Genomic DNA, 206,211 nt, shown 5'->3' on the forward strand with positions numbered 1-206,211 from the left:
TGCTAAGGCCGATAGGCACACCGAAGATTCAAGTGGTGCTGGCTATCAGCGCCGCTGGGCTCATGATAGGTGCGTACATGATTCCGTTGTCGGCATTTTCGGCACCCGTTGTATTCAGCATGCTCATCGCGTCTCTGATTACGGATTCCGGACCGCTCGCTTCTTTGCTGCAAACGCGCCCGTTGCAATATCTCGGCAGGATTTCGTACGCCATGTACCTCAGTCACGCCGTATTTGCCTTGCCGCTCGTGGCGTGGCTTCTGCATGGGAATTATGTATTCGCCTATCAGCTTACCGGCGCCGCGGCGTTCCTGCTCGCATCCTTTGCGCTCACTCACTTTATGCATGAATACGTGGAAATCCCTTGCCGGGAAAGGATCTATGCATGGGCAGACTCGCTCACTCGCGACGAGGCGCTGCCGCTTTTGCGTGATTGCCCCGACGACCGTGGCCGTCAAGTAGAAAAACTGACCGGATCATACGTGGTCGATCCATGATCTGGCCGCGGCTCACCGACGCCATGTTGGCGTCTGCATATGAAACGTTTTGATGGTCAGTAGGGTTCGCCGTTAAAGGGGGCTCTCGCGATCGCTCCGCATCTGGGAAAGATCACCTGATCCTGATTGCCGACATTCGATATAAATGCGTACGCGCCTGGAAAGGTATGGCGGCCCGGCGGCACGCGGGCGGCAAACCTATAGGTGGCCTATATAGCCGCCGTGTGTGGGCGCGAAGGCGCGAACGATTTCACACGGGTTGCCGCTGCCGCGGGTCTCGCCATTCCTTCGTACGCGTCGCAACACGCTATCGCAGGGCAAGAGCGGCACGAGGTGCGCGACCCCACGAAAGGAAGGTGCACCCGACTTCCTGGATCGAGCCTTGTGCGGACGGCTTCGGCCTGGCGCGTTCGTCGAACACCACGCCAGTCGTCGTGATGCGCTTCGAGGCCGATAACGATGCGGCGCTCGCACGCATCCAGGCCGACTTCAAGCGCGTAATTCTCGCAGAGAAGCCGGATGCGAAGCTGCCGTTCTGAGGCTTTTGTGTCCCCGTGATCCTGTCTTGAAGCGGACTTTGGAGTAGAGGCAAACGCGGCGTCGAGCGGTCCCACCGCCCGGCGCCGCACCGTTTTTTGCACCCCGAAGTCGGCTCCAGCGTCAAATGCCGGAAACATGTTCGCTGTCACACGCTGTGTTTGACGCCGTTACTTCAAAATGCGTTGCCTGGAGGGTTTCCACTCAAAATAAGAACGATAGGAGGGCGTTTTGCGAACTGCAACCACGAATTGTCTAAGCACGACGCTGCTGACGAGGAATCGGGTCGCTCAATATTGCGCCGCGCTTTTAATCTACCAGATGGTAGCCATGGGACTCTGGGCCGCCGGTTGCTGGGTCTATCGCGTCCATGACGTGCCACCTCTCGGTGTTGATTTTCGTGTCTTCTGGAGCACATCATTCCTGTCGCTGCACAATGGAGCAGACGCCGCGTTTAACCAGTCACTTCTGGATACTGTCGAACGATCAATAGCGCCGCCTAACTTCGGGCCCTGGATATATCCGCCGACGTTCCAGATGGTGATTTACCCCGTTGCTTTACTGCCTTTCCCTGTTTCCTACGCGGTCTTTGCGTGCATAAGCGTTATTGCCGGCGTCCTCACCTGTAAGCTCGCATTGAAGGCCGACTCAGTGCCGTGGCTTTCCGTCGCCGCGTTTCCTGGTGTGTGGATCTGTCTTGTGTACGGCCAAAATTCATTGATCACGCTTGCACTCGCTGCCGGTGCACTGGGTTTGCTCGACAGGCGCCCGGCACTGGCAGGAGTATGTGCTGGCATGCTGGTAATAAAACCGCAGCTTGCAGTTGTGTTTCCGTTACTCTTCCTTTGCGGTCGCCACTATCGAGCGTTCGGCGCCGCCGCGATTACGGCGGTGCTGTTTTGCGTCGCTGGCACAACTGCCTTCGGATTGCAACAATGGCTGAGGTTTGCTGAGGCCGCCTCGTGGTTCCAATCGCAGGTGTTCACGAGCAATGTTGGAAATCTCTGGAATGCCATGCCGACCGTACTAGCGATTAGCCTCCGCTATGGATTCGACTTGAGACTTGCATACGCTATGCATTCGGCCGTTGCCTTGTGTGCATTAATCGTCACGATAAGAATTTGGCTCAGGGAACCAATCTCTCAACTCGGAAACGCCTCGGCAGTCGTTACTGCCATACTGATCCAGCCTTACCTCGTTTACTACGATCTTGCATGGCTATTGATACCGATAATTTGCTTGTGCAACGACTTTAGGAGACGCGGGGGCGGTGCGCTTTGGCAGTATGCGCTTATCGCATTGGCGTGGGCGATCTTATTGCCGTCGTTCCTGAAAATCCTCTATTTCCCCAACCTTCCATGCGGTGCATTTCTCCTTCCGATTCTGTTCGGCCTGTTGGTGCTCATCGCATTACGGGCGCGTGTGAAGCCCAACAACGTAGTCTCCTATCCTGGGCATACCATGAGGGGTGTGACTTGAGCGGATTGCGGAAATGGACCCCGACAGAAGCGGGCCCCTCGGCGCCCACCACGGCAGTGTGGGTTCGCGAACGATTTCACACCGGTTGCGGCTGCCACGGCTCTCGCGATTGCTTCATACTCGTAGCTACACGCTAACGCGAGGCACGAGCGTCACGAGGTGCGCCGCCCTACGAAAGGAAGGGGCGCCCCGACCTCCTGCCTCGAGCCTCGTACATTTCCGGGAGCGACGCAGTATGCCGCGCATCGTCAGATTTGGTATCGCTGGGCTCATCGCGACCGGCGTTCATGTTCTGATCGCCTGGTCGGTGTTCAGCTGGCTGGTTCGCGACTCCACAGTCGCTAACGTTGCGGCGTTCCTCATTGCCAATATCGTCTCCTATCTGCTGCAGACGCTGTGGAGCTTCTCCTCCCGTCCGACCGTGGCGCGCTTCCTGCGCTTTGCCACGGTCTCGATCGCGGGTTTTCTGGCCGCGACGCTGATTCCCTTGCTCTGCGGGCGGCAGACGATCTGGCTACCTACCTTTGCCGTCGTCATTTGCATTCCTGCACTGTCCTATTTTCTCCATGCCCGATGGACCTATCAGGCAGCCTGACCATGCACGACGACATTGTTCAGTCCCACATCCAGCCGCCGGGTAGAGCGCCTGTCTGGCTCGACGCCCAACGTATCCGCGCCTACGCGGCTTTCGTGCTGTTGGTGAACATCGGATACCTTTCTCTGCGAATATGGTTCGGATCAATCGACCCGATGCCCAACGTCAGTCCACCAGGCTGGGATTTCGCCGTTTTCTGGAGCGCTTCCTGGCTCGCGTTGCACGGGCCGGCAGTCAATGCGTTCGACACCGCCCTTCTCGAGCCGATTGCTTTGCCGCTTCAGAATATGCTGCCGTCCGCATTCGTGACCCCGTGGACCTATCCGCCTACGTTCCTCCTGGTCATGCTTCCGGCTGCGTTGTTGCCGTTTACGGTCTCGTATCTGGCGTATGGACTGGCCGGAATCGCCTTCGCGTTCAAGGCATGCAGATCCATCCTGCCGCCGGTAAGAGACTGGTCATGGTGGCTGCCGGTCGCCGCTTTTCCCGCCATCTGGGTCGCGGCCGCCTCCGGGCAGAACTCATTTCTGACCTTTGGACTCCTGGGTCTCGGCCTCGCTTGTCTCGAGAGGCGGCCGTGGATCGCTGGAATGCTCTTCGGCTTGCTTGCCATCAAGCCGCAACTGGGGCTCATGATCCCTGTCGCGCTGCTGTTTGGCAGGCACTGGCGCGCGTTCGCTTCGGCGGCGCTGACCGTCGGCGTTTTTTGTGCGCTCGCGGCGCTGGTGCTCGGATTTGCGACGTTCGCACGATTCGCCGAGGCGTTGCCTGCTTTTAACCACTTCGTCATTGAGTATTCGGACCGCTGGCCGCGTGGGATTGCGACGGCGTTCGGCGCCGCACGTCATTTCGGCGCGGCTGTGCCGACAGCGTATCTACTCCATGCGGTCGTGGCGGTACCCGCTGTGAGTGCCGTTGCCTGGCTTTGGTCCGTGCGCGCGTCGTTCGAATTGCGGGCGTCGGCGCTTGTGCTGGCGACATTGCTGGTGCCGACCTATCTGATGCCCTACGACCTGCTCCTGTTGGGCTTGCCGATCCTGTGGCTCGTGCGGGACGGTGGCCGCAATGGGTGGATTCGGGGCGACGGCGTTGTGCTGGTGAGCGCGTGGATCTCGCCGATTGTCACTTATTCGCCGGGAGAGTGGGCGGCGAGCATCTACGTGCCGCTCATCGTCATGGCGCTGCTGCTGGTCGTCGTGAGGCGCTATATGGCCCTGCGGGCGGTGCCCGCAAACGCGTGGGCCGGTATGGTTGCGGTCCCCGGGCACGGCGGCTCGCGCTGAATCGATCAGTCAAGTCCGCGCCGCTTTCTGCGTGTGTATCCAATACCCGGTGTGCCCCTGCGTAAGTTTGCAGTGCCTCGCGTGGTAGCGAGAAGCATGCGCCAAAACCGGAACACCAATGCGGCTGCGATGACCCGTTCGCCGTGTATTCGGCGCTTCCTGGTCGTAGCTCCCGGCTAGCCTCGCAGCACGTGGCGACTGCGAGGCGCACCGCTTCCCCAGGCCGCGCCCGCGCGTGCCGTATATGAACGGCGAAGCCGCGGGCGAAGATGGCAGCGAGGAGCACTTCATCCGACAGTGGATATCTGCCATGCGCCCAGTGCGTTGATCAGTGCCGCTCTTCCATTGGCTGGCGTGGCGGCTTCCAGCGGCCTACGCCGTCGCAGGCTACGACGCGTTATCGATCTGGAAAACACCTGCCAATCCCAGCCGATCTCATTTGCCGTCTCAGCTCACGCGCGCCCGCCACTGATATCGGAGGGGCAGCAAAACGATGGCATGCCCATTAGACCGGCGAAAAACCATCCTCGCTTCCGCGCGGATTTGCACAGTCACTAACGGGCATTCGCTCATTGCTACGGTGCGCCTTCTGCACAGGAGTAAGCGCCAGGATCAAGGCGACAATCCAGCCGAGCACCGACCATCCGAACAGCACGTTAAGCCGCTTGATGGCACCACGCTTATGGTGCACACGCCGGAAAGCGATGATCGACGGAACGAAATATAGCAACACCAGCATGACAAGAAGTCCGCCGGCATCGCTGAGTGCGTGCGCGGGCCCGGTGCTCGATTCATAATCAGACATGTTGCCCCCCCGTAAGTTAGCGCAACCGTGAGATCACGCGCCGCGCCGCATGGTGCCTATTGGCTGTACATCAGTCTGTAAGCAATCCGATTTCGAGGCCAACCGGCTAACTGAATTTATATTCGCCAGCCCCGGCTTGATCAATGCGTTGCCAGACAAAGTGAGACACGCGACTCGCCTAATGCCGGTCGTCCCCAACGACGAGGGACGAAGAAAAACTCCAGTCCAGATCATTCGATTCACTGCGTGCCTCGTCGCTGGCAATCGCCACGACACGCATCGCGAAATGCAGCACATTGAACGCGGACCTTGAACGTCTCGTTGTCATCGGCCGGCGGCTCGTACCTGCGACGCACCACGCCATTGCACCAGATCCAGTTGCGCGCTATTGGTATGGGCACGGGCATCTGCACGCTCCACCGGCAGCACGCTGACCTTGGCACTCGAGCCGTAGCGTCGGCGCACGAGGTAGACGGGCCGCTCCTTTGATTCGTCGTAAATGCGCCCGATGTATTCGCCGATGACACCGATGCCGGCCAACTGAATTCCACTCATGAACAACACGAGGGAAACCAGGGAAGCATAGCCGGGGACTGGGTTGCCAAACAGCAATGTGCGCCCGACCATGAACGTACCGTAGCCGAATGCGAGGGCAGCTATCGCGCAACCAATATACGTCCAGATTCTCAACGGTACAGTGCTGAAGCTCGTAATACCTTCCAGTGCGAAATTCCACAGGCGCCATCCCGAGAACTTCGTTTTGCCCGCACTGCGCGGCGTGCGTTCATAGTCGATCGTCACCGTGTTGAATCCGACCCATGCGAACAAGCCCTTCATGAACCGGTGCCGTTCGGGAAGACTGCACAGCGCATCGACCACCTGGCGATCCATGAGTCTGAAGTCGCCGACGTTCTCAGGGATTTTCAATTCCGACAGTGCGTTGTGAACGCGGTAGAACAGCGCCGCGGTCGTACGCTTTAAAAAGGAATCGCAGGCGCGGTCGGCACGCCGGGCGAGCACGACTTCAGCGCCGCGCTGCCATCGCGCGATCATCTCCGGGATCAACGAGGGCGGATCCTGCAGGTCTGCGTCGATCACGACGACAGCGTCTCCGCACGCTTCATGCAGGCCCGAAGTGAGTGCCGCCTCCTTGCCGAAATTGCGCGTCAGGTCGACGACCTTGATGCGTCTGTCGCTCTGGCTTGCGAGGACCAGCTTTTCGAGCGTGGCGTCGCGGCTGCCGTCGTTGACGCAGACGATCTCAAAGCGCACCGAGGCGATCGACTCCATCGTCGCGACGATCTGCTCGAAAAACATTCCCACGCCGTCCTCCTCATTGTAAAACGGAGCGACGATCGAGATGAGGGGTGACTCAAGCGCGAATCCCACGCGGCGTGCGTCCCGGCCGATAGGCGTGTCCATGATGTCTTCTCCCTTTTACGACAAGGCTGCAATGGTGGGAACTGCCTGCGCGCGTCGCTCGCGCGCGATCTGCGCGATCAGCATCCAGAGCGTGGCAATCGAGATGAGCGGGGTAAACGGAACATGCGAATGGGAAACGAGCGTGAGCCCGGCTATGGGGGCGAGCCAGAGTACGGCCAGCCATTCGCGCTGTCCGCGTTGAAAACCGTGCTCTCTGGCGTGATAAACCACCCATGCGATCAGGATTCCATACCATGTGAGATCGTAGTCGTAGAGGTATGGGCTCACGAGCATGCTTGCGCACACGAGCACCGCGGCGCGCAGCCCGAAGGCGCTGGGTCGTCCCCACGCGTAGCAGACCGCGGCGACGGCGCACAGCGCGGATATGGCCTGTGCACCGCCGGCGAGCGCGGTGGGAGCATGGAGCAGTTTGAGCGCTCCGAACAGCGTGGGCACGCGAAACAGATGCGCCCGACCCGTTTCGACGAAGCTGTTTGCGACACCCATGTTATGAACGAAGGCGACTAGCGTTTCGCTGCCGAAAGCCAGCACCGAGATCGCCAGCCAGATCAGCGAGCCCGCGATCATCGCACCCAGCGCGCGCCATGATCGCGAAGCGAGCAGCGCGAGCGGAATGAGCACGCACAGTTGTGGCTTCATGGCGACGAGAGCAAAGCACAGGCCGGCGAGTATCGGGCGATTGCGCAGCAGGACCAGTCCGAGCCCGACCAGTGATGCCGTGAGCAACCCGTTCTGGCCGGCGGTCAGCACGAGCGCGGATCCCGGGAAGGCGATTGCGATCAGGGCCGTGCCTGGGTACGGGGCGATCGTCTTGACCACTTTGACGAAGAGAGCGAGCGTGCCGAAGAGGAAGATTGGTGCGGAGAGGGTGAACGGCAGCAGTGCGAGCGGATAGACGAACAGCAGGAACGTCGGCGGGTAAAGCCACGGAAGCACGCCGACGGGGCGGCCGGCGGCATATTCCTCGACGGGCTTCAGGATGGCGAAATTATATGCATCCACCGCATGTCCCTGCAGTGCGAGGTGCGAGGCGCTCCAGAACGGCAGGCAGTCCACCGCCAGTACGCTGAGCTGGGGATCCCTCAGCCACACCAGGTGATAGACATAGGCCACCGCGACGCAAAGATAGTAAGCAAGCGCGGCCAGCGGGTAGACCCACAGGCGTTGGCCGCCCAACCAGTGCGAGTGGGTCTGTGTGTCGCCGCGAGGCTGAGCAAGTGCAGCCCTGAGCGTGCTCGTGGACTCACGAAAAATCGTCTGATTCATGATGGGTCGCTCGCCTGGAGGAGTGGGTCGATGCGTGCGCGGCGGAGCACCGCGAGCAGCATGAGAAGCAGGATCACGGGTCCGATTTGCGGCAGCCTGAGAATCTGGTTGATGAATTCGAACACCGGCAGGAGCCAGACGAGGAGCAGCACTGGCTGCTCGCCGCGTAGCCACCCGCGCCGCAGTCCGGTCGCGAGCAACCCTGCGCATGACAAACCGAGCCACGTCAGTTCGTAATGCCAAACATAGGGTGTGACAATCAGGGTCGCGGTGCCGAGCGCGGCAGCCCGTAGGGCAGTGTCGCGCGTCGAGCGCCAAATGGTCCATGCGCCGCAAGCAGCGATGAGCGCAACCGCTCCATGCGTCAATTCCGCCGCGGCTAGCGACGCGCCAATGAGTCGCAGCGACGCGAAAACAGATGGAGAGGCGAGCCAGAAGCGGACATCGTGTTCGAGAATGAGCTCACGTGCCATCCCGATGTTCCCGGCAAACTGCCCAAGCGAAGGCGACCCGAAGAGCACCACGCTTGCGATCAAAAAAAGTGCGGCCGTCAGAGCGGCATATCCAAACACTTTCCATTCACGTGCTGCAATCAGAACGAGTGGGAAGAGGATGCCGAGTTGCGGCTTGATCACGAGCATTCCGATGCAAATCCCCGCGACCGCGGGACGCCGGTCTATCGACGCGATCGCAAATGCGGCGAGCGCGGCAGTAATCAGGGCGTTTTGCCCGAAGATGGCACACACCATCGCGCATGGCATGGCGAGCACGACGTAGCGAGCCGCCGCACTGCCAAGCGGTCCCTGTGCGAGCCCGGACACGCGAACGGTTGCACAGACGAACGCGCAAGCGCTCGCGCTGAGGAAAACGAAATAAGCGAGCGGAAGCGGCAACAGCGCGAGTGGCGTGACGAACAACAGAAACGTGGGGGGGTAAAGCCAAGGGATAAACGCACTTCTCGGCAAGCCACCTGTCACTTCGGCCACGGTCCGGGAGAACGCCGAGTAGTCGAAAACGGTGGAAGCCTGACCTTGCAGGACTGCGTGGCTGGCCGACCAGAACACAAGCAGGTCGGAGCCCGGTCGCCAGCCCCCTGAGGTGGAAAAGCCATGCGTCACCCATGCCCAGAGCGCCACGAAGCCAATGCCGATCACGAGCATGGTGCTGCTGTAAGCAATGAGTCTCCCGCGCGAAAGCCAGGAGCACGCAGTCGGCTGCACGCGCGTGCCATCCCGCTCAAGTGGTCCCATCTTTGTAGTCCCCGTTGAATCTTTTCAGTTGGCAGCATTGCCGCCTATTTCTTTGCCCCCGTCCACGCAGGAAGTCCGGTCCAGGGGACTGCCTGCGTGTTGCCCCAATTATTGAGAGATGGCGGCATCGGGAGCAATGCCGACTGCATTGCCAGCGTTCGCGAGCCAACACTTTCGTGTGACAACATTATTAATTAAGAAATTGCAGAAAAAAGATGCGAGCCGTAGCGCACCGAAAACGTGCGCCTCATCGGACAGATAGTGTTTTCTCGGCAAGCAGTCCTTGAGCGGTAAAGCGCCCGCTTGGCGTACGTAGAACTTGGCTAGAAACGGGTTGATTTATCAATCAATCACGAATTGCACCTCTACCCACTGACGAACGATCGTTTAGAACGAAGGTTGTATCTATGCCGCAAAAGATGGGGTTCAGAAGTAGGGAAGCGATTTGGACAGGAAAGACCGTCGTGGTGAGCGGAGACTTAAGTAGTGGATCAAGCACGCTTACTGGCGAGCATGGCCCGGCGTTTTAAGCGAGCTAGACCACATGCAGCGTGTCAATTTTCCCGATTTGGTGTGTTGTGACACATGAAATCGTTGCGCGTGTGGCAAAGCGCACAAAGTCATCGATTTGACACGCGTAGAACTGCGCCTGTGACTGCAGCACTGAACCGGTGACGTAGTCCACGCACCCTCAAAACCACATGGAACGGGGGTTAACCATGTACTTATCCATTTGGAGATCAAAAAATGCAAAAGATCATCGCTCAGGCAAAGACCTTCGCGCGTGACGAAAACGGCATCACGGCTCTCGAGTACGGGATGCTCGCAGGCCTGATCACAGTGCTGATCATTGCAAGCATCGCATCGATCGGCTCGACGCTGAAGAATGTCTTTTCCGACGTTGCTACCGCGATCTGACTGCTGCGCGCGCGAGTGGGTGTGAATGCGCAAGCCACACACCGCGCTGCGCGGCCGAAGTCACTTCGTGGAGTTTTCGGATGTCGTTCAACCAGTCCTCAATGCCACACGGACCGGGACTGACCAGATTCACATTACTGGAGATCAAAAATGCAAAAGATCATCGCTCAGGTAAAGACCTTCGCTCGTGACGAAAACGGTATTACGGCTCTTGAGTACGGGATGCTCGCAGGGCTGATCACGGTGCTGATCATCGCGAGCATCGCATCGATTGGGTCCACGCTAAAGAACGTCTTCTCCGATGTTGCTACGGCGATCTAACTGCTGGAGGGGCGAGTGAGCACGTAACCCAGTTGCCACTCGCCCAATGCAGCCAAAAGCCGGAACGTTCGAGGACAGCAATGGAGTGTGCTCCGTCCTCTAGTACTAGTACCAGCCGGACCAGGAGCAACCCCACTCATCTAACCGGAGTTCAAAAAAATGCAAAAGATCATCGCTTACGCAAAGACCTTCGCTCGTGATGAAGAAGGCATCACGGCGCTCGAGTACGGGATGCTCGCGGCGCTCATCACGGTGCTGATCATGGCAAGCATCGCATCAATCGGTACGACGCTCCAAAGCGTCTTCTCCGACATTATCACTGCGCTCTGATCGTGCGCTGACTAGCGTGTCATAACACGGCGGGTATCGCCCGGGGGGGACAAATGGATTTCACAATACTTTCTGTTGACTTGCCGCCGCAACCGGTTCCGCTGTGCGTGATCGTGCTGGCAATCCTCGCGGCCAGCACGGACATCGTCAGCCGCCGGATTCCGAACCGGCTGATCGCGCTCGGGCTCGTCTCCGCGCTGTTGGTCCAGATGGCACTGCGTGGCGTTCTTCCGGGCTGCGCGACGTGGCTCGGCGGCGCAGTCACCGGGTTCGCCCTTTTGCTGCCGTTCTATCTTCTGCGCGGCATGGCGGCCGGTGACGTCAAGTTGCTGATGATGCTGGGCGCCTGGCTTGGAGCGGCGGTGACGGTCGACATCGCAGTGAACACCTTCATCATCGGCGGAGTGTGGTCATTAGGGGTTGCACTGATGCGTGGGAAGTTGGGCCGCCTTATGGGCAACGTCGCAGCGTTGCTGGCGGGAGCGGGACGCGCCGCGCGAATGGCAGGCGTCACGCCAGGCGAGGCGAGGGAATCGGTGGGATCGATTCCGTATGGTGTCGCGATCGCGGCGGGAACCGTTGCAGTGCTGTTCACGGCGGTGGGCTAAAGGCGCTGAGCGCAACGCAGTGGGATCAGGAGCGTGCCCCGAGGTGACCTAAGGGGTGCGCGAGAAGAAGGCAGTACTGGGGATTGAGGGTTGCCGGCGCGACTTTGCCTGGCCGGTGCCCGCGGAACAAGGTTCACGTATTCGTTCCGTCGATCATATGTTTTCTCGAAAGGATACGGGGGATGTCATGAAAAACAGCCGCGCGTTCGTCATGCTCGCGATTGCTCTGCTGGCCGGGCTGGCCGCAGTGGTGTTCGCTTCCAAATGGTTGATCCAGACGTCGTCGGGCGCCACGGTACCAGTTGCCGTCGCATCGGACGATATCAACCTCGGTCAGCCGATCAATGAGGCAATGATCCGAACGGTCAGCTGGCCAAAGGATAGCCTCCCTCCTGGAACGTTCGCTGTACCAAAGGATCTGGACGGAAGAGTGGTCCGCGCAAGCCTCACGCGTGGCGAGCCGGTGCTCGAGTCGAAGCTCGCCCCCGTGGGCACGAAAGGGGGGCTCTCCGCCGTGATCGGCGAGGGACATCGGGCAATCACGGTCCGGGTGAACGACGTGGTGGGCGTCGCGGGCTTCGCGTTGCCGGGCAACTACGTGGACGTGATCGTCAACACGCAGGAGCCCGAGAAGAAGGCCGATACCCAGCAGCAGAGCATCTCGAAGATCGTGCTCGAAAAGATTCTGGTGCTGGCGGTAGCGCAGCAGGTCAATCGCGACGATACGGCGCCCAAGGTGGTGAACGCGGTGACCCTGGAAGTCACGCCCGAGCAGGCGGAGAAACTCGATCTCGCGCGCAGCGTGGGCACGCTCTCACTCGTACTGCGCAACCAGGTGGATGACAACAAGCTGCTAACCGAGGGCGTCACAAAAGAAACCCTGCTGGGCAGGCAAGTGCCGCCCCCCGTGCCGCTGCCGGAACCGGCGCACCCGGTGCGAGTGAAGTATGCCGAGCGTGCAGTGAAGCGCAACTGCATCGGCGTGCTTTCGGGCGTGACCGGCAGTCAGGAATGTTTCTGAAAAAAGCAGAACGGTAGCCTGAGCCCGGCGACGACCATCTGGGCAGAGGGCGAGTGAGCGGCGTAGCCGCCATTAAAACGCAGGTAAGCACGGGGTATAACGATATGGATACCAAAGTAAACGTGGGGTCCACGGGGGCCTGCAACGGCGTTCGTCCGTGGCGTGTCGCAACGCTTGCCTGGGTGTGCGCCGGGCTGATGACTTCGACACCGGGCTGGGCACAGCAGTCAAACGGGAATGCAGCGCAGGACAAGGCAGCCGCAAGCGCTTCGGTTCCAATGGGCAAGGGCCCCGTGCAGATGACGATCAGCATGGGGCCGGCGCAAGGCAGCGGCGCGCCGCCCAAAGCCGTGGCGGGACCGCTGCGCGGACCGAACTGCGTGGGGCCCGTTCGCAACGAGAGCAACGTGGTCGTGCCACTTGGCAAGTCGACGCTCGTGCCGATCGACGAACCCGTGCGCAACCGCACGCTCGGCAATCCGGAGGTCGCCCAGGCAACGATGGTATCGCCGCAAACACTCTACGTCGTCGGCCAGGCGGTAGGGACCACCAACATGATCATCCAGGGCAAGAGCGGCGCATGTCAGTTGATCGATGTGATCGTCAGCGCCGACGCTGGCGGCCTCCAGGCCGCGCTTACGCAACTCATGCCGCAAGAGCGCGACATCCACGTTTCGACCGCAGCCGACAACATCGTGCTCGCGGGCCATGTGTCGAGTGCGCAGGCAGCCCAGCAGGTCGTGGAAATTGCCAAGGTGTTCGGCGTGAGCGGCGCTCAGGGCAATAACGGCGCGCACACGGGCGGCGTGATCAACATGCTCAGCGTCGACTCGCCGCAGCAGGTCATGCTCGAAGTGAAGGTCGCCGAAGTCAGCAAGACGCTGATCGATCAACTCGGCTCGGCCGTCAATATCCAGGGCGGCTTCGGGTCCTGGACGGGCGCACTCGTGAGCAACCTGCTTGCCGGCGTCTCGAGCGCATTCGGTTTCTCGAAGGCGAACAACCTCCCGCTCAAGTTCGCCATCGACGCGCAGAAGACCGACAACCTCGTGAAGATCCTGGCGGAGCCCAACCTCGTCACCATCAGCGGTCAGGAAGCCACCTTCCTCGCCGGCGGGAAGATCTACATTCCGGTGCCGCAAAGCGGCGGCGGCAATACCGCCACCGCGATCACGCTGCAGGAGGAGGAATTCGGCGTGGGGCTCAAGTTCACGCCTACGGTGCTCAACGGCGGGCGCATCAACCTCAAGGTCGCGCCGGAAGTCTCGGAGCTCTCGCCCACGGGCGTCACGTTGAGCGCGTCGAACACGAGCGGCGTGAGCATCCTGCCGCTCATCACGACGCGGCGTGCTTCCACCACGGTACAGATGCACGATGGCGAGTCGTTCGCGATCGGCGGGCTCATCAGCAACAACATTACTGGCTCGCTCAAGGCGGTGCCAGGCCTCGGTGAAATCCCGGTGCTAGGCGCGCTGCTCAGGAGCACCTCGTTCCAGCAGGACCGCTCGGAGCTCATCTTCATCATCACGCCGCACCTCGTGAAGCCGGTGGCGGACATCGCGCAACTGCAGATGCCCACGGACAGCTTCTCGCGAGCCAACGAGGCCGACGTGTACGCAACGGGCAACATGGAAGGCCGCGCCAATCGCAACCAGGGACGATTTGCGCCCACCGCGCCGGCGCCTGCCGGTACGGAGGCCGTGCCGGCCGCTCCCGCCTCGATGCCCGTTGCGCCGGGCGCACCCGCCACGCCGGCTGCGCAGCCCGCGCCGCAGGTCTCTTCCAGGCGCGAGCCGACGGCTCCGACTGGGCCGGCAACGACAGGGCCGGTGCCCGCAGAAGCGCTCGCGCAGCCCGTACCCGCGCCGCAGGTGAGCGCGCAGGCCCTCGTGCCTTCGCTTGGCGAGGACAGTGAGGCGCGCGCGCTGCGAATCGAGCGCGAGGCCGCACGGATCGCGTCGAACGAAACCCCCGCTCATTGAAGGCGATCAGGAGGCCAAAATGAAACTCGAAAACTTTGCATTCGTTCGCCGGTTCCTGTTGATCGCGCCGCTTACGGCCGCGCTCGGTGGCTGCATGACCAGCACGCCGATCTGGGACGCGCACTTCGGGCAAGCCGTGCGCTATTCGACACAGGCGCAAATCATCGACCCGGAAGCAGGCAGGCACGGCACTTTGCAGCCGGGCGTGGACGGCAAGTCGGCGGCATCGGCGATGGATCTCTATGACAAGTCCTTCCAGCAGCCGCGGGTGTCGTCGAACCCCTACACGATAGGCGTGAGTGGCGGTGGTGGCGGTGGCCAGTGAGCGGTGTGACGAGCGACTGGCCGGAGAAGGGAACAACAGCGGGGACATACGATCATGATCGACATACTCATTACCTCGACGGACTCAGAGCGGCTTGCGCAGATCATGCGCACGATCGCGGGATGCGGCCCCTACCGCACGACGCGTAGCGTAGGCACGCCGTTCGATCTCGTCGAGCGCGGCGACACGCTCGACGCCTTCGACGTCCTGATCGTCGACGCGCGAGGTTTGCAGGAGGCCCAGTTGCCTTCCGTGAGCGAGCTGTCCCGCCGGTGTGAGCGACTCATGTGCGTCCTGCTGATTCCCGAGGCGTCGCCCGACGAGCTCATTGCGGCAATGCGCGCGGGCTTTCGCGACGTGGTCACGGGGCCGCTGGACGGCCGCACGATAGGAGAGGCGTTGCAGCGCGCGATCGGCCAGCGCGCGCAAGGCAGCGCGCGTGCGTCGCGCATCGTCTCGTTCATGTCGTGCAAGGGCGGCGTGGGCACGAGTTTCATCGCGGCGAACGTGGCGCATATCGTCTCGCAGACGCAGAACTGTCGCGTGCTGCTGATCGACCTGAACCAGCTCTATGCGGACGCGGCGTTCCTCGTGACAGCGGAGACGCCGCCCTCGACGCTTCCGCAGCTGTGTGCCGAAGTTGACCGCATGGACGTGGCGCTGTTCGAAGCGAGTGTGATGCACGCTGCCGCGAACTTCGACATCCTCGCTGGCGCGGGCGACCCGATCAAGGCGAGCGAGATGCGCCAGGACCGGCTCGAATGGGTGCTCGGCGTCGCCGCACCGCGCTACGACTGCGTGATCCTCGATCTCGGCCAGACGATCAACCCGCTTTCCATGGTGGCGCTCGATCGCAGTGACGAGATCCACATCGTCTTGCAGGCGAGCATGCCGCATCTCCAGGCGGGACGCCGCCTGCAGGAAATATTGCAGTCGCTCGGCTACGGGCCCGAGCGACTGCGCCTCATTCTCAACCGGCAGACGCGTCACGGCGAGCGCGTGCGCGAGGCCGCCGGTACCGTGCTCGGCATGAAGCCGTTCCTCGTCATTCCCGACGACGCACGGACCGTCGCCGAAGCCGTCAATCAGGGTGTGCCGATTGCCACGGCGGCGCCCAGCGGCGCAGTGACGCGCAGCTTGCGCACGCTGGCGTCGAGCGTTGCGCCCCGGAACACGGCTGACGCGAACGCGCGGGGCAAGGGCGAATCGCTGTTCGCGCGAATGCTCGGTCGCCAGGCGCCCGCCAAACTCGGTTTGATGTAAAGGAGAAGAATCATGTCGCTTCGCGAGCAGATCTTTGCACAGCGCCTCGAGCCGACGATCGTCGAGCGCACCGATGCGGGCAGTGCCGCTGCGGTGGCCGCGGCGCCGCCGTCCCGGGTGAAGACTGAGGCGTACCAGAAGCTGAAGTACGACACCCATCATGCCGTGCTCGAACGGGTGGAGCTCGAGCGTCTTTCACGCATGCCCCAGGAGCAGATCCGCAGCGAGATCAACGCGCTCGTGGGCCGCATCCTCGAGGAGCAGAAGGCCCTTGCGAACGACGTCGAACGCAAGCAGCTGGCCATCGACGTCTACGACGAGATGTTCGGCTTTGGTCCGCTCGAGCCGTTGCTGCGCGACCCCACGGTCTCCGACATTCTCGTGAACACGTGGTGCCAGACTTACGTGGAGCGCCGCGGCAAGCTGGAACTCACCGATGTCAACTTCTACGACGACGCCCATCTCATGAAGGTGATCGAGAAGATCGTCTCGCGAGTGGGTCGGCGCATCGATGAATCGAGCCCGATGGTGGACGCGCGCCTGCCCGATGGCTCGCGGGTGAACGCCATCATTCCGCCTTCGGCGGTGGACGGGCCGCTCGTGTCGATCCGGCGGTTTTCGGTCAAGCCGCTGGAGGTAGCGGATCTGATCGAGTTGCGAACGCTCACGCCGCCCATGGCCCAGGTGCTCGAGGGCCTCGCACGCGCCAAGGTCAACATTCTCGTCTCGGGCGGTACGGGCAGCGGCAAAACGACCATGCTCAACGTGCTCTCCGGCTTCATTCCGAACGACGAGCGCATCGTGACGATCGAGGACGCAGCCGAACTTCAGCTGCGCCAGGACCACGTGCTGCGGCTCGAGACGCGACCGCCGAATATCGAAGGCAAGGGAGAGATCACCCAGCGCGCGCTCGTGAAAAACGCGCTGCGGATGCGGCCAGACCGCATCATCCTTGGCGAAGTGCGCGGCGCGGAAGCGCTCGACATGCTCAACGCGATGAACACCGGCCACGAAGGCTCGCTTGCGACGATCCACGCCAACACACCGCGCGATGCGCTCACACGGCTCGAGAACATGATCAGCCTGGGCGGCCTTGCCTTGCCGCCGCGCACGATGCGCCACCAGATCTCGTCCGCGATCTCGGTGGTCGTGCAGGCCGCGCGCCTCACCGACGGCCGCCGCAAGATCGTCAGCATTTCGGAGATCACCGGCATGGAAGGCGACATCATCAACATGCAGGAGATCTTTACGTTCAAGCGCACCGGCATGGATTCGAATGGCAACGTGCGTGGCCACTTTTGTGCGACGGGCGTGCGGCCGCAATTCTGCGAGCGGTTCGCGGCGTTCGGCGTGAACGTACCGGAGCAGGTTTTCGATCCGGGCCGGCGTTACGACACGGTCTGACATTTAGAACGTCCATCCGGGGGAGCGTGGCATGAGTACAACCTTCATTCTGGCAATCCTGCTGCTCTTCGTGGCGGTGGTGCTGGCGAGCCAGGGCGCGTGGGAATGGTGGAACAGCCGGCACGGCGCTGTCGCGCGCCGCCTCGAATCGCGAATCGAAACCGTGGCGACGGGTGGGGCGGGGCGCAAGGAGGCGATGTCCATCCTCAAGTCCCGCAAGCTCGACGGGTCGACGCTTGGCCAGCGCGCGCTGCTGCTCGTGCCGGGCATCCGCTCTTTCGAGGACTGGGTGCAGCAGTCGGGCATCAGCTGGACGGCAGGACGCCTCCTCGCGATGTGCGCGCTCATGCCGGTCCTCGTGCTCGTAGTGGGGATGTTCATCCGCGTGCCGCTCGCCATGCTGGCGTCCGCCGCGGTGGCGTCCACGCTGCTGCCGCTGACGTATGTGCGTAGTCGGCGCGCGAGCCGGATGCGGCGCTTCCAGAAACAGTTGCCCGATGCGTGCGACATGCTTGCGCGCGCGCTGCGCTCCGGCCACGCATTCACTGGGGCGATCGACCTGGTCGGCACCGAGTTCGCGGACCCGATGGGTGCAGAGTTTCGTACCACGTTCGACGAGATCAACTATGGCGTGTCGCTCAACGATGCGTTGACGGGGCTCGCGCAGCGCATGCCCGTGGGGGATCTGCGTTATCTGGTCATTGCCGTGCTGATCCAGCGCGAGACCGGCGGCAACCTGGCCGAGTTGCTGGACGGCATTGCGAGCCTCGTGCGCGAGCGCTTCAAACTGTTCGACAAGGTGCGCGTGCTTGCCGCCGAGGGGGTCCTCTCGGCGCGGGTGCTCGCGCTGCTGCCGGTGGTCACGGGTGCGGCCATCTTCTTCGTGAATCCGGGCTTTCTCGAAGTGCTATGGAATGACCCGGCAGGCGTGATGATGCTCGAGGCTGGCGCTGTGCTGCTGGGGGCCGGCATGCTCTGGGGGCGGCGCATCGTGCGGATTCGCGTCTGAAGCTGCGATGTCTCGCGCCATCAGAAAAATTGGAAAGGGGGAGCCATGTTAGCGCTCGATTCGACGCGGTTACTGTTGCTGATCTGTCTGTTTGCCTGTGTATTCGGCCTGTCGCTGGCTGGCATGTACGTCCTTGCACCGAAGACGATGCGCCGGCGCATCGAACAAGTGGGCGGCGCTCGCGTCATGCCCGGCGCCGTTGCGCAGCCAGGCGAGGCCAACGAGGCCTGGTACGAGAAGCTCGTGCAGATTTCCGAGCCGCTTTCCCGGCTCTCGACGCCGAAGGAGGGGTGGGAGGTTTCGGCGCTGCGCGTTCGGCTGATGAATGCGGGCTGGCGCTCGCCGGGCGCCGTGGCGATCTTCTTCGGTACTCGCACGGTGCTGGCACTGTTGCTGCCCACGCTTGCGTCCATGTGGCTGATCAGCGGCGGGGCGGCAACCTCGGTCACGCGCTTCGCCGTGATTCTCGTGTCGCTCGTCGTCTTCGGCTACTACCTGCCCGGCCTGGTGCTCGCGCGCTTCGTCGCACGCCGCAAGCGCGCGATCTTCGAAGAATTCCCTGATGCAATCGATCTGCTGACTGTCTGCGTCGAGGCGGGCCTTGGTCTCGATGCCGCGTTGATGCGCGTAGCGGAGGAGATCAGATTGCGCAGCACGGTCGTAGCCGACGAACTGGAGCTCACGCTTCTGGAAATGCGCTCCGGTTACGCAAAGGAAAAGGCGTTGCGCAATCTTGCCATGCGCACGGGTGTTGAAGACGTCGACTCCTTCAGCACGATGCTCATTCAGGCAGAGCGATTCGGGACGAGCATCGGCGATTCGCTGCGCGTGCTATCGGACACGCTGCGCACGCGCCGGCGCATGCTGGCAGAGGAAAAGGCCGCGAAAATCGCGCTCAAGCTGCTGTTCCCGCTGATGTTCTGCATTTTTCCGGCACTGATGGTCGTGCTGATGGGGCCTGCGATGATCCATATCTACCGGACGATGCTGCCGACCATGAACGGCGGCTAGCGGGCGGCGGGAGCGGGTGAGAAGAAGAAGGCAAGCCCTCTTTGGGCGATTCGATTGGGGGTGCTAAATGGAAACTGCAAAGACCGGCGCGCTGTCACTTTCGTCAGGCGCGGGGCGGAAAAAAGCGGGGGCGGCGAGCCCGCGGCGTGGGCGCGGGCGGCGTCTCCAGCGCGGCGTGGCCGCGGTGGAGTTTGCCCTCGTGCTTCCCGTGCTGCTGCTTCTGCTGTTCGGCATCATCGAAATGGGCCTGTTCCTGTACGACAAGGCCGTGATTACCAATGCCAGCCGCGAAGGTGCCCGCGCCGGGGTCGTGCTGAAGAGCCCGAAACCCACGACAAGCGACATCCAGACGGTCGTGACGAACTACACGTCGAGCTATCTGCTGACATTTGGCACCCAAAATACGCCAGCGGTGGTGACGACTGGCGCCGGCGGCAATTTCGGTCAACCGCTTTCGGTGACGGTCTCCTGGCAGTACAACGGACTGGCTCTTGGGCGCATGGTGGCGCCGATCACGGGCGCCATAACGATGTCCGCTACAACCGTCATGAACAACGAATGAAGGGAGCCATCATGCGCACGGGGAGCCGAAGGAAACAGAAAGGGGCAGTGGCCGTCACTGTCGCGGTATTCATTGTCTTTCTGCTGGGAACCGCGGCGTTGGCCATCGACATCGGCAATCTGATGGTCGCCCGAAACGAACTTCAAAACGCGGCCGACGCAGCCGCGCTGGCGGGGGCCGGCTGTCTGAAACCGCGCACCGAGTGCAGCAACGCCACCGCTACCCAGCCCGATTTCACGACGGCGTCAGCGACAGCTTCATCGTTCTCGACGTCGAACACCACCAACCGGGTCCAGGGGGCTTATGTCCAGACGAGCACGGTTGCGACCGGATACTGGAACGCTACGGGAACGCCGTACGGCCTCGAGCCTCTTCCGTTCACACCGGGCGCAAACGACCTCGCTGCCGTGCAGGTGACCATCCGCAAAGACGGCTCAAACGCGAACGGATCGATAGGGGGCTTTCTGAGCGGCGTGTTCGGCGTCAATGTCCTCAAGGCCAGTGCGGTGGCGACGGCCGTGCTGTCTTCGCCTGGCAATGTGGGGCCGGGGGGGTTGTTTCCAATGGCGATGTCACAGTGCCTGTACAACAATTACTGGAATTCGTCGACCAATTCGCCAAAGCTCTCGCCGACCAGTGGCACTGTGTCTGGCTTCTCAACGCCGCAGATTGCTGGTCAGCCATATATATTCCAGATCGGATCCAGCTATCAATATGGGACCTGCCAATCCGGTCAGTGGACGACTTTTAATGTGAATGACAACAGCGCCAGCTATGCCAGTAGTCTGCTGACAAGTGGCAACAGCACCACGTTTTCCGTTGGCGCTTCGCCGGGAACGTGGATCCAGACGGGCGAGAAAAACTCGATCTTCAACGATACCGCCGCGTGTAGCGCTGCGGGCAACGGGAAATGCGCGTGGGCGACGGTGGTCGTGGTGAACGATCCGACGACGAGCGGGTTTCAGCCGGTTCAGGCGTTTGCCTGCCTGCACATTCTCGATGCGAATAACGGCTCTCAGCCCTATGTGCTCGTGCAGATGTCCAACGACATGAGCCACTGCGAGACTCCCAATTCGGGAGGCGTGGGACCGAGTTACGGCGCGTACACACCGCCGAGGCTGGTCCAATAACAAGCTTTTTGCCGCAGCACAGGCGACGGCGCGTTCAATTTCACCGTTCTCGGGCGTGTGCGGCAATTCGCCCTGGATGCGCTGCCGCTCGCTTGCGATCGGCGCTTGTGCGTGGCCGGTGCTGGAGGTCGTTGCCCTTTTCGATGTCTTTGGGGCGCCGCTTCCCAACCCATGTCTGGCACTCTTTTCCATCCTTTTCGCTCGACTTCGTGCGGCGCGCTAAAATTGCGGACCTTTTTAATCCGTCCGCACCAAGAGCCTTGAGCGTGCAAAAGATCCTCATCGTGCGCGTATCGTCGCTTGGCGACGTCGTCCATAACATGCCAGCCATCGCCGACATCCGGCGACGCTACCCCGACGCGCAGATCGACTGGCTCGTCGAAGAGAGCTTTCAGTCGCTCGTCGAGCTCGTGCACGGCGTGCGCCGGGCCATTCCGTTTTCGCTACGCCGCTGGCGCAAGGGCCTTTTATCGAGTGCCAACTGGCGCGAGATCGGCGCGTTCCGGCGCGCGCTCGCGGCCGAAAAGTACGACCTCGTGATCGACTGCCAGGGGCTCATCAAGACGGCCTGGGTCGGGAGTTGGGCGCGCGGGCCGCTCGTGGGCCTCGGCAACCGCACCGATGGTGCGGGCTACGAGTGGCCGGTGCGCTTCTTCTACGATCGTTCCATCCGCATCGAGCCGCGCACGCACGTGGTCGAACGCACGCGCAAGCTGGTTGCGGGCGCGCTCGATCTCGCGCCGCCGTCGCCCACCGACGAGATCGACTTCGGCCTCGACACCTACCGCGCCGCGCAGGCGCTCGCGGGCGTCGGGCTGAACCTGCCGGTGCCTTATGTCGTGTTCGTGCATGCCACCTCGCGCGCGGATAAAGAGTGGCCCGCGCAGCACTGGATCGAGCTGGGCCAGGCGCTCGTGCGGCGCGGCGCGTCGCTCGTGCTGCCATGGGGCAGCGAGGCCGAGCGCGCGACGAGCGAGCGACTCGCGCGCGAGTTCGGCGAAGCGGCGATCGTGCCGCCCAGGCTCTCGCTGCCTGCCGTGGTCGGCCTGATCGACGGCGCGGCGGCCACGGTGGGCGTGGATACGGGTCTCGTGCATATCGCGGCGGCGCTCAAGCGCCCGACCGTCGAGTTGTACAATTTCGCGACCGCCTGGCGCACGGGCGGCTACTGGTCGCCGAACGTCTTCAATCTCGGTACCGCGGGCCAGCCGCCGACGCTCGCGCAGGTCAAAGGCGCGCTGGCGGGCTTCGGATTGCTGTAGCGGCGCGCTTGCGCAAGACGCGTGCGCGGGCTGCGGTCCGTCAAGGCGGATCATGGGGGTAGCGGGTATAAGAGTCGGCGCGCGCGAACGCGCGCCAGCGCCTGCCCGGCATGCGCCGCGTGGCCGCCGCAGTGGCGTGTCATGACGCCAACACACCGCAACGCACGAAACGCGCACGGTACAAGTCGGGCAGGCAATCAGATCCATCGCGTCCAGGGGCGACAATGAACGAATCCCAGATCATCGAAATCACTTCCGCCAACTGGCAAGGCCAGCAACTCTCGCAGCCGCGCGAGACGTTGCTCGATGCCGTCGAGCAGGGCAAGGTGCTGTACTTTCCGCACCTTGCCTTTGCGATCGAAGGCGGCGAGCGCGCGCTGCTCGACCCCGCGATCGCCGACCCCAAGCGCAAGAACATCAGCCTCGACCCGAACGGCGGCGCGCTGCACGGCGTGCTCGGCGACGCGGTCACGCAGTCGGCCGTGCGCGCATTGATCGCGCGTTATCAGGCGTGCGCGCGCACGCTGGTGGACGGCCTCTTTCCCGAGTACACCGGCAAGCTGCGCGTGGCGCCCACGAGCCTGCGCCTGCATCAGGTGGAAACGCGCCAGACCTCGTGGCGCAAGGACGATTCGCGTCTGCACGTCGATGCGTTTCCGTCGCGCCCGAACTACGGCGAGCGCATCCTGCGCGTGTTCACCAACGTCAACCCCAACGGCGTGCCGCGCGTGTGGCGCGTGGGCGAGCCGTTCGAGGATATGGCGAGGCGCTTCCTGCCCAACATCAAGCCGCAGCTTCCGGGCTCGGCCTGGCTGCAGAACCTGCTGCACATCACGAAGTCGCCGCGCAGCGAGTATGACCATCTGATGCTCAATCTTCACGACAGCATGAAGGCCGATCTGGACTATCAGAAAACCTGCCCGCAGGAGAACATCGGCTTTCCGCCGGGCAGCGTGTGGGTGTGCTTCTCCGATCACACGTCGCACGCCGTGATGTCCGGCCAGTACATGATGGAGCAGACCTTCTTCCTGCCGGTGAAGGACATGGTGCATCCGCAATGGGCGCCGCTGGGCATTCTCGAGCGCCTCAAGGGCAAGGAACTGGTTTGAGCCCCCAACAGAGCCCGCAACAGAGCGTGAGCCCGCCCATGGGCGTCGTTTCCTGCCGCACGGCCGCGGCGTTTGTCATCACCCCGGCCGCCGCGGAGGCCCGATGCTGAGAGCGATCTATCGCGCGGCCTGGTGGCTCATCGCACCGCTTGCGGTGCTGCGGCTTTTCATCCGCTCGAGCCGCGAGCGTGGCTATCGCGAACATATCGGCGAGCGTTTCGGCTATTCGGCAGGGCGCCTGCCCGAAGACGACGCCCCGCTCGTCTGGGTCCATGCCGTCTCGGTGGGCGAAACGCGTGCGGCGCAGCCGCTTGTCGACGCGCTGCTGGCCGCGCGCCCGGACGCGCGCATCCTGCTCACGCACATGACGCCGGGCGGCCGCGCCGCCGGCGTGCAGCTCTTCGGCGAGCGTGTGCTGCGCTGTTATCTGCCGTATGACATGCCGCACGCGGTGCGGCGTTTCCTGCACGCATGGCGCCCGTCACTGGGCCTCGTCATGGAGACCGAAGTGTGGCCAACGCTCATCGACGAATGCAAGCGTGCCGATGTGCCGCTCGTGCTCACGAACGCGCGCATGTCGGCGCGCTCGTTCAAGCGTGCAGCGAAGTTCGGCGCCGGCACGCGCGAAGTGTTCGGCGGCTTCACGCGCGTGCTCGCGCAAAGTCCTTCGGATGCGGAACGCCTGAGCGCGCTCGGCGCGCGCAATGTCGTCGTGCTCGGCAACGTCAAGTTCGACATGGCGAGCCCGCCTGCGGTGATCGCGCGCGGCCGCGACTGGCGCCGTGCGATCGGCGAGCGGCCGGTGTGGGTCGCGGCGAGCACGCGCGAAGGGGAAGAGGAGCTCGTGTTGCAGGCCTTCGCGGCACTCGATGTACCGGACGCGCTTCTGATCCTGGTCCCGCGCCACCCGCAGCGCTTCGACGAAGTGGCCGCGCTCGTGGAGCGCAAGACACTCAAGCTCGAACGGCGTTCGCGCTGGGCGCCGGCTGCTGCTGCGGCGGCCTCCGAACATGAGGGCGTGCGGCCGCTGCCCCGGGACGTGAGCGTCCTGCTCGGCGACTCGATGGGAGAGATGGGCGCTTACTACGCCGCCGCCGATCTCGCGTTCATCGGCGGCAGCCTGTTGCCGCTCGGCGGCCAGAATCTCATCGAAGCGTGCGCCGTGGGCGTGCCGGTATTGATCGGGCCGCACGTGTTCAACTTCACGCAGGCAACCGCCGACGCCACGGCCGCAGGCGCGGCCCTGCAGGTGCAGGATCCCGCGGATCTCGCGCGCGCCTTGCGCGAACTCTTCAACGACAAGCCCCGCCGGGTCGCCATGGGCGCGGCGGCCGCAGCGTTTGCCTCGCGCCACCGCGGCGCGACGGCGCGCACGGTGGACGTGCTCACCACGCTCATCTAGTCCGCGCCCGGTCGCATCAACTCGTGAGAAGTCCCTTCTTTTCAATGAACGCGATCACCTCGCCGAGCCCCTCGAGCGCCTTCAGGTTGCACATCACGAAGGGCCGCTCGCCGCGCATCTTTTTCGCATCGGACGCCATCACGTCGAGGTTGGCGCCCACGAGCGGCGCGAGGTCGGTTTTGTTGATGACGAGCAGGTCCGACTTCGTGATGCCGGGGCCGCCCTTGCGCGGAATCTTTTCGCCGCCCGCCACGTCGATCACGTAGATCGTGAGGTCCGAAAGCTCGGGGCTGAAGGTGGCCGCGAGATTGTCGCCGCCCGACTCGATGAAGACGATATCGGCATCGGGAAAGCGCGCGAGCATCTGGTCGACGGCTTCGAGGTTGATCGAGGCGTCCTCGCGAATCGCCGTGTGCGGGCAGCCGCCCGTCTCCACGCCCATGATGCGTTCGGCGGGGAGCGCGCCCGCGACGGTCAAGAGGCGCTGGTCTTCCTTCGTGTAGATGTCGTTGGTGATGGCGACGAGGTCGTAGCGCTCGCGCATGGCCTTGCAGAGCATTTCGAGCAGCGTGGTCTTGCCGGAGCCGACCGGGCCGCCCACGCCGACGCGCAGCGGCGGCAGTTTCTTCGTTCGTTTGCTGGGTGCGTGCGAATTCATGTTCGTGTGTGACGTGCGAAATGAGGTGCGAAATGAGGTGCGATTTCAGGAGCGGAAGAGCCGCGAATACTGCGATTCGTGGCGCGCGCAGAGGACGCCGAGCTGCGGTGCGAACGTATTGAGCGCCTCGGGGGGCGTGTCGAGCGCGCGCGCCACGGCTTTTTCGATTTGCGGGCGCAGCGCGACGATGATGCGCTGGCCCGCGAGCTGGCCGAGCGGCACCGCCTTTAGCGCGGCGGCCGTCTGGTTTTCGATCCAGCTGAACGCGTAAGCAGCGAGCGCGGCGTCAGGCGCGGCCTCGTGGGCCCAGGCGGCGAACGCGAAGGCCGAGGGCTGCGCGACGGGCGTCATGCGTTCCAGGGTGGCACGCCGTGGCGCGTCGCCCCATTCGAGCTGGGCGCAGAGCTGGCGCAGCGACCAGCCCATTTGCGACGTCTCGCGCCGCAGCTCCGCCGATTCGCGGCTCGCGACGAATTCCTCGTTCGCCTCGATCAGCGCTCCGGCGTCATGGCTGCGCCAGCGTTCGATCTGATGAGCGACGAAGGGCAGCTCGCCGCTGGCGAGCACGCTCGCGAGACCGCCTGCGATCCAGCGCGTGGCCTCCTCGGCGTTGGTGACGAGCTTTGCCTCGATCGCCGCTTCGAGCCCTTGCGAGTAGCTGAACGCGCCGATGGGCAGGGCCGGCGACGCAAGATGCAGCAGCGCGGTAAGTTCAGCGATGTTCATGGCTGCGGTCGTGCGCGTGGCCGTCGCAATGACCGTGGTCGTGTCCGCAATCCAGGTCGTGCGCGTGATCTTCGCCATGGGCGTGATCGTGCGCATGTGCGTGACCGTGATGCTCGTCGTACACGCGTTGCGCGAGCGCGTAGTCGTCGGCGAAGGTTTCGTCGTGGCCGTGGCGGTGACCGCCTCCGTATGCGCCCGATTCCGGCTGGAAAGGCAACTGCACGCGCTCGACCTGGGCACCCAGGCGCTTGAGCATGTCTTCGAGCACGGGGTCCGCTTCGAGCTTGAGTTCGTCCGCGCCTACTTCCACCGGCGTATGGCGGTTGCCGAGGTGATACGCCGCGCGCGTGAGCGTGAGGCGATCGCTCGCGCGTACGCGCAGCACGCTCTCGGCCGCCGCGATCACGCGCACGAGGCCGCCATCGTCGGCCACGAGGATGTCGCCGTCGCGCAGCACTGTGCCGCGCGGCAGGACCACGCCCACTTCCTCGCCCGTATCGAGCGTGGCCGCGAAGCGGCTCTTGCAGCGCGCGTCGTACGGGAGCGTGAGCGTGGGCGCGCGATTGACCAGCACCGGTGCGAGTTTCGCGTTGAGCCGTTTGTCGATTGTGCGCATGCCAAAACCTTAGAACAGGAAGTAACGCTGCGCCATCGGCAGCACCGTCGCCGGCTCGCAAGTGAGCAACTGGCCGTCGGCGAGCACCTGATACGTTTCAGGATCGACGCTGATCGACGGCTGCCACGCGTTATGAATCATGTCGGCCTTCGTCACGCTGCGGCAGTTGCGCACCGCCACCACGCGCTTTTGCAGGCCATAGCGCTCGGTAATGCCCTTGTCGAGCGAAAGCTGCGAGACGAAGGTGAGCGACGTTTGTGCGAGCGCCCGGCCGCGCGTGGCGAACATCTCCCGATAGTGCACGGGCTGCGGCGTGGGAATCGAGGCGTTCGGGTCGCCCATCTGCGCGAGCGCGATCATGCCGCCCTTGAGGATGAGCGATGGCTTGATGCCGAAGAACGCCGGCTCCCAGAACACGAGATCGGCCCACTTGCCCGGCTCGATCGAACCCACTTCGTGCGCGATGCCGTGCGTGAGCGCGGGATTGATCGTGTACTTCGCAATGTAGCGCTTCACGCGGAAGTTGTCGTTGCGCGTGCTGTTTGCACCCCCGTTTGCGCCCCCGTCCTCGGGCAGCGCGCCGCGCTGCACCTTCATCTTGTGCGCGGTCTGCCACGTGCGGATGATGACTTCGCCCACCCGGCCCATCGCCTGGGAATCCGAAGAGAGCATCGACAGCGCGCCGAGATCGTGGAGGATGTCCTCGGCCGCGATGGTCTCGCGGCGAATGCGCGACTCGGCGAACGCGATGTCTTCGGCAATCGACGGGTCGAGGTGATGGCACACCATCAGCATGTCGAGGTGCTCGTCGAGCGTGTTGATCGTGTATGGGCGCGTGGGGTTCGTCGAGGAGGGCAGCACGTTCGCCTCGCCGCACACCTTGATGATGTCGGGGGCGTGGCCGCCGCCCGCGCCTTCCGTGTGGTACGTGTGGATCGTGCGGCCCTTGAACGCGGCCACGGTCGCTTCCACGAAGCCCGATTCGTTGAGCGTGTCGGTGTGAATGGCGACCTGGGTGTCCGTTGCGTCCGCAACGCTGAGGCAGTTGTCGATGGCCGCCGGCGTCGAGCCCCAGTCCTCGTGGAGCTTCAGGCCGATCGCGCCCGCCGCGATCTGCTCTTCGGCCGGTGCGGGCAAGCTCACGTTGCCCTTGCCGAGAAAGCCGAGGTTGATCGGCCAGCCGTCGGCGGCCTGCAGCATGCGCTCCATGTGCCACGGGCCCGGCGTGCAGGTCGTGGCGTTGGTGCCCGTGGCGGGGCCGGTGCCGCCGCCCAGCATGGTCGTCACGCCCGAGGCGAGCGCCTCGTCGATCTGCTGCGGGCTGATGAAGTGGATGTGTGTGTCGATGCCGCCGGCCGTCACGATCTGGCCTTCGCCCGCGATCACTTCCGTCGAGGCGCCAATGGGAATCGTCACGCCCGGCTGCACGTCGGGGTTGCCGGCCTTGCCGATCTTCCAGACGCGGCCGTCCTTGATGCCGATATCGGCCTTCACGATGCCCCAATGGTCGACGATCACGGCGTTCGTGACCACGGTGTCGGCCACTTCGGCGTGCAGGCGCTGCGACTGGCCCATGCCGTCGCGTATCACCTTGCCGCCGCCAAATTTGACCTCGTCGCCGTAGACCGTGTAGTCGCGCTCGATCTCGATGATGAGTTCGGTGTCGGCGAGGCGCACGCGGTCGCCGGTCGTGGGGCCGAACATCTCCGCATAGGCGCGGCGGCCGATCTTCAATGTCATGTCCGATTCCTGATGAATTCGCTTGAATGCGCTTGAATGCGATCGCCGCGCTCAGAGCGGGCCCATCACCTTGCCGTTGAAGCCGTAGACGGCGCGCTCCCCCGCAAGCGCGACGAGCTCGACCGTGCGCTCTTGCCCTGGCTCGAAGCGCACCGCCGTGCCCGCCGCAATGTTCAGGCGAAAGCCGCGTGCGGCTTCGCGATCGAACGACAGCGCCGCGTTGACCTCGTAGAAGTGGAAGTGCGAGCCGATCTGCACGGGGCGGTCTCCCGTGTTCGCGACCGTCACGGTGACGGTTTCGCGGCCCGCGTTGAGTTCGATTTCGCCGTCGTCGATCAGCATTTCGCCGGGGATCATGGTTGGCTCCTGTCGACTCAAGGGATCGGGTGGTGGACGGTGACGAGCTTGGTGCCGTCGGGGAAGGTCGCTTCGACCTGAATGTCGGGGATCATCTCGGGCACGCCTTCCATCACGTCCTCGCGCGTGAGCAGCGTGGTGCCGTAATGCATGACCTCGGCGACGGTCTGGCCGTCGCGGGCCGCCTCCATCAGCGCGGCGCTGATGAAGGCGACCGCTTCGGGGTAGTTGAGCTTGAGGCCGCGTGCGCGGCGCCTTTCGGCGAGCAGCGCGGCGGTGAAGATCAGGAGCTTGTCTTTCTCGCGTGGCGTGAGCTTCATCGTTCTCGGTCGAGGTTGGGCATGCGCGATGCGCGCCGATCCAGCTTACGGGAGCGAGGTTACGCGGAGCTTGCTATTTCGCACGCGGCGCGCGCATCGATGCAAGCTCTTAGCAAGGTATGTGCCAATGAAGGGGGCCAGCATGGATGCACCATTTCCGGCGCGCTTTCGCACCATGCCGGCGTTGCTGCGTTGCGAAATGGTGCGGCGATGCGCGCATGCGCACGGGCCTGGTGCGTGTGATGGTCGTTCAGGTCGTCCACAAACGCAGCGGTGCTGCCTTCACGCCATGCACGAACGGGCGCAGCGCCGTCCAGCATTGGGCGAGCGTGTGCTGCAGCGGCTCCATCGAACGTGCGATCACCCGCACGAGCAGCACGCCGGGCGCGATGCAGCTCGCGCCCGAGCGCAGCGTGTCGTCGAACGGCAGGATGACCGCGAGATCTTGTGCGAGCGCTTCGTTGCATGCAGGGCCGATGGCCCACAGCACGCCGAAGGCGGGGTAGCCCGCGAGCCCTTGCGGCGCGTCGCGCAACGGGTCGGCGGCGTCGATGAGCGCGCGTTCGAGCCAGAGCAACGCGTTGTCGTCTTGCGCTTCGGATGCGGTGCGCGTCACGCGCGTGAGCGCGCGCACCATGCCCGCGGACCAGCGCTCGCCCGCGGCCTGGCGGCCCAGTTGCGTCGCGTCCCAGCCGATGGCCGTCGCGCCCGCGCCGAGCGCGAGCGCGAATTCGAGTTCGGCGTGCGCGTGGTCGAACACGAGGTTGTTCTGTGGCAGCCAGTCGAGCTTCGCGCCCGCGCCCACGCGCACGTTGATGCGCTGGCGCGCCACGCGGCCGTTGGACTTGTACCACTTGGTCGCGCCCGGCGTGGTGAGCACCGCGTGGGCGCCGTCGCCCACGTTCACGTCGATATCGAGCCGGTCGCCCCCCGCGATGCCCGCGGGCGGATGCACGATCACCGCGTGGCAGATCGCGTCGCCTTCGGGGTAGAGCGGTCGTTGCACGCGCAACGGCCCCACGTGCAGGCGATGCGCAAGCGTCGTGCGCTCACCGTTGCGCTCGAAACCCAGTTCGAGTTTCGCCGCCCATTCCTGATGCGCGGTGCTGCGAAACGTGGTGTTGGCGAGTGCGGTGTGATCGGCGTGAAGCGACATGCTTGGGCGGTGGGGAAGAAGGCGTGGAATGGCGTGGAGGATAGCACGCACGCCGACACGTGCGCCTGACTGGATCGGAGCGGGCGGCACGGGCCGCCATACTCCGGCGGGTGAGTTTGGCAGTGGGAATGGAATGGCGACCGGTGATGCGGTCAATGGCCAATCACAGGGGAAACGCAAATGAAGCAGCCCCGTTTCATGTGGCGCACCGGCGTGCTGATGATCGCTATTTTCTTCGCCAGTTGCAGCGGCGGCGGTGGCGGCTCGGATTCCGGTTCGAGCATGCCGCCCAGTAGTACGCCTGGCAGTCCGCCCAGCAGTCCGCCCAGCAGTCCCCCCAGCGCGCCGTCCGGGATGTCCGCGAGTGTGGTGACCTACCACAACGACATCGCTCGTACTGGCCAGCAGCTCGCCGAGACGACACTCTCGCCCGCCAACGTGAACGCAGCGAAGTTCGGCAAGATCGGGTTTTACACCGTCGACGGCAAGGTCGACGCGCAGCCGCTCTATCTGTCACAGGTCTCGATTGCGGGCGGTACCCACAATGTGCTGTATGTCGCGACCGAAAATGCAAGCCTCTACGCGTTCGACGCGGACACGGGCGCCGTGCTCTGGGCCGTCTCGACGCTCGGCAAGAACGAGACGCCCAGCGATGACCGTGGCTGCAGCCAGATTTCACCGCAAATCGGCATTACGTCGACGCCGGTCATCGATCGCACGCGCGGGGCGATCTATGTCGTCAGTATGTCGAAGGATGCGACGAGTGGCTATCACCAGCGCATCCATGCGCTTAACATTACGACGGGTGCCGAGTTGTTCGGCGGCCCCACTGAAATCACCGCCTCGTATCCCGGGAACGGACCGAACAGTTCGGGCGGGCTGGTCGCGTTCGATCCGAAACAGTACGCGGAGCGTCAATCGCTGCTCGAGCTAAACGGCACGATCTATACGGCCTGGACTTCGCACTGTGACATCGCGCCCTATAACGGCTGGGTGATCGCCTACAGCGCGGACACGCTCATGCGGACAAGCGTGCTGAGCCTAACGCCGAACGGCGTGGAAGGCTCGATCTGGATGAGCGGCGCGGGCATGGCATCGGACGGCCAGTCGATCTATCTTCTCGATGCGAACGGCACCTTCGACACGACGCTCACCGCAAACGGGTTTCCGTCACTTGGCGACTACGGCAATGCATTCCTGAAGCTTGGCGCGACCAATGGGCTGACGGTCTCGGACTACTTCAGCGTGTCGAACACGGTCGCCGAATCGGACGCGGACGAGGATCTTGGCTCGGGCGGCGCGCTCGTGCTGCCGGATTTGACCGATTCAAATGGCGTCGTCCATCACCTCGCGTTAGGCGCGGGGAAGGACACAAACATCTACGTCGTCAACCGGGACTCGATGGGCAAGTTCAGCGCAAGCACGAACAACGTCTACCAGCAGATCAACGGGCAACTCACGGGGGCTGTGTTCGGCATGCCTGCGTACTTCAACAACACGGTCTATTTCGGCGCGGTTGGCGACAGCATCAAGGCGTTCAGCGTGAGCGGCGCGAAGTTGTCGAACGCGCCGACGAGCCAGTCGCCGGAGACTTTCGACTATCCGGGTGCCACACCGAGCGTCTCGGCAAACGGCACGGTGAACGGGATCGTGTGGGTGGCGCAAAACGGCAATACTGCCGGGCTGTACGCATATGATGCGACGAACCTCGCGCATGAACTGTATAACAGCAACCAGGCGCCCAACGCGCGCGATCAGTTCGGCGCGGGCAACAAGTTCATCACGCCGATGATTGCGAACGGCAAGGTCTACGTCGGAACGCAAAACGGCGTCGCGGTGTTCGGGCTGCTCGGCAGCCAATAGGGCGCCGCACAGCCCATAAGGCTGCCCTCTCGGACAGCCCGAAACCTGGGAGCACCATTCAGTGAAGTTTGTCGGCCAGAACCGGCGCCGGCGCCGTCAAGCCGAAGCAGCAAGCCAACTGCGCGGTTCTGTGAGAGCAGATGCGCATTGCAGAACGTCCTTGTGAAAGCAGAGTCCGCGAGGCCATATGGCAGACGGTGCGCTTGCGCGACTGCATCTTCGGGATGGGCCGAAGTCGCAGCCATGAGGCCGCACCGTTGGTGACGGTCTCTTATCAGCCGGGAAAGGGCACGTCGTAGGCGTCGCCTGAACGGCTCAAAGGGGCATTGGGGGCTGCAGCTGTACGACATCGTAAGCCAGCAGGTGTGCGTGCTCTTTGCGAATCCCTTTTGTGACCTGCTGTCAATGCCCACAGGAAAGCGATAACCCACCCGAGCACGGACCATCCGAGCAGCACATTAAGTCCCTTGATCGCGACGCGATTGGGGTGCTGACGGTGGAAGGCGATGATCGCCGGCATGAAATACAGCACCGTCAGCACCACCAGAATCGCGCCTGGATAACTGACAGCGGGCGTGTCCAGGGCCCCGTTGCTCACATGATGGTCAGACATCTCGTACCCCCGAAAGTGTGTGGATCCGCGAAATCACGCGACGCGTCTCATTGCGCCTCTTGATCTATGCACCAGCCCCTTAATAAAAATCTGGTATTGAGGCTGCTCGGTAGCTGTATTTGTAGGCGCCAGCAGCCGTTACCTGTATGCGTTGCCAAACAAAACGAGACATGCAGTTTGCCGCCAGCCGCCGTCTTCTAGATTCAGTGCCCGGCCAAACCACCTGGATCAACGCAGCCGGTCGGCGGCTGAGCGAACGTCCAAAGGAGACTCCGGACTTTGAGAAACTCAACGGAGCTCGAGCGCCCCGGCTATGACGCACTGACAGGCGAGGGCGCTGGCCCGTTCGAGCCTGTACTTAGGGAGTGACTAGGACCTAGGGGGCTCGCCGGCCACGGCACGGTTTAACGCTCGTTCGGGCGCCTTGCACGAGTTCTCGGCTGTAGCGCCGGGTTTTGCCGTTAGCAACGTCCGCCTCGCGCAGTTGAAGCGTTGCCAGCAGTTCCGAGCGTCGCTCCGTCCGTCGCCATCGTCTTCGCCGCTTCCTGAGAAGACCGGTTGCCCGGCTTTGTTCGGGGCGGTCATTGGGTGGCGCACGCGTCGATGCCAGTGCGCCGCAGGATTGAGGCCAGCCGGTCGCCGCCACTGCGCACCGGTGCCCGCGAGGTCGCACCTATCAAGAAGGCGTCCAGCGACGATTTTTCGACTATTCGTCGTTAGAAATGGCTGTTTGCGATAATATTTCGAGACTTCTGAACGTTTTTCGAGTCGCATGGCCGAACTGGAACCCCTTGGCTACCAGCACCTCATCGAGCACCTGAACCTTGAACCACGGGTTCGGGCGCTTGAGGCGCCCGCTTATCTCAACGGTTCCGTGAACCAGAAAGTGCGCGGCCACAATGGATTCTGGTATCCGCGCAAGACCGCGGTGGAACAAACAATTATCGGGCACGTCGAATTCGCGCTTCGCAATGAGGGGGTGAATCTTGAGGTGCTTGAGGCGGTGTTCGAACACCTGTCCGAGGCGGAACTTCTACGCCGGTGGTCCGAGTCGCCGAACAGTGCGTTCGTACGAAGGGCATGCTTTTTCTGGGAGTGGCTAACCGGCGGCAACCTGGTCGTCGACAAGAGCCCTTCGGGCGCCTACGTCGATGCACTGCCAGAGGCTGATTACTTCACGGCGGATTCCGCGCACGCAATCCGGCACCCGAAGTTCCGGGTGCGGGATAACCTGCCAGGCACGCGTGACTTCTGCCCGCTCGTGCGGCGCGTTGCGCTCGCAGATGGGCCCTCTCTGGACGATTTGCTGGATGAGGCGAGTCTGACGCTGGAGCAGGTCACCGACGCAGCATTCTACGAACGCGCGGTGCGCTACCTGTTCCTTTCCGAGACGCGCAGCAGCTACAGCATCGAACGCGAAACGCCCAGCGGCAACAAGGGTGAGCGCTTTGTCCAGCTTCTTGCCCGGGCCGGCGAGGAAGAGCGCATTACCGAGGATTGGCTCGTCGATTTGCAGAACGTCATCGTCAGGGACACCTACGCTCAGGAGGCATCGTACCGGGCGAAACAGAACTGGCTCGAGGACGGAACGGGGCGTGTCACGTTTTTCCCGCCCCCGCCCGAAGACCTTCCACGCGCGATGCGAGGCTGGGAGGCGTTCATCAACGAGCAATCCGGTGATGGCGGATATCGGTGTTCCAACGTGCTCGTGCGGTCCGCTTGTGCGGCCTTTGGCTTTGTCTACCTGCATCCCTTTCTCGATGGGAATGGGCGTATCCACCGCTTCCTGATCCACCACGTGATAAACGGTGCCCGGCGATTGAAGGGCGGCGCCATCGTGCCGGTTTCGGCGGTCTTCAAGCGCCACGATGATTTATACCTTGACGTGCTCAATGGCTTTTCCCGCCCAACGACGCGACTGTGGCGATACGTGCCCGGCGAGAACGCGCCGCACGTGGTTGCGTCACCGGGTGGGCGGCCCTACCGGTTCTTTGACGCAACACGGGAGGTTCGCTTCCTGCACCGCATGTTGATCGAGGCCGTGAGGAACGAGTTGCCACGCGAATTGCACTGGCTAAGCGGATTCGACGCAGCGTTTGAGCAGCTGAACGGCGAACTCAATGTTCCCCGGCCAGACCTGTCGGCGCTCATCCGCATGGTGCAAACGAACAACGGAAAGCTGTCGTCGAACAAACGCAAAACGTACGCGCATCTGCCCGACGAGGTCATTGCCCGTATCGAAGAGGTGGTGCGCGAGGCTTTCAAGCTGCCATCGGCACACACCAGCAGTGAGGGCGAATCTTCGCAGCCCTGAGCGCCGACTGAGCGCCGGGGCACCGCGGCGCGACAGTTTTTCGAGGAGGGAGCGCCAATGGCAAGGCTGACTGAAGAAATTTCGAGCAATACGACAGTTTTTCGTATGACAACCGTGATGTCGACCTGAGCGGGGGGCGTCACCGTTCTACCACCTCGCATACTTTGTGGCGCGGCTTACCGGGCTGCCCATTCCATGGCGTGGCCCGACACGCGGCCTTTGCCGGGAGGCGGGCAGCACGAACGCGCGGCCCGCCAACCCGCGCTCACCGCTTGACGTGCTTATCGTCCGAATTCCGAAGCTCACCTGCAAGGTGCGGGCAAAGCCGGCGAGGGCGGTTAAGCGTGGACCGGCGCACGGGCGCGCGGCCCGACCGGCCTGCCGCAGCGCATGCAAAGCCTGGGGGAGGTGGAACGTGGTGCGCGCCGGTGGTGTGCCGCTTAGGGCTTGAAGCGCGTGCGCGCGGTGGGGCCCGACGGTGGGCAGGCGTCGGCCACCACCTTTTCGTCGCGGTCGATCGCCGACAGGATCAGTGTCTTGCGCTCGTCCCCGACGGGCAGCAGATCCACGCGCTTCCTGAGCCTGGCGAGATCCACCATGCCGTGGCGGATCAGCTCCTGGTTGAACATGCGGTCCTTGGGCCGGTCCCCCACGTATTTGGACAGCGCGAGATCGTGCACGTCGATGCAGTAGCCGACGCCTCCCCCCGTGGCCGGTGTCGCCACCTCTGTGAGACGACCTTCCCACCCCACCGGAAGTACCGCTGTGCGGGGATCGACGCCCTGCGCGTAGTAGCCGTAGGTCTCGTTGAAGGGCGACCCCTCTCCGATCGAGCCGTCGATCAGGTCCGACAGCTTTTCCCAGTTCACGCGCGGGTAGATGTGGAGTTCATTGGACTGCAGCAGTGACTTCGGCGCGTCGGGAAATGCGCCGAGAATCGACTGGCTGCCAACGATCACGAATTCGGTTTCCTGCGTGATGGCCGACGCGACGCGGATCACATGTTCGAGTTGGTCGCGTTCCATTGCCTGAGAAAACTCCAGCGTTCCTGTGGAGAGAGTACGCCTGCGAAGGGGCTGGATTGCCGCAGCTCCCTGGCACGCTCGCTGTCCTCGGTCGCCACGGCCAGGGCGGCCGGCATGCCCTGTTCCAGCAGCCTCGACCAGGCCGCGAGCAGCGCGGCGTTGCGTCCGGGCGTGCGCGACCAACGCTCAATGTTTTGAGACGCGATGGCGAACAGCTTAGGCTCGGCGCGGATCTTGTCGGCGATCAGGCGATGCATCGCCAGACTGCGCCGGTCAAGCCGTTCATGCGAGCTTGACACGACTTCCATCTGGAATCTCCCGGATTGCACGGTCCTTATGCCGATCGTAAGGCAGCTTGCTGGCCCTGTCACGACCGGGGGCTCCCGCTCGCGGGCATCCGCTGCGCGAGCGCGCGACGTCCGGAGCGCACGTCATCGCATCGGGCGGCGTGTTCGATGCGTCACTGATGCCACCACGACGCGGCAACGACGCGGCCGTGACGCGTGCGGGGATTCTGCCGACCTGGCCGCGTGGCGTGTTGGGCAATATCTGAACCGGATACTAACTCGCAGCCAGACTGTCGTCCGGGCGCCCTGCTGGTCGTACTGGTCTGTGAGCCGACCCGGATGCGCCCTTAAAACTTAAACCGCGATCATCTCCCGCACACCATCCGCATCCATGCTCGCGCCCGCGCCGCCCGCCACGATTTCGCCGCGGCTCATCACCCAGTACCGGTCGGCAATGGCCTTGGCGAAGTCGTAATACTGCTCGACGAGCAGCACCGTCAACTGCATGTCTTCGACCAACCGCCGCAGCGTGTGCCCGATGTCCTGGATGATCGAAGGCTGAATGCCTTCGGTGGGTTCATCGAGAATCAGCAGCGAAGGATCGCTCATCAGCGCGCGGCCGATGGCGAGTTGCTGCTGCTGGCCGCCCGACAGGTCGCCGCCGCGGCGCGCCTTCATTTCCCTGAGCACGGGAAAGAGTTCGTAGATATGCGCGGGCACGCCGGAGGGCATGCGCTTCTTGCTTGCCGCGCCTACCAGCAGATTCTCCTCGACGGTGAGGCGTGGAAAAATATCGCGCCCTTGCGGCACGTAAGCGAGACCGTGGGCCACGCGCGCATAGGTGGGCAGTTTCGCGAGCGCATCGCCGCGCCACGCGATCGAGCCGCTCTTCGTCGGCGCGACGCCCATGAGGCAGCGCAGCAGCGTCGTCTTGCCCACGCCGTTGCGGCCCAGCAGCACGGTGAGTTCGCCCTCGGGCACCGTCATCGAGACGTTGCGCAGGATGTGGCTGCCGCCGTAGTACTGGTTCAGCGATTCAATGGTTAGCATGGCTGATAATATGGCGAGGCGGACCTAGCGGCCCAGATACGATTCGATCACCGCTTCGTCGCGCTTCACGTCTTCGAGCGTGCCGTGCGCGAGCACGTGGCCTTCGGCCATCACCGTCACGCGGCCGGTTTCGCCGGCGAGCGCCGCGACGAATTCCATGTCGTGCTCGACCACCATCATCGAGCAACTGCCGCGCAGGCGGTTGAGCAGGGTGGCGAGTGCCATGGTTTCTTCGTCGGTCATGCCGGCGGCGGGCTCGTCGAGCAGCAGCAGTTGCGGCTTCTGCATGAGCAGCATGCCGATTTCGAGCCGCTGCTTCTGGCCGTGCGAAAGCTCGCCCGCAAGACGGCGCGCGTCGCTCTCCAGACGGATCACCTCGAGCGTTTCCTCGATCTTCGCCTGCGCCTCGCGGCCCAGGCGCGCGCGCAGCGTCGCGAACCATCCTTTGTCGGCCTTCATCGCAAGCTCGAGGTTCTCCCACACGGGGTGCTGCTCGAACACCGTGGGCTTCTGGAACTTGCGGCCAATGCCCGCGCGCGCGATTGTCGGCTCGTTCATACGCGTGAGATCGAGCGTCTGGCCGAGGAACACCTTGCCCGAGTCGGGCGCGGTCTTGCCGGTGATGACGTCCATCATCGTGGTCTTGCCCGCGCCGTTCGGGCCGATCACGCAGCGCAGCTCGCCCGCGTCGATGGTGAGGGAGAGCTGGTTGAGCGCGCGAAAGCCGTCGAAGCTCACGCTCACGTCTTCCAGATAGAGGATCGTGCCGTGCGAGGTGTCGATCACGCCGGGCTCGACCACGTGGCCCAGGTCGGCTACGCCGGAGAGCGCGAGTTCGTCGTGCTGGAGGGCGTCGTCGAAGGGATTGTGGTTGAGCGGGTCGTTGAGCACATAGTGTCCGTTCATGGGCGTTCGCTCCGCGCGATGATCCGGTTCCGGACGAGTTCGATGAGGCCCATGATGCCGTTGGGGAGAAGGAGCGGCACGAGCACGAACATGAGGCCGAGGAAGAACAGCCAGTACTCGGCGAAATACGCGGTGAAAAAGCTCTTCGCCCCGTTCACCGCGAACGCGCCGATGATCGGCCCAATGAGCGTGCCGCGTCCGCCGACGGCCACCCAGATCGCCATTTCGATCGAGTTGCCCGGCGACATCTCGCTCGGGTTGATGATGCCGACCTGCGGCACGTAGAGCGCGCCCGCAATGCCGCACAGGACGGCCGAGACGGTCCACACGAAGAGTTTGTAGCCAAGCGGGCTGTAGCCGAGGAACATCAGGCGCGTTTCGCCGTCGCGCACGGCGGTCACCACGCGCCCGAGCTTCGAGGTCACGATGGCGCGCGCGGCGAGGAATGCGAGCACGAGCGTGGCGAACGTGAGCAGGAACAGCACGGTGCGCGTGCCCGGATGCGTGATCGGCATGCCCGCGATGCGCTTGAAGTCGGTGAAACCGTTGTTGCCGCCGAAGCCGGTTTCATTGCGATAGAAGAGCAGCATCGCCGCGAACGTCATGGCCTGCGTGATGATCGACAGGTACACGCCCTTCACGCGCGAGCGGAACGTGAAGAAGCCGAATACCCACGCGACCACGGCGGGCGCGAGCACGACGAGCAGGAGTGCGTACCAGAGTTGCTCCGTGCCTTGCCAGTACCAGGGCAGCGCATGCCAGTCGAGAAACACCATGAAGTCGGGCAGGTCGCTGCCGTACTTGCCGTCGTGGCCGATCTCGCGCATGAGGTACATGCCGATGGCGTAGCCGCCCAGCGCGAAGAAGAGGCCGTGGCCGAGGCTCAGGATGCCGCAGTAGCCCCACACGAGATCGAGCGCGAGCGCGGCGATGGCGTAGCACATGAGCTTGCCGGCGAGCGTCAGCGCGTAGGCGGAGAGGTGCAGTGCGCTCGATTGCGGCAGCACCAGCGCGCAAAGCGGCACGCCTGCGCCGATCAGGACGATCAGCGCGATGAGCGCGAGCCACGCGCGCGGCGAGAGCAGCGCCGGGCGCGCGGGCAAGCCGAGTGCGAACGTCTCGGCGCGGTCGATAGGGGGGGCGCCTGGCGTGCGGTGCGGCGAAGTGGAAGTGGCGCTGGTCATGTCATGCCTCCGCGCTGCGGCCCTTGAGGGCGAACAGGCCCTGCGGACGCTTCTGGATGAAGAGCACGATCAGCACGAGCACGGCGATTTTCGCGAGCACGGCACCCCAGAACGGCTCGATGGCCTTGGAGACGAGCCCGAGCCCGAAGCCGCCGACCACGGTGCCCGCGATCTGCCCGACCCCGCCCAGCACCACGGCCATGAACGAATCGATGATGTAGCTCTGGCCGAGGTCGGGCCCGACGTTGCCGATCTGCGAAAGCGCGCAGCCGCCCAGTCCCGCCACGCCGGCGCCGAACGCGAAGGCCCACGCATCGACGCGCGCGGTGCGCACGCCCACGCACGCGGCCATGCGGCGGTTCTGCGTGACGGCGCGCACGAACAGGCCAAGGCGCGTTTTCGCGAGCACGGTCCACGCAATGCCCACGACGATCAGCGAGAACGCGAGGATCGCAAGGCGGTTGTACGGCAGGATGAGGCTGGGCATGACAGTCACGCCGCCGCTCATCCACGAGGGATTTTCGACCTGCACGTTTTGCGCGCCGAAGATCATGCGCGTGGCCTGAATGAGGATGAGGCTGATGCCGAACGTGGTGAGGAGCGTTTCGAGCGGGCGACCGTACAGATGGCGGATCACGAGCCGCTCGATGACCGCGCCCACGAGCGCGGCGGCGATGAACGAAGCGGGGATCGCGAAGAGCGGATACCAGTCGAAGGCGCCTGGCGCGTAGCGCTGCACGAGCGTTTGCACGACATACGTTGCGTACGCACCGATCATGAGGAACTCGCCGTGCGCCATGTTGATGACGCCGATGAGGCCATAGGTGATGGCGAGGCCGAGCGCCGCGAGCAGCAGTACGCTGCCGAGCGAGATGCCCGCGAACAGCGTGCCGGCGATTTCGCTGCGCCGCTGGATGGCGTCGAGCGCGTCGATGCCTTGCTGTGCTGCCGCGCGAACCTCCGCATCGGGTTCGTTGTACGCGCCGCTCGCGCTCTTCGCGACGAGCGGCCGCAGCAGTTCGTACATGTCGAGATCGTGGCGCGCGGCGACGAGCTTCGCGGCTTCGAGGCGCGTCGCCGCATTGGGGTCGTGCAGCGCGGTCATGGCCCAGAGCGTGTCGAGCCGCCGTTTGAGCGCAGGGTCGGTTTCCTTCGCGCGCGCGGCGTCGATCATCGGCTTCATGGCCGGGTCGGGATTCTTGAGGAGCGCGGCGATGGCGTCGCGCCGCGTGGCGACATTGGGCGAGTCGAGCTGCAGGCCCGATACGGCGCCCGCCACCTTCGAGCGCAGCAGGTTATTCAGCGTGATGGGCTGCGCGCTCGAAGCGACGCCGGCGGCGACGCCCTGGCCCGTCACGGCGTCGTGTGCGCTTTGTCCATCCGCGCCCTCCAGCACGAGCACTTCGCCGGAGTCGGTCGCGCTCACGTTGTCTTGGGCGAGCGCCTTGAGCAGCGCGAGCGAGGCGGCGTCGTGCGTGGCGATGAGCTTGTCGATGGCGGCGGATTTCGCATCGAAGTCGTCGCCGCCGAGCGGCGCGACATCGGCGGCATCGAGCGCGTGCGCGCAGGTGCTGAGCGCTGCGAAGAGCGCCGCCGCGGCGAGTGCGTGGTGCAAGCCCGCGCGCGCGTACCTCGGAAGAGAGAGAGCCATGATGGGTTCTTTTCGATGCGGCTTGCAGCGCAGCGTTACCGCTGCGCTGCAAGCCGTTGGCAGATCGCGCAGGCACGCGCGTCCGGTCCGGCGCGCGTGGCGTATCAGCTCACCAGCGCCTCAGCGCGTCAAAAGCTCGTCACGAGCAAGTCACAGGCACGTCAGGCCACGCGCGAGCGGCGCAGGAAAGCGGGCAGCGGGTTCGACGTGACCACATCCGGCTTGCCTTCGTTGCCGGCGATGAACGGGCTCCACGGTTGCGCGCGGATCGCCGTCCTGGTCTTCCACACCACGTTGAACTGGCCGTCGCCGCGAATCTCGCCGATCATCACCGGCTTGTGCAGATGATGGTTGCCGTCCATCGTGAGCGTGAACCCCGAGGGCGCCGCGACCGCCTGGCCGATCATCGCCACGCGCACCTTGTCGACGTCGGTGCTCTTCGCCTTTTCGACGGCCTGCTTCCACATGTGGATGCCGACGAAGGTCGCTTCCATCGGGTCGTTGGTCACGCGTTTGCTGCCGCCGGGCAGGTTGTTCGCCTTCACCCACGCCTCGAACTGGTCCTTGAACTTCGTGTTCTGCGCCCCCTTCACCGACATGAAGTAATTCCACGCCGCGAGGTGGCCCACGAGCGGCTTGGTGTCGATGCCGCGCAGCTCTTCCTCGCCCACGGAAAATGCCACGACGGGCACCTCGGTGGCCTTGATGCCCTGATTGCCCAGCTCCTTGTAGAACGGCACGTTCGAGTCGCCGTTGATGGTCGAAATGACGGTGGTCTTGCCGCCCTGCGAGAAGGTCTTGATGTTCGCGACGATGGTCTGATAGTCGCTATGGCCGAACGGCGTGTAGACCTCCTGAATATCGCTGTCCTTCACGCCCTTGGAGTGCAGGAACGCACGCAGGATCTTGTTGGTCGTGCGCGGATACACATAGTCGGTGCCGAGCAGGAAGAAGCGTTTCGCGCCGCCGCCTTCGGCGCTCATCAGGTATTCCACGGCGGGAATAGCCTGCTGGTTGGGCGCGGCGCCCGTGTAGAAAACGTTGCGCGACATCTCTTCCCCTTCGTATTGCACGGGGTAGTAGAGCAGACCATTGAGCTCCTCGAAAACCGGCAGCACCGATTTGCGCGACACCGAAGTCCAGCAGCCGAACACGCACGCGACCTTGTCCTGGGTGAGGAGCTGACGCGCCTTCTCGGCGAAGAGCGGCCAGTTCGACGCCGGATCGACCACCACGGGCTGGATCTGACGCCCCATTACGCCGCCGTTCTTGTTGATGTCGGCAATCGTCATCAAGGCGGTGTCTTTCAGTGAGGTCTCCGAAATGGCCATCGTGCCCGAGAGCGAGTGCAGGATGCCCACCTTGATCGGGCCGCTGCCGGCGTCCGCGTGCGCGAACGGCACGCGAGCGGCAACCGCGAGTGCGCCCGACATCGTCCCGAGTTTCAACAGACTGCGACGTTTCATTTATTTGCCCCTTGTCGGTGAAAGAGTCATGGGCCGTGGCGCGTGGTTGTTTCTTGTCTTGCGCGCCGCCCGATTTGTGTGGCCAGTCTTGCGAGGAGGCTTCTGCAAGCGTTGTGCCAGGGCGAAGATCGGGCGCGAGGCTTGCCCCACAAGGGAGGCGGTCATGCGGCGCGCATCGGGGGCAACGTCGCAGGCGGGCGATCGTGGTGCAGCGGGATGCATGTTCGGGCGCGCTGCATCGTCTCAGTGCGGGCATGCATGCAGTGAAACGACCGTGCGGCCGGGCACGCTGCAACGTTGTGCATGGCGTGCGCGTACTTTAAAGAACGGTTTTCTGGCGTGGACTGAAGCGAACGGCCCAGAAATGACAAAGGGCGCGGCTCCCGGCCACGCCCCTTTTTAGCTGATGCACTGGCGGTTCATGCCGCCGTGGTGTGAGGTGCTCAGTACGTCGGCACCTTCGGATCGACCTGGCGCGACCACGCGTCGATGCCGCCTTGCAGGTTGAACACCTTGGTGTGGCCGCGCGACTCGAGGAACATCGCGACCTGGGCGCTGCGCGCGCCGTGGTGGCAAATGCAGACGATCGGCGCTTCGTCGTCCAGCTCCTCGCTACGCGCGGGAATGTCGCGCATGGGGATCGACGTGCTGCCCGCGATCTTCGCGGTTTCGATTTCCCAAGGCTCGCGCACGTCGAGCAGGACGGGGGTCTCGCGCGAGGTGTCGGCGAGCCATTCGGCGAGGGCGGGGGCGGTCAGATTCTGCATGGAACACTCGATCGGGTAAAAGGCCGGGCAGCCCGGAAAATCCTCAAAAGCACGCCCGGCGATACGACAGGTTGGCGGCGCGTCAGAACTTGAAGCGCGGCGGATGCACGGCGTTCTGCAGCGGTTCGACGTAGGTCTCGAATACGCCGGCAATGCGGTACTGCTTTTCGTCGATGCGCGTGATGATCTGTGCTTCCATGACCGGCGCGCCGCCCACGAAAGCGGCCAGGCGCCCGCCCACCTTGAGCTGCTCGAGCAGTTCCTGCGGCACGACCGGCAGGCCGCCCGAGACGCAGATCACGTCGTAGGGCGCATTCGCGGCCCAGCCGCGCGCGCCGTCGCCGAGCGCGACTTCGGCGTTGAGCACGCCGTTCTTCACGAAGTTCGCGCGCGCGAACTCGGCGAGTTCCGGGTCGATCTCCACGGTCAGCACCTTCTGGGCCCGGTGTGCGAGCAACGCCGCCATGTAGCCGGAGCCCGCGCCGATTTCGAGCACGCTTTCGTGCTTCTTCACCGCGAGTTCCTGCAGCACGCGCGCTTCGACGCGCGGCGCCAGCATGTGCTGGCCGTTCGGCAGCGGCACTTCGAGGTCGGCGAACGCGAGGGCGGTATAGGCCTCGGGGACGAAATGCTCACGCTTGACGATCGCAAGCAGGTTCAGCACGTCCTGGTCCAGCACTTCCCAGGGGCGAATCTGCTGTTCGATCATGTTGAAACGCGCTTGTTCGATGTTCATGGTGACTCGGCGTTGTGGTCGGGTTCGGTTCGTGTCGAGCCCGGCAAAAAGGGCGCCGGGCAACCGCAGAATTGTAGCAAACCGGCTTCTGGCCTGGCCGCGCCGCCGGCAGCAGGCGGCTGTAACGGGACATTGACGGATCGGTGTTTGTCCTGGCCTCGTGCGCCTTGCGGTTTTGTGGTTCTCGTACCAAAAATGTAATCGATTACATCGGGGGGCGGCCGAACGGCTCGCCTCGCGGCCGGCGCACCGGTGTTCATCGACCAGGATTGCCTTCGTTCATGTCCGCACGCTCGCCTCGATCGCCGCAGCCCCAGCCCGAAGCCGCCGGTCCCGCCGCACGCGCCGAGGCCGCACGCGCTGAAGCCGCGCGCGGCGGCTCGATCGCGGCGGTTGCCGAGCGCGCGGGTGTTTCGGTCGCGACGGTCTCGCGCGTGCTCAACGGGCATACGAACGTGCGCGCGGCGACCCGCGAGCGCGTGCTCGCCGAGATCGAATCGAGCGGCTATCGGGTAAACGAACTCGCGCGCAACCTGCGCACCGCCGAAAGCCGCCTGCTGCTGACGATGGTGCCGGACTTCGGCAACCCGTTCTATGCCGAGATCGTGCGCGGCATCGACAGCGTCGCGCGTCAGCACGGGTTCTTCCTGCTGCTGTGCGACACGGGCGCCGACGCGGGGCGCGAGCGCAGCTACTTCGACCTGCTGCGCCGCCATCGTGCGGACGGCGCGATCTGCCTCGACCCGGCCACGGTGCAGCACGCGCTCGCGGCCGAAGCGACGGCGCTGCCGTGGGTGGCGTGCTGCGAGTTCGACCCGGACGTCGGCGTGCCCTACGTCGGGATCGACAACTACCGGGCCGCGCACGACGCGGTGCGGCATCTGATCGCGCGGGGGCGGCGACGCGTCGCGCTCATCAACTCCGACGAGCACTACCTCTACGCGCAGCAGCGCCGCGACGGCTGGCGTGGCGCGCTTGCCGAGGCGGGCATCGTGGCGCGCGACGCCTGGCGCGTGAACGTGAACTGCCTCGACTACGACGCCGGCGCGCGGGCCGCCGCCGCGCTCATGCAGCTGCCGGCGGGCGAGGCGCCCGATGCGATCTTCGCGGTGTCGGACACGCTCGCGGTGGGCGTGGTCAACGGCTTGCGCGGCGTGGGACGGCGCGTGCCGCACGACGTCGCCGTGGTGGGCTTCGACGACATCGCGCTCGCCGCGCAGATCGACCCGCCGCTCACGACCATCGCGCAGCCCATGCGGGAGCTGGGCGAGACGGCCGCGCGCCTGTTGCTGCGGCGCTTCGCCGATCCGCGCGCGTGCGTGCCAGGCGTGCTGTTGCCGCATCGGCTGGTGGTGCGCGAGAGCGCCTGAACCCGTTGCAGTTGCGTTGCATGGCCCCGTTGCCAGCGCCTGGCGGCAACTTCGGCCAACACATCAGGAGGAGCGCACGCTCATGAGCGTCGCCGTGAAGTTCAACGACATCCGCAAGGACTTCGGTCCCGTGCGCGTGCTGCACGGCGTGAGCTTCGAGCTCGCGCCGGGGCGCATTCACGGGCTCCTGGGCGAGAACGGCGCGGGCAAGTCCACGCTCGTGAAGATTCTCGCGGGCTACGAGCACGCGAGCGCCGGCGAGCTCGTGGTGGATGGCGTGCCGCGCCGCTTCGAAGGCTCGCGCGAGGCCGAGGCGGCGGGCATCGTGCTGATCCACCAGGAATTCAACCTCGCCGAGCATCTCACGATCGCGCAGAACATCTTCCTTGGCCACGAGAAGCGCAAAGGCTGGCTCGTCGACGATGCCGCCATGCGCCGCGAAGCGCTCGAACTGCTGGCCCAGGTGGGCCTCGCGCGCGACCCGGACACGAAGGTGCGCGACCTGATCGTCGCGGAAAAACAGCTCGTCGAAATCGCCAAGGCGCTCTCGCGGCACGCGCGCCTGCTCATCATGGACGAGCCCACGGCCACGCTCACGCCCGCGGAAACGGCGCGCCTCTTCGCATTGATGACGAAGCTGCGCGCGGGCGGCACGACGCTCGTCTACATCTCGCACAAGCTCGACGAGGTCGAGAAAATCACCGACGACGTGGTCGTGATGCGCGACGGCCGCTTCGTCGCCGCGAGCGCGACGGCAGGGCTCGCGCGCCAGCAGATGGCAAACCTGATGGTGGGCCGCGATGTTTCGGACATGTTCCCGGAGAAAGGCGGGGTGCCCGACGATGCGCCCGTGGCGCTGCGCGTGAAGAACCTCATCGTGCCGGGCTGGGTCGACGGTTTGAGCTTCGAGGTCCGCGCGGGCGAGATTCTCGGCTTCGCGGGGCTCGTGGGCGCGGGGCGCAGCGAGGCGTTCGAGGCCATCATGGGCCTGCGCGAGAAGCAGGCGGGCGAGATCGAGATCGACGGGCGCCCGGTCACGCTGCACCACCCTCGTGACGCGATGCGCCATGGCCTCACCTATCTGAGCGAAGACAGAAAAGGACGCGGCCTGCACATGAACCTCACGCTGCAGGACAACCTCACGCTCATGACGCTCGAGCGTTACGGGCACCCGCTGCTCGACCTCAAGGCGGGCCGCCGCGCGCTCGAAAAGGCGGTGCGCGATTTCGGCATCCGCACGGGCGACCTCGATAGCCGCGCGCGCATGCTCTCGGGCGGCAACCAGCAAAAGCTCGCGCTCGCCAAGTTCCTGCAGCCCGACCCGCGCGTGATCGTGCTCGACGAGCCCACGCGCGGCGTCGACGTGGGCGCGAAGCGCGAAATCTATTTCCTGATCCAGCGGCTCGCGGCCTCGGGGCGCGCGGTCGTCGTGATCTCGTCGGAGCTCATCGAGCTGATCGGGCTCGCGCATCGCGTAGCGGTGATGCGCGCGGGCCGGCTCGTCGCCACGCTCGGGCGCGAACATCTGAACGAAGAGGAGCTGATCGCCCATGCAACCGGCACCCACTGACGCCGCCTCCGAAGGCCGCCGCGCACGCGCGGCCGCGGCTCGCCTCGTGCACCGGCTGGCGGGCGTCGGGCCGCTCATCGGCCTGATCGCGCTGTGCGTGCTCGGCACGCTGCTCAACCGCGACTTCGCGACCGCCGGCAACCTGCTCAACGTGCTCACGCGCACGTCGTTCATCGGCATCATTTCCGTGGGCATGACGTTCGTGATCATCTCGGGTGGCATCGATCTTTCGGTTGGATCCATGGCCGCGCTGATCGCGGGCGTGATGATCTGGACCATGAACACGCTTGCCGATGCCCATACGCTGGCGCCGCTCGCCATCGTGGCGCTCGGCATGGCGATCGCGCTCGTGCTGGGCGCGGCGTTCGGGCTCGCGCATGGCCTGCTCATCACGCGCGGGCGCATCGAGCCTTTCATCGTGACGCTCGGCACGCTCGGCATCTTCCGCTCGGTGCTCACCTGGCTCGCAGATGGCGGCGCGCTCACGCTGCAGAACCCGCTCGTCGATCTCTACGGCCCCGTGTATTACGCGAGTCTGTTCGGCATTCCCGTGCCCGTCTGGGTGTTCGCGTTCACGGCGGCGGGCGGCGCGCTGATTCTCAACCGCACGGCGTTCGGGCGCCACGTGCAGGCGATCGGCTCGAACGAGCAGGTCGCGCGCTATGCGGCGATACGCGTCGATCGCGTGAAGTGTGCGACGTATGTGCTGCTGGGCGTGTGCGTGGGCGTGGCGACCGTGCTCTATGTCCCGCGCCTCGGTTCGGCCACGCCGACCACGGGCCTGCTGTGGGAGCTGGAGGCGATCGCCGCCGTGGTGGTCGGCGGCACCGCGCTCAAGGGCGGGGAAGGGCGCGTGGCGGGCACCGTGGTCGGCGCGGTGCTGCTCTCGGTGATCGCCAATATCCTCAATCTCACGAGCATCATCAGTGTGTATCTGAACGCGGCCGTGCAGGGCGTGGCGATCATCGCGGTGGCCTTCCTGCAGCGTGGCAGACGATAAGGATGTCGAAGCGGTTCTGGCAAGGCAGTCGGGCGGTCGGAGGAGGCAGCCAACACTCAATGCAACACAACGCAAACGGGCGCGTGCCCGCATAGGAGACAGCATCATGAAGAAGATGATTCGAACGATGTGTGCGGGTGCGCTGGCGCTCGGCGTGGCGGCGACGTTCGGTGCGGGCGCCGCGCGCGCCGACGACAAGGTGACGCTGGGCGTCGCCATTCCGACTGCCGACCACGGCTTCACGGGCGGCATCGTCTGGTGGGCGAACGAGGCGAAAAAGGAACTCGAAAAGGCGCATCCCGATCTGAAGGTCATCGTCAAGACGGCGGCGAATGCGCCCGATCAGGCGAACCAGTTGCAGGACCTCGTGACCGTCAACAAGATCAACGCGCTCGTGATCTTTCCGTATGAATCGGCCTCGCTCACGCAGCCAGTCGCGCAGGTGAAGAAGCAGGGCGTGTACGTGACGGTGGTCGACCGCGGTCTCACGGACACGAGTGCGCAGAACGCTTACGTGGCGGGCGACAACACGGCGTTCGGCAAGATTCCCGCCGAATACCTCGCGAAGCAGCTCGACGGCAAGGGCGACATCGTCGCGCTGCGCGGCATTCCCACCACGCTCGACAACGAGCGCTGGAGCGCCTTCACGTCGGTGCTCAAGAACTACCCGAACATCAAGATCCTCGACGCCAAGTACGCGAACTGGAACCGCGACGACGCCTTCCGCACGATGCAGGACTTTCTCACGCGCTTCAAGCACATCGACGCCGTGTGGGCCGCCGACGACGACATGGCCGTGGGCGTGCTCAAGGCGATCGACCAGGCGAAACGCAACGACATCAAGATCGTGTTCGGCGGCGCGGGATCGAAGGAGATGGTCAAGCGCGTGATGGATGGCGATGCGCTCATCAAGGCCGATGTCTCCTATTCGCCGAAGTTCATCTACGACGCGATCAAGCTCACGGCCGATGCGCGTTTGCAGGGCAAGACGCTGCCGCCCACGACGATCATCCCTTCGGTGCTGATCACCAAAGAGAACGCGAAGCAGTTCTACTTCCCCGATTCGCCGTTCTGAGCGGGCTTGCCGTCAATGATCGCCGCCGCGCGCGTTCGCCCCGAAGGCGCGCGGCGTCCTTAACCAGAGGGAGAGAGCCGATGAAGACGATCAAGGGCCCTGCGATATTCCTCGCGCAGTTTCTCGGCGACGACGCGCCGTTCGACAGCTTTGGGAGCATGGCCGGCTGGGCTGCCCAGCTCGGCTACAAGGGCATGCAGGTGCCCACCGATGCGCGCCTCGTCGATCTCGCGCAGGCCGCGTCGAGCGTGGCGTACTGCGACGACCTGCGCCAGCAGGCCGACGACGCGGGCGTGGCGATCACCGAGCTTTCCACGCATCTGCAAGGGCAGCTCGTCGCCGTGCATCCCGCCTACGACACGCTGTTCGACGGCTTCGCGCCGCCGCAGGTGCGGGGCAATCGCGAGGCGCGCACGGCATGGGCGATCGACCAGTTGATGCTGGCCGCGCGCGCCTCGAAGAACCTGGGGCTAAGCGCGCACGTGACGTTTTCGGGCGCGCTCGCGTGGCCGTATTTGTATCCGTGGCCGCAGCGGCCGGCGGGTCTCGTCGAAGCCGCCTTCGACGAGCTCGCGTGCCGCTGGCGGCCCATCCTCGACGCATTCGATGCGGCGGGCGTCGATGTCTGCTACGAGCTGCATCCGGGCGAGGATCTTCACGACGGCGTGACGTTCGAACGTTTTCTCGCGGCCGTAGGCGACCATCCGCGCGCGAACCTCCTCTACGATCCGAGCCACTTCGTGCTTCAGCAGCTCGACTACCTCGCATTCATCGACATCTATCACGCGCGCATCAAGGCCTTCCACGTGAAGGACGCCGAATTTCGCCCCACCGGAAAGCAGGGCGTGTACGGCGGCTACAGCGGCTGGGTCGAGCGCGCCGGGCGCTTTCGCTCGCTCGGCGACGGGCAGATCGACTTCGGCGCGATCTTCTCGAAGCTCACCCAGTACGACTATCCGGGCTGGGCGGTGCTCGAATGGGAGTGCGCGCTCAAGCATCCGCACGACGGCGCCCGCGAAGGCGCGGAGTTCATCAAGCGGCACATCATCCGCGTGGCGGAGCGCGCGTTCGACGACTTTGCGGGCAGCGGTGTCGATGCGGCGCAGCTGCGGGGTGTGCTCGGGCTTTGATCGGCATTCCTGAAGGAGTGGTGCAATGACGCGAAGACTCAGACTCGGCATGGTCGGCGGCGGCGAGGGGGCGTTCATCGGCGCCGTGCATCGCATCGCGGCGCGGATCGACGATGCGTTCGAACTCGTGGCCGGCGCGCTCTCGTCCGATGCGACGCGCGCGCAATCGAGCGCCGAGGCGCTCGGCCTTGCCCGCAGCTATGCGGACTGGCGCGAGATGGCGAGCGTGGAAGGCGCGCGCGAAGACGGCATCGAGGTCGTGGCGATCGTCACGCCCAACCATCTGCATGCGCCGGTCGCGCACGCGTTCATGGATGCGGGCATTCACGTGATCTGCGACAAGCCGCTCGCGGTGTCGCTCGCCGAAGGCGAGGCGCTCGCCCAGCACGCGCGCGACGCGAATCTCGTGTTCGCGCTCACGCATACGTATTCGGGCTACCCGCTCGTGCGGCACGCGCGCGAGCTGGTCGAGGCGGGCGAGATCGGCGACGTGCGCATCGTACAGGTCGAGTACGCGCAGGACTGGCTCGCCAATCCTGTCGAGCGCGCGGTCGGGGGCAGCGGCGCAAATCGCCAGGCCGTCTGGCGCACCGATCCGGCGCTCGCCGGGCCAGCGGGGTGCCTGGGCGACATCGGCACGCATGCTTATCAGCTGGCGGCGTTCGTGAGCGGGCTCGTGCCCGACTCGCTGGCGGCGGAAGTCCACACCTTCGTGCCGGGCCGTCGCGTGGACGATCACGTGCAGGCCATGCTGCGCTACGCCAACGGCGCGCGCGGCATGCTATGGGCGAGCCAGGTGGCGAGCGGCGCGGAAAACGCGCTACGGCTGCGGGTGTATGGCACGAAGGCCGGGCTTGCGTTCGATCAGGAGGAGCCGAATCTGCTGTGGTTCACGCCGCAGGGCGGCGCGGCGCAGCGGCTCACGCGAGGCCGCGTGACAGGGGCCGCCGCGCGGCACGCCACGCGCGTGCCGCCGGGGCATCCGGAGGGGTATCTGGAGGCGTTCGCGCAGCTTTATCGCGACGCCGCCGCGCAGATTCGCGCGCGCGAGGCCGGCGAGCCGGCGCCGCCCGAGAGCCGGCTCCTCACGACGGTGGACGACGGCGTGGAGGGATTGCGCTTCATCGAGGCGGTGCTGGCGAGCAGCAAGGCGGGCGGCGAGTGGCGCAGCATCGCGCGGTCGTGAATGCGTTGCAAGGGAAGCGCCGCGATGCGCTTGGAGCACCCCGCAGCCTCGAAGAGCGCGCGACCTTGAGCGCCCTCCGATCACCGCTGCGGTTAGCTGCGGTTAGCCGCCGTTCGCCGTGATTGGCTTCATGCGCGCGGGGCGCTTGCGCTCATTGCCCGAGATACACGAACTTGCCCCCGCGTACCGTGCCCATCACGCTCGCGCGCTGGTCGAGGCCCACGTGGTCGGTCGGGCTCGTGGTCACCATGCCGTTGGGCACGACCACTTCATGCGCGTGTTCGAGTTCGCTGCGCAACGCCACGCGGAACGCCTCCGTGCCCGGCTGCGCGGTCTTCAGCGCGCGCGTCACGGCATCTTGCAGGCGCGGGTACACGCCAGCGGCGTCGCCAGCGAACTGCGTGACCGTGCCGGGGCCGTACTTGGCCTCGTAGGCGTCGACGAAGGCGAGCGCCGCCTTTTGCGCCGGCTGGTCGGCGGGCAGCGTGCGCGCGACCACCACGGGCTGGGTCGGGAACAGGGTGCCATCCACGTCCTTGCCGCCCAGCTTGATGAACTCGGGCGTGGCGATGCCGTGCGTCTGATAAATCGGCCCCTTGTAGCCGCGCTCGATCAGCGTGCGCTGCGGCAGCACGGTCGGGGTGCCCGCGCCCGCAATCAGCATGGCATCGGGCTTCGCCGCGATGAGCTTGAGAACCTGGCCCGTCACGCTGGCGTCGGTGCGGTTGTAGCGCTCGGTCGCCACGATCTCGATGTTGCGTTCCTTCGCGTACTTCGTGAACTCGTTGAGCCAGCTGTCGCCGTAGCTGTCGGCAAAGCCGATGAAGCCGACGGTTTTCACGCCGTGCGCGGCCATGTAGCGCGTCATGACGTCGGCCATCGCGGCGTCGGTCTGTGCCATCTTGAACGCCCACACGCGCGCGCCCTGCTGCGGCTCGACCACGGAGCCCGAGCCGACCAGCGTGATCATCGGCGTCCTGCTCTGCGCCACCGGGTCGAGCGCCGCGAGCGCGGCCGGCGTGATGTTCGGCCCGACGATCACGTCCACGTGATCTTCGTTGATGAGCTTGTGGATGTTGCGCACGGCGGCGCCCGGGTCCGAGCCGTCGTCCAGCACGATGTATTCGGCCTTCTGGCCCGCGATCGTGTCGGGCCACATCAGCATGGCGTTCTTGCTCGTGATGCCGATGGCGGCCGCGGGCCCCGTGCTCGACAGGTCGACGCCCACCTTGATGTCGGCGTGCGCGGCCGGCGCGAACATGGCGGCTGCGAGCGCGGCCGCCGTGGCGAGCGGGCGCAAGTACGTGTACGGCTTCATCCGTTGGATCTCCTGTCGATCAGAGTTGGCGCTTCGGCGCCGTACTCTGATCCCATGCAGAGCGGGCGAAAAGCGACGTTGTTGTGATGCTGATTTTGTCTGATTTTTCTGCCGGCGCGGCGCCGCCGCATCCCGCTACAGCTCGTAAGTCTCGTGCTCGCCCTTGAGCGCCTGCTCGATGAGCTTGCGGTTCAGGCTCGGCGAGAGCAGCTCGACGAGCGTATACACATAGCTGCGCAGGTAGGCCCCCTGCTTGAGCGCCACGCGCGTGACGTTGCTGCCGAACAGGTGGCCCACGGGCACGGCGCGCAGATGCCGGTCGCGCTCGGCGTTGAACGCGATGTCGGCCATGATGCCCACGCCCAGTCCCAGTTCGACGTAGGTCTTGATCACGTCCGCGTCGATGGCTTCCAGCACGATGTCGGGCGAGAGGGCGCGCAGGCGGAACGCGTCGTTGATCTTCGTGCGCCCGGCGAAGGCGTTGTCGTAGGTGATCAGCGGATATTGGGCCAGATCGTCGAGCGAGAGCGGCTTGCGCTCCAGCAGCGGGTGGTCGGGCAGCATCACCGCCACGTGGTGCCAGGTGAAGCAGGGCAGCGACACCAGTTCCTTGTAGCCGGAGATGGCCTCCGTCGCGATGCAGAGATCGGCCTGGTCGTGGAGCACCATCTCCGCGACCTGGGTGGGGCTGCCTTGCAGGATCGACAGGTGCACCTTCGGGAAGCGCCGCTTGAACTCGGCGATGGCCGCTGGCAGCGAGTAGCGCGCCTGGGTGTGCGTGGCCGCGATCGTCAGGTTGCCCTGATCCTGCGCCGCGTAGTCCTTGCCCACGCGCTTCAGGCTCTCCACCTCCTGCAGAATGCGCTCCACCGAGGCGAGGATGATCCGGCCCGGCTCCGTCAGCGAGCGAACGCGCTTGCCGTGGCGCGTGAAGATTTCGACCCCAAGCTCGTCCTCCAGCTCGATGATCGCCTTGGAGACGCCCGGTTGGCTCGTATACAGCGCCTTGGCCGCTTCGGTCAGGTTGAAGTTCTGACGCACGGCCTCCCGGACGAAGCGGAACTGGTGAAGGTTCATACCAAACCCTTATAACCTGTTTGCATATCGACCTGATTTTTGAGTCGTTTGAAATATAAGGCGAGTTTATTACCATTCCTCCAACTTTTCCAATATGGATATCTGTTTTGGTCATTAGCAAATGACCGGCGCGGCTGGACGGCGCGGGTCTTCGAGACAGACCGGACAGAGGCGGAAAGAGCGAAGTCAAAGAAGTCGGAGCGCGGCGTAACCGGAACGCCGCGATTGAACCAACCCCTGGGGTCCCCGAATGTACCAATACGATCAGTACGACCAGACCATCGTCGACGAACGCGTCGCGCAATACAGCGACCAGGTTCGCCGCCGCCTGTCGGGCGAATTGAGCGAAGAGGAATTTCGTCCGCTGCGCCTGCAGAACGGCCTGTACTACCAGCGCCACGCCTACATGCACCGCATCGCGATTCCGTACGGCAACTTGCGCAGCGACCAGTTGCGCATGCTCGGACGCATCGCGCGCGAGCACGATCGCGGCTACGGCCATTTCTCGACGCGCTCGAACATCCAGTTCAACTGGATCAAGCTCGAAGAAACGCCGGAGATCCTGCGCAAGCTCGCTTCGGTGCAAATGCACGGCATCCAGACCTCGGGCAATTGCATCCGCAACATCACCGCCGACCAGTTCGCGGGCGTCGCGCCCGACGAAGTCGTCGATCCGCGCCCGTGGTCCGAGATCCTGCGCCAGTGGTCGACGTTCCACCCCGAGTTCGCATGGCTGCCGCGCAAGTTCAAGATCGCCGTGTCGGGCTCGAAGGAGGACCGCGCCGCCGTGCAGATCCACGACCTGGGCGTCTACCTCGAGCGCAACGAGCAGGGTGAAGTCGTCGCGAGCATCCTCGCGGGCGGGGGCCTCGGCCGCACGCCGATCGTCGGCGCCATCATCAAGCGCGACCTGCCGTGGCAGCACCTGTTGACCTACTGCGAAGCCGTGCTGCGCGTGTACAACCGCTACGGCCGCCGCGACAACATGTACAAGGCGCGCATCAAGATTCTCGTGAAGGCGCTCTCGCCGGCGAAGTTCGCCGACCAGGTGGAAGAAGAGTGGCTGCACCTGAAGGACGGACCCTCGACGCTCACGCAGGAAGAAGTCGACCGCGTCTCGCAGTACTTCGCGCCGCCGGTCTATGAAAAGATCGCCGACACGGACACCTCGTACGAGAAACATCTGCTGGAGGACCGCGCGTTCGCGCGCTGGGTCGAGCGCAACGTGCGTCCGCACCGCGTGCCGGGCTACGCGTCGGTCACGCTTTCGCTCAAGCCGCGCAACATCGCGCCGGGCGACGCCACCGATGCGCAAATGGAAGCCGTGGCCGATTGGGCCGACGAATACTCGTTCGGCCAGATCCGCGTCTCGCACGAGCAGAACCTGATCCTCGCCGACGTCAAGAAGCGCGATCTCTTCGCGCTGTGGGAAAAGGCGAAAGCGCAAGGTTTCGCGACCGCCAACATCGGCCTTCTGACCGACATCATCGCGTGCCCGGGCGGCGACTTCTGCTCGCTCGCCAACGCCAAGTCGATCCCCATCGCGCTCGCAATCCAGGAGCGCTTCGATAACCTCGATTTCGTCCACGACCTGGGCGACCTGTCGCTCAACATCTCGGGTTGCATGAACTCGTGCGGTCACCACCACGTCGGCAACATCGGCATTCTGGGCGTGGACAAGGACGGCGCGGAGTGGTACCAGGTGTCGCTCGGCGGCGAGCAGGGCAACGGCGCCAACGGCGCGCGCCTTGGCCGCGTGATCGGCCCGTCGTTCTCGGCCGAGGAAATGCCCGACGTGATCCAGAAGGTGATCGACACGTTCGTCGAACTGCGCATCGACGGCGAGCGTTTCATCGACACCTATGACCGCATCGGCATCGCGCCCTTCAAGGAGCGCGTGTACGCTTCGCGCCAGCCGGCCCACGCCTGAAGCATGCAAGAGAGCATGCAACAGGGCACGCAACGAGATACGAGATTCGAGCAATGGCATTGATCATCAAAAAACGCGAGATCGTCGAAGACAACTGGCAAGTCGTGCGTGCGGCCGAAGACGGCGCGCTGCCCGAGGTTGCCGCGCTGCCGGCCGGCAAGGTGCTGGTCCCGCTGGCGCTGTGGCAGGCCGGACGCGACGCGCTCGTCGCCTCGCGCGGCAAGGACGAGCTCGGCGTGTGGCTCGCGCCGGACAGCGAACCGGCCGATATCGCCGGCGACTTCGACAAGCTCGCGCTGATCGGCGTGGACTTCCCGGTGTTCCGCGATGGCCGGGGCTTTTCGATCGCCCGTCTGCTGCGCGAGCGCTATGGTTACAAGGGCGAGCTGCGCGCAATCGGCGACGTACTGCGCGACCAGCTGCGCTTTCACGAGCGCTGCGGCTTCGATTCGTTCGCCGTGCGCGCCGACAAGGACATCCACGACGCGCTCAAGGCGTTCACGGAATTCACGGTGCAGTACCAGGGCGCGTTCGACGAGCCGTCGCCGCTGTTCCGCCGCCGCCTCGCTCAACAAGGCGCGGAAGCATGAGCACGGCCGCCAGCGAAATCACGGCTGACCTGCAGGCGAAGATCGAGCGCCTCGACGCACTGCTCGATTCCATCGCCGCACGTCATGCCAGCGTCAAGCTAGCCAGCAGCCTCGCCGCCGAGGACATGCTGCTCACCCATGCGATCCTCTCGCGCGGCGTGAAAGTCGGCATCTTCTCGCTGAACACGGGCCGCCTGCATGCGGAAACGCTCGGCATGATCGATGCGGTGCGCGAGCGCTACGGCTACGAGATCGAGCAGTTCCATCCGCTGCAGGACGCCGTGGACGAATACGTGAGCCAGCACGGCCTGAACGCTTTTTACGAGAGCGTGGACCTGCGCAAGCGCTGCTGCGAAATCCGCAAGGTCGAGCCGCTGAACCGCGCGCTCGCGGGCGTTTCGGCCTGGGTCACGGGCCAGCGTCGCGAGCAGTCGGTCACGCGTGCGGAACTGCACGAGGAAGAACGCGACGAAGCACGCAGCATCGACAAGTTCAATCCGCTCGCGGACTGGACCGAAGCCGATGTCTGGGCTTACCTGCGCGCCTACGAGGTGCCGGTGAACCCGCTGCATGCGCGCGGCTATCCGAGCATCGGCTGCGAGCCCTGCACGCGCGCGATCCGTCCCGGCGAGGACAGCCGCGCGGGCCGCTGGTGGTGGGAATCGCGCGACACGAAGGAGTGTGGCCTGCATATCACGTCTGTCTCGGCCATTCCCGTAGTCGAAGCGACTTCGATCACCCAGCCGAACTAAGATTCAGTTTGCCGCGCCGTTCGTGTAGACCGGCGCGCTACCGAACACCGAGTACTGCGTGCCCCGTCAAAAGGGTGCGAATCAACGAAGGATCCGAACATGAGCACCACGCTCGACTCAGCAGTGAACGCACCGCTCCAGGTCACGGCGAACCGCATGGACCATCTCGACTGGCTCGAAGCCGAGTCGATCCATATCCTGCGCGAACTCGTCGCCGAATGCAGCAAGCCCGCGCTGCTGTTTTCGGGCGGCAAGGACTCGGTCGTCGTGCTGGCGCTCGCGCTGAAGGCGTTCGGCCTCGGCGCGAACCGCAAGACCGCGCTGCCGTTCCCGCTCGTGCACATCGACACGGGTCACAACTACGAGGAAGTGATCGACTTTCGCGATCGCCGCGCGGCCGAGATCGGTGCGGAACTCGTGGTCGGCCACGTGGAAGATTCGATCAAGCGCGGCACCGTGCGCCTGCGCCGCGAAACCGATTCGCGCAACGCCGCGCAAGCGGTCACGCTGCTCGAAACCATCGAGCAATACGGCTACACGGCGATGATCGGCGGGGCGCGCCGCGACGAAGAGAAGGCCCGCGCGAAGGAGCGCATCTTCTCGTTCCGCGACGAATTCGGCCAGTGGGATCCGAAGGCGCAGCGCCCGGAACTCTGGAGCCTCTATAACGCGCGCCTGCACAACGGCGAGCACCTGCGCGTGTTCCCGATCTCGAACTGGACGGAACTCGATGTGTGGCAATACATCGAGCGCGAGAAGCTCGAACTGCCGTCGATCTACTATGCGCACCAGCGCGAGATCGTGCGCCGCAACGGCCTGCTCGTGCCGGTCACGCCGCTCACGCCGATGAAGGAAGGCGAAGTCAGCGAGATGGCGCAGGTGCGTTTTCGCACCGTGGGCGACATCAGCTGCACCTGCCCCGTGGCGAGCGATGCCGACACCGTCGAGAAGATCATCGCCGAAACGGCCGTGACCGAAATCACGGAACGCGGCGCGACGCGCATGGACGACCAGGCGTCGGAAGCGGCGATGGAACAGCGCAAGAAGCAAGGTTATTTCTAAAGAGCACGCAGAGGAAAAACTAGACATGGTTACGACACACCAACCTGAAGACCTCGGCGTGCTGCGCTTCATCACGGCAGGCAGCGTGGACGACGGCAAGAGCACGCTGATCGGCCGCCTGCTGTACGACAGCAAGGCTGTCCTGAGCGATCAGCTTTCGGCGCTCTCGCGCGCGAAGAACAAGCGCACCGTCGGCGACGAAATCGACCTGTCGCTGCTCACCGACGGCCTCGAAGCCGAGCGCGAGCAAGGCATCACGATCGACGTGGCGTACCGCTACTTCGCCACGGCCAAGCGCAAGTTCATCATCGCCGACACCCCGGGCCACGAGCAGTACACGCGCAACATGGTGACGGGTGCGTCGACCGCGCACGCCGCGATCATCCTGATCGACCCCACGCGCGTGACGGTCGAGAACGGCGTCACGCAACTGCTGCCGCAAACCAAGCGCCACAGCGCCATCGTCAAGCTGCTCGGCCTGCAACACGTGATCGTCGCGATCAACAAGATGGATCTGGTCGACTACAGCGAGGCGACGTTCAATCTGATCCGCGAGGCGTATGTCGCGCTCGCGCGCCAGCTCGGCCTTGCCGACGTGCGCTTCGTGCCGGTCTCGGCGCTCAAGGGCGACAACATCGTGGCCGCGAGCGAGCGCATGCCGTGGTACGCGGGCGAGCCGCTGCTCGACGTGCTCGAGCAACTGCCGGTCGCGCAGGCGACGGGTGAAGCGCTGCGCTTTCCGGTGCAGTGGGTCGCGCGCCAGGACGGCTCCAGCGCCGACGACTTCCGCGGCTACATGGGCCGTGTGGAATCAGGCGAAGTGAAAGTGGGCGACGCCATCACGGTGCAGCCAGCCGGCCGCCAGGCGACGGTCGCCGAGATCATCGCGCCGGTGCCGGGCGGCACGGCGCAGGTCGACCGCGCGTTCGCGGGGCAGACCGTCACGATCCGTCTCGCCGAAGACGTGGACGTCTCGCGCGGCGACACGTTCGTGCCCGTTTCGGAGAGCGCCCAGCCGGCGAAGAAGCTCGAGGCGGACCTCTGCTGGTTCGACGACGAGCCGCTCGCGCCGCAACGCAAGTACCTGCTCAAGCAGACCACGAGCACGGTGTTCGCGAAGATCGGCGCGCTCAAGCAGGTGCTCGATGTGCACACGCTCTCGCACGCCACCGACCGCCACGAACTTGCGATGAACGATATCGGCCGCGTGACGCTCTCGCTGCAAAAGCCGATCGTCGCCGACCTGTATGATGCGAATCCTGGCACGGGCGCGTTCGTGCTGATCGACGAAGCGACGCATCACACGGTGGCTGCGGGCATGATCCGCGCGTTTTCGGCCTGAGGCTTCGGGTCGGGCGCGGGATGACGGCGTGCGCCCGGTAGCAACAGGAGATTCACAAGCAAATGGGCAAGGTATATCTGATCGGCGCGGGACCGGGCGCAGCGGACCTCATCACGGTTCGCGGCGCGCGGCTGCTCGCGAGCGCCGACGTCGTGCTGCACGACGCGCTCGTCGAGCCCGCCATGCTCGACTACGCGCCGCAAACCGCGAAGTTCATCGCGGTCGGCAAGCGTTGCGGGCAACGGTCCACGGCGCAGCACTTCATCAACAAGCAACTCGTCGATGCGGCGCGCGAGCACGCCGTGGTCGTGCGCCTGAAGGGCGGCGACCCGATGCTGTTCGGCCGCGCCGACGAGGAAATGCGCGCGCTGGAAGCGGCCGGCATCGAGTTCGAAGTGGTGCCGGGCATTACGGCGGCGCTCGCTGGCGCGGCGACGCTCCAGCGCTCGCTCACGCTGCGCGGCGTGGCGCGCAGCGTGGCGCTCGCCACGTATTCGCGCGCGGCGGGCAGCGAGGAGATTCGCGAGCACGTTAGCGCCGATTCGCTCGTCTTCTACATGGGCCGCGACAGCGCGCCCGAGATCGCGCGCCAGCTCATCGAGGCGGGCCGCGCGGGCACGACGCCCGTGGCGATCGTCGAAGCTTGCAGCACGACGCGTGAGCGCATGCTCACGCTCACGCTGGCGGGACTTGCCGCGGGCGAGGCGCAGGACTGGCTCGACCCGGCACAGCCGAGCCTGCTCATGATCGGCGATGCGTTCGCCGAGCGGGCAGGGCAGGCGCTGCTGGAAGATGACGCGCAGGATGATCGTCAACGTCGCCGGGCGGCGGCGTAAGTCGCCATCGAGGAGCCAAATGCAAAACGGGCTCGCAGCAACAGCGAGCCCGTTTTTTTATGCGTGAGCGTGGCGGGTTCGGCTAGTCGCCCACGTTTTCGAGGCAATACCGCACGACCGCATCGAGTACCGCATCGTCTTCGCCGACGGCCCCTGCACAGCGCAGGCGAACATTGGGGTGCCGGGCCTGACATTGCGCGATCAGCGCGGGCAGATCGCGGCGCACATGGCCGCCCTGGCCGAAGAACACGGGCACGACCGTGATCGTGTCGCAGCCCGCCGCGGCCTGTCCGTCAATGGCGTCGGGCAGGCTCGGCGTCATGAGTTCGAGAAAAGCGAGGCCGACCGGACCCGCATCGCCGCGTGCGGCGGCGAGCTTCGCGGCGAGCCGCTGAAACGGCTCTTGCCAGCGCGCATCACGCGCGCCGTGGCCGAAGAGGATCATGCCGTGGTTGCCCATGCGTGCAGGCTCCCGCAATTCAGTTGGTCAATGAGCGGGCGAGGGCGCCCGCCGTCAATGCCGTTCGACCCATTTGAGCCCGATCAGACCGACCGCGAGATAGATCAGCCCCGGTGTCGCCGCCGTAAGCGGCGCGGGCCAGGTGTTCAGCGTCCCGACGTGCGAGAACAGGGTGTTGACGAGCTGGAAGCTCATGCCGAGCATGATCCCGCCGAACACCTTCATGCCCACCACGCCGGAGCGTGTATGCAGGTATGCGAACGGCAGCGAGAGCACCAGCATCACGAACACGGCGAACGGGTAAAGCAGCTTGCGCCAGAACGCGATCTGGTAGCGTTGGGCGTCCTGGTGGTTTTCGGTTAGATGCTGGATGTAGCGGAACAGGTTGAACATCGACATCCGGTCAGGCGAGACGAGCAGCACCGAAAGGATGTTCGGCGTGAGTTCCGAGCGCAGCAAGTATTCGGGGGCCGACGTCTGCGTCGCGCGATAGACCGGATCGAGCGCATCGGCCGGCTGGTTCTGCGGCGGCGTCACGCTGAGCAGTTGGGTATCGGTCACGTCCTTGAGCAGCCAGTGGCCCGGCGGCTGGAAGGTGCCGCTTTTCGCGAGCCGCACATTGGAAAGCCGGAACTTCGAATCGAATTCGTAGATGCGCACGTTCGAGATGGTCGCGTTGGGCTGCAATTCGCCGACGTTCACGAAACGCGTGACCTGCTCGCCGTCGGCGCGCGCGGTGAGCGTGTCCTTGACCCACACGCCCGACTGGAAGTCGCTCGACACCGCCGAGCCGAGCGCCTCCAGGCGCACGCGTTCGGAGAGCTGGTCGGTGTAGGGGCCGACCACTTCGCCGATCAAATAGGTGAGCAGCACGAGCGGAATGCCGATCTTGAGCAGCGAGCGCAGCGCCTGGTTCGTGGCGAGGCCCGACACGCGAAAAATCGTGTACTCCGAATTGGCGGCCATTTGCGCGAACACGTAGATTGCCGCGATGAGCGCCGCGACCGGAATGATCTCGTAAAGCCGCGAGGGCGCCTGGAGCGCCACGCGCAGCACCGCGTACTGGAACTTGTAGTTGCCGTGGCCGACCGAGTTCAGCTCGTTGATGAGGTCGAAGAAGAAGAACAGGCCCGAGAAGGCGAACAGGATGAAGATGAACGTCAGGTAAACCTGGCGAGCGAAGTATTTCTCGTAGATGCGCATCGGTCAGTTTCCCTCTCAGTTTCCAGGAGAGGCGCGGCGGAACATCGCACGTGTGAAGAGCGGCCGGTTGCGCACGCGTATCCAGAAGATGAACACGACCAGCGCGAGCACCACGACGTGCAGCGAGACGAGACCGACGCCGAACGCCATCTTGCCTTGCTCGATCTGCGATTGCACGACGTTGAGCAGGTTCGAATAGGTGAGGTAGATGAGCACCGCCATCACGAGATTGATCGTGCGGCTGCGGCGCGGGTTCTGGTACGCAAGCGGAATGCCGAGCAGCATCAGGTTGATCGCGATGAGCGGCAGGCCGGCGCGCCACGCGAGCTCGCCCAGGTTGTCGTTGGTGGGATTGCGCAGGAGGCCCGGCGTGGACGTGGTGCTCGCCGACGGCGTGTTCACCACGGGCTGACTCGTGATCTTCACGCCGTAGCGCTGGAACTCGCTGATGCGGAAATCGGGGTGGCCCGGCTCGCCGTCGTAACGCCGGCCGTTTTCGAGCACGACGAAGCGGTCGCCGCCCTTCATGGTTTCGGTGTGGCCTGTCTTCGAGACGATCACGCTGACCTTGCCGTTTTCCGTACTCGTGACGAACACGTTCTCCACGCGGCCCTGGTCGGGGCTCATGCTTTCGATGAAGAACACGCGGTGCGTGGTGGGCGACTCGCGGAACTGCCCGGGCGCGAGCAGCGATACTTCATCGCGCTGCTGGAAGCGCGCGCGAATGAGCTTGCTTTGCGCGTTCGACCACGGCCAGCCGACGAACGCGAAGAACACGATGAGCAGGATGATCGGCGTGGCAAACGTGGCGACCGGCTTGATGAGGCGCGTGAGGCTCACCCCGGAGGAGAGCCACACGACCATTTCGGAATCCTTGTACCAGCGCGTGAGCACGAACAGGATCGACACGAAGAGCGTGACGATCAGCATCACGGCCATGTAGCCGATCACGGTCAGTCCGATGAGCACCAGCACGTCGCGCGGGTCGATCTGACCCGACGCGGCGAAGCCGACGATGCGGATCATCATCGTCGTCAGCATGATCGTGAGCAGAACCATGAACACGGCGCCGGCCGTGTACGCGAGTTCGCGCTGCAGGGAACGTTCGAAGATCATTCTTGAAGGGCAGGGCGGGCGGCCCGTGCCGGGAGGCGCGCAGCTCGCGCAACCGCCCAGGAGCCGCCGCGGGAAAAATAGCGGATAATTGCGGCTTTCATCCTAAGCCCAGATTTTATCCGAGGACAAGCGCGATGGACTTTAGCATAAAAGCCTGTGACTGGAGCAAAGGCGGGGAAGGCCCCTTCCTGACCGGCAAGTCGGATTGCGTCGTGGTCGGCGTGTTCGAGGCGCAAACGCTCTCGGGCCCGGCGTTCGCGATCGACAGCGCAATTGGCGGCGCAATCGCGCGCGTCGTCAAGGCCGGCGACATCGACGGCAAGGCCGGCTCCACGCTGCTCCTGCCCGAAGTGAGCGGTATCGGCGCCTCGCGCGTGCTGCTCGTCGGTCTCGGCAAGCAGGACACGTTCGGCCAGAAGGCTTACGGCGACGCCGTCAAGGCCGCCTGGCGCGCGATCCTCGGCACCAAAATCGCACAGGCCACGTTCACGCTCGCGCAACTGCCGGTGAAGGAGCGCACGGGCGACTGGTGCGTGCGCGCCGCCATTCTCGCGTTGCGCAACGAAACGTACCGCTTCACGCAGATGAAGAGCAAGCCCGACGTCGCGCAGCGCGCGTTCAAGCGTGTGATCTTCAGCATCGACGCCGCCGAGGAAAAGGCAGCGAAGCTCGCGGCGAAGCAGGCCACCGCGCTCGCAAACGGCATGGACCTCACGCGCGACCTCGGCAATCTGCCGGGCAACGTCTGCACGCCCACGTATCTCGCGGCCACGGCCAAGAAGCTCGCGCGCGACTGGAAGCTCAAGGTCGAGGTGCTCGGCCAGCGTCAGATCGAAGCGCTCAAGATGGGCTCGTTTCTTTCGGTGACGAAGGGTTCGGTCGAGCCGCCGCAGTTCATCGTGCTGCACTATGAGGGAGCGAGCGCCAAGGCCGCGCCCGTCGTGCTGGTCGGCAAGGGCATCACGTTCGACACGGGCGGCATCTCGCTCAAGCCCGGCGAGGGCATGGACGAGATGAAATACGACATGTGCGGCGCCGGCTCGGTGCTCGGCACGATCCGCGCGGTCGCCGAAATGGGGCTCAAGCTCAATGTGATCGGCATCATCCCGACCTGCGAGAACATGCCCGCGGGCAACGCCACGAAGCCGGGCGACATCGTCACGACGATGGCGGGCCTGACCGTGGAGGTGCTCAACACCGACGCCGAAGGCCGCCTGATCCTGTGCGACGCGCTCACCTACGCCGAGCGCTTCAAGCCGGCCGCGGTGGTCGACATCGCCACGCTCACGGGCGCGTGCATCATCGCGCTCGGCCATCACAACAGCGGCCTCTTCTCGAAGGACGACGCGCTCGCGGGCGAACTGCTCGACGCATCGCGCGAGGCCAACGACCCCGCCTGGCGCCTGCCGCTCGACGACGAGTACCAGGAGCAGCTCAAGTCGAACTTCGCCGACCTCGCCAACATCGGCGGGCGCCCGGCGGGCAGCGTGACGGCGGCGTGCTTCCTTTCGCGCTTCGCCGAGAAATACCCCTGGGCGCACCTGGACATCGCGGGCACCGCATGGAAGAGCGGCGCGGCGAAGGGCGCAACGGGCCGCCCCGTGCCGCTGCTCGCCCAGTTCCTGATCGATCGGGCCGCGCAATGACGTCAGGCATGGCGATTGCGGCGCGCGTGACGGTGTGTAAAGTGGTGCTGGCATGACGCGCATCGATTTCCACACGAACGTCGGCGACTCGCTGCTGTACGCGTGCCGGCTCGCGCGCAAGGCGTATCTCGCGGGCGAGCAGGCGGTCGTGCTGGCCGAGCCCGGCCGCCTGCGCGCGTTCGACGAGATGTTGTGGACCTTTTCGCCGCTCGACTTCGTGCCGCATTGCATGGCCGACAGCCCGCATGCGGGCGCATCGCCCATCGTGCTGGCGACGGATCTGGAGCGTGCCCCGCATCATCGCGTGCTGCTCAATCTGGGTGGGGAGGTGCCGCCGCAATTCGCGCGCTTCGAGCGCCTGCTCGAAGTGATTGGCGATACGCCCGACGAACTCGCGTCGGGCCGCGAGCGCTATCGCTTCTACCGCGACCGCGGTTACGCGCTCAACAACTACAAGCAGGGCGGCTGAGGCCGGACGCGAGCAGCGTACCGGCGCCCGGCCGACTGCTCCGATCGATGGAGGTACTCATGTCCGGCAAGCACGATACGGAAGATGCGGCGATTCCGCTCCTGAACGAGGTGATGGTGGCCGGCAATCCGTTGCGCGCGCATAACGTCGAAGAGGCGAAGGGCGCGACGGCGGCCGCCGTGAAGGCTGTCGTGGCCGAGCGCGAGGGCCTGTTCGCGCATGACGCCGACGCCTTGGTCGAGCGCCTGCGTGGCCGCTGCCTCGCGTGGCTCACGGGCGAGGGCCGCGCCGTGATCGAGGCGCGCTGCAGCGCCGCGATGCAGGAACATACGAACTGGCTCGTGGGACAGGTGTCGCGCGAGATCGGTCTCGCGCTCGAAACGGAACTCAAGAACTGGGTGAAGGCCGCCGTGCGCGAAGAACTGGCGGCGCGCTCGGGGCAACCGCCGTCGGCCTGATTCCCGGCGCCGCCTGGCCTCGCCCGGTTGGGCTTGTGGCAACGCGACGCCGCCAACCGTCCTCGCCTCACTTGAGCGTGAGGATCCAGTTCGCAAGCGTGGCCGCCTGGCCGGGGTTCAACTGCGTGTTGGCCGGCATCGGCACCGTGCCCCACACGCCGGTGCTTCCCTCAAGAATCTTGTGCGCGAGATAGGTCTGCGCGTCGGGCTTGCCCGCGTATTTCGCGGCAATGTCGTGCAGGGCGGGGCCCATGAAATTGCGGTTCACCGAATGGCAACTCATGCAGTTCTGCTGCTGGGCGAGCGCGAGGCCGGTCGGGCCATGCTGCGCGCAGGCCGGGGCCGTCCCGAGCGCGCCGGCCATGCCGAACGCGAGCGCGGCCGCGAGCGTCGCTGTCTTGTTCTTTGCTTGCGACTTCCGTTTCATACAGGCCTCCGCCAGCGTATGCGCCGGCTGTGTCGTCGCATTATAAAAGCAAAGGGCGCACGTTCCGGGCGCGCGCCCTTTCGTCTTTGGCATCGCAGCGGGCGTCCGGCGTTGCGCCGAGTCCCGCCTTATCCTATCCGGTTACCGCGCCCTGGTTGGCCGGGCGCGCGAGCGCCGCGTACTTTGCCAGCACGCCACGCGTGCAGCGCGGCGCCGGCTGCTTCCATGCCGCGCGGCGGCGCGCAAGCTCGACATCGTCGACGTTCAGCTGCAGCAGGAGCTGGTGCGCGTCGATGGTGATCGAATCGCCCTCCTGCACGAGCGCGATCGTGCCGCCTTCGAACGCCTCGGGCGCCACGTGGCCGACCACCATGCCCCAGGTGCCGCCCGAGAAGCGGCCATCGGTGATGAGACCCACCGACTCGCCGAGCCCCTTGCCGATGAGCGCCGAAGTCGGCGCCAGCATCTCCGGCATGCCGGGGCCGCCCTTCGGGCCGAGGTAGCGCAGCACGACGACGTCCCCGGCCTTGATCCGGTCCGCGAGGATCGCTTCCATGGCGCTCTGCTCGTCGTCGAATACGCGCGCGGGCCCGGTGATGACCGGGTTCTTCAGGCCCGTGATCTTGGCGACGGCGCCCTCTACCGCGAGGTTGCCCTTGAGGATGGCGAGGTGGCCTTCCTTGTACAACGCCTCGCTGATGGGGAAGATCACCTTCTGGTCGGCGCGCGGCGTGGACGGCACGTCCTTCAGTTCCTCTCCGATGCTCTTGCCCGTGATGGTGATGCAGTCGCCGTGCAGCAGGCCCGCGTCGAGCAGCAGCTTGAGCACCTGGGGAATGCCGCCCGCCTGATGCAGATCGGTCGCGACATACTGGCCCGAGGGCTTCAGGTCGCAGATCACCGGCACCTTCTTGCGCATGCGCTCGAAGTCGTCGATGGTCCATTCGACTTCCGCAGCATGCGCGATGGCGAGGTAGTGCAGCACGGCATTGGTCGAGCCGCCCGTCGCCATGATGAGCGCCACGGCGTTCTCGATCGACTTTTTCGTGATGATGTCGCGCGGCTTGAGGTCCTGCTTCACGGCTTCGACGAGCACGCGCGCCGATTCCGCGGCCGAGTCGACTTTTTCCTCGTCGGGGTTGGCCATCGTCGACGAGTACATGAGCGACATGCCGAGCGCCTCGAACGACGAGCTCATCGTATTCGCCGTGTACATGCCGCCGCACGAGCCCGTGGAGGGGCACGCGTGCTTCTCGATGCCCTCGAAATCCTCTTCGGTCATGCGCCCGGCCGTGAATTCGCCGACGGCCTCGAACGCCGACACGATGGTCAGCGCACGGCCCTTCCAGTTGCCGGGCCGGATCGTGCCGCCATACACGTAGATGCCGGGCACGTTCATGCGCGCGAGCGCGATCATGCCGCCGGGCATGTTCTTGTCGCAGCCGCCGATCACGACCACGCCGTCCATCCATTGGCCCTGCACGCAGGTCTCGATGCAGTCCGCGATGACCTCGCGCGAGACGAGCGAATACTTCATGCCCTCGGTGCCCATCGACATGCCGTCCGAGATGGTGGGCGTGCCGAAGGTCTGGGGGTTCGCGTCGGCGTTCATGATGGCGGCGACGGCGGCGTCGGCCAGCCGCTGCAGGCCCGCGTTGCAGGGCGTGATCGTCGAGTGGCCGTTGGCGATGCCGATCATCGGCTTGTCGAAGTCGCCTTTCTCGTAGCCGAGCGCGTAATACATCGAACGATTGGGCGAGCGGGCGACGCCTTGCGTGATGTGCTTCGAACGACGGTTATAGGGCATGGGGAACTCCGGTGGACGTTGTCTCGCAGGCCGGCCGTTGTTCTTGTGCGGGCGGTTTTTCGTAGCCGCGTCGTACCTGCATGCCGGCATGTGATGGCAAGCATGCGGTTTCGCGAGAACGCTGTCCAATATATTATTCGTGGCTCATCGAGTCCTGCTCGCCGCTCGCGATGGTCATCCGTCACCGTTATATTCGCCGTGCGTGCCAACTGTGCATTCTGCTTCCCGCTCCCGCGCCTCGGCGATAATGTCACGCCGTGACGCGCCGGCGGCGAACCCCGGCGCTTTGCAAACGTCCAACCAGTCTGGCCCGCTTTGAGGCACCGCGGCGCTGCCGCTTACAACCCGATTTCAACCGATATCGCCGAGAAGACTTCATCCCACGATGCTCATCCACCCGAACTTCGACCCCGTCGCCATTCATCTGGGGCCGCTCGCCGTGCGCTGGTACGGCCTCATGTACCTCGTCGGCTTCATACTCGCGATCGTGATCGGGCGCCTGCGCCTGCGTCTGCCGTTCGTGGCCGCGCAAGGCTGGAACGTGAAAGACATCGACGACATGCTGTTCTACGGCGTGCTCGGCACGATCCTGGGCGGGCGCCTCGGCTATGTGCTGTTCTACAAGGCGAGCTGGTATTTCGCGCACCCGCTCGACATCTTCAAGGTGTGGGAAGGCGGCATGTCGTTTCACGGCGGCTTCCTCGGCGTCACCTTCGCGATGATCCTGTTCGCGTGGCAGCGCGGCCGCACGTGGCTGCAGGTGACGGACTTCGTCGCGCCGATGGTGCCCACGGGCCTGGCCGCCGGACGTCTCGGCAACTTCATCAACGGCGAGCTGTGGGGCCGCGTGACCTCGCCCGACTCGCCGTGGGCCATGCTGTTCCCGGGCGCCGCGAACGACGATGCGGCATGGCTCGCCGCGCATCCGCAACTGGCTGCGCAGTGGCATCTGAGCGAGGTGTTCGCGCAATACCATCTGCTGCCGCGCCATCCTTCGCAGCTCTATGAGATTGCGCTGGAAGGCATCGCGCTCTTCGTCGTGCTGATCCTTTTCTCGCGCAAGCCGCGCCCCGTCGGCGCGATTTCGGCGATGTTCCTGATTGGCTATGGTCTAGCGCGTTTCACGGTCGAGTTCGCGCGCGAACCCGACGACTTCCTCGGCCTGCTCGCGCTCGGCCTTTCGATGGGCCAATGGCTTTCGCTGCCGATGATCATCGTGGGCATTGGCTTGATGGCGTGGGCGTATCGCCGCGCCAATCGCGGCAAGGACGACAGCAAGAATGGCAACGACGGCGCGCGGGTGGCGGGCGCGAAGAGCTGACGCTCGCACACGCACGAAGCGCATTGAGCCCATGAAAAAGGCCACGGTTTTAAACAAACCGTGGCCTTTTTGTTGCGTGCTGCCCAAGTGTGCGCCTTACTTCATTTGCACCGATCCGGAGACATTGACCGTCACCGTTGAGGTGCCGCCTTCGACCGGCACGGGCGACGACATCTTCGCATCCGCCGACATGGCGCGCGCGCTCATCATCATCACGGGGCGCGGCATCACGCCCGAATGCCCCACGTTCACGTCGCGGATCGAGTAGCCGCTATAGCCGAACGCGCGCGTGGCCGACAAGGCTTGATCGCGGAACGAGGCGATGGCCTGGCCCGAGAGCTTCTGCTCGGCGGCGCGCTGCGCCTCGGGGGACAGCGAGAACTGCACGTTGCCCACTTGCATGACGGAGCCGAGATCGCCGGCGAGCTTCGACGCCGCCGCGAAATCATGCGATTCGAGCACGACTTCCGTGCGGCCGCGCCAGGCGGAGATGCGTCCGTCGCGATCGGTGGAGGGGAAGATCGAGAACTGGCCCGATCGGGCGGTCACGCCCGCGACACCCCTGGCGCGTTGCAGGGCGGCGTCGGCGCGCTGGTTGAGCGTCGCCGTGAGCGAAGCGGGATCGTTCGCTTCCTGCTCGTAAAACAGCGTGATGGTGACGACGTCTTGAGGCACTTCGGCGCTCGCCTGGGCGGAAAGCGACAGCACGCCCGAGGGCTGGAAACGCGCGTCGCTCTGGGCAAGCGCTGCGCCCGGTGCGAAAGTGATGGCGAGGGGGAGGGCGGCGGCGAATGCGGCGGCGAGCGTTACGGCGGTTTTTCGGTTCATTGAGGCTCCTTGCAGAACTGGCGTCGCGAGCGTGGTGTGATCGAACATTCAGGCAACGATGCGCGACTGTGCGCGATTGTGCTTGAAGTCGCGCAGCGATGTCGCTTCCGTGCCTCGGCCGCTTGGGCTCGTGCCGCTGCCATGCCGCTTCAACACATGGTGAACGACGTGCCGCATCACATCAGATGTTTCGTGATGAAGTTCCACTCGGCCGCGGTGACCGGGGTGATCGAAAGGCGATTGCCTTTTGCGAGCACGCGCATGTCCGCGAGTTCGTCGTGTTCACGCAAGGCGGCCAGAGGAATCAGCGGACACTTCTTCTTGAACACGACATCGACGAGCATCCAGCGCGGATTCTCGCGCGTCGATTTCGCGTCGTAGTAAGGGCTCTTCGGATCGAACTGCGTGGGGTCGGGGTAGGCCGTGGACGACACCTCGGCGATGCCCGCGATACCGGGCTCGGGGCAGCTCGAGTGATAGAACAGCACGCCGTCGCCTTGCTGCATGGTGTCGCGCATGAAGTTGCGCGCCTGATAATTGCGCACGCCGGTCCATGGCAGCGTGCGCTGCGGCGCGCGTGCGAGGTCGTCGATGCTTGCTTCGTCGGGTTCGGACTTCATCAGCCAGTAGCGCATGAGTCGAAGGTCACGTCGATAGGGAGAGGGGCAGGCATGCGCGCAAGGCCATGCGCGAAGCGGCGCACACAAGCAAGCGCGAAATCGGCCACACAACGGAAAACGGCCGCACAACGGAAAACGGCATCGGACGCTGGTCCGATGCCGTTTGAATAGGTCCCCGCCATAGCCGCTAGGCCGGCATCCTGAACCGAGGGTTCAGAATTGGTCGCAGTTAGCAGCACTTCGGGTACATCAGACTGTGTGACGCGCACGCCCGTGCTACAAATTTCCGCAACCGTGCACATGGCATTGGTTCAAGGAATATATGACCTTGGCGAACCAGGCAGGGAAGCTGACTAAACTGTTTAGTAACGTGCTCGACGTTACGATGAAGGAACCGCTTTACCGCGCTTATTGCACCCCATACTGCTGGATGACCGCGCCGAGCTGTTCATTCATTTGGCGCATTGTACGACGGATTTCTTCGGCTGGGAATGCTTCCCCATGACGCACGCTCGTTTGCAGGCGCAGCAGTTCCGACGCAAGCGAAAGCGCCGCCATGACCGCAATGCGATCGGTGCCGCGCACATTGCTGTGATTGCGGATTTTCGACATTTCGGCGTCGACGCGCGCCACCGCTTCGAGCAGGGCCTGTTCCGTTTCCGGCGAACAGACGAGGCGATAGCTTTGCCCGAGTATCGTCGCTTCGATCTGCTTGGTGGTCATGCATTTTCTCCGTGGCGCGCCGCGTTGCTTTCGTCATCGCTGCCTCGCGACGGTTCGAGCAGGTCGAGCTGGTTGTCGCGCTCGTTGCCCGCACGTGCGCGCGGCAGCTTTTCGAGGATCGCGTTCAGACGCACCTGCGCATCGTCGATCTTGGCCGAGAGCGTGTCGCGCTCTGCTTGCAGCGCGTTGCGTTCCTCGCGGATCTGTTCGAGCTCGGCGCGCGTGGTGTCGCATTGCGCACGCAGCTGTGCGAGTTGCTCTTCGAGTGCGAGGCGTGTTTCATGTTGGCGCTGATTAATCTCGATCAGCCGCCCGATGTTTTGTGAGAGTGTTTCGAGTTCGTTGAGCATGTGCTGCGTCCTCTAAAGACAGGCATTCTAGCGCGGATCAACGCGTGTTTTGGCAATTGTGTCGTTTCCAGACGTAACAACCCGGCTTCTTACCGGAACCGGGCCCGAATCCCGCGTTACGTGTGCCGCATGCGCCAGCCGGGAACGCAATTTGCCAAGGCGCGCGCGAAGCGCGTTGGCTCGATTGTGGTCTGCGCGTTATAACATCACGGATTCGTGGCTTTTTGCTAGTGGTTTTGTCGGCTGTTCTCTTTTTTGCCGATCGTTTTTTCAGCTGCGTCGGCAGAATCGCTTCGAACAAAAACACTGCGCGCTGCCCATGTTGCGATATCGCTGCCGTTAATCCGTGTGATCTTTTTGAAACCCGCCGCCGAGTTACCCGATGCGTTCCATGAGCCGCGATGAATCCCACGCCGCGTCCGAGTTGCATGCGCTGCCGCGCCGCTCGATGACCGTGCGCCGCGCCTGCACGATCTGGGCGGGCCTCGCACTAGCGGCGCTCGTGGTCTTCGCGGCATCGCTCGCGACAGGCAGCGTGAGCGTGACGCCTGCGCAGGCGCTCGCGGCGCTCACGCCGGCGCACGGCGCGCCGGACATGGCGACGGAAATCGTGCGCACACTGCGCCTGCCGCGCGCGTTGGCCGGCTTCGCGTGCGGCGCCTTGCTCGCGCTGGGCGGGGCGCTCTTGCAGGTGCTGTTGCGCAATCCGCTGGCGGAGCCCTATGTGCTGGGCGTTTCCGGCGGCGCCGCGGCGTTCGCGCTCGTTGCGATGATCGCGGGCGTGGCGTGGTGGGGTGTGCAGGCGAGTGCGTGCGCGGGCGCGCTTCTTTCGATCCTGCTCGTGCTCGGCCTCGCGCGCCGCGAACTATGGCGCGGCGAACCGCAGGACAGTTCGCCGCGGCTCTTGTTGACGGGCGCCGTGACGGCGGCGGGGTGGGGCGCATTGATCACGCTGCTGCTCACCCTCGCGCCCGACACGCGCTTGCGCGGCATGCTGTTCTGGCTCACGGGCGACCTCAACGGCGCGAGCGCGCCATGGCCCGCGCTCGTGACGCTCGGCGTACTGCTTGCATGCATCGTGCCCGCTGCGCCCATGCTCAACGTACTGCTGCGCGGTGATGCCGCCGCACAGGCGCTCGGCGTACCGGTGCTGCGTTTGCGCGTGGGCATTTATCTCGCCGCGTCGCTCGCAGCCGCGGCCGCGGTGACGACGGGCGGCACCATTGGCTTCGTCGGGCTCGTCGTGCCCCACATGCTGCGCCTCGCGTTGGGCAACGATCAGCGCATGCTCGTACCCGCGGCCGCGATCGCGGGCGGCGTGGCCGTGATGGGCGCGGACCTCGTGGCGCGCACGGTGGCGGCCCCCGCGCAGTTGCCGGTGGGCGTCGTGACCGCGCTGGCGGGCGTCCCGGTTTTTCTCTGGATGCTGCTCGCGAGGCGCCCGCGATGAGCGACACCCGGGCACCGCTTCTTGCTGCGCATGCGCTCACATTGCGCGCGGGCGCGCGTACGCTCGTCGAATCGCTCACGCAAAGGTTTGCCGCTGGTGAGATCTGGTGCGTGGCCGGTGCGAACGGCGCGGGCAAGACCACACTGATCGGTGCGCTCGCGGGCCTGCGCGAACCCTCGGCGGGGCGCGTGGAAGTGGAGGGCATCGCGCTCGCACACTGGCCGCCGGTTCGTCTCGCGAGGCGCCGCGCGCTGATGCCCCAGGACCAGCGCGACGCATTCGGCGCGAGTGTGCTCGACACCGTGCTGCTCAATCGCTATCCGCATCTTTCGGGCTGGGGCTGGGAAGGCGACGTCGATCGCGCCGCCGCGCACGCTGCGCTCGCGATGCTCGGCCTCGAAGCATTCGCCACCCGCGATGTGCTGTCGCTCTCCGGCGGTGAGCGACAGCGCGTTGCGCTCGCGGCGGCGCTGTGCCAGGGTGCACCGCTCCTGCTGCTGGACGAGCCACTCGCGCATCTGGATCTGCATCATCAGATTGCGTGCCTCGAAACGCTTTCGCGCTGGGTGCGCGGCGAAGACCGCGCGGTGCTGTTTTCCTGCCACGATCTCAATCTCGCGCGGCGATTCGCAACGCACGCGCTCCTGCTCGACGGCCGCGGCGGCTTTCACGCGGGCCCCGTGCGCGAAGTGCTCACACCCGAGCGCGCGAGCACTGCATTCGGCCATCCGCTCGTGCTGATCCGCGAGGGCGCGCACGAGGCGCTCGTGCCTGCGCTCGGCCCGACTTCCTCATTACTGCATTCGCCGGTAGCGAACGGCGGCCGCTAGTGCGCCGTTCGCTCACGCATCATCACTTCGAAACGAAACTCACCATGACGTCATCGCTTACCGAACTGCTCGCCGTCGAACCGCTCGACCTCTCGTTGCGCGACGAACTCCAACGCCTCATCGACATGAAAACGAAACCGCCTGGCAGTCTCGGCCGCCTCGAAGCGCTGGCGCGCCAGCTCGGCATGATCCAGGGCACCACGCGCCCGGGCGTCGAGCGGCCCGTGATGATCGTGTTCGCCGGCGACCACGGCATCGCGGCCGAAGGTGTGAGCCCGTATCCGCAGGCCGTGACCGCGCAGATGGTCGCGAATTTCGTGGCGGGCGGCGCGGCCATCAACGCGTTCAGCGGCGTGGCAGGCCTCACGCTCGAAGTCGTCAATGCGGGCGTGGCAACGCCGCTGCCGCCGTCACCCGCGCTCGTCGACGTGCCGATTGCGCGCGGCACCCGCAACTTCGCGCGCGAGCGCGCCATGACGCGCGACGAGGCCGTTGCCGCGCTCGCCGCGGGCGCCGAGCGCGTGCGCCATCACGCGTCGCTCGGGACCAACGTGATCGGCTTCGGCGAAATGGGCATTGCGAACACATCGTCGGCCGCTTGCCTGATGAGCCGGTTGTGCGGCGTGCCGATCGACGAATGCGTCGGACGCGGCACGGGCCTCGACAACGCGGGCCTCGCGAAGAAACGCAACGTGCTCGCGGCGGCGCTCGCGCATCATGCCGACGCACGCGAGCCGCTCGACGTGCTCGCCGCGTTCGGCGGCTTCGAGATCGCGATGATGGCGGGCGCGTTCCTCGAAGCGGCGCGCTCGCGCATGACGATCCTCGTGGACGGTTTCATCGCGACCTCGGCGCTGCTCGTGGCCGATTCGCTCGCGCCGAACGTACGCGATTACTGCGTGTTTGCGCACGCATCGAACGAGGCGGGGCACCGGCGTATGCTCGACCATTTCGGCGCGCGCGAGCTGCTTGCGCTCGACCTGCGTCTGGGCGAGGGCACGGGCGCCGCGCTCGCGGTGCCGTTGCTGCGCGCGGCCGTGGCGTTCCTCAACGAGATGGCGAGCTTCGAGTCGGCCGGCGTCGACGACCGCAGCGATCGCCACGCATGAGCGCCGTGCGATGAATCCGCTCGCGGAGCTGCGCTACTTCTTCACGGCGCTCGGCTATTTCACGCGTGTGCCGGTGCCGCGCTGGGTGGGCTTCGAGCCCGCGTGGCTCAATGCGGCGGCGCGTTACTTTCCGCTCGTCGGCGCGTTGGTCGGGGCGCTCGCGGCACTCGTCTATCTCGCGGCGCTGCGACTCTTTCCGGCGAGCGTCGCGGTGCTGCTTTCGATGGCCGGTACGCTCCTCGCGACGGGTGCCTTCCACGAAGACGGGCTCGCCGACTGCCTCGACGCATTCGGCGGCGCATACACGCGCGAGGACGTGCTGCGCATCATGCACGACTCGCGCATCGGCGCGTTCGGTGCAATCGGTCTCGTGGTGGCGCTCGCGCTCAAGTGGCAGACGCTCGCCGCGCTGCCGCCCGCGCGCGCCGCGATGCTGATGATCGCGGGCCATGCCGCGAGCCGCGCCTGCGCGATCAGCTATCTCGTCTCGCTCGACTACGTGCGCCCCGAAGGCAAGGCCAGGCCCGTGGCGCAGCGTATGAGCGTGGCCGCGTGGATGGGTGCGTGCGTGTTTGGTCTGCCGTGGCTCTTCTGGCCCGTGTGGTCCGCCGGACCCGACTGGCGTGCCGGTGTGGCGACGCTCGCCGTGCTGGCGGTGTTGCGCTTCGTGCTGGCGCGTTATTTCGTGCGCCGCGTCGGCGGCTATACGGGCGATTGTCTTGGCTTCGCGCAGCAGGTGTTCGAAATCGCCATCTATCTCGTGGGGCTCGCGTGGATCTCGTTCTGATCCGGCATCCGGCCGTCGCGGTGGAGGCGGGCGTGTGCTACGGCGCGAGCGACGTGCCGCTCGAGGGCGACGCGACGCAGCAGGCCGGTTTGCTCGCCGAGCGGCTCGCGGCGCTCGGCGTTTGCAGGCCGCAACGCGTCGCGACGAGTCCGCTCACGCGTTGCGCGGGCGTCGCGGCGGCGCTTGCCGCTGCCGAGGGACACGTGGCGCAGGAGGACGCGCGTCTGGCGGAGATGGATTTCGGCGCGTGGGAAATGCAGCGCTGGGACGCGATCGAGCGTGCGCAGATCGACGCCTGGGCCGCCGATTTCGAGCACGCCCGCGAGCACGGCGGCGAGAGCGTCGCGCAGTTCGATGCACGCGTGAGCGGGTGGGTCGACACGCTCGATGCGCGCGAGAATGCGACTGTCTGGGCCATCACGCATGCGGGCGTCATTCGTACCGTCACGGCGCGCGCGCTCGGCATGCCGCTTGCGCGCTGCGTGCGCTGGCCGCTCGAAATGGGCGCGATCGTATGGCTGCGTTATGACGCGTTTAGCGCGCAATGGTTGCTCTCGCGCTGGAACGCGTAGCCGGTCGCTTAGGATCTCCAATCAATGCGAGGCAGCATCGCGCGAGCGGGTGTGTTCGAGATCCCCGCAAAGCTGCGCCGCACCCTGGGCGATGCGCGGTGTGGGGCGGGTGAGCAGATCGCCGTCGATGGCGAAGAGATTGCCGTGCGCGACTGCGGCAAGCGCGGGCCACGCGCGCCAGCGCTCGAGGCTCGGCAGCGGACGATCCGGCGAAGTCGCGCCTTGCGAGGCCGTGACGATCGCATCGGGATTGGCGGCCAGCACCGCTTCGGTCGAAACGGTCGGCACGAGCGGCTTGAGCGCCGCGAAGATGTTGCGGCCACCACATAGCGCGATCACGTCGCTGATCATGTGCGAGCCGTTGATGGTCATCAGCGGCTGATCCCAGACTTCATAGAAGACGCTTACGGGCGCGCGCCGCGCATAGCGCGCGCGTAGCTGCGCGATGTCACGGCGGTAGGCGGCGGCCGCGGCCTGCGCCGTGGCGTCGGTGCCGAGCAGTGCGCCGAGGCGCGTGAGCGAGGTCGCGACGTCGTCGAGTTCGTGCGGCTCGCTGAAAAAGAGCGGAATGTGCAGCGCGCGCAGGCGGTCGAGCTGTTGCTGCGCGTTGCCGTGACGCCAGACCACGATCAGGTCGGGCTTGAGCGTGGCGATGCGTTCGAGGTCGAGCGCGCGGTTGTCGCCCACGCGCGGCACATGCTGCGCTTCGGGTGGGTAATCGCTGTAGGCCACGGCGCCGACCAGCTTCGCGCCGCCGCCGGCAGCGTAGAGCAGCTCGGTCACGTGGGGCGCCAGGCTCACCACGCGCTGCGCGGGCGCGGGGAGCGTGACGGTGTTGCCCGCATCGTCGATGGCGGTGACGGTGGCACGAGCGGCGCACGGGCCGAGGGCCACGGCAGCGAACGCAAGCTGGGCGACAAACCTGGCGATGGACCTGGCGACAAGCGCAAAGGCGGCCGCGCGCATCAGCCGATCGCCCGCATGGCTTGCGCGAGCGCGTCTTCCAGGCGGCGCCATTCGTCGTCGTTCGCGGGCAGCCCGAAACGCAAGCTGGCCGGTGCGTCGAAGCGGCGTGTCCATACCGCGTGCCGCGCGAGCGCGTCCTGCAGCGCCGGCGCGCGGGGGTCCGTGATCCAGGCGAAAAGCGGCGTGGCGTGCGGCGCGAAGCCGTGAGCGCGCAAAAGCGCGACGAGTCGCGCGCTTTCGTCTGCGAGGCAAATGCGCATTGCGCTTTGCCACGCGCTGTCTTCGAACGCATGCGTGACCGCGTGGCGCGCGGGGCCGCTCACGGTCCACGCGCCCAGATGCGCGCGCAACGCGTCCAGCAGATCGGGCGCGCCAAGCGCGAAGCCGCAGCGCGCGCCCGCAATCCCGAAGAACTTGCCTGGCGAGCGCAGCACGACGAGTCCTTCGAGACCGGTTGCGTGCGCAACCGTTTCGGACCGTTCGGTACCGAATGCATCGGCAAAAGCTTCGTCGACGATCAGCGTGCCGCCGCGCGCCGCAAGTTGTGCACGCCAGTGCAGTAGACGGGCCGCAGCGACATGCGCGGCAGTGGGATTGTTGGGATTCACCACGACGACATGCGCGATGCCATCGGGCAACGCGTCGAGCGTGAGGTCGAGCGGCACGATCTCGTGGCCCGCCCGCGCGAAAGCGGGTGCGTACTCGCCGTAGGTAAGCGGTGCGATCGCCACGCACACTTCACCTGCGCGCGGCAGCAGTGCGGGCAGCGCGCGGATCGCGGCCTGGCTGCCCGCCACGGGCAGCACATGCCGCGCGTCGGGGGCGCCATAGTAGCGAGCGGCGCAGGCAGCGAGGCCGTCGCCCTCGTCGGGCAGGCGTCGCCATGCTGCCGCGGGCACCGGCGGCACCGGGTAGCCATGCGGATTGATGCCGGTCGAGAGGTCGATCCATGCCTCCCAGGCGATGCCGTAGCGCTGCGCCGCTTCGTGCAGATTGCCGCCGTGCGCGACGAGCGTGGCTGGCTTCTCAAACATGGGTGGCCACGCTCGCAAAGGCCAGGGCGAGCAGCGCCGCGAGCCACAGGATCGTGGTGCGCTCCACGAGGCGCAGCGCCGCATCCACGTGCTGCGCGCGTGGCGGCGAGCCCGCGCCGAGCGCCGGGCGCTCCTCCAGCATGCCGTGATAAACGGCCGCGCCCCCCAGCAGCACGTTCAGGCTGCCCGCGCCGGACGCCATCACCGGCCCCGCGTTCGGGCTTTCCCAGCGAGGCGCCTGCTCGCGCCAGCAGCGCAGCGCCGTGCGCGTATCGCCGAGCAGCGCGTAGCTCGCGGCGGTGAGGCGCGCCGGGATCCAGTTGAGGACGTCGTCGATGCGCGCGGCCGCCCAGCCAAAACGCAGGAAGCGCGGCGTGCGGTAGCCCCACATCGCGTCGAGCGTGTTGGCCAGACGAAACGCGAGGGCACCCGGGCCGCCCGCGAGCGCGAACCAGAACAGCGCGCCGAAGATCGCGTCGTTGCCGTTTTCGAGCGCCGATTCGACGGCGGCGCGCGAGAGCGCGGTCGCGTCCGCCTCATGCGTGTCGCGCGAGACGATGCGGCCGGTCAATTTGCGCGCGGCGGCGAGGTCGCGCCGCGCGAGCGCCGCGCCGATCGGCGCGATGTGCTCCGCGAGGCTGCGCGCGCCGAGCGCGAACCACAGCAGCGCGACGTGCAACGCCCACGCGAGCGGCCAAGGCAGCAGCGCGCACAGCAGCGCGGCGAGAACGACGGGCGGCGCGACGGCCGCGAGCCATGCGAGCAGACCGAGCGGGCGGCCACGCCGGCCCGTGTTCAGGCGCGCCTCGATGGCGTTCGCGAAGCGGCCGAAGGCGACGAGAGGATGCGCTTGGCGCGGCTCGCCGAGCCAACGGTCCACGGCGACGCCGGCCACGGCGAGCGCGGCAGTGACGGGCAGCGTGAGCATCATGAGGTCCGCGGCGGTGCCTTGAGCACGAGCGGCAGGCCCGCGGCGACGAGCGTGGCCCGGTCGGCGAGCGCCGCGATGCGCTGATTGAGGCGGCCGAGTTCGTCCACGTAAAGACGCGTCGCGGCGCCGAGCGGCACCACGCCCATGCCGATCTCGTTGCTCACCACGAGCACCGTGCCCTGTGCGCGCTCGCAGGCGGCGGCGAAGGCGTCGAGGCGGGCTTGCCAGCCGGGCAGCGGCGCATCGGAGTCGGCCGGGCAAAGGAGGTTCGCGAGCCAGAGCGTGAGGCAGTCGATCAGCACGCACTGGCTGGGCGCCGCCGTGGCGTCGAGCGCGCCCGCGAGGTCGAGCGGCGCCTCGGCGAGCGCCCAGTGCGCGGGCCTGCGCGCGCGATGGTGGGCGATGCGCTCGGCGAACTCGGCGTCGCCGGTCACGCGCGCGGTGGCGATATAGGTGACCGGCAGGCCGCTCGCCGCGGCGAGGCGTTCGGCATGCGCGCTCTTGCCCGAGCGCGCGCCGCCGACGATGAAGGTGAGGTCGCGCGAATTCATCGCGTGATTGTAACGGCTGCCTTTGTGGCGTCGTTATCCTGGCGGTTGTCCCGTCGGCCAACGTCGCGCCGCGCACCTGCAGTGCCTGGCGGGGCGATGGGATAATGCGCTCTCTCCTTTTCGCGCCTGCCGGTGTCTTCCGGGCCCACGCATCACCTGCCATTCGCTTCATGACCGCAAAGCTACCCGCCGTGCCGCAAGGTGCGCTGATGATCCAGGGCACGACGTCCGACGCCGGCAAAAGCACGCTCGTCGCCGGCCTGTGCCGTCTCGCGCGCCGCGCGGGCGCGCGTGTCGCGCCATTCAAGCCGCAGAACATGGCGCTCAACAGCGCCGTGACCGTGGACGGCGGCGAGATCGGGCGCGCGCAGGCGCTGCAGGCCGTCGCCGCCGGCATCGAGGCGCACACCGACCTCAATCCGGTGCTGCTCAAGCCCAACAGCGACCTCGGCTCGCAGGTCATCATCCACGGCAAGGCGCGCATGAACCTCAACGCGCGCGCGTACCAGGATTACAAGCCGCTCGCGCGCGAGGCCGTGCTCGCGTCCTATGGGCGGCTGCGCGAGCGCTACGACACCGTGTTCGTGGAAGGCGCGGGCAGTCCCGCCGAGATCAACCTGCGCGCCAACGACATCGCCAACATGGGTTTCGCCGAAGCGGTCGATTGCCCGGTCGTGCTCGTCGCCGACATCGACCGTGGCGGCGTGTTCGCGCATCTGATCGGCACGCTGGCCTGTCTTTCCGCGAGCGAGCGAGCGCGCGTGAAGGGCTTCGTCATCAACCGCTTTCGCGGCGATCGTTCGCTGCTGGAGCCCGGCCTCGCATGGCTCGAAGCGCAGACGGGCAAGCCGGTGCTCGGTGTCGTCCCATACCTGCACGGCCTCACGCTCGACGCCGAGGACATGCTGCCGGGCGCGGCCCGCAGCGGCGCGTCGCAGGCCGAGGGTGAGACGCTGCGCGTGGTCGTGCCGGCGCTGCCGCACATCAGCAACCATACCGACTTCGACGCGCTGCGCGCTCATCCGCAGGTCGATTTCACCTACGTGCGCACGGGCGAAGCGCCGCCCGCTGCCGATCTCGTGATTCTTCCAGGCTCGAAGAACGTGCGCGACGATCTCGCCTGGCTGCGCGCCCAGGGCTGGGAGACGGCGCTCGCGCGGCACCTGCGCTACGGTGGCCGGGTGATCGGCATTTGCGGCGGCATGCAGATGCTCGGACACACGATCGCCGATCCGCATGGCGTGGAGGGCGAACCGGGGGCGGTGGAAGGCTTCGGCTGGCTCGACTACGAAACCGAGCTCACGCGCGAGAAGACGCTCAAGAACGTGACGGGCGCGCTCGCGCTGGAAGGCGCCGGTGAGGCGCGCGTGGCGGGGTATGAGATTCATATGGGCGAGACGCGCGGGCGCGCGCTCGATCGCCCCGCGATGTGGCTAGCGGCCGCCGCCGGGGGCCGGCCGGAAACGGCAACGCGCCCGGACGGCGCGTGCTCCGCGGATGGCCAGATCCTCGCGACCTACGTGCACGGCCTCTTCGACACGCCCGAGGCGTGCGTCGCGCTCCTGCGCTGGGCCGGGCTCGCGGCGGCGCGCACCGTGGACTATCCGGCGTTGCGCGAGGCGTCGCTAGAGCGGCTCGCGGATACGCTGGCGGCGAGCCTCGATCTACAGAAGGTGTTCGGCGCGATCGGCTGAATGCGCGGCGCGCCGGGCGTGCTCAGTAGAGCACCATCTGGGTACAGCGGAAAAGCGCGATGGTCTTGCCGTCCGGGCCGCTTACCGTGGCGTCCCAGACCTGCGTGCTGCGCCCGAGGTGCACGCCCGTCGCAACGGCCGAGATCGTGCCTTCGCGGGCGGTGCCGAGGTGGTTGCTCTTGATCTCGAGGGTCGTGAAGTTCTTCGCGGTCGGGGGCAGGTGGGCGAAGCAGGCGTAGCCGCAGGCGGTGTCGGCGAGGCCGATCACGGTGGCGGCGTGCAGAAAGCCGTTGGGGGCGAGCAGGTCGCTGCGAATGTCGAGCTCGGCGCGCAGCTCGCCTTGCTCGAGGGCAAGCGGGCGAAAGCCAAGCAGCTCGGGCAGACGGCCGCGCTGGCGCTCGAGCAGGGACTCGATCGTGATGTCGTGGCGTAGGGTGCTCATGGGTCGGTCAGTCTCCCGAATTTGATATGAAGATTGTGGTGCGCGCAGCTGGGGGGCTTCGGCGGCGCGCAAATTGTCGATATTATCGGACGGTTGATCCGGTTCGCTGCCTAACCGGCAAGTCGCCTCGCAAGGCATCGAGCAGCGCATCGAGCAAATTCACGGCAAACCGGCTGGCCCACGCGCCAGCCATCCTGACGGGAGTATTCATGACGGTAATCGTGGTGGCGAATCCCAAGGGCGGCGTGGGCAAGAGCACGCTGTCCACCAATCTGGCCGGCTACTTCGCCGCACAGGGCGAGTGGGTCGCGCTCGCGGACCTCGACCGGCAGCAGTCCTCGCACGCGTGGCTCGATCTGCGGGCCGCGACGCTGCCGCCGATCGAAAGCTGGCAGGTCGATCTGGACAATCCGGCGAAGCCGCCCAGGGGACTCGAGCACGCCGTCATCGACACGCCCGCGGGCCTGCACGGCAACCGTCTCGCGTCGATCATCGAGCTGGCGGACAAGGTGATCGTGCCGCTACAGCCTTCGATGTTCGACATTCTCGCCACCCAGGACTTTCTGAACCGCCTCGCGAAAGAAAAGGCGGTGCGCAAGGGTAACATCCAGGTGGGCGTGGTCGGCATGCGCGTGGACGCGCGCACGCGCTCGGCCGAGCAGCTGCAACGCTTCGTGGAGGGGCTCGATCTGCCCGTGCTGGGCTATCTGCGCGATACGCAGAACTACGTGCAGCTCGCCGCGCACGGCCTCACGCTGTGGGACGTGGCGAAGAGCCGGGTCGAGAAGGATCTCGACCAGTGGCAGTCGATTCTCGGCTGGGTGGACGGGAAATAAGCGGCGAACAAGCGGCGACCAAGCGGCGACCAAGCGGCATAGAAGCGGCACATTAGCGCCAAACAAGCCGCCGGCAGGCGCCGGCGCTGGCCGCGAGCCGCGCCGCCGGCCTTCCGCTCAGCTCCAGCTTTGCGTGGGCACGTGGTCGCGGCTGCCCTTGATGCGGTTGTTCTCGTCGACGAACACGAGGTTCGGCTTCCAGCCGGCCTTGAGCTCTTCTTCTTCCACATTCGCGAAGGCCGCGATGATCACGAGGTCGCCCAGCTGCGCGCGGCGTGCGGCCGAACCGTTCAGCGAGATCATGCCGCTGCCGCGCTCGCCCTTGATCGCGTAGGTCGTGAAGCGCTCGCCATTGTTGATGTTCCAGATGTCGATGCGCTCGTTCTCGACGATGTTCGCCGCTTCGAGCAGGTTCTCGTCGATGGCGCACGAGCCTTCGTAGTGCAGCTCGCAGTGCGTGACCGCGACGCGGTGGATCTTCGACTTGAGCATATGGCGTTGCATGGTGTGTCTCCTCAGGCGCAAGGGCGGGCGGGCCGCCACGGATCAGGCGCAAAAATACGGATAGGCGGAATCTGGCGGAATGGGGCGCGGCGGTCCTGCGGGCTCAGATCTCGAGATTGTCGATGAGACGCGTCGGGCCGAGCTTCGCCGCGGCCAGCACGACGAGCGGCTCGTCGCCCTGGCCGGGGGCGGGCGGCAGCAGGTTCACACGCTTGCGGATCGCGATGTAGTCGGGCTTCCAGCCGCGTGCGGCGAGCGTCGCCATGGCGTCGAGCTCGAGCTGCTGGAAATCGCGGCGGCCCGCCAGCACCGACTCGCGGATCGCGCGCAGCACGCCGGCCAGTTGCGGCGCCTCGGCGCGCTCGGCTTCGGAAAGGTAGCGGTTGCGCGAGCTGAGCGCGAGACCGTCGGTGTCGCGCACCGTTTCGGCCGCGATCACGTCGGTGGGCAGCGCGAACTGCTGGCACATCGCGCGCACGATCATGAGCTGCTGGTAGTCCTTCTTGCCGAACACGGCCACGCGCGGCTGCACGCACGACATCAGCTTCATGACGACGGTGCACACGCCCTCGAAGAAGCCGGGGCGGAATTCGCCCTCCAGGATGTCGCCGAGATCGTGCGGCGGGCGCACGCGGTATTCCTGCGGCTGCGGGTACATGTCGCGCTCGGTCGGGGCGAACAGCACGTAGACGTTTTCCTTCTGCAGCTTCTCGATGTCGTCCTGGAGCGTGCGCGGATACTTGTCGAAGTCCTCGTTCGGGCCGAACTGCAGCCGGTTGACGAAGATGCTCGCCACGACCGGGTCGCCATGCTGGCGCGCGAGGCGCATCAGCGAGAGATGGCCTTCGTGCAGGTTGCCCATGGTCGGCACGAACGCGGTGCGGTTTTGGCCGCGCAGCTGGTCGCGCAATTCCTGAATCGAGCTGATGACTTTCATGATTGGATGCGTTATGCCTCGCGCGGGGCAAGACTTGGGTTGCACGGCCGCAAGCCGGAGATCCGGACGATGGGCCCGGAGCGGACGTCGCGCGCCCGGTCCGCGCAGTATTTCATGTTCCCATATGTGGGATGAGACCGGGCAGGCGCGGGCGATTGTAGTGGATTTGCGAGCCCGGCGCACCCGCCCCGGCAGAGGGCTTTTCCTGGTGTTCCGCTATGCGGACCAGCCGGCACTCTCCCGCGATACGATCCTGTTTCCGGGTTCACCGCGCCCGGCGCGCCCGCCTGCGAAGGCGTCAGCCTCGGGATCAAGCCGGCAGATACGCGAGCCGCACGTAGATCGGGGCGAACGGCTCGGGCTGGGTGATCTCGATGAGCGATTCGCGCGAAAGCTCCAGCATCGCGATGAAGTTCACGACCACGACGGGCACGCCGCGCGTGGTGTCGAAAAGCTCGGAGAACTCCATGAAGCGCTCGCCCTGGAGGCGGCGCAGGATGATGCTCATGTGCTCGCGCACCGAGAGTTCCTCGCGCGAGATCTTGTGATGCTGAACGAGCTTCGCGCGCTTGATGACGTCGGCCCAGGCGGCGCGCAGGTCGTTGCAGTCCACGTCCGGGAAGCGCGGCGTGATGCTCTGCTCGATATAGACCTCGGCGCGCAGGAAGTCGCGGCCCAGTTGCGGCAGGCGGTCGATGCGCTGGGCGGCGAGCTTCATCTGCTCGTATTCGAGCAGGCGGCGCACGAGTTCGGCGCGCGGGTCTTCCGCCTCTTCGCCCGTGTCGGCCTTCTTGACCGGCAGCAGCATGCGCGACTTGATCTCGATGAGCATGGCAGCCATCAGCAGATATTCGGCCGCGAGTTCGAGGTTGGTCTTGCGCAGTTGCTCGACGTAGCCGAGGTACTGCGTGGTGACCTCCGCCATCGGGATGTCGAGGACGTTGAAGTTCTGCTTGCGGATGAGGTAGAGCAGCAGGTCGAGCGGGCCTTCGAAAGTCTCCAGGAAGACTTCGAGCGCATCCGGCGGGATATACAGGTCCTGCGGGAGCTTGAAGAGCGGCTCGCCATAGAGGCGCGCGAACGCGACGCCGTCGATGGTGTCGGGTGTCGAGTCGGTGGCGGGCGTGGCCAGCGCTTCACCGGGCGTCTGCCCGGCGGCGTGGCCCCCGTGACTGGCCGCGTGCTCGCCCGGTGGCGGCGCGCCGGCCCGGTCGGCCTCGGCCATCAGAAGTTCTGGTAGTAGACGTAAGACGTTTGCTTCACGCGCGAAGCCTGCTGACGCTCGCGCTCGTCGAGGTCGAGCGGCTGCTTGTCCCACAGGAGCGCACGGCCCTTGCGTTGCTGCTCTTCGAGCTGCGGCTTTTGCTGCTTGAGCTGGTTCAGGAACTGCGTGATGTCCGACTGATACATGGCTGACGTCCGTCCAGTAAGGCGGGGCGCCTGATTGCACCGCGCCGCTAATTCTGTCGGCCGCAATTTTACCGCAAGCCACCGCTGCGTAACATGCGCGCTTCGTTCGCGCCCCTTGCGTTTCACATCGCGGAGCGTTGTGGCACGTTTTGCGCCTCCTTGCGGGGTTCTGACACGCCGATGTGGTGAAATAACGCGTTTGCGCCCGATGCCGCGTCCCGTGCCCTGCGCGCGAACGGCGCAGCCGGTGGCAACCAGTTCTACGACGGCCGGAGGTGTTGTTTGGCGGGAAGGGTGATCGAAGCGTTGTGCGCACGGCGTCGTCCCTCGCGGGCGGCGCGGCCATGGCTCGCCGCGTGTCTGACCGCGTGCCTCGCCGTCTGCCTGTCTGCGCCAACGCCCGCGCGGGCCGACCTCGCCAGCCTCCTGCCGTGGATGCGTGCGCGCACCTACTACGACGTCGAGATCGAGGCCTCCCCGCGCGAGCTGCGCAAGCTGCTCGAGGCGCACCTCGATATTTCGCGCTTCGCCACGCGAGCCGACGTGAACGAGGACCAGTTCGAATTCCTCGTGACCGCGATCCCACGGCAGGTCAGCGACCTCGCCGCGACCTACGGCTATTTCACGCCGGTGGTGCGCACCGACGTACGCACCATCGACGGCAGGCGGCATGTGCGGGTGAGCGTCGACGCGGGCCCGCGCACGACGATCTCATCGGTGAAGCTCGTCTTTCGCGGCCCGGTGCTCACGGAGGATACCGCGCAGGAGAACACCGCGCGCTTCGCATTTTCGCTGCACGAGGGCGACGCCTTCACGCAGTCGGGCTGGGACGACGCCAAGAACGCCTCGCTCAAGGCGCTGCAGGCGCGCCGCTACCTGGGCGCGAAAATCGTGCACTCCGAGGCGCGCGTCGATCCGCTCATGCACGACGCGCAGCTTTCCGTGACGTTCGACAGCGGGCCGACCTTCACGGTGGGCAAGCTCGACGTATCGGGCACGCGGCGCTACCCGGCCGAAATCATCGACAACGTGAATCCGCTCTCGCCGGGCGAAGTCTACGACCTCAAGCGCGTGGCCGAACTGCAGCGCCAGGTCCAGAACACGCCGTACTACGCGAGCGTGGCCATCGACGTCGACGCCAATACGCAAAAGCCGCTCGAGACGCCCGTGCACGTGAAGGTGAGCGAGTTCCCGTACAACAGCTTTCGCGGCGGCGTGGGCTATTCGACCGACACCGGCGCGCACGTCCAGGGCTCGTACACCTACCTGAACACGTTCGGGGCGGCCTGGCCGTTCCAGGTGCAGGGGCGGCTGGACCAGATCCAGAAGTTCGGCCAGGTCCAGCTTTCGATGCCGCCGGGACCGCGCGCCTGGACCAACAGCCTCGTCGCTTCGTACACGACGACCGACGTGTCGGATACGAATATCTACAGCGCGCGCGTCGGCGTGCAGCGCACGCGCACCTCGCAGAACATCGACTATGCCTATGCGCTGATGTTCTACGACGACCGCCTCACGCAGAACGTAGGGCCGTCGTCGAGGGCTTACGCGCTCGTGCCGACCTGGGGCTGGACGCGCCGCAATGTCGACGACCCGATATTTCCGCGCAGCGGCAACATCATTCGCGTGGAGGCAGGCCTCGCGCTGAAGAACCTGGGGGCCGAGCAAAGCTTCTTGCGCGGCTACATGCGCGGCCAGCAATACCTGCCGATCGGCCGTTCCGATCTCATGCTGTTCCGCGCGGAGCTGGGCGGCGTGTTCACGAGCGGACCTTCGAGCGGCGTGCCCGCCTCGCTGCTGTTTCGCGCGGGCGGCTCGAACTCGGTGCGTGGCTACTCGTTCCAGAGTATCGGCAACAACGTGTCGGGCTCGATCCTGCCGACGAAGTATCTCGTTACCGGATCGGCCGAGTACCAGCACTGGTGGACCCGCGACTGGGGTGGCGCCGTGTTCTTCGACGTGGGCACGGCCACCGACACCTGGGGCGAGAAGCAGTTCGACCCGGGTGCCGGGATCGGCGCGCGCTGGCGCAGCCCGGTCGGGCCGGTCAACCTCGATCTCGCCTATGGTTTTCGCACTCACAGCGTGCGTCCTTATCTGACTCTCGGGATCGCCTTCTGATGACGACGCGCTCGCTGCTCGCTTTCGGTTCGACACCTTCGCCGCACGGTGGGGTGGCCGCATGAGCGCGCGCCGTTTCGCGGCGCTGCCCTGGCGGTCTGCCGCGTTCGCGGTGCCGCCGGGGGAGGCAAGCGGCCGGCCGGACGACGCCGCTGGCCATGACACCGGCGGCCAAAGGGGGGCGAGCGGCGGCCAGGATGGCGGCAATGGCGACGCGCCGCCGCCGCGCCGTGGACGCAGCCTGTGGAAGGCGCTCGCCTGGGCGATCGTCGTGCCGGTGCTGATCGTCGGGCTCATCGCCGGCGGGATCCATGGCCTGCTGACCACCGAGCGCGGCACGGCGTTCGCGTGGCGCGCGGCGGTCAGGCTGCTCGACGGCAAGCTCGCAGGCAGGCTCGAAGGCGGCACGCTCGCGAGCGGCGTGCGGTTTTCCGACGTGAGCTGGCGCGGCGCGGACGGCACCACGCTCAAGGTGGACCGCATCGGCGGCCAATGGGCGCTGCACGGCTTCGGCCAGGGGCCGTGGCGCTTCGTGGTGGACTATCTGCATATCGGCGACGTCGAGATGCGCATCGTGCCGTCGCACGAGCCTTCGACGTCCATGACGCTGCCGGAGAACCTGGAGCTGCCGCTCGGGCTCGAGATCCGCGACCTGCGCGTCGACAAGCTCACGCTGCACGAAGGCACGTCGACCAGCGAGTACTCGCGGCTCCAGTTCCACGGCCGCAGCGACGGCCGTCATCACGAGGCCGCCATCGAGCGTCTCGACACGCCGTTTGGCGCCGTGAGCGCCGAGGCGAAGCTCGACGGCGTGCGGCCCTTCGCGCTCACCGGCGATGTTGGCTATTCCGGCAAGGTGAACGGCGAAGACGTGCAGGTGAGCGCGAACCTGGCCGGTTCGCTCGAGGCGCTCACGGCCGAGATCGTGGCGAGCGGCATGAAGCTCACGGGCCGCGCCCATGTGGAGGCCGCGCCGTTCGCCTCGGTGCCCCTGCAGCGGGCGACGCTCGCCTTCGATCACGTCAACCCGCAGGCGTTCGCGCCGGGCGCGCCGTTTGCCGATCTCGCGCTGCGCGCGCAACTGCAGCCGGTGCCGGGCGGCGCGGCGGGCGTGCCGGCGGCGCTGGCGGCGGCCTCTGGCGTTGCCGCGGCTTCGCAGGGGGCGCCCGCGTCAGTGCCGGCCGGGGCCTCGGCGCCGAAGGCCGGCACGAAGCCTGGCGCAACGGCTTCCGGCACGGCGGCGGGATCCGCAGCTACGGCGGCATCTGCGTCTGCGGCCGGCGCACGCCGCGATGTCGCGGGCTTGACGGTGGCGGGCACGGTCTCGATCGTGAACGCGAAGCCCGGCGCGATCGACGAGAAGCTGCTGCCACTCATCGACGCTCAAGCGGACGTCGTGCTCGATGCGAAGACGCAGCGTATCCCGAAGCTCGCCGTGCGCCTCATGAAGAACGCGACGATCACGGGCGGCGGCACCATCAGCGGGCGCGACGGCCGCTTCGACCTGAAGGTGGCCGGGCTCGACCTCAACGCGATCCAGTCCAGCGTGCGCGCCACGCAGTTCGCGGGGCCGGTCGGCGTGCGGCTCAATGGCGACGTGCAGAGCGTCACGCTCGATCTCGCCGATCCGCGGGCGGCGCTGCGCGTGCAGGGCAAGGTGACGCAGGATCCTGCGCGCCTGTCGTTCAGCGACGTGCGGCTGACGTCGGGCGCAGGTCGCATCGACCTGTCCGGCGCGCTCAAGCACGACGCCAGCTCGACGTATCAGTTGAAGGCGGTGCTGACCGATTTCGACCCGCTCTCGCTGACGTCGCAAACACCGGCGCGCCCGACGCCCAGGACGACGAGCGCGAGCGCCCGGCCAACGCACGCCCCGGCGCCCGCGCACGCCGCCGACGCGCTCAACCCGAAGCGCAATCTCGCGCTCAATCCCGCGCTCAACCCGGCGCTCAATCCCGCGCAATCGGGCGAACAGGCTGCCGAGCAAAAGCGAGTGGACATTGCGAAGCAGACGGAGCAGGGCGGGGCGGCCAGGCCCGCAGCGAGACCGAGCCCTGCGCCCGTACGCGCCACCCGCCGCATCGAGGCGCGCGTGAACGGCACGCTCAACGCGAGCGGCACGCTCGCGCCCGCCTTCACGACGAAGGCGGAGTTCAAGCTCGGCCCGAGCGTCTACGACGACTTGCCGCTCACGGGCCAGGGTGTCATTCAGCTGGCGGGTTCGCGCATTCTGCCAAGCCGTGCGAACCTCTCGGTCGCGGGCAATATCGTCGATCTGGAGGGCAGCTTCGGCGCGCCCGGCGACCGGCTGCGCTTTCGCGTGGACGCGCCGCAGCTCGACCGGCTCGGCTTCGGCATTGCGGGGCAGCTCGCGGCGAACGGCGATCTGACCGGCAGCTTCGCCCATCCCGACGTCTCGTTCGACTACCGGGCCGATCACGTCGTGTTCGGCGATAACCGCGTCGGCCATGCAGAGGGCAAGGCGCTCGCGCGCGACGGCGCGAACGGCGCGCTCGCCTTCAGCACGGACGCGAGCGATGTCGCCGTGGCGGGCGTCGATATCGCGACGCTCAACGCGCGCCTTGACGGCACCCGCGCGAAGCACACGCTCACCGCGAACGCGAAAGGCAAGGTCCAGGGCCAGCCGATCGATCTGGCGGTGGCCGCAAACGGCGGCCTCCAGGAGACGCGCGAGGGCAGGCGCTGGAACGGCACGCTCACGCAGCTCGAGAACCGCGGCTCGCCCGGCGTGAAGCTTCAGGCGCCGATGACGGTGAGCGCGGGCGCGGGCAAGGTCACGCTGGGCGCGACGCGCATCGTGGCCGAAGGCGCTTCGCTCGAGCTCAAGTCGTTCGACCTCGACCATGGCAGCATCCGTTCGGCTGGCACGCTCAGGAACGTTTCGCTCGCGCGCATCATGCAACTGCGGCAGCAGTACACGGGCGAGACGTCCACGCTCAGGACCGATCTCGTGTTCGATGGCGACTGGGACTTCTCCGTTGGCCAGAGCGCGAATGGCTACGTGCAGCTCAAGCGCCACTCGGGCGACATCACGGCCGCGATCGGCCGCGGCTTTGCTTCGCTCGGCATCGGCGAGCTCCAGGCACGCGCGGCCTTCAGCGGCGGCAACCGGCTCACGTTCACGGCACGCGCGCAGGCGAGCCGCGTTGGGGTCCTCGATATCGACGCCCACACGACGCTCATGCCGCGCGACGGCATCCTCACCGTTGCGGACGAGGCCCCGATCGGCGGCACGATCACGGCGAACGTGCCCTCGCTGCGAACGACGGGCGGCCTCTTTGGACCGAGCTATCTGCTCGAAGGCCATCTCGCGCTGCAGCTCGCGCTCGCCGGCACCGTAGCGAAGCCTGATCTCACCGGTTCGCTGGTCGGCGACGGCCTGTCGGCCACCATGGTCGATCAAGGCGTGGAGCTGAAGGACGGTGTGATCCACATTGCGCTTTCGCACAATCTCGTCGACTTCCAGCAAGTTGAGTTCCACGGGGCGACAAGCGGCACGCTGCGCGCGACGGGCCGTGTGCGCCTCGACAACGCCGAACCCGATCTCACGGCGAGCATCGTCGCCGACAAGCTCGAGCTCTTTGCCTCCCCCGACCGCAAGCTATCGCTCTCGGGCAGCGCGAGCATCGCCAACGGCGGGCACCTGGGCGGCATGCAGATCGACGGCAAGTTCACCGTCGATCATGCGCTCTTCGACATGCCCGAATCGCCCGCGCCCTCGCTCGGCGACGACGTGGTGATCGTGCGCCCCGACGGCAGCACGTCGGGCGGCAGACCGCCCATCGGGGAGACCGCCTCGACGAAACCCGCGCCGCGTTTCGCGCCGCGCGCGAACGTCGCCATCGATCTCGGGCGCGACTTCCGCTTCCGCGGGCAGGGCGCGGATCTCGGCCTCGCGGGCACGATCACGGTGATCAGCGAGCCCGATGTTCCGCTGCGCGCCGACGGCAACGTGCGGGTGACCGAAGGATCCACCTACACGGCATTCGGCACCAAGCTCAACATCGAGAATGGCTTCTTCACGTTCAACGGGCCGGTCGGCAATCCGGGCATCAACATTCTCGCCATGCGCCGCAACCAGCAAGTCGAGGCGGGCGTGCAGGTGACCGGCACGGTGCAGGCGCCCGTGGCGCGGCTGGTATCCGAGCCGAACGTGCCCGATAACGAAAAGCTCTCCTGGCTGCTCTTTGGCCACGGCACCGACCAGGGCAACAACCTCGGCCAGCAGAGCGCGATGACCACGGCGCTCGCGTTGCTCGGCAGCGCGCAAGGCAAGCGCATCGCGCAGAGCATCGGACTCGACGAGTTTTCGATCGGCCGCAGCCAGGTCGGCCTGACGGACCCAGAGGTCGTGATGATCGCGAAGGCCATCAACCAGCGGCTCGTGATTGGCTACGAGCAGGGCCTGCAGTCGGCCTCGAACGCGGTGAAGGCGACGATCAATCTGACGCGTTACTGGTCGTTGGTGGTGTACGGCGGCACGTTCAACGGCGCCGATATTCTGTATACGCGGCGCTTCGATCGCCTACGCCGGTAACAACGCGAAAACGATTTTGTGAAAACGAGCGGCCCGGTCGTCGAATGTCGATGACCGGGCCGTCGTCGCTATGCGCCGGCATTTTCTTAATACATCTCTACGGCATTAGGAAATCCCTGCGACCCGGATAAATTAAATGTGAATGATCTTATTGTTGTGCACACGCGGCTTTTCCCGGCGCACGGCAGTCGCATTAAGGAATTCTCGGGCTCGGATGGGTCAGATTAAGGAATAGCGCAAATTCTGACTCGTCTGATAGGACGAATTTAAATGCGGAAATAAGATCGGGTTGATTTCGGATTATTCCTATGGAGGATGGATCGCCCAAATTTAGCATGTCGGGTGCCATGAGATGACCGCAAGATTCGGTGCACGCCTGATACGGCTCACGGGTGCGATTCCGCAGCTTGCGCTTGCACCCCAATAAAACAGGAAATTCCTGTTCCTTGGCCCCGATCCAAAAAATAGGAAATATCCGATATCTATAGAGGAAGCTTGCAGGGATATTACAAACCCTCTTCAACCCGAAAGGAACTAAAAATGTTGTTCAACAAGAAAATTGCCGCGATCGCTTTCGTTGCGGCCACCACCGCTCCGGCCATGGCATTCGCCGCCAGCGCAAACACCATCAACTTCCAGGGCGAAGTGACGACGCAGACCTGCGCGGTGACGATCAACGGCAACACAGCTAACCCGACGGTTCTGCTGCCCACCGTCTCGACCGCCGCTCTGGCTGCTACGGGGAGCACCGCCGGCATGACCACCTTCACGGTCGGCGTCACCGGCTGCACGGCGCAAGCCAGCGCGACGCCGATCAAGACGGTGTTCGTCGGCAACCAGGTCGACGGCGACGGCAACCTCGGCAACACCGGCACCGCCTCGAACGTCGCGCTGCAGCTGCTCGATCCCACGGCTACGTCCACGCCGTTCAACCTGTCCGGCGCCACGGGCTATGCCGCAGCGGGTTTGAATCTCGCTGCTGGCGCAACCGCGGCAACGCACGACTTCGCCGTTCGCTACTACAGCGCGACGGGCAATGCCACTGCCGGTTCGGTGCTCGGCAGCGTGCAGTACGCAGTCAGCTACCAGTAAGGCCTGAGCGCCTGCCTCAGCTTCAGGGCCAGCGCTTCAAACCGGGCCTGGATACCTCCAGGCCCGGATATTCAATCGTTCATACCAGGAAGGCAGATCGGCATGACAGGGCTCAACGCGAAATTGTTCAAGGTGGTAGCACCGCTGGTGCTGGCGGCGCAACTGGGAAGCGCGTCGGCCAGCGTCGTCATGTCCACGACCCGGGTGATCTACCCCTCCGACGCGCGTGAGCAGACCGTTCAGCTCACCAATCAGGATGAATCGCCGAGCGTCATGCAGCTCTGGGTCGACTCCGGGAATCCCGACTCCGTGCCCCAGACCGCCGATGCCCCCTTTATCGTCACGCCCCCCGTTTTCAGGATCAATCCGAAAGCCGGGCAGACCGTTCGCATCGTATTCACCGGCAAGGATCTGCCGCAGGATCGCGAATCCGTGTTCTATCTGAACACCCTCCAGATCCCGTCGCTCAACAGCGCTTACGCCGGGCAGAACCAGATGATGGTCATGTTGCGTAACCGGCTGAAGATCTTTTATCGCCCCACCGGTATCGAGGGCAGCGCGCAGAAGGCGCCCGAACAGCTGAGCTTCCGCCTCGAGAGCGAAGCCGGCAAGTGGCGTGTCAGTGCGAACAACGCATCGGGCTACTACGTCTCCCTCATCGAGGGCCAGCTCGTGAGCGGTTCGCATGTCACGAATTTCACCCCGTCCATGGTCGGGCCGCATTCCGCGCAAAGCTGGAAGCTCGAATCCGCGCGCATCGACGACAGCACCGCCGTGCGCGTGAAGGTGAAATACATCGACGACTACGGCGCAATCCGCGACGCCGAGTATCCCGCCACCTCTACGACGACGGGAAAAAACTAAGATGACGTGTTCAGCACATGCCGCGGCACGCCATACGCGCCGCGCGGGAAAACTCGCCCCGAGAAAAGACGCGCATCCGGCCTGCCGGCTATCGCTGAGCATCCTCGCGCTTGGCTTCGCGGTGCCGGCCATGCCGGTGCTCGCCGCGCCGGTCGACGCCAGCGAAAAAGAGTCCGGCGCAGCCATGCCGACCACGCTGGCCTATAACTTCGACAGCAAGCTGCTGCTCGGCTCGTCGCTGGGCGTGGCCGACATCGAACGCTATAACAAGGCGAGCGTCGTCGACCCGGGCCGTTATCAGGCGGACGTCTACCTGAACAGCAACTTCATCTCGCGCAAGGCCGTCGAGTTTCGCGCGGACCAGGAGGGGGAGGTCTATCCCTGCCTGAGCGATTCGTTCCTGCGCGAAAGCGGCGTGCTGGTTTCCGGCGTCAAGTCCGGCGACGCCTCGGTCGATGCGGCACCAGCCGAAACACCGATGCCCGACAGCGAGGGCGGCATGGCCGGCGGCACCGACACGCCCGGAGCGTGTCTGCCTATGGGCAAGCGCGTCGAAGGCGCGTCCACGACCTTCGATCTGTCGCGCCTGCGTCTCGACATCAGCGTTCCCCAGGCGATGATGAAGAGCACGCCGCGCGGATCCGTCGACATCAAAAGCCTCGACGCCGGCCAGACCATGGCCTACGTCAATTACGACACCAACTACTACACGTCGTCGGCGTTCGGCTTCAAGACGAACTCCTTCTACGCCGGCCTGAACGCCGGGGTGAACATCGGCCTTTGGCGTCTGCACCAGCAGTCCGCCTACAGCTTCACCGACGGAGGCAATACCCGCTATTCGCGCTGGAACAACATCCGTGCCTACGCCGAGCGGCCCCTGCCGGAAATCGGCAGCCAACTCGTCGTCGGACAGAATTTCACCAGCGGCAACCTGCTGAGTTCCGTCGGCTATACCGGCGTTCACATCGAAACCGACGAGCGCTCGCTGCCCGATTCGATGCAGGGCTATGCACCGGTCGTCACCGGTATCGCGAATACCAATGCGCGCGTGGTCGTCAGCCAGAACGGCAATACGATCTATCAAACCACGGTCGCACCCGGCCCATTCAGGATCACGGATCTCAGCCCGACCAGCTTCCAGGGCGACTTGACCGTTCAGGTGTTCGAAGCGAACGGGCAGGTGTCCAGCTTCGTCGTGCCGTTCTCGGCCGTGCCGAACTCGCGGCGCGCAGGGTCGTCGCACTATAGCGCCACGCTCGGCAAGGTGCGCCAGGTCCAGGGCGCGAACGCCGCGTTCGCCGACCTGACTTATGAACGCGGCCTGACAAACCACGTCACGCTCAACAGCGCCACCCGCCTGTCCAGCGACTACCAGTCGCTGCTCGCGGGCGCGGTGTTCGCCACGCCTGTCGGCGCGTTCGGCTTGAACGCCTCGTGGTCCAACGCGCTCGACCAGACCGGTCACCACACGAACGGCTGGCTCAGTTCCATTACCTATAGCCACACGATCGCGGCCACCCAGACCACGTTTGCGCTTGCCGGCTACCGCTATTCGACGAGCGGCTATCGCGATTTCGTCGATGCGCTCGGCGCGCGCGCGGCCTACAAAAGCGGCCAGAACTGGTCGTCGAGCACATACCAGCAGCGCAACCAGTTCACGGTCAACGTGAACCAGAACCTTGACAGCTACGGCTCGCTGTCACTGTCGCTCGGCGTCAGCAACTACTACGGAGCCAAGTCCCGCGATACGCAGTTCCAGATCAGCTACAACAATCATTTCAAGTCGCTGAGTTACAACCTGTCGTTCGTGCGGCAGCACACGGGGCCGCTCTACACGACGAGTGGTCCAGGCTTCGTCACGGGCAATACGCAAACGGGCAGGCAGTATCCGACTTCGAACACGTTCATGGCGACCGTGTCGATTCCGTTCGGCTCGGGGCCACGCTCCGCCTCGGTGTCGGGCGGCGTCACGCTCGATTCGCACTCGAGCAGTACCTATCAGGCCTCGGTCTCCGGCATCGCCGATGAGGCCCAGACGATCAGCTACGGCCTCACGGGCACGGCCCAGACCGGCGACGGTCAGCGCAGCATCAGCGGCAACATCCAGAAGAACCTCTCGATGATCACCATGGGGGCGAGCTACTCGCAGGGCAACGGCTTCTGGCAGGCCGGCGCCACGGCGCGCGGCGCGGCAGTCGCGCACAGCGGCGGCGTGACGTTCGGCCCCTATCTCTCCGACACCTTTGGCCTCGTCGAGGCCAAGGGAGCCGAAGGCGCGACGGTACGCAACGGCCAGGGCGCACAGGTGGACCGCTGGGGCTATGCGATCGTGCCGTCGCTCACACCTTATCGGTACAACGACGTGGCGCTCGACACCAAGGGCATCAGCACGCGCGCGGAACTGACGGGCAACCAGTTGCGAGTCGCGCCGTACCCTGGCTCTTCCGTGTTGCTGCGCTTCTCGACCCTCACCGGCCATGCGGTGCTGATCCGCTCCACGCTGCCAGACGGCAAGCCGTTGCCGCTCGGCGCCGACGTCCTGACCAGCGATGGCACTGCCATCGGGATGGTCGGCCAGGGCGGGCAGGTGTATGCGCGCGTGCCGTCGGAGCAGGGCGTCGTCACCGTGAAATGGGGCGAGGGCCGGGAAAACCAGTGTGCGATTCCTTACGACCTGAGCGGGCAGGATGCCAAGGCACCCCTGGTGAACATGAAGGCCGAGTGTTCGCCCATCGTGGTCTCGGCGAAGCGGTGAGCGAAGCCCAGCATGGCCGGGCGAAGCCGGACGCACCGTCCGGCAGCCGGTCCCACCGGACCGTCATCAACAGCGAATGCGACAGAACAGACACGCAATCAGGAATGCCAACCATGTCCCGCAGATTCATTAATTCTCTTGCACGCAGGCTCAAAACGCGCCGAACCGCCTGGTTGTCACTGCTCGCCTGCGGTCTCGGTGTGGGCCTGTCCACGTCGTCATGGGCTGTGTCCACGGCAACGGGTTGCTACAAGATCACGGGGCTCACCACGAACGTGAATAGCGCGTACTACACCGATCCTGGCACGATCACGACCAACTGGCTCGGCTCGGCCGACACGGCGGGGCGAGGCGCCTACCCGATGACCGTCACGGTCAACACCCCGCCTTTCGTGCCCGACGGCACGCTGCTTGGCAGCGGCGTTTCTTCCGTCTACAACATGGGATACAACGGTGTCGGCAGCTACAGTCCCGAACAGGTGCTGTGGCGCTGCTCGCCCGAGGCCGCCACGGCCAATGGCCTGTACGAGTTCTTCTCGACCAACGGCGACAACGACTATGCCGGGAAACGGGACGCGAGCGGAGACTCAGGCATTCCCGGCACCTACTACACCTATTACAAAGGACTCATCTCGCGCATCACCAACATCACGACCGGACAATACGTCTCCCGCTATTGGGCTGCGCGCCAACTGACAAACCTTGACAAGGACAGCCAGGGTTGGCTGCTCGTGAAAGCGAAGAACTTCAGCCAGTACAAGCTCGAATTCTTCCAGTGCAGCACCTGCACCAGGTACTATGCCAACACCAGCGCCAACCCCGGCTACTGGGCCTACACGCAGCCGGTAGGCTACGTGGCGTTCGTGGCGCCCAATTTTGGCGGCAACGTAAAGCCCGGTGCCGACCACAACGTTGCGTACGACGGGTTTTACGACAGATGGCCGGGCGCAATCAACCCCTATAACACGGTCTACATCAGGAGAACGGCAACCTGCGCCGTGACCAATGCGACTCCGGTCGTCGTTTTCCCGGTGATCACGGTTGACGAGCTGAACAAGGGCACCACGCGCCAGTTGCCCGTCACGATCCAGATGCAATGCCAGTCCACGACGCCGTCGGGCATGAACGCCTTCGCGAGCGGCACCGGAGCCGACCAGACTGCGCTCGGCATCCTCGCGCCGGCAGCCAACGCCCAGGCCGCGGTGTCGGCAGGACTCACGACCGCGGGCACGGGCGTGACTTATCTGCTTTCGGACAACTATGGAACCGATCCGACGGTCGCTACCGGTGTCGGCGTCGCGCTGACGCGGCCCGGCGGCGGTGCGCTGAACTTTCTGACGAACCAGTATGTGACGATGGGCGGCGCGAAAGACGGCTGGGATCCGGTGCTCAATGACGCGACCTCGACCGGATCACCGGGCGCAGGGGTGACGTCCTACCAGCGCCAGATCAATGCGACGTTCAAGGCATTTGCGCCGGGCGCAGTGCCTGTCACGCCTGGCAGATACAACGCAACAGCCCAGGTCATCGTCCGTGTCCAGTAAATCCGTCCGTAGCGCAAGCGCTGCCGCGCCCAGCGGCTTTCCCGTTCGCAGCGGATCCGGCTCGGGGCCGTCCGCCGGTCATGCGCGCGTGCATGCACGTTGGCGCGCCAGGGCGTTGCGCGTTCTCACGGGCTGGCTACCCGCCCAGAACGTCCTGCACTCCATTCGCCTCGCCGGCCTCGCACTCGCACATGCAGCACTGCTCGCGGCCTCGCTGAGCCTGCCGGCTCATGCGGGCGTGACGCCCGTGGCGTCGCGCGTGATATTCCCCGCCGGCGACACCGAGCAATCGGTGCAGCTCTTCAATGTCAACAAATATCCCGTACTGGTTCAGGCGTGGATCGACGATGGCCGTATCGAAGCGGTACCCCAGGAATCAACCGCACCGTTCGTTACGCTGCCGCCAATCTTTCGCATGGGCGCAGGGGACCAGACCAGCCTGCGGATCATTCATTCCGGTGCGAAGCTGCCGTCCGACCGGGAGTCGCTGTTCTGGCTCAACCTGTATGAGATCCCGGGCGTGCCGAAAAATCAGCCCGACCAGGCACAGAGCGTGATGGTCACGATGCGCACGCAGTACAAGGTCTTCGTGCGGCCGGCCGGACTGCCGTACGGAGCGCGCGAGCTGCCAAAACGTCTCACGTTCTCGCTGGCGAATGCCGGGGGCAAGCTCACGCTCAAGATCGACAACCCCACGCCCTACTACGCAACTTTCAACGCTGTTCTCGTCAAGATCGGCGGCCGGTCGCAGCAGATCACACCCGACATGGTGGCACCGCTTTCCGGCTCGACGCTCGAACTCGACCCGCTCGGCGCCGGGGCAGGCGAAACGGCCGAAGTCCTGTTTTCGCTGATCGACGACGACGGCAACCCCATGGTCGAAAGCGTGAAGGCCACGATCGCGCCCTGACAGAGGGGCACAGGGTCAAGGGGAGAGTACCAATACCTCCATCACCCCGCAGATGACGTATCGGTTGCACGCGAGTGCCTGGTAAACGAATGCCGCCCCGTGGGGCGGCATTTTGAGTCGACAGTCGCGAAGCAGCGCTTGCGACGACTTGAACTGAAAAGACTCGCTACGCTTTTACCGCACTCGCATCCCCGGCTTTGCACCGCAGTGCGGCTCGAGAATGTAAAGGCCCGGTTCCGCCTTCTCGTCGGGGGCCGACGCCGCGAGCACCATGCCTTCGGACAGGCCGAACTTCATCTTGCGCGGCGCCAGGTTCGCGACCATCACGGTGAGCTTGCCCTTGAGATCCTCCGGCTTGTAGGCCGAGCGGATACCCGAGAACACGTTGCGCGTGCGGCCTTCGCCCACGTCGAGCGTGAGCTGCAGCAGCTTGTCCGAGCCCTCGACGACATGGCAATCCACGATCAGCGCCACGCGCAGGTCGATCTTCGCGAAGTCGTCAATGGAGATGACTTCGGGCTCGCCAGGCACTTGCGGCTCTGCCTTCTTCGCTTCCTTGACGGCCTTCGACTTCTTGTTCGCATCGGCGGCTGCCGCGGCGGGCGCGTCGGTGGCCTGAAGCGAGTCGCGGTTCGCGGCCAGCAACGCTTCGATCTGCTTCGGATCGACGCGCGTCATGAGGTGCTTGTACGCGTTGATCGGGCGTTGCGAGGAGAGCGCCTTGCCGGCGTCGGCCCAGGTGAGCGGCTCGATCGCCAGGAACTGTTCGACGCCTTCGGCGAGCGTGGGCAGCACCGGCTTCAGCGCGAGCGAGAGCAGGCGGAACGCTTCGAGGCTCACGGAGCAGGTTTCGTGCAGCGCCGCCGCGTTGGCCGGATCCTTGGCCTGTTCCCACGGCTTGGCCGTATCGACGTAGCCATTCACCGCATCGGCAAGCTCCATCGTATGGCGCAGCGCGCGGCCGTATTCGCGCGCCTCGTAGTTCGCGGCGATCTGCGCAATCGCGGCGCGCAGTTGCTCGAGCAGCGGATGATTCATCGCGCTGTCCTGCACGCGGCCGTCGAAGCGCTTGATCAGGAAGCCCGCCGCGCGGCTCGCGATGTTGATGTACTTGCCGACGAGGTCGCTGTTCACGCGCGCCTGGAAATCATCGAGGTTCAGGTCGAGGTCTTCCATCGTGCTGTTGAGCTTTGCCGCGAAGTAATAGCGCAGCCACTCGGGGTTCAGGCCCGTGCTCACGTAGCTTTCCGCCGTGATGAACGTGCCGCGCGACTTCGACATCTTCGCGCCGTCCACGGTCAGGAAGCCGTGCGCGAACACGTTGGTCGGCGTGCGGTGGCCCGAGAACTGCAGCATGGCCGGCCAGAACAGCGTGTGGAAGTACAGGATGTCCTTGCCGATGAAGTGGTACTGCTCGGTCTTCGAGCCGGGCCTTACCCACGCCTCGAAGTCGATGCCGCGCTTCTCGCAAAGGTTCTTGAAGCTCGCGTAATAGCCCACCGGGGCGTCGAGCCACACGTAGAAGTACTTGCCCGGCGCGCCCGGAATTTCGAAGCCGAAGTACGGCGCGTCGCGCGAGATGTCCCAGTCGGCGAGTTTCGATTCGCCCGACTCGCCGAGCCACTCGCGCATCTTGTTGGTCGCTTCCGGCTGCGCGAGCCCGCTCACCCAGCCGCGCAGGAAGTCTTCGCAGCGCGGGTCGGAGAGGCGGAAGAAGTAGTGCGTCGAGGTCTTGCGGATGGGCGTGGCGCCCGAAACCACCGAGTACGGATTCTTCAGATCGGTGGGCGCATAGGTCGAGCCGCACACTTCGCAGCTGTCACCGTACTGGTCCTTCGCGCCGCACTTCGGGCACTCGCCCTTGATGAAGCGATCCGGCAGGAACATGTTCTTGACCGGGTCGTAGGCCTGCTCGATGTCGCGCGTGTCGATCAGGCCGGCTTCCTTGAGCGCCAGATACACCGACTCGGAGAGCACGCGGTTTTCTTCGGAGTCCGTCGAGTAGTAGTTGTCGAACGACACGCCAAAACTGTCGAAGTCGCGCTTGTGCTCCTGCCATACGCGCGCGATCAACTGCTGCGGCGTGACGCCTTCCTTCTCGGCGCGCAGCATGACGGGCGTGCCGTGCGTGTCGTCGGCACCGACGTAGTAGACCTCGTGGCCATGCATTCGAAGCGCGCGAACCCAGATGTCCGTCTGGATGTACTCGACCAGATGGCCGATGTGGATCTGCCCGTTGGCATAGGGCAGAGCAGACGTGACGAGAATCTGGCGGCGGCCACTTTGATTGGCATGCGCGCCGGCTGCTGCGAGGTCGGTGGCGGGTGCTGACATAAATGAGGAGAAGTCCGATGTTGCAGGGGGAAAGGGCGATTTTAGCAGGGCAGACGCACCCCCGTTCAGCCGGCGGCTGAGCGCTCGCATGCGATTTGGGTAGAGACAGCACGCCCGCTCGGGAGCAACGGAGAAGCCGCATTGCAAAAAGCGGCCAAAAAAAAACCGGGGCAGTATGGCCCCGGAGCAACAACGACAAGAGGAGAATGGTGACGCGGCGGCGCTGCCGCACACGTACCGTAAACAAAGACAGCGCGGTTTCCGGAGAGTTCGAAAATTTTTTCGATTCCCTGGCAGCGTTTCCAGACGAGGCGTTGATGGCCGTCCAGCAGCGGGTCCGAAGCGGCCCTGCTGCCGCTCCGAATGCGCAATGCAAGCGGGACGGCATCGCTGCCGTCCCGTCGATGTGTCGCCTTTAGCTGTCGCCTCTAGCCAGCGGCTGTGCCGGGCAGCCTCAGCCCTGATGCTGCGCCGTGGCGCGCAGATAGATTTCGACGCGGCGGTTCGCGGCGCGGCCCGCCTCGGTGTTGTTGTCGGCGACCGGTTGCGTGTCGCCGCGGCCGTCGGCCGCCATGCGCTGCATCTGAATGCCGCGCGAGGCGAGGTAGTTCACGACGCTCTGCGCGCGATTGACCGACAGCGTTTGATTGTAGGCGGAGGAGCCCGTGTTATCCGTATGGCCTACCACCTGCGCGACGACTTCCGGGTTCTGCTGGAGCGTCTGCGCGACCTCGTCGAGCACCGGCGCGAACGACGGCTTGATCGCATAGCTGCTGGTGTCGAACGTCACGTTGCTCGGGATGTTGAGCTTGAGCGAGCCGTCCGGCTGCTCGGTGATCTGGGTGCCGGTGCCCTTGGTCGCGCCCGAGAGCTTGTTGTGGATCGCGTTCCAGTTGTAGCCCGTGATGCCGCCGACCAGTGCACCCGCGCCCGCGCCGATCGCCGCGCCCTTGCCGCCGCCGAAGATCGCGCCGATGGCGGCGCCCGTACCGGCGCCCACACCCGTGCCGAGCGCCGTATTGGTGCCCTGCTGGGTCGCGCAGCCGGCGACGAGCGCGCCGGCAACGGCGAAGACGGAGAGGCGGGTCAGGATTCTTGTGTTCATTTGCTTTCCTTTCTTGAGTGGAACCAGGCCGGCCGTGGCGTTCGCGGCCCCGCTTGCGAACAGGGTCTTCGATGCGCGCACGGCGGCAGCTACTACAATGACGCCTTGAGGATTGCGCCGCCAGGCGCTCTCGCGGCCGCATTCCAGCAGCCTTGAGAGCGCCTTTGGCGCGCGCAAACGATGCTGCCGCGAAGCGTGCCTTCCCGGCCGGATTTGCGCAATGCAGCTTAACAATTTCTTTCGATTTCCGGCGCGTACGCGATCACTCCTCGCTGCGATGAGCGCTTACGCGAACCGGCATTCTCCCCACGGAGTTTCAATGAGCATAGACCGGGCTTTGATCGACGCCGCGCTCGCGGCCTTGACGGATCCGAACACGGGCCATCCCTACACGGTGGCCAAGGGCGTACGCAACGTCAGCGTCGAAGGCGACACGGTCGGCGTGGAGATCGTGCTCGGCTATCCCGCGAAGAGCCAGTTCGACGCCGTGCGCAAGCAGGTCGAAGCGGCGCTCGCCGCCGTGCCGGGCGTGCAGGCAAGCCGCGTCGCGGTGCGCAGTGAGATTACCGCGCATACGGTGCAGCGCGGCGTGAAGCTGCTGCCCAACGTCAAGAATATCGTCGCGGTGGCGTCGGGCAAGGGCGGCGTGGGCAAGAGCACGACCGCCGTCAACCTCGCGCTCGCGCTCGCGGCCGAAGGCGCTTCTGTCGGCGTGCTCGACGCGGACATTTACGGCCCCTCGTTGCCGATGATGCTCGGCATCGAGGGCCGCCCCGAGTCGCCCGACGGCCAGTCGATGAATCCGCTCGAAGGTCACGGCGTGCAGGCCAACTCGATCGGCTTTCTGATCGAGCAGGATAATCCGATGGTCTGGCGCGGCCCGATGGCCACCTCCGCGCTCGAGCAACTGCTGCGGCAGACGAACTGGCGCGAGCTCGACTATCTCGTGGTGGACATGCCGCCCGGCACCGGCGACATCCAGCTCACGCTCTCGCAGCGCGTGCCCGTGACCGGCGCCGTGATCGTCACGACGCCGCAGGACATCGCGCTGCTCGACGCGAAGAAGGGCCTCAAGATGTTCGAGAAAGTGGGCATTCCGATTCTCGGCATCGTCGAGAACATGGCCGTGCACATCTGCTCGAACTGCGGTCACGCCGAACATATCTTCGGTGCGGGCGGCGGCGAGCGCATGGCGAAGGAGTACGGCGTCGAAGTGCTGGGCAGCCTTCCGCTCGACATCGCCATTCGCGAGCAGGCCGATTCGGGCAACCCCACCGTGGTGGCCGCGCCGCAGGGGCCGGTGGCGGAAATCTATCGCGCGATCGCGCGGCGCGTGGCAATCCAGATCGCCGAGCGAGCCCGCGACATGACCTCGAAGTTCCCGACCATCGTCGTGCAGAACACCTGAATTCCTGCGCATCCAGAGGCCTGGCCGGTTCCCGCGCATGGGGACAGATAGGCGCGCGGCGCGGCGCGTGCGCGGTATCATGTGGGCTTCATCGGTCCGGTGTGGCGGGAGCAACGGGGCTGCCGCCGGCCGGCAAGAGGATCGCATGGGTAAAGGACACGACAGGCAAGCGGGGAACGCGCACGTCGTACGGGTGAGGGCCCTCGTGGCGCTCGTGGCACTCGGCGGCGGCATGCTGCTAGCGGGCTGCACGAGCTTCATGGGCCAGCAGGAGAAGCGCGCGAGCGCGCAGCTGTTGCCGACGGTCGGCAGCCAGGCGCGCGGCACCGTGTCGTTCGTCGAGCACTCGGACGGCGTGCAGGTGAGCTACAACCTCGCGGGCCTGCCGCCCGACAGCGATCACGCACTGCAGGTGCACGAACGCGGCGACTGCAACGCCATCGATGCATCGAGCGCCGGCCCCGTGTTCGCCCCCGCCGCCGAGCGCCTGAAGCCGGGCGCGCGCGTCGAGGGCGACCTCGGCAACATCCATGCGGATTCGAATGGCGTGGCGACCGGCTTTATCGTCGCACCCGACGTTTCGCTCGACGGCGTGCGCTCCGTGCTGCAGCGCGCCGTGATCGTGCATCGCGATCCGATCGACCCCTATGCGTATCCGCAGCGCGGTACGGGTCCGGCGCTCGCGTGCGGGCTGATCCGCGCCCAGTGAGCGTGGCGCCATGCCACATCGGCTCGCGCCGGGCCACCGGAAGGCGACCGCCAGGCGACCAGCAGGCGACCCGAAATCCACCGGAAGACCAACCGAGGCCGCGTGAGCGCCAGCAATCATGCGGGTTTGCGCGCTACGGCCGCGCCACCGGCTGCATCCATCCCGGCAGCGTCAAACGCAGTTCCCGGCACGCCGATCCACATCGCGTAAAATAGGCGCCTTTCGCACGCGGCGAGTGCCCGATGGGGCCATCCGCATGCCTTCCCGACCCGATTTTTCCTCGTACGTAGCGAACATGGCAATCAAGTCCGACAAGTGGATCCGGCGCATGGCCGAAGAGCAGAAGATGATCGAGCCGTTCGTGCGCGATCAGGTCCGTATGTCGGAGGACGGCCGCAAGATCGTGAGCTACGGAACGTCGAGCTACGGCTACGACATCCGCTGCGCCGACGAATTCAAGATCTTCACGAACATCAACTCCACGATCGTCGATCCGAAGAACTTCGACGAAAAGTCGTTCGTCGACTTCAAGGGCGATGTCTGCATCATTCCGCCCAATTCGTTCGCGCTCGCGCGCACGGTCGAGTATTTCCGCATTCCGCGCAACGTCCTGACCGTGTGTCTGGGCAAGTCCACCTACGCGCGCTGCGGGATCATCGTGAACGTCACGCCGTTCGAGCCCGAGTGGGAGGGCTATGTGACGCTCGAATTCTCGAATACGACACCATTGCCTGCCAAAATCTACGCGAACGAGGGTGTTGCCCAGGTGCTGTTCTTCGAAAGCGACGAGGTCTGCGAGGTCTCTTACGCGGATCGCGGCGGCAAGTATCAAGGCCAGCACGGCGTCACCCTGCCGAAGACCTGACGCACACAGGCCCTGCCACCGGACACAACGACATACGGGGACCGCTGCGCGTCATATGCAGCGGTCGTTTCTTTTGGAGAATCGCCCATGAAGTTTCGTTTTCCCGTCGTCATCATCGACGAAGATTTCCGCTCCGAGAACATCTCGGGTTCCGGCATCCGGGCACTCGCCGAAGCCATCGAGAAAGAGGGCGCGGAAGTCCTCGGGCTGACGAGCTACGGCGACCTCACGTCGTTCGCGCAGCAGTCGAGCCGCGCGGCGTGCTTCATCCTCTCGATCGACGACGACGAGCTGTTGCCCTACGTCGAAGGCTCCGACGAGGAAGCGCCCGAGCACGCGCCCGCCATCGTCGCGCTGCGCGCGTTCATGGAAGCGGTGCGCAAGCGCAACTCGGACATCCCCATCTTCCTGTACGGCGAAACCCGCACCTCGCGCCATCTGCCCAACGACATCCTGCGCGAGTTGCACGGCTTCATCCACATGTTCGAGGACACGCCGGAGTTCGTGGCGCGCCACGTCATTCGCGAAGCGCGGGTGTATCTCGACGCGCTGGCGCCGCCGTTCTTCAAGGAGCTGGTCAAGTACGCCGACGAAGGCTCGTACTCGTGGCACTGCCCGGGCCACTCGGGCGGCGTGGCGTTCCTGAAGAATCCGCTCGGGCAGATGTTCCACCAGTTCTTCGGCGAGAACATGCTGCGCGCGGACGTCTGCAACGCGGTCGAGGAACTCGGCCAGCTGCTCGACCACACGGGCCCGGTCGCGGCCTCGGAGCGCAACGCGGCGCGCATCTTCAGCGCGGACCACGTGTTCTTCGTGACCAACGGCACCTCCACGTCGAACAAGATCGTCTGGCACGCCACCGTGGCGCCGGGCGACATCGTGCTCGTGGACCGCAACTGCCACAAGTCGATCCTGCACGCGATCACGATGACGGGCGCGATCCCCGTGTTCCTCACGCCTACGCGCAACAACTTCGGCATCATCGGCCCGATTCCGCGCGACGAGTTCAAGCCGGAAAACATCCGCAAGAAGATCGAGGCGAACCCGTTCGCCCGTGAAGCGCTCGAGAAGAACCCGAACCTCAAGCCGCGCATCCTCACGATCACGCAAAGCACCTATGACGGCGTGATCTACAACGTCGAGATGATCAAGGACCTGCTCGGCGACATGCTCGACACGCTGCACTTCGACGAAGCGTGGCTGCCGCACGCCGAATTCCACGCGTTCTATCAGGACATGCATGCGATCGGCGCGGGCCGTCCGCGCACGAAGGCGCTGGTGTTCGCGACGCACTCGACGCACAAGCTGCTCGCCGGCATCTCGCAGGCCTCGCAGATCGTGGTGCAGGACTCGGAGGACAGCACGTTCGACCGTCACCGCTTCAACGAGGCGTACCTCATGCACACGTCCACGAGCCCGCAGTACGCGATCATCGCGTCGTGCGACGTGGCCGCCGCGATGATGGAAGCGCCCGGCGGCCCCGCGCTGGTGGAAGAGTCGATCGCCGAGGCGCTCGACTTCCGCCGCGCGATGCGCAAGGTAGACGCCGAATACGGCGCCGACTGGTTCTTCCAGGTCTGGGGCCCGGACGACCTGGCCGAGGAAGGCATCGGCTCGCGCGAAGACTGGATGCTGCGCCCGAACGACCACTGGCACGGCTTTGGCGCGCTGGCCGAGAACTTCAACATGCTCGATCCGATCAAGGCGACCATCGTCACGCCGGGTCTGGACGTGGACGGCGAATTCGGCGAGACGGGCATTCCGGCCGCGATCGTCACGAAGTACCTGGCCGAGCACGGCATCATCGTCGAGAAGACGGGGCTGTACTCGTTCTTCATCATGTTCACGATTGGCATCACGAAGGGTCGCTGGAACTCGATGGTCACCGAACTCCAGCAGTTCAAGGACGACTACGACAACAACCAGCCGCTCTGGCGCGTGCTGCCCGAGTTCGTCGCGCAGCATCCGATGTACGAGCGCGTCGGCCTGCGCGACCTGTGCCAGCAGATCCACAGCGTCTACCGCGCCAACGACATCGCGCGCCTCACGACCGAGATGTACCTCTCGAGCATGGAGCCCGCGATGAAGCCTTCCGACGCCTTCGCGAAGCTCGCCCACCGCGAGATCGACCGCGTGCCGGTCGACGAACTGGAAGGCCGCGTCACGTCGATCCTGCTCACCCCGTATCCCCCGGGCATTCCGCTGCTGATTCCGGGCGAGCGCTTCAACAAGACGATCGTGAATTACCTGAAGTTCGCGCGCGAGTTCAACGAGCGCTTCCCGGGCTTCCACACCGACATCCACGGGCTCGTGGGCGAGACCATCAACGGCCGCATCGAGTACTTCGTGGATTGCGTGCGCGACTGAGCGCCCGAGGGAGAGGAATGTCAGGCGGTTCATCGGCGCGGTTTGCGCGCTCCTTCACCGCGATCGTGTTCGCGCTTTCGGTTGCCACGGCTTTGCTGGCCGTGGCGCCGGGCGCGCGCGCGGAAGTCGCGGCGGCCGATCCGATCGACACGGGCATGCGCGCGTGCCTTGCGCGCGCCGACCGTTCCTCGACGGCCGGGCAGATCCAGTGCATGGACGACGCGCGCAGCGCATGGCGCGCGGCCGCCGACACGGCGCTCGCGCAACTGGTCGCGAAACTGCCGCCCGCGAGGCAAAAGCGCTGGCGGTCGAGCCAGCAGAAGTGGGTGGCTTGGCGCGACGCCGAGGACACCATGCTCGGCGCCGTGTTCGCGACGACGAGCGGGAGCACGTATCAGCTTTACGAGGCCGACATGCGGCTGCAGCCGGTGCGCGAGCGTGCGCTCGCGCTGCGCAAGGCGGCGGCGGCCGACGGCGACCCGCCCCGTGTACGCGCCTGCAGCGCCGACGCGCGCTGTGAGCACGCGAGCTACGGCCTGAACCGCTATTACCGTCAGCTCTATGCCCGCATGCCGAAGCACGCACGGCCGACGCTCGCGCGCGCGCAGCGCGACTGGCGCGCCTATCGCGACGCGACCACGCCGCTCATCGACGAGCATGCGCGGCTCGACCTGCTAGGCGGGCGCCTCGCGACCTTGAAGCGCCTGGCGGAGATGGTGAACAACCACTGAAGCCGCGTCGTCAGTCGATGATGAACTGCTCCGGCGCGCGCGCCGGTAGCGAGGTGGGCTCGCCCATGAGGTCGTGCAACGCGACCTCGATGCCCGCCGACATCATGTTGAGCGCGAGGTCGTTGTCCTCGGTGCCGAACGGGTCTTCGATCTGCGAGGCGATGGCTTCGTGGGCCATGAACGCATAGGCCACGAACACGGCGAAGACCGGCGTGAGCGCGCCGATGCTATCGACGAGGCCGAACGGCAGCAGCGCGCAGAAGAAGTACACCGTGCGATGAATCATTACCGTATAGGCGAACGGCAGCGGCGTGGAGACGATGCGCTCGCAACCGCCGATTACATCTGAAATGCCATTGAGATTGTGCTCGAACGCTAGCACCGCGTAGCCGTCGAGGCGGCCTTCGCTCGCCTCGCGCTGGACCCATTCGGACGCGCACAGCATGAGCGTGGCCGGGCGAAAGCGCGAGGCCATCACGCGCGCGAACAGCGCCGGTGGCAGGCGCGCTTCGAGGTCGGCGCGCGGATCGGTGCTGCGCAGCTGATGGCGCAGCGCGTGCGGCAGCGCGGCGAGCAGCCCGACAAGCTCGCGGGCGCGTTCGCGCGTCGCGGCTGCATCGACGCTGCGCGGGAGCGTGAGCGCCTCGCGCGTGAGCGAGCGCGTCTCGTTGAGCATTTGCCCCCAGAGCTTGCGCCCTTCCCAGTAGCGGTCGTAGCTCGCGCTGTTGCGAAAGCCGAGAAACACCGCGAGCGCGATGCCGATGAGCGAGAACGGCACGGTGCTCAGGTTCACCGTGACCTTGAGGATGTGATCGTGCACGGCCACTGCGACGATCGAGATGCACAGCACGATGAACAGGCGCGGCAGAAGCTGCGGCAGCACGGAGCCGCGCCACGCGAGCAGCATGCGGAACCAGTGGAGATGCGGGCGGACGATCATCGGGGTGGTAGTTGGGGCAAGGGCGAACGGGGCCAGCGTCGAGCCGCGGCGGTGGCGACCGACGGGGCAAAGCGTCAGTATGGCGCGGGATCATAGGCCATGGCGCGTACGTGCCTGGCGCACACCTGCCGAGGTTTCCCGGGGGTACAGCGCGTGCTCGTATGTTGCGGCGCCCCAAAAACAAACCGGGCGCGCGACGTTGTCAGTCGCGCGCCCGGTTGGCGCTCGTGCGGGCCCCGTTCAGGCCCGCAGCGTTGCGCTTACTTGAGCGCCGCGCGCGCCGCGGCGATGGCCGCACGCACCTGCTCGGGCGCCGTGCCGCCCGGGTGGTTGCGCGCCGAGACCGAGCCCTCGAGCGTCAGCACTTCGAACACGTCCTCGCCGAGCAGATGCGAAACAGCCGGCAGTTCGCGGCGCATTTCGTCGAGCGTGAGGTCGGCGAGATCGCAGTTGCGGTCCACGCAGATGCGCACCGCGTGTGCCACGGCTTCGTGCGCGTCGCGGAACGGCAGGCCCTTCTTCACGAGGTAGTCGGCAAGGTCGGTGGCCGTCGAGAAACCTTGCAGCGCCGCCGCGCGCATCGCTTCGGCCTTCACCGTGATGCCCGCGACCATCTCGGCGAAGATGCGCAGCGTGTCGGCAACGGTGTCGACCGTGTCGAACAGCGGCTCCTTGTCTTCCTGGTTGTCCTTGTTGTACGCGAGCGGCTGGCCCTTCATCAGCGTGAGGAGCGCCATGAGATGGCCGTTCACGCGGCCGGTCTTGCCACGCGCGAGTTCCGGAACGTCGGGGTTCTTCTTCTGCGGCATGATCGAGGAGCCGGTGCAGAAGCGATCGGCGAGATCGATGAAGCCCACGCGCGGGCTCATCCACAGCACCAGCTCTTCCGAGAAGCGCGAGACGTGCGTCATCACGAGTGCGGCGGCCGCCGTGAATTCGATCGCGAAGTCGCGGTCGGAGACGGCGTCGAGCGAGTTCGCGCAGATGCCGTCGAAGCCGAGCGTCTTCGCCACGGCGAAACGGTCGATTGGGTAGCTCGTGCCCGCGAGCGCCGCGGCGCCCAGCGGCAGACGGTTCACGCGCTTGCGGCAATCGACCATGCGCTCGGCGTCGCGGGTGAACATCTCCACGTAGGCGAGCAGGTGATGGCCGAACGTGACCGGCTGCGCCACCTGCAGGTGCGTGAAGCCGGGCATGATCGTGCCCGCGTGCTGCTCGGCGAGGTCGAGCAGCGCGCCGCGCAGGTCGCCGAGCAGGCCGCCGATGCGGTCGATCTCGCCGCGCAGCCACAAGCGGATGTCGGTCGCGACCTGGTCGTTGCGCGAGCGGCCCGTGTGCAGGCGCTTGCCCGCGTCGCCGATGAGGGCCGTGAGGCGCGCTTCGATGTTCAGGTGCACATCTTCGAGATCGAGTTGCCATTCGAACTCGCCGCGCTCGATTTCACCCTTGATTTTCGCCATGCCGCCCTGGATGGCGGCGAGGTCGTCGGCGGAGATGATCTTCTGCGCGGCCAGCATCGACGCGTGCGCCAGCGACCCCTCGATATCGACGAGCGCGAGACGCTTGTCGAAGAAGACCGACGACGTGTAGCGCTTGACCAGCTCCGACATGGGTTCGGAGAAGCGAGCCGACCAGGCTTCGCCTTTTTTGTGCAGTTGGGAGGTCATGGTGATGAGAGCGGTGAGCGATGGGAAAGCGGGCCGCGCAGCCTCGCGCAAAACACGGCGCACGGCGGGAAAGGCGTCAATTTTACCATCGGCGCGGGCGGCGGCCGGCGCTGGGAGCCGGGCGAGGGGCGTGCGGGCGCGGCGAGGGCGCGCGCCGGGCCGGTTGACGAGCGGCAGGCCCGCGAGCGAGCGCCGGTTTTACAGCCGCACCAGCACCACCAGCTTGAGGTCCTCGCGGTGCGCGGGCTTGAGGGTGATCTGGTCGTAAGCGATGCGGCCGTGGCGCGGATGATTGAACTCGCGCCGGCCGCCTTCGCGCTCGAACACGTCCTGCGAGGCCCAGAAGCGCGCGAACTCGTCGCTCGCAGCGATCAGCGAATCGACCAGCGCGCGCGTGGGGGCGTCGTTCAGATGCCGGATCGAATCGGCGCGGAACTCGGCGGCCAGACGCCGCGCACGCGTTTCCCAGTCGACGATCAACTCGCGCCCGAGCGGTTCGGTGAACGTGAAGCGCAGCAGGTTGCGGTCGTGCTCGCCGTCGAGCCAACCGGTGAAGAGGTCCGCCGCGTGCGCGTTCCAGGCGAGTGCGGTCCACTGGCGGTCGAGCACGTAGGCGGGGGCGTCCACGAGCTTCACCGTCTGCAGCAGCGTGGCGGGCGCGTCGGCTGCGGTGGCCGGATCGGGCTCGGCGGGGTCGCGCTGCGCGGCCAGTTCGAACAGATATGCGCGCTCGGCGCGCGAGAGCCGCAGCGCGACGGCGATGCGCGCGAGCGCATCCGCCGAGGCGGAGACGGGGCGACCTTGCTCGATCCACGTGTACCAGGTCGGACTCACGCCACACAGTTGCGCCACCTCTTCGCGGCGCAGGCCGGGCGTGCGGCGGCGCGGGCCCGGCGGCAAGCCGACCTCCTGCGGCGAAAGCCGCTCGCGATGGGCGCGGATGAATTCACCGAGGGCGCGCGCGGGTGTCGCGTCGAGAGTTTTGCCGGCGGCGGCGGGCGTGTCGAGGCTCATTGGCGTAGGGCAGGTGGCGGTGATACCAGAATAATCGCTTAACTTGTACTGGTACAGAACGGGCCCTATTGTAGCGTCTGACGAGGCGACGGGCCGCCGCGTCAGCCCGCCCGAAGATGGCCGAAGCCCCGGCACGCAGCGCTCGACGCTTCGCGCCCCGCATAACGAGCCGCACGAGAACCCGCAAAACAACCCGCAAAAGGAGCATGCGATGAAGCATCACGATCAGGTCGCCGACGCATTCGGCTCGACTGCTGCCGCTTACCTCACGAGCCAGGTCCACGCGAGCGGCGCGGACCTGGAGAACCTCTCTGCGACCTTCGCGGCCACCTGCGGCAATGCGACGGTGCTGGACATGGGTTGCGGCGCCGGCCACGCGAGCTTCGCGGTGGCGCCGCACGTGCGCGAAGTCGTGGCCTACGACATCGCCCCGCAGATGCTCGCCACGGTCGAGGCCGCCGCGAAAGCGCGCGGCTTGACGACGGTGCGTACGCAGCAGGGCGCGGCGGAGACGCTGCCGTTTGCCGATGCGTCGTTCAACTGGGCCGTGAGCCGCATGAGCGCGCATCATTGGCGCGACGTGCCGCGCGCGCTGGCCGAGGTGCACCGCGTGCTCAAGCCGGGCGGCCGGCTGAAGTTCATCGACATCGCGGGCATCGACGATCCGCTTTACGACACGCATATCCAGGCGATCGAGTTGTTGCGCGACGCCTCGCACATTCGCGACTACCGCGCCGACGAATGGATCGCGATGCTCGACGCCGCCGGATTCGATGCGAACGTGAGCGAGCGCTGGCGCATCGCGCTCGACTTCGATTCGTGGGTGGCGCGCATGCGAACGCCTGCTGAACGGGTGACGGCGATTCGCTCGATGTGGGAGCGTGCGCCCGATGAAGTGCGTCAATACTTCGATGTGCAGAGCGATTATTCCTTCAAGCTCGACGCGCTCATGATCGAGGCGACGCGGAGGGATTGAGACGCGCGAGGCGAAAGGAAAAACGGCGTCGTGCCCGCCAGGGCACGACGCCGTTTTTGAACAACGAGTCAGCGCAGCGCGAGTGTCAACCCGTATTGCGCAGCCCCGCCGCAATCCCGTTGATCGTCAGGTGAATGCCGCGCCGCACGCGCGGGCTCGGGTCGCCGGCGCGATACCGCTTGATCAGCTCGACCTGCATGTGATTCAAAGGATCGAGATAAGGGAAGCGGTTCTTGATCGAACGCGCGAGCAGCGGGTTGTCGGCGAGCCGCTCGCTCGCGCCCGTGATCTCGCCGAGCACCTTCGTCGTGCGTTCCCACTCGGCCACGATGCGCTCGAACACGTGCTTGCGCAGCTTCTTGTCCGTCACCAGTTGCGCGTAACGCGACGCCACCGCGAGGTCGGTCTTCGCGAGCGTCATGTCCATGTTCGAGAGCAGGTTCGAGAAGAACGGCCAGCTCTTGTACATCTTCTTGAACATCGCAAGACGTCGCGCGCGCTCGGCGTCGCTGCCCGCGTCGTCGAGATATGACGACACCGCGCTGCCGAAGCCGTACCAGCCGGTGATCAGCAAACGGCATTGGCCCCACGAGAAGCCCCACGGAATCGCACGGAGGTCGTCGATCTTGCGGTTCTTCGGGTCCTGCAGCTTGCGCGAGGCGGGGCGGCTGCCGATGTTCAGCTCCGCGATCTCGGTGATCGGCGTCGAGGCGAAGAAGTAGTCGGTGAAACCCGGCGTCTCGTAGACGAGCGAGCGATAAGCGGCCATCGCCGCGTCGGAGAGCGTTTGCATCGTCTCTTCGAACGCGGGCAATTCGTCCGGCGCGTTGTCGACGTTGCCGCCCATCGGCAACAGCGTGGCTTCGAGCGTCGCCGCGATCACCGTTTCGAGGTTGCGGCGGCCGATTTCCGGATTGCCGAACTTGCTCGCGATGACTTCGCCCTGCTCGGTCAGACGGATCTGGCCTTCCACCGTGCCCGGCGGCTGCGAGAGGATGGCGTTGTAGGTCGGGCCGCCGCCGCGTCCCACCGTGCCGCCGCGGCCGTGGAACAGACGCAGCGTGATGCCGCGATCCTTGAACAGCGCGACGAGCGCGAGTTCCGCGCGGTAAAGCTCCCAGTTCGAGGTGAGGAAGCCGCCGTCCTTGTTGCTGTCCGAATACCCGAGCATGATTTCCTGCTCGTTGCCCTGGTGCTCGACGATGCCGTCCATCCCCGGCAGCGCGAGCAGGTCGCGCATGATGTGCGGGGCGTGGCGCAAGTCGGGGATCGTCTCGAAGAGCGGAATCACCATCAGCGCGGCCTTCGCGGGATCTTCCACGTGGCCGAGGCGTCCGCTCAAGAGGCCGGTTTCCTTTTGCAGCAGCATCACTTCGAGCAGGTCGGAAACCGTTTCGGTGTGCGAGATGATGTAGTTGCGCACTGCGCGCGCGCCGAACTTCTCGCGCGTCACGCGCGCCATCTCCAGCACGCCCAGCTCGCTCTTCACGAGATCCGAATAGTCGAGCCACGGCGAGCGCAACGTGCGCGGCTCGGCGAGCTGCGCGAGCAGCACGATCTGCTTGTCTTCTTCGGAGAGCGAAGCATAGTCGGCTTCCACGCCCGCGCGCGCGAGCAGCTCCGTGATCACGGCCTCGTGGATGTCCGAGCTCTGGCGCAGGTCGATGGACGCGAGATGGAAGCCGAACACGTCGACGGCGCGCATGAGCGGCGCGAGGCGCGGCGTGGCGAGCGAAGCGCCGTGGTGCTCGGCGAGCGAGTCCATGAGGATATGCAGGTCGCGCGAGAACTCGCCTGCATCGGCATAGGGCGTGGCGCGCACGGGCGCGGCGTTGCGGCCGGCGCTGCGCACCGCCACCACGCCTTCGCCGAGGCGCACGCGTGCGCTCGCGGCAAGGCGCGTGTAGACGCCGATCAGCGCGCGGCGATACGGCTCGTCCACGCGGTGCGGCGACTTGTCGGGCGAGGCTGCGGCCAGCGCCTTGAGTTCGTCGCTCGCCCCGGCGAGCAGGTCCGACACCGAAAGCTCGGCGCCCAGCCGGTGCACTTCGTCCAGGTAATGCTGCAGGATCACCTGCGCCTGGCGCTCGCTGGCCTCTTCGAGCGTGGCGGCCGTGACGTTCGGATTGCCGTCGCGGTCGCCGCCGATCCAGCTGCCCATCTGGAAGAACGCGGGCAGGCGTGCCGAAATGCCGTGCTCCTTCAACTGTGTTTCGATCTCGCCGTAGAGCGCGGGAATCTCGGTCAGGAAGGTCGTGTGGTAGTACGAAAGCGCGTTCTCGATCTCATCGCCCACGGTCAGCCGCGAGTCGCGCAGCATGCGGGTTTGCCACAGCGAGGTCACGCGCGCGCGCAAGAGGGACTCGTTGTGCTCCAGCTCGCGATGCGTGAGCGGCTGATCGCGTTCGGCGAGCAGCCGCGCGATGTCGTGCTGCGAGTCGAGTGTGCTCTTGCGCTGCACTTCGGTCGGGTGCGCGGTGAGCACGGGCACGATCAGCGCGTCGTTGAAGAACTGCTGGAGCACGGGCGTGGCCGCCGCACCGGCTTGTGCGAGGCGTTCGAGCGAGTGCGCAATGGTGCCGGCCTGCGGCGCCGAGCCCGCGAGGTCGTGAATGCGTCGACGGCGGTTGCGGTGGCGGTCTTCGGCGATATTCGCGAGATGCGAAAAGTAGCTGAACGCGCGCACGACCGTTACGGTCTCTTCGGGCGAGAGCGCGCGAAGCTGCCGGTCGAGCGCCTGGGCGTCGGCAATGTCGTCTTCGCGGCGAAAGCGCACGGCGGTCTTGCGAATGCTTTCGACGACGTCGAACACGGCATCGCCTTCCTGCTCGCGCAGCACCTCGCCAAGCACGCGGCCGAGATAGCGGATGTCTTCGAAGAGCGGCTGGTCCTTGTCGTCGCGCGCGCGGCCGTTGCGCGAGGTGCCGGCGGCCTTCCCCGCGGCAGAGGCCGCTTTCGTCGCTTTGGTGGCTTTCACGCCTTTCGGCGCCTTCACTGTCTTTGCGGTCTTTGCGGTCTTCGCTGCTTCGAGCGCCTCGGCGGCCTGCGTGGTCCGGCCCGCAGGTTTGGTGCCGGTGGATTTCGTGGTCTTCGTGGTCTTCGCTGTTTTCGCCGGTTTCGTGGACGGCGCGGCCACTGCGGCCTTGGAAGTAGCGTTCTGCGATGCGGTGTTGCGGCGCTCTGCGCGCGCCGAGCCTGAAGACTTCACGATGTTTTCCTTGAGGCTTGCCAGGATTTGGACAGGTTGATCGGAGACTGCCAACTGCATGGCCGCGGCGCTTGCCGGGCCGGGTACTTCGGGTGCAACCTGGGACGGGCGGAAGGTGCCACCCTGCGCGAGCCATGCGGATGTTGCAGAGGCGGCGCGGGCCGCCAGTGGCGGTGCGCCGGGGGCAGGCCCTGCTGGGGAGACTGCGCCGCTGCGACGGCGAGCGCAAGCCCGAAGCTCGCACGGCCGTGGCCGGGCCGCTTGTGCCGGCTTGTGCCGCATAGGCGCCAGGTCCGCACGCGAGCGGCGTGCGGCGTCTTCGGGCCGCCACGCGCGTGGCGTGTTGCCAGTGGCGAGGCGGACCGTGCTCTACCGAATCAATCACACACGGTAAGCGCCGATGCAGCGTTTGAGTCTCTTCCTTGCCGCCGCACGCTTCTTGTCAGCCTGTTCCTGCCGGGAGGCCATAAAAAGGGCGCGTGCTAACATTGCCTGTTATCCGATCCTGCTTTTCATCCCGTCATTCGATGCTGTTGCCATGAACTCCGAGACGTTATCCGCGCCCATGCCCCGCACGCTTGTGATCGCTTCGCGCGAGAGCCGCCTCGCGATGTGGCAGGCAGAGCATGTGCAAGCTGCGCTGCACAAATTATATCCAGCCTGCGACGTGAAAATTGTTGGAATGACGACACGCGGCGATCAAATTCTCGACCGCACGCTCTCGAAAGTCGGCGGTAAGGGACTTTTCGTCAAGGAGCTGGAGCAGGCACTGGCCGAAGGCCGCGCCGACCTCGCCGTGCACTCGCTCAAGGACGTGCCGATGGAGTTGCCCGAGGGTTTCACGCTTGCAGCCATCATGGAGCGCGAAGACCCGCGCGATGCGTTCGTCTCGAACGACTACGACTCGCTCGCGGCGCTGCCGCCGGGCAGCGTGGTGGGCACCTCGAGCCTGCGCCGCGAGTCGATGATCCGCGCACGCCATCCGCATCTCGATGTTAAGCCGCTACGCGGCAATCTCGACACGCGTCTGGCCAAGCTCGACCGCGGCGACTACGCCGCCATCATTCTCGCGGCCGCGGGCCTCAAGCGCCTTGGCCTCGGCGCGCGCATCCGCGCGCTCATCGAGCCCGACGACAGCCTGCCGGCGGCGGGTCAGGGCGCACTCGGCATCGAGATCCGCACTGGTCGCCCCGAGCTTGCCGCGTGGCTCGCGCCGCTGCACGACGATGCCACGGCAAAGGCCGTCGAAGCCGAGCGCATGGTTTCGCGCGCGCTGGGCGGCAGCTGCACGGTGCCGCTCGCTGCCTACGCGCAGTGGCAGGGCGGCAAGCTCGCGCTGCGTGCGACGATCGCCACGCCGGACGCGAGCCGCGTGCTGGCCGCACAGGAAGCGACGGCGGCGTCGACGGTCGACGAAGCCGTGGCGCTCGGCCGCCGCGTCGCCGACGACCTCGTTGCTCAGGGGGCGCTCGATATCGTGCGCACGCTAGCCGATGCGGCCCAGGGCGCCGACGGCCCGAACACGGCGCCTCAACACGACGGTGGCGCCACGAACGACCCCACCGGCCCGGGCGAAGGCCCGGCCCGCGCATGATGGCCGGCCCCTGGCAACCGCCCGGCAATGCCGGTCAGCCCGACGAGTGGGGCGGCCCAGGCGACGCCTCGACAGGCACGAAGCGCGCGCCGCTGGCAAGCGGCAATGGCGGCAATGGCGGCAGTGCGCCGTTTACCGTTGTCATTACCCGGCCGGCCGGTCAATCGGACGGGCTCGCCGGGCAACTGGCGCGGCATGGCATCCGCACGTTCGACTTCCCGCTCATCGCCATTGCGCCCGTGACCGACGACGCCCCGCTGCGCGCCGCGCTCGGCTCGCTCGAACGGTATGCGCTCGTCGTGTTCGTTTCCCCGAACGCCGTGGACCGCGCGTTCGCATGCTACGCCTCGGTCTCCTCGATCTGGCCGCCCGCGCTGCCGGTGGCCGTGGTCGGCCCGGCGAGCGTGGCCGCGCTCGAGCGTCATGGCGTGGCCGAGCCCGATCATCGCGTGGTGAGCCCGTCGGGCGCTGCCGACGAGGAGCCCGCGCGCTTCGATTCGGAGTCGCTCTATGCGGCGCTCGAGAATACGTTCGGTGCGGAGGCTTTCGCTGGCAAGCGTGTGCTGATCGTGCGCGGTGACGGCGGCCGCGAGTGGCTCGCCGAACGTCTGCGCGAAGCGGGCGCCGAAGTGGAGACCGTCGCGGCCTACCGCCGCATCGTGCCCGAGCCGCCCATCGCCGCCTGGACGCGGGTCCACGCGCTTCTCGAAGGTGCGCCGCACGCATGGCTCGTGACGAGTTCGGAAGGCGTGCGCAACCTCGACGAGCTCGCGCGCGAACATCTCACGGCGGGCGAAATCGTCGAGCTGCGCCACGCGCCGCTCGTCGCGCCGCACGCGCGGATCGCCGAGACGGCGCGCTCGATGGGTTTTGATAGGATTACGGTGTCCGGCGCGGGCGACGAACGCATCGTCGAGACGCTGCTAGGCCTCGCTTCTTCCGTTGTTCAACCGGTTCAGAACACTCCGGCCCAGGCGCCGGCCAACCCACGCATGACAGATTCGAACAACTCCAGCAGCACGTCAAACCAGGGTGCCGTCGCCACGGGGGCGTCGGCTTCCGGCAGCGCGCAGGCTTCGGGCAGCGCGTCGGCACGGCCGTCGTATGCGTCGTCGGGCGCAGGTTCTTCCGCACCGCAGGCCCAGCCACCGGGCACAGCGCGGCGCGGGGCAGCCACGGCGCTGCTGTGGCTCTTCGTGGTGCTGGTCGCTGCGGGTTCGGGCGCGGGCGGCTATTGGCTCAATCGCAAGGTCGACAACCTCGGCATGCAGGCCATACAACGCCAGCAGGCCAGCGAGCAGCAGGCCGCGGCGCTGCGCGCGCGCGCCGACCAGGCGGTTGCGGGCACGCAGCAACTCGACAAACAGATCGCCCTGCTCGAAAGCAAGATCGCCGACGAGCAAACCGCGCAGCAGGCGCTCGCGCAGCAATACGCCGATCTCTCGAAGAGCCGCGACGACTGGACGCTCGCCGAAGTCGGCCAGATGCTCTCGAGCGCGAGCGAACAGCTCCAGCTCACCGGCAACACGCAGCTCGCGCTCTTCGCGCTGCAAAGCGCCGACACGCGCCTCGCCGCCTCGGACAACGCACAGGCCATCACCGTGCGCAAGGCAATCGCGCAGGACATCGACAAGCTAAAGGCCGCGCCGTCGACCGATCTGACAGGGCTCGCCATCAAGCTCGACACCGCGCTCGGCCAGATCGACTCGCTGCCGCTTTCGGGCGAGGCGATCGTCGCGCACACGAAGCCCGAAGCCGCTCAACCCGCCGATGTCGCCAGGGTCGCCGCCGCGACCAACCAGCCGAAATGGAAGGTGTGGATCGACACGTTCCTCGACGGGGTGGGCAAGCAGGTCGCGAGCCTCGTGCAGGTGCGCCGCATCGACAACGCGGACGCCATGCTCGTCTCGCCCGATCAGGGCTACTTCGTGCGCGAGAACCTGAAGCTGCGCCTGCTCTCGGCGCGCCTGTCGCTGCTCTCGCGCAATCAGGACACGCTCAAGTCCGACCTCGCGGCCGCCGACGCCACGCTCGCGCGCTACTTCGACGGCGCCTCCAAAGACACGCAGACCGTGCGCGACCTGCTGAAGGCAGTGGGCGCCGGCTCGGCCGCCGTCGCGCTGCCCACGCTCGATACGAGCCTGAAGGCGATCCAGCAATACCGGAGCCGGGGGTAAGACATGGCCATCCGTGGACTCCTCTGGCTCGCGCTCCTCTTCGCGATCGCCGTCGCGCTCGCGACCTTCGGCCGCTTCGACGCCGGGCAGGTGCTGCTCGTCTACCCGCCGTATCGCGTGGACGTCTCGCTCAATCTGTTCGTGGTCGGCATCGTGGTGGCCTTCGTGCTGTTCTACGCGATCCTGCGTTTCGTGCGCAACGTCGTGACGATGCCGCGCCGTGTCGCGGCCTACCGCGCGCGCATGCGCACGGAGAAGGCCAACTCGGCGCTGCGCGACGCCGTCGGCAATCTCTACGCGGGCCGCTTCTCGCGCGCCGAGAAGGCCGCGCGCGACTCGCTTGCCGATCAAAAGAACACGAGCGCCGCGGGCCTCATCGCCGCGACGGCTGCGCATCGTCTGCACGAATATGCGCGCCGCGACGAATGGCTCACCCAGGTCGACGACCCCGACCTCCAGGAAGCGCGCCTCATGGCCACCGCCGACATGCGCGCCGACGGCCGCGACGCCGATGGCGCGCTCGCCGCGCTCACCGAAATGCGCACGCAGGGCGGCCGCCGCATCCACGCGCAGCAGATCGCGCTGCGCGCGCAGCAGCAGCTCAAGAACTGGAGCGAAGTGCTCAAGCTCGTGAAGACGCTCGAAAAGCGCGAGGCGCTGCATCCCGCCGTGGCCGTGCGCCTGCGCCAGCTCGCGGCGGAGAACCTGCTGCGCGACCGCCGCCATAATGCCGATGCGCTGCTGGAGCTGTGGCAATCGCTCTCGCCGGTCGAGCGCCACTCGCCGCGTCTGGCGGACTGCGCCGCCGAACTGCTGATCGCGCTCGAGCGCCAGGCGGACGCGCGCAAGATCGTCGAGGAAGCGCTCGCACAGAACTGGGACGCGCGCCTCTTGCGCCGTTACCCGGACACGGTGAGCAACGACGCCCTTCCGCTCATCCAGAAGGCCGAGGCGTGGCGCAAGGACCACCCCGAGGACGGCGACCTGCTGTTCGCGCTGGGCCGCCTGTGCCTGAAGCAGCAGTTGTGGGGCAAGGCTCAGTCGTTCCTCGAAGCGGCGATCAAGTCCGCCGACGCGAGCCAGAACGAACCGCTCAAGATCCGCTCGCATCGCGCACTCGCGCGTCTGCACGAGCAGCTCGGCGACGGCGAGAAGGCGGCCACGCACTATCGCGAGAGCGCGCTGTCGATGAACGTGGTTTGACGCAGTCGCCGTTGCACCCCGTAAGCCGCAACGAAAACGGCCGCCTGAAACAGGCGGCCGTTTGCCATTGGGGAAGCCGAATGAGGCTTCAGCGATTCACGAGCTTTGCCGGCGCGGAAAGCGCGAGCAAACCGCCCAGGATCATGAACGCCGCGAGCATGTACATGCCCGAGTCGTTGGCCGACGTGGCCTCTTTGAGCCAGCCCACCGCATAAGGGCTCAGGAAGCCCGCGAGATTGCCGATCGAGTTGATGAGCGCGATGCCGGCCGCGGCGCCCGTGCCCGCGAGCCACGCCGTGGGCAGGCTCCAGAACAGCGGCAGGGTGGTGAGGATGCCCATGGTCGCGACGGTGAGCGCCGTCATCGCGAGCGTGGTGTCGTGCGCCCACGTGACCGAGAGCACGAGGCCTAGTGCGCCGATGGCGGCCGGCACGGCGATGTGCCAGCGGCGCTCGCGCGTGCGGTCGGCGCTCTTCGCCACGAGCACCATGCCGATCACAGCCGCGGCGAACGGAATGGCCGAAAGCAGGCCGATCGTCAATGCGTCCTTCACGCCCGTCGCCTTGATGATGGTAGGCAGCCAGAAGCTCACGCCGTAGAGGCCCATCACGAACGAGAAGTAGGTGAAGCTCATCACCAGCACGCGCGCGCTCGTGAGCACGGTCATGAGCGGCGGATCTTCCTTGGTGGCGTCCTCGGCGGCGATGTTGCGCTCGAGCAGCGCGCGCTCTTCCTCGGTGAGCCACTTCGCGTTGCCGATGCGGTCATCGAGCACGAAGAACACCAGCACCCCGACGAGCACCGAAGGCAGCCCTTCGAGCAGGAACAGCCACTGCCAGCCCTGCCAGCCGTTCGCGCCGTCGAAGGCCTTGAGAATCCAGCCCGACACCGGCCCGCCGATCACGCCGGAGAGCGCGATGGCCGTCATGAACCAAGTGGTCATGCGCCCGCGCCGGTGCGCGGGATACCAGTAGGTGAGGTAGAGGATGATGCCGGGGAAGAAGCCCGCCTCGCACAGGCCGAGCAGAAAGCGCATTACGTAGAACATGGTGGGCGTGGTCACGAACATCGTCAGTATCGAGACGAGACCCCATGTGACCATGATGCGCGCGATCCACACGCGCGCGCCCACGCGATGCAGGATGATATTGCTTGGCACTTCGAACAGAAAATAGCCGACGAAGAAGATGCCGGCGCCGAAGCCGTAGACGGCGTCGGAGAGGTTGAGCGCACTGCTCATCTGCAGCTTGGCGAAGCCAACGTTCACGCGGTCCAGATAGGCGACCACGTAGCAGAGCATGAGGAGCGGGGTGAGGCGCCACGCGACCTTGCGATAGGTGGCTTCTTCGAACGCGGAGGGCGGGGCGCCCGCTCCCGCTTTCAGGTGATTCGCTGGACTGGCCATGGTGTCTCCAACAATGTGGTCGTTCGTAGTACTTGTTTTAGTGCCGCCTCGTTGTGGCGGGTATGCGACGCGAAAGCACGACCATTCTATACGCGCCGCCGTGGCGCGACGGCGCGTAAAGGTCGGGGAAAATACTGATGAATCGACGACTTCTGGCGCGTTCCGGCCGCCTACACGCAGCGCCCGCCGTCCACTTCGATGCAGGTGCCGGTGACGAACGCGGCCTCATCCGAGGCGAGATAGAGGCAGGCGTTGGCCACATCCTGCGGCGTGGAAAAGCGCCCGAGCGGAATCGTCGCGATGAAGCGCTGGCGGTTCTCCGGCGTATCGGGCACGCCCATGAACTCCGCCGTGAGGCCCGTGTCGCCGATTACGGGATTCACGCAGTTCACACGGATCTGGTCGGGACCGAGTTCGGCGGCCAGCGCCTTGCTCGCGACGATCATCGCCCCCTTGCTGCCGTTGTACCAGACGAGTCCGGGCCGTGGCCGGATACCGGCGGTCGAGGCGATGTTGACGAACGCGCCGCCGCCGCGCTCCCGGAAGTGCGGCACGAACGCGCGCACGCTCCAGTAGAGCCCCTTCACGTTGACGGCGTAGACGCGGTCGAATTCGGCTTCGCTCACTTCGAGCACGGGCTTGTTGCGATGCGTGGTGCCCGCGTTGTTGACGACGACCTGCACGCTGCCGAAGTCATCGATGGCCGCTTCGCGCAGCGCGTGCCAGTCGGCCTCGCGCGTGATGTCGCCCTGCACGGCAATCGCCTTGCCGCCCGCGAGCGCGATCTCGCTCGCGACGCGTTCGGCCGCCTCGCCGTTCAGATCGTTGATCACGACGTTCGCGCCTTCGCGCGCGTAGGTCTTTGCAATGCCTTCGCCGAAGCCCGAACCGGCGCCCGTCACGACGGCCGTCTTGCCTTTGAGTCGCATGGTGTCTCCGTTTGTTTATCGGTTTTCTGACTGCGCGTGGGTTCAGCCGTGCCGGATCGCAATGGTCTTCAGCACCGTGAAGCCATAGAGCGCCTCGAAGCCTTTCTCGCGCCCGTGCCCCGAATGCCGCGTGCCGCCGAACGGCAATTCCACGCCGCCGCCCGCGCCATAGTTGTTGATGAAGACCTGCCCCGCGCGCACGCGCCGCGCGAGGCGCAACTGGCGCGCGCCGTCGCGCGTCCATATCCCTGCCACGAGGCCGTAGGGCGTGCCGTTGGCGAGCGCGAGCGCTTCTTCCTCGCCCTCGAAGGGCATGGCCGCGAGCACCGGGCCGAACACCTCTTCCTGCGCGAGGCGGCTTTGCGGCGGCACGTCGCGCAACAGCGTCGGGACCTGGTAGAAGCCGCCGCTGGGCGCGTCGGCTTCGAGCGTGCCGCTTGCCGCCGTCGCGATGCGGCTCGCGGTGGCCTCGTCGAGGAAAGCGCGCACGCGCTGGCGCTGCTTGTCGTTGATGAGCGGGCCGCAGTCGAGATCGGCGCTGGCCGGTCCCACGCGCAGCTTGCCGAACGCCGCGGCAAGCCGGTCAAGCAGCGGCTCGTAGGCGCCGCGCTCGATCAGCACGCGGCTGCCCGCCGAGCACGTCTGCCCCGCGTTCTGCACGATCGCGGCAACGAGCACGGGCAGCGCGGCGTCGAGATCCGCATCGGCGAAGACGATTTGCGGCGATTTGCCGCCCAGTTCCAACGTGACGGGCACGTGATGCTCGGCGGCCATCTGCGCGACGAGCTTGCCCGTTTGCGGCGAACCCGTGAACGAGATGTGGTCGATGCCGGGATGCGCGCAAAGCGCCGCGCCGGCCTCGTGTCCGAGCCCGGTCACGATATTGAGCGCGCCGGCGGGCAGCCCGGCTTCGCGCGCCAGTTCGGCCACGCGCAAGAGCGACACGCAGGCGTCCTCGGCGGGCTTCACCACGCAGGCGTTGCCGGCGGCGAGCGCCGCGCCCACGCTGCGGCCGAAGATCTGCATGGGGTAGTTCCAGGGCACGATGTGGGCCGTCACCCCGTGCGGCTCGCGCACCGTCAGCACCGTATAGCCGGCCTGGTAGGGCAGCGTTTCGCCGTGCAGCTTGTCGGCGGCGCCCGCGTAGAACTCGAAGTAGCGCGCGAGCGCGGCGGCGTCGGCGCGCGCCTGTTTGAGCGGCTTGCCGGTGTCGCGCGCTTCGAGCTGCGCGAGTGCTTCCTTGTGCTGGCCGACGAGGCCCGAGAGCGCGAACAGCAGCCGCCCGCGTTCGGCGGCGCTCAGTGCGCCCCAGGCGCCGTCGAAGGCTTTGCGCGCCGCGCTCACGGCTGCGTCGATGTCGGTTGCATTGCCGCGCGCGAGTCGCGCGAAGGGCTGGCCCGTGGAGGGATCGATCGCGGCGAGTGTCTCGCCGCTGGCGGGCGATTGCCACTCGCCGCCGATGAAGTGCTTCGCTTCTTCCATGCATGCGCCTCGCAAATGGGGAGTCAAACGAGGGAAAGAAAACGCACAACGGGAAATGCCGCGCAGGCGTGCCTGGCATGCTTCGATGGAGGCTCGCGCTGACTGTCTCATTATCGCGCCATCCCAGCCGCGCCGCGCAGGAATTCAGCGGGCGCTTCATCCGCGTGCGGGAAAGCCCTGGGCCAGACTGCCGGCCGCCCTGGCCGATTGGCTATAATGGACGCCAACTTCTTACGTCCGGTTACGCGCCGGAGCGTCGTGCGCGGTGTGCTTCCCAATGCGCCCACGCCGCGCCCCACGCGTGCGCCGTCGCTTTTTTTCCCTTCTCAACAGAGAGCGCTCATGAGCTTCGCAAATGTCCCCGCCGGCAAGGATCTGCCGCAAGACTTCAACGTGATCATCGAGATTCCCGCGCAAAGCGATCCGGTGAAATACGAAGCCGACAAGGACCTGGGCCTGCTCGTCGTCGACCGTTTCGTCGGCACGGGCATGCGCTATCCCGTGAACTACGGCTTCATTCCGCAGACGCTCTCCGGCGACGGCGACCCGGTCGACGTGCTCGTGATCACGCCGTTCCCGCTGCTGGCCGGCTCCGTCGTGCGTTCGCGCGCGCTCGGCATGCTGCAGATGACCGACGAGTCGGGCGTCGACGCGAAGCTGATCGCGGTCCCGCACGACAAGGTCTGCCCGATGACGGCCAACCTCAAGACGCTCGACGACGTGCCCGAGTACCTGAAGGACCAGATCAAGCACTTCTTCGAGAACTACAAGGCGCTCGAAAAGGGCAAGTGGGTCAAGGTCGATGGCTGGGTCGGCATCGAAGCCGCCCACAAGGAAATCAGCGAAGGCGTCGCGAACTTCAAGAAGTAAATCGCGCGTTTTTCCTGCTGCAAAGAAACCGCACGTGCCGCGAGGCCGTGCGGTTTTTTCATGGGCTAATCTTCCCCGCCGGGTTCAGCCGACCTTGGCCACGTCGAACCGCTCTGGCCTGCGCGGAATGCCGAGCCGCGCGGGCATGTTCACGCCGCAGCCGTGCGCGTAGTTCAGGCCTACGGCGATCGCTCTCGCGCCGCTACGTTTGCTCATGCTGGCGCCTGGGCTTCCGGCTCGGTGCTCGGGGGAGGTGGCAGCACCGATTCGATCGTCAGTGCGCCGGTCGCGAGCGCGCGCTTCTCCTGGGGGCGCAGGCGCTTGACCCAATACTCGGCGCTCGAAGCGCTCGCACGATCGGCAAACTCGAACTGCGCGAGCACCTGGACCGGCTTGCGCGAGCGCGTGTAGCGCGCGCCTGTGCCGGCGGCGTGCTGGGCGAAGCGCGCGGCGACGTCGATGGCAATGCCCGTGTAGACGCTGCCGTCGGCGCATTCGAGCAGATAGAGGTACCACGGCATGGTGCGGGAAGCGATGATGATCGATTTGGGCAGAGGCGTTTCAGGGAGCATCACGCACGTGCGTTCACACACTGCATTCACGCGCGAAACGGATTGCGCTCGTTGAGCTCGTGCATATAGGCGTGAATATGGTTCGTCTCGCTTTCGAGAAAGCGCGCGATGGCGTCGGAGAACGCAGGATGCGCGAGCCAGTGCGCCGAGCGCGTGACCGTAGGCAGGAATCCACGGGCCATCTTGTGCTCGCCTTGCGCGCCGCCCTCGAACACGTCGAGTTTCTCTTCGATGCAGAATTCGAGCGGCTGATAGTACGCGGTCTCGAAGTGCAGACAGGGGACATGCTCGAGCGCGCCCCAGTAGCGGCCATAGAGCGTGCCGCCCAGGCCATTCTCGCCGCGTTGCCAAACCACGAGCGAACTCGCGATCGGCTTGCCTTCGCGCTCCGCGATCACGAGCAGCAGATTCTCCGGCATCGTTTCGCCGATCATGCGGAAGAAGTCGAGATTCAGATACGGCGACGAGAAATGCTCGCGGTACGTCTGCCGGTAGCAGCGGTTGAAGAAGCGCCATTCGGCGTCGCTGATGTCCTCGCCGCGCACGCGCCGCATCGTCACGCCCGCGTCGCGCACCTTGCGGCGCTCGGCGCGGATGTTCTTGCGCTTCTTCTGCTCGAGCGTGGAGAGGAAGTCCTCGAAGTCGCGGTAGCCGTCGTTGAGCCAATGAAACTGCACGCCCTCACGCAGCATCATGCCGAGGTCGGTCAGCGCCTCGGCGTCTTCCGCGGTCGGAAAGAGTACGTGCAGCGACGACACGTCGGCCTGCTCGGCGAACGCGAGCAGCGTCGCGGCCAGATGGCGGCGCGCGGCTTCGTCGGCGGCCATCAGGCGCGTGCCCTGCACGGGCGTGAACGGCACCGCGCACAGCAGCTTCGGGTAGTACTCGATGCCGTTGCGCTTGTAGGCGTCGGCCCATGCCCAGTCGAACACGTACTCGCCGTACGAGTGGCCCTTGAGATACACCGGCGCGGCGGCGGCGAGACGGCCCGTGCGCGTATCGGTGAGCGTGACGAACTGCGCGGCCCAGCCCTCGTTCGGCGCCGCGCAGCGCGTGGCATCGAGGGCCGTGAGGAATTCGTGGCGCAAAAAGGGCGTCGGCTGCGCCTGGCGCGCGAGCAGCGCGTTCCATTCGGCGGCGTCGACCTCGGACGGTGACCCGAGGATGCCCGTGCGATAATCGAAATGTTCCTTGTTCAACTTGCGTGCCCGTTGGCGTGGGAAGCGGTGAGGGTGCACACGGCGTGGTTCGAAGCGCCTGCCGCGGCAAACGGTCATGGTAAAGCAAACATCCCGTGCGGGTGAGGACCGCCGCGCCTCGTGCATCGGCGGCTGCCATGAAGGCGCAAGCCCGCCCGCAAGCCAGGCCCTAACCTTGGGCCAGAAAGCCAGGCCCGAACGTTCAGAGCGCGCTCTGCGCGCAGCGCGCCCGCCTCGAGGTTATCGAAAATGAAAGAGCGCTTCTTCAATCTCTATACGCACGGCTTTGCGCGCGTGGCCGTAGGCGTACCCCGCTGCCGCGTGGCTGATCCGGCATACAACGCGAGCGAGACGCTCGCGCTCGCGCGCGACGCCGCCGCGAAGGGCGCGGCGCTCGTCGCGTTCCCTGAGCTTGGCCTGTCGGCCTACACTTGCGACGACCTGTTCCATCAGCAAGCCCTGCTCGACGCCTGCGAGCGCGCGCTCGCGCAGGTCGTGGAAGCCTCGGCGGCGCTGCCGCTCGTGATGATCGTGGGCCTGCCGGTGCGAGCAGGCCATTCGCTCTTCAATTGCGCCGCCGTGGTGGCGGGCGGCCGCGTGGCGGGCGTCGTGCCGAAGAGCTTCCTGCCGAACTACGGCGAATTCTACGAGCCGCGCCAGTTCAGCCCCGCCGATAGCGCGAGTGTCGATACGGTGCGCCTCGCCGGCGCCGACGTGCCGTTCGGTGCGTCGCTGTTGTTCGAGGTGCCGCAGGTCGCGGGGCTGCGCTTTCACGTGGAGATTTGCGAGGACGTCTGGGTGCCGGTTCCGCCGTCGTCGTTCGCGGCGCTCGCGGGCGCATCGGTGCTGGTGAATCTTTCGGCGTCCAACGTCGTGGTGGGCAAGGCGGGCTACCGGCAGCAGCTGGTTTCGCAGCAGTCGGCGCGCTGCCTCGCCGCGTATCTGTACACCTCGGCCGGCAAGGGCGAATCGACGACCGACATGGCCTGGGACGGGCAGGCGCTCGTCTGCGAAAACGGCGAACTGCTCGCGCAATCGGAGCGGTTCTCCGACGACTCGCATCTCATCTTCGCCGATGTCGATCTCGCCCGTCTGCAACAGGAGCGCATCCGCCAGACCACGTTCGGCGATTCGATTCGCCGTCACGCCGATGAAGTCGCGAAGTTTCGCGTGATCGCGTGCGAGCTTGCAGGCGAGGGCGCGTGGAAGCGCGAGACGCTCGCGCTGTCGCGCCGCGTGGAGCGCTTCCCCTACGTGCCGGCCGATCCGAAGCGCCGCGACGAGCGCTGCAACGAGGTCTACAACATCCAGGTGCAGGCGCTCGTGCAGCGGCTTTCGCAGGCGGGCATCAAGAAGGTGGTGATCGGCGTGTCGGGCGGGCTCGACTCCACGCACGCGCTGCTCGTGTGTGCGAAGGCGATGGACCGCCTTAACCTGCCGCGCGCGAACATCCTCGCGTACACCATGCCCGGTTTCGCCACGAGCGAGCGCACGCTGCGCCAGGCGCGCGAGCTGATGGCGCTCGTGGGCTGCACGGCGCGCGAGATCGACATTCGCCAGAGCTGCATGCAGATGCTCGAGGACCTCGGCCATCCGTACTCGGAAGGCAAGGAGACCTATGACATCACCTTCGAGAACGTGCAAGCGGGCGAGCGCACGAATCACTTGTTCCGCCTCGCCAACTTCAATCACGCGATCGTGATCGGCACGGGCGATCTCTCGGAGCTCGCGCTCGGCTGGTGCACGTATGGCGTTGGCGATCACATGTCGCACTACAACGTGAACGCGAGCGTGCCGAAAACGCTCATCACGCATCTCGTGCGCTGGGTGGCCGAGACGGGCCAGATTGGCCGCAATGGCGAGAGCGGGCGCGACGTGCTGGAAGCGATTCTCGCCACCGACATCAGCCCCGAGCTGATTCCCGGCAAGTCCGACGGCGCGCCGGAGCAGAAGACCGAGAGCACGATCGGGCCGTACGAGCTACAGGACTTCAACCTCTATTACACGCTGCGCTTTGGCTTCGCGCCTTCGAAGGTCGCGTTCCTCGCGCGCCACGCGTGGGGCGACCGCGAGGCGGGCGCGTGGCCCGAGAACGCCAGGGTCGCGCGCAATCAGTACGATCTCGCGGCGATCAAGCGCAATCTGCGCATCTTCGTCGACCGCTTCTTCCGCCAGAGCCAGTTCAAACGCAGCTGTATTCCGAACGCGCCGAAGGTCGGCTCGGGCGGCTCGCTCTCGCCGCGCGGCGACTGGCGTGCGCCCAGCGATTCGGAATCGGTGGTATGGCTCGCCGATCTGGAGCGTGTCCCGGATGAGGCGGCCGGGGCGCCTGCGGGCAAGCCCTCGGCGTGAGCGCCGGCCGCGCAGCGTAGAATCCCATCAGGTTCCAAAATTTCCGACTGATCCGATAACGAGACGAGGTTCGCCATGAAACGCATTACTGCCGTGATCAAACCGTTCAAGCTCGACGAAGTGCGCGAGGCGCTCGCCGAAGTGGGCCTCACGGGCCTGACCGTCACCGAGGTCAAGGGCTTCGGCCGTCAGAAGGGCCACACGGAGCTGTACCGCGGCGCCGAATATGTGGTCGACTTCCTGCCCAAGGTGAAGATCGAAGTGGTGGTCGCCAACGCGCAGGCCGATCAGGTGATCGACGCGATCATCGGCGCGGCGCGCACCGGCAAGATCGGCGACGGCAAGATCTTCGTGACCGACGTGGAGCGCGTGATCCGCATCCGCACGGGCGAGGAGAACGAAGCGGCGGTTTGACGGTGTCGGCCTGGCACTCCCGGGCCTGGAAGTACCCGAAGCAAAATACCGGAAGCACCCGAAGCCAATAGAAAAAGGGGACGTCGCCGCTTGCGCGGCCCGTCCCCGGCATAAAAAACGGTGCGATACCCTTTCGGACATCGCACCGATACGCGCCTCTCGCAGCAGCGTGAAAACTTCGATGTAGCTGTTCTGTCTACACTCGCTTCGAATTAGAACGAGTGCTGGATACCTGCGTACACGCCGGTCTGGCTGTGGCCCGGAAGCGGGTTGCCCGTGCTCGCCGCCGTACCGAAGTTGTTGGCGTTCAGACCGAAGTTGGCCGCCTTGCTGTTCTGCACCGTGCCTGCCTGGATGTCGAGCAGCGTGCGCTTGGACAGGTTGTACGTACCGCCGATCGTGTACAGCGTGGCGTTGCCGCCGCCGTTGTTCGCGTTGACGTGATAGACCGCGGCGATCAGGGCTGCCGCCGGCGTCATTTGCCACGTCACACCGCCCCATTCGTGGTCGAGCGTGGTCGGCTGGCCGACGATCCCCGGGTTCATGCCCGAAGAACGGATGGCTTCGTAGCCGCCCTGCACCTTGAAGGAGCCGAGGAACAGGTTGAACATGGCCATGTAGTCGCGCGAGTACGCGAACACGCCGTTGCCATTTCCAGGGCTGCCGAGCGGCGTCGCAGTGCTGCCGTCGAGCCGGTTATAGACGCCGCCCAGTTGACCGCTGTTCGGATTGCGGATTTCGTCATACAGGCCGCGGATCTGGAACAACGAGCTCGTGTAGGTAAGTTGCAGACCGGCTTCGCGGCCCTGGCTCGTCGAGCCGTTGCCGTTCCAGTTCGTCGCGTTCGAGAACGCGTACTGGCCGTACACGTCAAAGCCGTACCAGTTCGGCGACTGATACGAAATGTTGTTGCTCGATTGCGGCCAGTTGCGACCACGGACCATCGAAGCCGACGACCAGTTCGACTGACCGAACGGGTCGAAGTCCCAAATGCCGTTGGAGATGAACAGCATGCGGCCTGCAAGCAGCGTACCGAACTGGTCGTTGGCTACGCCGATGGTCGCCCAGCGATTCCAGATCGAGCCGGCCGAGCCGAGCGAGCCGTTGGCGGTGCTGAAGCTGCCTTCCAGGTGGAACAGAACCTTGTTGCCGCCACCGATGTCTTCAACGCCCTTCATGCCCCAGAGGCTCGTGCCCCAGTAGCCGCTTTCGAGCAGAACCTGGTGCGTGCCGTGGGTTGCATTGCCAAAATTGGGGCCCGGCGTGGTATTGACGCCAGCACCGATGCCGTTCATATAGGCCACACCCATGTCGAGGCGGCCGTAGAGCGTCACGCTGCTTTGCGCATGTGCGATCACGCCAGCCGACATCAATGCTGCGGCGAGCAAAGCTTTCTTCATCTTCTCCTCCATACCCTGTCAAAGAGTCAACCCTAAGTACTGCGAAAGACGTCCGTGCGCTTGGCGGCGCTGCGAACAGAAATCGTCGCGAGGGAGAGTTACCCCGAGGATCGGCGTACGGGCTGGTGCCGTTGCACGACCCGCACTGGGTCGTCTGCAATCCCCTGGTTGACTGGCATCTCCCGTTCTTTTTGAAGTGAAACTACTTTTAATGAACTTTGTTTTGCTACTTTGGTTACCAATTTAGCAAAAAAGGTCGGCGCTGGCGAATTAATTCGTGCTCGGATGAACCGGTGTCGTCAAATTGCAATAAGGCCTTCCTGGATGGTGGTCAGAGAGGTACTACAAGTGGGTCGAAAGCCTTACGGAATAAGGGATTCAGGCCGCTTGAATGGCAGGATTCAGGATTCCCACTATTGACGAGACCTTGCGCAAGGAGTAGCGGAAAAATATGACTGTTTCGGGCCAACGGACGCTTTTACGAGGGCAGAAGAATAAAAAAGAAAAGGCGCCGTAGGCGCCTTGTAAGACTACTTTTACTACACGGTCTGATGACGACAACCCGCGGGTCGTCTTACTTGAGGCTACCCGAAAGGAACTGGCGCAGGCGTTCGCTCTTTGGCGTGGCGAAGACCTCGGCCGGGCGGCCTTCCTCTTCCACGAGACCCTGGTGCAGGAACATCACGTGGTTGGAGACGTTGCGCGCGAATCCCATTTCATGCGTGACCACGATCATCGTACGGCCCTCCTCGGCGAGCTTCTGCATGACCTTGAGCACTTCGCCCACGAGTTCGGGGTCGAGCGCCGAGGTCGGCTCGTCGAACAGCATGACATCGGGGTGCATGGCGAGCGCTCGCGCAATCGCCACGCGCTGCTGCTGGCCGCCCGAGAGATGCGAGGGATATTGCTTTTCCACGCGTGGCGCGAGGCCGACCTTCTCAAGATAGGTGCGCGCGCGATCTTCGGCTTCCTTGCGCGGCAGGCCCAGCACGTGCACGGGCGCCTCGATCACGTTCTCCAGCACCGACATGTGCGACCACAGGTTGAAGTGCTGGAACACCATCGCGAGCTTGGTGCGCACGCGCTGCAGCTGCTTCGCGTCGGCGGGGTGCAGTGCGCCGGAGCGTTTGTCGGCGCGCGTGGCGACTTCCTCGCCGTCCACCACGATGCGCCCGGCGTTGGGCTGCTCGAGAAAGTTAATGCAGCGCAGCATCGTGCTCTTGCCGGAGCCGGACGAGCCGATCACGCTGATCACGTCGCCGGCGTTCGCCTGGAGCGAAACGCCTTTCAGGACTTCATTGTCGCCGTACTTCTTGTGGATGGAGTCGACGAACAGCTTCTGCTTCCGGGAATTCATTGATTGACCTCTTGCGACCTCTAGCAGGCTCACTTGCCTTGCGGTCGCAGGTATGCGAGCCAGCGGCGCTCGGCGCGGCGGAACAGCCACACGAGCGTGAAAGAAATGATCAGGTACAGCAGCGCGGCGATGCCGAACGCGCCGAACGACTGGTAGGTCGCCGAGTTCACGTCGCGCGCGATCTTCAGGATGTCCGGCACGGTGGCCGTGAACGCCACGGTCGTCGCGTGCAGCATCAGGATGACTTCGTTGCTGTAGTAGGGCAGCGCACGGCGCAACGCCGAAGGCAGGATCACGCGGCGATACAGCGTGAATTGCGACATGCCGTACGCGCGCGCGGCCTCGATCTCGCCGTAGGGCGTCGCCTTGATCGCGCCTGCGAAGATTTCGGTTGTATACGCACAGGTGTTGAGCGTGAACGCGAGCAGCGTGCAGTTCATCCCGCTGCGGAAGAACGCGCTCGTGAGTTCGTGATTGCGCACGATCTCGAGGCTATAGAGGCCCGTGTAGCAGAGCAGCAGCTGCACGTAGAGCGGTGTGCCGCGGAAGATGTACGTGTAGAGCCACACGAGCCCGGCGAGCCACTTCTTTTTCGACACGCGCGCCACGGCGAGCGGCACAGACAGGCAGAAGCCGAGCCCGATCGAGATGACGAGGAGCCACAGCGTGATGGCCACGCCGCTGAAGTGGTAGCCGTCGGAGAAGAGATAGTTGCGCCAGTATTGCTGGATCAGTTGGACGAAGTCTTGCATGGTCTTGGCCTCGCGCGATTCAGAGATCCGCCTTGCGCACACCGGTGGAGTAGCGCTTGTCGAGATACATCAGCACGAAGTTGGAGACCGTGGTGATGACGAGATAGATCGCGCCGGCGAGCAGCGTGAAAAAGAAGAACCGCAGCGTGCCCTTGCCGGCGTCCTGGCTCGCCTTCACGACATCGGCGAGACCGATGATCGAGACGAGCGCCGTGGACTTCACGAGCACCTGCCAGTTGTTGCCGATACCCGGCAGGGCGAAGCGCATCATCTGCGGGAACATGATGCGCGCGAACACCTGCCAGTTCGTCATGCCATAGGCGTGGCCCGCTTCGAGCTGGCCGCGCGGCACGGCGAGAAACGCGCCGCGGAACGTCTCCGTGAAATACGCGCCGTAGATGAAGCCGAGCACCACGACACCGGCCAGAAACGGATTGATGTCGATCTGATCCCAGCCGAGCAGGTCGGTGAGGTTGTTCAGCCAGATCTGGATGCTGTAGAAGAGCAGCAGCATCAGCACGAGATCGGGCACGCCGCGAATGAGCGTGGTGTAGAGCGTGCCCGCGCCGTGAGCGATGCGGTTTTTGGAGAGCTTCGCCGCCGCGCCGATCAGCCCGAGCACGAACGAGAGCGCGAGCGACAGCACGGCGAGCTTGACGGTCTGCCAGGTGCCGGCGAGGATCAGCGGGCCGTAGCCTTGAAGAAACATGGGCGAGTCCTTGACGGGGCGCGCAGGCACCCCGCGAAAGGCGCGGCGCTTGTCTGCCGCGGTTCAAATCCGTTCATGGCCGCGCGGTGTTTTGCCTGTGCGCGCGGCCGATGCGAGTGCGCTCGTGAGCGCGCCAGTGACTGTATCGACGAAGCCCGGCTGTGGTCCATCCGTGCTGGCCCCGGGCCGATGCGCGTCGTGGCGCGTGAGACGAGCGGTGATGTCTCGTTGTTTATTTACCTTCGTGTGCGTTCCGGTTCACTTGCCTTTGTAGATATCGAAGTCGAAATATTGCTTCGCGATCCTGTCGAACGTACCGTCGGCATGAATCGCGGCCAGCGCTGCGTTGAACTTCGCCTTCAGGTCGGCGTCGTCCTTGCGCAGGCCGATGGCGGTGCCGTCGCCGATCGTTGCGGGGTCTTCCACTTCCGGACCCGCCCACGCAAAGCCCTTGCCGCGCGGCGTCTTCAGAAAGCCGAAGTCCGCCTGGACCTCGTCTTGCAGCGTGGCGTCGAGTCGGCCGGCGATCAGATCCTGGTAGACCTGATCCTGATTCTGGTACGAGATCACGTTCACGCCCTTGGGCGCCCAGTGTGCCTTCGCGTACGCCTCCTGGGTCGAGCCCTGTTCGACCCCCACGTTCCTGCCCTTGAGCGCGGCCGGCGTCGGCAAGAGCGGCGAGCCCTTGCGCGCGATCATGCGTGCGGGCGCATCGAACATCTTCGCGGAATAGTCGATCTGCTGGGCGCGCTGCGGCGTGATGGTCAGCGAGGAGACGATCGCGTCGAACTTGCGGGCCTTCAGCGCCGGGATGATGCCGTCGAGGTCGTTCTCGACCCAGACGCACTTCACGTCCATGCGCGCGCACAGTGCCTTCGCGAGGTCGACATCGAAGCCGACGATCTGCCCGTTCGGCGCTTTGGACTCGAAAGGCGGATAGCTGGCGTCCACGCCGATGCGCACGGTCTTCCACTCTTTGGCGAAGGCGCTGCCCGCGATCAGGGCGAGTGCCACGCACACTGCAAACTTCTTCATCATTCTCCTGGGTACGGGCGGAGCGACGCGCCAAGGGCCGCGCAGCCAGCGCCGAGCGGTCTGGCTGGTGGCCATCGGCCGACATTCTAGGCGATCAAAAATGCGGGTCGGAGGGCGCGATGCGCAGCAGTTCCTCCCGGCTCGCGGGCCGCGCCTCGCGCGTCGCCCGCGGATTTCGGTGCTTTGCGCGCGGCTGTCCACCTCGGCGGCTGCGCGGGTTGGCGAGGCAGGGGGCCGCCACGGGGGGCTAGCCGCCGGCCAACAGGCTCGCGCCAGCCGAAAAGCGCGGTATTTTACCCGAAGCGGGAGGCCGTGCCAGTGCGGCGGCGCTCGACGTCCGCAAGCGAGCGCATCATGCAGCTCATTGATGTTGCTCGCGAAACGGTGCGGTGCGCCGCCGCGGATTGTGCAAGCGGCCCGCCGCCCTCACATTCGGACATCGACATGATTGACCGGAGAATGCCATGCTGACCATCCGACGCGCCGGCGAACGCGGCCACGCCAACCACGGCTGGCTCGACACGTATCACAGCTTTTCGTTTGCCGACTACTTCGACGAGGCGCACGTGCACTACGGGGCGCTGCGCGTGCTCAACGACGACCGCATCGCGGGCGGCCGCGGCTTCGGCGCGCACGGCCACCGCGACATGGAGATCGTGACGTACGTGCTTTCCGGCGCGCTCGCGCACCGCGACAGCATGGGCAACGGCTCGACGATCCGCCCCGGCGACGTGCAGCGCATGAGCGCGGGCACGGGCGTGATGCACAGCGAGTTCAACGGCTCGCAGGACGAAGAGGCGCACCTGCTGCAGATCTGGCTGCTGCCGCGAGAGCGTGGCGGTGCGCCCGGTTACGAGGAGAAGCGCTTCGACGACGCGGACAAGCGCGGGCGGCTGCGGCTCGTGGCCTCGCCCGACGGGCGTGACGGCTCGGTGACGGTACGGTCGGATGCTTCGATCTACGCGGGGCTCGTGGATGGGCAAGAGCGAATCGAGTATGCCGTGCCCGCGGGGCGGCGCGTCTATCTGCATGTCGCGCGCGGCGCGCTGGAGGTGAACGGCCAGCGTCTCGAAACGGGCGATGCCGCGATGATCGACGCCGAGGCGAGCGTCGCGCTCGCGAACGGCACTGCCGCCGAAGTGCTGTTGTTCGATCTGGCCTGAGGGTTCGAGCGCCAGGCCACACGGCTGTCATCGGGCATGAGCCATGGAAGAAGCGCCGCGGGGGCGAATCCCGCGGCGCTTCGTCGCAGTGGCGTGCCGCACGCAGATGGCGCGTCTGCCTCGCGCTTACTGCTTTACCCCTGCCCGGCCGGGGCCGATGCGCCGTCCTTGTGGTGCTGCTCCCAGCGCTCGCGCATCTGCTCGTGGCGCTGCTCCATCTTCGCGAAGCGTTCCTTGATCGCCGAGCTCACCGTCGTCTTCTGCTGATCGTTCAGGCCGTTATAGAAGGCGAGCCACGCCTGCGCCGTCTGCTCGCGCAGTTGCTGGTTCCGCTGCTCGTTCTGCTCATGCGCGGTGTGCATCGCGTTCAGGTCGAGGATCGGCTGGTTCTTCATCGAGTCGAACTGCTGTTTCATCTGTTCATGATTCTTGCGCATCGCTTCGCCGTTCTGCTTCATCGTGTCGAGCGCCGCTTGCCACTGCTTTTCCTGGGCGGCGTTCAGATTCAGCTTGTCGTGCAGTTTCTTGAAGCCGAGCATGAAGTCGCCGTGCATGCCCGGGCCGCCGTGCATCATGCCCGGGCCGCCCGGGGCTGGCGGCGTGGTTTGGGCGTTGGCCGCGGTGGCGCCTACGGCGAGGGCGAGCGAGGCAGCGGCGATGGCGAGAAGGCGCGAAGTCGTCTTGTACATGGTGATGCTCCTGACAAATCCATGAGGGTTTTATCCGGTGTGGGGCGGCGCCGATAAGGGGCGGCGTTCGCAACCGGTGTCCCTAGCGTATCCAGCGGCTGGAGGGGGCGTGTTACGGCGCCGGGCACGGACATTACGCGACATTACGCGCGGCTTTCGCGGTAACACCTCGTAACCCGGCTGGAAGACCTGTAAGCAAACGGCCCCTGTGCGCGCGTTACACTTCGCTCCATGGCTACTCAAATCCTCGTCGTCGACGACGACCTCGAATTACGCGACCTCCTGCGCGACTATCTGGCGCGCCAGGGCATGGAAGTCTCGGTGCTGCACGACGCCAGTTCGCTCGAGCGGCGGCTGGAGCGCGAGCGCCCGGACCTGATCGTGCTGGACCTGATGATGCCGGGCGTGGACGGGCTCACCGCGCTGCGCAAGCTGCGCGCGGCCGGCGACGACATACCCGTCATCATGCTCACGGCGCGCGCGGACGACGTGGACCGCATCGTCGGCCTCGAACTGGGCGCGGACGACTATCTCGGCAAGCCGTTCAACCCGCGCGAGTTGCTCGCGCGCGTGCAGGCGGTGCTGCGCCGCCGCCGCACGCTGCCCTCGGCCGCCGCGCCCGAGCAGCGCGAGCCATACTCGTTCGGCCGCTTCACGCTCGACTTCCAGTCGCGCACGCTGCAGCAGGAGGGCAAGCCCATCCTGCTTTCCGGCAGTGAGTTCGCGCTCCTGAAGATTTTCGTGAACCACCCGATGCGCACGCTCACGCGCGAGCGGCTGCTGGAACTGCTGCACGGTCCCGAGTACGACGGCACCGACCGCGGCATCGACGTCCAGGTGTGGCGTCTGCGGCGCATTCTCGAAACCGACCCGTCCACGCCGCGCTTCATCCAGACGGTGCGCGGGCGCGGCTATGTGTTCGTGCCCGACGGAGAGCAGGGCAACCATGCGCCGGCCGGTTGATTCGCTGTTCGGACGCCTCGCGCTCATCTTCATCGGCGTCCTGCTGGTTTCGCATGTTGCCTGGTTCACGCTCATGCGCGTCGAGCACAACCAGATGCAAACCCGTTATGCCGTCGAGGAGGCCACCTTCCTCGTCGACGCGGTGCGCCAGCACATCCAGCGCGAGCCCGACCAGCCCCTGCCTTCGCGCGTGCAGCTCGTCGATCCGGCAAGCCCCGCCGTGCCGCCCGTCACCCAAAGCATGCCCGAGGCGCTGAGCCGTTTCATCGACGACGTGCGCGAGCGCATGCCGCCCGGCACCGACGTGCGCCTCGGGGCGCCCGGCGGGCCGCCCACGCTCTGGGTGCGAGGGCCGCAGGACCCGCGCTGGATCGTCTTGCCTGGCCAGCCCTTGCGCATCATGCGGCCGCTCGACAAGTTTCTGCCCTGGGTCATCACCATCTTCGCGACAGCGGTGACCGCGGCGCTCGTGGCCGCGTGGATGCTGCAGAAGCCCCTGCGCGCGCTCGCGCAAGCCGTGGGTCGCTTCGGCCGCGGGCAGCCGGTGCCGCCCGTGCCCGAGCGGGGGCCGCGCGAGCTGCGTCAGCTCACACGCGGTTTCAACCAGATGGTCAAGGAAGTCGAGCGCACCGAGAAAGACCGCGCAGTCATGTTGGCGGGCGTCGCGCACGATTTGAAGACGCCGCTCGCCCGCCTGCGCCTGCGCGCCGAGATGATGGACGAGCAGAAGGTGCGCGACGGTGTGGTGCGCGACGTGGAATCGATGGCGCACATCGTCGACCAGTTCCTCGTGTTCGCGCACGACGGCGCCGATCGCAGCGAGCCCGTCGAAGTCGACGATCAGTGCGAGCGCATCGCGCGCAACCATCGCACCGTGAGCGGCGAGGCGATCACGATCGAAACGCATCTGCACGCGGGCCCGGAGTTTCGTCTGCCGGCCGCGACACTCGAGCGCGTGGTCTCGAACCTGCTCGACAACGCTTACGCGTATGGTGCGCCGCCCGTGGTGATCGAGAGCGAGCGAGGTCCGGCTGGCTTCTCGCTCACCGTACGCGACCACGGCAAGGGCATTTCCGACCAGGATCTCACGCAGGCGAGCCGGCCGTTCGTGCGGCTCGACCCCGCGCGGGGCGGCAACGGCCACAGCGGCCTCGGACTCGCGATCGTCGAGCGGCTCGTGCGACGCGCGGGCGGCGAGCTCGCCATCAGCAATGGTGAAAGCGGCGGGCTAGCGGTGTGCATGACGTTTGCGTTCGACGTCGTGGCGCGCACCGTGGCCGAGGCGGCGCAGATCGGCTAAGCGGTCGGGCTTCGGTTCGGGCGGGGGCTCGCACTGATCGAGAGGCGTCTGGCCGCAAGGGCGTGAACCGGGCTGGCTGAATTCGGTGGATTTGCGGCAGAAGGCGCCGCTGCAGCGACGCCGGGCGAGGCATGGTAGAGACGGCTGGCCCTGGAATCAGACCGTGAAAAGCGTATCGAGCGCGGCGGCGGCCTCGTTGTCCACGGTGTTGTAGGTGACGCTGCCGGCCTCGAAGATGTAGTGCGTGGTGTACTTGCCGAGACGGGCAAGGATCTCTTCCTGAATCAACTCGGGCGTGGCGTCGAGTTTCAGGTACCACGCGGTCGATGACAGGCGCGTCTGGAACGCGCCGTACTCGACCATCAGCTGGTCGAACGCGATCGCATCCTGATCGCGGCAGACAATGACCAGATTTCCCTTCATGCATGCCTCCAGATTTGTGCGGAGCACCGGGTTGGCGCGGTTTGGATCATGCGCGCCGCATCGACCGGCGCGCCACATTCGGCCCATGATACCGCGCCGCTCCGAACGAGCCGGGCGAGTCACGCAGGCCAGCGAGGGCCTGTTGCGCACAGACCGGGTTCTTCCATCCGGGCTTTGCAGCGGCTTGTTCCATCGCTCACCAGGTCGGCGCCGCCGCCCGCGGCGGCACGACGCCGTCGGCCGTCATGGCCTCGCAGCGGTCGCGGCCGGCCGCCTTTGCCATGTAGAGCGCGAGATCGGCGCGGCTCATCAGGCGCTCGGGCTGATCCTGCGAAGCGGCGAGTTCGGTCACGCCGATGCTCACGCTCACCGCCGCTTCCTGAGGCAGATCAACGCAAACGCGCTTGCCGATCTGCTCGCGCAGCCGGTCGAGCACGGCCAGCCCGCTGGCGAGCGAGGTAGCGGGCAGCACGATGCCGAATTCCTCGCCGCCCAAGCGGCCGACGGCGTCGTCGGAGCGAAGTTCGGCGCGGCAGGTCTCCACGAAGTGCTGGAGCGCACGGTCGCCCGCCGCGTGGCCGAAGCGGTCGTTGATCTGCTTGAAGTAGTCCAGATCGGCGATCGCCATGCACAGCGGCTTGCCCGCCGCATAGGCCGCGTCGATCTCGCGGCGCAGCAGGTCGAGGAAATAGCGCCGCGAGAGCGCGCCGGTCAGTGCGTCGTGGCGCGCCTCCGCGGCGAGCAATGCGTTCGCGTCCTGCAACTGCCCGGCGAGGTCGCGGCTCGCCCGATGCAGACGCCGCTCGCGCACCCATGACACCGAAATCACCGCCGCCAGCGCCGCCGTGCCCGCGAGCGTGAGGAAGACGAGGAGCCGGTTGCGGCGGTGGTTCGCGATCAGATCGGGCCACGCGTTGACCGGATCGACGAGATGCGCGGAGAGCCCCGAGTTCAGGCCGCCGCGCTGCTCGTAGAGGGCAGGTGCGCGCCGGCCGGGCAGGTCGACCATTTGCGCGGCGTCGGCGGCCGCAATCCACGGCGCCTCGTTCTCCGCGGCTCGCGCGGCCGAGCGCAGCGCGAGCGGCGTAAAGCGCTCGCGCAGATACGTGTTCACGCGGTCCACGGCGTTCATTTCCGCGACGTGCGAGCCCGGCAAGGCGCGTCCTTCGAGCGCGCTGTCGTGGGCCATGATGATGACGCCGTTGCTGTCCGCGACGAAGGTGCCCGGATGGGTGACCCAGTGGCGCAGCCGCGCGATGCTGACCTTCGCGACCACGGCGCCGACCAGCAGGCCGTCGTCGTACACGGGCGCCGCGACGAAGATGCCGGGCTCCCCGCTCGCTGCGCCCACGCCATAGGCTTCGGAGAACGCGCCAAGCAGCGTGTCGTTCAGCCAGGCGCGCGGGCGCATGTCCGCGCCCAGGTAGGAGATTCTTTCGAGGGCGTTGCTGGACGCGATGCAGATGCCGTGGGCGTTGACGAGCCAGATTGCATCGAGCCCGGAGAAGCCCTGAGCGTCGTGGAGGAAGCGGTCCACGGAGGCGAGGCCCGGCACCGCTTGCAGTTCCTTGCGCCGTGCCAGTTCCGTCGAATCGCGCGAAGCGGCATAATTCGCGGCCTCGGTGAGCGCCTGCTGGACGACGCGGGTTTCGGCCATCGTCGCCGGAATGGCGCGCGACATGGCGAGATCGCTGGCGATCACTTCGGCCATGTTGTCCACGACCGAGCGCGTGATTTGCCGTTGGGCCGTGAGCGCCGCCACGAACTCCTGGCGCACGAGGCGGTCGGCGAGCCAGCCCGCCGCCGCCCAGCAGACGAGCGTGACCACCGCGACCCCGAGAGGTCCGGCTGCCTGGCGCAAGAGTCTCCTGTTCATTGGCTTCTGGTTCGTGAGTGGGCATTGAGGCGTAGGCGGCCGGCGGTCCGCGCATCGGGACGCCGCTTGCGGCGCGAGACGATTTTACCCCTCGAAACGGGCTGGCGACCTCGCGCTCCAAGCGGCCAGGCGGCGTGGCGAGGCGGCGCGCGAAGGCGCAAAGGCGCGCGCAGGCCGCCGTCATGCGCGCCGCATGCCGTGAACGCGGCCATACACGGGCATCTGCGCTGAGGAGCGGGCACGGGCGTGGTCAGGGCGAGCTTCGCGCCGATGCACGGCGTGTGGCGCGCAAGCGACGCCCTCTGGCGCCGGCGGCCTCGATGAGGCAGGAGCCACCTGTCATCAAGGCGTCATCGTTGCGTCATCACGATGTCGTGCAGCGGCCGCGCGAGCGGTTCCGCAAGGCGCAGGGAAGACCTGCGAAAGCGTTTCGAAAGTCCATGTCGCCAGGCTTTAGTGCGACGCGGGGCGCGGTTGTGAGTGTCATGAAGGTTGTAGTAGTGTCGTGCCGTTTCAATCGGGGCAAGCCCGGTCGCCGTGCGGCAGTCGGCGCGGGGCCCGCTTGCGCGGCGTCGTCGCCGTGTCATCAACGCCAACGAGATTCTGTGTTCATGCGTCTTGCCTTTTTCGATCCGCGATCCGCGCGGCGCGCGCAACGCCTGTCTGGATGCACCGGCGCCCTGGCGTCCGCTTTTCTGAATCCCGGCGCGGAGGGCGTCTAAATGGAGTTCGGCTTCAACCTGAACCGCACGGCCAACGCCTCGGCGTGGCGCGTGCTGCCCAACCGCTGGGACTTCGTGGCGTTCCCGCTCATCATCGGCCTGATCGCGATGGCGGCCGTGGGCTTTCACGAGACGCTGGCGCCCATTTCGACGCTCAAGACCGAGGCCATCTCGCTCGACCCGGCGAGGCTGCCCGAGTATGCGCTGCGGACCACGCTGCGCATGCTCGCGGCGATGGTCGCCTCGCTCGTGTTCACGCTCGCGTACGGCACGCTCGCCGCGAAGAGCCGCCGGGCGGGCATGGTGCTCGTGCCGATTCTCGACATCCTGCAGTCGGTGCCGGTGCTCGGCTACATCTCGTTCACGGTCACGTTTTTCCTCGCGCTCTTTCCCTCGCGCGTGCTCGGCGCCGAGCTTGCCGCGATCTTCGCAATCTGGACGAGCCAGGCCTGGAACATGACGTTTAGCTTCTACCAGTCGCTGCGCACGGTGCCGCGCGACCTCGATGAAGTTTCGCGCGGCTTCCACCTGACGGGCTGGCAGCGTTTCTGGAAGCTCGAAGTGCCGTTCTCGATGCCGGGCCTCATCTGGAACATGATGATGTCGATGTCGGGCGGCTGGTTCTTCGTGGTGGCCTCCGAAGCGATCACGGTGGGCAACAACACGATTACGCTGCCCGGTGTTGGCGCTTATCTGGCACAGGCGATTTCGGACAAGAACCTGCACGCCGTGGGCTGGGTGATTCTCGCGATGACCGTGGTGATCCTCGCCTACGATCAATTGCTGTTCCGTCCGCTCGTGGCCTGGGCCGACAAGTTCCGCATGGAGACCACGAGCTCCGGCAACGCGCCGGAATCGTGGCTGCTCGACCTGGTGCGCCGCACCCATTTGATCAACCAGTTCCTGGTGCCGGTGGGCTGGCTGTTCGCCAAGGCCGCGCGCATTCCGCTGAAGCTGCCGGCGTTTCCGAACGTCTCGCGCATGGCGCCGCTTGCCGGCGGCCGCAGCGGTTTGCGCGCGCGCATCGGTGACGCCGTGTGGGCCGTGCTCGTGATCGCGCTGACCGTGTTCGTGGTGTGGCGAGTGGTGGCCTACGTGCGCACCGGCGTCACGCTCGACGAAGTCTGGCACGTGCTCGCGCTCGGCCTCATCACCCTGTTGCGCGTGGCGCTGTTGATCGCGGTCGCCTCGGTGATCTGGGTGCCGCTCGGCGTGCTGATCGGCCTGCGCCCGGCGCTGGCCGAGAAGATCCAGCCGCTCGCGCAATTTCTGGCCGCGTTTCCCGCCAACCTGCTGTTTCCGGTGTTCGTGATCGTGATCGTGCGCTTTCATCTGAACCCGGACATCTGGCTCTCGCCGCTGATCGTGCTCGGCACGCAGTGGTATATCCTGTTCAACGTGATCGCAGGGGCCACCGCCTATCCGAACGACTACAAGGAAGCGGCGAAGAATTTCCGCATCCGCGGATGGCAATGGTGGAAGCAGGCGATGCTGCCGGGCATTTTCCCGTACTACATCACGGGCGCCATCACGGCCTCGGGCGGCGCGTGGAATGCGAGCATCGTCTCCGAGTTCGTGCAGTGGGGTGACACCAGGGTCGTCGCGCATGGCCTCGGCGCGTACATCGCACAGACGACCGCAGCCGGCGACTATCCGAAGATCATTCTCGGCATTGCCGTGATGTCGCTGTTCGTCACACTGTTCAATCGCCTGATCTGGCGCCCGATGTACACGTACGCCGAGTCCCGTTTGCGGCTCGACTGACCGAACAACGAAAGATCGAAGGTAACGCGATGCAAAACCCAAAGACGCTGAGCGCCGCCCACGGCGATGTGCTGACGGCTCCAAACCCGCCGCGCCTCGGCGAGGAAATCCTCAACGTGAAGGACGTGTGCCGGGGCTTCAACAAGACCCAGGGCGAACTGCTCGTGCTCGACGACGCCAACCTCTCGCTGCGCGAGGGCGAAATCGTCGGGCTGCTGGGCCGTTCCGGCTCGGGTAAGTCCACGCTGCTGCGCATCATCGCAGGCCTGATCTCGCCGACCTCCGGCGACGTCACCTGGCGCGGCAAGCCGCTCGAAGGACCGGCCGAGGGCGTGGCGATGGTGTTCCAGACGTTCGCGCTGTTCCCGTGGCTCACCGTGCTGCAGAACGTGGAAGCGGGTCTCGAAGCGCAGGGCGTGGGCGCGCGCGAGCGGCGCGAACGCGCGCTGGCGGCCATCGACCTGATCGGTCTGGACGGCTTCGAAAACGCCTACCCGCGCGAGCTTTCGGGCGGCATGCGTCAGCGCGTGGGCTTTGCGCGCGCGCTCGTGGTCGACCCGATGCTGATGCTCATGGACGAGCCGTTCTCGGCGCTGGACGTGCTGACCGCCGAAACGCTGCGTACCGATTTGCTGGACCTCTGGACGCAAGGCCGTCTGCCGATCAAGTCGGTGCTGATCGTCACGCACAACATCGAGGAAGCGGTGTTCATGTGCGACCGCATTCTCGTCTTGTCGTCGAATCCGGGGCGCGTGGTCGCCGAGATCAAGGTGCCGTTCAAGCATCCGCGCAACCGTCTCGACCCGGTGTTCCGCAAGCTCGTGGACGACATCTACGCGAAGATGACCGCGCGCCAGACCGGTGAGACCCAGAAGAAGGGGCTCGAGCTCGGCAGCTGGCTGCCGCGCGTGTCGACCAACCTGATGGCCGGTCTGATCGAGACGCTGGCGGCCGCGCCGTATCACGGCCGCGCCGACATGCCGGAAATCGCGCGCTCGCTGCATCTGGAGGTGGACGACCTGTTCCCGATCGCCGAAGTGCTGCAGAACCTCGGTTTTGCCGACGTGCGCGAAGGCGACGTGCTGCTCACGCCGCCCGCTCGCGTGTTCGCGGAATTCGGCACGCAGGAGCGCAAGATGATGTTCGCCGAGCATCTGCTGCGCCACGTGCCGCTTGCGGCGCGGATCAAGAAGGTGCTCAACGAGCGTCCGGGCCACCGCGCGCCGCGCGTGCGCTTCGAGCAGGAGCTGGAGGACTTTCTCTCCGACGGCGCCGCCGAAGAAACGCTCGACACCGTGATCGACTGGGGCCGTTATGGCGAGATCTTCTCCTACAACGACCAGTCTGAAATCTTCAGTCTCGAAGACGTGGAGTCCTGAACATTGCGCATCTTGCCGCGCGAGCAACATTGAAAAACGGTCGCCGAGGCGACCGTTTTTCGTTTGCTTGTCTGCGCTACTGCAGCGTGCCCCAGCGCTCCACCGCGGGCTCGGCCGTGGCCCATTTCCAGCCCGACTGGTCCTGGCACGCCGTGGCGGTGTACCACTGCTCGGGCGCGTTGCCCGAATCGCCGTCCTGCACCGAGAACGCGAACTCCTTGCAGAGCGTGAGCGCGTTCGCGAACGCGCGCGTCACGCGCACCTGACCGTGACCGTTCTCCACGGGCAACTGATGTTTGACGCGCCAGATATCCATGCCTCCCACAGGCAGGCGGCCGACCGTCTCGGCGATCCGTTCCTGCTGATCTGCGTGCATTCCCTTCATGTAGCGGCCGACGGCTGCGTCGGTGGCGGCCTGCACCGCAATGCCCACGCCGATGCCCACGGCGGGATTCGCCGTGACGATGCCGGTGGCCGCCGCTGCCGCTGCGCCGCTCGCGGCGCCGATCGACGAACAGCCGCTCGCGCCGAGCGCGACACCCGCGCAAAGCGCGGCGAGGACGATGAGCTTGGCAGGGCGCGGCGGCGACGGATTCCTCGCTGCGCGCCGTGCACGCTTCGCGCACGCGTCGATGCGGGTCATTGCAGCGCGCCCCAGCGGTCGGTGGCGGGTTCGGCGGACGCCCATTTCCACTTGTCGCCATCGCGGCACACGGAGGCGACGAAGAAGGCGCTCGAAGCGGGCCTGTCTTTCGTGGCCTCGTGATCGACGGAGAACACGATCTCCTTGCAGTCGAGCGCGCCGCTGCTGATCGTGCGGCTCACCGTGACGCGGCCGTGCTCGTCGTCCTCGATCGGGAACGAGTGCGTAATCGACCATGGCGCGACCGCGCCGACTTCGAGCGGGCCTGCCGCCCTCGCAATGCTGTTCTGGGTGTTGCGATGGACGACGCGCTCGGAGTACTGGACGCCGGCCCGCGCGGCGGCGACGGCGCCAAGGCCGATGCCGGTCGCCACGGCGGCGTTGTTCGTCACCTTCGATGCAACCGCCGCGCCGGCGATGCCGGCACCCGTTTGCGCGGTTTCGGAGTAGAGAGACGTGCATGCCGAGCACGCGAGACTCGCCGCGGCGGCAAGCAGCGTGAGCGACAGGGTCCGTCGCCGGCGCGGGGGAGCCGCGGAGCTTTGCTGCGGCCGCGCACCGGCAACCACTTCGTCGACCGCTCCCATCACCGATGGCGCGATCCGCGCCCGAGCACTCCGTTCTTGCATGATGATTCCCTGCCGCTCGCCGGTCGACACCGTTCGAGCGGACGTCCAGCACCTTTTATGCCTGTTTGAGTGCTGCGGATTGTGCAGCATAGGATTGCTAACGGGGATAGGGGAAGTGCAAGGAATTGCAAAAGTGCGTGCGCGGTAGCCCAATCTTTGATTGGCGCCACCGCGTAGTGCTTTTGTTGCCGACGAACGCCGACGAACCGATCGCGCCGCGCAAGCCGCCGGCGCACAGGCATGGGAGGGGTCAGGCTTCGTTCGCGTCCGGCTCGCCCGGCGCTTCGGTGTCGCCTTCGCCGGCGCCGTAACTGCCCAGCCGGTTATAGAGCGTCTTGAGGCTCACGCCCAGTGTGCGCGCCGCGAGCCGCTTGTCGCCGCCGCAATACTTGAGCGTGCCGAGGATGATCTGCTTTTGCGCATCGGCGAGCGGCGTGCCGATCCAGACGCTCATCGCGTCGCCCTGGGTCACGGGCTTCTTCACGCGCGGCACGAGTTGCGGATGCGCGATCTCCACGACCTTTTCCGCGAGGATGAAGGCGCGGTACACGGCGTTCTTCAATTCGCGCACGTTGCCGGGCCACGACCAGTTGCGCACGGTTTCGAGCGCACGCTTGCTGAAGGCTTTTTGCGTGCCTTCCTGCTCGTTGAGTTCGGTGAGAAAGTGCTGGGCGAGCAGCTCGCGGTCGCGCTCGCGCTCGCGCAGCGGCGGCGCGCGCAGCGGAAACACGGCGAGCCGGTACATCAAGTCTTCGCGCAGGCAGTTTTCCTTCACGGCCATGACGGGATCGCGGTTGGTCGCGGCGATGATGCGCACGTCGCCGAGAATCGCCTCGTTGCCGCCCACCGGAAAGTACTCGCCGGTTTCGAGCGCGCGCAGCAGCTTCACCTGATGCAGCAGCGACATCTCGGTGATCTCGTCGAGGAACAGCGTGCCGCCGCGCGCATGTTCGAAGTGTCCTTCGCGCGCCTGGATGGCGCCCGTGAAACTGCCTTTCTCGTGGCCGAAGAGCTCGGCTTCGATCAGCTCGTCGGGAATCGCGCCGCAGTTCACCGCGATGAACGGCCCGTCGCGGCGCTCGCTCTGTGCGTGGATCGTGCGGGCGATGAGTTCCTTGCCCGTGCCCGATTCGCCGACGATGAGCGCCGTGGCCTCCGTCACGGCCACGCGTTCGATCTGCGCATAGAGTTCCAGCATGACGGCGGACGAGCCGTACAGCAGACCGTACGACTGCAATCCTGCGACGCGCTCTTCGGCGTCCCGCACGCTATGACCACTGGTCCCGCTGATTCCGCTGTTTCTCTTGGCGGCGGGCGAGCCCGGCTCGATTGACGCCATAGGGGTTGTCGTCCTGCAAAGGTAGTGCGGGCGTTCGCCTGCGCGCGCTGACGCGGCCGCGCATCGCTGCGCGAATTGGCGAACGACCCTGGGATCCGGGGCTGGCCGTCCAGGACAGATGCGAAGCTTGCCGATCCGACGGCCTCGGGATGGCATCTCGTAAGCATTTAACCACTGCCGTGCAGGACTGGGCAATGGACATGCACACGGCGCGCCGGCCGAAGGCGCGCCGTGCAGTGGCTTTCCCAGCGGCTCAACGTCGTTTTCAACGGGTCCTGGCGCCGATTTATCCGCTGTTTTGTCCGAGCCGGCAGAGGGGGTGGCACGAGCGCGAGCGTGCGTGGCACGCATCCTGCTGCGGAACTCGCAGAGGTTCGCGCCGTCTTCGTTGACAGGGCGGCGCATCGGCTACGCTTCGGGCGATGGGATTCTGTTCAATACGCGTCTTCCGTCTTTGACGAGGCGTACCTGGGGAGAGAGCGAAATGTCGAAGAACCGCAGCGGGTTCGTAGGAACCTTGATGACCGTGGGCGCGCTGGGTGCCATGGCGGGCATGCTGGCCTGGCGCTTCTCGCAACGCCACCGCACGCAACGGCAATCGTTTTATCGCGACTTGAGCCGCTGGGAAGGCGAGGGGGGCTCGCTCGCCGATACGACGGATAGCGACCTGGATCCCGAAACGACCATGGCCACCGGCGCGGCAGGCGCGCAGAAAAGCGGCATGAAGGGAGGGCTGGCAGGCGGCGCAAGCAGCGATGCGAGCAGCAGTGGCAACGGTGCGGCCGGTTTGCCGTGGCCGTTTCCGCATAGTTAGGGGGCCAGGACCGCGGCGCGAGAGCGGTGTCCGCGCCCCTTTCGAATATGTCTATAATGGTCAGGTCAACAACAATCGAGGTTCGGGCTGCCAGCGGCTAGCGGTATTGTTGCTCCCATGTAGCAAAACCGCGCGTACTTACGTTCTTGCCGGCTTGGGCGTGCGTCCGACCGTTTCGTATTCCATTGCAGCGCACTTTTCTGCGCCGCGACTTCCGCGGCGCCGGGCAGCCCTGTCCGGCGCGCTTGCGAAGGGCGCGGCGCTCGCGCTCTGGAACCATTCACCTATCAAGGCTGACGAGACGCGATGCCACATGTATTGATTGTCGATGACGATGCACAAACCCGCGAGGCGCTGGCGGCCGTGGTGAGCGAAGATGGGCTCACCACCGCGCAGGCAGGCGACCTGCGCGAGGCGCGCATCCAGCTCGTGCGGCAGATGCCGGACGTGGTTTTCACCGACCTGAAGCTGCCCGACGGCAGCGGTACCGACCTCTTCGAGGATCTCGATCCGCGTTCGGGCGTGGAGCTCGTTGTCATCACCGGTCACGCGAGCGTCGAGACCGCGGTCGATGCGCTCAAGTCCGGCGCCATCGATTACCTCGTCAAACCGATCAACCTCCAGCGCGTGAAGGCGATTCTGAACCGCCTGCCGCGCGCGGGCGATCTCAAGGCGGAAATCGGCACCCTGCGCGGCGAGTTGCGCCGCATGGGGCGCTTCGGTCTGATGCTCGGCAATTCGTCGACCATGCAGGAGGTGTACGACCAGATCAGCCGTGTCGCGCCCACGCCAGCCTCGGTCATGCTGGTGGGCGAGTCGGGCACCGGCAAGGAAGTGGCCGCGCAGACCATCCATCAGTTGAGCCTGCGCCGCAAGCACGAATTCCTCGCGGTGAACTGCGGGGCGATTTCGCCGAACCTGATCGAGTCCGAGATGTTCGGCCACGAGCGTGGGTCGTTCACGGGCGCCGAGCGCCAGCACAAAGGCTATTTCGAGCGCGCGAACGGCGGCACGCTATTCCTCGACGAAATCACCGAAATGCCGATCGAACTGCAGGTGAAGCTGCTGCGTGTGCTCGAAACCGGCATGTTCATGCGCGTGGGGACGACGAAGGAAATCGAGACCGACGTGCGCCTCATCGCGGCGACCAATCGCGACCCCGAGGAGGCCGTGGCGGAAGGCAAGCTGCGTCTCGATCTCTATCACCGTCTGAACGTGTTTCCGATCAGCCTGCCGCCGCTGCGAGAACGCGGCAAGGACGTGGAACTGCTCGCCCAGGCGTTCCTCGACGAACTGAACGAACGCCACGGCACGAAGAAGCAGTTTCCCGCGGCCGTGCGCGAGATGCTGGCGACCTATCCCTGGCCCGGCAACGTGCGCGAACTGAAGAACTACGTGCAGCGCGCGCACATCATGTCGGGCAACGATGGCGACTACACGGCCACGGTGCCGCTGCAGATCTCGCTCTCGAAGCCGATTGCGGGCACCGCGGTCACGATTCCGTTCGGAACCTCGCTCGCCGACGCCGATCGCCAACTCATTCTCGCGACGCTCGAACAGTGCGGCGGCGTGAAGACGCGCGCGGCAGAAATTCTCGGCATCAGTCTGAAAACGCTCTATAACCGGCTTGTGGAATATGGCAACGAGAGCGCCGGCAAGGGCGATACGCCCGCGCGCGTAGCCGGCGCCTGAGCGGCAAACGCGGGTGCGCCGGCGCGGCACATCGGCGCTGGCGGTACGACGCTTGCAGTGTGAGTTTCGCGTCCATCGACGAGGAGCGAAAGATGCCGAGCTGCCTATCTTGTGATGCCGTCCGTGTGACGCCGTGGCTCGCGCATACGCCGCAGCCGGACGAGCCTCCGGATGAGCCCGGCGAGCCCGATGTGCCGCCCATCGGCGATCCCCCGGCGCAGCCCGGTGAAGCGCCGCATACGGCGGCCCGATTCCACCGTTCGATCTCCTCTCGATTTCGGTGCTTGCGATCAGCCGAGTCCGTTCGGGATGTCCGATGAACTCGGCCGGCGATGTCGCCTCGACCGTCGTCGCGCTTGCAATGACCGTGTTCACCAGGCATTTGGGGACAAGGCAGTAGAGCGAATGGCTTTTATGTACTAGTTACAAATGCTTCGCCATTTTTACCGGCGAATCCATGCGGCGGACCCTGGACTCCAGAAAAACGCCTGGCCGCGTGGCCGCCTTCCGCTGGAGGCATCGACATGAGACATCCCGCTTTGCGCCGCTCCGCCCGACACACGGGCAAGCGCAGCCCGCGCGAATCGCAAGAGACGAACAGCCCCCCGCCGTCGGTCGCGCCGGACCCAGCGGGCCAGAATCGCGCCGCGCCCGGCGTGCAGCCCGACGGCGAGCACAATCAGGGCGGTGCGCGGGCCGAGGGGATCGAATACCAGCGCGATCTTGGTTCGGAACAGGACGCCTGATCGCCTGCGAACCGTCGCTCGCGGCGCGCGGTAACCGGCCCGGTTTCCCGGTTGACAGATCATCGGGGTTTTACGCCAACGCGCAGCCGGCGCGCGGAATTCGCTCGCGCTGTCGCTTGGGAGAAAGAATTTTGCTCCAGACCCTGCCACTTCGGCACGCGTCTTGCGTACCTGTTTGAGACATTGTCTTCGGACCCAATGAAACAGGAGGTAGAGCCGCAATGGGCAGACTGATCGTGGTATCGAATCGCGTTGCGCCGACCCAGGAGGGGCGCCCGGCAGCGGGCGGTCTCGCAGTCGGCGTGCTGGACGCGCTCAAGGAAACCGGGGGGGTATGGTTCGGCTGGAGCGGCGAAACCGTCGCGGAACCTTCCGCGCCCGTCATCGAGCAGCAGGGCAGCGTCACCTACGCGACCGTGAGTCTTACCCGGCGTGACTATGACCAGTATTACAAGGGCTTCTCGAATACGACGCTGTGGCCGACGTTCCACTACCGCAACGACCTCGCGCGCTACGAGCGCCAGGAGTACGGCGGCTACCTGCGCGTGAACGTTTTGCTCGCGCGCCAGCTGCAGCCGCTCATCGAGCCGGATGACATCATCTGGGTGCACGACTATCACCTGATTCCGTTCGCCCGCTGCCTGCGCGACCTCGGCGTGAAGAACCCGATCGGCTTCTTCCTCCACATTCCGCTGCCGGTGCCCGAGGTCTTGCGCTCGGTGCCGCCGCATGAGGAACTCATCAAGTTCATGTGCCACTACGACGTGGTCGGTTTCCAGACCGGCGCCGATCGCCAGGCCTTCCTCGACTATATCGAGCGCGGCGGCCATGGCACCGCGAGCGACGACGGCATGGTCCACGCGTGGGACCGCTTCCTGAAGGTGGGCGCCTACCCGATCGGCATCTATCCGGACGCTATTGCCCGCGCATCGGCGCAGTTCTCCGACCGCAAGGCCGTGCGCAGCCTGCGCGAGGCCATGCGCGGGCGCAAGCTGATCATGAGCGTCGACCGGCTCGATTACTCGAAGGGCCTGGCCGAGCGGTTCCAGGCGTTCGAGCGCATGCTGCAGAACGGGCCCGGCTGGCACGGCCGCGTCTCGCTGCTGCAGATCGCGCCGCCGACGCGCTCCGACGTGCAGACCTACCAGACGATCCGCCGCAATCTCGAAGGCGAGGCCGGCCGCATCAACGGCCGGTTCGCGCAGCTCGACTGGACGCCGATCCAGTACCTGAACCGCAAGTACGAGCGCAATCTGCTAATGGCGCTGTTTCGCGAGGCCCAGGTGGGCTATGTGGCGCCACTGCGCGACGGCATGAATCTCGTCGCGAAGGAGTACGTGGCTTCGCAGAACCCCGAGGACCCCGGCGTGCTGGTGCTCTCGCAGTTCGCGGGCGCAGCCGAGCAGTTGCCAGGTGCGCTGGTCGTGAACCCCTACGACCTGAACCAGACGGCCGAGGCGCTGGAGCGCGCGCTTTCCATGCCGCACGCGGAGCGCGTCTCGCGATACAACGACATGATGGCGTCGCTGCGCGAGAACAACCTTTCGGTGTGGCGCGATACGTTCCTCGCCGACCTGCGCAGCGTCGCAACGGCGGCGTCGGTCACGGCGAAGGCGCGCACCGCTGCGCCGGCGGGCGCCGCGTCCGCGCCATCGCCCGCGACGTCCGCGTCCGCACCGGAACCGGCCCCGCGCGCCGCGCGCGCGCAGTGAGGCCCGCAGTGAGGCCAATGGCGCGGCGCGAGGCGCCATCGACCGCATAGCGTTGCCTCGACGCAAATGTTTCCACGCGGCGGCCTTCAGGCCGCCGTTTTTTTGCGCCCGCTTCGGGCGCGGCGCGCGTTCAGGCCCGCTGGCTGAGTGGGTCGGCAAACGGCATCGGCGGGCGGGTCGGGTCGAAGTCGGCCCAGTGGCCGTCATGCCATTGGCCCGAGGCACGCTCGATGTCGGCGGCGCCCGCGTCGCGCAGCAATTGCGCGGCGAGATCCTGGTTCTCGTAGCAGACGTGAACCGTGAGCAGCACGCCGTCATTGCGCATCTCGCGATGCACCCGCTCGTGGTGTGCCGCAGCTTGTTGCGCCGCGGCTTTCGCTCCCACGCTCGCGCCGATGCGTGCGCCGATCCAGGCCCCCACGCCGGCCGCGATCACGACCGAGGGGAGCGCCGCCGAAAATGCGCTGAACAGCACCACGCCAACCACGGCGCCCGCCACTGCGCCCGCGGTGATATTGCGCGCGTGATGCGAGCGCGCGGCGGCGGCCGTTGGCGGCGGCGCGGCCGCCATCGCGCTGTGGCGCGCGTGCTGGCCGCGCGGATTGACGAAGAACAGGTTGACGTCCTCTTCGAGGAAGCCGCCGGCGTACAGCTTTTCCGCGGCGGCTTCGGCGGCGGGGAAGGTCGTGAACCGACCAGCGACGATCAGTGACATGGGAATCCTCCTTTGCCGGTTCGGCATTTCGACTCGCCGGAAACGGAAGGAACGGGTACGCCGCGAATGCGGCGTGCCCTGAATCCATGTTAGTGCCTGCGCACGCGCAGAGTTAGGCTGCTCTCGCGGGGGCGCGTGCTTGCACGTTCAGCGCGGCCTTTGCGCCACCGTGCCCGGCATCAGCCGCAGCAGGCTCACCACGGCCGCGACGGCGGCGAAGGCAGTCGCCACGTAGAGCGCCACGGTCGGTCCCTGTTGTGGCGCAAAGCCGAAGATGAGCGCGACGAGCGCCGCGCCGAGCGTTTGCCCGGTGAGGCGCGCGGTGCCGAGCATGCCGCTCGCGCCGCCGCTGCGCTCGCGCGGCGCGGAGGAGAGGATCTGCCGGTTGTTGGGCGACTGAAAAACGCCGAAGCCCGCGCCGCAAAGCGCCATGCGCCAGCAGATGTCGAGCACCGTCGGATGGGCGCCGAGCGCGGCGAGCGAGAGCAGGCCGGCCGAGAAGAGCGCGAGCCCGATGCCGCCGAGCATGCCTGCCGGATAGCGGTCGGAGAGGGCGCCCGCGAGCGGCGCGGCACCGATGATGACGAGCGGCCAGGGCGTCATCAGCAGACCCGTGTCGACCTGCGAGAAGCCGAACGTCTCCTGCAGCAGGAAGGGCAGCGCGACGAACGCGAGCATCTGCGCGCAGAACGAGCACACCGAGGTGCTGATCGACAGCGCGAACACGGGATTGGCGAGCAGATCGACGGGCAAAAGCGGCGCTGGCTGGGTGAGCTGCCGCCGCACGAAGAACCAGCCGACCACGATCGCGACCACGAATTCGAGCGCGACGAGGCGCTTGCTCTCGCCGTGGCCGAGGCCGTCGACGGCGAAGATCAGGAGGCCGAACACGATGGCGTTGAGCACGGCGCTCAGGTAATCGTAGGGCGCGGGATGCCGTTCGTTCACGGGCAGCGCGCGCATTCCCAGCATGAACGCGGCGATGCCGATCGGCACGTTGATCGCGAAGAGCCATGTCCACGACGCGATGGCGAGCACGCCCGAAGCAAGCGTCGGCCCGACCGCCGAGGCGATCGCGACAACCATGGCGTTGATCGCGACGCCGCGCCCGAGCTGCGCGCGCGGATAGATCATGCGCACGAGCGCGGTGTTCACGCTCATGATCCCGGCGCCGCCGAAACCCTGCACCGTGCGCGCGAGCGCGAGCTGGGGCAGCGTGGTGGCGAGCGCGCAGCCCAGCGACGCGACCGTGAAGAGCGCCATGCCGGCGAGGTAGACGCGCCGGTAGCCGATGCGGTCGCCGAGTGAGGCGAGCGGCAACAGCGAGATGGTCACCGAAAGTTGATAGGCGTTGACGATCCAGATCGAGCTTGCCGCGCTCGCGCGCAGGTTGCGCGCGATGGTCGGCAGGGCGACGTTGGCGATTGCGCCGTCGAGCACGGCAAGCGTGATGCCGAGCGCGACGACGAGGATCGCGTAATAGCGCTGTGGGAAGGGCAGGCCGGTTTCGGCGTCGGCGGTGGAATCGGCGGAAAGTTCGGAAAGCGTGGGCATCGACTGGAGAGGCGGCGCGCCCCGTGTCTGGATCGTCGCGAGGCGCTGCCGGCTGGCTGTGGTTTTCAGGCGTTGTTTCGCGCTAGTTCGTTGCCTGGCTGTTGCTTGTGGCGTGGATTATTTCAGTTCGTAAAGCCCGACGTAGGTGGTCGAGTCCACTTCGTTCAGGTGCGTCATGAAGCGCGCGACGGCGTTCGTCGTCTCCGGTGTGACAGGCAATTGCGCGGCCTTGAGCGCATGCACGCGGAAGATATAGCGATGCGGCTTGTCGCCGCGCGGAGGCGCCGCGCCGCCGAAGCCCACGGTGCCATAGTCGTTGCGCACCTGCACCGCGCCCTGCGGCAGCAGGCTGCCGTCGGCCCTGCCCGCGTTGCGCGCGAGCGAGCGTACGTCAGGGGGGATGTTGACCACGACCCAATGCCAGAAGCCGCTGCCCGTGGGCGCGTCCGGGTCGTAGACGGTGAGCGCGAAGCTTTGCGTGTCGGCGGGCGGCTCGTCCCATTGCAGCGCGGGCGAGACATTGTCGCCGTCGACACCGAAGGCACGGTCGTCGAACTCCTGTGCCTTCGGCATGAAACCGTTGCTGGGAAAGTCATCGGACCAAAGTCGGAAATCAGCCATCGGTTGCCTCCTCCGTTTTGGAACTGCTTGTGACTGCTTGTGACTGCTCGTGACTTCGCGGGACGGTTGCGCCGGCATAGATGACATCGCAAACGAAAGGCGTTCGCGACTTGCGTTCGCGACTTGCGTTCGAACAGGCAAAGCGACTAGCGCAGCCGGTCGAGCGAGTTTATCACCGCGCGGCTTGCGCGCGAGCGGCAGCATCGCAGCGCCACAAGCGGTGCAGGCCGCGCGGGCCGCCTCACGCGCGCGCCTCGAACCACGCGGACGACTCGTCTTCGAGCCACGCGGCGAGCCGCTCGACGACCGCCTGCGGATCGTGCTGCGCGCCACGCAACGCGCATTCCCAGATCACGGCCACGCGCCACCCCTGCGCCGCCAGTGCGGCGAGCGCCCGGGCGTCGTTGACGCGGTTGCGCGCGATCTTCTCGCGCCAGAACTCGGGGCGGGTTTGCGGCCACTTGAAGAGCGCGCAGTTGTGGCCGTGCCAGAAGCAGCCGTGCACGAATATCACGGCGCGCCGGCGCGGCAACACGATGTCGGGGCGGCCGGGCAGTTCGCGCACGTTCAGGCGAAAGCGAAAGCCGCGCCGATGCAGCAGACTGCGAATCAGCGTTTCGGGCCTGGTGTTGCGCCCGCGTATGCCGGACATCATCCGGCTGCGGGTCGCTGTATCGACGACGTCCACCATCGCCTGAAGTCTCGCTCCTTAGCCTTGCTTCGTTCGGCCGCGGCGCGCGCCGCTCAGCGGCCTCCCGCCGTGGCCAGCGACGTCGCGGCGCGCGCGGGTTTGCGCCCCGCTTTGGGCCCCCCTTTTGGCGCAATCCTGCGTTTATCCACACTCGCAACGGCGGCAGGGGTTGCCGCCGCCGCATTGTCCGCGAGGGGCGCCGTGTCGTGCCTTGCGCCGAGCAGGGCATCCAGATGCGGCATCATCGCGCGCGCGACTTCGCGCATCACCGGCATCACTACGCTGTTGCCGAACTGGCGGTATGCCTGAGTGTCGCTCACCGGAATGCGGAAGGTGTCGGGCAGCCCCATGAGCCGCGCGCACTCGCGCGGCGTGAGGCGCCGCGGGCGCACGCCTTCGCCCTGGTAGACGAGGATTTCCGAGCCGTCCTTGTGATAGCGCGCAGACAGCGTGCGCGTGACGCTGTCGGGAAACGCGAGCCCGTAGCCGAAGCCGTTGCCGGCCGCGCGATGTTTTTCGGCGTATTGCTGTAAATAGGCCCAAAGGCCGGGCGTGAGCGTGTACTTTGACTGCACGCGGCGCTCGCCGTGATCGAAGAAGCGCTCTCCGTCCCACGGCAGGACCGGCTCGCGGCCGTCGGTGCGGTGCAGGATCGAAGCAAGGCGCGGGCCGTTTTCAGGCAGCGCCAATGCGTCCCACGAGAATGCGGTCGGCTCGCGAAACCCGACGATGATGATGCGCTCGCGATGCTGCGGTGTGAAATGACGCCCGTCGATCACGCGATAGTGCACGTCATAGCCGAGTTCGTCGCGCAGCACCTGGAGAATCACGTCGAAGGTGCGGCCGCGATCGTGCGACATCAGGTTCTTGACGTTCTCGAGCAGGAACGCGGCGGGCCGCTTCTCGGCGATGATGCGCGCGACGTCGAAGAACAGCGTGCCCTGGGTCGTGCACGCAAAGCCGTGCGGGCGGCCGAGCGCGTTCTTCTTGCTCACGCCCGCGATCGAGAACGGCTGGCAAGGAAAGCCCGCGAGCAGGACGTCGTGGTCCGGCACGTCGGCGGCGTCGACGGCCGTGATGTCGCCGATGAACGGATGGTCCTCGCCGTAGTTCTCGAGATAGGTCTTGCGCGAGAACGGATTCCATTCGCTCGTGAAGACGCACTCGCCGCCATGCGCCTCGAATCCCTTGCGGATGCCGCCGATGCCGGCGAACAGATCGATGAAGCGAAAGCGCGCCGCGCCGCCGTGCTGGCGCGGGCCGCCGTGCAGCAATTCGCGCAGCGCGGCTTCGAGCATGGCGGGGCAGGGCGTTTCGCCTTTTTCCCAACGCCGGATGGTCTTCACGTCGCGGCCGACGTGCGTGGCGATTTGCTGCTGCGTGAAACGCTTGCGTGCCTGCTGGAGCAGGTCTCTCGGTTCGGCCGTGAGCACGGAGTCCTCGTTAGGGTATTTTTGCGGACATTATGACCGATGCTCGACCCGCGACACCAGGACTTCCCGCTGTGTTGCGTGGGCCGCGCCGCCCGGGCGCGTCGAAAACAGGAGGAAATCAGGAGTGTGAGCCGGCGTTTGCCTGCCTGGTCGGCGAGGTCGAGGCGACGTTGAGTTCGTGCAAATCGACGATGAGCAGCAGGCTGTCGATTTCGCTCAGTTGGCCTTTGTTCACGTGGCCGGTGTCGAGCAGGCGATGCAGGCGCTGGCGCCAGTAGCTCGCGGGGAGAATAGGTCCCCCGAAGTCGCCCGCGAGCGACAGCGGCATCACGCGACGAATGTGCGCGATATCCTGGTCTATGAGGTTCGACACCATATAACCGGCGGGGAGGGGACGCGTGGAGTCCATGAAGGCCATAACGGCACTTCCTGTCGTACCTTTAGGGAAATTTGCTCGGTACTTACCCTGGCCGCTCAAGGGGCGCGCCAGATCGCCTCGCGCCGCCGCTTATTCGGCGGCGGGGGGCGTCACGCCGGGCGCCTGGGCAGCGCTTTCGAGGAAGCGGCGCGTCGCGTCGAAGGCGTTCAGCATCTGCTCGGGCCAGGGGGTTTGCAGCATGACGGCCTGATGGTTCTCGAATGCCGCGCTCAGCTGACGAGCGAGCTCAGGCGAGTTGAGATGGCGCAGCAGCACGCTCACGGCGATGGCGGTGGCCTGGCTGGCGCCGGCTGTTTGCAGTTCGGAGGCGGTGAGGGCGGCGACTTGCTTGTTGATGTCCATGGAAAGCCTTCGGGAAAGAGGGGGCACGAACGCGCAGAAGGGACGGGACCGGGGATGCGCGAACCGGCCGGTGCGGCTGGTCCCCCTGGCAGGAATCGAACCTGCATCTAGCGCTTAGGAGGCACTTGTTCTATCCATTGAACTACAGGGAGCGCGTGGTCGAGCATTGCTCCGTTCGATCGCCATGTTTCCCAAGTGACCCGTCATGGCGCGGAGCGGCCGCGAAGCGGTTCGGCCTTGCGGGCCCGAGCCATATCGCGACGCAGGGCCAAGAGTATAGCAAACGTGTGGGGCGCGAAGACGACGCCCTCCAGGTTCGTGTCCTTGCGCTATCGCGACTTTATCCGATGGCGGCGAGCCGTCGCGCGATTCGGGCGAAGCGGCGCGATCAAAATTCGACGACGGTGAATTCCGCCTTGCCGACATCACACAACGGGCAGCGCCAGTCGTCGGGGATATCCGCAAAGCGCGTACCGGCGGCGATGCCCTCGTCCGGCAGACCCTCTTCCTCGTTGTAGATCCAGCCGCAGATCAGGCAAACCCAACTCTTGTACTCGATTACTTCGCTCACAGCGTGTCCTTCGTTTAGTCGATTCGATGCATGGCCCCAAATACGGCCCTGTATAGATTCAAGGCGGCCCGGGCGACCCGCGATGTTACCGGAAAAAGGCCCGCCTGCCGGTGCGTGAATGGGTCACGGTTGAGGGCGCGCCCGTGCCTCGCGGCCCGAGCCTTGCGGCGGGCACCTGCGCGGACCGACCTGCGCGGCCTGAGCTCCGCGCCCCGACCTAGCGGCCCGAGCTCCGCGCCCCGGCCTACGCGCCCCGAGCTCCGCGCCCCGAGCTCCGCGCCCCGAGCTCCGCGCCCCGGTACAATCCCCCTTTCAGGTCCATCGCACGCATCGCATTTCATCCATGTCGCTTTACACCATCACCGGCGCGCAACTGGCGTTCGGCCACGTCGCGCTGCTCGATCACGCGGACTTTTCGCTCGAAGCCGGCGAGCGCGTCGGGCTGATCGGCCGCAACGGCGCTGGCAAGTCGTCGCTGCTGACGATCGTCGCCGAACTCGCCAAGCCCGACGACGGCCTCGTCACGCGCCAGCAGAATCTCTCGACCGTCTACGTGCCGCAGGAGCCCGACTTCGACGCCGATGCCACGGTGTTCGACACCGTCGCGTCCGGCCTCGCCGGCGTGCGCGCGCTGCTCGACGAATACGACGCGGTCGCGCACCGGCTCGCGGACACGCCCGAAGGCGCGGAGCACGACGCGCTGCTCGCGCGCATGAACACGCTGCAATCGTCGCTCGACCACGCCGACGCGTGGAGCTGGCGCACGCGCGTCGCCACGACGCTCGCGCAGATCGGCCTGGCAGGCGACGCGCGCGTGGGCTCGCTCTCGGGCGGCATGCAAAAGCGCGTCGCACTCGCGCGCGCGCTCGTGGTGCAGCCCGACATCCTGTTGCTCGACGAGCCGACCAACCACCTCGACTTCGACGGCATCCGCTGGCTCGAGGAACTGCTCGTCGCGCAGCGCTCGAGCCTGCTCTTCATCACCCACGACCGCGCATTTCTCGACCGCGTGGCCACGCGCATCGTCGAGCTCGATCGCGGCAAGCTGCTCTCGTATCCGGGCAACTTCTCGCAGTACCAGGAGCGCAAGGCGCAGCAGCTCGAAGTCGAGCGCGTGGAGAACGAGAAGTTCGACAAGCTGCTCGCGCAGGAAGAAGTGTGGATCCGCAAGGGCGTGGAGGCGCGCCGCACGCGCAGCGTGGGCCGCATCGCACGGCTCGTGCAGATGCGCCGCGAGCGCGAGGAGCGCCGCAACGTGCAGGGCAACGTCCGGCTCGATGTCGCGCAGGGCGAGAAGTCCGGCAAGATCGTCGCGGAGCTCACGGATGTCACGAAGCGCTATGGCGCTCGCACGATCGTCGACAACTTCTCGACCACGGTGATGCGCGGCGACAAGATCGGTTTCGTCGGGCCGAACGGCGCGGGCAAGACCACGCTCCTGAAGCTGATCCTCGGCGAGCTGAAGCCCGACGAAGGCACGGTTCGCGTGGGCACCAACCTGCAAGTGGCGTACTTCGACCAGATGCGCGCGCAGCTCGACCTCGAAAAGAGCCTCGCCGATACGATCAGCCCCGGCAGCGACTGGGTCGAGATCAACGGCGCGAAGAAGCACGTGATGAGCTATCTGGGCGACTTCCTGTTCGCGCCCGAACGCGCGCGTTCGCCCGTGAAGTCGCTTTCGGGCGGCGAGCGCAATCGCCTGCTGCTCGCGCGGCTCTTTGCGCGGCCCGCGAACGTGCTGGTGCTCGACGAACCGACCAACGACCTCGACATCCCGACGCTGGAACTGCTCGAAGAACTGCTCACCGACTACGACTGCACCGTGCTGCTCGTGAGCCATGACCGCGCGTTTCTCGACAACGTGGTGACCTCGGTGATCGCGTCCGAGGGCGATGGGCGCTGGCGCGAATATGTGGGCGGCTTCACCGACTGGCAGACGCAAAGCGCACGGGCGCAGGAGATTGCCCAGGCGCGTGCGCCGAAGGAAGCGGCGCCGGCGGCGGCCGCGCCCAAGGACAGCGCGGCGGGGCGCAATGCCCAGCGCACGGTCAAGCTTTCGTTCAAGGAGCAGCGAGAGCTGGACGAGCTGCCCAAGCGTATCGAGGCGCTGGAGACGGAGCAGAAGGACATCGGTGCGAAGCTCGAGGACGGTTCGATCTTCGCGAAGGACGCGCAGGAAGGCGCGATGCTCACACAACGCTACGCGGCGATCGACGAAGAACTGCTCGTTGCGCTGGAGCGGTGGGAAGAGCTGGAGAGCAAGCGCAAGTGATGCGAGAGAGGAAGCGGCTTGATGAAGGCCGCTTTTTCATGAGCGTGTGAGCCGTGAAAGCTTGTGCTCAAGGCCTGGCAAATACGACTGCACGGTGCTCCAGACTATGTCGATATCCACGACGAAGTATCCGTGTGTCACATGGTTGCGCATGCCATACATGGCCTCCCAAGGTATCTCGGGATGCGCGGCCGCGAAATCCGGGTCGCCACGCGTGATATTGCGCGTGGCTTCGCCAATGATCGTGATGTTACGCACGACTGCATCGACAGCCATTGGTGTTGCCGCGAAGCTGTCGCGTGAAAGCGGCGCGGTGTAGGTACCTATGCGTTCAATGGCATCAAGAATATGTTGCAGGTAGTCCGGCGTGCGCAGATCCTTTTTTCTCATACAGGCACCGATTCAGCGACCACGCGTGCCCGGAAGGTTTCCGGTAGTGCCTTTGGCGTGAGAACGTCCACCCGGACGCCCAGCAACGCTTCGAGCCGCAACTGGATTTGTGCGAGATCGATAAGCGTAGTCTCCGGGGTGGGATCGACGAGCAAATCGAGATCGCTGTCCTCGTCGTCTTCCGCGCGCGCTGCCGACCCGAACACGCGTGCATTGGTCGCGTGATGGCTCGCGACGATTTGCCGGATTTCTGCGCGGTGCGCACGCAAGGCTTCGGATGGTTTCATGACACCTCCATGCTCCGGATCGTTAAAAAAAGCCTGTTGAGCAGTCAATGGCACGAGCCGTGCCGCGCGCACCCATTCTACGCGACCCGCCCCGCGCGCCGCCCCTCCCCCGAACGGCCAACCCGCCGGCAAATTGCCGTGCAAGCCCAAATCAGTACAATACCTCGCGAATTCGAATAACGGCCCGACGGGCCGCGCCGCCGCGAGCGCATCTGCCAGCGCGGTGCGCAGCCGGTTCACCCCGTTGTTTCATATCGGTTTTTTTGAACGCTCAACGCGTTTTCCCCGCAGATGTCCACAGGACCTGTGGACAAGCGCGCCGACAACCCCCTGTGGATCACCATGTCAACGAAGAAGTCCAACGCTGGAAACACCGGATATAGCGAAGCGTCGATCAAGGTGCTCAAGGGCCTCGAGCCCGTCCGGCAGCGGCCGGGCATGTACACGCGCACCGAGAATCCGCTGCACATCATCCAGGAAGTCATCGACAACGCCTCGGACGAAGCGCTCGGCGGCTACGGCAAGCGCATCACCGTGACGCTGCACGCCGACCATTCCGTCTCCGTCGAGGACGACGGCCGCGGCATTCCGTTCGGCCTGCACCCCGACGAGAAGGTGCCCGTCGTCGAGATCGTGTTCACGCGTCTGCACGCGGGCGGCAAGTTCGACAAGGCCGCCGGCGGCGCCTATACGTTCTCGGGCGGCCTGCACGGCGTGGGCGTCTCGGTCACCAACGCGCTCTCCACGCGGCTCGACGTGACCGTCTGGCGCGACGGCAAGGTCGCCGAAATCGGCTTCTCCGACGGCAACGTCACGCGGCCCCTCACCACGCGCAACGCCACGCGCGACGAGAAGAAGAGCGGCACGCGCGTGACCGCATGGGCCGATCCCAAATACTTCGATTCGCCTAATCTGCCGCTCGGCGAATTGCAGCGCTTGCTTCGCTCGAAGGCCGTGCTGCTGCCCGGCGTCGAAGTCACGCTCGTCATCGAGAAGACCGGCGAGCGCCAAAGCTGGAAGTACGAAGACGGCTTGCGTGGCTATCTCCTCGAAGGCATGGGCGGCGCCGATCTGCTGATTCCGCTGTTCGAAGGCGAGCGCTACGCCGACGCGCGCACCACCGACGACACCTTCGCCGAAGGCGAGGGCGCCGCGTGGGTCGTCGCCTGGAGCGAGGAAGGCTCGCTCACGCGCGAGTCGTACGTGAACCTGATTCCGACGCCCGCGGGCGGCACCCACGAAAGCGGCCTGCGCGATGGTCTCTTCCAGGCCGTGAAGAGCTTCGTCGAACTGCACAATCTTCAGCCCAAGGGCGTGAAGCTCCTGCCCGAAGACGTATTCGCGCGCGTCTCGTTCGTGCTCTCGGCCAAGGTGCTCGACCCGCAGTTCCAGGGGCAGATCAAGGAGCGCCTGAACAGCCGCGATGCCGTGAAGCTCGTTTCGTCGTTCTCGCGCCCCGCGCTCGAACTGTGGCTCAACCAGCACGTCGAGCACGGCAAGAAGCTCGCCGATCTGGTGATCAAGCAGGCGCAGGCGCGCACGCGCGCGGGCCAGAAAGTCGAGAAGCGCAAGAGCTCGGGCGTGGCCGTGCTGCCCGGCAAGCTCACCGACTGTGAAGCGACCGATATCGCGCGCAACGAGCTGTTCCTCGTCGAGGGCGACTCGGCTGGCGGCTCCGCGAAGATGGGACGCGACAAGGAGTACCAGGCGATCCTGCCGCTGCGCGGCAAGGTGCTCAACACGTGGGAGACCGAGCGCGACCGCCTCTTCGCCAACAACGAGGTGCACGACATTTCGGTGGCGATCGGCGTCGATCCGCACAGTCCCGACGACACCGTCGATCTCTCGAACCTGCGCTACGGCAAGATCTGCATTCTTTCCGATGCGGACGTGGACGGCTCGCACATCCAGGTGCTGCTGCTCACGCTCTTCTTCAAGCACTTCCCGCAGCTGATCGAGCGCGGCCACGTGTTCGTGGCGCGCCCGCCGCTGTTCCGTGTGGATGCGCCCGCGCGCGGCAAGAAGCCGGCGCAGAAGCTCTACGCGCTCGACGAAGGCGAGCTCGAAGCGATTCTCGACAAGCTGCGCAAGGACGGCGTGCGCGACACGCAGTGGAGCATCAGCCGCTTCAAGGGCCTGGGCGAAATGAGCGCCGAGCAGCTCTGGGATACGACGATGAATCCCGACACGCGCCGCCTCTCGCCCATCGTGCTCGGCGACCTCGACTACGAGGCCACGGTGTCGCGCATGACGATGCTCATGGGCAAGGGCGAAGCGGCTTCGCGCCGTTCGTGGCTCGAAGAGAAGGGCAACGAAGTCGAAGCCGACATCTGATACGCGCCAGCGCCCATCACGCGCACACACACACGCGCACACACGATTACGGACTGATTGAAACATGGACGATCTATTTGCTGAAGTGGCCGACGCCCCGAACGGCGACACGCTCACGCTCGGCCACTACGCGGAACGCGCCTATCTCGACTACGCGGTGAGCGTGGTGAAGGGCCGCGCGCTGCCCGACGTCTGCGACGGCCAGAAGCCGGTGCAGCGCCGTATTCTCTTCGCGATGAACGAAATGGGCCTCGGCGACAACGCCAAGCCCGTGAAGTCGGCGCGCGTGGTGGGCGACGTGCTCGGCAAGTACCACCCGCACGGCGACCAGTCGGCTTACGACGCGCTCGTGCGTCTCGCCCAGGACTTCTCGATGCGCTATCCGCTCATCGACGGCCAGGGCAATTTCGGCTCGCGCGACGGCGACGGCGCAGCGGCCATGCGATACACCGAAGCGCGCTTGACGCCCATCGCGAAGCTGCTGCTCGATGAAATCGACATGGGCACCGTCGATTTCATGCCGAACTACGACGGTTCCTTCCAGGAACCGAAGACATTGCCAGCGCGCCTGCCCATGCTGCTCCTGAATGGCGCATCGGGTATCGCGGTGGGTCTTGCCACGGAAATTCCGTCGCACAACCTGCGCGAGGTTGCGTCGGCAGCCGTCGCGATGATCCGCAATCCCAAGCTTTCGCACGCGGAGATCATGGAGCGGCTTCCGGGGCCCGATTTTCCGGGCGGCGGCCAGATCATTTCGAGCGACGCGGAAATCGCGGCGGCCTACGAATCGGGTCGCGGCAGCCTCAAGGTGCGCGCGCGCTGGAAGATCGAGGATCTCGCGCGCGGGCAGTGGCAACTCGTGGTGACCGAGCTGCCGCCCAACACATCGGGCCAGAAGGTGCTCGAAGAGATCGAGGAGCTGACGAACCCGAAGCTCAAGCTCGGCAAGAAGACGCTCACGCCGGAGCAGCTGCAGAGCAAGCAGACCATGCTCGCGCTGCTCGATGCCGTGCGCGACGAGTCGGGCAAGGATGCACCCGTGCGCCTCGTGTTCGAGCCGAAGACGAGCCGCATCGATCAGTCCGAATTCGTCAATTCGCTGCTCGCGAACACGAGCCTCGAGTCGAACGCATCGCTCAATCTCGTGATGATCGGCGCCGATGGCCGTCCGCGTCAGAAGGGCATCAGCGAGATCCTCGGCGAATGGATCGGCTTCCGCTTCGCGACGGTCACGCGCCGCACTAAATACCGTCTCACCAGGGTCGACGACCGCATCCATATCCTCGAAGGGCGGATGATCGTCTTCCTCAATATCGACGAGGTCATCCGCATCATCCGCGAGTCGGACGAACCCAAGAGCGCCTTGATGAGCGCGTTCGGGCTCTCCGAGCGCCAGGCCGAGGACATTCTTGAAATCCGTCTGCGTCAGTTGGCGCGGCTCGAAAAGATCAAGATCGAGAAGGAACTCGCCGAACTGCGCGAGGAAAAGGCGAAGCTCGAAGAACTGCTTGCGAACGAGTCGTCGATGAAGCGGCTCATCGTGAAGGAAATCGAAGCCGACGCGAAGCAGTACGGCGACGACCGCCGCACGCTCATCCAGCAGGAAAAGCGCGCGAGCTTCGAGGCGCGCGTGGTGGACGAGCCGGTCACGGTGGTCGTTTCGCAGAAGGGCTGGGTGCGTGCGCTCAAGGGCCATGGGCTCGACACGCAAGGATTCACGTTCAAGGCCGGCGACGGTTTGTACGCCGCGTTCCAGTGCCGCACGCCCGACACGCTCATCGCGTGGGGCAGCAACGGGCGCGTCTATTCGGTGGCGATCGCGAACCTGCCGGGCGGCCGTGGCGACGGCGTGCCGGTCACGTCGCTCATCGAACTCGAAGCGGGCACGCATCTGCTGCATTACTTCGCCGCGAACGCGGAGCAGCAATTGCTGCTGGCGTCGAGCAACGGCTTCGGCTTCATCGCGAAGATCGGCGACATGGTGAGCCGCGTGAAGGCGGGCAAGGCGTTCATGACCATCGACGAGGGCTGCGCGCCGCTGGCGCCGATGCCAATGCTGCCCGATGCGATTCAGGTGGCGTGTCTTTCGTCGGGTGGGCGCCTGCTAGTGTTCGGCCTCGACGAGATGAAGACGCTTTCGGGCGGCGGGCGCGGCGTGACGCTGATGCAGCTCGACGACAATGAGAAGCTCGTGCAGGCGCTCGCGATCAGTGCGGCAGGCGTCGTGCTCGTGGGCACGGGTCGCGGCGGCAAGGCGGGCGAGGACCTGATGGCGGGCGCGGTGCTCTCGCCGCAGGTCGGCAAACGCGCGCGCAAGGGCCGCACGCCGGACTCGAAGCTCAAGGTCGTGACGGGTATGCGTCCGGTGTTGCCGCAATAAAGGCGGGGTTCGGAGTGGGACGGGAGTGCTCTGCGTGGGACGGGAGCGCTCTGCGTGGGACCGGCGCTTTGCGTGGGACCGGGGTAAGTGCTAAAGCACTAACACCGGTCGCAAAGTGCTAAGGCACTAACTCCGGTCGCAAAGTGCTAAAGCACCAACTCCCGTCGACACATATCCTGCGCGAACGGCCGCATGGCATGGAATAATGCCGCGAACAACGACATAACGAGGGATCTCAAGCATGGGCCACGCGATCGCAACCGCGCTCTTTCTGCATCTGCTGGGCGTTGCCGTCTGGGTGGGCGGCATGGTCTTCGCGCACTTCTGTCTGCGCCCGGCGCTCGAAGACCTCTCGCCGCAACTGCGCCTTCCGCTCATCGAATCGGTGTTCGGCCGCTTCTTCAACTGGGTGGGCGCGGCAGTCATCGTGATCCTGGTTTCCGGCGGCTTCCTGCTCATGCAGTTCGGCGGCGGGCACGCCACCTGGCAACTGCATGCCATGGCGGGCCTCGGCGTGTTGATGATGCTGATCTTCGGCCACATCCGCTTCGCCGTGTTTCCGCGTATCCGCCGCGCCGTGCAGGCGCAGAAGTGGCCCGACGGCGCGCGCGCCGTGGGCACCGTGCGCCGGCTCGTCGTGATCAATCTCGTGCTGGGTGTCGTGACGATCGGTGTCGCGGTGCTTGCGCGCGGGTTCTGATTGGCGCTTCGGCGTCGCTTTCTCCTGTTTCTTCCGCCACCCGAGGCGCGTGCGCTCTCGGGTGGTTTTGCGAGCGCGCCTCGATCAGCAAATGAGGTCGTGCTTCATGCCCGCGCATCAAGTCAAAAGCACCCACGCGCCGCATGCGAGACCCACCGTCGCATAGACCGCGTAGGCGGGGAGCTTGAGCTTGCCGAAGCACATCGCCGCGAACAGGGCCGTCAGCAGGTACGACGGATGCAGCGGCACGCGCCGCACGATATGCCATACCGCGATCGCCAGGAACGCGGTCGTGGCCGCGCCCAGCACGCTCATGGCGTGCTCGAAGCGCGGGTTCGCCCTCATGCCGTGCACGTGGCGCCGCGCGAGCACGACGAGGCAGCCCGACGGCACGAAAAGCGCGAGCGTGGCGACGAGCGCGCCCGTCCAGCCATCCACGAGATAGCCGAAGAACGGCACCACGTTCAGGAGCGGCCCCGGCGAAAGCGGGGAGAGCGTGAACGCCAGCGTGAAATCGTCGTTGCTGATGCCCACGGCTGGCGTGACGAACAGCGTCTTGAGCACCGGCAGCGCCGAGAAGCCGCCGCCGAACAGGGTCATGCCCGCGCCGGCGAGCCGCGGCCATAACAGCGCCGCGTCGAGCCGCTGCGGCAGCGGCAGCGCGAACATCGCGATCAGCGCGGCAAGCACAGCGAGCAGCCGCACGTCGCGCCGCGTCACGCGCATGTCGAGCCTCTGCGAAGGCACGGGGCTTACAAGCCAGCCCACGGCGAATGCGAGAAGGAGAACCACCACGTACGCCGCGCCGCTGGCGGCGAGCGCGAGCGCCACGCAGGCCGCGAGCGCCACGCCCCATTCGAGCGGGCCGCGCACGAGCGCGCAGGTTTGCCGATACCAGGTCACGGCGATCAGCATCGCGAGCACCACGCTGAAGTGGTCCAGTAACGTGCGCGAGGCGGCCCCATGCACGAGCGGCGTGCGGTAGAAAGCGGCGAATACCGTCATCACGGTGAAGAAGGGCAGCACGCTCGCCACGCCGGCGGCCCACGCGCCCGTGCGGCCGCGCAGCGCGTGTCCCAACTGCACCGCCACATTGCATCCGACCGGCCCCGGCACCATCCATGCGAGCGCGACGAGATCCGAGAATGCCGTCTGGGTCAGCCGCCGCTCGCGCGCCACGTAGTGCTGCTCCAGCTGCGCCATGAGCGCGAGACCGCCCCACGAGATCGCGGACACGGTCAGCACGACGCGAAAGAGCTTCAGCAGGGGTTCATCATCGTCGCGTTTGGGCGTCGCAAGCGCGTCGTCGGTGCGGGGTGACATGGCTGAATCATGCGGCGAAAGTGCGTGCGGGTCTGTGCGAGAAGGCACGCGCGATGCGCGAGAGGTGCCCGTTAGCGCGGTTGCGGCGCGTCGCTCAGTCGCTCGTTGCGGCTATCTTCGTGTGCCGTCTGCGTACCCGGCGGTGTGGCGCTGCACACGCCGAAGCGCTCGATCAACGCGGCTACCTCTTCGACCGGCACCGGGCGCGAGAACAGGAAGCCCTGCGCCTCGATCGGTCCGAGCGCGGCGAGCCACGCGATCTGCTCCTCCGTTTCGGTGCCTTCGACGACCACCGTCAGCCCGAGCGAGCGCGCAAGATTCACGATCGCCGAGACCATCACGCAAACGCTGCGGTCTCCGGGAATGGCCTGCACGAACGAGCGGTCGACCTTGAGCGTGTCGACGGCGAAGCGGTTCAGGTAGGACAGCGAAGAATAGCCCGTGCCGAAGTCGTCGAGCGCGACGCGCACGCCAAGACGCTTCAACGCGAAGATCTTCTCGGAGACGAGCTCCGGGTACTCCATCATCGCGGTTTCGGTGATCTCGAGCTCGAGCCGGTGCGCGGCGATACCGGTCTCTTCGATTGCGCGCGCAACGGTTTCGTAGAGATCGCCGCGCCAGAACTGCACCGCCGAGATGTTGATCGCGAGCGTGAGCGACTCGTAGCCCTGCTGCTGCCACTGCGCAAGCTGCGCGCATGCGGTGCGGATCACGAAGTCGCCCACGGGCACGATGAGGCCCGTGGATTCGGCCACCGGAATGAACTCGCCCGCGGGGATGAGCCCGTACTGCGGATGGTTCCAGCGCACGAGCGCCTCGAAGCCCGTGATGCAGCGCCGCCGCAGATCGATCTTCGGCTGGTACGCGAGAAAGAGCTGGTCCTCGGCGAGTGCGACGCGCAGCTGCTGCTCCCACTTCATCAGGTGGTCGGCGCGGTGGGCGAGCTGCGGCGAGTAGAAGCGAAAGCAGTTGCGGCCGGCCTCCTTCGCGGCGTACATCGCGAGGTCGGCCTTCTTGAGCAGATCGATCTCGCTCTCGTGCGCGACCGCGAAGAGCGCGATGCCCGTGCTCGCATGCAGGACGAAGGCGCTGCCGCGCACGTCGAACGGATGGGTGAACGCGGCGTTGGTGGCCTCGGCGAGCGCGATGGCGCGCTTTTCGATGTCGTCGCCCTTCACGATCACGACGAACTCGTCGCCGCCGATGCGCGCGAGCGTGCCCGCGCCGCCCACGGCGTCGGCGAGGCGCGCGGCGCTCATCTGCAGCACGATGTCGCCGGCGTTGTGGCCGAGCGTGTCGTTGACGGTCTTGAAGTTGTCGAGGTCGATGAAGAGGATGGCGAGCCGCCCGAGGTTGCCCGGCTGCGAGACTTCGTGGCGCAGGCGCTGCAGCGTGGCGTAGCGATTGGGCAGGCCCGTGAGCAGGTCGTACTGCACGAGCTGCGACATTTCGCGCTCGCGCCCGAGCAGCTTGCCGATCAGCCCCGTTGCCACGGCGAAGAACGACAGCATGGCGAGCGAGATGAACGTCGCCATCATCAGGTAGACGTCGCGCGTGTGGTTGTAGTCGGCGAACTCTTCGGCCTGCGAAAGACCGACCAGCACGGCGAGCGGATAGCCGTCGATGTGGCGGTACGAGACGATGCGCGCGACGTGGTCGATCGGGTCGACGTAGGTGCCCGAGGCGTGCTCGGAGATCGGATAAACGCCGCTCGCCGAGAAGGCGCCGTTCGCGCGTTCGGCGCTGCCCGTGCGGCGCGCGAGCACGGCGCCGCTGTCCGAGATCACGGCGATCACGCCGTCACGGCCGATCGCCGCATTGTTGTAGAAGTCGCTCGTGAAGTAGCTCGGGTCTTCCGAAACCACCACCACACCCGCGAACGAGCCGTCGGGGTGGTTGAGGCGGCGCGTCATCTGCAAGGTCCAGTGGCCGGACACGCGGCCGAGCACCGGCTTGCTGATGAAGAGCTGGTCGTCGTTCTCGTGCTCGTGCACCTTGAAGTGCTCGCGGTCCGAGAGGTCGATGGGTTTGGGGTTCGGCTCGGCCGTGTTGGCGACGAGCTTGCCGTGCTCGTCGATGATCGACACCTGCACGAGCGAGTCGCTCTGCACGACGCCCTTCTCGACCGTGCTCGCGAGATTGAAGCGCTCAGGCGACTTCTCGAACTCGTACTTCACGAAGCGCGTGATCTGGTCGACCTGGTGGATCGCCTTGACCGTGTGCTGTTCGAGCGCCGCCGAGAGGATGGCCGCGGAAGCCGTGGCCTCGCGCATCGTCGCTTCCTTCTCGACGGACAAGCGCGTGAAGATCACTGCCCACAGCAGAACGAGCACCAGCACACCGAGCAGGGGGATGGCGAGCAGCGCGCGCGGGCGCGTGTAGGCCGGCCTGGGAGTGCCGCGCAGGCTCGCATCTCGCGAGAACGGACCCCGGCGGGTGCTCATTGCAGCCGCCGTAGGCGCGTGGGCTCACCCCGCGGATGCGGCGTGCAGAACGGCGGCGATGCGCTCGGAGGAGTCGGCGGCATGAACAAAAGATGGTTGGGGAATACGCGAATTGCGCACGAACTATGAACGCCGGACGCGGCGTGCATCCGATGTTTCGATATTACTGGTTGGGGAATGATTAAGGAAGCTGCGCTCCCCCGGGTATACGCGAGGGACGGCTCAACGGGCCTGCAATGCCCATGTGCGGTGCATAGATGCCATGCGGCGCATGATGGCCGATGCCGCGTGCATGCAGATGACGCAAGGCACGTGTGGCGCCTCGCTGACACGGGGTCCGGCGTTCAGCCGAGGCGGCAGGTCCCGTCGACGACGGTCACCGCATGGCCGCCCACCCAGATCTTGCCGGCCGCGTCGTCGTAGGCGACGTGCACACGCCCGTCGCGCCCGAGCGCCGTGCCCTGGCGTACGGTGTAGCGTGTGCCGGGGCGCCGGTTCTGCTGTTCGAGCAGCATGGCGATGGCGGCGTTCGCGCTGCCGGTCACCGGGTCTTCGCCCTTGCCGAGGCCCGTCATCAGGCAGCGCACTTCGAAGGTGGCGGGGCCGTCGGCCTCGTGCGGACCGTAGGCGGCCAAACCGTGCGCGCCCACGCTCGCGGCAACCGCTTCGATCCGCTCGTAGTCGACCTCGAGTGCGAGCACCGCTTGCGCCGAAGCGAGCCGCACGACGAGCCACGGCGCGCCGTTGTCGACGCCGCAGGGCGTTGCCGTGAAGTCGATCGCGTCCGAGCGCAACGCGTCGCGCAATGCATCGCGCTGTGCGTCGGCGAGCGGCGTCACGCGCGCTGGCGGCGCGGCGAACGCCCATGCGCCGTGCTCGCCCGCGGCCAGGTCGATGAGGCCCGCGCCGCATTCCTGCACGAGGCGCCCGGGTGTCTTCGGCGTGCGGCCGCTTTCGAGGAACGCGTGCGCCGTGCCGAGCGTCGGGTGGCCCGCGAAGGGCAGTTCGCCCTTGGTCGTGAAGATGCGCACGCGGTAGTCGGCGCGGGCGTCGGTCGGCGCGAGCAGGAAGCTGGTTTCCGAGAGATTGGTCCAGCGCGCGATGGCCTGCATGTCGTCGCTGCTCAAGTCATCGGCGTCGAATACCACGGCGAGCGGGTTGCCCGTGAAGGGACGCGACGCAAAGACGTCGACCTGTTTGAAGCGGACGCGGTGCTGGGTCATGGCGGAACGATCGCAGGAGGGGAAGGAGAGCGGCAGAGGATGCGCCAGGTTGCGCGAACGCACAACGGAAAAACTGCGAGATAGTTCGCGGACCTTGATGCAGGTCCGCGAACCGTGTCAAAAGCCGCTAGTCGCTTACTCGACTTCGGCGATCAGCTCGATCTCGACACACGCGCCGAGCGGAATCTGCGCGACGCCGAAGGCCGAGCGCGCGTGCTTGCCCTTCTCGCCGAACACGTCGGCGATCAGCTCGGACGCGCCGTTCGTGACGATGTGCTGCTCGGTGAACGTGAGCGTCGAGTTCACGAGGCTCATCAGCTTCACCACGCGCTTGACCTTGTTGAGGTCGCCCGTATGGGCGTGCAGCGTGGCGAGCAGGTCGATCGCGATCGAGCGCGCGGCGGCCTTGCCTTCCTCGGTCGTGAGCGTGTCGCCGAGCTTGCCGGCCCACACCTTGCCGTCCTTCTTGGCGATGTGACCGGACAGGTACACCGTGTTGCCGCTTTGCGCGCTCATCACGTAGGCGGCGGCGGGCGCGCCTGCCTGGGGCAGTGCGATGCCGAGCTGTTCGAGACGGTCGTAGACGTTGATGTCAGCCATGATCAGGATTCCTCGTTCGGGTGTTGAATCGAAACTAGCGTGTCATTGTGTCAGGCGTGCGCGCGGATCAGGGCCGCGAGCCTGGCGACGCCTTCTTCGATCTTCGCGGGCGGCACCGTGACGAACGACAGGCGCAGCTTGTTGTGTTGCGGCTCGCTCGCGAAAAACGGCGCGCCGGGCACGAAGGCCACGTTCTGCGCCACGGCTTCGGCCAGCAGCTTCATGCTGTCGATGTGCGCGGGCAGCGTCACCCAGATGAACATGCCGCCTTCGGGGCGGTTCCAGCTCACGCCTTCGGGCATGTTGCGCTGGAGCGAGTCGAGCATCGCCTCGCACTGGTCGCGATAGAGCGAGCGCACCTTCGGGATGTGCGTGTCGAGGAAGCCGTCCTTCACCACCTCGTAGACGATGCGCTGCGTGAAGCTGGGCGTGTGCAGGTCGGTGGCCTGCTTGGCCTGCACGAGCTTGAAGTGGAGGTCTTCGGGAGCAATGATGTAGCCCACGCGCAGGCCGGGCGCCAGGACCTTCGAGAACGAGCCCAGAAGCACGACATGCTCGGGCGCGAGCGAGTGCACCGTCGGCAGCGGGTCGCCCGCGTAAAGGAGCGCGCCGTACGGATCGTCTTCGACCACGGGGAACGGCGAGTGCTTCGCGAATGCCGCGAGCGCCTGGCGGCGGTCGAGCGGCAGGCGGCGGCCCGTTGGGTTCTGGAAGTTCGGGATCGCATAGAGCAGGCGCGCGCCGGCCGTGAGTTCGGGCGTGAGGCCTTCGGGCACGAGTCCCTTCTCGTCGGTCGGAACCTGCACGTACTTCGGCTCGTAGAGCGAGAACGACTGCAGCGCGCCGAGGTAGGTGGGCGTTTCCACCAGCACCGGGCTATCGGGCGAGACGAGCACCTTGCCGATCAGGTCGAGCGCCTGCTGCGAGCCCGTGGTGATGAGCACCTGCGAGGGGCGCACTTGCACGCCGCCCACCGAGTGACGCGCGGCCACCCACTCACGCAGCGGCATGTAGCCTTCGGTCGCGCTGTACTGCAAGGCGCCCGAGGGATCGTCGCGCAGGATGCGGTCGGCGGCGGCGCGCATTTCCTCGGCCGGAAAGGTGGCCGGCGCGGGCAGGCCGCCCGCGAACGAAATGACTTCCGGGCGTTCGGTGACCTTCAGGATTTCGCGAATCGCCGAGCTGGTCAGCTTGATTGCGCGCTCGGACAGTTGCCACGCGGGCGCGGCCTTGAGATCGCTCTGGTCCATGGGGTCTCCTTGTTGGGGTAGGCGAGTTGCTGCACGTTCAGATGCAGTTTCAGGGGCGGCATGGGGCGCGATCACGCGACGCCGCCGGCGGCCGCCGAAAACTTTCGATTATGACGCGAAACCTGCTCATGCGCGCGCCGGCGCTGGGGCGGTGCGGATCGCCGCGCGGCGTCCCAACACCACCGTGGCGATCACGGCCGCCGCGTAGAGCCATGCCGAGGGCGAGACCTGCTCGCCGAACAGCAGCGCCGAGAACGCCATCGTGAAGAAAATCTGCAGCAGCTGGACCTGGCCCACGCGCGCCGTGCCGCCCATGGCGAGCCCCGCGTACCAGGCGAAGAAGCCGATGAACTGCGAGAACAGCGTGACGTAGCCGAAGGCGAGCCAGGTTTTGAGCGCGACGGGTTCGGGATGGGCGACGTGGTGCGCCCAGGCGAGCCAGCCCACGGGTAGCGCGAGGAACGGCGCGCAAAGCACGAGCGCCCAGCAGATCACCTGCCAGCCGCCGAGCACTCGCGCGAGGCGCGCGCCTTCGGCATAGCCGAGTGCGCCGATGCCCACGGCGATGAGCATCCACGCGTCGCCCGCGTGCAGCGCGCCGCCGCCCGCCTGGAGCGCGAACGCGACCACGAGCGCGCTGCCCAGAAGCGCGCTGATCCAGAACGCCCTGGAGGGCCGCTCATGCGAGAGCCACGCGGCGTAGATCGCCACGGCGAGCGGTTGCAGCCCGTTGACGATGGCGCCGTGCGAGGCGGGCACGGTCTTCATCGCGAAGGCGGAAAACACCGGAAACGCGACGATCACGCCGAGCGACACCACGGCGAGGCTCTTGACCTGCGGCCAGGTGGGGCGCTTCTCGCGCCGGATGGCAAGCAGCAGCGCGGCCGGCACGGCGGCGGCGAGCGCGCGGCCGAGGCCATTGAGCAGCGGGTGGAATTCGGCGACGACGATGCGCGTCATCGGCAGCGTCAGACTGAAGATCATGACGCCGACGAGGCCGAGCAGCATGCCTTGGGTTTCGCGTGCCTTCATACGTTCCATTGCGGTTGCGCCCGACGGATCAGCGTGCCGGCGCACCGAGCGTGCGCGGGCCGGACGGGGTTTCGAACTGCGCGACGAGCGCGGGCGAGAGGGCTTCTTCCACGGCGATCAGGTGCGCCGCGCCGAGCCACTCGAGCTGCTCGCGCACCGCCTGCGCCTGCGGATGAAAGCCGGTGAGGGAGGTCAGCGCGATGCCGCTGTCGGGCAGCACTTGCGACGGGTGGCGCGCCGTGTCCCACTGGATGAGCGAGGGGAGGACGCCGTCGCCCGCGCCTTGCCACGCCGGAAACGCGCCGTCTTCGGGCACGGTGAGCTGCCACGAGAAGTCGCCGCGCGTCATCGGCACGAGAGCGGCAATGCGCTGCGGGTACTGCTCGCGCCAGCGCGCGAGGCTTTTGGGCGGATCGACGCGCACGACCCAGTGCGACAGGTACGGGCCCTGTTCGAGGCGCGCCTGCACGGCGGGATCGTCCAGCGCGAAAAGGCGCGCGCGGGCGTTGGCGCCGCTCTTGGCCGCGGGGTCGACGGCGATGACTTCCAGATACGCGCCGCCCCACAGCCCGAGCAACCGGTTGTGCGTGCGCATGAGCGGGTGCGCGCCGCCGCCCGAAGGCGCGACGCCCAGCGCGTCGCTCACGTACTGCACGCCTGCTTCCAGCGTGCGGGCGGCAACGACGAGGTGGTCGAGGCGAAGCGGCGTGGCGTTCATGGGGGGCGATCGGAACCGGAAGTTTCGAGGGGCCGGAAGGAAGCGGGTGGTGCGCCTGAACAGTGCGGGACGCCGCCACCGAATCCTTACCGGTACGGATGCAATCAAATGTACCGGTATGGCTGCAGACAGTAACGGTACAATCGGCCCGATAGTGCTCTGTACAGTTGCAGCCCCGGGAGAAGTCATGTCCTCCGTACCGCTCGACCAGATTCCCGCGCCGCACGATGCGGCCACGCTCACGCTCGTCGACCAGCTCGTGCAGTGGGGCCGCCGCCGCATCGAGGAGCGGGTGTTCCGCCCCGGCATGCGTATGCCGTCCATCCGCAAGCTCGCGCTCGACAAGGGCGTGTCGCGCTTTACCGTGGTCGAGGCGTACGAGCGCCTCGTCGCACAGGGTTACCTCGACTCGCGGCGCGGTTCGGGCTTCTACGTGCGCGAGCGGCTCGCGCTCGTGGCGGGCGTCGAGCGTGCGACGGGCGCCGCGGGCGCGCCCGCGCGGACGGACACCGCTACGGCCGCCGCCGCGCCGCCCACCATCGACGTGGTCTGGCTGCTGCGCAACATGCTCCATACGTCGACGCGGCCCGAAAAAGGGCCGGGTCTGGGCTACCTGCCCGCGCGCTGGCTGGACGGCGAGCTGCTGACGGGCGCCATGCGCTCGCTGGGCCGCCAGAGCGGCACGCAGCTGCTGGGCTTCGGTTCGCCGCAAGGCTTCCTGCCGCTGCGCCAGCAGCTCCAGACACGCATGGCTGAACTGGAGATCGGCGCGACGCCCGAGCAGATCGTGCTCGTTTCGGGCATCACCCAGGCGATCGACCTGCTGGCGCGCATCTACATGCAGCCCGGCGACACGGTGATCGTGGGCGACCCCGCGTGGTTCCAGATGTTCGGCCGCTTCGCCTCGCAGGGTGCGCGGCTCGTGGGCATGCCGTACACGCCCGAGGGGCCGGATCTCGATGCGCTAGAAGCGCTCGTCGAGACCTGGCGCCCGAAGATGCTCGTCATCAATTCGGTGCTGCAGAATCCCACGGGCACTTCGCTCACGGCTGCGCAGGCGTTCCGCATCCTGCGGCTTGCCGAGCAGTACGACTTCATCGTCGTCGAGGACGACATCTACGGCGACCTCTGCCCGACGGGCTATCCGGCCACGCGCCTCGCGAGCCTCGACCAGCTGCGCCGCGTGATCTACCTCGGCAGTTTCTCGAAGACGCTCGCGCCGAACCTGCGCGTGGGCTATATCGCGAGCGCGCTCGACGTGGCGCAGGCGGTGGCGGACCAGAAAATGCTCGTCGGCATGACGAGCCCCGAGCTCAACGAGCGCGTGCTGTACCGCGTCCTCACGGAGGGCCATTACCGGCGTCATGTGGAGCGGCTGCGCGCGCGGCTGGACGGTGTGCGCGACAAGGCGGCCCGCATGCTGGAGCGCGCCGGCTGCCGCCTCTTCACGGCGCCGGGCGCGGGCATGTTCCTGTGGACGGACACGGGCGTCGACGCGGACGCGCTCACCGCGGCGGGCCACGAAGCCGGTTTCCTGCTCACGCCGGGTAGCCTGTTCTCGCCGCACCAGTCGCCCACCACCTGGATGCGCTTCAACATCGCCAATTGCGGCGACCCGGCGCTGCCCGCCTTCCTCGCCGACTACCTGGAGGGCGCCGCCCGGCGCGGCGTTCCGGTTTCGGGCGGCGACTCTTGAAAACGGCGCCGTCCGTCCTCAACTGGGCGGGCGGCGCGCCGCGATGCCGCGGCCCACGATCTGTCAGACCAGAACTGCAACGAAAGAGGACTCCCGACCATGGCACAAGAAACCATGAGCTTCCAGGCAGAAGTGAAACAGCTTCTGCACCTGATGATCCATTCGCTGTACAGCAACAAGGAAATCTTCCTGCGCGAGCTGATCTCGAACGCATCGGACGCGGCGGACAAGCTGCGCTTCGAGGCGATCGCAAACAACGCGCTCTATGAAGACGATCCGAACCTGCGCATCCGCGTGAGTTTCGACAAGGCCGCCCGCACCATCACGATCGACGACAACGGCATCGGCATGAGCCATGACGAAGCCGTCTCCCACCTCGGCACGATCGCGCGCTCGGGCACCAAGGAATTCTTCGGCAAGCTCTCGGGCGACCAGCAGAAGGATGCGGCGCTCATCGGCCAGTTCGGCGTGGGCTTCTATTCGGGCTTCATCGTCGCGGACAAGATCACCGTGGAAAGCCGTCGCGCGGGCCTCCCGGCCGCCGAGGGCGTGCGCTGGACGAGCGCGGGCGAGGGCGAGTTCGCCGTCGAGACGATCGAGCGCGCGCAACGCGGCACGACCATCACGCTGCATCTGCGCGAAGGCGAGGACGAGCTGCTTTCCGCATGGAAGATCAAGTCGATCATCCAGAAGTATTCGGATCACGTCGGCCTGCCCATCGAGATGAAGAAGGAGGAATGGGACGCCGAAAAGAGCGAGATGGTCACGAAGGACGAGTACGAGACCATCAACCAGGCGAGCGCGCTGTGGACTCGCGCGAAGAGCGACATCAGCGACGAGCAATACCAGCAGTTCTATCAGCATCTCGCGCACGATCACCAGAATCCGCTCGCGTGGACGCATAACCGCGTGGAAGGCCGCAGCGAATATACGCAGCTGCTCTACGTGCCGTCGCATGCGCCGTTCGACCTGTGGAACCGCGACCACAAGAGCGGGCTGAAGCTCTACGTGAAGCGCGTGTTCATCATGGACGACGCCGAGCAGCTGCTGCCCAACTATCTGCGCTTCGTGAAGGGTGTGGTCGATTCGAGCGATCTGCCGCTCAACGTCTCGCGCGAAATCCTCCAGGAAAGCCGCGACGTGAAGGCGATTCGCGATGGCGTGACCAAGCGCGTGCTCTCGATGCTCGAAGAGATGGCGAACGCCGCTACGGACACCGAAGCAAAAGAGGAAGACAAGGCGAAGTACGCCACGTTCTGGACCGAGTTCGGTCAGGTGCTCAAGGAAGGCATCGGCGAGGATCACGCCAATCGCGAGCGCGTGGCGAAGCTCGCGCGCTTCGCGTCGACGCACAACGACACGAACGAGCAGAACGTCTCGCTCGCCGATTACGTCTCGCGCATGAAGCCCGAGCAGACGAAGATCTACTACGTCACCGCCGACACGTGGCAGGCCGCGAAGAACAGCCCGCACCTCGAAGTGTTCCGCAAGAAGGGCGTGGAAGTGCTGCTGCTCACCGACCGCGTCGATGAGTGGATGCTCTCGTTCCTGAACGAGTTCGACGGCAAGCCGCTCGCGAGCGTGGCGCGCGGCGACCTCGACCTCGGCGCGCTCAACGACGAGGAAAAGCAGCAGCAGGAGAAGGTGAGCGAGGAACTCAAGCCGCTCGTCGAACACATGAAGGAAGCGCTCAAGGACAAGGCCAAGGACGTGCGCCTCACGTTCCGCCTGACCGATTCGCCCTCGTGCCTCGTGGCCGACGAAGGCGACATGAGCGGTTACCTGCAGCGCATGCTGAAGGCGGCGGGGCAGCAGGCGCCGGAAATGCATCCGATCCTCGAAGTGAATCCGGACCATCCGCTCGTGAAGGCGCTGCGCACCGATAGCGCGGACTTCGGCGACTGGTGCCATCTGCTGTTCGATCAGGCGCTGCTGGCCGAAGGCGGCACGCTCGACGATCCGGCCAGCTTTGTGAAGCGCACCAACGCACTGTTGATCGCGCGGGCGTAAAGCACGGGTTCGCGTGTATTCGAGAAAGCCCCTTGCGGTTGTCCGCCGCAAGGGGCTTTCCTTTTGCGCAGCCCGCTCACAGCGAACTGCAATCGTCGCGGCCTATAATGCGCGCCATGCCTCTCCGATTCGATGCCGCTGACGCGCACTGGCGCGTCACGCCCTTGCCCGCCTTGAGCGCCTGCCAGAAAGACTGGCTCACGCGCGGCGGTTCGCTCACGGCGCATTTGCGCATGCTCGGACGCGTCGAAGTTCGCGTGACGCGCGAAGCCGTCGATATGCCCTGGCTCGACGAATACGCCGCGCTCGGGCTCGCGCCGCGCGAGCGCGCGTGGGTGCGCGAGATCGTGCTCGCCGTCGATGGCGTGCCGTTCGTGGCCGCGCATAGCGTGACCCCTTTCATCGCGAGCCGCGGTGTGTGGCAGGCCATGCGCCGGCTGCGCACGCGGCCGCTCGCGGAACTGCTCTACAGCGACAGCGGTGTGGCGCGCTCGGCGCTCGTCAGTCGGCGCGTAGGCGCCAGGCATCCGCTTTACCGGCTCGCTGCGCGCGAGGTCGTGGGCGAGCCGGCGGCTGCGCGGTTTCTCGCACGCCGCTCGGTATTCGAGCGCGCGGGCGCGCCGCTGCTCGTGACCGAATGCATGCTGCCCGCGCTGTGGTCGCGCCTCGCGAGCGGCCCGCTTGCGCACGAGACCGGCGTGCATCTCGGACGCGAGCGCGGCCCGCTCGATCACACGGCATCGCGCGCGCATCAGGCGCCGCGTTGAACCTCGCGCATCGGTTGCCATGACCTACAAGCGCTGCTTCGATCCCGTCGTCGATGCGCATACGCGCGTGCTGATCCTCGGCAGCCTGCCGGGTGAGGCGTCGCTCGCGCATCAGCAGTATTACGCGCACAAGCAGAACAGGTTCTGGCATCTGGTGGGCGAGGTGATCGGCGAGGATCTCGTAGCGATGAAGTACGAAGCGCGGCTGCAAACGCTGCGCTCGAAACGAGTCGGCCTATGGGACGTCGTGGCGCAAGCGCGCCGCGAGGGCAGTCTCGACGGCGATATCCGCGATCACGAGGGCAACGATCTCATCGCGCTGATCCAGCGTCTGCCCGCGCTCGAAGCGATCGCGTTCAACGGCGGCACGGCGGCGCGCATCGGCGAGCGCATTCTTGGCGCGCATGCGCGGCCCTTCACGATCCTGCGGTTGCCGTCCAGCAGTCCTGCCTATGCGTCGATGAACTTCGCGGCGAAGCTCCTGCAATGGCGCGCATTGGCTGCGTTCGTCGGCGAGCCCGACGCGCCTATGAGCGCCGGCGCGCACAGGCGCGAGCGCGCTGCGACCCGGCGGCGCTAGCATCCGCTCGAAGTGCATCGCAACCCGGGCGCAATGCGCCGCGAATGCTATGCTCTCGGTCGCCTGAGCAAATGCACCTGCATTTGCGCCCCCACAGCAAGCGATTTTCTACATGACGACTCTTATCAAGCGCGCCTCCGCCGAGGCCCGCGCATTCAAGCAATCTGGCAACGCGACGCAATCGGGCGAGACCGGGAAGGTCACGAAGCGCCCCCGCCGCGCATCGGCCGCCGCCGACGACCTCGACAACGCGCCGGTCATCGAAGCGCCGCGCAAGCCGCGTTTCGCGCCGGTCACGTTCTCGGAAGAGCACGGCGTGCGCTATCTGCACTTCGGCACCGAGTGGGTGCAGGGCGCGATGCGTCTTGCGAAGCCGCAACACATCGAGCTCGAATACGCGCAGCAGATGATGGCGTGGCTGCTCTTTCTCGCCACCCCCGAGCGCATCGTGCAACTGGGTCTCGGCGCCGCCGCGCTCACCAAGTTCGCGCACCGCTACCTGCGTCCCGCGAAGGTCGAGGCGATCGAACTGAATCCGGCGGTCGTGGTGGCCGCGCGCACGATGTTCGAACTGCCGTACGATGACGCGCGTCTCACCGTGCGCGAACTCGACGCCTGGGACTTCGTGCAGGACCGCGCCAATCACGGCACGATCGGCGTGCTGCAGATCGACGTGTACGACGCCACCGCGCGCGGCCCGGTGCTCGACAGCGTGGCGTTCTATCGCGCAGTGCGCGCTTGCCTGACCGATGCGGGTGTCGTGACGGTCAATCTGTTCGGCGACCATCCGAGCTTCGTGCGCAACATGAAGCGCCTGAACGAAGCCTTCGACGGCCGCGTGATCGCGCTGCCCGAAGTGCACGAGGGCAATCGCGTGGCGCTGGCGTTCTCGGGCCCGGCGCTAGAAGTGTCGTACGAAGCGCTCGAAAAGCGTGCCCGCCTGCTCGAAAGCAAGCTCGGACTGCCGGCGCACCAGTGGGTGAAGGCGCTGCGCGAATCGAGCGGCCAGAACGGCGCGACGTTCTCGATCTGATGCGCGCGCGAACGGCGCTCACGCCGTTGCAGCAGAAAGAACCGGCCACGTGGCCGGTTTTTTTTCGGCCGCGCGCGGCAAGCACAGCACATTCCCGGTCGATTTGGTTGACCCGGCGCAAGCCGTTGGCGCTTGACAACGCCCTCGAAATTCGGGTCCGCCCTGCTTGACCGTGCGGCGTGCCCTCGATACTCTTTTGAGCGCTTTCGGGGACCTTGCGGACTATCCGTTTGCGAGGCCAGGGGCCGCTTCACGCCGGGCGGCGAATCGCAAACAAAGCATGGCCGTATAACTACATAAGCAACGAGGAGACGTCATGGCTCACGACGCCGACGCCGGAAAATCAAGCAAGCATTGGCAATGGCTTTTGCTGCTGCCCTGGATCGCGATGATCTGGGTGCCGTCGTACAACAGGATCGAGCCCACTCTGTGGGACTTCCCGTTTTTCTACTGGTATCAGCTTCTCTGGGTGTTGATCAGCGCCGTCGTTACCGCGCTCGTCTACTTCAAGACGAAGACCCGCGGCAAGGGTGATGCAGGGGGCGCGCAATGAACGTCACCGCAACTATCGTCTTCGTCCTGTTCTTCCTCGGCGTCACGGTTCTCGGCTTCGTGGCTGCCCACTGGCGCAAGGGCGATCTCGCGCATCTCGACGAATGGGGCCTGGGCGGCCGCCGCTTCGGCACGATCGTCACCTGGTTCCTGCTCGGCGGCGACCTCTACACCGCGTACACGTTCATCGCCGTGCCGGCGCTCGTGTTCGGTGCGGGCGCAATGGGCTTCTTCGCGCTGCCCTATACGATCCTGATCTATCCGTTCGCGTTCGTCGTGTTTCCGAAGCTCTGGGCCATCGCGAAGCGTCACCGCTATGTCACGTCGGCCGACTTCGTGAGCGCGCGCTATGGCAGCCGCATGCTCGCGCTCGCCATCGCCGTGACGGGCATTGTCGCGACCATGCCGTATATCGCACTGCAGCTCGTGGGTATCGAAGTGGTGATCGGCGCACTCGGGTTCGATACGACGGGCTTCGTCGGCGACCTGCCGCTCATCATCGCGTTCGCCATTCTCGCGGCCTATACGTACACGTCGGGTCTGCGCGCGCCGGCCATGATCGCCGTGGTGAAGGACATCCTCATCTACATCACGATCATCGTCGCGATCATCGTCATCCCCGCGCAGATGGGCGGCTTCGGCCACATCTTCGGCGCGGTGCCGCCGGCCAAGCTGCTGCTCAAGTCGCCTGACGCCGCGAGCCTGAACGGTTATAGCGCCTACGCGACGCTCGCGGTGGGCTCGGCGCTCGCGCTGTTCCTGTACCCGCACTCGGTCACGGCGATTCTCTCGTCGGCCTCGGGCAACACCATTCGCCGCAACATGGCGATGCTGCCCGCGTACTCGCTCGTGCTCGGCCTGCTCGCGCTGCTCGGCTACATGGCGCTCGCCTCGGGCGTGAAGGACATGCCGGAGTTCGCGCCGTACTTCAAGGCCTTCGGTCCGAACTTCGCGGTGCCGGCGCTGTTCCTGCACTTCTTCCCGTCGTGGTTCGTTGGCGTGGCGTTCGCCGCCATCGGCATCGGCGCGCTGGTGCCCGCGGCCATCATGTCGATTGCGGCGGCCAATCTCTACACGCGCAACATCCACAAGGAGTTCATCAACCGCAATATGTCGCACGAGCAGGAGACCAACGTCGCGAAGCTGGTCTCGCTGATCGTGAAGGTCGGCGCGGTGGCGTTCATCCTGGGCCTGCCGCTCACGTACGCGATCCAGCTGCAACTGCTCGGCGGCATCTGGATCATCCAGACGCTGCCCGCCATCGTGCTCGGTCTCTACACGCGCGTGCTCGACTACCGCGGCCTGCTGGCGGGCTGGGCAGCCGGCATCGCCACCGGCACGTGGATGGCCGTTTCGCTCAAGCTCGCAAGCTCGATCTTCACGATCCACCTGTTCGGCATGGCGATTCCAGGCTACGCCGCCGTGTGGTCGCTGATCGTGAACCTCGTGGTGTCGATCGCGGTGTCCGTGCTCGTGCACCTGTTCGGCATGGAGAAGGGCGAGGACCGCACGCGTCCGGAAGATTATCTCGACGTCGTCGAGGGCTGATCTGCCTTTGATCCGGCCTGGCGCACGCCGCCGGGCCCCCCGCATGACCGGGAATGCCCGCAACGAAGCGTTGCGGGCATTTGTTTTTCTGGTGCACGATGGCGCTGTTCCGGCTCACGTTCAGACCGCACCATGGCCTCGTCCGAAACCGAATCTGGCTCCGAGCCGCGCTCCCAGCGTACTGGCGCTCCCGATGCCCAGCCCCCGCTTCGCTCGCGCCCGCCGCGCCACCGCTCGCGACTTTCGCGCATGTGGCGCGCGCTCAGCTCGCCGTACTACCGCTACCGCAACGCCAGGGTCATTCACAGCGTGCGCGTGGGTCTCGCGATGCTCGCGTCGATTCTCGCGACCTCGGGGATCCACATTCCGCACGGCATCTGGGCGTCGGTCACGCTGCTCGTCGTGATCGGCGGGTTGCAGCATCAAGGCAACATCCGCAAGAAGGCCGCCGAGCGGGCGTTCGGCACGCTGCTGGGCGCCGTGATCGGCCTCACGCTAATCGTCGTGCAGGCCGTCACGGGGTCGGCGCCGCTCACCTATGTGCTGATGTCGCTCGTCGCCGCCGTATGCGGCTACTACGCGATTGGCAAGCCCGGCTACGTCGCGCTGCTTGCCGCGATCACCATGTGCATCGTCGCCGGCCACGGCGACAATCTCATCGATACGGGGCTCTGGCGCACGCTCAACGTGATGATCGGCATCGTCATCGCGCTTGCGTTCTCGTTCGCGTTGCCGCTGCACGCCACGTATTCGTGGCGCTACAGCCTCGCCGACAATCTGCGCGAATGCGCGCGCGTCTATGCGCAAGTGGCGAACGGCGAGCATATCGATCCGGACGAGCAGGTGCGGACGTTCATGCGCCTGAACGCCCGGCTCGTCGAGCTGCGTTCGCTCATGCCTTCGGTGACCAAGGAGATCGATGTGCCGCTCGCGCGGCTGGAGCAGGTGCAGCGCCTGCATCGAGCGATGCTCAGCGCGCTGGAGATGCTCTGCACGGGAACGAGTAGTTACGAGCAGGCGCTCGTGCGGGTGGCATTCGCGCAGCGCGGCGAGCCGGTGCGCCGCGCGTTGCTTGCCACTGCGCGCGCGCTGCGCTTCGGCGGCGGCCGTCATCCCGATGCGGCCGCGCAGGGGCTGCGCCCGTCAGTTGCGAGCGTGCAGGCATGTGCCCCGGAGTCGTCGGCTATGGCGGGTGGAGAGGATGCAAACGCCGCCGTATTGCCGCCTGCGCGCAGCGAGCTTGCACCGCAGTTGCAGGGGCCCTACTGGCTCAGCCTGCGCGTGGAGGAGCAAGTGGAGCGCCTGCGCGCGCTGCTCCTCGAGACCGAGCCGCGCTGGAACATCGAGTGCGCCGCGTCGCACCGCATGATGTGACGCCGGGTGTGACGCCCGCCGCGGCGAAGCGTCAGGCCGGGTGATCGAGCGGCGGTGCGGTGACCATCCACGGCACGCCGAACTTGTCGGTCACCATGCCGAAGCCGGGCGACCAGAAGGTCTTCTGAAAGGGCATCGTCACATTGCCGCCTTTGGCGAGCGCGTTGAAGTAACGCTCGGCCGTCGCGGCGTCGGAGCCCGTCAGCGAGACGCCGAAGCCCGCGAACTTGTCGTTCTGCGTCATGCAGCCGCCGTCGGACATCATGAGCTGCGCGTCGCCGATCTGCAGCGTCGCGTGCATGATCTTTTCGGCGAATTCCGGCGTCACGGGGCGCTCCGGATCGGGCGGCGCATCCTTGAAGCGCATCTTGAACAGCTCCTGCGCACCGAGCGCTTCGCGATAGAAGGCGATCGCCTCGTCGCATTTGCCGGAATAGAAGAGATAGGGCTGGATTTGCATCGTCGGTTTCCTTGCGGACTGGACGTTGGGCGGCCCCTTCTAGCGGACGCGAGTTGGCGCGGGGCCGGATGGCGCGGCGGGTTGCGCCGCTGCCCTGATTCTAGGCGCGCGATCGGGCGTCACCGAGTGACGTGTCGCCAGGGTTTGCGAGAGCACGCACGGGAACGCGCATTGCTCAGCCGCGCAACGCGCATAACGCGCATAACGAAAGGGGCCGCACATGCGGCATGTACGGCCCCGGAACAACGTTGCATCGATGCGCGCCAGGTGGCGCGCAGGCGCGTTACTTCGCGCGCAGCTCCTCGATCATCTTTTCGAGCTTGATCGCGTCCGCAGCGAACGCGCGGATGCCTTCCGCGAGCTTCTCGGTCGCCATGGCGTCTTCGTTGAGCTGGAAGCGGAACGACGGCTCGTCCACGGCCACGCGCTCGACGTGCGTGTCCTTGAATGCCTCCGGCGAGAGCTTGCGCTCGACCTTATCGTTGCTGTCGTGGAGCTTTTGTAGCAGATCGGGGCTGATGGTGAGCAGGTCGCAGCCGGCCAGCTCGACGATCTGGCTCGTGTTGCGGAAGCTCGCGCCCATCACTTCGGTCTTGTAGCCGAACTTCTTGTAGTACGCGTAGATCTTGCGCACCGACTGCACGCCCGGATCGTTGGCGCCGCCGTCCTTCGCATCGTCCCAGTCGGCGCCCTTGGCCTTCTTGTACCAGTCGTAAATACGGCCCACGAACGGCGAAATCAGCTGCGCGCCCGCTTCGGCGCACGCGGCGGCCTGCGCGAGCGAAAACAGCAGCGTCATGTTGCAGCGGATGCCGTCCTTTTGCAGCACTTCGGCGGCGCGGATGCCTTCCCACGTGGACGCGAGCTTGATCAGCACGCGCTCGCGCGCAATGCCGGCCTGCTTGTACAAATCGATGATGTGGTGCGCCTTTTCGATCGACCGCTTCGTGTCGAACGACAGGCGCGCGTCGACTTCGGTCGAGACGCGGCCCGGAATGATCTTGAGGATCTCGGTGCCGAACGCGATCAGCAGATGGTCGATGATCGACTCGAGCGGTTCGCTCGCGTGATCGCGCACGGTTTTTTCGAGCAACGGGCGGTACTCGGCCTTCTGGACCGCCTTGAGGATCAGCGACGGATTGGTGGTCGCATCCTGCGGCTTGTACTGCACGAATTGCTGGAAGTCGCCCGTATCGGCGACGACGGTGGTGTACTGCTTGAGCTGGTCGAGTGCGGTAGTCATGTCTGGCCTTGTGGGCGCGTGCGCGCCTGCTTCGGTGAGAGTTGAACGGCCGGTGTGCTTCAGGCATGAACCTGAAACGCGCCGGGCGGAACGCGAAAAGGGCGCTGCGGCCGCCGCCCAGCCAGCGCGGGTAGGGCGGGAAACCAGGGGCGGCGCACTTTGCCGCGCAAGTCGGCGCGGCTCACACCGTCATTTTATGGCGGAAACGCGGGGCGTTGCGCTTGACCCCGTCGCGACGCGCGCAAGGCGTCTCGTGAGCGTCGCGACGAGGGCCTCAGGCGCGCCGCGCGCTCAGCGCGAACTGGGTGATGACGCCCGCCACCAGTCCCCAGAACGCCGCACCGATGGAAAGCAGCGTGAGCCCCGAGGCGGTCACCATGAAGGTGATGAGCGCGGCCTCGCGCTCGTTCGGATTCTGCATGGCGTTGGTGAGGCCGCTCATGATCGAGCCGAACAGCGCGAGCGCGGCGATGGAAACCACGAGCGCCTGCGGAAACGCTGCGAACAGCGCCGCGATAGTGGCGCCGAAGACGCCCGCGATCAGATAGAAGATGCCGCACCACACGGCCGCCATATAGCGCTTCGTGCGATCCTCGTGGGCGTGCGGGCCGGTGCAGATCGCCGCGGTGATGGCCGCGAGATTCACGCCGTGCGAGCCGAACGGCGCCAGCACGAGCGAGGCGAGACCCGTGGTGGCGATGAGCGGCGAGGAAGGCGCTGCCGTGTGGTCGTAGCCGTCGGCGCGCAGCACGGCGATGCCGGGCACGTTCTGCGAGGCCATCGCCACGACGAAGAGCGGAATGCCGATGCTGACCACCGCCGTGAGCGAGAACGCGGGCATGGTGAACACGGGCTTCGCCACTGCCACGCGGAAGTGGCTGAAGTCGAGCAGTCCGAGCACGGCGGCGGCAGCGATGCCGAGCATCAGCGTCGCCACGATCGCGTAGCGCGGCAAGAAGCGTTTCGCGATGAGATAACCGAAGAACATCGTGAGCACGAGCGGCGTCTGCACCTGTGCGGCGTGAAAGATCTCGATGCCGATCTCGAACAGGATGCCCGCGAGCAGCGCCGCCGCGATGCCCGCGGGAATGCGCTTCATGAGCGTGTCGAACCAGCCGGTGAGGCCCACGGCCGTGAGCAGCACGGCGCAGACGATGTACGCGCCGATCGCCTCGGCATAGGGCACGTGCGGCAGCGAGCTGATGAGCAGCGCCGCCCCCGGCGTGGACCACGCGATCACGATGGGCGCGCGGAACCACAGCGACAACCCGATGGTGCTCAAGGCCATGCCGATGGAAAGCGCCCAGATCCACGAAGAGATTTGCGCGTCGGACAGATGCGCGGCCTGGCCGGCCTGGAACATCAGCACGAGCGAGCTGGTGTAGCCCGTCATCATCGCGACGAAGCCGGCCACGATCGTGGCGACCGAGGTGTCGGCGAAGGGCCGCAGCGGTCCCGGCCTGAACCTCGCGGACAGGTTGGGGGAAGAAGGGGCGGTCATGCAGGTGGGTCTCCGGATTAAGCGTAGATCTCGCGAGTTCGGGCGGCGCGGCCTTGAAACGCTCAGGCACGCGCCGCCTCGACAAAGCGGAAAAGGGAGGGGCTGGCGCCTACTTGCTCAGCACGCGCATGGCCGTTTCGAGGCCAGCGACGGTGAGCGGATACATACGGTGCCCGAGTATCTCGCGGATGATCGAGACCGACTGGCGGTACTCCCATAGTCGCTCCGGCTCGGGATTGAGCCAGGCGAAATGCGGGAACTGGTCGGCGAGGCGGCGCAGCCAGACGGCGCCCGCTTCGGGGTTGGTGTACTCGACCGAGCCGCCCGGCTGGAGCACCTCGTACGGGCTCATGGTGGCGTCGCCCACGAAAATGAGCTTGTAGTCGGGTGTGAACTTGTGGAGCAGGTCCCACGTGGGCGTGCGCTCGGCGTGGCGGCGGCGATTGTTCTTCCACAGGTAGTCGTACACGCAGTTGTGGAAGTAGTAGAACTCCAGATGCTTGAACTCGGCCTTGGCCGCCGAGAACAGCTCTTCGGTGCGCTTGATGTGATCGTCCATCGAGCCGCCCACGTCGAGCAGCATCAGCACCTTCACGTTGTTGTGGCGCTCGGGCACCATCTTGAGGTCGAGCCAGCCGGCGTTCGCCGCGGTGCTGCGGATCGTGTCGCCGAGATCGAGTTCCTCGGCCGCCCCTTCGCGCGCGAAGCGGCGCAGGCGGCGTAACGCGACCTTGATGTTGCGCGTGCCGATCTCGACCTGGTCGTCGTAGTCGCGATACGCGCGCGCGTCCCACACCTTCACGGCGCTGCGCTGGCCGCCCTGCTCGTTGGCCGCGCCGATGCGGATGCCCTCGGGGTTATAGCCGCCGTGGCCGAAGGGCGAGGTGCCGCCCGTGCCGATCCACTTGTTGCCGCCTTCGTGGCGCTCTTTCTGCTCTTCGAAGAGCTCCTTGAGGCGCTCCATGAGCTTGTCGAGCCCGCCCATCGCTTCGATCTGCGCGCGCTGCTCGGGCGTGAAGTCGCGCTCGAGACGTTTCTTGAGCCAGTCTTCGGGAATGTCGAAGGCGAGTTCGGACTTCTTCTCGATGCCGCGAAAGTACGCGCCGAACGCCTGGTCGAAGCGGTCGAAGTACTGCTCGTCTTTCACGAGCGTCATGCGTGCGAGGTAGTAGAAGTCGTCGAGCGAAGGCGCGATCACGCGCGCCTTGAGCGCTTCGACGAGCGTGAGGTACTCCTTCACGGAAACCGGCAGCTTCGCGTCGCGCAGCGTGTAGAAGAAGTCGATCAGCATGCGGTGTCTCCGGCTTGCTCGCGCATGTTCCTCGTCAACGGTTGTGACGGTTCATGTAGATGAGGCGCTCGAACAGCGTCATGTCCTGCTCGTTCTTGAGCAGCGCGCCTGCGAGCGGCGGCATGGACTTCGAACCGTCGGCCGCGCGCAGCGCCGAGGGTGGAACTTCCTCGGCGAGCAGCAGTTTGAGCCAGTCGAGCAGTTCCGAGGTGGACGGCTTCTTCTTTAGCCCCGCGACGTTGCGCAGTTCGAAGAAGCTTTCCATGGCCGCGTTGAGCAGTTCCTTGCGGATGCCCGGATAGTGCACCTCGACGATGCGCTGCATCGTGGCCGGATCGGGGAAGCTGATGTAGTGGAAGAAGCAGCGGCGCAGAAAAGCGTCTGGCAGCTCCTTCTCGTTGTTCGACGTGATGATGACGAGCGGACGCTGCTTCGCCTTGATGAGCTGGCGCGTCTCGTACACGTAGAACTCCATGCGGTCGAGTTCGCGCAACAGGTCGTTCGGGAATTCGATGTCGGCCTTGTCGATCTCGTCGATGAGCAGCACGCTTTGTTGCCCGGACTCGAACGCCTGCCACAGCACGCCTTTCACGATGTAGTTCGCGATGTCCTTCACGCGTTCGTCGCCGAGCTGCGAGTCGCGCAGACGCGACACCGCGTCGTACTCGTACAGGCCTTGCTGCGCCTTCGTCGTCGACTTGATGTGCCACTGCATGAGCGGCATGTCGAGCGCCGCCGCGACTTCCTCGGCCAGCATCGTCTTGCCGGTGCCGGGCTCGCCCTTGATGAGCAGCGGGCGTTTCAGCGTGATCGCGGCGTTGACCGCGAGCTTGAGGTCGTCGGTGGCGACGTACCGCGAAGAGCCTTCGAAACGCGTGGCGCGCATGGTGAATCCGCTCGCTGGGAAAAAAATCCCAGTATAAGTCAGATGGGGTGTCGCGTCGGCGGGGCCTCGCGTATCGTTGGGGCCGCGCCGTGGGGTGCGGTTCCCGGGCCAGACGTGCCGGCCCACGCCGCTTTGGCGCACGCAAGCGGCACGCCTGCGCATGGGCACGGCGCGCGTCAGGGTTCGTCCGGGTTGCCTGCGGGCGGACTGCTGCGCGACGGTGCTCAATGAGTGCTGAATGGCGAAGGCGGGGCCGCCGCGCGGCGCCGCCAGGCCCTCCGAAGCCCGCCAGGCGTGGCGCGGCCGGTGGACGGCCGGCGCGGCGTCGCGGTATACTCGGACCGATTTTTTTCGGCCTGCACGGCGACCCCAAAAGTAAAACAGCAGTAATGCGGCGCAGGCCGTGGCCTGCGGTTCGGGCGTTCGAATCCCCTCAAGCCAGGTTGGATGCTATGAAAAAAATTGTCGGCAAGCACGTCGTCGCGGGCGCAATCACCATGCTGGCGTGCTTCGCGGTCACGGCTCACGCGGACGTCGTGGGCAATGCGAAGGCGGGGCAGGACAAGGTGGCGATGTGTATCGGCTGTCATGGTATTCCCGACTATCGCACCGCCTATCCCGAGGTCTATCACGTGCCCATTCTGGGCGGCCAGAACGCCCAGTACATCGTGAACGCACTGCACGGCTACAAAAAGGGCGACCGGCGTTTTGAGACGATGCACGCCATCGTGTCCTCGCTCAGCGAACAGGACATTGCCGATATCGCGGCCTACTATGCTGCGCAAACGGCCGCGTCGAAAGACAATCCGAACAAATAACCGGCAGGTGGAAAACACATGAACAAGCCCTATACGGCTGTGCCCTCGTTTGCCGGTGCAACGTTCAAGGCGGCTCGCGCGGCGCTCGCGCTGGCAGCCGTGCTGGCGCTTCACCCCGCCCACGCGGCCGACGCCTCCAACGGCAAGGTTCTCGCAGATAGCCACAACTGCGCGGCCTGTCACGGACCGGGCCTGAACAAGCCCGTGAGCCCCGAATATCCGAAGCTCGCCGGCCAGCACGCCGACTATATCTACTGGGCGCTGCGCCAGTACCAGATGGGCACCGGCAATCCGCATCTCGGGCGCAACAACCCGATCATGCAGGCGCAGGTGCAGAGCCTCTCGCAGAATGACATGAAGGATCTCGCCGCGTACATCCAGTCGCTCAAGGGCGACCTCGTCAACAAGAAATAAGCCTCGACGCGCCCCGCTGCAAGCGGGCCGCGTCATGTCGATCACCCCGCGTGGGCCTCGTCTTCGGCGAGGCAGTCGCGGGGTGTTTCGTTGTGGGGTCTTCGTTTCGGTCGCGGTTTCAGTCGCGTCTTTAGTGGCGCTTTAGTCGCGTGAAGCGCGGCGCTCGATGCGCATGAGATAAGCGTCGGTATCGGGTGGCGTGTTCGTGCGTTGCGCTTCCCAGATCGTTTCGCCAAGGCATTCCATGATCGCATGCTGCGCGTCGTGCGTGGAGCCAAGGCGTGCCGCGAGCCGGTCGTGCGCCGCGCGAATGCCCGGCGGCTGATCGATCGAGAGCTGCTCGCTGATCGCGAGGTGCATCGACAGATGCAGGAACGGATTGCTCTGGCCGCGCTCGGGCGAGTAGTCCTGCGCGGCGGCCGCGTCGGCATCGGCGAGTTCGGCGTGATATTCGGGGTGCTCCACGATCCAGTCGGCGGCAATCGCCTCGAGCGGCGTGAGGATTTCGCCCGCGCGCTGCTTGCGCCAGGTCTCGGTGAAAAAGCGACGGACTTCGTCACGGCTGGGATTGAACATCTCGACTCTGCGGTATCGATGAAGCGGCGTCGCGCTGCGACGCTTCGGTTAGTCATTTTACGCGCGGGGCGCGTGCTCGCTCAGAGCTCGGGCGGCGGCGTCTTCGGCCTGAATTCGCACAGCGGCTCGATCACGCAATGCCAGCACTCGGGCCTGCGCGCCTTGCACACATAGCGGCCATGCAGGATGAGCCAGTGATGCGCGTCATGACGGAACTCGGGCGGCGTGAACTTCTCGAGCGCGGTTTCCACGGCGCGCACATCCTTGCCGGGCGCGAGTCCCGTTCGGTTCGCAACCCGAAAGATATGCGTGTCGACGGCGATGGTCGGTTGGCCGAATGCGGTGTTGAGCACCACGTTCGCCGTCTTGCGCCCGACGCCGGGCAACGCTTCGAGTGCCTCGCGCGTTTGCGGTACTTCACTGCCGTATTGCTCGATGAGGATGCGGCAGGTCGCGATCACGTTCTTCGCCTTCGTGCGATAGAGGCCGATCGTCCTGATGTAGTCGGCCACGCCTTCCTCGCCGAGCGCGAGCACCGTTTCCGGTGTGTTGGCGACAGGAAACATCCTGCGCATGGCCTTGTTCACCGAAACGTCCGTGGCCTGCGCGGAGAGCATCACGGCGATCAGGAGTTCGAACGGCGTAGTGAACGCAAGCTCGGTGGTGGGATGCGGATTGAGGCTTTGCAGCGTTTCGTAGATGGCGCGGCGCTTGGTGGCGTTCATGCTCGTTGTACGTGGGCCTTTTGCAGTGCAGTCAGGTTCGCGGCGCTTCGCTATCGGGCGGTTTGATCGTCGTCGTTGCGCGTCGCGTCGTGCTTTTCGCTGTTCCCCGCAGTTGCGTCCGGCTCGATGCCAATGCGTTTGCGGCGCGCCTCGGCCGCGTCGATCTGCGCCTGCACGTCGGCGCTCACATGCTCGACGTTGCGCGGCCCCAGGCCCTGTTCGGCCATCTCGGCCTTCTTGCGGCGCGCGCGTTCGAGCGCCGCCTGGATGATCGCTTTCTTCTTCGCTTCGGCGTCGTCGGTGGGGGCGCTTGCCGGCTGCGTGATGCTCGCCTGCGCAGCCGCGACCTCCGCCGGTGCGCCCGGCTGCGCCTGGGCGTGCGTCGAGGCGCGGCGTGCCGCGGCGCGCGCCTCGGCCGCGTTGCGCTCGGCTGTCTGACGCGCGAGACGCCGGTCGTGGCGCACGCGGGCTTCATCGGCCTGCTGCTGTGTCCATGCATCCCAGCCGGTCGCTTCGCCCGTAACGGGAATCATTGCTATGCAGTCGACAGGACATGGCGCGACACACAGATCGCAGCCCGTGCACAGATCCTTGACGATGGTGTGCATCTGCTTGGGAGCGCCAACGATCGCGTCGACAGGGCAGGCCTGCATGCACAGCGTGCAGCCGATGCACAGTTGTTCGTCGATGAACGCGACCGCCCGCGGACGCTCGAGGCCGTTGTCCGGATTGATCGGAATGACGGGTTTGCCGAGCAGGCTCGCGAGGCGCGCGACGCCTTGCGCGCCGCCGGGCGGGCACTGGTTGTAGTTGGCGTTGCCGGCAGCGATGGCCTCGGCATAGGGCCGGCAGCCGTCATAGCCGCACTTCGTGCATTGGGTCTGGGGCAGCAGATCTTCGATGCGATCTGCGAGTGTCTTGGGATCGTTCACGTTCGCTACATCGGGGCGGGCCGGTCGGCGCGGTGACCTTGGGCGAACATGGTTTCGCGCCTGACCGGACAGGGCGCACATGCACAGCGCCGAAGCTCGTATTATCGCCGATTTCCCGCATTGCCATCGGCGGGCCATGTGCCATAATCAAAACGCTTAATGCGAAGCACTGCTGCGAAGCACTGCTGCGAAGCACTGCTGCGAAGCACTGCTGCGAAGCACTGCGGCGAAGCACTGCTGCGAAGCACTGCGGCGAAGCACCGTGCAGTCAGGGGAAATGAATAGACGTAAGCGGTACGTGTCGGGCACGGCAGCCCAGGTGCTTTGCATGAGGCAGACAGGGGGAAGAACGATGTCGGCTCGCAACGACATCAAACAAACAAGAAGGAACGCAAGACCGTAGGTCGGAGGGTGTCTGTCCATTAACAGCGCGCCCCGCACAACGTTGTCGATCCCAGGGCGAGGAGAGGCCCGGCGTCGTACTGCCCGACAGCGCAAACCGGACAACGCGGCTTAACGAGATCCTGCCACCATGAATCAGCCAAAAATCAAAAGAGATCCTGAAGGCACGCGCCGCCGCATTCTGCTCGCCGCGGCGGAAGAATTCGCCAATGGCGGCCTGTTCGGCGCACGCGTCGACCAGATCGCACGACGCGCGGAAACCAACGAGCGCATGCTCTATTACTACTTCGGCAGCAAAGAGCAACTGTTCACTGCAGTCCTCGAGCACGCGTTCGGCGCGCTCAACGAAGCGGAACGCGCACTCGATCTCGCGGGGCTCGCGCCCGTCGAGGCGATCACGCGGCTCGCGCATTTCGTGTGGGACTACTATCGCGACAATCCCGAACTGCTGCGGCTCGTGAACAACGAGAACCTGCACGAGGCGCGATATATGCAGAAGTCCACACGAATTCGCGAGATGATCTCGCCGATCGTGGCAACGCTCGGCGCGATCCTCACGCGCGGCGAATCGGCTGGGCTGTTCCGCCCGAGCGTCGATCCGTTGCGGCTCTACGTCACGCTTTCGGGCATGGGCTACTACATCGTTTCGAATCGCTATACGCTCAACGCGACGCTCGGACGCGACTTCAGCGCGGCCGCCGAGCGTGCGGAAATCATCCAGCTCAATACGGAAATGCTGCTCGCGTATCTCATGCGCAAGTAACACCGAAGGCACGCGCCGCGAATCCGCGAAAACGTTTCGTGCGCCACAAACGAAGCGCGCCGTCCATGGACGGCGCGCGGGGTGTATTGCTTTGCGCTTTTGGTGAAGCGCGATCGCTGACGTCAGGCGACGGCGCCTTCCGCAGAGCGGCCGCGAGCGGAAGGCCGCGCGCCCTTGTTGCGGGCGGCCTGCTGGTGATGGCGAATGAAATCGCGCAACTGCGGGTAGATGATCGTGCGCCAGCGGCGGCCCGAGAAGATGCCGTAGTGGCCGCATTTCTCGGCGGTCAGATGATGCTTGTTCGCATCGGGAATGCCCGTGCACAGGTCGTGCGCGGCGCGCGTCTGGCCTGCGCCGGAAATGTCGTCGAGTTCGCCTTCGATCGTGAAGAGCGCCGTGTCGCGAATGTCCTGCGGGCGCACGCGCTCGCCGGCGACGTCCCACGTGCCTTCTGCGAGACTGAATTCCTGGAACACCGTGCGGATGGTGTCCAGATAGTACTCGGCGGCCATGTCGAGCACCGCGTTGTATTCGTCGTAGAACTGGCGATGTGCTTCGGCGTCCTCTTCGTCGCCGCGCAGCAGGCTCTTGTAGAAGTCCCAGTGCGCGGTGGTGTGGCGGCCAGGATTCATGGCGACGAAACCCGCGTGTTGCAGGAAGCCCGGATAGACTTCGCGCCCTTCGCCCGGGTAGTTGGCCGGCACGGGATGGATCACGTTGTTCGCAAACCAGTCGAGCGAGTGCTCCATAGCGAGCGAGTTGACGGCGGTGGGGCTGCGCCGCGCGTCGATCGGGCCGCCCATCATCGTCATCGTGAGCGGGGTGTCCTCACCGCGGCTCGCCATGAGCGAGATGGCCGCGAGCACGGGCACCGTGGGCTGGCAGACGGACAGGACGTGCAGATTCTTCGCGCCGATATGGCGGATGAATTCCTGGATGTACGCGACGTAGTCGTCGAGGTGGAACGGACCGGCTTCGAGCGGCACCATGCGCGCGTCGATCCAGTCGGTGATGTACACCTTGTGGTCCTGCAGCAGCGTGCGCACGGTATCGCGCAACAGCGTCGAGTGGTGGCCCGAGAGCGGCGCGCACACGAGCACGACCGGCTCGTCCTTGAGCGCGGCCACGGCGCCGCTGTCGTCGGCGTAGCGCTTGAAGCGCAGCAGGCGGCAGAACGGCTTCTCGACGATGGTCTGCTCGACGATCGGAATGTTGAAGCCGTCCTTCACGATCTGACGAAGGTTGAATTCGGGCTTCTCGTAGTCCTTGCCAAGACGATAGAGCAGTTCGTAGCCTGCGGCGAGGCGCGTAGCGCCCGGCACGAGTGAAAACGGGCTCGACGGATTCGAAAACGATTTCGAGGCGGCCTGGGCCCAGGCGGTCAGCGGGCTCAGCAAAGCGCGCTGGAATTCACGGATTTGATAGAGCATGGGCGCTCCGGCATCTTTCAAGGGGGCGGTTCGCAGCGGGGTCGCGCGGTTCAGGCGCGGAGCAGATGCGGGCCGTTCAGGTTGGTCGGTCAGTCATTCAGTCAGGTTGTATATCGGCCGCCACCCGGGGGGCTTTAGCGCGGGTAGACCCGCATACGCCAGGCCGTGACCGGCTCCAGGCGGGTGCAAGGCGGCACGCGCGTTCACCCCGTTGCCAGGCGGTGCGGGGAGTCGCGCAGTCGAATCAGTCAGACTATCCCGCCCCGTTATTGTGCAACGCAGCAACTCTAGTGTACCCCAGCTCGCGAAAACGTCCAGGCGCTTTCGAACAATTACGACTCGGATGCAACAGCCGGCTCGGCCGACTTGCTTTCGGCGACGGGATGTCCCGTCTCCGTCGCGATGTCCTGCTCGTGCCGCATGAGGTTCAGGCCCGTATGCACGAGCGCGACATGCGAGAACGCCTGCGGAAAGTTGCCGACGAGCCGCCCTGCAATGGGGTCATATTCCTCGGCCAGCAATCCCACGTCGTTGGCGAGCGAGAGCAGGCGCTCGTACATGCGGCGGGCGTCGTCCATGCGGCCTTGCAAGGCCAGGTTGTCGACCATCCAGAAGCTGCACGCGAGGAAGGTGCCTTCGCCCGGCGGCAGCCCGTCGTTGAAATCGGTGGTGCGATAGCGCATCACGAAACCTTCGCACATGAGGTCGCGCTCGATCGCCGCGACCGTGCCCGCGATGCGCGGATCCCGCGCGGGCAGGAAGCCGACCAGCGGCATGAGCAGCAGGCTGGCGTCGAGATCGGTGCCGCCATAGATCTGCGTGAAGGAGTTCAGATCCTTGTTGAAGCTGTACTCGCAAATGGCGGCGTGGATCGTCGCCCGCAGCTCGCGCCAGTGAGCGATCGGCCCGGGCAGCTCGAACTTTTCCGCCGATTTGATGGCGCGGTCGAATGCGACCCACGCCATCACCTTCGAAAACGTGAAATGCTGCCGGCCGCCGCGCGTTTCCCAGATGCCCTCGTCTGGCTCCGTCCAGATCGTCTCGAGGTGCTCCAGCATCGCGCACTGGATCGACCATGCGGTGTCATCGGCCTGCAGGCCGCCCACGCGCGCGAGGTGCAGCGCGTTCATCACTTCGCCGTACACGTCGAGCTGCAGCTGGCCCACGGCGTTGTTGCCCACGCGTACGGGCTTCGCGCCTTCGTAGCCGGGCAGCCAGTCGAGTTCGAACTCGGGCAGGCGCCGTTCGCCAGCGAGGCCGTACATGATCTGCAATTGCGAGGGCGAGCCCGCCATCACGCGGCCGAGCCATGCGCGCCAGGCGCGCGCCTCGTCGTAGTAGCCGCCGCGCATCATGGCGAGCAGCGTGATGGTCGCGTCGCGCAGCCAGCAATAGCGGTAGTCCCAGTTGCGCGTGCCGCCCAGCTGCTCGGGCAGCGAGGTGGTAGGCGCGGCGACGATGCCGCCCGTGGGCTCGTAGGCAAGCGCCTTGAGCGTGATGAGCGAGCGGCGGATCGGTTCGGCCCAGCGGCCTTCCACGGTGCTGCGCGAAGCCCATTCGGTCCAGAAGTTCTCGGTGCGCGCGAGTGCGGTGAACGGGTCGCGCGGCGGCGGCAGGCGCAGATGCGAGGCCGCATACGAGAGCGAGAACGGCACCCGTTCGCCTTCCTTGACGTCGAACTGCGCGACGGTGTGCATGTTCTCCCCCTGGAGATCGACGGGCGTGCGCAGCACGACCGTGTCGGGGCCCACGGTTGCCTTGATGCCGCTCTCGTAGGTGAGCCGGCTCACCCACGGCACGGAAAAGCCGTAGTCGAAGCGCAACACGAACTGGCTTTCCATGCGCACAGTGCCGCGCCTTCCCACGACGATGCGCACGAGTTCGGACCAGCCGTTGCCGGGCGGCATGAAGTCGATGAGCGTCACCGCGCCATCGGGCGTCTCGAAATCGGTTTCGAGGATCAGCGTTTCGCCGCGATAGCGGCGCGTGGTCTTGATCGCGAGCTTCGCGCCATCTTCGGGCTGCGCGGGTGCGATGAGCCAGCGGCCGTTCTCCTCGGTGCCGAGGAGGGCGGCAAAGCACGCGCCGGAATCGAAGCGCGGCCAGCAAAGCCAGTCGATGGAGCCGGCGCGGGACACAAGCGCGGCCGTGTGGCCGTCGCCGATCAATGCATAGTCTTCTATGAGGGCGGGCATGGTAAGCAGATTGACAGCGTTGCTCGAAAACGTAAGCCGCTCGCCGCTTGTCGCGGCATGCACGCACAAGAGTAGTGGCAGCGGGGCCGCCTGTGCAATGCGTTTTGCGGGGCAACACACGCAAATCCCTATGCGGCCAGGTCAACGAACGTCAACGAGGGCCTCAGAGACGCCCCATCCCAAAAAGCCCGACGAGTCCGATGATGATGAGATAGAGCGCGACGATGTAGTTGAGCAGGCGCGGCACGACGAGGATAAGAATGCCCGCGATGAGCGCGACGAGCGGCCCGATGGCGACGTGAATGTTCATTACGGCTCCCTTGTGGCTGCTGGTTTGAAGCGTTGTGCAGTTGCTCCGACGTTGATTCCTTATTGCCCTCGATGATCGGTGCGCGGCGGCGGGCATGGGCGATGCGTGCCTGGGGCCGCTACGCTTGCGCGGCGGGCGCGCTCGAGGTCTCTTATACTGGGTCGGTATCCCATGCATCAGACGAAATGGCCTGGCGATCAGGATCGCGGTTGCGCACCGCCATTGCTGCCGAGCCATTGCGCCGCATCGACAAGAAAAAGGAGATCGCTATGTTCCTTCGCCTTGGAGTCGCAAGGATCGTGCCCGCGGCTTCGCGTTCATATGGCCGTCTTCGTCGAACCGTGCACGGACGCGCGCATTTTCTGACGCAGCTCATTAAAGGTATCTTCATCATGGCTTCCGTCGCCGCGGCGCCCACATTCGCGCAATCCGCTTCGCAATCCGGCTCCACGGGATCGTCTGCTGGCGGGATCTACAACCTCATCATCGGCACGTACACGGGCGGCAAGAGCGAGGGCCTCTACGTCTACCACTTCGATACGCGAACCGGCGACGCGCAGCAAGTGAGCGTCACGAAGACCGTGAATCCGTCGTTTCTCGTCGTGAGCAAGGACAGCCGCTTCGTTTACGCAGTGAACGAATTGCCCGGCGATAACGGGCCTGCCAGCCTGCGCGGCGACGTGAGCGCGTTCGCCTTCGATGCCGCAAGCGGTCAGCTAACGTTCCTCAACAAGGTCTCGGCGCAGGGCAACGATCCGTGCTACCTGAGCCTGTCGCCCGATGGGCGCTATCTCTTCGTGGCCAACTATTCGGTCGCGACCGATCCGGGCGGAAGCTTCGCGGCCCTGCCGGTGCAGCCCGACGGCAAGCTCGGCGAGGCCGTGCTCACCGTGCATCACGAGGGCGGCGGCCCCGTGAAGGGGCGTCAGGACAACGCGCACGTTCACTCCACGGTGTTTTCGCCGGATGGGCACTACCTCTTCGCTCAGGATCTCGGCACCGACAAGCTTTGGGCCTATGTCTACACGCCCGACGGCAGCCGCGACGTCGTGAGTCCGGCCGAGTGGCGTTACACCGGCGTGAAGGCCGGCAGCGGCCCGCGCCATCTGCGCTTCGGCAATGATGGCCGCCACGCGTATCTCACGAGCGAACTGGCCGCCACCGTGACGGTGTTCGGCTATCACGACGGCCACATGGATCCGGAGCAGATCGAGGAGCTCGCCGAACCGGGCTTCCAGGGCACGCAGGGCGCGGCGGCGCTGCACCTTTCGCCGGACGGCAAGTTTCTGTACGTCTCCAATCGCGGCGACGCCAACGACATTTCGATCTTCGCGGTCGATGGCGACAGCGGCAAGCTCACGCGCGTGGGGCGCCAGTCGAGCCTCGGCAAGGCGCCGCGCGAGTTCGCGATCGATCCGACCGGGCAGTGGCTCATCGTGGGCAACCAGAACAGCGATACGGCCTACGTGTTCCGCCGCGATCGGCAGACGGGGCTGCTCGAGCCGAACCCTAAGCGCATCGATATCGGCTCGCCGGTCGACTTCAAGTTCGTCGCGCAGTAACGCACTTGAGGATGGGGAATGAAGGCGCGCGTCGCGCCTTCCTCACTCGCCCTGGCCGCCGCCCGGCACGAGCACTTCGCGGCTGCCGTTGATGCCCATCGGCGAGACGAGGCCCGCCGTTTCCATCTGCTCGACGAGACGCGCGGCACGGTTGTAGCCGATGCGCAGTTGCCGCTGCACCGACGAGATCGACGCGCGCCGCGTGCGCACGACGAATGCGACCGCTTCGTCGTAGAGCGGATCGGCTTCGGCATCGGGGGAATCGCCGAACAGGTCCTGCGGCGCGCCTTCGGAAGCCGGGCCGTCGAGAATGCCCTCGATGTATTCGGGCTCGCCGAACTGCTTCAGATACTCCACCACGGCATGCACTTCCTCGTCGGCGACGAACGCGCCGTGCACGCGCTGCGGGTAGCCCGTGCCCGGCGGCAGGAACAGCATGTCCCCCTGGCCTAGCAGCGATTCGGCGCCCATCTGGTCGAGAATCGTGCGCGAGTCGATCTTCGATGACACCTGGAACGCCACACGCGTCGGAATGTTCGCCTTGATGAGACCCGTGATGACGTCCACCGAAGGACGCTGCGTCGCGAGAATCAGGTGGATGCCCGCGGCGCGCGCCTTTTGCGCGAGACGCGCGATCAACTCTTCGATCTTCTTGCCCGCGACCATCATGAGATCGGCGAGCTCGTCGATCACGACCACGATCATCGGCAGCGGCGAGAGCGGCTCCGGCGCCTCGGGCGTGAGCGAGAACGGATTGCCGATCTTCTTTTCGTGCGCTTCGGCGTCGCGGATCTTCTGGTTGAAGCCCGCGAGATTGCGCACGCCCACGGCCGACATCAGCCGGTAGCGCTTCTCCATTTCGCCCACGCACCAGTTCAGCGCGTTGGCGGCGAGCTTCATGTCGGTCACGACCGGCGCGAGCAGATGCGGAATGCCTTCGTACACGGAAAGCTCGAGCATCTTCGGGTCGATCATGATGAGGCGCACGTCCTCGGGCGTCGCCTTGTAGAGCAGCGAGAGGATCATGGCGTTGATCGCCACCGACTTGCCCGAGCCGGTCGTGCCCGCCACGAGCATATGCGGCGCCTTCGCGAGATCCGTGACGATCGGATGGCCGACGATGTCCTTGCCCATCGCGATCGTGAGCTTCGACTGCGAGCGCTGGTACTGCGGCGATTCGAGGATCTCGGAGAGGCGGATCATCTGCCGGCGCGCATTGGGCAATTCGAGGCCCATGCAGGTCTTGCCGGGGATCGTCTCGACCACGCGGATCGACGTGAGGCCGAGACCGCGCGAAAGATCCTTCATGAGGCCGACGATCTGGCTGCCGCGCACGCCGAGCGCGGGCTCCACTTCGAAGCGCGTGATGACCGGCCCCGCCGATGCGCCGACCACCGTCACGGGCACCTTGAACTCCTGGAGGCGCTGCTCGATGAGCTGGCTCGTTTCGGCGAGTTTTTCCTCGGAAACGGGCTCGATCTCGGACGAGGCGCATTCGAGCAGATCGAGCCCGGGCAACTCGACCGCCGATGCGCTGAGCGGCTCGAACACGAAGCTCGTGGGCGCGTGGCCGCGCACGGGAGTGCGCGCGGCGGGCGGCTCGGGCGCCTCGACGGGTTCCGGGGCGTCGTACGCGGGCGCGAGGTCAGGGCTCGCTGCGCTGCGTTCGGCAGGGACGGCGGGGTAGGGCAGCGGAGCGGCGACGAGCGGTGCTGTGACGGGCGCGGGACTCGATGCAGGCGCCGCCAGGACCGGTGCGGGGTGGTCTGCTGGCTGCGTATCGGCCACCCACGGCGGTGTCGTGATGGACGCAGGTACTGCCCAGGTGGCTGGCGCGACGGGAGACGGCGTGACGGAGCCGGGCGCGGTTGCGGTTGCCGCAGTACCGCTTGCGGCCAACGGCGCGGTAAGCGCAACGCTGCGCGGCACGTCGACGCGGGCTTGCTGCGCTTGCGCTTCCACTCCGGCAAGTGCCGACGGCGCTTCGGGCGCTGCGCTCACAACGACCTGGGGCTGAGCGAAACCGGCGGCGGGCGCGTCGATGTGCGATTCGCTCGCGGTTTGCCGTGCCGCGTCGAGCGGCATCGAAGATGCCGCATGCGAGGCAGTGGCCCCAACGTATGCGGGCATCGTATGCGTGGATGAGTCGAGCGCACCGCCGTAGGTGGCGTGCGCAGGCGTCACAGGCGCGGACTCGTCGAGGTCTACGGTCGCTGCGCTATCAACCATGTCGACGGTGGCATCCGCTTCAGGCGTGCGCTCGCCGAGCGGCGCCGCGTGAATTGCCGACGCTGAGGCGGTGTCATGTTGCGCCTCGCGGCGCGGAGCGTGCACGACGTTCGGCCGGGCCGGCTCATATGGCGCATACGGCACGGGATCCGCCTCGGCGGGCGCCGGTCGTGCGGGCTGCTCGCTTGCCGCGGCGGGGGGCAGCATCGGCGCGGTGACGGGTGGGGAAGCAGCGGGATCGGCTGCGAGAGGCTGGGGCGCCTGGTCTTCCACCGGCACCGGCGTGAACGTGACGAACGGCTCCGCTGCCCGAATCTCTGCAGAGGAGGCCGTCGTGGGTTCGTCGTCGAGCAGGATCCACGGCACGCCGTGATCCAGCGTCGGCCAGGGGGAGGCGCTCGCGATCTCCGGCGGTCGGGCGTGCGCAGGCCCGGCGTGTATCGACTCCGGCGAGGCATCGGGTGCCATCGCGCTCGAAGCGCTCTGCGCCGGAACCTCCGCAGGCGCGGGTTGTCGGGGACTTGGCACAGTCGTCTGCTCGCGGGCGGAAGTGACGGAGGCTGCCTCGGACATTGAGGCGTCCTGCGCCGCCGCAGGCGGGGTGGCGGCGTGCGCGGCGGGTGCCGTGCCTGTCGTCGAATCGTCGGGCTGGCCGTCGGTGCCTGTTTGCTGGACCGAGTGGACGCGCGCGTTCGGCGAGACATCGTTGCCATCGTGCTGCGCGAACGCCACTTCCTGCTGAATCGGCGCAGTCGCCGTGGCTGCGGGAGCCGGCGCAGCCATCGGCGCAATCTCCAGCGATGTGTTCGGGGATTGCGCGTGCGTCTGCTCCGCGCCCGGCATCGCGCCGGTTTCGTCGAGCGTGCGACGCGCGAGGCTCGCGCCGGCGAGCGTGGTCCAGCGCGCGGCGTTCTCTTCGATCGAGCGCAGCGTCTCCAGCACGCTCGTCGAGAGCGGTGCTTCGGCCTTCGCGACGTCAGCGGGAGGACGCGAGTAAGCCGGCATTGCTGGCGGCGTGTGTGTCGACTGCGAAGTGAAGGGCGCGGCCATCGGCGGCCGGGCGTTGACACGCGAAGGCTGGCCTTGCCACACGAACGGACGCGGCGGCTTCGCGACGCGCGGCGGTGCGGCGGCAGCGGCGCGCGCCGCCGTGCTGC

Annotated in this window: 181 protein-coding genes, 1 tRNA gene, 1 other RNA gene and 2 pseudogenes; 90 read left to right on the top strand and 95 right to left on the bottom strand. The window is 65.9% G+C overall.

Annotated features, from left to right (window positions below):
- From BMI01S_RS09650 to BMI01S_RS09670, 5 genes and pseudogenes are all read left to right on the top strand, one after another.
- A pseudogene (locus tag BMI01S_RS09650) lies at nucleotides 1-497 on the top strand (hypothetical protein); the annotation flags it as partial.
- Nucleotides 498-886: 389 nt separating this feature from the next.
- Nucleotides 887-1,036: pseudogene (locus tag BMI01S_RS09655) on the top strand (phosphomannomutase/phosphoglucomutase); the annotation flags it as partial.
- A 328-nt stretch (nucleotides 1,037-1,364) separates the two neighbouring features.
- The gene (locus tag BMI01S_RS38875) at nucleotides 1,365-2,513 is read left to right on the top strand and encodes a glycosyltransferase family 87 protein (RefSeq protein WP_161635522.1); all 1,149 of its coding nucleotides are present in this window, start codon (nucleotides 1,365-1,367) and stop codon (nucleotides 2,511-2,513) included.
- Nucleotides 2,514-2,748: 235 nt separating this feature from the next.
- Complete coding sequence (locus BMI01S_RS41890; protein WP_028230530.1) at nucleotides 2,749-3,108, top strand: GtrA family protein; 360 nt, start codon at nucleotides 2,749-2,751, stop codon at nucleotides 3,106-3,108.
- Nucleotides 3,109-3,110: 2 nt separating this feature from the next.
- On the top strand, nucleotides 3,111-4,391 hold the full coding sequence (locus BMI01S_RS09670; RefSeq protein WP_051381377.1) for a glycosyltransferase family 87 protein: 1,281 nt from the start codon (nucleotides 3,111-3,113) through the stop codon (nucleotides 4,389-4,391).
- Nucleotides 4,392-4,896: 505 nt separating this feature from the next.
- Here BMI01S_RS09670 and BMI01S_RS38575 read toward each other — a convergent pair.
- The 4 genes from BMI01S_RS38575 to BMI01S_RS09690 all read right to left on the bottom strand — a co-directional run bounded on the left by BMI01S_RS38575 (nucleotide 4,897) and on the right by BMI01S_RS09690 (nucleotide 9,155).
- Nucleotides 4,897-5,196, bottom strand: a complete 300-nt coding sequence (locus tag BMI01S_RS38575) for a superinfection immunity protein (protein ID WP_081723366.1) — start codon at nucleotides 5,194-5,196, stop codon at nucleotides 4,897-4,899.
- Nucleotides 5,197-5,520: 324 nt separating this feature from the next.
- Nucleotides 5,521-6,618: a glycosyltransferase family 2 protein gene (locus BMI01S_RS09680; protein ID WP_042289028.1), complete on the bottom strand. Its 1,098-nt coding sequence runs from the start codon at nucleotides 6,616-6,618 to the stop codon at nucleotides 5,521-5,523.
- A 15-nt stretch (nucleotides 6,619-6,633) separates the two neighbouring features.
- Entirely contained in the window at nucleotides 6,634-7,905 is a 1,272-nt protein-coding gene (locus BMI01S_RS09685; RefSeq protein ID WP_051381378.1) for a glycosyltransferase family 87 protein, read from the bottom strand.
- Entirely contained in the window at nucleotides 7,902-9,155 is a 1,254-nt protein-coding gene (locus BMI01S_RS09690; protein ID WP_081723367.1) for a glycosyltransferase family 87 protein, read from the bottom strand. Before BMI01S_RS09690 ends, BMI01S_RS09685 begins: the two co-directional genes overlap by 4 nt.
- Before the next feature lie 747 nt (nucleotides 9,156-9,902).
- Between BMI01S_RS09690 and BMI01S_RS38525 the strand changes: the two genes are divergently transcribed.
- The 16 genes from BMI01S_RS38525 to waaA all read left to right on the top strand — a co-directional run bounded on the left by BMI01S_RS38525 (nucleotide 9,903) and on the right by waaA (nucleotide 24,812).
- Complete coding sequence (locus tag BMI01S_RS38525) at nucleotides 9,903-10,073, top strand: Flp family type IVb pilin (RefSeq protein ID WP_062880699.1); 171 nt, start codon at nucleotides 9,903-9,905, stop codon at nucleotides 10,071-10,073.
- A gap of 150 nt (nucleotides 10,074-10,223) precedes the next feature.
- Nucleotides 10,224-10,394: a Flp family type IVb pilin gene (locus BMI01S_RS38530; protein ID WP_062880700.1), complete on the top strand. Its 171-nt coding sequence runs from the start codon at nucleotides 10,224-10,226 to the stop codon at nucleotides 10,392-10,394.
- Between the two features lie 159 nt (nucleotides 10,395-10,553).
- A complete protein-coding gene (locus BMI01S_RS38535) occupies nucleotides 10,554-10,724 on the top strand; it encodes a Flp family type IVb pilin (RefSeq protein WP_062880701.1) in 171 nt (56 codons plus the stop codon).
- 53 nt (nucleotides 10,725-10,777) lie between these two features.
- On the top strand, nucleotides 10,778-11,332 hold the full coding sequence (locus BMI01S_RS09695; protein ID WP_154671200.1) for an A24 family peptidase: 555 nt from the start codon (nucleotides 10,778-10,780) through the stop codon (nucleotides 11,330-11,332).
- Between the two features lie 187 nt (nucleotides 11,333-11,519).
- Entirely contained in the window at nucleotides 11,520-12,353 is an 834-nt protein-coding gene (gene cpaB, locus BMI01S_RS09700; RefSeq protein ID WP_028230534.1) for a Flp pilus assembly protein CpaB, read from the top strand.
- 104 nt (nucleotides 12,354-12,457) lie between these two features.
- Complete coding sequence (locus BMI01S_RS09705; protein WP_081723368.1) at nucleotides 12,458-14,335, top strand: type II and III secretion system protein family protein; 1,878 nt, start codon at nucleotides 12,458-12,460, stop codon at nucleotides 14,333-14,335.
- 19 nt (nucleotides 14,336-14,354) lie between these two features.
- A complete protein-coding gene (locus tag BMI01S_RS09710) occupies nucleotides 14,355-14,660 on the top strand; it encodes a hypothetical protein (protein WP_028230535.1) in 306 nt (101 codons plus the stop codon).
- 54 nt (nucleotides 14,661-14,714) lie between these two features.
- On the top strand, nucleotides 14,715-15,923 hold the full coding sequence (locus BMI01S_RS09715; RefSeq protein ID WP_028230536.1) for an AAA family ATPase: 1,209 nt from the start codon (nucleotides 14,715-14,717) through the stop codon (nucleotides 15,921-15,923).
- A 12-nt stretch (nucleotides 15,924-15,935) separates the two neighbouring features.
- On the top strand, nucleotides 15,936-17,327 hold the full coding sequence (locus BMI01S_RS09720) for a CpaF family protein (protein ID WP_028230537.1): 1,392 nt from the start codon (nucleotides 15,936-15,938) through the stop codon (nucleotides 17,325-17,327).
- Nucleotides 17,328-17,358: 31 nt separating this feature from the next.
- Entirely contained in the window at nucleotides 17,359-18,336 is a 978-nt protein-coding gene (locus tag BMI01S_RS09725) for a type II secretion system F family protein (RefSeq protein WP_028230538.1), read from the top strand.
- Nucleotides 18,337-18,381: 45 nt separating this feature from the next.
- A complete protein-coding gene (locus BMI01S_RS09730) occupies nucleotides 18,382-19,347 on the top strand; it encodes a type II secretion system F family protein (RefSeq protein WP_028230539.1) in 966 nt (321 codons plus the stop codon).
- Between the two features lie 67 nt (nucleotides 19,348-19,414).
- On the top strand, nucleotides 19,415-19,909 hold the full coding sequence (locus BMI01S_RS09735; protein ID WP_081723369.1) for a TadE/TadG family type IV pilus assembly protein: 495 nt from the start codon (nucleotides 19,415-19,417) through the stop codon (nucleotides 19,907-19,909).
- Nucleotides 19,906-21,039: a pilus assembly protein TadG-related protein gene (locus BMI01S_RS09740; protein ID WP_042289033.1), complete on the top strand. Its 1,134-nt coding sequence runs from the start codon at nucleotides 19,906-19,908 to the stop codon at nucleotides 21,037-21,039. Before BMI01S_RS09735 ends, BMI01S_RS09740 begins: the two co-directional genes overlap by 4 nt.
- Before the next feature lie 260 nt (nucleotides 21,040-21,299).
- Nucleotides 21,300-22,301 carry a lipopolysaccharide heptosyltransferase I gene (waaC, locus tag BMI01S_RS09745; protein WP_028230542.1) on the top strand — a complete coding sequence of 334 codons (1,002 nt, stop codon included), beginning with the start codon at nucleotides 21,300-21,302 and terminating at the stop codon, nucleotides 22,299-22,301.
- 224 nt (nucleotides 22,302-22,525) lie between these two features.
- Nucleotides 22,526-23,410, top strand: coding sequence for a Kdo hydroxylase family protein (locus BMI01S_RS09750; RefSeq protein ID WP_028230543.1), 885 nt, complete (start codon nucleotides 22,526-22,528; stop codon nucleotides 23,408-23,410).
- Nucleotides 23,411-23,513: 103 nt separating this feature from the next.
- A complete protein-coding gene (gene waaA / locus BMI01S_RS09755) occupies nucleotides 23,514-24,812 on the top strand; it encodes a lipid IV(A) 3-deoxy-D-manno-octulosonic acid transferase (RefSeq protein WP_028230544.1) in 1,299 nt (432 codons plus the stop codon).
- A 16-nt stretch (nucleotides 24,813-24,828) separates the two neighbouring features.
- Here the strand turns inward: waaA and ureG are convergent, their stop codons facing one another.
- From ureG to BMI01S_RS09790, 7 genes are all read right to left on the bottom strand, one after another.
- Nucleotides 24,829-25,470, bottom strand: a complete 642-nt coding sequence (ureG, locus tag BMI01S_RS09760; RefSeq protein ID WP_028214303.1) for an urease accessory protein UreG — start codon at nucleotides 25,468-25,470, stop codon at nucleotides 24,829-24,831.
- A gap of 45 nt (nucleotides 25,471-25,515) precedes the next feature.
- The gene (locus BMI01S_RS09765; protein ID WP_028230545.1) at nucleotides 25,516-26,196 is read right to left on the bottom strand and encodes an urease accessory protein UreF; all 681 of its coding nucleotides are present in this window, start codon (nucleotides 26,194-26,196) and stop codon (nucleotides 25,516-25,518) included.
- Complete coding sequence (gene ureE, locus BMI01S_RS09770) at nucleotides 26,183-26,812, bottom strand: urease accessory protein UreE (protein ID WP_028230546.1); 630 nt, start codon at nucleotides 26,810-26,812, stop codon at nucleotides 26,183-26,185. The genes BMI01S_RS09765 and ureE overlap by 14 nt, the downstream gene beginning before the upstream one ends.
- Nucleotides 26,813-26,821: 9 nt before the next feature.
- Nucleotides 26,822-28,552, bottom strand: coding sequence for an urease subunit alpha (gene ureC, locus BMI01S_RS09775; RefSeq protein ID WP_028230547.1), 1,731 nt, complete (start codon nucleotides 28,550-28,552; stop codon nucleotides 26,822-26,824).
- Between the two features lie 51 nt (nucleotides 28,553-28,603).
- Nucleotides 28,604-28,909, bottom strand: a complete 306-nt coding sequence (locus BMI01S_RS09780; protein ID WP_028214300.1) for an urease subunit beta — start codon at nucleotides 28,907-28,909, stop codon at nucleotides 28,604-28,606.
- A 17-nt stretch (nucleotides 28,910-28,926) separates the two neighbouring features.
- Complete coding sequence (locus BMI01S_RS09785; RefSeq protein WP_028230548.1) at nucleotides 28,927-29,229, bottom strand: urease subunit gamma; 303 nt, start codon at nucleotides 29,227-29,229, stop codon at nucleotides 28,927-28,929.
- A 250-nt stretch (nucleotides 29,230-29,479) separates the two neighbouring features.
- Entirely contained in the window at nucleotides 29,480-30,385 is a 906-nt protein-coding gene (locus tag BMI01S_RS09790; RefSeq protein WP_028230549.1) for an urease accessory protein UreD, read from the bottom strand.
- 180 nt (nucleotides 30,386-30,565) lie between these two features.
- Here BMI01S_RS09790 and BMI01S_RS09795 point away from each other — a divergent pair, with 180 nt between their 5' ends.
- Entirely contained in the window at nucleotides 30,566-32,248 is a 1,683-nt protein-coding gene (locus BMI01S_RS09795; RefSeq protein ID WP_036044634.1) for an outer membrane protein assembly factor BamB family protein, read from the top strand.
- Nucleotides 32,249-32,522: 274 nt separating this feature from the next.
- On the opposite strand, the gene BMI01S_RS38885 is transcribed toward BMI01S_RS09795, so the two are convergent.
- Nucleotides 32,523-32,861, bottom strand: a complete 339-nt coding sequence (locus BMI01S_RS38885) for a superinfection immunity protein (protein WP_081723370.1) — start codon at nucleotides 32,859-32,861, stop codon at nucleotides 32,523-32,525.
- A 772-nt stretch (nucleotides 32,862-33,633) separates the two neighbouring features.
- On the opposite strand from BMI01S_RS38885, the gene BMI01S_RS09805 reads away from it, so the two are divergent.
- Nucleotides 33,634-35,175, top strand: a complete 1,542-nt coding sequence (locus tag BMI01S_RS09805) for a Fic family protein (protein ID WP_081723371.1) — start codon at nucleotides 33,634-33,636, stop codon at nucleotides 35,173-35,175.
- A gap of 440 nt (nucleotides 35,176-35,615) precedes the next feature.
- On the opposite strand, the gene BMI01S_RS09810 is transcribed toward BMI01S_RS09805, so the two are convergent.
- The 9 genes from BMI01S_RS09810 to BMI01S_RS09850 all read right to left on the bottom strand — a co-directional run bounded on the left by BMI01S_RS09810 (nucleotide 35,616) and on the right by BMI01S_RS09850 (nucleotide 44,247).
- Nucleotides 35,616-36,200, bottom strand: a complete 585-nt coding sequence (locus BMI01S_RS09810; protein ID WP_042289040.1) for a DUF6036 family nucleotidyltransferase — start codon at nucleotides 36,198-36,200, stop codon at nucleotides 35,616-35,618.
- Nucleotides 36,173-36,508 (bottom strand): hypothetical protein, encoded by a 336-nt coding sequence (locus BMI01S_RS09815; protein ID WP_051381380.1) that lies wholly within the window; start codon nucleotides 36,506-36,508, stop codon nucleotides 36,173-36,175. The genes BMI01S_RS09810 and BMI01S_RS09815 overlap by 28 nt, the downstream gene beginning before the upstream one ends.
- 333 nt (nucleotides 36,509-36,841) lie before the next feature.
- Nucleotides 36,842-37,537, bottom strand: a complete 696-nt coding sequence (gene urtE / locus BMI01S_RS09820) for an urea ABC transporter ATP-binding subunit UrtE (protein ID WP_028230550.1) — start codon at nucleotides 37,535-37,537, stop codon at nucleotides 36,842-36,844.
- 24 nt (nucleotides 37,538-37,561) lie between these two features.
- Nucleotides 37,562-38,443 carry an urea ABC transporter ATP-binding protein UrtD gene (gene urtD, locus BMI01S_RS09825; RefSeq protein ID WP_028230551.1) on the bottom strand — a complete coding sequence of 294 codons (882 nt, stop codon included), beginning with the start codon at nucleotides 38,441-38,443 and terminating at the stop codon, nucleotides 37,562-37,564.
- On the bottom strand, nucleotides 38,440-39,627 hold the full coding sequence (gene urtC / locus BMI01S_RS09830; RefSeq protein WP_028210595.1) for an urea ABC transporter permease subunit UrtC: 1,188 nt from the start codon (nucleotides 39,625-39,627) through the stop codon (nucleotides 38,440-38,442). The genes urtD and urtC overlap by 4 nt, the downstream gene beginning before the upstream one ends.
- Before the next feature lies 1 nt (nucleotide 39,628).
- A complete protein-coding gene (gene urtB / locus BMI01S_RS09835) occupies nucleotides 39,629-41,278 on the bottom strand; it encodes an urea ABC transporter permease subunit UrtB (RefSeq protein WP_042289043.1) in 1,650 nt (549 codons plus the stop codon).
- Between the two features lie 161 nt (nucleotides 41,279-41,439).
- Entirely contained in the window at nucleotides 41,440-42,744 is a 1,305-nt protein-coding gene (urtA, locus tag BMI01S_RS09840; RefSeq protein WP_028230553.1) for an urea ABC transporter substrate-binding protein, read from the bottom strand.
- Between the two features lie 443 nt (nucleotides 42,745-43,187).
- A complete protein-coding gene (locus tag BMI01S_RS09845; RefSeq protein WP_028210592.1) occupies nucleotides 43,188-43,511 on the bottom strand; it encodes a rhodanese-like domain-containing protein in 324 nt (107 codons plus the stop codon).
- 82 nt (nucleotides 43,512-43,593) lie between these two features.
- A complete protein-coding gene (locus BMI01S_RS09850; protein ID WP_028210591.1) occupies nucleotides 43,594-44,247 on the bottom strand; it encodes a protein-L-isoaspartate O-methyltransferase family protein in 654 nt (217 codons plus the stop codon).
- Nucleotides 44,248-44,528: 281 nt separating this feature from the next.
- Here BMI01S_RS09850 and BMI01S_RS09855 point away from each other — a divergent pair, with 281 nt between their 5' ends.
- From BMI01S_RS09855 to BMI01S_RS09880, 6 genes are all read left to right on the top strand, one after another.
- On the top strand, nucleotides 44,529-45,617 hold the full coding sequence (locus BMI01S_RS09855) for a LacI family DNA-binding transcriptional regulator (protein ID WP_028230554.1): 1,089 nt from the start codon (nucleotides 44,529-44,531) through the stop codon (nucleotides 45,615-45,617).
- Nucleotides 45,618-45,699: 82 nt separating this feature from the next.
- The gene (locus BMI01S_RS09860; RefSeq protein ID WP_028230555.1) at nucleotides 45,700-47,187 is read left to right on the top strand and encodes a sugar ABC transporter ATP-binding protein; all 1,488 of its coding nucleotides are present in this window, start codon (nucleotides 45,700-45,702) and stop codon (nucleotides 47,185-47,187) included.
- Nucleotides 47,168-48,187, top strand: coding sequence for an ABC transporter permease (locus BMI01S_RS09865; protein ID WP_028210588.1), 1,020 nt, complete (start codon nucleotides 47,168-47,170; stop codon nucleotides 48,185-48,187). The genes BMI01S_RS09860 and BMI01S_RS09865 overlap by 20 nt, the downstream gene beginning before the upstream one ends.
- Before the next feature lie 106 nt (nucleotides 48,188-48,293).
- On the top strand, nucleotides 48,294-49,262 hold the full coding sequence (locus BMI01S_RS09870) for a substrate-binding domain-containing protein (RefSeq protein ID WP_028230556.1): 969 nt from the start codon (nucleotides 48,294-48,296) through the stop codon (nucleotides 49,260-49,262).
- Between the two features lie 80 nt (nucleotides 49,263-49,342).
- Nucleotides 49,343-50,392 carry a sugar phosphate isomerase/epimerase family protein gene (locus tag BMI01S_RS09875; RefSeq protein ID WP_028230557.1) on the top strand — a complete coding sequence of 350 codons (1,050 nt, stop codon included), beginning with the start codon at nucleotides 49,343-49,345 and terminating at the stop codon, nucleotides 50,390-50,392.
- Between the two features lie 25 nt (nucleotides 50,393-50,417).
- Nucleotides 50,418-51,578 carry a Gfo/Idh/MocA family protein gene (locus BMI01S_RS09880; RefSeq protein ID WP_036044639.1) on the top strand — a complete coding sequence of 387 codons (1,161 nt, stop codon included), beginning with the start codon at nucleotides 50,418-50,420 and terminating at the stop codon, nucleotides 51,576-51,578.
- 151 nt (nucleotides 51,579-51,729) lie between these two features.
- On the opposite strand, the gene BMI01S_RS09885 is transcribed toward BMI01S_RS09880, so the two are convergent.
- On the bottom strand, nucleotides 51,730-52,839 hold the full coding sequence (locus BMI01S_RS09885) for an ABC transporter substrate-binding protein (RefSeq protein WP_244145319.1): 1,110 nt from the start codon (nucleotides 52,837-52,839) through the stop codon (nucleotides 51,730-51,732).
- 192 nt (nucleotides 52,840-53,031) lie between these two features.
- A complete protein-coding gene (locus tag BMI01S_RS09890; RefSeq protein WP_028210583.1) occupies nucleotides 53,032-53,973 on the bottom strand; it encodes a CysB family HTH-type transcriptional regulator in 942 nt (313 codons plus the stop codon).
- A gap of 250 nt (nucleotides 53,974-54,223) precedes the next feature.
- Between BMI01S_RS09890 and BMI01S_RS09895 the strand changes: the two genes are divergently transcribed.
- The 6 genes from BMI01S_RS09895 (at nucleotide 54,224) to cobA (ending at nucleotide 60,485) form a co-directional block, all read left to right on the top strand.
- Entirely contained in the window at nucleotides 54,224-55,903 is a 1,680-nt protein-coding gene (locus tag BMI01S_RS09895) for a nitrite/sulfite reductase (protein WP_028230560.1), read from the top strand.
- Nucleotides 55,904-55,956: 53 nt separating this feature from the next.
- Nucleotides 55,957-56,493 (top strand): DUF934 domain-containing protein, encoded by a 537-nt coding sequence (locus tag BMI01S_RS09900; protein ID WP_028230561.1) that lies wholly within the window; start codon nucleotides 55,957-55,959, stop codon nucleotides 56,491-56,493.
- Nucleotides 56,490-57,245: a phosphoadenylyl-sulfate reductase gene (locus tag BMI01S_RS09905; protein WP_028210580.1), complete on the top strand. Its 756-nt coding sequence runs from the start codon at nucleotides 56,490-56,492 to the stop codon at nucleotides 57,243-57,245. The genes BMI01S_RS09900 and BMI01S_RS09905 overlap by 4 nt, the downstream gene beginning before the upstream one ends.
- Before the next feature lie 99 nt (nucleotides 57,246-57,344).
- Nucleotides 57,345-58,307 carry a sulfate adenylyltransferase subunit CysD gene (cysD, locus tag BMI01S_RS09910; RefSeq protein WP_028210579.1) on the top strand — a complete coding sequence of 321 codons (963 nt, stop codon included), beginning with the start codon at nucleotides 57,345-57,347 and terminating at the stop codon, nucleotides 58,305-58,307.
- 25 nt (nucleotides 58,308-58,332) lie between these two features.
- Complete coding sequence (locus BMI01S_RS09915) at nucleotides 58,333-59,649, top strand: sulfate adenylyltransferase subunit 1 (RefSeq protein ID WP_028210578.1); 1,317 nt, start codon at nucleotides 58,333-58,335, stop codon at nucleotides 59,647-59,649.
- 62 nt (nucleotides 59,650-59,711) lie between these two features.
- A complete protein-coding gene (cobA, locus tag BMI01S_RS09920) occupies nucleotides 59,712-60,485 on the top strand; it encodes a uroporphyrinogen-III C-methyltransferase (protein WP_028230562.1) in 774 nt (257 codons plus the stop codon).
- Between the two features lie 82 nt (nucleotides 60,486-60,567).
- On the opposite strand, the gene BMI01S_RS09925 is transcribed toward cobA, so the two are convergent.
- Genes BMI01S_RS09925 through lptF form a run of 3 tightly spaced genes read right to left on the bottom strand, consistent with a single transcriptional unit; the run spans nucleotide 60,568 to nucleotide 63,264 of the window.
- Complete coding sequence (locus BMI01S_RS09925; protein ID WP_028210576.1) at nucleotides 60,568-60,945, bottom strand: sirohydrochlorin chelatase; 378 nt, start codon at nucleotides 60,943-60,945, stop codon at nucleotides 60,568-60,570.
- A gap of 54 nt (nucleotides 60,946-60,999) precedes the next feature.
- Nucleotides 61,000-62,148 carry an LPS export ABC transporter permease LptG gene (lptG, locus tag BMI01S_RS09930; RefSeq protein WP_028210575.1) on the bottom strand — a complete coding sequence of 383 codons (1,149 nt, stop codon included), beginning with the start codon at nucleotides 62,146-62,148 and terminating at the stop codon, nucleotides 61,000-61,002.
- A 15-nt stretch (nucleotides 62,149-62,163) separates the two neighbouring features.
- On the bottom strand, nucleotides 62,164-63,264 hold the full coding sequence (gene lptF, locus BMI01S_RS09935) for an LPS export ABC transporter permease LptF (RefSeq protein ID WP_028210574.1): 1,101 nt from the start codon (nucleotides 63,262-63,264) through the stop codon (nucleotides 62,164-62,166).
- A gap of 134 nt (nucleotides 63,265-63,398) precedes the next feature.
- Here lptF and BMI01S_RS09940 point away from each other — a divergent pair, with 134 nt between their 5' ends.
- Genes BMI01S_RS09940 through BMI01S_RS38060 form a run of 3 tightly spaced genes read left to right on the top strand, consistent with a single transcriptional unit; the run spans nucleotide 63,399 to nucleotide 65,837 of the window.
- Nucleotides 63,399-64,910: a leucyl aminopeptidase gene (locus BMI01S_RS09940; protein ID WP_028210573.1), complete on the top strand. Its 1,512-nt coding sequence runs from the start codon at nucleotides 63,399-63,401 to the stop codon at nucleotides 64,908-64,910.
- Between the two features lie 52 nt (nucleotides 64,911-64,962).
- Nucleotides 64,963-65,379 (top strand): DNA polymerase III subunit chi, encoded by a 417-nt coding sequence (locus BMI01S_RS09945; protein ID WP_028210572.1) that lies wholly within the window; start codon nucleotides 64,963-64,965, stop codon nucleotides 65,377-65,379.
- Nucleotides 65,380-65,438: 59 nt separating this feature from the next.
- A complete protein-coding gene (locus BMI01S_RS38060; RefSeq protein WP_028210571.1) occupies nucleotides 65,439-65,837 on the top strand; it encodes a DUF2486 family protein in 399 nt (132 codons plus the stop codon).
- Nucleotides 65,838-65,904: 67 nt separating this feature from the next.
- On the opposite strand, the gene BMI01S_RS09955 is transcribed toward BMI01S_RS38060, so the two are convergent.
- Nucleotides 65,905-66,264 carry a c-type cytochrome gene (locus tag BMI01S_RS09955; RefSeq protein WP_028230563.1) on the bottom strand — a complete coding sequence of 120 codons (360 nt, stop codon included), beginning with the start codon at nucleotides 66,262-66,264 and terminating at the stop codon, nucleotides 65,905-65,907.
- A gap of 133 nt (nucleotides 66,265-66,397) precedes the next feature.
- Entirely contained in the window at nucleotides 66,398-68,071 is a 1,674-nt protein-coding gene (ilvD, locus tag BMI01S_RS09960; protein WP_028230564.1) for a dihydroxy-acid dehydratase, read from the bottom strand.
- Nucleotides 68,072-68,456: 385 nt separating this feature from the next.
- Here ilvD and lgt point away from each other — a divergent pair, with 385 nt between their 5' ends.
- Nucleotides 68,457-69,392 carry a prolipoprotein diacylglyceryl transferase gene (gene lgt, locus BMI01S_RS09965; RefSeq protein ID WP_028230565.1) on the top strand — a complete coding sequence of 312 codons (936 nt, stop codon included), beginning with the start codon at nucleotides 68,457-68,459 and terminating at the stop codon, nucleotides 69,390-69,392.
- A gap of 96 nt (nucleotides 69,393-69,488) precedes the next feature.
- On the opposite strand, the gene BMI01S_RS09970 is transcribed toward lgt, so the two are convergent.
- The 5 genes from BMI01S_RS09970 to BMI01S_RS09985 form a co-directional block, all read right to left on the bottom strand.
- The gene (locus BMI01S_RS09970) at nucleotides 69,489-70,220 is read right to left on the bottom strand and encodes an SIMPL domain-containing protein (protein WP_028230566.1); all 732 of its coding nucleotides are present in this window, start codon (nucleotides 70,218-70,220) and stop codon (nucleotides 69,489-69,491) included.
- A 176-nt stretch (nucleotides 70,221-70,396) separates the two neighbouring features.
- Nucleotides 70,397-70,855: an EVE domain-containing protein gene (locus BMI01S_RS09975; RefSeq protein ID WP_028210566.1), complete on the bottom strand. Its 459-nt coding sequence runs from the start codon at nucleotides 70,853-70,855 to the stop codon at nucleotides 70,397-70,399.
- 153 nt (nucleotides 70,856-71,008) lie between these two features.
- Nucleotides 71,009-71,190: non-coding RNA, 6S RNA (gene ssrS / locus BMI01S_RS38540), on the bottom strand.
- 58 nt (nucleotides 71,191-71,248) lie between these two features.
- Entirely contained in the window at nucleotides 71,249-71,563 is a 315-nt protein-coding gene (locus tag BMI01S_RS09980) for a cell division protein ZapA (RefSeq protein WP_028210565.1), read from the bottom strand.
- Nucleotides 71,560-71,913 carry a hypothetical protein gene (locus BMI01S_RS09985; protein WP_028210564.1) on the bottom strand — a complete coding sequence of 118 codons (354 nt, stop codon included), beginning with the start codon at nucleotides 71,911-71,913 and terminating at the stop codon, nucleotides 71,560-71,562. Before BMI01S_RS09985 ends, BMI01S_RS09980 begins: the two co-directional genes overlap by 4 nt.
- Before the next feature lie 391 nt (nucleotides 71,914-72,304).
- Between BMI01S_RS09985 and BMI01S_RS09990 the strand changes: the two genes are divergently transcribed.
- Genes BMI01S_RS09990 through cobC form a run of 5 tightly spaced genes read left to right on the top strand, consistent with a single transcriptional unit; the run spans nucleotide 72,305 to nucleotide 76,661 of the window.
- Nucleotides 72,305-73,363 carry a FecCD family ABC transporter permease gene (locus BMI01S_RS09990; protein ID WP_036044676.1) on the top strand — a complete coding sequence of 353 codons (1,059 nt, stop codon included), beginning with the start codon at nucleotides 72,305-72,307 and terminating at the stop codon, nucleotides 73,361-73,363.
- Nucleotides 73,360-74,193 carry an ABC transporter ATP-binding protein gene (locus BMI01S_RS09995; RefSeq protein ID WP_036044642.1) on the top strand — a complete coding sequence of 278 codons (834 nt, stop codon included), beginning with the start codon at nucleotides 73,360-73,362 and terminating at the stop codon, nucleotides 74,191-74,193. Before BMI01S_RS09990 ends, BMI01S_RS09995 begins: the two co-directional genes overlap by 4 nt.
- A 44-nt stretch (nucleotides 74,194-74,237) precedes the next feature.
- Nucleotides 74,238-75,302 (top strand): nicotinate-nucleotide--dimethylbenzimidazole phosphoribosyltransferase, encoded by a 1,065-nt coding sequence (cobT, locus tag BMI01S_RS10000; RefSeq protein ID WP_028230568.1) that lies wholly within the window; start codon nucleotides 74,238-74,240, stop codon nucleotides 75,300-75,302.
- Nucleotides 75,303-75,312: 10 nt separating this feature from the next.
- Nucleotides 75,313-76,089 carry an adenosylcobinamide-GDP ribazoletransferase gene (locus BMI01S_RS10005; protein WP_028230569.1) on the top strand — a complete coding sequence of 259 codons (777 nt, stop codon included), beginning with the start codon at nucleotides 75,313-75,315 and terminating at the stop codon, nucleotides 76,087-76,089.
- Nucleotides 76,074-76,661, top strand: coding sequence for an alpha-ribazole phosphatase (gene cobC, locus BMI01S_RS10010; protein ID WP_028210559.1), 588 nt, complete (start codon nucleotides 76,074-76,076; stop codon nucleotides 76,659-76,661). Before BMI01S_RS10005 ends, cobC begins: the two co-directional genes overlap by 16 nt.
- A gap of 21 nt (nucleotides 76,662-76,682) precedes the next feature.
- Here the strand turns inward: cobC and BMI01S_RS10015 are convergent, their stop codons facing one another.
- From BMI01S_RS10015 to cobU, 4 genes are read right to left on the bottom strand one after another with little or no spacing between them, the layout of a single operon-like run.
- Entirely contained in the window at nucleotides 76,683-77,627 is a 945-nt protein-coding gene (locus BMI01S_RS10015) for a cobalamin-binding protein (RefSeq protein ID WP_042289058.1), read from the bottom strand.
- The gene (gene cobD, locus BMI01S_RS10020; RefSeq protein ID WP_028230571.1) at nucleotides 77,627-78,661 is read right to left on the bottom strand and encodes a threonine-phosphate decarboxylase CobD; all 1,035 of its coding nucleotides are present in this window, start codon (nucleotides 78,659-78,661) and stop codon (nucleotides 77,627-77,629) included. The genes BMI01S_RS10015 and cobD overlap by 1 nt, the downstream gene beginning before the upstream one ends.
- Complete coding sequence (gene cbiB / locus BMI01S_RS10025) at nucleotides 78,654-79,589, bottom strand: adenosylcobinamide-phosphate synthase CbiB (protein ID WP_028230572.1); 936 nt, start codon at nucleotides 79,587-79,589, stop codon at nucleotides 78,654-78,656. The genes cobD and cbiB overlap by 8 nt, the downstream gene beginning before the upstream one ends.
- A complete protein-coding gene (gene cobU, locus BMI01S_RS10030; protein ID WP_028230573.1) occupies nucleotides 79,589-80,143 on the bottom strand; it encodes a bifunctional adenosylcobinamide kinase/adenosylcobinamide-phosphate guanylyltransferase in 555 nt (184 codons plus the stop codon). The genes cbiB and cobU overlap by 1 nt, the downstream gene beginning before the upstream one ends.
- A 170-nt stretch (nucleotides 80,144-80,313) precedes the next feature.
- On the opposite strand from cobU, the gene BMI01S_RS10035 reads away from it, so the two are divergent.
- Entirely contained in the window at nucleotides 80,314-81,837 is a 1,524-nt protein-coding gene (locus tag BMI01S_RS10035) for a cobyric acid synthase (RefSeq protein ID WP_238327662.1), read from the top strand.
- 22 nt (nucleotides 81,838-81,859) lie between these two features.
- Here BMI01S_RS10035 and BMI01S_RS10040 read toward each other — a convergent pair whose 3' ends face one another.
- The gene (locus BMI01S_RS10040) at nucleotides 81,860-82,279 is read right to left on the bottom strand and encodes a PaaI family thioesterase (RefSeq protein WP_028210553.1); all 420 of its coding nucleotides are present in this window, start codon (nucleotides 82,277-82,279) and stop codon (nucleotides 81,860-81,862) included.
- Between the two features lie 209 nt (nucleotides 82,280-82,488).
- Here BMI01S_RS10040 and BMI01S_RS10045 point away from each other — a divergent pair, with 209 nt between their 5' ends.
- Complete coding sequence (locus BMI01S_RS10045; protein ID WP_028230574.1) at nucleotides 82,489-83,115, top strand: ParA family protein; 627 nt, start codon at nucleotides 82,489-82,491, stop codon at nucleotides 83,113-83,115.
- A 117-nt stretch (nucleotides 83,116-83,232) separates the two neighbouring features.
- Here the strand turns inward: BMI01S_RS10045 and panD are convergent, their stop codons facing one another.
- From panD to BMI01S_RS10065, 4 genes are all read right to left on the bottom strand, one after another.
- Nucleotides 83,233-83,619: an aspartate 1-decarboxylase gene (gene panD / locus BMI01S_RS10050; RefSeq protein WP_028210551.1), complete on the bottom strand. Its 387-nt coding sequence runs from the start codon at nucleotides 83,617-83,619 to the stop codon at nucleotides 83,233-83,235.
- Nucleotides 83,620-83,722: 103 nt separating this feature from the next.
- Entirely contained in the window at nucleotides 83,723-84,556 is an 834-nt protein-coding gene (gene panC / locus BMI01S_RS10055) for a pantoate--beta-alanine ligase (RefSeq protein ID WP_028210550.1), read from the bottom strand.
- A 310-nt stretch (nucleotides 84,557-84,866) separates the two neighbouring features.
- Nucleotides 84,867-85,781, bottom strand: a complete 915-nt coding sequence (locus tag BMI01S_RS10060; protein ID WP_244145312.1) for a segregation and condensation protein A — start codon at nucleotides 85,779-85,781, stop codon at nucleotides 84,867-84,869.
- On the bottom strand, nucleotides 85,781-85,966 hold the full coding sequence (locus tag BMI01S_RS10065) for a DUF3460 family protein (protein ID WP_028210549.1): 186 nt from the start codon (nucleotides 85,964-85,966) through the stop codon (nucleotides 85,781-85,783). Before BMI01S_RS10065 ends, BMI01S_RS10060 begins: the two co-directional genes overlap by 1 nt.
- Nucleotides 85,967-86,401: 435 nt before the next feature.
- Between BMI01S_RS10065 and BMI01S_RS10070 the strand changes: the two genes are divergently transcribed.
- The 7 genes from BMI01S_RS10070 to BMI01S_RS10100 all read left to right on the top strand — a co-directional run bounded on the left by BMI01S_RS10070 (nucleotide 86,402) and on the right by BMI01S_RS10100 (nucleotide 99,810).
- On the top strand, nucleotides 86,402-88,087 hold the full coding sequence (locus BMI01S_RS10070) for an autotransporter assembly complex protein TamA (protein ID WP_081715878.1): 1,686 nt from the start codon (nucleotides 86,402-86,404) through the stop codon (nucleotides 88,085-88,087).
- A gap of 61 nt (nucleotides 88,088-88,148) precedes the next feature.
- Entirely contained in the window at nucleotides 88,149-92,645 is a 4,497-nt protein-coding gene (locus tag BMI01S_RS10075; RefSeq protein ID WP_051381381.1) for a translocation/assembly module TamB domain-containing protein, read from the top strand.
- A 540-nt stretch (nucleotides 92,646-93,185) separates the two neighbouring features.
- The gene (locus BMI01S_RS10080) at nucleotides 93,186-93,737 is read left to right on the top strand and encodes a fimbrial protein (RefSeq protein ID WP_036044645.1); all 552 of its coding nucleotides are present in this window, start codon (nucleotides 93,186-93,188) and stop codon (nucleotides 93,735-93,737) included.
- A gap of 147 nt (nucleotides 93,738-93,884) precedes the next feature.
- Entirely contained in the window at nucleotides 93,885-94,601 is a 717-nt protein-coding gene (locus BMI01S_RS10085) for a fimbrial biogenesis chaperone (RefSeq protein WP_244884644.1), read from the top strand.
- Between the two features lies 1 nt (nucleotide 94,602).
- Nucleotides 94,603-97,356 carry a fimbria/pilus outer membrane usher protein gene (locus BMI01S_RS10090; RefSeq protein WP_244145313.1) on the top strand — a complete coding sequence of 918 codons (2,754 nt, stop codon included), beginning with the start codon at nucleotides 94,603-94,605 and terminating at the stop codon, nucleotides 97,354-97,356.
- Nucleotides 97,357-97,469: 113 nt separating this feature from the next.
- Nucleotides 97,470-98,900, top strand: coding sequence for a fimbrial protein (locus BMI01S_RS10095; protein WP_042289066.1), 1,431 nt, complete (start codon nucleotides 97,470-97,472; stop codon nucleotides 98,898-98,900).
- Nucleotides 98,890-99,810, top strand: a complete 921-nt coding sequence (locus BMI01S_RS10100; protein ID WP_244145314.1) for a fimbrial biogenesis chaperone — start codon at nucleotides 98,890-98,892, stop codon at nucleotides 99,808-99,810. The genes BMI01S_RS10095 and BMI01S_RS10100 overlap by 11 nt, the downstream gene beginning before the upstream one ends.
- 174 nt (nucleotides 99,811-99,984) lie before the next feature.
- On the opposite strand, the gene metG is transcribed toward BMI01S_RS10100, so the two are convergent.
- The gene (gene metG / locus BMI01S_RS10105; protein ID WP_028230578.1) at nucleotides 99,985-102,144 is read right to left on the bottom strand and encodes a methionine--tRNA ligase; all 2,160 of its coding nucleotides are present in this window, start codon (nucleotides 102,142-102,144) and stop codon (nucleotides 99,985-99,987) included.
- Between the two features lie 454 nt (nucleotides 102,145-102,598).
- Nucleotides 102,599-103,249, bottom strand: a complete 651-nt coding sequence (locus BMI01S_RS10110) for an OmpA family protein (protein ID WP_028210542.1) — start codon at nucleotides 103,247-103,249, stop codon at nucleotides 102,599-102,601.
- A 319-nt stretch (nucleotides 103,250-103,568) separates the two neighbouring features.
- Between BMI01S_RS10110 and apbC the strand changes: the two genes are divergently transcribed.
- The 5 genes from apbC to BMI01S_RS10135 all read left to right on the top strand — a co-directional run bounded on the left by apbC (nucleotide 103,569) and on the right by BMI01S_RS10135 (nucleotide 109,329).
- Complete coding sequence (apbC, locus tag BMI01S_RS10115) at nucleotides 103,569-104,657, top strand: iron-sulfur cluster carrier protein ApbC (protein ID WP_028210541.1); 1,089 nt, start codon at nucleotides 103,569-103,571, stop codon at nucleotides 104,655-104,657.
- A gap of 145 nt (nucleotides 104,658-104,802) precedes the next feature.
- Nucleotides 104,803-105,366 carry a superoxide dismutase family protein gene (locus BMI01S_RS10120; protein ID WP_028210540.1) on the top strand — a complete coding sequence of 188 codons (564 nt, stop codon included), beginning with the start codon at nucleotides 104,803-104,805 and terminating at the stop codon, nucleotides 105,364-105,366.
- Nucleotides 105,367-105,661: 295 nt separating this feature from the next.
- On the top strand, nucleotides 105,662-106,231 hold the full coding sequence (gene dcd / locus BMI01S_RS10125; RefSeq protein WP_028210539.1) for a dCTP deaminase: 570 nt from the start codon (nucleotides 105,662-105,664) through the stop codon (nucleotides 106,229-106,231).
- 87 nt (nucleotides 106,232-106,318) lie between these two features.
- Nucleotides 106,319-108,598 (top strand): arginine/lysine/ornithine decarboxylase, encoded by a 2,280-nt coding sequence (locus BMI01S_RS10130; protein ID WP_028230579.1) that lies wholly within the window; start codon nucleotides 106,319-106,321, stop codon nucleotides 108,596-108,598.
- Nucleotides 108,599-108,615: 17 nt separating this feature from the next.
- On the top strand, nucleotides 108,616-109,329 hold the full coding sequence (locus BMI01S_RS10135) for a lysozyme inhibitor LprI family protein (protein WP_028230580.1): 714 nt from the start codon (nucleotides 108,616-108,618) through the stop codon (nucleotides 109,327-109,329).
- Nucleotides 109,330-109,339: 10 nt separating this feature from the next.
- On the opposite strand, the gene BMI01S_RS10140 is transcribed toward BMI01S_RS10135, so the two are convergent.
- The 3 genes from BMI01S_RS10140 to BMI01S_RS10150 form a co-directional block, all read right to left on the bottom strand.
- Nucleotides 109,340-110,269, bottom strand: coding sequence for a bestrophin family protein (locus BMI01S_RS10140; RefSeq protein ID WP_028230581.1), 930 nt, complete (start codon nucleotides 110,267-110,269; stop codon nucleotides 109,340-109,342).
- 260 nt (nucleotides 110,270-110,529) lie between these two features.
- Nucleotides 110,530-111,936, bottom strand: coding sequence for an argininosuccinate lyase (gene argH, locus BMI01S_RS10145; RefSeq protein WP_028230582.1), 1,407 nt, complete (start codon nucleotides 111,934-111,936; stop codon nucleotides 110,530-110,532).
- A 198-nt stretch (nucleotides 111,937-112,134) separates the two neighbouring features.
- Nucleotides 112,135-112,950, bottom strand: a complete 816-nt coding sequence (locus BMI01S_RS10150) for a helix-turn-helix transcriptional regulator (RefSeq protein ID WP_028230583.1) — start codon at nucleotides 112,948-112,950, stop codon at nucleotides 112,135-112,137.
- Nucleotides 112,951-113,161: 211 nt separating this feature from the next.
- Between BMI01S_RS10150 and BMI01S_RS10155 the strand changes: the two genes are divergently transcribed.
- Complete coding sequence (locus BMI01S_RS10155) at nucleotides 113,162-113,926, top strand: class I SAM-dependent methyltransferase (protein ID WP_028210533.1); 765 nt, start codon at nucleotides 113,162-113,164, stop codon at nucleotides 113,924-113,926.
- A gap of 85 nt (nucleotides 113,927-114,011) precedes the next feature.
- On the opposite strand, the gene ppc is transcribed toward BMI01S_RS10155, so the two are convergent.
- A complete protein-coding gene (gene ppc / locus BMI01S_RS10160; protein WP_028230584.1) occupies nucleotides 114,012-117,134 on the bottom strand; it encodes a phosphoenolpyruvate carboxylase in 3,123 nt (1,040 codons plus the stop codon).
- A 538-nt stretch (nucleotides 117,135-117,672) separates the two neighbouring features.
- On the opposite strand from ppc, the gene hemC reads away from it, so the two are divergent.
- From hemC to BMI01S_RS10175, 3 genes are read left to right on the top strand one after another with little or no spacing between them, the layout of a single operon-like run.
- Complete coding sequence (gene hemC / locus BMI01S_RS10165; RefSeq protein ID WP_042289069.1) at nucleotides 117,673-118,728, top strand: hydroxymethylbilane synthase; 1,056 nt, start codon at nucleotides 117,673-117,675, stop codon at nucleotides 118,726-118,728.
- Complete coding sequence (gene hemDX, locus BMI01S_RS10170; RefSeq protein WP_244145315.1) at nucleotides 118,725-120,905, top strand: fused uroporphyrinogen-III synthase HemD/membrane protein HemX; 2,181 nt, start codon at nucleotides 118,725-118,727, stop codon at nucleotides 120,903-120,905. Before hemC ends, hemDX begins: the two co-directional genes overlap by 4 nt.
- Nucleotides 120,906-120,908: 3 nt before the next feature.
- Nucleotides 120,909-122,108, top strand: coding sequence for a heme biosynthesis protein HemY (locus BMI01S_RS10175; RefSeq protein WP_028210530.1), 1,200 nt, complete (start codon nucleotides 120,909-120,911; stop codon nucleotides 122,106-122,108).
- An 88-nt stretch (nucleotides 122,109-122,196) separates the two neighbouring features.
- Here BMI01S_RS10175 and BMI01S_RS10180 read toward each other — a convergent pair whose 3' ends face one another.
- The 3 genes from BMI01S_RS10180 to BMI01S_RS10190 all read right to left on the bottom strand — a co-directional run bounded on the left by BMI01S_RS10180 (nucleotide 122,197) and on the right by BMI01S_RS10190 (nucleotide 125,924).
- Nucleotides 122,197-123,513: an MFS transporter gene (locus BMI01S_RS10180; protein WP_028210529.1), complete on the bottom strand. Its 1,317-nt coding sequence runs from the start codon at nucleotides 123,511-123,513 to the stop codon at nucleotides 122,197-122,199.
- 170 nt (nucleotides 123,514-123,683) lie between these two features.
- Nucleotides 123,684-124,442, bottom strand: coding sequence for an SDR family oxidoreductase (locus BMI01S_RS10185; protein WP_028230586.1), 759 nt, complete (start codon nucleotides 124,440-124,442; stop codon nucleotides 123,684-123,686).
- Nucleotides 124,443-124,484: 42 nt separating this feature from the next.
- Entirely contained in the window at nucleotides 124,485-125,924 is a 1,440-nt protein-coding gene (locus BMI01S_RS10190) for an aldehyde dehydrogenase family protein (protein ID WP_028230587.1), read from the bottom strand.
- A gap of 342 nt (nucleotides 125,925-126,266) precedes the next feature.
- Here BMI01S_RS10190 and ppa point away from each other — a divergent pair, with 342 nt between their 5' ends.
- A complete protein-coding gene (gene ppa, locus BMI01S_RS10195) occupies nucleotides 126,267-126,794 on the top strand; it encodes an inorganic diphosphatase (RefSeq protein ID WP_028210526.1) in 528 nt (175 codons plus the stop codon).
- An 84-nt stretch (nucleotides 126,795-126,878) separates the two neighbouring features.
- Here ppa and BMI01S_RS42915 read toward each other — a convergent pair whose 3' ends face one another.
- The 3 genes from BMI01S_RS42915 to BMI01S_RS10205 all read right to left on the bottom strand — a co-directional run bounded on the left by BMI01S_RS42915 (nucleotide 126,879) and on the right by BMI01S_RS10205 (nucleotide 128,565).
- Nucleotides 126,879-127,010: a hypothetical protein gene (locus tag BMI01S_RS42915; RefSeq protein WP_255217794.1), complete on the bottom strand. Its 132-nt coding sequence runs from the start codon at nucleotides 127,008-127,010 to the stop codon at nucleotides 126,879-126,881.
- On the bottom strand, nucleotides 127,007-127,315 hold the full coding sequence (locus BMI01S_RS10200; protein WP_036018170.1) for a GIY-YIG nuclease family protein: 309 nt from the start codon (nucleotides 127,313-127,315) through the stop codon (nucleotides 127,007-127,009). The genes BMI01S_RS42915 and BMI01S_RS10200 overlap by 4 nt, the downstream gene beginning before the upstream one ends.
- 77 nt (nucleotides 127,316-127,392) lie before the next feature.
- Nucleotides 127,393-128,565 carry a GNAT family N-acetyltransferase gene (locus tag BMI01S_RS10205; RefSeq protein WP_028230588.1) on the bottom strand — a complete coding sequence of 391 codons (1,173 nt, stop codon included), beginning with the start codon at nucleotides 128,563-128,565 and terminating at the stop codon, nucleotides 127,393-127,395.
- A 249-nt stretch (nucleotides 128,566-128,814) separates the two neighbouring features.
- Between BMI01S_RS10205 and BMI01S_RS10210 the strand changes: the two genes are divergently transcribed.
- A complete protein-coding gene (locus BMI01S_RS10210) occupies nucleotides 128,815-130,917 on the top strand; it encodes an NAD(+) synthase (protein ID WP_028230589.1) in 2,103 nt (700 codons plus the stop codon).
- Nucleotides 130,918-130,992: 75 nt separating this feature from the next.
- Nucleotides 130,993-131,331: a P-II family nitrogen regulator gene (locus tag BMI01S_RS10215; RefSeq protein WP_028210523.1), complete on the top strand. Its 339-nt coding sequence runs from the start codon at nucleotides 130,993-130,995 to the stop codon at nucleotides 131,329-131,331.
- A gap of 212 nt (nucleotides 131,332-131,543) precedes the next feature.
- Here the strand turns inward: BMI01S_RS10215 and BMI01S_RS10220 are convergent, their stop codons facing one another.
- The 5 genes from BMI01S_RS10220 to BMI01S_RS10240 form a co-directional block, all read right to left on the bottom strand.
- Nucleotides 131,544-132,731, bottom strand: coding sequence for a porin (locus tag BMI01S_RS10220; protein WP_028210522.1), 1,188 nt, complete (start codon nucleotides 132,729-132,731; stop codon nucleotides 131,544-131,546).
- A 574-nt stretch (nucleotides 132,732-133,305) separates the two neighbouring features.
- Nucleotides 133,306-134,088: an ABC transporter ATP-binding protein gene (locus tag BMI01S_RS10225; RefSeq protein WP_028210521.1), complete on the bottom strand. Its 783-nt coding sequence runs from the start codon at nucleotides 134,086-134,088 to the stop codon at nucleotides 133,306-133,308.
- Between the two features lie 29 nt (nucleotides 134,089-134,117).
- Entirely contained in the window at nucleotides 134,118-134,840 is a 723-nt protein-coding gene (locus BMI01S_RS10230) for an ABC transporter permease (protein ID WP_028210520.1), read from the bottom strand.
- A 19-nt stretch (nucleotides 134,841-134,859) separates the two neighbouring features.
- The gene (locus tag BMI01S_RS10235) at nucleotides 134,860-135,549 is read right to left on the bottom strand and encodes an ABC transporter permease (RefSeq protein ID WP_028210519.1); all 690 of its coding nucleotides are present in this window, start codon (nucleotides 135,547-135,549) and stop codon (nucleotides 134,860-134,862) included.
- Nucleotides 135,550-135,807: 258 nt separating this feature from the next.
- Entirely contained in the window at nucleotides 135,808-136,584 is a 777-nt protein-coding gene (locus BMI01S_RS10240) for an ABC transporter substrate-binding protein (RefSeq protein ID WP_028230590.1), read from the bottom strand.
- A gap of 464 nt (nucleotides 136,585-137,048) precedes the next feature.
- Between BMI01S_RS10240 and BMI01S_RS10245 the strand changes: the two genes are divergently transcribed.
- Entirely contained in the window at nucleotides 137,049-137,747 is a 699-nt protein-coding gene (locus BMI01S_RS10245; protein ID WP_028210517.1) for a pirin family protein, read from the top strand.
- A gap of 134 nt (nucleotides 137,748-137,881) precedes the next feature.
- Here BMI01S_RS10245 and BMI01S_RS10250 read toward each other — a convergent pair whose 3' ends face one another.
- Entirely contained in the window at nucleotides 137,882-138,436 is a 555-nt protein-coding gene (locus BMI01S_RS10250) for a periplasmic heavy metal sensor (protein ID WP_028230591.1), read from the bottom strand.
- A gap of 231 nt (nucleotides 138,437-138,667) precedes the next feature.
- Between BMI01S_RS10250 and BMI01S_RS10255 the strand changes: the two genes are divergently transcribed.
- Together BMI01S_RS10255 and BMI01S_RS10260 are read left to right on the top strand one after the other, a co-directional pair.
- Nucleotides 138,668-139,399, top strand: a complete 732-nt coding sequence (locus BMI01S_RS10255; RefSeq protein ID WP_028210515.1) for a response regulator — start codon at nucleotides 138,668-138,670, stop codon at nucleotides 139,397-139,399.
- Complete coding sequence (locus tag BMI01S_RS10260; protein WP_028230592.1) at nucleotides 139,383-140,699, top strand: ATP-binding protein; 1,317 nt, start codon at nucleotides 139,383-139,385, stop codon at nucleotides 140,697-140,699. The genes BMI01S_RS10255 and BMI01S_RS10260 overlap by 17 nt, the downstream gene beginning before the upstream one ends.
- Nucleotides 140,700-140,855: 156 nt before the next feature.
- Here BMI01S_RS10260 and BMI01S_RS10265 read toward each other — a convergent pair whose 3' ends face one another.
- Entirely contained in the window at nucleotides 140,856-141,122 is a 267-nt protein-coding gene (locus BMI01S_RS10265) for a double-stranded DNA-specific endonuclease (protein ID WP_028210513.1), read from the bottom strand.
- A gap of 196 nt (nucleotides 141,123-141,318) precedes the next feature.
- Entirely contained in the window at nucleotides 141,319-142,998 is a 1,680-nt protein-coding gene (locus tag BMI01S_RS10270) for a sensor domain-containing diguanylate cyclase (protein WP_028230593.1), read from the bottom strand.
- Between the two features lie 722 nt (nucleotides 142,999-143,720).
- Here BMI01S_RS10270 and BMI01S_RS10275 point away from each other — a divergent pair.
- Together BMI01S_RS10275 and BMI01S_RS10280 are read left to right on the top strand one after the other, a co-directional pair.
- Nucleotides 143,721-145,484 carry an ABC transporter permease gene (locus BMI01S_RS10275; RefSeq protein WP_028230594.1) on the top strand — a complete coding sequence of 588 codons (1,764 nt, stop codon included), beginning with the start codon at nucleotides 143,721-143,723 and terminating at the stop codon, nucleotides 145,482-145,484.
- A 29-nt stretch (nucleotides 145,485-145,513) separates the two neighbouring features.
- Nucleotides 145,514-146,863 carry an ABC transporter ATP-binding protein gene (locus BMI01S_RS10280; RefSeq protein ID WP_028230595.1) on the top strand — a complete coding sequence of 450 codons (1,350 nt, stop codon included), beginning with the start codon at nucleotides 145,514-145,516 and terminating at the stop codon, nucleotides 146,861-146,863.
- Nucleotides 146,864-146,939: 76 nt separating this feature from the next.
- On the opposite strand, the gene BMI01S_RS10285 is transcribed toward BMI01S_RS10280, so the two are convergent.
- The 3 genes from BMI01S_RS10285 to BMI01S_RS10295 form a co-directional block, all read right to left on the bottom strand.
- Nucleotides 146,940-147,506, bottom strand: a complete 567-nt coding sequence (locus BMI01S_RS10285; protein ID WP_028210509.1) for a hypothetical protein — start codon at nucleotides 147,504-147,506, stop codon at nucleotides 146,940-146,942.
- A complete protein-coding gene (locus tag BMI01S_RS10290) occupies nucleotides 147,503-148,135 on the bottom strand; it encodes a hypothetical protein (protein ID WP_238327654.1) in 633 nt (210 codons plus the stop codon). Before BMI01S_RS10290 ends, BMI01S_RS10285 begins: the two co-directional genes overlap by 4 nt.
- A gap of 250 nt (nucleotides 148,136-148,385) precedes the next feature.
- Nucleotides 148,386-149,474 carry a sigma-54 interaction domain-containing protein gene (locus BMI01S_RS10295; protein ID WP_028230596.1) on the bottom strand — a complete coding sequence of 363 codons (1,089 nt, stop codon included), beginning with the start codon at nucleotides 149,472-149,474 and terminating at the stop codon, nucleotides 148,386-148,388.
- Between the two features lie 484 nt (nucleotides 149,475-149,958).
- Between BMI01S_RS10295 and BMI01S_RS38065 the strand changes: the two genes are divergently transcribed.
- The 4 genes from BMI01S_RS38065 to otsA all read left to right on the top strand — a co-directional run bounded on the left by BMI01S_RS38065 (nucleotide 149,959) and on the right by otsA (nucleotide 154,438).
- Nucleotides 149,959-150,288: a hypothetical protein gene (locus BMI01S_RS38065; RefSeq protein ID WP_154671201.1), complete on the top strand. Its 330-nt coding sequence runs from the start codon at nucleotides 149,959-149,961 to the stop codon at nucleotides 150,286-150,288.
- A gap of 306 nt (nucleotides 150,289-150,594) precedes the next feature.
- Nucleotides 150,595-151,980, top strand: coding sequence for a sigma-54-dependent transcriptional regulator (locus BMI01S_RS10305; protein ID WP_028210506.1), 1,386 nt, complete (start codon nucleotides 150,595-150,597; stop codon nucleotides 151,978-151,980).
- Between the two features lie 524 nt (nucleotides 151,981-152,504).
- Complete coding sequence (locus BMI01S_RS10310) at nucleotides 152,505-152,726, top strand: hypothetical protein (protein ID WP_028210505.1); 222 nt, start codon at nucleotides 152,505-152,507, stop codon at nucleotides 152,724-152,726.
- A gap of 221 nt (nucleotides 152,727-152,947) precedes the next feature.
- Nucleotides 152,948-154,438 carry an alpha,alpha-trehalose-phosphate synthase (UDP-forming) gene (gene otsA, locus BMI01S_RS10315; RefSeq protein WP_081723375.1) on the top strand — a complete coding sequence of 497 codons (1,491 nt, stop codon included), beginning with the start codon at nucleotides 152,948-152,950 and terminating at the stop codon, nucleotides 154,436-154,438.
- Between the two features lie 130 nt (nucleotides 154,439-154,568).
- Here otsA and BMI01S_RS10320 read toward each other — a convergent pair whose 3' ends face one another.
- The 9 genes from BMI01S_RS10320 to BMI01S_RS10360 all read right to left on the bottom strand — a co-directional run bounded on the left by BMI01S_RS10320 (nucleotide 154,569) and on the right by BMI01S_RS10360 (nucleotide 160,804).
- A complete protein-coding gene (locus tag BMI01S_RS10320) occupies nucleotides 154,569-155,153 on the bottom strand; it encodes a hypothetical protein (RefSeq protein WP_028230597.1) in 585 nt (194 codons plus the stop codon).
- 147 nt (nucleotides 155,154-155,300) lie between these two features.
- Nucleotides 155,301-156,707: an MFS transporter gene (locus tag BMI01S_RS10325; protein ID WP_042289073.1), complete on the bottom strand. Its 1,407-nt coding sequence runs from the start codon at nucleotides 156,705-156,707 to the stop codon at nucleotides 155,301-155,303.
- Nucleotides 156,708-156,824: 117 nt separating this feature from the next.
- Complete coding sequence (locus tag BMI01S_RS10330) at nucleotides 156,825-157,328, bottom strand: YbhB/YbcL family Raf kinase inhibitor-like protein (protein WP_028210502.1); 504 nt, start codon at nucleotides 157,326-157,328, stop codon at nucleotides 156,825-156,827.
- A 241-nt stretch (nucleotides 157,329-157,569) separates the two neighbouring features.
- Nucleotides 157,570-158,019, bottom strand: coding sequence for a very short patch repair endonuclease (locus BMI01S_RS10335; protein ID WP_028210501.1), 450 nt, complete (start codon nucleotides 158,017-158,019; stop codon nucleotides 157,570-157,572).
- A 53-nt stretch (nucleotides 158,020-158,072) separates the two neighbouring features.
- Nucleotides 158,073-159,452 (bottom strand): DNA (cytosine-5-)-methyltransferase, encoded by a 1,380-nt coding sequence (dcm, locus tag BMI01S_RS10340; protein WP_081715867.1) that lies wholly within the window; start codon nucleotides 159,450-159,452, stop codon nucleotides 158,073-158,075.
- 118 nt (nucleotides 159,453-159,570) lie between these two features.
- Complete coding sequence (locus tag BMI01S_RS10345; protein ID WP_238327653.1) at nucleotides 159,571-159,870, bottom strand: hypothetical protein; 300 nt, start codon at nucleotides 159,868-159,870, stop codon at nucleotides 159,571-159,573.
- A 90-nt stretch (nucleotides 159,871-159,960) separates the two neighbouring features.
- The gene (locus BMI01S_RS10350) at nucleotides 159,961-160,233 is read right to left on the bottom strand and encodes a hypothetical protein (protein WP_028210500.1); all 273 of its coding nucleotides are present in this window, start codon (nucleotides 160,231-160,233) and stop codon (nucleotides 159,961-159,963) included.
- A gap of 77 nt (nucleotides 160,234-160,310) precedes the next feature.
- Nucleotides 160,311-160,385, bottom strand: a tRNA-Arg gene (locus tag BMI01S_RS10355).
- Between the two features lie 236 nt (nucleotides 160,386-160,621).
- Nucleotides 160,622-160,804 carry a rubredoxin gene (locus BMI01S_RS10360; protein WP_028210499.1) on the bottom strand — a complete coding sequence of 61 codons (183 nt, stop codon included), beginning with the start codon at nucleotides 160,802-160,804 and terminating at the stop codon, nucleotides 160,622-160,624.
- A gap of 343 nt (nucleotides 160,805-161,147) precedes the next feature.
- On the opposite strand from BMI01S_RS10360, the gene BMI01S_RS10365 reads away from it, so the two are divergent.
- Nucleotides 161,148-163,076 carry an ATP-binding cassette domain-containing protein gene (locus tag BMI01S_RS10365; protein ID WP_028230600.1) on the top strand — a complete coding sequence of 643 codons (1,929 nt, stop codon included), beginning with the start codon at nucleotides 161,148-161,150 and terminating at the stop codon, nucleotides 163,074-163,076.
- A gap of 36 nt (nucleotides 163,077-163,112) precedes the next feature.
- Here the strand turns inward: BMI01S_RS10365 and BMI01S_RS10370 are convergent, their stop codons facing one another.
- Nucleotides 163,113-163,466: a HepT-like ribonuclease domain-containing protein gene (locus tag BMI01S_RS10370; protein WP_028230601.1), complete on the bottom strand. Its 354-nt coding sequence runs from the start codon at nucleotides 163,464-163,466 to the stop codon at nucleotides 163,113-163,115.
- Nucleotides 163,463-163,753, bottom strand: a complete 291-nt coding sequence (locus BMI01S_RS10375) for a nucleotidyltransferase family protein (RefSeq protein ID WP_028210497.1) — start codon at nucleotides 163,751-163,753, stop codon at nucleotides 163,463-163,465. Before BMI01S_RS10375 ends, BMI01S_RS10370 begins: the two co-directional genes overlap by 4 nt.
- A gap of 342 nt (nucleotides 163,754-164,095) precedes the next feature.
- On the opposite strand from BMI01S_RS10375, the gene BMI01S_RS10380 reads away from it, so the two are divergent.
- The 3 genes from BMI01S_RS10380 (at nucleotide 164,096) to BMI01S_RS10390 (ending at nucleotide 169,167) form a co-directional block, all read left to right on the top strand.
- Nucleotides 164,096-166,087 carry a DNA topoisomerase IV subunit B gene (locus BMI01S_RS10380; RefSeq protein ID WP_028210496.1) on the top strand — a complete coding sequence of 664 codons (1,992 nt, stop codon included), beginning with the start codon at nucleotides 164,096-164,098 and terminating at the stop codon, nucleotides 166,085-166,087.
- Nucleotides 166,088-166,151: 64 nt separating this feature from the next.
- On the top strand, nucleotides 166,152-168,467 hold the full coding sequence (parC, locus tag BMI01S_RS10385) for a DNA topoisomerase IV subunit A (protein WP_028230602.1): 2,316 nt from the start codon (nucleotides 166,152-166,154) through the stop codon (nucleotides 168,465-168,467).
- A 241-nt stretch (nucleotides 168,468-168,708) separates the two neighbouring features.
- Complete coding sequence (locus BMI01S_RS10390; protein ID WP_028230603.1) at nucleotides 168,709-169,167, top strand: CopD family protein; 459 nt, start codon at nucleotides 168,709-168,711, stop codon at nucleotides 169,165-169,167.
- 117 nt (nucleotides 169,168-169,284) lie between these two features.
- Here the strand turns inward: BMI01S_RS10390 and BMI01S_RS10395 are convergent, their stop codons facing one another.
- The 7 genes from BMI01S_RS10395 to BMI01S_RS10425 form a co-directional block, all read right to left on the bottom strand.
- Nucleotides 169,285-170,490, bottom strand: coding sequence for a chromate transporter (locus tag BMI01S_RS10395; protein WP_028230604.1), 1,206 nt, complete (start codon nucleotides 170,488-170,490; stop codon nucleotides 169,285-169,287).
- Nucleotides 170,491-170,561: 71 nt separating this feature from the next.
- Nucleotides 170,562-172,934 carry a bifunctional diguanylate cyclase/phosphodiesterase gene (locus tag BMI01S_RS10400; protein WP_028210488.1) on the bottom strand — a complete coding sequence of 791 codons (2,373 nt, stop codon included), beginning with the start codon at nucleotides 172,932-172,934 and terminating at the stop codon, nucleotides 170,562-170,564.
- A 344-nt stretch (nucleotides 172,935-173,278) separates the two neighbouring features.
- A complete protein-coding gene (locus BMI01S_RS10405; RefSeq protein WP_028230605.1) occupies nucleotides 173,279-174,157 on the bottom strand; it encodes a PhzF family phenazine biosynthesis protein in 879 nt (292 codons plus the stop codon).
- A 135-nt stretch (nucleotides 174,158-174,292) separates the two neighbouring features.
- Nucleotides 174,293-174,757, bottom strand: coding sequence for a RidA family protein (locus BMI01S_RS10410; RefSeq protein WP_028230606.1), 465 nt, complete (start codon nucleotides 174,755-174,757; stop codon nucleotides 174,293-174,295).
- A 50-nt stretch (nucleotides 174,758-174,807) separates the two neighbouring features.
- On the bottom strand, nucleotides 174,808-176,007 hold the full coding sequence (locus BMI01S_RS10415) for an aminotransferase-like domain-containing protein (RefSeq protein ID WP_028230607.1): 1,200 nt from the start codon (nucleotides 176,005-176,007) through the stop codon (nucleotides 174,808-174,810).
- Between the two features lie 126 nt (nucleotides 176,008-176,133).
- On the bottom strand, nucleotides 176,134-177,039 hold the full coding sequence (locus tag BMI01S_RS10420) for a DMT family transporter (protein WP_028210484.1): 906 nt from the start codon (nucleotides 177,037-177,039) through the stop codon (nucleotides 176,134-176,136).
- A gap of 28 nt (nucleotides 177,040-177,067) precedes the next feature.
- Nucleotides 177,068-177,757, bottom strand: a complete 690-nt coding sequence (locus BMI01S_RS10425; RefSeq protein WP_028210483.1) for a VOC family protein — start codon at nucleotides 177,755-177,757, stop codon at nucleotides 177,068-177,070.
- A 187-nt stretch (nucleotides 177,758-177,944) separates the two neighbouring features.
- Between BMI01S_RS10425 and BMI01S_RS10430 the strand changes: the two genes are divergently transcribed.
- From BMI01S_RS10430 to BMI01S_RS10465, 8 genes are all read left to right on the top strand, one after another.
- The gene (locus BMI01S_RS10430; RefSeq protein WP_028230608.1) at nucleotides 177,945-179,453 is read left to right on the top strand and encodes an aminotransferase-like domain-containing protein; all 1,509 of its coding nucleotides are present in this window, start codon (nucleotides 177,945-177,947) and stop codon (nucleotides 179,451-179,453) included.
- A gap of 99 nt (nucleotides 179,454-179,552) precedes the next feature.
- The gene (htpG, locus tag BMI01S_RS10435) at nucleotides 179,553-181,463 is read left to right on the top strand and encodes a molecular chaperone HtpG (protein ID WP_028210481.1); all 1,911 of its coding nucleotides are present in this window, start codon (nucleotides 179,553-179,555) and stop codon (nucleotides 181,461-181,463) included.
- A 116-nt stretch (nucleotides 181,464-181,579) separates the two neighbouring features.
- Nucleotides 181,580-182,230 (top strand): chorismate--pyruvate lyase family protein, encoded by a 651-nt coding sequence (locus tag BMI01S_RS10440; RefSeq protein ID WP_028230609.1) that lies wholly within the window; start codon nucleotides 181,580-181,582, stop codon nucleotides 182,228-182,230.
- A 19-nt stretch (nucleotides 182,231-182,249) separates the two neighbouring features.
- Complete coding sequence (locus BMI01S_RS10445; RefSeq protein ID WP_042289078.1) at nucleotides 182,250-182,810, top strand: DNA-deoxyinosine glycosylase; 561 nt, start codon at nucleotides 182,250-182,252, stop codon at nucleotides 182,808-182,810.
- Between the two features lie 112 nt (nucleotides 182,811-182,922).
- Nucleotides 182,923-183,843, top strand: coding sequence for a class I SAM-dependent methyltransferase (locus BMI01S_RS10450; protein ID WP_028210479.1), 921 nt, complete (start codon nucleotides 182,923-182,925; stop codon nucleotides 183,841-183,843).
- Between the two features lie 316 nt (nucleotides 183,844-184,159).
- On the top strand, nucleotides 184,160-184,396 hold the full coding sequence (locus tag BMI01S_RS10455; RefSeq protein ID WP_028210478.1) for a DUF3311 domain-containing protein: 237 nt from the start codon (nucleotides 184,160-184,162) through the stop codon (nucleotides 184,394-184,396).
- Nucleotides 184,393-185,943, top strand: a complete 1,551-nt coding sequence (mctP, locus tag BMI01S_RS10460; RefSeq protein ID WP_028210477.1) for a monocarboxylate uptake permease MctP — start codon at nucleotides 184,393-184,395, stop codon at nucleotides 185,941-185,943. The genes BMI01S_RS10455 and mctP overlap by 4 nt, the downstream gene beginning before the upstream one ends.
- A 249-nt stretch (nucleotides 185,944-186,192) precedes the next feature.
- The gene (locus BMI01S_RS10465) at nucleotides 186,193-187,317 is read left to right on the top strand and encodes an FUSC family protein (RefSeq protein WP_028230610.1); all 1,125 of its coding nucleotides are present in this window, start codon (nucleotides 186,193-186,195) and stop codon (nucleotides 187,315-187,317) included.
- 31 nt (nucleotides 187,318-187,348) lie between these two features.
- On the opposite strand, the gene BMI01S_RS10470 is transcribed toward BMI01S_RS10465, so the two are convergent.
- From BMI01S_RS10470 to BMI01S_RS10490, 5 genes are all read right to left on the bottom strand, one after another.
- Nucleotides 187,349-187,777 (bottom strand): VOC family protein, encoded by a 429-nt coding sequence (locus BMI01S_RS10470; protein WP_028210475.1) that lies wholly within the window; start codon nucleotides 187,775-187,777, stop codon nucleotides 187,349-187,351.
- A gap of 283 nt (nucleotides 187,778-188,060) precedes the next feature.
- Nucleotides 188,061-189,020 (bottom strand): transaldolase, encoded by a 960-nt coding sequence (gene tal, locus BMI01S_RS10475; RefSeq protein WP_028210474.1) that lies wholly within the window; start codon nucleotides 189,018-189,020, stop codon nucleotides 188,061-188,063.
- A gap of 274 nt (nucleotides 189,021-189,294) precedes the next feature.
- Nucleotides 189,295-190,521, bottom strand: a complete 1,227-nt coding sequence (locus BMI01S_RS10480) for a benzoate/H(+) symporter BenE family transporter (protein ID WP_028230611.1) — start codon at nucleotides 190,519-190,521, stop codon at nucleotides 189,295-189,297.
- Nucleotides 190,522-190,630: 109 nt separating this feature from the next.
- A complete protein-coding gene (locus tag BMI01S_RS10485; protein ID WP_028210472.1) occupies nucleotides 190,631-191,812 on the bottom strand; it encodes a vWA domain-containing protein in 1,182 nt (393 codons plus the stop codon).
- Nucleotides 191,813-191,846: 34 nt separating this feature from the next.
- Nucleotides 191,847-192,698, bottom strand: coding sequence for an AAA family ATPase (locus BMI01S_RS10490; RefSeq protein ID WP_028230612.1), 852 nt, complete (start codon nucleotides 192,696-192,698; stop codon nucleotides 191,847-191,849).
- A gap of 452 nt (nucleotides 192,699-193,150) precedes the next feature.
- Between BMI01S_RS10490 and BMI01S_RS10495 the strand changes: the two genes are divergently transcribed.
- Both BMI01S_RS10495 and BMI01S_RS10500 read left to right on the top strand, forming a co-directional pair.
- Nucleotides 193,151-193,516: a c-type cytochrome gene (locus BMI01S_RS10495; RefSeq protein WP_028210470.1), complete on the top strand. Its 366-nt coding sequence runs from the start codon at nucleotides 193,151-193,153 to the stop codon at nucleotides 193,514-193,516.
- An 18-nt stretch (nucleotides 193,517-193,534) separates the two neighbouring features.
- Entirely contained in the window at nucleotides 193,535-193,930 is a 396-nt protein-coding gene (locus tag BMI01S_RS10500) for a c-type cytochrome (RefSeq protein ID WP_028210469.1), read from the top strand.
- Between the two features lie 141 nt (nucleotides 193,931-194,071).
- On the opposite strand, the gene BMI01S_RS10505 is transcribed toward BMI01S_RS10500, so the two are convergent.
- The 3 genes from BMI01S_RS10505 to rsxB form a co-directional block, all read right to left on the bottom strand.
- Nucleotides 194,072-194,506 carry a DUF1841 family protein gene (locus tag BMI01S_RS10505; RefSeq protein WP_028210468.1) on the bottom strand — a complete coding sequence of 145 codons (435 nt, stop codon included), beginning with the start codon at nucleotides 194,504-194,506 and terminating at the stop codon, nucleotides 194,072-194,074.
- A gap of 80 nt (nucleotides 194,507-194,586) precedes the next feature.
- Nucleotides 194,587-195,231 (bottom strand): endonuclease III, encoded by a 645-nt coding sequence (nth, locus tag BMI01S_RS10510; RefSeq protein WP_028210467.1) that lies wholly within the window; start codon nucleotides 195,229-195,231, stop codon nucleotides 194,587-194,589.
- Nucleotides 195,232-195,281: 50 nt separating this feature from the next.
- Nucleotides 195,282-196,163 (bottom strand): electron transport complex subunit RsxB, encoded by an 882-nt coding sequence (rsxB, locus tag BMI01S_RS10515; RefSeq protein ID WP_028210466.1) that lies wholly within the window; start codon nucleotides 196,161-196,163, stop codon nucleotides 195,282-195,284.
- 532 nt (nucleotides 196,164-196,695) lie between these two features.
- Here rsxB and BMI01S_RS10520 point away from each other — a divergent pair.
- On the top strand, nucleotides 196,696-197,328 hold the full coding sequence (locus BMI01S_RS10520; RefSeq protein WP_028210465.1) for a TetR/AcrR family transcriptional regulator: 633 nt from the start codon (nucleotides 196,696-196,698) through the stop codon (nucleotides 197,326-197,328).
- Between the two features lie 122 nt (nucleotides 197,329-197,450).
- Here BMI01S_RS10520 and BMI01S_RS10525 read toward each other — a convergent pair whose 3' ends face one another.
- From BMI01S_RS10525 to BMI01S_RS38895, 3 genes are all read right to left on the bottom strand, one after another.
- Entirely contained in the window at nucleotides 197,451-198,758 is a 1,308-nt protein-coding gene (locus BMI01S_RS10525; protein WP_042289081.1) for a polyhydroxyalkanoate depolymerase, read from the bottom strand.
- A 332-nt stretch (nucleotides 198,759-199,090) separates the two neighbouring features.
- Nucleotides 199,091-200,953 (bottom strand): glycoside hydrolase family 15 protein, encoded by a 1,863-nt coding sequence (locus BMI01S_RS10530; protein ID WP_028230613.1) that lies wholly within the window; start codon nucleotides 200,951-200,953, stop codon nucleotides 199,091-199,093.
- A gap of 163 nt (nucleotides 200,954-201,116) precedes the next feature.
- Nucleotides 201,117-201,263 (bottom strand): DUF3096 domain-containing protein, encoded by a 147-nt coding sequence (locus BMI01S_RS38895; protein WP_081715866.1) that lies wholly within the window; start codon nucleotides 201,261-201,263, stop codon nucleotides 201,117-201,119.
- A 392-nt stretch (nucleotides 201,264-201,655) separates the two neighbouring features.
- On the opposite strand from BMI01S_RS38895, the gene BMI01S_RS10535 reads away from it, so the two are divergent.
- Entirely contained in the window at nucleotides 201,656-202,825 is a 1,170-nt protein-coding gene (locus tag BMI01S_RS10535) for a lactonase family protein (protein ID WP_036044695.1), read from the top strand.
- A 42-nt stretch (nucleotides 202,826-202,867) separates the two neighbouring features.
- Here the strand turns inward: BMI01S_RS10535 and BMI01S_RS42920 are convergent.
- The coding region (locus BMI01S_RS42920) for a DNA translocase FtsK (RefSeq protein ID WP_255217795.1) at nucleotides 202,868-206,211 on the bottom strand (3,344 nt) is incomplete at its 5' end.

The organism is Paraburkholderia mimosarum LMG 23256 = NBRC 106338, assembly GCF_000739815.1.
In the GTDB taxonomy this organism is placed as follows: Bacteria; Pseudomonadota; Gammaproteobacteria; order Burkholderiales; family Burkholderiaceae; genus Paraburkholderia; species Paraburkholderia mimosarum.

Bases quoted from the DNA above. Each gene is read 5' to 3' on its own strand.
- BMI01S_RS10345 (WP_238327653.1), bottom strand. From the start codon at position 159,870: ATGGCCTTCATGGACTCCACGCGTCCCCTCCCCGCCGGTTATATGGTG.
- hemDX (WP_244145315.1), top strand. From the start codon at position 118,725: ATGATGGCCGGCCCCTGGCAACCGCCCGGCAATGCCGGTCAGCCCGAC.
- cpaB (WP_028230534.1), top strand. From the start codon at position 11,520: ATGAAAAACAGCCGCGCGTTCGTCATGCTCGCGATTGCTCTGCTGGCC.
- BMI01S_RS10060 (WP_244145312.1), bottom strand. From the start codon at position 85,781: ATGGCCGAGGCCGACCGGGCCGGCGCGCCGCCACCGGGCGAGCACGCG.
- BMI01S_RS09730 (WP_028230539.1), top strand. From the start codon at position 18,382: ATGTTAGCGCTCGATTCGACGCGGTTACTGTTGCTGATCTGTCTGTTT.
- BMI01S_RS38065 (WP_154671201.1), top strand. From the start codon at position 149,959: ATGTCGAAGAACCGCAGCGGGTTCGTAGGAACCTTGATGACCGTGGGC.
- BMI01S_RS10130 (WP_028230579.1), top strand. From the start codon at position 106,319: ATGAAGTTTCGTTTTCCCGTCGTCATCATCGACGAAGATTTCCGCTCC.
- BMI01S_RS10240 (WP_028230590.1), bottom strand. From the start codon at position 136,584: ATGAAGAAGTTTGCAGTGTGCGTGGCACTCGCCCTGATCGCGGGCAGC.
- BMI01S_RS10445 (WP_042289078.1), top strand. From the start codon at position 182,250: ATGACCTACAAGCGCTGCTTCGATCCCGTCGTCGATGCGCATACGCGC.
- BMI01S_RS38525 (WP_062880699.1), top strand. From the start codon at position 9,903: ATGCAAAAGATCATCGCTCAGGCAAAGACCTTCGCGCGTGACGAAAAC.
- BMI01S_RS09670 (WP_051381377.1), top strand. From the start codon at position 3,111: ATGCACGACGACATTGTTCAGTCCCACATCCAGCCGCCGGGTAGAGCG.
- BMI01S_RS10330 (WP_028210502.1), bottom strand. From the start codon at position 157,328: ATGGCTGATTTCCGACTTTGGTCCGATGACTTTCCCAGCAACGGTTTC.
- parC (WP_028230602.1), top strand. From the start codon at position 166,152: ATGGACGATCTATTTGCTGAAGTGGCCGACGCCCCGAACGGCGACACG.
- BMI01S_RS10280 (WP_028230595.1), top strand. From the start codon at position 145,514: ATGCAAAACCCAAAGACGCTGAGCGCCGCCCACGGCGATGTGCTGACG.
- BMI01S_RS10450 (WP_028210479.1), top strand. From the start codon at position 182,923: ATGACGACTCTTATCAAGCGCGCCTCCGCCGAGGCCCGCGCATTCAAG.
- BMI01S_RS10490 (WP_028230612.1), bottom strand. From the start codon at position 192,698: ATGCGCGCCACGCGTTTCGAAGGCTCTTCGCGGTACGTCGCCACCGAC.
- BMI01S_RS09705 (WP_081723368.1), top strand. From the start codon at position 12,458: ATGGATACCAAAGTAAACGTGGGGTCCACGGGGGCCTGCAACGGCGTT.
- BMI01S_RS09805 (WP_081723371.1), top strand. From the start codon at position 33,634: ATGGCCGAACTGGAACCCCTTGGCTACCAGCACCTCATCGAGCACCTG.
- BMI01S_RS09810 (WP_042289040.1), bottom strand. From the start codon at position 36,200: ATGGAACGCGACCAACTCGAACATGTGATCCGCGTCGCGTCGGCCATC.
- ilvD (WP_028230564.1), bottom strand. From the start codon at position 68,071: ATGCCCTATAACCGTCGTTCGAAGCACATCACGCAAGGCGTCGCCCGC.
- BMI01S_RS09710 (WP_028230535.1), top strand. From the start codon at position 14,355: ATGAAACTCGAAAACTTTGCATTCGTTCGCCGGTTCCTGTTGATCGCG.
- BMI01S_RS10400 (WP_028210488.1), bottom strand. From the start codon at position 172,934: ATGAGCACCCGCCGGGGTCCGTTCTCGCGAGATGCGAGCCTGCGCGGC.
- BMI01S_RS09880 (WP_036044639.1), top strand. From the start codon at position 50,418: ATGACGCGAAGACTCAGACTCGGCATGGTCGGCGGCGGCGAGGGGGCG.
- BMI01S_RS10325 (WP_042289073.1), bottom strand. From the start codon at position 156,707: ATGCCCACGCTTTCCGAACTTTCCGCCGATTCCACCGCCGACGCCGAA.
- BMI01S_RS41890 (WP_028230530.1), top strand. From the start codon at position 2,749: ATGCCGCGCATCGTCAGATTTGGTATCGCTGGGCTCATCGCGACCGGC.
- BMI01S_RS10065 (WP_028210549.1), bottom strand. From the start codon at position 85,966: ATGTATCAGTCGGACATCACGCAGTTCCTGAACCAGCTCAAGCAGCAA.
- tal (WP_028210474.1), bottom strand. From the start codon at position 189,020: ATGACTACCGCACTCGACCAGCTCAAGCAGTACACCACCGTCGTCGCC.
- apbC (WP_028210541.1), top strand. From the start codon at position 103,569: ATGAGCATAGACCGGGCTTTGATCGACGCCGCGCTCGCGGCCTTGACG.
- BMI01S_RS38060 (WP_028210571.1), top strand. From the start codon at position 65,439: ATGTCCGGCAAGCACGATACGGAAGATGCGGCGATTCCGCTCCTGAAC.
- BMI01S_RS09860 (WP_028230555.1), top strand. From the start codon at position 45,700: ATGAGCGTCGCCGTGAAGTTCAACGACATCCGCAAGGACTTCGGTCCC.
- BMI01S_RS09890 (WP_028210583.1), bottom strand. From the start codon at position 53,973: ATGAACCTTCACCAGTTCCGCTTCGTCCGGGAGGCCGTGCGTCAGAAC.
- BMI01S_RS10015 (WP_042289058.1), bottom strand. From the start codon at position 77,627: ATGCGCGCGGCCGCCTTTGCGCTTGTCGCCAGGTCCATCGCCAGGTTT.
- BMI01S_RS10290 (WP_238327654.1), bottom strand. From the start codon at position 148,135: ATGCAAGAACGGAGTGCTCGGGCGCGGATCGCGCCATCGGTGATGGGA.
- BMI01S_RS10425 (WP_028210483.1), bottom strand. From the start codon at position 177,757: ATGAACGCCACGCCGCTTCGCCTCGACCACCTCGTCGTTGCCGCCCGC.
- BMI01S_RS10265 (WP_028210513.1), bottom strand. From the start codon at position 141,122: ATGAAGGGAAATCTGGTCATTGTCTGCCGCGATCAGGATGCGATCGCG.
- BMI01S_RS09740 (WP_042289033.1), top strand. From the start codon at position 19,906: ATGAAGGGAGCCATCATGCGCACGGGGAGCCGAAGGAAACAGAAAGGG.
- BMI01S_RS10410 (WP_028230606.1), bottom strand. From the start codon at position 174,757: ATGGCTGACATCAACGTCTACGACCGTCTCGAACAGCTCGGCATCGCA.
- cobU (WP_028230573.1), bottom strand. From the start codon at position 80,143: ATGAATTCGCGCGACCTCACCTTCATCGTCGGCGGCGCGCGCTCGGGC.
- BMI01S_RS10155 (WP_028210533.1), top strand. From the start codon at position 113,162: ATGAAGCATCACGATCAGGTCGCCGACGCATTCGGCTCGACTGCTGCC.
- BMI01S_RS10235 (WP_028210519.1), bottom strand. From the start codon at position 135,549: ATGTTTCTTCAAGGCTACGGCCCGCTGATCCTCGCCGGCACCTGGCAG.
- BMI01S_RS10005 (WP_028230569.1), top strand. From the start codon at position 75,313: ATGAATCCGCTCGCGGAGCTGCGCTACTTCTTCACGGCGCTCGGCTAT.
- BMI01S_RS09925 (WP_028210576.1), bottom strand. From the start codon at position 60,945: ATGGGCAACCACGGCATGATCCTCTTCGGCCACGGCGCGCGTGATGCG.
- BMI01S_RS09900 (WP_028230561.1), top strand. From the start codon at position 55,957: ATGGCATTGATCATCAAAAAACGCGAGATCGTCGAAGACAACTGGCAA.
- BMI01S_RS10070 (WP_081715878.1), top strand. From the start codon at position 86,402: ATGCGTGCGCGCACCTACTACGACGTCGAGATCGAGGCCTCCCCGCGC.
- BMI01S_RS10275 (WP_028230594.1), top strand. From the start codon at position 143,721: ATGGAGTTCGGCTTCAACCTGAACCGCACGGCCAACGCCTCGGCGTGG.
- BMI01S_RS09785 (WP_028230548.1), bottom strand. From the start codon at position 29,229: ATGAAGCTCACGCCACGCGAGAAAGACAAGCTCCTGATCTTCACCGCC.
- htpG (WP_028210481.1), top strand. From the start codon at position 179,553: ATGGCACAAGAAACCATGAGCTTCCAGGCAGAAGTGAAACAGCTTCTG.
- BMI01S_RS10255 (WP_028210515.1), top strand. From the start codon at position 138,668: ATGGCTACTCAAATCCTCGTCGTCGACGACGACCTCGAATTACGCGAC.
- BMI01S_RS10310 (WP_028210505.1), top strand. From the start codon at position 152,505: ATGAGACATCCCGCTTTGCGCCGCTCCGCCCGACACACGGGCAAGCGC.
- ppa (WP_028210526.1), top strand. From the start codon at position 126,267: ATGAGCTTCGCAAATGTCCCCGCCGGCAAGGATCTGCCGCAAGACTTC.
- BMI01S_RS38530 (WP_062880700.1), top strand. From the start codon at position 10,224: ATGCAAAAGATCATCGCTCAGGTAAAGACCTTCGCTCGTGACGAAAAC.
- BMI01S_RS10305 (WP_028210506.1), top strand. From the start codon at position 150,595: ATGCCACATGTATTGATTGTCGATGACGATGCACAAACCCGCGAGGCG.
- panD (WP_028210551.1), bottom strand. From the start codon at position 83,619: ATGCAACGCCATATGCTCAAGTCGAAGATCCACCGCGTCGCGGTCACG.
- BMI01S_RS10140 (WP_028230581.1), bottom strand. From the start codon at position 110,269: ATGATCGTCCGCCCGCATCTCCACTGGTTCCGCATGCTGCTCGCGTGG.
- hemC (WP_042289069.1), top strand. From the start codon at position 117,673: ATGAACTCCGAGACGTTATCCGCGCCCATGCCCCGCACGCTTGTGATC.
- BMI01S_RS10335 (WP_028210501.1), bottom strand. From the start codon at position 158,019: ATGGTGGACGTCGTCGATACAGCGACCCGCAGCCGGATGATGTCCGGC.
- BMI01S_RS09780 (WP_028214300.1), bottom strand. From the start codon at position 28,909: ATGATCCCCGGCGAAATGCTGATCGACGACGGCGAAATCGAACTCAAC.
- BMI01S_RS09795 (WP_036044634.1), top strand. From the start codon at position 30,566: ATGAAGCAGCCCCGTTTCATGTGGCGCACCGGCGTGCTGATGATCGCT.
- BMI01S_RS10175 (WP_028210530.1), top strand. From the start codon at position 120,909: ATGGCCATCCGTGGACTCCTCTGGCTCGCGCTCCTCTTCGCGATCGCC.
- urtD (WP_028230551.1), bottom strand. From the start codon at position 38,443: ATGAACGGACACTATGTGCTCAACGACCCGCTCAACCACAATCCCTTC.
- otsA (WP_081723375.1), top strand. From the start codon at position 152,948: ATGGGCAGACTGATCGTGGTATCGAATCGCGTTGCGCCGACCCAGGAG.
- BMI01S_RS38535 (WP_062880701.1), top strand. From the start codon at position 10,554: ATGCAAAAGATCATCGCTTACGCAAAGACCTTCGCTCGTGATGAAGAA.
- panC (WP_028210550.1), bottom strand. From the start codon at position 84,556: ATGAAAGTCATCAGCTCGATTCAGGAATTGCGCGACCAGCTGCGCGGC.
- cobA (WP_028230562.1), top strand. From the start codon at position 59,712: ATGGGCAAGGTATATCTGATCGGCGCGGGACCGGGCGCAGCGGACCTC.
- urtC (WP_028210595.1), bottom strand. From the start codon at position 39,627: ATGACCAGCGCCACTTCCACTTCGCCGCACCGCACGCCAGGCGCCCCC.
- BMI01S_RS10075 (WP_051381381.1), top strand. From the start codon at position 88,149: ATGAGCGCGCGCCGTTTCGCGGCGCTGCCCTGGCGGTCTGCCGCGTTC.
- BMI01S_RS10420 (WP_028210484.1), bottom strand. From the start codon at position 177,039: ATGAAGGCACGCGAAACCCAAGGCATGCTGCTCGGCCTCGTCGGCGTC.
- BMI01S_RS09990 (WP_036044676.1), top strand. From the start codon at position 72,305: ATGAGCCGCGATGAATCCCACGCCGCGTCCGAGTTGCATGCGCTGCCG.
- BMI01S_RS09725 (WP_028230538.1), top strand. From the start codon at position 17,359: ATGAGTACAACCTTCATTCTGGCAATCCTGCTGCTCTTCGTGGCGGTG.
- BMI01S_RS10495 (WP_028210470.1), top strand. From the start codon at position 193,151: ATGAAAAAAATTGTCGGCAAGCACGTCGTCGCGGGCGCAATCACCATG.
- BMI01S_RS10095 (WP_042289066.1), top strand. From the start codon at position 97,470: ATGTCCCGCAGATTCATTAATTCTCTTGCACGCAGGCTCAAAACGCGC.
- BMI01S_RS42915 (WP_255217794.1), bottom strand. From the start codon at position 127,010: ATGAGCAAACGTAGCGGCGCGAGAGCGATCGCCGTAGGCCTGAACTAC.
- BMI01S_RS10080 (WP_036044645.1), top strand. From the start codon at position 93,186: ATGTTGTTCAACAAGAAAATTGCCGCGATCGCTTTCGTTGCGGCCACC.
- BMI01S_RS09695 (WP_154671200.1), top strand. From the start codon at position 10,778: ATGGATTTCACAATACTTTCTGTTGACTTGCCGCCGCAACCGGTTCCG.
- BMI01S_RS09850 (WP_028210591.1), bottom strand. From the start codon at position 44,247: ATGAACATCGAACAAGCGCGTTTCAACATGATCGAACAGCAGATTCGC.
- BMI01S_RS10245 (WP_028210517.1), top strand. From the start codon at position 137,049: ATGCTGACCATCCGACGCGCCGGCGAACGCGGCCACGCCAACCACGGC.
- BMI01S_RS10375 (WP_028210497.1), bottom strand. From the start codon at position 163,753: ATGAAACCATCCGAAGCCTTGCGTGCGCACCGCGCAGAAATCCGGCAA.
- BMI01S_RS10230 (WP_028210520.1), bottom strand. From the start codon at position 134,840: ATGCAAGACTTCGTCCAACTGATCCAGCAATACTGGCGCAACTATCTC.
- BMI01S_RS09975 (WP_028210566.1), bottom strand. From the start codon at position 70,855: ATGCGCTACTGGCTGATGAAGTCCGAACCCGACGAAGCAAGCATCGAC.
- BMI01S_RS10380 (WP_028210496.1), top strand. From the start codon at position 164,096: ATGTCAACGAAGAAGTCCAACGCTGGAAACACCGGATATAGCGAAGCG.
- BMI01S_RS09915 (WP_028210578.1), top strand. From the start codon at position 58,333: ATGGTTACGACACACCAACCTGAAGACCTCGGCGTGCTGCGCTTCATC.
- BMI01S_RS09720 (WP_028230537.1), top strand. From the start codon at position 15,936: ATGTCGCTTCGCGAGCAGATCTTTGCACAGCGCCTCGAGCCGACGATC.
- BMI01S_RS09735 (WP_081723369.1), top strand. From the start codon at position 19,415: ATGGAAACTGCAAAGACCGGCGCGCTGTCACTTTCGTCAGGCGCGGGG.
- BMI01S_RS09885 (WP_244145319.1), bottom strand. From the start codon at position 52,839: ATGTTCGCGCCGGCCGCGCACGCCGACATCAAGGTGGGCGTCGACCTG.
- BMI01S_RS10135 (WP_028230580.1), top strand. From the start codon at position 108,616: ATGTCAGGCGGTTCATCGGCGCGGTTTGCGCGCTCCTTCACCGCGATC.
- metG (WP_028230578.1), bottom strand. From the start codon at position 102,144: ATGTCAGCACCCGCCACCGACCTCGCAGCAGCCGGCGCGCATGCCAAT.
- lptF (WP_028210574.1), bottom strand. From the start codon at position 63,264: ATGATCTTCGAACGTTCCCTGCAGCGCGAACTCGCGTACACGGCCGGC.
- BMI01S_RS10500 (WP_028210469.1), top strand. From the start codon at position 193,535: ATGAACAAGCCCTATACGGCTGTGCCCTCGTTTGCCGGTGCAACGTTC.
- BMI01S_RS09970 (WP_028230566.1), bottom strand. From the start codon at position 70,220: ATGAACCGAAAAACCGCCGTAACGCTCGCCGCCGCATTCGCCGCCGCC.
- BMI01S_RS10535 (WP_036044695.1), top strand. From the start codon at position 201,656: ATGGCTTCCGTCGCCGCGGCGCCCACATTCGCGCAATCCGCTTCGCAA.
- BMI01S_RS09715 (WP_028230536.1), top strand. From the start codon at position 14,715: ATGATCGACATACTCATTACCTCGACGGACTCAGAGCGGCTTGCGCAG.
- BMI01S_RS09865 (WP_028210588.1), top strand. From the start codon at position 47,168: ATGCAACCGGCACCCACTGACGCCGCCTCCGAAGGCCGCCGCGCACGC.
- BMI01S_RS10405 (WP_028230605.1), bottom strand. From the start codon at position 174,157: ATGACCCAGCACCGCGTCCGCTTCAAACAGGTCGACGTCTTTGCGTCG.
- BMI01S_RS10370 (WP_028230601.1), bottom strand. From the start codon at position 163,466: ATGAGAAAAAAGGATCTGCGCACGCCGGACTACCTGCAACATATTCTT.
- BMI01S_RS10415 (WP_028230607.1), bottom strand. From the start codon at position 176,007: ATGGACCAGAGCGATCTCAAGGCCGCGCCCGCGTGGCAACTGTCCGAG.
- BMI01S_RS38895 (WP_081715866.1), bottom strand. From the start codon at position 201,263: ATGAACATTCACGTCGCCATCGGGCCGCTCGTCGCGCTCATCGCGGGC.
- cobT (WP_028230568.1), top strand. From the start codon at position 74,238: ATGACGTCATCGCTTACCGAACTGCTCGCCGTCGAACCGCTCGACCTC.
- BMI01S_RS09995 (WP_036044642.1), top strand. From the start codon at position 73,360: ATGAGCGACACCCGGGCACCGCTTCTTGCTGCGCATGCGCTCACATTG.
- BMI01S_RS09765 (WP_028230545.1), bottom strand. From the start codon at position 26,196: ATGAACATCGCTGAACTTACCGCGCTGCTGCATCTTGCGTCGCCGGCC.
- cysD (WP_028210579.1), top strand. From the start codon at position 57,345: ATGAGCACCACGCTCGACTCAGCAGTGAACGCACCGCTCCAGGTCACG.
- waaA (WP_028230544.1), top strand. From the start codon at position 23,514: ATGCTGAGAGCGATCTATCGCGCGGCCTGGTGGCTCATCGCACCGCTT.
- BMI01S_RS10470 (WP_028210475.1), bottom strand. From the start codon at position 187,777: ATGCAAATCCAGCCCTATCTCTTCTATTCCGGCAAATGCGACGAGGCG.
- lptG (WP_028210575.1), bottom strand. From the start codon at position 62,148: ATGCGCATCTACGAGAAATACTTCGCTCGCCAGGTTTACCTGACGTTC.
- BMI01S_RS09895 (WP_028230560.1), top strand. From the start codon at position 54,224: ATGTACCAATACGATCAGTACGACCAGACCATCGTCGACGAACGCGTC.
- BMI01S_RS09690 (WP_081723367.1), bottom strand. From the start codon at position 9,155: ATGGGACCACTTGAGCGGGATGGCACGCGCGTGCAGCCGACTGCGTGC.
- BMI01S_RS10225 (WP_028210521.1), bottom strand. From the start codon at position 134,088: ATGAATTCCCGGAAGCAGAAGCTGTTCGTCGACTCCATCCACAAGAAG.
- BMI01S_RS10190 (WP_028230587.1), bottom strand. From the start codon at position 125,924: ATGGAAGAAGCGAAGCACTTCATCGGCGGCGAGTGGCAATCGCCCGCC.
- BMI01S_RS09750 (WP_028230543.1), top strand. From the start codon at position 22,526: ATGAACGAATCCCAGATCATCGAAATCACTTCCGCCAACTGGCAAGGC.
- BMI01S_RS09855 (WP_028230554.1), top strand. From the start codon at position 44,529: ATGTCCGCACGCTCGCCTCGATCGCCGCAGCCCCAGCCCGAAGCCGCC.
- BMI01S_RS09685 (WP_051381378.1), bottom strand. From the start codon at position 7,905: ATGAATCAGACGATTTTTCGTGAGTCCACGAGCACGCTCAGGGCTGCA.
- lgt (WP_028230565.1), top strand. From the start codon at position 68,457: ATGCTCATCCACCCGAACTTCGACCCCGTCGCCATTCATCTGGGGCCG.
- BMI01S_RS10295 (WP_028230596.1), bottom strand. From the start codon at position 149,474: ATGGCGTCAATCGAGCCGGGCTCGCCCGCCGCCAAGAGAAACAGCGGA.
- BMI01S_RS10350 (WP_028210500.1), bottom strand. From the start codon at position 160,233: ATGGACATCAACAAGCAAGTCGCCGCCCTCACCGCCTCCGAACTGCAA.
- BMI01S_RS09845 (WP_028210592.1), bottom strand. From the start codon at position 43,511: ATGCAGAATCTGACCGCCCCCGCCCTCGCCGAATGGCTCGCCGACACC.
- BMI01S_RS10395 (WP_028230604.1), bottom strand. From the start codon at position 170,490: ATGTCACCCCGCACCGACGACGCGCTTGCGACGCCCAAACGCGACGAT.
- BMI01S_RS10520 (WP_028210465.1), top strand. From the start codon at position 196,696: ATGAATCAGCCAAAAATCAAAAGAGATCCTGAAGGCACGCGCCGCCGC.
- ureC (WP_028230547.1), bottom strand. From the start codon at position 28,552: ATGACATTGAAGATCGGCCGCCGCGCCTATGCGGAGATGTTCGGCCCC.
- BMI01S_RS10200 (WP_036018170.1), bottom strand. From the start codon at position 127,315: ATGCCGTGGTACCTCTATCTGCTCGAATGCGCCGACGGCAGCGTCTAC.
- BMI01S_RS10090 (WP_244145313.1), top strand. From the start codon at position 94,603: ATGACGTGTTCAGCACATGCCGCGGCACGCCATACGCGCCGCGCGGGA.
- BMI01S_RS09680 (WP_042289028.1), bottom strand. From the start codon at position 6,618: ATGGACACGCCTATCGGCCGGGACGCACGCCGCGTGGGATTCGCGCTT.
- BMI01S_RS09875 (WP_028230557.1), top strand. From the start codon at position 49,343: ATGAAGACGATCAAGGGCCCTGCGATATTCCTCGCGCAGTTTCTCGGC.
- BMI01S_RS38885 (WP_081723370.1), bottom strand. From the start codon at position 32,861: ATGTCTGACCATCATGTGAGCAACGGGGCCCTGGACACGCCCGCTGTC.
- BMI01S_RS10285 (WP_028210509.1), bottom strand. From the start codon at position 147,506: ATGACCCGCATCGACGCGTGCGCGAAGCGTGCACGGCGCGCAGCGAGG.
- BMI01S_RS10220 (WP_028210522.1), bottom strand. From the start codon at position 132,731: ATGAAGAAAGCTTTGCTCGCCGCAGCATTGATGTCGGCTGGCGTGATC.
- BMI01S_RS09790 (WP_028230549.1), bottom strand. From the start codon at position 30,385: ATGTCGCTTCACGCCGATCACACCGCACTCGCCAACACCACGTTTCGC.
- nth (WP_028210467.1), bottom strand. From the start codon at position 195,231: ATGAACGCCACCAAGCGCCGCGCCATCTACGAAACGCTGCAAAGCCTC.
- BMI01S_RS10455 (WP_028210478.1), top strand. From the start codon at position 184,160: ATGGCTCACGACGCCGACGCCGGAAAATCAAGCAAGCATTGGCAATGG.
- BMI01S_RS10180 (WP_028210529.1), bottom strand. From the start codon at position 123,513: ATGGCCAGTCCAGCGAATCACCTGAAAGCGGGAGCGGGCGCCCCGCCC.
- BMI01S_RS10110 (WP_028210542.1), bottom strand. From the start codon at position 103,249: ATGAACACAAGAATCCTGACCCGCCTCTCCGTCTTCGCCGTTGCCGGC.
- BMI01S_RS10440 (WP_028230609.1), top strand. From the start codon at position 181,580: ATGCCTCTCCGATTCGATGCCGCTGACGCGCACTGGCGCGTCACGCCC.
- dcd (WP_028210539.1), top strand. From the start codon at position 105,662: ATGGCAATCAAGTCCGACAAGTGGATCCGGCGCATGGCCGAAGAGCAG.
- BMI01S_RS09870 (WP_028230556.1), top strand. From the start codon at position 48,294: ATGAAGAAGATGATTCGAACGATGTGTGCGGGTGCGCTGGCGCTCGGC.
- BMI01S_RS38575 (WP_081723366.1), bottom strand. From the start codon at position 5,196: ATGTCTGATTATGAATCGAGCACCGGGCCCGCGCACGCACTCAGCGAT.
- BMI01S_RS09945 (WP_028210572.1), top strand. From the start codon at position 64,963: ATGACGCGCATCGATTTCCACACGAACGTCGGCGACTCGCTGCTGTAC.
- BMI01S_RS10045 (WP_028230574.1), top strand. From the start codon at position 82,489: ATGACGGTAATCGTGGTGGCGAATCCCAAGGGCGGCGTGGGCAAGAGC.
- BMI01S_RS10530 (WP_028230613.1), bottom strand. From the start codon at position 200,953: ATGCCCGCCCTCATAGAAGACTATGCATTGATCGGCGACGGCCACACG.
- argH (WP_028230582.1), bottom strand. From the start codon at position 111,936: ATGACCTCCCAACTGCACAAAAAAGGCGAAGCCTGGTCGGCTCGCTTC.
- BMI01S_RS10365 (WP_028230600.1), top strand. From the start codon at position 161,148: ATGTCGCTTTACACCATCACCGGCGCGCAACTGGCGTTCGGCCACGTC.
- urtA (WP_028230553.1), bottom strand. From the start codon at position 42,744: ATGAAACGTCGCAGTCTGTTGAAACTCGGGACGATGTCGGGCGCACTC.
- BMI01S_RS09815 (WP_051381380.1), bottom strand. From the start codon at position 36,508: ATGGAAGTCGTGTCAAGCTCGCATGAACGGCTTGACCGGCGCAGTCTG.
- BMI01S_RS10150 (WP_028230583.1), bottom strand. From the start codon at position 112,950: ATGAGCCTCGACACGCCCGCCGCCGCCGGCAAAACTCTCGACGCGACA.
- BMI01S_RS10260 (WP_028230592.1), top strand. From the start codon at position 139,383: ATGCGCCGGCCGGTTGATTCGCTGTTCGGACGCCTCGCGCTCATCTTC.
- BMI01S_RS10185 (WP_028230586.1), bottom strand. From the start codon at position 124,442: ATGCGACTCAAAGGCAAGACGGCCGTCGTGACGGGCGCCGGTTCGGGC.
- BMI01S_RS38875 (WP_161635522.1), top strand. From the start codon at position 1,365: ATGGGACTCTGGGCCGCCGGTTGCTGGGTCTATCGCGTCCATGACGTG.
- ureG (WP_028214303.1), bottom strand. From the start codon at position 25,470: ATGAATTCGCACGCACCCAGCAAACGAACGAAGAAACTGCCGCCGCTG.
- BMI01S_RS09940 (WP_028210573.1), top strand. From the start codon at position 63,399: ATGGACTTTAGCATAAAAGCCTGTGACTGGAGCAAAGGCGGGGAAGGC.
- ureE (WP_028230546.1), bottom strand. From the start codon at position 26,812: ATGCGCACAATCGACAAACGGCTCAACGCGAAACTCGCACCGGTGCTG.
- mctP (WP_028210477.1), top strand. From the start codon at position 184,393: ATGAACGTCACCGCAACTATCGTCTTCGTCCTGTTCTTCCTCGGCGTC.
- BMI01S_RS10390 (WP_028230603.1), top strand. From the start codon at position 168,709: ATGGGCCACGCGATCGCAACCGCGCTCTTTCTGCATCTGCTGGGCGTT.
- urtE (WP_028230550.1), bottom strand. From the start codon at position 37,537: ATGCTAACCATTGAATCGCTGAACCAGTACTACGGCGGCAGCCACATC.
- BMI01S_RS09955 (WP_028230563.1), bottom strand. From the start codon at position 66,264: ATGAAACGGAAGTCGCAAGCAAAGAACAAGACAGCGACGCTCGCGGCC.
- BMI01S_RS10485 (WP_028210472.1), bottom strand. From the start codon at position 191,812: ATGCTGATCGACTTCTTCTACACGCTGCGCGACGCGAAGCTGCCGGTT.
- BMI01S_RS10210 (WP_028230589.1), top strand. From the start codon at position 128,815: ATGAAAGAGCGCTTCTTCAATCTCTATACGCACGGCTTTGCGCGCGTG.
- BMI01S_RS10035 (WP_238327662.1), top strand. From the start codon at position 80,314: ATGACCGCAAAGCTACCCGCCGTGCCGCAAGGTGCGCTGATGATCCAG.
- BMI01S_RS10525 (WP_042289081.1), bottom strand. From the start codon at position 198,758: ATGCTCTATCAAATCCGTGAATTCCAGCGCGCTTTGCTGAGCCCGCTG.
- BMI01S_RS10270 (WP_028230593.1), bottom strand. From the start codon at position 142,998: ATGAACAGGAGACTCTTGCGCCAGGCAGCCGGACCTCTCGGGGTCGCG.
- BMI01S_RS10505 (WP_028210468.1), bottom strand. From the start codon at position 194,506: ATGTTCAATCCCAGCCGTGACGAAGTCCGTCGCTTTTTCACCGAGACC.
- cbiB (WP_028230572.1), bottom strand. From the start codon at position 79,589: ATGCTCACGCTGCCCGTCACTGCCGCGCTCGCCGTGGCCGGCGTCGCC.
- BMI01S_RS10430 (WP_028230608.1), top strand. From the start codon at position 177,945: ATGTCCTCCGTACCGCTCGACCAGATTCCCGCGCCGCACGATGCGGCC.
- BMI01S_RS10215 (WP_028210523.1), top strand. From the start codon at position 130,993: ATGAAACGCATTACTGCCGTGATCAAACCGTTCAAGCTCGACGAAGTG.
- urtB (WP_042289043.1), bottom strand. From the start codon at position 41,278: ATGGCTCTCTCTCTTCCGAGGTACGCGCGCGCGGGCTTGCACCACGCA.
- cobD (WP_028230571.1), bottom strand. From the start codon at position 78,661: ATGTTTGAGAAGCCAGCCACGCTCGTCGCGCACGGCGGCAATCTGCAC.
- BMI01S_RS10465 (WP_028230610.1), top strand. From the start codon at position 186,193: ATGTGGCGCGCGCTCAGCTCGCCGTACTACCGCTACCGCAACGCCAGG.
- BMI01S_RS09985 (WP_028210564.1), bottom strand. From the start codon at position 71,913: ATGCTCAACGAACTCGAAACACTCTCACAAAACATCGGGCGGCTGATC.
- BMI01S_RS09905 (WP_028210580.1), top strand. From the start codon at position 56,490: ATGAGCACGGCCGCCAGCGAAATCACGGCTGACCTGCAGGCGAAGATC.
- BMI01S_RS10040 (WP_028210553.1), bottom strand. From the start codon at position 82,279: ATGAGCACCCTACGCCACGACATCACGATCGAGTCCCTGCTCGAGCGC.
- BMI01S_RS09980 (WP_028210565.1), bottom strand. From the start codon at position 71,563: ATGACCACCAAGCAGATCGAAGCGACGATACTCGGGCAAAGCTATCGC.
- BMI01S_RS10250 (WP_028230591.1), bottom strand. From the start codon at position 138,436: ATGTACAAGACGACTTCGCGCCTTCTCGCCATCGCCGCTGCCTCGCTC.
- BMI01S_RS10320 (WP_028230597.1), bottom strand. From the start codon at position 155,153: ATGTCACTGATCGTCGCTGGTCGGTTCACGACCTTCCCCGCCGCCGAA.
- BMI01S_RS10120 (WP_028210540.1), top strand. From the start codon at position 104,803: ATGGGTAAAGGACACGACAGGCAAGCGGGGAACGCGCACGTCGTACGG.
- BMI01S_RS10480 (WP_028230611.1), bottom strand. From the start codon at position 190,521: ATGACCGCCCCTTCTTCCCCCAACCTGTCCGCGAGGTTCAGGCCGGGA.